Below are 223,223 nucleotides of genomic sequence, written 5' to 3'. Positions count from 1 at the left end.
GACCCCCGGCTGCGCCATGGCGACCGACCCGTCCCGCTGGCGTGCGGCGGGCGCCAGCGCACCCTTGTAGGAGTTCTTCAGCGGCTCCTCGCCGCTGCGCGACAGCGCGACGACGACCACCACGACCGCGACCGCCGCCACGGTGACGGCGCCGAGGACGACGAGCAGCGCCCGCCGGCGCCGGCGCCGGACCGCGTCCCGCGCCCGTTCCTCCGCGAGCCGCCCGCGCGCGGACGGTTCCCTGCCCTGCTCGCTCATCGATCCCCCGATCGCCACTCTGCGTGTTGGTGAGCGTCTACGAGCGTAGCGGGCACGGCCCCGCCGGGCGGCGGAAAAGCGCCGCGCCGCGCCGTCCCGGGAGGGGGCGGCGCGGCGCTTCGGCGTTCAGGCGTCCTGGACGCGGCCGGTCACTTGCTGGCGGCGGCCGCCGCGTCGATCGAGGCGCGCAGTGCGGCGGGGTTCATGAACTGCGTCTGGTCGAGCGGCTTGCCGTTCAGGAAGACGCTCGGGGTGCCCTGGACGCCGCGGTCCTGGAGGGCGTACTTGGTCATCGCGTCGACCGTCGACTTCTTCTGCTCGTCGCGCACGCACTTCTCGAAGTTCGGGTCGGTGACGCCGACGTCCTTGCCCCACTTGACGAGGTCGTCGGGCGAGAAGCCCTTCTCGCCCTCGGGGGGCTGGAACTTGAAGAGCGCGTCGTGGTAGGAGACCCACTGGCCGGCCGGCACGCACAGCGCCGCCTCGGCGGAGCGCAGCGAGTTGATCCGGACGGGGTCCTTCTGCTGCCCGAACAGGTGGAACGGCCGGTAGACGACCTTGACCTTGCCCTGCTGGGCGAGCTGCTGGACGGTCTTGCCGGTGGCGGCCTCGAACTGCTTGCAGATCGGGCACTGGAAGTCCTCGAAGATCTCCAGCTCCGGCTTGCTCACCCCGGACTGCGCCATGAGGATGGAGCCGTCGGCCTGGCGGCTGACGGGGGCGAGCGCGCCCTGGTGCACCTCGGCCCGGCCGTTCTTGTTCTTCTGGTCGACGATGAGGACGGTCGCGACCACGATCACCGCCACGGCCACCACCGACCCGAGGACGATGGCGAGCAGCCGCCGCTGCTTCTCCCGCGCCGCCTGCCGCTTGCGCTCTGCGGCCAGGCGGTCCCTCGCGGACCGCTCTCGTGCGGCCTTGCTCATTGGTTCTCCTAAGCGTGCGGACCCGCGCCGGCACAGTGCGGCGCGCTACGACGGCGAGACTAGTCGACCTGGCCGACCCGCCGGAATTCGTCGGCCAGGACGAGGAGGAACAGCAGGACGGTGATGGCGTGGACGCCGGTGCACCACAGGCAGATCTTGTGCAGGAGCGCCAGCTCCACGGTCACCAGGTAGACCACGAACAGCACGCCCACCGCGACGGACGCGATCCGCCCCCAGCGCAGCGGAGGCCAGGTCGACCGCAGCGCCCACGGCGTCATCAGCGCGCCGAACGCCACGAAGAACGCGAGGCCGTACAGGGGCATCGGGACGCCCGCCAGGGTGGAGTACTCGCTGGTGGTGACGGCGTGGCAGTCGACCGTCCGGGACGCCGAGCACACCAGGGCGCCCTCGTCGTAGTGCGAGATCGTGAGGTACACGGAGATGGCGAACCCGGCGAGGGTCAGCGCCCACGCCGTGATCTGGAGCCACGCGGGGGGCAGCGGCTGCCTCGCGGCCCCGGCCCGGCTCTTCACCGTCATCTCTTGCGTCATCGTGATCCTCCCGGGACCGCCTGTGCCGGCGACCACACCCTATTGGCTGCCGGCGGCCCCACAAGCCATCAACTCGGCCGGGGGTGCGGCGAGTTCCCGCGACCTGGCGGAACGTCCGCGCGGAGCCGGGTTTCGCCGGTCCCGCGCGGACGCCCGGGGCCGTCCGGAATGATCAGCGGCCGCTGCGCACGCCCGCGGCGAGCTCCTCGGTGAGCTCCCGGACCCCGGCGAGGCCGGAGGCGAGGTCGGGGGCGTCCAGCAGGCGGCGGATGAACGCCGATCCGACGATCACGCCGTCGGCGAACCCCGCGACCTCGGCCGCCTGGGCGCCGGTGCCGACGCCGAGGCCGAGGCCGACCGGCAGGGCCGAGCCGGCCTTGTCCAGGACGGCGCGGGTCCGCTCGACCAGGCGCGGGGCGCCGGTGTCGAGGGCGTTGCGGGCGCCGGTGACGCCCATCAGCGAGGCCGCGTAGACGAAGCCGCGGCACGCCCGGGTGATCGTGTCGATGCGCTCGTCGGTGGAGCTGAGCGCGACGAGGAACACCCGGTCGAGGCCGTGGGCGTCGGACGCCTCCAGCCACGGCCCGCCCTCCTCGGGCGTGAGGTCGGGCGTGATCAGGCCGGACCCGCCGGCGGAGGCGAGGTCGCGGGCGAACCGGTCGACGCCGTAGCGGTCGACGGGGTTCCAGTACGTCATGACGAGGACCGGGACGCCGGTGGCGGCGACGGCCTCGACCGTGCGGAACACGTCGGCGACGCGGACGCCGCCGGCGAGCGCCCGGTGGACGGCGTCCTGGATGGTGGGGCCGTCCATCATCGGGTCGGTGTAGGGCAGGCCGATCTCGATGACGTCGCAGCCGGCGTCCACCATCGTCCTGGCCGCCTGCACGGCGCCCTCGTAGGTGGGGAACCCGGCGGGCAGGTACCCGACGAGGGCGGCGCGCCCCTCGGCCTTGGCCTTGTCGTAGGCGATCCGGGCGCTCACGCGTTCTCTCCCTCGGGCATCAGGCCGAAGAAGGCGGCGGCCGTGTGCATGTCCTTGTCGCCCCGCCCGGACAGGCAGACGACGATCGTGGCGTCGGGGCCGAGCTCCTTGCCGACCTTGAGCGCGCCGGCGAGCGCGTGCGCGGACTCGATCGCCGGGATGATGCCCTCGGTGCGGCACAGCAGCGCGAACGCCTCCATCGCCTCGGCGTCGGTGATCTCGCGGTACTCGGCGCGGCCGGTGTCGTGCAGCCACGAGTGCTCGGGGCCGACGCCGGGGTAGTCGAGCCCGGCGGAGATCGAGTGGGTCTCCATGGTCTGGCCGTCGTCGTCCTGCAGCAGGTAGGTGCGCATGCCGTGGATGACGCCGAGGGAGCCGCCGACGAGGGTCGCGGCGTGCTTGCCGCTGGCGACGCCGTCGCCGCCCGCCTCGAACCCGATCAGCCGGACGGACTCGTCGCCGACGAACGCGTGGAAGGTGCCGATCGCGTTGGAGCCGCCGCCCACGCACGCGACCACGGCGTCCGGGAGGGCGCCGGTCATCTCCACGCACTGCCGCCTGGCCTCGACGCCGATGACGCGCTGGAAGTCGCGGACCATCACCGGGAACGGGTGCGGGCCCATCACCGAGCCGATGCAGTAGTGGGTGTCCTCGACGCTGGCGACCCAGTCGCGGAACGCCTCGTTGCAGGCGTCCTTGAGGGTGCGGGAGCCGGTCCGGACGGGGACCACCTCGGCGCCGAGCATCCGCATCCGGGCGACGTTGAGGGCCTGCCGCTCGGTGTCGACCTCGCCCATGTAGACGGTGCAGGTGAGGCCGAGCAGCGCCGCGGCGGTGGCGGTGGCGACGCCGTGCTGGCCGGCGCCGGTCTCGGCGATCACGCGGGACTTGCCCATCCGCCGGGTGAGCAGCGCCTGGCCGAGCACATTGTTGATCTTGTGGGAGCCGGTGTGGTTGAGGTCCTCGCGCTTGAGCAGCACGCGGGCCCCCGCGTGCTCGGAGAAGCGCTTGGCCTCGGTCAGCAGGCTGGGGCGGCCCGCGTAGCCGGCGAGCAGGTCCTCGAGCTCGGCGACGAAGGCGGGGTCGTTCTTGGCGGTCTCGAACTCGTGGGCGAGCTCGTCCAGGGCCGCCATGAGCGCCTCGGGGGCGAACCGCCCGCCGAAGCGGCCGAAGTGGCCCGTGGCGTCGGGCATGGCTCCAGCACCGCGCGCGGCGGTGTCCATGGTCATGAGAAAACGCGTCCTGTCGTGGGAGAAAGCTGATCCGGTCACTGGGGTCCTGGACTAGCCCCGCCATCGCTCCCGGAGCGGTTCGACCTGCATGCCCGTAACCCTATCCACTCGTCGCGGGAGTGTCTCAGCCGCTCTGGCGCAGCGCCGGGTGGGCCCCGGCGGCGACCAGGTCGGCGACCGCGGCCCGGGGGTCCTTGCCGATCACGAGGCTCTCCCCGACCAGCACCGCGTCGGCGCCGCTGGAGGCGTAGGCGAGCAGGTCGTGCGGGCCCCGCACCCCGGACTCGGCGACCTTCACGACGTCCTTGGGGATGAGGGGGGCGACCCGGGCGAACACGCCGCGGTCGACCTGCAGCGTGCGCAGGTCGCGGGCATTCACGCCGATGACCTTGGCGCCCGCGTCGACCGCGCGGGCCGCCTCCTCCTCGGTGTGCACCTCGACGAGCGGGAGGAGCCCGATCGACTCGGCGCGCTCGACCAGCGAGACCAGCGCGTCCTGCTCCAGCGCGGCGACGATCAGCAGCGCCATGTCGGCGCCCGCGGCCCGCGCCTCCCACAGCTGGTAGGAGGTGACGATGAAGTCCTTGCGCAGGAGGGCGACGTCGACGTTGGCGCGGACCTCGGCGAGGTCGGCGAGGCTGCCGCCGAACCGGCGCCGCTCGGTCAGCACGCTGATCACCTTGGCGCCGCCGGCCTCGTAGTCGCGGGCGAGCGCGGCGGGGTCGGCGATCGCGGCGAGCGCGCCCTTGGACGGGCTGCTGCGCTTGACCTCGGCGATGACCGAGACGCCCTGCCCGCGCAGCGCGCCGAGCGCGTCCCTGGGGGCCGGGGCCTTCGCTGCCCGCTCCTTGAGGGCGTCGAGCGGGACCTCGCGCTGCCTGTCGGCGAGATCGGCCCGGACGCCCTCGATGATCTCGTCCAAAACGCTCAAGGTCGCAGGCCCCCTATTTCAGGTCGTTCCGTGCACCGATCGTAGCCGCCCCCTCCGACGCGTCCCGCACCCGGGAGGCCCGTGCGGGGTCCCCGCCGGCCGGGCCGCGCGTGTCAGGGCGCGAGCACGTGCGCGAACGGCAGGTTGCGCACGATCCAGTAGACGATGAGAAGGCCGACGAACGAATACGCGACGGCGGGCTTGAACAGGGCGGACCTCATGGGCAGCCCCTGCGCGGTCCTGACCGTCCACCGTGCGTACAGGTATCCGAAGACCGGAAGCAGGACGAACAGCAGCGGGTTGAGGCCGAACGCGGTGCCCACGTGGCCGTGCGCGAGCGCGTAGACGAGCCGCGTCATCCCGCACCCGGGGCAGTAGAAGCCGGTCAGCGCCAGGAAGGGGCAGCCCGGGTAGTGGCCCGGCTCGTTGGGGTCCGCCCGGAACGCGATCACGAGGGCCGCGCCGGTGACCCCGGCCAGCACCGCCGCGTGCGGCAGGAACGCCTGTGAGCGCGCGCGAGTCACGCCGTCCACCCTAGGCGTCCAGGACGTAGCCGACGCCGCGCACAGTCCTGATGGGGCTGCCGTCGCCGAGTTTGGCCCGCAGCTGGGCGACGTGGACGTCGACGGTGCGGCTTCCGGCGCCGGCGCCCGGCCCCCACGCGGCGTCGAGCAGCTGCTCGCGGGTGAAGACGCGGCCGGGGTTGGCCATGAGGAACTCGAGGAGGTCGAACTCGGTGACGGTGAGGGCGACGCGGCGATCGCCGACGAGGGCCGCCCGGTCGCGGGGTTCGAGGGCGACGCGGCCGGCGCGCAGGGGGCCGGGCGCCTCGGCGGGGCCGCCGTCGCGCAGGGCCTCGGCGACGGCGGCGACGAGGACGCGGGGCCCGAAGGGCCGCTCGACGCGGTGGTCGCCGAGGGCGCGCGCGATCAACATGTCGAGGGGCCCGGTGACGGCGACGACGGGCGCGGGCCGGGCGGCGTCGGCGACGCGCCGGTACAGGTCGACGGGCAGCGCGGAGGTGGACAGGTCCAGGACGACGGCGTCGGGGCGCCGGCGGCGGGCGGCGGCGGGCGCCCGCGCGGGGTCGGCCTCGATCTCGACGTCGAAGCCCTCCCGGGCGAGGTAGCGGCGCTCCAGCTCGGCGACGGCGGGGTCGTGCTCGACCACGAGCACGACCCCGCCACCGTCGCCGCTCACGACCGCTCGTGCGCGGTCGGGTCCTCGCCGCGGTCGAGCGACTTCCACAGGGCGGACGAATCGTCCTCCGCCGCCTTGCGCGGCGCGCTTCGCTCGTAGCGCGCCGACATGCCGGGCCAACGCGACCCCCGCACGGCGGTGAGGATCCCGCCCACGGCGAGGACGACCCCACCGGTGACCGAAACCAGCCACCAAAGATTGACGTCCAGCACCGGATGCCCGCCGAGCCTCAGCAGAGCGCTCTTGTCCCCGGCCGCAGCCAGCACACTGGACCGCTGCACACTCGCCGTGGACGCGTAGGCGATCCCCACGCCGAACAAGGCGATGAGGATCCCGACACCCGCACGGACCCGTCCCCGGGTCGCCAGCAGCGCGGCGAGCCCGGCCAGCCCCGCCCACCCGAGCGCACCGGCCGCACCCCCCAGGTCGCCGCCGGTCAGTTGCTGAGTGAACGGCGTGATGGCGTCCTGCGCCCGAACGGTGGCCCAGGTACGCCCGGCGGCGAGCAGCGCGAGCCCTGCCCCCGCGGCGCACACCACCGCCGTCAGCCCACGTTCACGCCCAGGCGTCATGAGCCGCGCCGCCAGTCGACCACCGCAGCGATCAAGGCGACCAAACCAGACGTTCCCACGGACATGCCCCCGAGTTTATTGCAGCCTCCCAACCCCCCACCCCCACCCCGCACCCTCACCAAGGCAGCAACCCCCAGACAGAAGGTCACCGGTCCCCAAAGGCAATCCGAGCTCACGGGCCGATGCGGGGCGGCCCGACGCAAGACGGCCTAGCCCTAGGGCCGCCAGGCCCGAAGGGCGGCACCGACCACCGCAGCCAGCAACACAAACCAGGAGGTGACGGCAAGCCTCCAGAGCCGGGTTCGAGCTTGCGAGAACCGAGCGCCGAGCAAGGCAGCACCACTCACCGGACGCGAGCCCCAGGGCCGCCAGGCCCGAAGGGCGCCCCGGCGCGCAGCGGGCGCAGCGACCTCAACCGGCGGAGCAACCACGCGACAGCCTGAGAGATGGCGATCGCGTCCAAAGGCAGGTTCGAGCGAAGCAAGAACCTGATCGCGCAGCGAGCCGCAAGGCGAGACGGAGCGATGCCGGCGATCGCCCGCGTTTCTCGACGATGGAGGGCCGCCAGGCCCGAAGGAGGAGAAAAACGCAATTAAACAGAGCCCGCCTCCCCCTGGCGGTGGGGGGCGGGCTCTGCCACGTACGGCTAGCGGGCGTTACAGGGGGACGACCTGGTCGGCCTGCGGGCCACGGTTGCCCTGCGTCACCTCGAACTGGACGCGCTGGTTCTCGTCCAGGCTGCGGTAGCCGGAACTCTGGATGGCCGAGTAGTGCACGAAGACGTCCGGCCCGCCGCCGTCCACGGCGATGAAGCCGAAGCCCTTCTCGGCGTTGAACCACTTCACGGTGCCCTGCTGGGGCATGTCTTTCTCCTTGCGGCAAAACCTGGGCCCACACCTCGCGGGCCCGTGCGGTCGCTGCGGAACGCTCTCGCCTCCCGGTACGGTCCCGGAAAAGCCAAAACGCCCGCTGCCATCAGTTCGCGGGCGTCTTGAACGATCGAGAACCACGACTGCAACCGACCGCCCCACCGTATCACCGGTTCCGCGTAAAGCGGAGGAGCCGCAAGACTTGCGTTTCTCCTCTCGGCGAACCATGCCGTTACCTGCCCGTTAAAGACTCCAACCGGTCTCCGTCAGGGTCTTGACAGCGTCCGTCGCGCCGGTGAGGCGCACCTTCGCGACGTCCCGGCGGCCCAGTGCCCACAGGAGGAGTTCACCTACGGGGCCGTGCACGCGCACGGCTCCGCGACCGCCGCCGGACACGCGCGCGGCGCGGCCGTCGGGGCGGACGAAGGTTACCTCGACCTGAACTTTTCTTAGGACAAAGCGGGCAATTTTTATCCGTCGCCAGAGTAGTTCCTCTAGTTCCGGCGAGATGTCGCGGGGCTCCCAGTCGGGACGCGCACGCCGGATGTCCTCATGGTGAACAAAGAACTCGACGGCGTTCGCGTTTTTGTCGACTCCCGGAAGGGCGTAGGGGGAGAACTTCGGCGGACCCTGCGCGAACCGTTCCACCAGCCGTTCGAACGGAACGGCGCGCGCCGTCCGCCGCCGCACCCGCTCGGTGTAGAAGGCCAGCGGGGGCAGCAGGATGCCGGGGGCGGCGTCGGGGCGCCTTTCGCGGACGACCAGATGGGCGGCCAGGTCGCGGGCGTCCCAGCCGGCGCACTCGGTGGCGGCCTCCGGCCCCGCCTCCTCCAGCGCCGCGGCGAGCAGCAGCCGTTCGCGGCGGACCGGGCCGGGGTCCGCCGGGCCGGATCCGTCCTGCTTCGGGGCGGACGGCACGGGGCCGTCGTCGGGCGTGCTCATCGACCGATGGTAGGCCGGGGCCGGGCGGCCGGGAATAAGCGCCCCGGCCGGATGGTAGGGAATATCCAGCCCCACAAACCCCCCGCCGCAGCCGCAACGGGATATTTCCTGGGGTCCGCCGTGATCGAGGAGTCGCCGTGCCACCTGCGTCCAGACGCGTCAGCCCGCCCGTCCTGAGGGAGGGCATGGGCGTCCTGTGGGTGGCGGTGAGGGCGGAGCCGCGGGTGTTCGCCCTGTCGGTCCTGGCGAGCGCCCTGTACGCGGCGATGACCGTGGGGACCGCGCAGGTGCTGGGCTGGACGACCGGCCACGTCGTGCTGCCGGCGTTCGACGCCGGGCACACGACCGCGGGGGCGCTGGCGGGCGCCGCCGCCCTGATCCTGGCGGTGGCGCTGATGAAGGCGCTCGGCGTCGCGGGACGCCGGTTCTACGCGGGCCTCATGCAGTACCGGCTCCAGGCGTCCTACCGCCGCGCGGTGACCAGGCAGTACCTCCGGCTCCCGCTGGCGTGGCACCACCGGCACCCGACCGGGCAGCTGCTGTCGAACGCCAACGCCGACGTCGAGGCGGTGTGGGCGCCGATCGCGCCGCTGCCGATGGCGGTCGGCGTGGTGTTCATGCTGCTGATCGCCGCGGTGTCGATCCTGGTCACCGACGTGGTCGTGGCCCTGGTCGGATTCCTGGTGTTCCCCGCCGTCGCCCTCATCAACGTGGTGTACCAGCGGCGGCTGTCCCCGGTGGCGACCCGCGCGCAGCAGCTGCGCGCGGAGGTCAGCGAGGTCGCGCACGAGAGCTTCGAGGGCGGCCTGGTGGTCAAGACCCTCGGCCGGGAGGCGGCGGAGACCGAGCGGTTCGCCGCGCGGGCGCGGGAGCTGCGGGACGCCAACATCGCGGTCGGCCGCATCCGGGGGCTGTTCGACCCGGTGCTGGAGGCGCTGCCGAACCTCGGGGTGCTGGCCGTCCTGCTGATCGGGTCGGTGCGGCTGGACTCGGGCGCGATGTCGCCGGGCGACCTGGTCAACGTGGCGTACCTGTTCACGCTGCTGTCGTGGCCGATCCGGGCGCTGGGCTGGGTGCTGGGCGAGGTGCCGCGCAGCGTCGTCGGGTGGAAGCGGGTCCGCGGCGTCCTGGACGCGACGGGTTCGCTGCCGTTCGGGGACGGCTCACTGGACGGTCCGGGCGCGGCGACCGAGCTCCAGGTGCGGGAGGTCAGGTTCGCCTACGAGGCGGCCGGTGAGGGCGCGCGGCGCCGCGTCCTGCACGACGTGTCGTTCGCGGCGGCGCCGGGCAGGACGATCGCGGTCGTCGGGCCGACGGGGTCGGGCAAGTCCACGCTCACCTCGCTGCTCGTCCGGCTGGTCGACCCGGAGGACGGGTCGGTCCTGCTGGACGGCGTCGACCTTCGCGACGTGGAGCGCGGCGGGGTCGCGGCGACGGCGGCCCTGGTCCCGCAGCAGACGTTCCTGTTCGACGACACCGTGCGCGGCAACGTGACGCTCGGCCTGGACGTCCCGGACGAGCGGGTCTGGGAGGCGCTGCGGCTCGCCCAGGCCGAGGGGTTCGTCGCGGCGCTCGCCGACGGGCTCGACGCGAAGGTGGGCGAGCGCGGGGCGACGCTGTCGGGCGGCCAGCGCCAGCGGCTCGCGCTGGCGCGGGCGCTGGTGCGGCGGCCCCGGCTGCTGGTCCTGGACGACGCGACGTCCAGTGTCGACCCGCAGGTCGAGGCGCGCATCCTGCAGAGCCTGCGGGAGTCGCAGGCGGAGGAGGCCGGCGGCGCGACCGTCGTGGTCGTCGCGTACCGCAAGGCCACGATCGCGCTGGCCGACGAGGTCGTCTACATGGAGCACGGCCGCGTCATCGCGCGCGGCACCCACGCCGAGCTGCTGGACGGCTCGGAGGGCTACCGCAACCTCGTCAACGCCTACGAGCGGGCCGAGGCGGAGCAGGAAGCGGTCGAGGGCGGCGAGGAGGCCATGGCATGACGACGGTGACCGACACGGCGGCCCCGAAGCCGGGGAGCGCGCCGGGACTGAGCGACACCGCGGCGGAGGGTGCGATCAGCACGCTGCGGCGCGGGCTGCGGCTGACCCCGGAGTTCCGGGCGGGGCTGGCCGGGACGCTGGTGCTCGCGCTGGTGTCGACGGCCGGGCGGGTGGTGGTGCCCGTGGCCGTCCAGCAGACGATCGACAAGGGGCTCGGCCGCCCGGACGGCCCCGACCTGGACTTCATCCGGACGGCGGTGCTGCTGTGCGCGGCGGCCGTCCTGGTGACGGCCGTGTGCGCGTACCTGATGAACGTGCGGCTGTACAGGACGTCCGAGGGCGGGCTGGCGTCGCTGCGGGTGCGGGCTTTCCGGCACGTCCACGACCTGTCGATGCTCACGCAGAGCGGCGAGCGGCGGGGCGCGCTGGTGTCGCGGGTGACCGGCGACGTCGACCAGATCAGCCAGTTCATGCAGTCCGGCGGGCTGATGTTCATCGTGTCGATCGGGCAGCTGGTCGTGGCGAGCGTGCTGATGGCCGTCTACTCGTGGCCGCTGGCGCTGCTGGTGTGGGCGGCGTTCGTGCCGCTGGCGTTCGCGCTGCGCCGCTTCCAGCGGATCCTGTCGAGGGCGTACATGGGGGTGCGGGAGCGGATGGGCGACCTGCTGGCGGCGGTCAGCGAGTCGGTGGTGGGCGCCCCGGTGATCCGCGCCTACGCCTCGGAGGAGCGCACCGGCCGGCGGGTTGACGAGACCGTGGAGTCCTACCGTTCGGCGCAGACGCGGGCTCAGGCGATGGTCGCCCTGACGTTCCCGGTCAGCGAGCTGGTGGCGGCGCTCGCCACCGCCGCCGTCGTGATCGCCGGGACGCTGCTCGGCGTCGCCGGGGAGCTGTCGGCCGGGCGGCTCATCGCGTTCCTGTTCCTGGTGACGCTGTTCGTGAGCCCGATGCAGACGGCCACCGAGGTCCTGAACGAGGCGCAGAACGCGATCGCGGGCTGGCGGCGGGTGCTCGGCGTGCTGGACACCGCCCCGGACGTCGCCGACCCCGGCGAGGCGGGCGTGACGCTGCCGCGCGGTCCCATCGAGGTGCGGTTCGAGTCGGTGGGGTTCGCCTACCCGGGCGGTCCGCCCGTCCTGCACGAGGTGAGCGCCGCCATCGCGCCGCGCAGCCGCGTCGCGATCGTCGGGCAGACCGGGTCGGGCAAGACGACGTTCGCCAAGCTGCTCACCCGGCTCATGGACCCGGTGTCGGGCCGCGTCCTCGTGGACGGCGTGCCGCTGGACCGCGTCCGGTTCTCGTCGCTGCGCGAGCGGATCGTCATGGTGCCGCAGGACGGGTTCCTGTTCGACGCGACGCTCGCCGACAACATCCGGTACGGGCATCCGGACGCCTCCGACGAGGACCTCGTCCTCGCGCTGACCGAGCTGGGCCTCGCCGACTGGCTGGACGGCCTCCCCGAGGGCCTCGCCACGCCCGTGGGGCAGCGGGGCGAGTCGCTGTCGGCGGGCGAGCGCCAGCTCGTCGCGCTGGCCCGCGCCTACATCGCCGACCCGGACCTGCTCGTGCTGGACGAGGCGACCTCCGCCGTGGACCCGGCCACCGAGGTGCGGATCCAGCGGGCGCTGGACGGGGTGACGCGGGGCCGCACGGCGATCGCGATCGCGCACCGGCTGTCCACGGCCGAGGCGGCCGACGAGGTGATCGTCTTCGAGGCGGGGCGGATCGTGCAGCGCGGCCCGCACGCCGAACTCGTCGCCGAGCCGGGCGTGTACGCCGATCTGCACGCCTCCTGGGTCGCCCAGCGGAGCCTGTGACGGGTTCCACAGGGCCACTCGCTGGGTAAACGCACGCTAAAGCACTTGCCCGATATCTGGTCCAGTGCGCATTCTGCTGAGGTGAGCAACGACGTCATGTTGGAATCGGCGAGCACGCTGCACGGTCAGCTGCAGCGCGGGCTCGGGAGGGCCGCGCGCCGCGCGGCGGACAAGCCCGGCGCGGGCGAGTACGTGTACGCGTGCGTCCGGAGGGATCCGCGCTGGGATCGGCAGTGCGAGTCGCGGCGGCTGTACTACGCCCGGTTGATGGTGGATCTGGAGCTGCCGGTGGGGCCGGTGGCGGAGCATCTGTTCGCTCCGTCCGACCACACCGACCCCGACGAGTGGCGGGTGGACCTGGCGCTGGGCGTGCTGGCCGACCTGGTGCGGCTGAGCCGGCGGGAGGCCGCCGGGCCCCTGCGCCGGTACGCCGAGGAGGGCGCGCAGTGGTTCGACGCGGTGGCCGAGCTCATCGATCTTGAGGATCCGTCGCTGGCGGTGGGGCTGGACGCCCTGGTCGCCGCGCGGTGCGACGACGCGGACCTGGCGCTGCTGGTGCCGGGCCGCCACAACCCGGTGATCGAGGCGTGGGCGGCGCGGCAGCCGCGGGTGGCGGACGCGCTGGCGCGGCAGCGGGAGGCGGGACGGGCGGCGCGGCGCGCGATGGTGCCGGCCCCCGGCAAGGACGCGCAGAGCGAGGCCGAGTTGCTGGATCTGGCGCGGCGGCGCGGCGAGGGCTCCATAGCGGCGATATTCGAACTGGGCCGCCGCCGGACGCTCGCCCTGCTGGACCTCGCGGAGGAACTGCTCCCCCAGCGGCCGAGCAGGTTCGGCGGCGCGGTGTGCCGGGCGTTGCGCGAGTACGGGCCGGAGACCCTCCCGCGGGCGCGGATGTGGGCGGCGCAGCGCGGCGGCTGCGCGGACATGGGGCTGCGCATCCTCGCCCGCTACGGCACCCGCCAGGACATCCCCCTGCTGATGGACGAGCTGAACGCCGCCGTCGCCCGGCGCGACTGGGCCGACGCCGCGAGCCCCATCGAAGGGCTGGGGCGCCTGCGCGCGGGCGAGGCCGTCCCGCTGTTGAAGACCGCTTGGGCCGAATCCACCTATGCCTATCTGAGACCCCGCATCCTGACCGCGCTGACGAGAACCGCCCCCCACACCGCCGAGTCCTACGCCGTCGAAGGGCTGTGGGACTGCGAGGAGGGCGTCCGGGCCGAGGCCGCCCGGACCGCGCCGCTGACCGGCGAGACGTCGCTTCGGCTGCAGCGGCTCCACCACGACGACGCCGAGGACCCCGGCGTCCGCGCCGCCGCCGGCGCCCGCATGATGCCCTGAGCCCCCGGTGATCTGAGCCCGGATGAACCTCTCCGGGGCGGGGCGCGTATTCCTCCCTCGAATCGCGCGTCCCACCCCGGAGAGGAAGAGCGATGGGTTCCCGACACCATCTCGGCTTGTTGAAGACGGTCGCGCTGTGCGCGGCCGCGCTGGCGGTGCCGCCGGCGGCCGGCTGCTCCGCCGGGCCGGACGCGTCCGGCGGGAAGGCCGCCGAACCGGCGAGCCTGGCCGAGCTGGCGCAGCGGACGGACTGCTCCCTGACGGGGAAACGCAAGGTCGAGGATCTGGAGCAGGGGAACTGCAAGACCGCGCGAGGACGCTACGTCCTGCTCAGCTTCACCTCCGACAACGGCATGAACGCCTGGCTGGAGGAGGCCAAGCCGTGGGGCGGGACGTATCTGGTCGGGGCGCGCTGGGTGGCGGTCAGCCAGCAGCAGACGCTGGAGTCGCTGCGCGGGGATCTCGGCGGCAGGATCGTCCAGGGCGACGCCCACGGTCCCGGGCACGGGGCGGGGCACGGCTGAGCGGTGGTCAGGCGCGGCCGGCGGCGCTTCCCTCGCTGGTGCCCTCCTCGCCCCGCACGAGCAGGGCGCTCCAGCGCTCCAGCGCGGGCCCGATCCGGGCCAGGACGCGCCGTCCCGCCAGCCCTCGGCGGACGATGCCCGGGTGCCACAGCGGATGCCGCGGGCCGTCGACGACGACGCGGACGGCCGCGACCGGCAGCGGTCCGGCGCGCTCGGCGACGAGCGCCGACTCCATGTCCGCCAGCCGCGCGCCCTGCGCCGCCAGCAGGGCCCGCTCCGCGCCCCTGACGACGCGGTCGGTGGTGACCAGCGGGCCGACCTGCGCGCTCAGCCCGTCCCGGATGAGCTCCTCGGCGAGCAGGCGCGGCGCGGCGCACGGCACCGCCTTCCCGCCCGCGCCGACGCCGCGGATCTCCTCGGCGACCAGGACGTCGCCGGGCCGCAGCCGCTCGTCGAGCGCCCCGCCGAACCCGGCGACGACGAGGGCGGCGCAGGCTGCCGGGAGCCGGTCGGCGCGCCGCGCCCGGTAGCCGACGACCACGACCGGGGTCCGGGTGAGGCCGCGCCGGACCGCGCGCGCCTCCATGCCGAGCGCGGCGCACACCACCGGGCCGAGCATCGGCGCGTCCACGGCGTCGTCCCAGCCCGCCCCTCCGGCGGCGCCGGCCCCTTCGGTGAAGTTCACCCGCCCAGCGAAACACGAGGTCATCCCGAGATCCAGCGCCATCACCGCGCAGTGCGACATTCGCTCACCGCTCGGTGCGACCTCCGCTCACCGCGCAGTGCGACCTCCGCTCGTCGCGAGGTGCCGGATCCGCGCGGCGCGGATCCGCCTCGCGGAGGGCGCGGAAGGCCGCCCCGCGCGCCTAGACTCCCCGGCATGACCTCGACCTCCTTTCCCCTTCGGCGGAAGCTGGCCGTTCTCCCGTTCGTCCTGCTGCCCCTCGGCGCCGCGGCCGCGTGCGGCGGCGAGAACAGCAAGACCTCCTGCGACGTCAACTCCTGCACGGTGACCTTCGACCGCGGCGTCGAGGCGAGCGCGTCCATCCTCGGCGTGAAGGCCGAGCTGGTGAGGGTGCAGGGCGAGATGGTCACCCTCAAGATCGGCGGGCAGACGGTGACGGTGCCGGCCGGGGACGGGCAGCAGGCCGAGGGCTTCGACATCTCGGTGCAGTCCGTCACCAAGGACCAGGTGGTGGTGAAGATCTCCAACAACGGCTGACCGGTCTAGTATTCGCTCATGCGTTCGATGAACACGGCGGAGCGCCGCGCCCGGCTCGCGCTCCGCCACCGGCTCTGCGCGCCGGCCAGGACCGACGACGTCCTCGAGATCGTCCGGTCCGTGCTGGTCCTGCACGCCACGGACCCGGCCACCGTCCACCTGTCGGTCGCGGCCCGCAGCGTCCACGCCGTCCCGGCGGCCATGGAGAAGGCCCTGTACGAGGACCGCACGCTCCTGCGGATGCTGGCGATGCGCCGGACGATGTTCGTCGCGCCGACCGACCTGGTCCCGGTGCTGCAGGCGTCCACGGCGAACGCGCTGGCGGCCAGGCAGCGCGCCACCTACGCGCGGATGATCGAGCGCGGCAGCGACGTCACCGACGGGCCGGCCCTGTTCGTCCGGGCCGAGGAGGCCGCCCACGAGGCGCTGCTGGCGCGCGGCCGGGCGACGGGCGCCCAGCTCAGCGCTGACGTGCCCATGCTGCGGACCCAGGTCGAGATGGCGCCCGGCAAGTCCTACTCGCGGGCCACGAACATCACCACCTGGGTGCTGGTCACGCTCGGCTGCGAGGGCCGCATCGTGCGGGGGCGGCCGAACGGGTCGTGGACGAGCAGCCAGTACGTGTGGTCGCCCATGGAGACGTGGCTGCCCGGCGGCATCGAGGCGCTCCCGGCCGCCGAGGCCCGCGCCGACCTCGTCCGCCGCTGGCTGCGCGTGTTCGGGCCCGCGCCGGCGGCCGACCTGAAGTGGTGGACGGGCTGGAGCGCGGGCGACGTCAAGAAGGCCCTCGCGCTCCTGGACGTCACCGAGGTGGACCTCGGCGGCGCCACCGGCCTCGTCCTGTCCGACGACCTGGAGCCCACGCCCGCGCCGGAGCCGTGGGCGGCGCTGCTGCCCGCGCTCGACCCGACGCCGATGGGCTGGCAGGAGCGCGGCTGGTTCCTCGGCGCCCACGGCCCGCTGCTGTTCGACCGCAACGGCAACATCGGGCCGTCGGTCTGGTGGGACGGCCGCATCGTCGGCGGGTGGGCGCAGCGCAGGGACGGCGAGATCGTCTTCCGCCTCCTGGAGGACGTGGGCGCCGGCGCGCGGGCCGCCGTCGTGCGGGAGGCGGCCCGCATGGCGGAGTGGTACGGCGACGTCCGCGCCATCCCCCGGTTCCGCACCCCGCTGGAGCGCGAGCTGACGGCATGAGCCGGGGCCCGGCTCGCGACGGCCCCCGGCCGGGGCCGGGCCGTCAGTAGTAGGGGCCCTCGGCGGTCACGGCCCGGCGGCCGGCGCCGCTGCGCCTGAGGATGGTCACGATGAACGCGACGGCGGCGAGGCCGCCGAGGCCGAGCGCGGTCAGCAGGCTGAGGCCGAGGTAGCCGTCGGCGGTGTCGTCCGGCGTCACGAGGATCGGCCCTTCGGCGCCCCGGCACGTCAGCCGGGCGTCGCCCGACACCGGCGCCCTGAACGTGGCGGTGTAGCGGTAGGACGCGTGGTCGGAGGCGCTCCAGGAGTTCTTGCGCGTGAGCTGGACGGGCCCGGACCGCTCCCCCGCCTCGACCCGGCACGCGTACGGGGACGGCCCGCCCTCCCGGACGTAGACGAAGTAGCCGTAGCCCTCCGTGAGCCGGACGGTCACCCCGGACGCCGGGTCGCCCACGGCCGCAGGGCCTCCGGCGACCTCCGAGTCGTCCCACAGGAACGCCAGCACCGTGGCGAACCCGATGACGGCGACCAGCACCAGGGCGATCGGCAGCGCGTACCACCCGGCGCTCGGGCCGACGCGCCGCCGCTGCGGCGTCCAGCCCTCTCCCGGGCCCGGTCGGCCCGGTCCCCTGGGCGGCGGTCCCATCGGTGGGTTGGACCCGGGCCACATGTCTTCTCCCCCTGCGGAACGCCTGTGCCGAACGACCACGATCCCAGAGAACCGACCGCCCCGCCAGGCGGCCTCCGGTAAGGGGCCGCTGACCGACAGGTTGGGGAATGTCTGTAACGTCCCCCTGGACAGAGGAGGTGCACGTGGCGGCACTGCCCGGCCTGACCCCCGGCACGCTCCCGCCCGAGACCGCCGCGCTGCGGTCCCGGGTCCGGGAGTTCCTGGCCGAGACGCCCTTCACGGCCCGCTGCGACAGCTGGCTCACCGGCGCCGACCCCGCCTTCAGCCGGCTGCTGGGCGAGCGCGGCTGGCTGGGCATGACGCTCCCCGAGCGCTACGGCGGGCACGGGCGCTCACCGCTGGAGCGGTTCGTGGTGGTCGAGGAACTGCTGGCCGCCGGGGCCCCGGTGGGCGCGCACTGGATCGCCGACCGGCAGACCGGCCCGTCCATCCTGGCCCACGGCACCGAGGAGCAGAAGAGGCGGTTCCTGCCGCCGATCGCGCGCGGCGAGTGCTTCTTCGCGATCGGGATGAGCGAGCCCGACACGGGCTCCGACCTGGCATCGGTCCGGACCCGCGCCGAGCGCGACGGCGGCGGGTGGCGGCTGCACGGCACCAAGGTGTGGACGAGCGGCGCGCACATCGCCCACGCGATCCTCGTCCTGGCCCGGAGCGCGCCCCGCTCGCAGGACCGCCACGCGGGCCTCGGCCAGTTCATCGTGCCCCTGCCGGACGACCGCGTGGCGATCAGGCCGATCCGGGGCCTGTCCGGCGAGCACCACTTCAACGAGGTCGTCCTCGACGGCGTGTTCGTGCCGGACGCGCTGGTCCTCGGCCGCGCCGGGGACGGGTGGCGGCAGGTCACCGCCGAGCTGGCCTACGAGCGCGGCGGCCCCGAGCGGCTGCTCAGCACGTTCCTGCTCATCCGGCTCCTGCACGGCCGCGCCGCGGGGCCCGCGGCGCGGCGGGCGCTCGGCGCGCTGACCGCGCGCCTGTGGGCGCTGCGGCAGGCGTCGCTGGGAGTGGCGGGCGCCCTCGCCCGGGGCGAGACGCCGGAGCTGGCCGCGGCCCTGGTCAAGGACCTCGGGACGCGGTTCGAGCGCGAGGTCGTCGAGGCGGCGCGCGAGCACGCGGGCGTGGAGCCCGACCCCGGCTCCCCCGACCCGCTGGCCCGCGCGCTGGCCGAGTCGGTCGTCCAGGCGCCCGGGTTCACGCTGCGGGGCGGCACCAACGAGATCCTGCGGGGCATCGTCGCCCGCGGCCTGGGAGTGCGCTGATGGGGCTGCTGGAAGAGACCGCGAACGAGATCCTCGCCGGCGACGACCCGTGGCGGGCGCTTGAGGAGTCCGGTCTGGCGCTGGCCGGGGTGCCGGAGGAGGCGGGCGGCAGCGGCGGCGGCCTCGCCGACGCCGCCGCCGTCCTGCGCGCGGCCGGGTACCACGCCGCGGACGTGCCGCTGGCCGAGACGCTGCTGGCCGGGCGGCTGCTCGCCGATGCGGGGCTGCGGGCGGCCCCCGGCGCTCTCACGGCCATGTCCGGCGACGTCGAGGCGGTCGAGGGCCGTGACGGCCCCGTCCTGAGCGGGACGTTCCGCCGGGTCCCCCGGGCACGCGAGGCGCGGTCCCTGGTCGTCCTGGGCCGCGGTCTCGTCGCCGTCGTCGATCCGGCGCGGGCGCAGATCACCGCGGGCGCGAACGTGGCGGGTGAGCCGCGCGACGACGTCGTCCTGTCCGGCGTCCCGGCACGGGAGGCGGCGCCGTGCGCGGTGGACGCGGCCGAGCTGCTGCGGCGGGGCGCGCTGGCGCGGGCCGTCCAGCTGACCGGGGCGATGGCCCGGGCGCTGGACCTGTCCGTCCGGTACGCGGGCGAACGCGAGCAGTTCGGGAGGCCGATCGGGCGGTTCCAGGCCGTCCAGCAGATGCTGGCGGAGCTGGCCGGGGAGGCGACGGTCGCGGACGTCGCGGTCCGGGCCGCCGTCCGCGCCCCCGGCGACCCGGTCGCCGTGGCGGCCGCCAAGGCGAACGCGTCGCGGGCCGCGGGCGCGGTCGCCGCGATCGCCCACCAGGTGCACGGCGCGCTCGGCGCCACCGAGGAGCACCCCCTGCGCCGGGTCACCCTGCGGCTGTGGTCGTGGCGGGACGAGTACGGCGGCGAGACCGCCTGGGCCGACGAACTCGGCGCCGCGCTCGCCGCCGCCCCCGACCCGTGGGCGCTCGTCACCGGCACCTGACCACCGGGGCCGCGGGACGGGTCGGTAACCTCGCTAGGAGTAGCGGACCGCGTTCGGAGACAGCATGGCGCCCTGGGACCGACTGCCCGTCCCGCCGATCAGGCTGCCCCGGCCGAAGGGCCTGCCGTGGCCGGCGGGGCTTTCCTGGCCGGCGGGTCTGCCGTGGCCGTGGGGCCTGGCCCCCTACACCGTCGAGCGCGACCTTCCGGCGACCATGCCGGACGGGGTCGTCCTCCTCGCCGACCGGTACGTCCCGGCCGGGGTGGAGCGGCCCCCCACCATCCTCGTCCGCACCCCCTACGGGCGCCGCGGCCCCGCCGCCCTCGCCAACGGCCTGCTGTTCGTCCCGTTCGGCTTCCAGCTGGTCGTGCAGAGCGCCCGCGGGACCTCCGGGTCCGGCGGCGAGTTCGACCCCCTCGGCAGCGAGCGCACCGACGGGCTCGCCACCGTCGAGTGGCTGAAGCGCCGGCCCTGGTTCCACGGCTCGTTCGCCACGTTCGGGCCGAGCTACCTCGGCTACGCGGCCTGGGCGATCGCCGCCGAGGCCGGGCCCGAGCTGAAGGCGATGTCCCTGCAGATCACCGCGTCCACCTTCCGGGACGCCGCCTACGTGGGCGGGTCGTTCGCGCTGGAGTCCACCCTCACCTGGACCGGCCTCACGCACCGCCAGCAGCGGCGGCTCGGCATGCTGACCGCGCCGCTGACGTCGCGTCGCCGCGCCGTGCGCGCCGCCCGCTCCGGCCGCCCGCTCGCCGAGCTGGACGTGCTGGCCGGCGGCGAGCCCATGCGCTTCTACCAGGACCTGCTCGCGAGCCACGGGGCCGCCAGCGGCTACTGGGACACCCGCGACTTCAGCGCCACCGTCGGCGAGGTCGCCGCGCCCGCCACCCTCCTCGGCGGCTGGTACGACGTGTTCCTGCCCTGGATGATCAAGGATTACCTGGCGCTGCGCGCCGCCGGGCGCGTCCCGTACCTGACGATCGGCCCCTGGTGGCACACCGACGCGCGGCACGGCCTCCCGGCGATCCGCGAGTCGCTCGCCTGGTTCCGCGCCCACCTGCAAGGCGATCCGTCCGGGCTGCGGCGCGACCCCGTCCGCGTCTACGTCACCGGCGCCCGCGAGTGGCGGTACTACCGCGACTGGCCCCCGCCGGGCACGCGGCGCGCGCGCTGGCACCTGCACGCGGGCGGCGGCCTCGGCGAGGACGGCCCGCGCGGCGCCGAACCCAGCGCCTACCGCTTCGACCCCGCCCGCCCGACGCCCGCGCTCGGCGGCCCCACCCTGCTCGGCAGCTCCCGCCCCGTCGACAACCGCCCGCTGGAGCGGCGGCCGGACGTGCTGGTGTTCACCTCCGCGCCGCTCGACGCCGACCTGGACGTCATCGGCCCGGTCGGCGCCGACCTGTTCGTCCGCTCCGACCGCGAGCACACCGACTTCGTCGTCCGGCTCTGCGACGTCTCCCCGGACGGGACGTCCCGCAACGTCTGCGAAGGCGGCCTTCGCCTGCCCTCCGCCTCGGCGGCGCCCGTCGGGACCGGCGGGGTGCTCCGCCTCGCCGTCGACCTGTGGCCCGCGGGCCACCGGTTCCAGCAGGGCCACCGCGTCCGCGTCCACGTCACCAGCGGCGCCCACCCGAAGGTCGCCGCCAACCCCGGCACCGGGGAGCCCCTCGCCACCGCCGCGACGAGAATGGTCACCGCCCGGCAGGAGGTCCTGCACGACCCCGACCACCCGTCCGCGATCATCCTTCCCGTCGCCGCGCGCTCCCCCGAGGCCGCGGCCCCGGCCCCCGAGGAGGAGGCCCCGTGACCGCGCCCCGGAGACGGCTCAGCGCACCCGGGAAATGATCGCCTTCGCGAGCCTCTCCGCGCTCCCCGGGGCGTGGCGGAGGTAGAGGGCGGGTTCGGTCAGTTCGAGCTCGATGAGCATCGGGGCGCCGTCCGGGCCGGGGATCATGTCGACGCGGGCGTAGAGGAGATCGTCGCCGTGCGGGACGGCGGCCAGGGCGCGGGCGGCCAGCTCCAGCTCGGCCTCCGTCGCCGTGGACGCGGTGACCTTCCCGCGCGTTGGGTCGCCCCAGACCGAGCCCTGGACGCCCGCCCCGGCGGTGAGGATCTGCGCCTTGCGCCCGGCGTGGCTGTACTCGCCGTCGAGGAAGACCAGCGCCGTCTCACCGGCCGTGTCGACCGCGGACAGGTACGGCTGGACCATCGCCGTCCGGCCCGCCTCGCGGAGCGAGCGCAGGTGGGCGCGGGCCGCGTCCTCCTCGCCGGGGCCCCAGCGGGCGGTGTCGCCCGCGCCGACCGAGACGGCGGGCTTGATGACGTACTCGGGCCACTGCGAGGGGATGTCGTCCGGATCCCAGAGGGTCGGGACGACCGGGACGCCCGCGTCGGCGAGGTCGCGCAGGTAGCGCTTGTCGGTGTTCCACCGCACGATCGCGGCGGAGTTGAGGACGCGGGGCAGGCTCTCCGCCCATGCCGCGAACTCGTCCCGCCGGGCGGTGTAGTCCCAGGTGGAGCAGATGACGACGAGGTCGCGGCGGGACCAGTCGACATCGGCGTCCCAGACGACGGGCTCGGCGGCGGCGCCCTCCGCCGCCAGGGCGCCGATCAGGTCCTGGACGTCGTCGCTTCCGTCGGGCAGCAGCGAGAAGGTCGCGAGAGCGATGTTCATACGGGGGGATTTCCTCTTCAGCGAACGGGCCTGCCGGCGGCGCCCAGCGCGGCCTTGACGTCGGAGATCTTGAGCTGGCCGAAGTGGAAGACGCTGGCGGCGAGGACGGCGTCCGCGCCCGCCTCCACGGCGGGGGCGAAGTGCTCGACCGCCCCCGCGCCCCCGCTGGCGATCACCGGGACGGTGACGGCCTCCCGGACGAGGCGCAGCATCTCCAGGTCGAACCCGGCCTTGGTGCCGTCGGCGTCCATGGAGTTCAGCAGGATCTCCCCGACGCCGAGCTCCGCCCCCTGACGGGCCCACTCGATCGCGTCGATGCCGGTGCCCTTGCGGCCGCCGTGCGTGGTGACCTCGAAGCCGGACGGCGTCCCCGCGGCGCGCCGGGCGTCCACCGACAGCACGACGCACTGCGACCCGAACCGGTGCGCGGCCTCCCGCAGGAACTCCGGCCGCGCGATCGCCGCGGTGTTGATCGAGACCTTGTCGGCGCCCTCGCGCAGCAGCCGGTCGACGTCCTCGACCGTGCGGATGCCGCCGCCGACCGTCAGCGGGATGAACACCTGCTCGGCGGTGCGCCGCACCACGTCGTAGGTCGTGGAGCGGTCGGCGCTGGAGGCGGTGATGTCGAGGAACGTCAGCTCGTCGGCGCCCTCGGCGTCGTAGCGGCGCGCCAGCTCCACGGGGTCGCCGGCGTCCCGCAGGTTCTGGAAGTTGACGCCCTTGACCACGCGCCCGGCGTCGACGTCCAGGCACGGGATCACCCGCACGGCGACGGTCACTTCACGGCCTCCAGGGCCTCTTCCAGCGTGAACGCCCCCGCGTAGAGGGCCTTGCCGACGATCGCGCCCTCGACGCCGTCGGGGACGAGCCCGGCCAGCGCCCGCAGGTCGTCCAGCGAGGAGACGCCGCCGGAGGCGACGACGGGCTTGTCCGTCCGGGAGCAGACCTCGCGCAGCAGCTCGGTGTTGGGGCCGCGCAGAGTCCCGTCCTTGGTGACGTCGGTGACCACGTACCGGGGGCAGCCGTCGTCCTCCAGCCGCGCGAGGACCTCCCACAGGTCGCCGCCCTCCCGCGTCCACCCGCGCGCGGCCAGCGTCGTGCCCCGCACGTCCAGCCCCACCGCGATCCGGTCGCCGTGCGAGGCGATGATCTTGCGGCACCAGGCGGGGTCCTCCAGCGCGGCGGTGCCGATGTTGACCCGGGCGCACCCGGTGGCGAGGGCCGCCTCCAGCGACGCGTCGTCGCGGATGCCGCCCGACAGCTCCACCTTCACGTCCAGCTTCCCGGTCACCTCGGCGAGCAGCTCCCGGTTGGAGCCGCGCCCGAACGCCGCGTCGAGGTCGACGAGATGGATCCACTCCGCGCCCGCCCCCTGCCAGGCGAGCGCGGCCTCCAGCGGCGCGCCGTAGGAGGTCTCGGTGCCGGCCTCGCCCTGCACCAGCCGGACGGCCCGGCCGTCGGCGACGTCGACGGCGGGAAGGAGCGTCAAAGTCATGCGGAAACCCTATCGATGCAGAGGGAACGAGTGCCTAGGCCAGGGTGGCGAGCCAGTTGCGCAGGAGCCGGGCGCCGGCGTCGCCGGACTTCTCCGGGTGGAACTGGGTGGCGCACAGGGGGCCGTTCTCGACCGCGGCGACGAAGCGGTCGCCGTGCTCGGACCAGGTGACCAGCGGCGCCGGGATGGTGCCGTTCGGGTCGGACTCCAGGTCCCAGCTGCGGGCGGCGTAGGAGTGGACGAAGTAGAAGCGCTCGTCGCGCAGGCCCTCGAAGAGCGCGGAGCCCTCGGGGACGTCCACGGTGTTCCAGCCCATGTGCGGGACGACCGGGGCGTTCAGGCGGTCGACCGTGCCCGGCCACTCGTCGCAGCCCTCGGTGGTGACGCCGTGCTCGATGCCCTTGGAGAACAGGATCTGCATGCCGACGCAGATGCCGAGGACGGGGCGTCCGCCCGCGAGGCGGCGGCCGATGATCTGGTCGCCGCGCACCGAGCGCAGGCCCGCCATGCAGGCGGCGAACGCGCCGACGCCGGGGACGACCAGGCCGTCGGCGGCGAGCGCGGCGTCCCGGTCGGCGGTGACGGTCACCTCCGCGCCGGCGCGGGCCATGGCGCGCTCGGCCGAGCGCAGGTTCCCCGAGCCGTAGTCGAGGATGACGATCCTCTTCACGACCACATCACTCCCCCGGCGACCGCGAACCCGGCGAGCACCAGCAGCAGCAGTGCGGCGATCTTGAGGCCCTGTTTGACGAAGCTGTACACGCCCGCCAGCAGGAACACCGCGACCGCGAAGATCACCACGGTGCCGTAGGTGAGGTGCAGGCCACCGATGTCCACGGCTACAGGGCCCCCTTCGTGGAGGGGATGCCGTGCACCTTCGGGTCGAACGCCACCGCGTCGCGCAGCGCGCGGGCGAGCGCCTTGAACTGCGCCTCGACGATGTGGTGGGCGTTGCGGCCGTAGGGGACGTGGACGTGCAGCGCGACCCGCGCGTTCGACACGAACGACTCGAAGACGTGCCGGGTCATCGTGGTGTCGTACTCGGGGCCGATCATCGGTGCCATGCCGTCCGGCTCCACGTGCACGAGGTAGGGGCGCCCGGAGACGTCCACGGTGACCTGGGCGAGCGCCTCGTCGAGCGGGATGGAGGCGTCGGCGAAGCGGCGGATGCCGGCCTTGTCGCCGAGCGCCTCGCGGAACGCCGCGCCGAGCGCGATCGCGGTGTCCTCGATGGTGTGGTGGCTGTCGATGTGCAGGTCGCCGGTGGTCTTGACGGTCAGGTCGAACGACCCGTGCTTGCCGAGCTGCGCCAGCATGTGGTCGAAGAACCCCACGCCGGTCGCGACGTCGACCTGCCCGGTGCCGTCGAGGTCGATCTCGACGAGGACCTGGGTCTCCCCGGTCCCGCGCTCGACTCGTCCCTTGCGCGTCACAGACTCTCCTCGTTGTTCTCGGTGCCGGCTCCCCGCGCCCGGCGGAGCGCGGTGCGGAAGGCGGCCATCTCCGCCGGGGTCCCGACGCTGACCCGCAGCCACTCGGGCGGGCCCACCTCCCGGATCAGCACGCCGCTCTCCAGCAGTTCCTCCCAGACGCGGCGGCGGTCGGGGAACGTCCCGAACAGGACGAAGTTGGCGTCGGAGTCGGCGACCCGGAGGCCCTCGGCGCGCAGCCACGCGACGAGGTCGTCGCGCTCGCGGCGCAGGGCCTCGACGCCGCCGAGCAGCTCCTCGCCGTGGGCGAGGGCGGTGCGCGCGACGGCCTGGGTGACGGCCGACAGGTGGTAGGGCAGCCGCACGAGCAGCAGCGCGTCGATCACGGCGGGGTCGGCGGCCAGGTAGCCGAGCCGGGTCCCGGCCATCGCGAACGCCTTGGACATCGTCCGGGTGACGATCAGCCGCGGGTGGCCGTCCAGCATCGTCAGCGCCGACGGGGTGCCCGCCCGCCGGAACTCGGCGTAGGCCTCGTCGACGACGACCATCCCGGGCGCGGCCGCGAGGACGGCCTCGATCGCGTCGAGGGGCAGCGCCGTGCCGGTCGGGTTGTTGGGCGAGGTCAGGAACACGACGTCGGGCCGGTGCTCCTCGACGGCCGCGACGGCGCGCTCGGGTTCGAGGCCGAAGTCCTCGTCGCGGAAGGCGTCGACCCAGCGGGTGCCGGACACCCCCGTGATGATCGGGTGCATCGAGTAGGACGGCTCGAAGCCGAGCGCGGTGCGGCCCGCCCCGCCGAACGCCTGCAGGATCTGCTGGATGATCTCGTTGGAGCCGTTCGCGGCCCACACCCGGGCCGCGGTGAGGCCCGCGCCGGGCGTGTCGGTGTTCAGGAACGCGGCGAGGTCCTCGCGGAGAGCGACCGCGTCCCGGTCGGGGTAGCGGTTCAGCGTGCCGGCGACGTCCATGACGGCCTCGCCGAGGGCCTTCACGAGCCGCTCGGACGGCGGGTAGGGGTTCTCGTTGGTGTTCAGCGCGTACGGGACGTCCAGCTGGGGCGCGCCGTAGGGCTCCCGGCCGCGCAGGTCGTCCCGCAGCGGCAGGTCGTTGAGCGAGGTCACGAAGGGGTCTCCCAGTCGAAGCGGGCCTGGAGCGCGGCGCCGTGGGCGGGCAGGTCCTCGGCCTCGGCGAGCGCGACGACGCGCGCGGTGGCGCCGGCGAGGGCGTCGCGGTCGTACTCGACGACGTGCACGCCGCGCAGGAACGACTGGACCGACAGCCCGGAGGAGTGGCAGGCGCACCCGCCGGTCGGCAGGACGTGGTTGGAGCCCGCCAGGTAGTCGCCGAGCGACACCGGCGCGTACCGGCCCACGAAGACCGCCCCGGCGTTGCGGACGCGCGCGGCGACCGCGGCGGCGTCGGCGGTCTGGATCTCCAGGTGCTCGGCGGCGTAGGCGTCCACGACCTTCAGGCCGTCCTCGACGCCGTCGACCAGGACGATGCCGGACTGCCGCCCGGACAGCGCCTCGGTGATCCGCTCGATGTGCCGGGTGCGGGCGACCTGCGCCTTCAGCTCGGCCTCGACCTCGTCGGCGAGCCGCGCCGAGTCGGTGACCAGGACGGCGGCCGCGAGCGTGTCGTGCTCGGCCTGGCTGATCAGGTCGGCGGCGACCTCCACCGGGTCGGCGGTGCCGTCGGCGAGGATCGCGATCTCCGTCGGGCCGGCCTCGGCGTCGATGCCGATCACGCCCTTGAGCAGCCGCTTGGCGGCGGCGACGTAGACGTTGCCGGGCCCGGTGACCATGTCGGCGCGGGGGCACTCCTCGGTTCCGTAGGCGAACATCGCGATCGCCTGCGCGCCGCCCGCGGCGTACACCTCGTCGACCCCGAGCAGCGCGCACGCGGCGAGGATCGAGGGGTGCGGCAGCCCGCCGAAGTCCTTCTGCGCGGGCGAGGTGACGGCGAGGGAGCCGACGCCCGCCTCCTGCGCGGGGACGACGTTCATGACCACGCTGGACGGGTAGACGGCGCGGCCGCCCGGCACGTACAGGCCCACGCGCCCGACCGGGATCCAGCGCTCGGTGACGGTGCCGCCGGGCACGACCTGCGTGGTGACGTCGGTGCGGCGCTGCGCGCGGTGCACGGCCCGGGCGCGGCGGATGCTCTCCTCCAGCGCGTCCCGGACGACCGGGTCGAGTTCGGTGAGCGCCCGGTGCACGGCGTCGACCGGGACCCGGACGCGCTCCAGCTCGACCCCGTCGAACCGGCTGGTGTGCTCCCGTACCGCCGCCGAGCCGCGATGGCGCACGTCCTCGCAGATGGGCCGCACCTTGTCCAGGGCGGCCTCGACGTCGAGTTCGGCGCGGGGCAGCACGGAGCGCAGGTCGCCTGGAAGCGAGCCGCGCAGGTCGATACGGGAAATCACCCGTCCAGTCTACGGAGTGCCCTCCGCCCCTCGCGCACCGTCTCACGTCGCGAGACGCCGTGTCGTCACGGCCGCGGGCCGCGGCGCTCCCGTACCGGCCGGGGCGTCAGGCCCGCAGGGTCCCGTCCAGGACGGTGACGGCCCGGCCTGCCAGGACCACCCGGTCGCCGTGCAGGGCCACGCGGACGTGCCCGCCGCGCGGCGACGCCTGGTAGCCGGTCAGGGCATCGCGGCCGAGGCGCTCGGCCCAGTAGGGCGCGAGGGCGCAGTGGGCGGAGCCGGTCACCGGGTCCTCGGCGTCGCCGGGCAGGACGCGCGGCGCGAAGAACCGGGACACGAAGTCGTGCTCCCGGCCGGGGTCGGCGGCCGCCGTGACGATCACGCCGCGGGCGTCGATCCCGGTGAGGGCCCCGACGTCGGGGCTCAGCCCCCGCACGCAGGCCTCGTCCGGAACCTCCGCGAGCAGGTCGTTCTGGGCGTTGCGGCCGGTGTGCAGCACGGTGGCGCCGAGGGCCTCCGCGAGCCCCTCGGGCTGCTCGACGGGGTCGGCGCGCATCACGGGGAAGTCCATCGCCAGCGCGCCGTCCTCCTCGGCGGTGACGGTGAGGACGCCGCTCCTGAGCGTGCGGAACCTGATCGGGGCGCCCGCCGCGGCCGCCCCCGTCCCGTAGAGGGCGTGGGCGGTGCCGAGGGTGGCGTGCCCGCAGAGGGCGACCTCCGTCCTCGGGGTGAACCACCGCAGCTCGAAGTCGGCGTCCGCGTCCTGGACCGGCCGCACGAACGCCGTCTCGGAATGCCTCATCTCCGCGGCGACGCGCTGCATCCACCCGGCGTCGGCGGCCTCGGTGAGCAGGCACACCCCGGCGGGGTTGCCGGCGAACGCGCGGCCGGTGAAGGCGTCGACGACGAGCATTCTCATGGCGCCGACGCTACACCTGCTTCACGCTGTGAAAAATCACCCCTTACCAAGATCATCATTCGCGACGTACCCTGGCGTCACGGGCGTTTCCGGTTGCGCCCAGGAACGCGGGAGAGAAGATGTGACCGAGCGGCTCGCCCTGTTCCCCCTGGGCACCGTGCTGTTCCCCGGCCTGGTGCTCCCCCTGCACCTGTTCGAGGACCGCTACCGCCGGCTGGTCGGCGACCTCCTCGAACAGCCCGAGCCGCGCGGCTTCGGCGTCGTCGGCATCGAACTCGGCCACGAGGTCGGCGAGGGCGCGGCGCACCGCCTCGCCGAGGTCGGCTGCGTCGCCGAGCTGCGCGAGGTGACGCCGCACCCGGACGGGCGGTACGACATCGTCGCCGTCGGCGCCCGGCGGTTCCGGGTGAAGGAGCTGGACCGCTCGCGGCCCTACCTGCGGGGCGAGGTCGAGTTCCTGCCCGAGGAGCCCGGCGCCGACCCCGAGCCCGCCGCGGCGCGGGTCCTGCGGCTGCTCCGGCTCTACCGGCGGCGCCTCAGCGCCGCCGGCGCGGGACCGCTGGAGGAGGCCGAGCCGCCGGGCGACCCGGTCGCGCTGTCCTACGCGGTCGCGGCGTCGCTCGTCCTGGACGGGCACGAGAAGCAGCGCCTGCTGGAGCACGACGACGCGGCGCTGCGCCTGGAGGCGGAGGGCGACCTGCTGGCCAGGGAGAACCGCATCCTGGACGTGCTCCCGATGATCCCCGCCGGGCAGTTCCTGGACGGGTCGTTCACGCCGAACTGAGCGTTCACGGCAGACTTCCCCCATGAGCACTGCCAAGGCCAAGGGCGGCAAGGGCACCCCCGCGACGATCGCCGCGGCGAAGGCCGGCGTCGACTTCACGCTGCACGCCTACGAGGTGGACCCGAACGCCGAGTCCTACGGGGAGGCCGCCGCGGACGCCCTCGGCGTCCCGCACGACCGGCTCTTCAAGACGCTGCTGGCCGAGGTCGACGGGACCCTCACGGTCGGCGTCGTCCCGGTGTCGTCCACCCTCGACCTGAAGGCGCTCGCGGCGGCGGCCGGCGGCAAGAAGGCGCGGATGGCCGACCCCCGCGACGCCGAGCGCGCCACCGGGTACGTCGTCGGCGGGATCAGCCCGCTCGGGCAGCGCAGGCGGCTGCCGACCGTGATCGACGCGTCGGTGTCAGGGCTCGCGACCGTCTACGTCTCGGCCGGCCGGCGCGGACTCCAGATCGAGCTCGTCCCCGCCGACCTCGTCCGCCTCACCGGCGCCCGCGTCGGCGCCATCGCCCGCGGGTAGCCGCCGCACGACCAGCTCCAGCAGCCCGTAGGCGGCGACCGCCGGCAGCGCCCAGAACACGAGGACGCCCTTGGCGCGCAGGTCGGCGACGCCGGTGACGGTGGTGCCGTCGCGGCCGTGGCGGACGACGTCCTCGTAGTGCCCGAGCCCGACCAGGTGGCCGGTCTGCCAGGCGAGGACGGCCGCCGCCGCGCCGCCCACGGCAAGCCCGAGCAGCAGCGCGGAGTCGTTGCCGCGCCCGCCCGCCAGGTAGGCGCCGGCGCCGCACGCGATCCCGGCGATGAGCGCGATCAAGGCGAAGCGGACGTCGATGCCGATCGGACCCTGCCCTTCCGGGTCGGCCAGAAAAGGCTCACCCTGCACGACCACGTACGTCACCTCAGGGGCGACCGCCGCCCACAGCAGGCCGGCGAACGGCCCCAGCAGCGTGACGACGGCGCTGGTGACCGCCCAGATCGCCAAGAGCCTCCCGGTGGGTCGCCGCACCTCGTACGCTCCTAGTTGCAAGTCGTCCGACAGCGAAAGCCTAGCCTGCCCAGGTCAACCGATCGACTCTCGAAGGGTGTCCGATTCCCGCCCACGGCAGCCCCGATTACTGGGATAATGTGCCCGACATGTCCGGATTCAGCCCCGCGTTCGAACGCCTCGGCGCCGCACTGGCGGCCGTCGTCCTGCAGCAGCAGGAGACGCTCGCCGAGTTCCTGCCGCGCGAGGACTGGAGCGCCGACCTGACCGCCCGCACCTACACCAGCGGCGGCGTCACGGTCCGCGTCTCGCTGCTCGGCAGCTACGCCGCCCGCGAGCGCACCTGGCTGTGGGGCTGGGCCAACCCCCAGTTCGGCGACGCGCACCCCGCCGTCGCCCCGACACTGGTCATCCGGGCCATCGGCGAACGCCTCGGCATCACCGAGTTCACCACCCCCGAAGTCGACCTGTCCTGGTACGAGGGCCCCGCCGGGCACGGCGGCGAACTCATCGCGATGGCCGCCGGCGGAGTCCTCGGCGGCGCCGGATACATCGGCGCGGGCTACGACGGCGGCTCCGCCTACCTGCACGTCGACGATCCCAAGGCGCCGCCCGCCCAATGGGACCCCGTCCCCCTCCCCCGCCTGCTGGCCAACGCCGCGAGCCTCTTCCCCCACGAGCCGCGCCTCACCCTCGCCGGGTTCCTGTCGCACCACCGCGTCCCCTACCGGCAGAGCGACGTCCTCACCGAAGTCGCCCTCCCCGGCGGCGGCACCGCCCGCGCCCACTTCGACGGAATCGGCCGCTTCGTCGACTGGAGAGCTGAACTTATTGCGGTTTCTTAGTTTTTCGGACCTTGGGGGCCCGAAAAACGAAGAAACCGCAGTGCGATCACTGGCATCGCGCCCGTCATCCGCCGTTGGCACGAGCGCGTGCGGCCCGGGGACAGGGCTGGCGGCGCGCCTGGGCGGGGCGCGCCGCTACGGCCGGCGGGGCCGTCTTCAGCCCAGGCAGGTTGGGCCCAGGAGTTGTTTGAGGTCGCCCATCAGGGCGGGGGACGGGGCCACGCGGAGTCGGTCGTCCAGGCGGACCACGGTCGTGCGGGGGCCGTTCTGGAGGTGGAGGTGCACCTCGGCGGTACCGGGGTGGGTGATCAGCACCTCCTTGAGGCGGGAGACCGTCGGAGGCGTGCACCGGCCCAGCGGCAAGGTGACCGAGAGCGGGCCGGTCGCGTCGGTGACGCTGAGGTCGGGCTGGACGACCTCCATCGCGATGATCTTCGCGACGTCCTCCCGGCGGTCCAGACGGCCCTTGACGACGAGGATGGCGTCCTCGGCGAGGAGGGTCGAGCACAGCTGGTAGGACGACGGGAAGCACATCACCTCGATCGAGCCGCCGAGGTCCTCCAGCTGGAACATGGCCCAGGAGTTGCCCTGCTTGGTGACCTTGCGCTGGAGGCCGGAGAGCAGCCCGGCCACGACGACCACCTGGCCGTCGGGGCGCTCGCCGCCGTTCAGGACGGCGATCGTGCAGTCGGCCTCCCGCTCCAGGATGTGCTCGACGCCGAGGAGCGGGTGGTCCGACACGTAGAGGCCGAGCATCTCCCGCTCGAAGGCGAGAAGGGTCGTCTTGTCCCACTCCTCGCCCTCGGGGATCGCGACGGCGAACGCGTCCTCGCCGCCGTCCTCCTCCAGGGCGCCGAACAGGGAGTCCTGGCCGACGGCCTCCTTGCGCTTGATGTCGATGACCGAGTCGATGGCCTGCTCGTGCACCATCAGCAGCGCCTTGCGCTGGTGGCCGAGCTCGTCGAACGCGCCCGCCTTGATCAGCGACTCCACGACCCGCTTGTTGCACACCGGCGGCGGGACCTTGTTCAGGAAGTCGTTGAAGTCGGTGTAGGCGCCCTTCTCGCGGCGGGCCGCGACGATCCCGTCCACGACGTTGGTGCCGACGTTGCGGACGGCCGACAGGCCGAACCGGATCTCGGTGTCGCCGAGCGGGGTGAAGTCGGCCTCGGAGGTGTTGACGTCGGGCGGCAGCACCTTCAGGCCCATCCGGCGGCACTCCGACAGGTACAGGGCGCTCTTGTCCTTGTCGTCGCCGACGGAGGTGAGCACGCCCGCCATGTACTCGGCCGGGTAGTTCGCCTTGAGGTAGGCCGTCCAGTAGGAGACCAGGCCGTACGCGGCGGAGTGCGCCTTGTTGAAGGCGTAGTCGGAGAACGGGACGAGGATGTCCCACAGGGTCTTCACGGCCTCCTTGGAGAAGCCGTTGTCGATCATGCCCTGCTCGAACCCGACGAACTGGGCGTCCAGCTCGGCCTTCTTCTTCTTGCCCATCACGCGGCGCAGCAGGTCCGCCTTGCCGAGCGAGTAGCCCGCCACCTTCTGCGCGATCGCCATGACCTGCTCCTGGTAGACGATCAGGCCGTAGGTGGTGTCGAGGATCTCCCTGAGCGGCTCCTCCAGCTCCGGGTGGATCGGGGTGATCTCCTGGGCGCCGTTCTTGCGCAGCGCGTAGTTGGTGTGGGAGTTCGCGCCCATCGGGCCCGGCCGGTAGAGGGCGCCCACGGCCGAGATGTCCTCGAAGTTGTCCGGCTTCATCAGCCGCAGCAGGGACCGCATGGGGCCGCCGTCGAACTGGAAGACGCCGAGGGTGTCGCCGCGGGCGAGCAGGTCGTAGGTCTTCTGGTCGTCCAGCGGGAGGGCGAGCAGGTCGACGTCGACACCCTTGTTCTTCCGGATGCCCTGGAGCGCGTCGTCGATGATGGTCAGGTTGCGCAGGCCGAGGAAGTCCATCTTCAGCAGGCCGAGCGACTCGCAGGTCGGGTAGTCGAACTGCGTGATGATCGCGCCGTCGGCGTCCCGGCGCATGATCGGGATGTGGTCGGTGATCGTCTCGCCGGACATGATGACCCCGGCGGCGTGCACGCCGGTCTGGCGGATCAGGCCCTCCAGGCCCTGCGCCAGGTCCATGATCTGCTTGACGTCGGTCTCTTCCTCGTACAGCTTGCGCAGCTCGCCCGCCTCGCCGTAGCGCGGGTGCTTGTCGTCGAAGATCCCCGACAGCGGGATGTCCTTGCCCATGACGGCGGGCGGGAACGCCTTGGAGATCCTGTCGCCGAGCGCGTACGGGAAGCCGAGGACGCGGCCCGCGTCCTTGATGGCGGCCTTCGCCTTGATGGTGCCGAACGTGGCGATGAAGGAGACCTTGTCGGCGCCCCACTTCTCGGTCGTGTACTTGATGACCTCGGCCCGCCGGTCTTCAGGGAAGTCGATGTCGATGTCGGGCATGGACGCGCGCTCGGGATTCAGGAACCGCTCGAAGATCAGCCCGTGCGGGATGGGGTCGAGGTCGGTGATGCCCATCGCGTAGGCGATCAGCGAGCCCGCGGCGCTGCCGCGTCCCGGGCCGACCAGGATGCCATTCTCCTTGGCCCACATGATGAAGTCGGCGACGACGAGGAAGTAGGACGGGTACCCCTTGCCGAGGATGACGCCCATCTCGTACTCGGCCTGCTCCTTGTAGCCGTCCGGGAGGCCGTCGGGGAAGCGGCGCTCGAGGCCCTTCCAGACCTCCTTGCGGAACCAGCTCTCCTCGGTCTCGCCCGCCGGGACGGGAAAGCGGGGGCTGAGGTCGCGGTACTCGAACATCCCGGCGGGGTCGACGCGCTCGGCGATCAGCAGCGTGTTCCGGCAGCCCTCTGCCCAGATGTCGGAGGAGTCGATGGCGCGCATCTCCTCGGCCGTCTTGAGGTAGTAGCCGCTGCCGTCGAACCGGAACCGGTCGGGGTCGGCGAGCTGCTTGCCCACCTGGACGCACAGCAGCGCGTCGTGGGCGGTGGCCTCGGACTCGTGCGTGTAGTGGGAGTCGTTGGTGACGACCGGCGGGATGTTCAGCCGCTTGCTGATCTCGATGAGGCCGTCGCGGACGCGGCGCTCGATCTCGAGGCCGTGGTCCATCAGCTCCAGGAAGTAGTTCTCCTTGCCGAGGATGTCCTGGAAGTTCGCGGCGGCCTTCAGCGCCTCGTCGAACTGGCCGAGCCGCAGCCGGGTCTGGACCTTGCCGGACGGGCAGCCGGTGGTGGCCATCAGGCCCTCGGAGTGCTCGGCGAGCAGCTCCTCGTCCATGCGGGCGTACTTGAAGACGAAGCCCTCGGTGTAGGCGCGGCTGGAGAGCTTGAACAGGTTGTGCAGCCCGGCCCTGTTCCGCGCCCACAGCGTCATGTGGTTGATCAGGCCGCCGCCCGAGACGTCATCGCGCTTCTGGCTCGGCTCGCCCCAGTGGACCTTCTTCTTGTGGTACCGGGACTCGGGCGCCATGTAGGCCTCGATGCCGATGATCGGGGTCACGCCGGCCGCGGTCGCCTGCTTGTGGAAGTCGTAGGCGCCGTGCATGTTGCCGTGGTCGGTCATCGCGATCGCCGGCATCTTCTGCCGGCCGACCTCCTCGAACATCTGCTTCAACCGGGCGGCTCCGTCGAGCATGGAGTACTCGGTGTGAACGTGCAGGTGAACGAAAGAGTCGGCCATGCGTGCTGCGCCTCCTGCTCGTCGCATGCGACCGCCCACGTGCAGGGTTCGGCACGTGGTCGCGGCATCGGTACCGGGGGAAGTCGTCGGGCCGGCGGGCGCCGGAACGACGCGGCTCTGAGAGCCTAACCCGCATCCCTGGTCACTCGCGCCCCGACTCGCCCAATCCCGGGCGGCCCCGTCCCGCCGTCTCGGAACGCGGGACGGGATGTCCGGAGTTTGGCCCGCCGGTCGGCACGGCATACGATCGTGGCCGTGGAACGTCGCCATCCCAGCTTTACGCGGCCGGCTCCGGGCGAGCCGGTCGCGGCCGCGACCTAGCGACGACCCCGGAGCCGGCCGAGGCGGAGTCCCAGCGGACTCCGCCTTTCGTGTGGAGCAGCCTTTTCGCTGATCAGGCGCGGCCCGGGGGCACCCGCTCCCCTCGCCCGGACGGGCCGCGCGAGAGGGGATCCGAGATGAACGACCAGGTGATCGACCCCGTCGCCGAGGACGCGGGCCGCCCGGTCCGCGAGCCGTCCGCCGAGATGCGGGTCGCGCTGCCGTCGGCCGCGACCGTCACCACGCTCGCCGAGGCCCGCGAGGCGATCGACGCCCTCGACGCCGCCCTCGCGACGCTGCTGGAGCACCGCGCCGCGGTCGCCGCCGTCGTCCAGCGGCTCAAGCCGGTCGGCGGCTTCGCCGGCCGCGACCCCGAGCGCGAGCGGCGGATCGTCGAGGCCATGGCGGCGCGGGCCCCGTCCCTCGGCCCGGACCGGCTCGCCCCCATCGTCAACGCGATCATCGAGGCCGGGCTGGACGCGGCCGAGTCCGGCCGGTGAGCGCGCCCGGGACCGGGCGCGCGGCCGGCGGGGACGTCCCGGACGAGACCGCCCCCGACGAGGCCGCGCGGGCCGCCGCGGTGCGCGACGGGCTCAGCGTGGGCGTCGCCGTGGGGGTGTCCGGCCTGGCGTTCGGCGCGGCGGCGATCACCGCGGGGCTCACGGTCGCGCAGGCGTGCGCGCTGAGCCTGCTGGCGTTCACCGGCGCGTCCCAGTTCGCGCTGGCCGGGGTGATCGGCGGGGGCGGCGGGCTGGTCGCCGGGACGCTCGGCGCGGTCCTGCTCGGCGGGCGCAACGCCCTGTACGGGATGCGGCTCGCGGCGACGCTCGGCGTCCGCGGCCGGCGCAGGCTGGCCGCCGCGCACGTGGTCATCGACGAGACGGCCGCCGTGGCGACCGCGCAGCGCGGGCCGGCCGCGGCCCGCGCCGGGTTCTACACGACGGCGATCACCCTCTACCTGGCGTGGAACCTCACCACGCTGCTGGGCGCGGTGGGCGCGGCGAGGCTGGGCGACCCCGAGGCCGTGGGCCTGGACGTCCTCGGCCCGGCGGCGTTCCTCGCCCTTCTCTGGCCCCGGCTCACCGGCGGGCGGGCGGCGGTCCGCGTCGCCGTCGCGGCGGCGGTGGTCGCGGTGGCGGCGACGCCGGTGCTGCCGCCCGGCGTGCCGGTCATGCTGGCCGCCGTCGCCGCGCTGCCCGCCCTGCTCGGCCGGAGGGCCGCGCCGTGAGCGTCTGGATCGCGGTCATCGCCACCGGGCTCGGCTGCTACGCGCTGAAGCTCGGCGGGCTCGTCACCCCGCGCCGGATGCTGGACGACCCCCGGGTGCGCCGGTTCACCGAGCTGGTCCCCGTCGCGCTGCTCACCGCGCTGATCGCCGTCCAGACGCTCACCGACGGCCGGACGCTGGAGCTGGACGCCGCGCGGCTGGCGGGCCTGGGCGCCGCCGTGGCCGCGCTCCTGCTGCGCGCGCCGTTCCTGGTGGTACTGGTCGTCGCGGCCGGAGTCGCGGCGGGGCTGCGCCTGCTCGGTCTCTGACGGCCCGCCCGGGGCCCGGGCTCAGGACTCGGCCGCGACGATCTCCAGAGCGCGGGCCAGGTCGTCCGGGTAGGGGCTCTCGAACTCCACCCACTCGCCCTTGGTGGGGTGCTCGAACCCGAGCCGGACGGCGTGCAGCCACTGCCGCCGGAGGCCGAGGCGCTCCGCCAGGGTCGGGTCGGCGCCGTAGGCCATGTCGCCCACGCACGGGTGCCGGATCGCCGACATGTGGACGCGGATCTGGTGCGTGCGGCCCGTCTCCAGGTCGATGTCGAGCAGCGACGCCGCCCGGAACGCCTCGACGGTGTCGTAGTGGGTGACGGACGGCTTCCCGCCCGCGACGACCGCGAACCGGCCGTCGCCGGAGGGGTGCCGGTCGATGGGGGCGTCGACCGTCCCGCGGAACGGGTCGGGATGGCCCTGCACGAGCGCCTGGTAGCGCTTGTCGATGCGGCGCTCCTTGAACGCCCGCTTGAGCCGCGAGTAGGCGACCTCGCTCTTCGCCACGACCATGGCGCCGGTGGTGTTGGCGTCCAGCCGGTGCACGATCCCCTGCCGCTCGGACGCCCCGCTCGTGGCGATCGTGTGCCCGGCCCCGAGCAGCCCGCCGAGGACGGTCGGGCCCGTCCAGCCGGTGGTCGGGTGGGCGGCGACGCCGATCGGCTTGTTCACCACGACGATGTCGTCGTCCTCGAACAGCACGCCCATCCCGGGGACGGGCTCGGCGACCGGGGCGGGCGGCGCGGGCGGCGGCGGGAGCGTGACCTCCAGCCAGGCGCCGGCGTGCAGCCGCTCGGACTTGGTGGCCACGGGCGCGCCGTCCAGCGCGACGTCGCCCGCGGCGATGATGTCGGCGGCGATGCCGCGCGACAGCCCGAACAGGCGCGCCAGGGCGGCGTCGATCCGCTCGCCTTCCAGGCCGTCGGGGACGGGGAGGCTGCGCACGTCGCCGGTCACGACTTCTCCTCCGGCGCCGGGACCTCGGCCTGCCCCTCGGACTCACCGGCGGCGGCGTCCTCGGTGGCGCCGCCCTCAGGGGCGTCCCCCTTGCCGGAGGAAGGCTCCGGGTCCGGGCTCCCACCCTCGTCCGGGGCCTCGTCCGCGCCGGAGCCCTCGTCCTTGAGGCGCGTCCCGTCCACCTGGAGGCCGCGCGCCGCCAGCAGGACGGCCAGCACGCCGCCGCAGACGATCGCGGAGTCGGCCAGGTTGAACACCGGCCAGTGCGGCAGCTGGATCCAGTCGACGACGTGGCCCTTCAGCGGGGCCGGGGCCCGCAGCAGCCGGTCGATGAGGTTGCCGACCGCGCCGCCCAGCAGCAGCCCGAGGCAGACCGCCCACGGTGCGCTGCGCAGGTTCCGGGCGGTCCGCAGGATCGCCACGACCACCCCGCAGGCGATCAGCGTGAACACGATGGTGTAACCGGTGCCGATCGAGAACGCGGCGCCGCTGTTGCGGGTCTCGCGCAGCGTCAGCAGGCCGCCGAGCAGCCGGACCGGCTCGCGGTCCTGCAGCGTCGACACCACGATGATCTTGGACACGATGTCGGCGGCGAGCGCGGCCAGGGCCACGGCGACCAGCACGCCGACGCGGCGCGGCCGGGGAGACACCGCGGTCTCCCCGGCCTGCCGCTCTGGGTTCGTTGAGTCGCTCAGCGACGTTCCTCGCGTTGTTTGCATGTCACACACAGGGTCGCACGCGGAAAGGCCTGGAGGCGCGCCTTGCCGATCGGCCTGGCGCAGGACTCGCAGATCCCGTACGTGCCGGCGTCCATCCGCTGGACGGCCCGCTCTATCTGGGCGAGCAGGTCCTGTGAATTGTAGGCCAGCGCGAGCTCGTGCTCGCGCTCGTAGGTCTTGGCGCCCGCGTCGGCCTGGTCGTCGCCGGCCCCGTCGCTGGCGTCGCCCTCGGCGATCTGGCTGGCGGACGCGGCGATCTCTCTGCGCAGCCCCTCGATCTGCTCCTCCAGGCCCGCCCGCACCTCGGCCAGCTCGGCCGGCGTCCACTGGTGCTCCCCCTCGCGGACCGGCAGCACCGCGGCCGCCGTCCTCGCCGGTTCCCGCACGTCCGGCGCCGCCGCCCCGGCCGGCTTCGCGGACCCGCGCCGGGCCGCCTTGCCCGGCTTCACGGCGGTGCCCTTCGCGGCGTTCTTCGCGGCGCCCGGCTCGGCGGCGTCCTTTCCCGCCCCGCCCTTTCCGGCGGCGCCCTTTTCCGGGGCGTCTTTCTCAGCCGTCCCTTTTCCCGCAGCGCCTTTCCCCGCCGAGCCCGGTTTCGCGCCCGTTCCCGCGGCGGGCTTCCTGGCCCGGGACGGCCGCGCCGTGCCCGGGCTCTTGCTGGCTGCGGGCGTCGTGCCCCTCATCGCGCCGGCCATGTCGGCCTCCCTCGCGCTGGTCGCCTCAACGGGCAGTGCGGGCAGCATTGGTCCCCTCTCTCGGGCACGGTAAACAACCTGGGCCGTGTTACCGACCGCTTATGCCCGGTCGCCGAACGCATGGAAACTCCCCGGCTGCGTACGAGATCGCAAAGGAACCGTGTCCCCGGGGACGGAAAAGGGGAAGAGAGGGGGCCCGGCGTGCGTTAAAGTCGGGACGAGCAGTCGCATGGCAGGTACTGATGGGGACACCTGCCGCCGCACGCAGCCATGAGCGACCCGGGGACGGTGCGAGCCCGGGGGCGAGCCCGGCGGTCTGATCACCCCGGAGCCGCCGGAAGAACCGCCCCGCCGAGGGGCCCAGTAGACCCGGCCGCCAGACTGGAACGAAGCGGACCGCGCCGTACCGGCACGGTCAAGGAGGGTGGTACCGCGGGGCAGCCGCCTCGTCCCTCCGGTCAACGTGTTCGCGTCGATCCGGAGGTCCGCCATCGTGAGCCGAGCTTTTCGGCCGCTGCCCGCGCAGGTCGATCTGCCCGCCCTGGAGCGGGACATGCTGCGCCGCTGGCAGGAGAACAAGGTCTTCGAGCGGTCGCTCGAGCGCACCGCGTCCGGGACCCCGTGGGTGTTCTACGAGGGGCCCCCGACCGCCAACGGGATGCCCGGGGTCCACCACGTCGAGGCCCGCGTCTTCAAGGACGTCTTCCCGCGCTTCAAGACCATGAAGGGCCACCACGTCCCGCGCAAGGCCGGCTGGGACTGCCACGGCCTCCCCGTCGAGGTCGCCGTGGAGAAGGAGCTCGGCCTCACCGGCAAGAAGGACATCGAGGAGTACGGCGTCGCGGAGTTCAACGCCCGCTGCCGCGAATCGGTCCTTCGCCACGTGGACGCCTTCGAGGAGATGACCGAGCGGATGGGCTACTGGGTCAACACCGACCAGGCCTACCGCACGATGGACCCCGAGTACGTCGAGGCCGTCTGGTGGTCCCTGAAGCAGGTGTTCGACAAGGACCTGCTGTTCCGCGACTTCCGCATCACGCCGTACTGCCCGCGCTGCGGGACCGGCCTGTCCGACCACGAGCTGGGCCAGCCGGGCGGGTACGAGACCGTGTCCAGCCCGTCGGTGTTCGTGCGGATGCCCGTCACGTCCGGTCCTCTGGCCGAGATGGGCGCCGCGCTGCTGATCTGGACGACGACCCCCTGGACTCTGGTGTCGAACACCGCCGTGGCCGTCCACCCGGACGTCACGTACGTGGCGGCCCGGCCGCAGGGTTCCGACGAGGTCCTCGTGGTGGCCGAGCCCCTGGTCGACCAGGTCCTCGGCGAGGGCGCCGAGCGGCTCGCCACGTACCAGGGCACCGAGCTGGAGCGGACTTCTTACCGGCGGCCGTTCGACCTCGTCGAGATCCCCGACGCGCACTACGTCGTCCTGGGCGACTACGTCACCGTGGAGGAGGGCACGGGCCTCGTCCACCAGGCCCCCGCGTTCGGCGGCGACGACATGACCGTCTGCAAGCGCTACGGCATGCCCATCGTCAACCCGATCGGGCCGGACGGGCGGTTCCTGCGCGAGGTGCCCCTGGTCGGCAACAAGTTCTTCAAGGACGCCGACGAGCCGCTCACCGACGACCTGCGCGCGCGCGGGCTGCTGTTCCGCGGCGGGCACTTCGACCACAGCTACCCCCACTGCTGGCGCTGCCACACGCCGCTGCTCTACTACGCGCTCCCGGCCTGGTACATCCGCACCACGCAGATCAAGGACCGGCTGCTGGAGGAGAACGAGAAGACCAACTGGTACCCGGAGACCGTCAAGCACGGCCGGTACGGGGAGTGGCTGCGCAACAACGTCGACTGGTCGCTGTCCCGCAGCCGCTACTGGGGCACGCCGCTCCCCCTGTGGGTCTGCGGCGAGGACGAGGAGCACGTCACCTGCGTCGGGTCGCTCAAGGAACTCGGCGAGCTGGCGGGCCGCGACCTGTCCGCGCTCGACCCGCACCGCCCGTACGTGGACGACGTCACCCTCCCCTGCCCCCGGTGCGGGGCGGAGGCGCGCCGCGTCCCGGACGTGATCGACGCCTGGTACGACTCCGGGTCCATGCCGTTCGCGCAGTGGGGCGCCCCCCACCGCAACAACGACGTCTTCGAGGACGCCTACCCGGCCCAGTACATCTGCGAGGCCCAGGACCAGACCCGCGGATGGTTCTACTCGCTCATGGCCGTCGGGACGCTGGTGTTCGACCGGTCCTCCTACGAGAACGTCGTGTGCCTCGGCCTGATCCTCGCCGAGGACGGCCGCAAGATGAGCAAGCACCTCGGCAACGTGCTGCGGCCCATCCCGCTGATGGACCAGCACGGCGCCGACGCCGTCCGCTGGTTCATGGCCGCGAGCGGGCTGCCGTGGGCGTCCCGCCGCGTCGGGCACGGCGCCCTCGAGGAGATCGTCCGCAAGGTCCTGCTCACCTACTGGAACACCGCGTCCTTCTTCGTCCTGTACGCCAACGCGGCGCAGGCGCAGGGGCGCGCGTGGACGCCCGACCGGCTGGCCGAGGCGCCCGCCCCCGCCGACCGCCCGCTCCTGGACCGCTGGGCGCTCGCCGAGTTGCACCGCACCGTCCGCGAGGTCGACGCCGCGCTGGAGGAGTTCGACACCGCCCGCGCGGGACGCCGGCTCTCGCAGTTCGTGGACGACCTGTCCAACTGGTACGTGCGGCGCTCCCGGCGGCGCTTCTGGGAGGGCCCGGAGACGGCCGAGGGCTCGGCCGCGTTCGCGACGCTCTACCAGTGCCTGGAGACCCTCACCCGGCTGATGGCGCCGATCGTCCCGTTCATCACCGACCACGTCTGGGACGTGATCCGCCCCGAGGACGGCCCCGAGTCGGTGCACCTCGCCGAGTGGCCCGCCGTCGACGAGGGCCTGCTCGACGAGGAGCTGACCGAGCGGATGGCGCTCGTCCGGCGGCTGGTCGAGCTCGGCCGGTCCGCGCGGGCCGCCAGCGGCGTGCGGACCCGCCAGCCCCTCGGCCGCGCGCTCGTCGGCGCCCCCGGCTGGTCCGCGCTGCCAGAGCAGCTGCGCGCGCAGATCTCCGAGGAGCTGAACGTCCTCGGGTTCGAGGAGCTGTCCTCGATCGGCGGGGACCTGGTCGAGTACGAGGTCAAGCCCAACTTCCGCGAGCTGGGCAAGCGCTACGCCAAGGACACCCCGAAGGTCGCCAAGGCGATCACCTCCGCCGACCCGGCCGGCCTCGTCCGGGCGCTGCGCGCGGGATCGGCGCAGGTCGAGGCCGACGGCGTCGGCGCGGTGCCGCTCGGCCCCGACGACGTGATCGTCACCGAGCGCCCCCGCAGCGGCTGGGCCGTCGAGAGCGCCGCCGGCGAGACGGTCGCGCTCGACCTCACCGTCACGCCCGAGCTGCGCCGCGCGGGGCTGGTGCGGGAGGCCGTCCGGCTCGTCCAGGAGGGCCGCAAGGCCGCCGGCCTGGAGGTGACCGACCGCATCGACCTGTGGTGGGAGGCCACCGGCACCGACCTCGCCGAGGCGCTGCGCGCCCACGGCGACGAGGTCGCCGCCGAGGTCCTCGCCGCCTCGGTGACCGAGGGCCGCCCCGAGGGCCTGACCGCGACCCGCGACGAGGACCTCGGCCTCACCTACTACCTCCGCAGGGCGTGATCTAGCCCGGAGGGCGGGCTCCTCCGCCGCGACCAGGCCCGGACAGGCCGGGTCGCGGCGGAGGTGTCCGGAGAAATTTCGCGATGGGGTTCTTCGCGACACATCGCGTTTGCGATGATGGATCCGTGAATCTTCCCGAGCAGCCGTCCGGTTCCGAACCGCCCGCGCGTCCGTCCCCCGCGAGCATGCGCGCGTCGGACGCCGACCGCGACGAGGTCGCCGACCGCCTGCGCGAGGCCCTGGCCGAGGGGCGCATCACGCCGGAGGAGCACGCCGAGCGCATCGACGTCGTCTACAGCGCCAGGACCTACGCCGAGCTGGAGCCCGTGCTCAGCGACCTGCCCTCGCAGCACACGCCGCGGCCGCGGGTCGACCTGCGCAAGGAGGAGGCGTCACCGCTCCCGCCCCCGCCCTCGCAGACGCCGCACGTCGTCGCGGTGTTCAGCGGGGCGGAGCGCAAGGGCCGCTGGCTGGTCGAGGCGACCACCACGGTCACCTGCGTCTTCGGCGGCGTGGAGCTCGACTTCCGGCAGGCGGTCCTCAGCAAGAGCGAGGTCACCCTCTCGGTGAACTGCGTGTTCGGCGGCGTGAACATCATCGTGCCGCCGGGCGTGCGGGTCATCGGCTCCAATGTCACGATCTTCGGCGGCACCGACCTCCCGGAGGACGACACCGTCGACCCGGACGCGCCCGTCATCCGGCTGACGGGGATGCTGCTGTTCGGGGGCGTCTCGGTCGAGCGCAGGGCCGTGGGCGAGAAGCGCGGCCGCTCGCGGCACCGGGACCATCACCAGCTCCACCGCGAACACCAGGAGCTGCACCGCGAGCACCACGAGGAGGTGCGGCGGCTGCACCGCGAGCGGCGCGACGCGCGCCGGGACCGCCTCCGCGAACTGCGCGACGAACGACACCACGGCCGCTGACCTCGGACGGCTCCAGCCGCCCGGGGCGCAGGTGGAGACGGTTCCGGGTGCAGACCGTTCCGGCCCGTACGAGCCGGCCTTTGCGAGCCGGGCCCGTACGAGCCGGGGCGGGTCAGTCGCGGGCGTGCTCGCGGTCGGGCTGGCAGACCAGGCAGGGCGTGCAGCCCCGGGCCTTCGCCTCCGTGCGCGACAGCGACTCCAGGTCGTCGGCCTCGTCGCCGATGTCCTCGATGAGGGCGCAGTCGACGCGGTGGTAGCGCTTGGTGCCGCTCAGGATGCGGACCTGCGTGCCGTCGTCGCCGGGCTCGTCCGCGGCGTCGCGGGCGGACGGCTCGGGCTCGGGCTCCCCGGTGAGATCGGCGGCGGCCGACTCGGGCTCGGGCTCCGGGGCGTCCTCCGGCTCGGGGCCGCCGAACGGTGCGGAGCCGAGGTCGACGGTGACGTCCGGCGGCGCGGATTCGGCCGCAGCGCCCTGCCCCGCGCCTCGCCGGTCTTCGGTCTCGATGCCGGGGCGATCGGCCGCCTCAGGCGCCTTGGGGGCCTCCTCGGCGGTGTCGCCGGACGCGAACAGCCCCGCGACGGGCATGTCGGTGCGTGTGGGAGCGGCCGCGCCCCGCTTCGGGGCGCCCGTGTCCTCGGCGTCGTCGTCGGCCTGCTCGCCGGCCCGCGGGATCTCGGCGGTCCTGCCGAAGGCGCCGGGCTCGTCAGAGGCGCCCGGCTCGTCGAACGCGCCGGGCTTGTCGAAGGCACTGGGCTTGTCGAAGGAGGTCGGCTCGTCGAAGGAGGTCGGCTCGTCGAACGAGGTCGGCGCGGGCTTGGCGAGGCCCGCGAGGACGTTCTCGGATCGTTCGGCGCCGGACTTGCGGGCCGCGGGTGCGGTCTCCGCCTTGCTCGCGTCGGAGGAGGCGGGTGCCGACGCCGCGGCGCGCGCCGCCAGTGCGGTGTCGGGCAGGCAGGCGGTGCAGGGGCTGAACCCCTCTTCCTTGGCCTCGGCGTAGGTGAGCTCCTCGGTGTCCCGGCCGGCGAGCTGCCGGCAGGTGTCGAGGTGGTAGCGCTTGCGGCCGCGGACGACGAACACCAGCGCGTCGTCGGGGACGTCGACGGCGGGGGCGGGGATCTCGACCTCGGCTTCGGCCGGGTCGGCCGGGGGCTTGGCCTCCGCGGCGCCCTGCGCGTCCTTGGCCGGAGCGGACGCGGCCGGGGCGCTCACCTTGCCCTTGGCGCGCTTGTCCTTCTTGGCCTTCTGCGCCTTCTTGCTCGGACGGACCGGGCCCGGGGACGCACCCGGGCCGAACAGCTCCTTGCGCCGCAGGAACACCCCGATGGCCAGGCACACCGCGGAGACGATGCTGACGGCGATCGAGATGTAGATCACCACCAGGGCGTCCAGTCCGAAGACCTGTGCACTGTCTCCGTTGCCCGCGACGATTCCCGCTACCAGCAGGGCGATCGCCACCACCACGAGAACGCCACTCAGGATGATCACAGGGTCACTCCCACTCGTTCAGACCGCTAGGCTCCGGGCCGCGCGAGAAAGCCGGCGGCCGGCCCAGGGCACGACCGCCCGGCGCCGCGGGGATGGCGGCGCGCCATCCCCGGCGCGGCGATCGGAACGACACTATCGCCTGAGGCGTCCGTGTCAGCGCCTGTCGTGCGGCGGGTTGTCGCCGCCGGAGTGGAAAGCGCCCGTCGCCGAGTGCTGGACCTGCTGGGCGTGCTCAGGCGAGGGGAAGGTGCCCGGTGCCGGCGCGCCGCCGCCGTTGCGGTTGTCGGCGTGGGGCAGGGCGTTCTGCGGGCCCGTCTGCGGACCGTTCTGGGGCGTGTTCTGCTGCTGCGTCTGCACGGGGGCCGCGCCCGGGACGGCGGCGAACGCGCCCGTCTCGGTGCTGCCCGCCTCCAGGTCGCGCAGCTGGCCCTCCAGATAGACCTTCAGGCGGCTGCGGTACTCGCGCTCGAAGGCGCGCAGGTTGTCGACCTCGCGCTCGAGCTCCTCGCGCTGCTGCACCAGCGAGCCCATGACCTGGCGGTGCCGCTCCTGGGCGTCGCGGTCGAGGGCCTCGGCGCGGGAGCGGGCCTCGCTGACGATCTGGTCGGCCTGCCGGCGGGCCTTGCCGAGGATCTCCTCGGCCTCGCGGCGGGCGCGGCCGAGCGTCTCGTCGGCCTCGCGCCGGGCGTCGGCGATCGCCTGGTCGGCGGTCTGCTGCGCGAGCGCGAGCACGCGGGCCGCGGTGTCCATGTTGTCCTCGCCGCTCGGGGCGGGGGAGGACATGCCGAGGCCGCCGAGGACGGGCTCCGGCTCGGGGTGCGGCTGGGGCTCGGGGCGCGGCGGCTCGGGGATCTTCTGGATGTCCGGCTTGGGCTCCACGATGGGAGCGGCCATGGCGGGAACCTTGCCGCGCAGGCACTCGGCCAGTTTGGCCCGCAGCTCCTCGTTCTCCTGGATGAGGCGGTCGAGCTCCGCCTCGACCTCGTCGAGGAAGGCGTCCACCTCCTCCTCGTCGTACCCCGGCCTCAGCCTGGTGGTACTGAACTGCTTGTTCCGCACGTCGGCGGGTGTCAGCGGCATGTTCTCGTCTCCTTGGCGCGCTTGGAGTCTGTCCCCGAAGGACGGTATCCGATCGACCTAACCTCCGCCGAATATGGAACCGACGAAGACGATCAAGACCCAGACCACAAGGATGAGGACCGTGAAGCTGAGGTCCAGGGCAACGTTACCCAGCCGGATGGGCGGGATGAAACGCCTGAGGAGTTTCAGTGGCGGATCGGTGACCGTGTAGGTCGCCTCAGCGATCACGAGCACCACTCCGGTCGGCTTCCACTGCCGGGCGAACGACTGCAGGACCTCCAGGACCAGCCTGCCGATCAGGAACAGCAGGAAGAGGTACAGGATGCCCTGCAGGACGGATCCAACGATGTTCACGGATACTCTCGCATGCGACTCTCAGCTCTGGTTGAAGAACCCACGTTCTGCCATCCGGGCCTTGTCCTCCGCCGTCACCTCGACGTTGACGGGCGACAGGAGGAACACCTTGTTGGTAACACGCTCGATGCTGCCGTGCAGCCCGAACACGAGACCCGCCGCGAAGTCGACCAGGCGCTTGGCGTCGCTGTCGACCATCTCGGTCAGGTTCATGATCACCGGCGTGCCCTCCCGGAAGTGCTCCCCGATCGTCCTGGCCTCGTTGTAGGTCCTCGGATGCAGCGTAGTGATACGCGCAAGGTCGGTGGTACCGGACTCGTAGAGCGCCACGGACCGTCGCTCGATGGTCGACGTGGAGTGAGGGTCGCGATCGCGGTCCGACGCCTCTTCGGCTCGGGTAAGCTGACCGCCGGATTCGTCATCGCGACGGCGTCCCTGCCCGGTGTCGGTCTCCTCGTCGTAGACCTCGTACTCGTCGTAGTCGCCGTACTTGTCGTCGTAACGATCGTCCTCCACAAGGCCGAGGTAGACCGCCATCTTGCGCATCGCGCTGGCCATACGTCCCTCCGTGTCCTGTGGCCTCGGCGCCGGGCGCGTCCGGCCCCGCCGTTGGACTGATCCGTCGTGGCTTCCCGTGTTCGGGCAGGTACCACTGGGGGGACATTACCTGACGATTGCCCGTCGGCCGCCGAGCAACGCCGTACCGACCCGCAGGTGTGTCGCGCCGCACGCGATCGCCTGCTCCAGATCGCCGCTCATACCCGCACTGACGATCCGCGCGTCCGGATGGTTCCGCCTCATCCGCGCCGCCGTCTCCGCGAGCCGGTCGAAGGCGGGCAGCGGGTCCGCGCCGAGGGGCGCGACGGCCATCACGCCGCCGAGTTCGAGACCGGGGGCGGCGGCGATCTCGTCCGCCAGCGCGGGGACGTCGGCGGGCACGGCCCCGCCCCTCTCCCCCACCTCGCCCTTCTTCCCCGCCTCGTCCAGGGAGACCTGCACGAGGCAGCGGAGCGTGCGGCCGGTGCGGGCGGCGGCCTCCGCGAGCGCCGCGACCAGCCGCGCGCGGTCCACGGAGTGCACGACGTCGGCGTAGCCGGCCACGGCGCGCGCCTTGTTGGTCTGGAGCCGTCCGACGAAATGCCAGGTGAGCGGGAGGTCGGCGCAGTCGGCGGCCTTCGGGCGGGCCTCCTGGTCGCGGTTCTCGCCGACCTCGGTGACGCCGAGCCCGGCCAGCAGCCGCACGTCGGACGCGGGGAACGTCTTGGTCACCGCGATCAGCGTGATCTCGTCCTCGCTCCGGCCGGCGGAAGCGCACGCGGCGGCGATGCGCGCCCGGACGGCGGCCAGGCCCTCGGCGATCTCGGCGCGCCGCTCGGCCGCGGGGCCGTCGGCGACGGCGGGGGTGTCGTCCCGGTCGGTCACGTGTCTTCCTTCAACCAGACATAACCGGCGAAACGGCCGGTGCGGCCCTCACGGCGGTAGGAGTAGAGGCCCGGGTCCTCGATGGTGCAGCGGCCGTCGCGGGAGACGCGGGCCACCCCGGCGGACGCGAGCTGCTCGGCGACGCCGGAGCGGATGTCGAGGCCCGGAGTTCCCTTGGAGGTGGTGGCGTACGCGGCGGGGACGACGGCCGCGACCTCGTCCCGCATCTCCGCGGGGACCTCGTAGCAGCGGCCGCACGCGGCGGGTCCGATGGCCGCGGTCATCCGGGCCGGGTCGGCGCCCCGCTCGCACATCGCCTTCACCAGGGCCGGGACGACCCCGGCGGCCGTCCCGGGACGGCCGGAGTGGGCGGCGCCGACGACCCCGGCGGCCGGGTCGGCCAGCAGGACGGGCGCGCAGTCGGCGACGAGGACGGCGAGGGCGAGCCCGGGCACGGTCGTGACGACGGCGTCGACCGGGCCGGGCAGGTCGGTCGAGGCGGCGAACGCGACGTCGGCGCCGTGCACCTGCCGCATGAAGACGGTGCGGTCGGGGTCGGTGCCGAGCGCGGCGGCGGCGCGCCGCCGGTTGTCCAGGACGGCGGCCGGGTCGTCGCCGACCGCGCCGCCGAGGTTCAGGGAGTCGAAGGGGGGCCCGCTCACGCCGCCGGCGCGGCCGGTGAAGCCGGCGCCGACGCCGTCGCCCAGGGCGACGGCGGTGATCACTTCAGGAAGTCGGGCACGTCGAGGTCGTCGTCCTCGTCGAACACCACGGGACGGCGGCGCTGCCCGGAGGCGGGGCCGCCGTCGGTCTCGCCCGCGTGCACGCGGGGGGACGGCTGCTCGGAGGGCGGGCGGGGCGCGGGGGCGCGCGAACCGCCGGGCTCGCCGCCGGACGCGCCGGCGTCCCGGTCGGCGGGCGGGCCCGGCTGCCCGGACGCCGCCACTTCGGAACGGGCCTGCTCACCGCGCCCGGCGGACCCGTCGTCCTGGGCCCGCGCGGGCTGCTGCGCCCGGTCGCCCTCCGGCCGCGGGGCCGGGGCCGGGGGCTGCGGCGCGGCGGCGGCCTGCGCCACCGACTGCTGCTGCGCGGTCGGCTGCGCGCCCGGCGGCTCGGACCGCCCGACCCGGCTGGGGATCGGGTTGGCCGGGGCGGACGGGGACGCGGGCGGCGGGACGGGGCGCGGGGGCGGGGGCAGCCGCTTGCTCTCCGGTTCAGGGACCGGCTTGGACGGACGCCCCTCGTCGAAACCCGCCGCGATCACCGTGACCCGGACCTCGTCGCCGAGCGCGTCGTCGATGACCGCGCCGAAGATGATGTTGGCGTCGGGCGCGGCCGCGTTGGACACCAGCTGCGCCGCCTCGTTGATCTCGAACAGCCCGAGGTCGGAGCCGCCGGAGATGGACAGCAGCACGCCGTGCGCGCCGTCGATGCTGGCCTCCAGCAGCGGGCTGGAGATCGCCATCTCGGCGGCGGCGACCGAGCGGTCGTCTCCGCGCGCCGAGCCGATGCCCATCAGCGCCGAGCCGGCGCCGGACATCACGGACTTGACGTCGGCGAAGTCGAGGTTGATCAGGCCCGGGGTGGTGATCAGGTCGGTGATGCCCTGGACACCGGACAGCAGCACCTGGTCGGCGGCCTTGAAGGCGTCCAGCACGCTGACCTGCCGGTCGGAGATCGACAGCAGCCGGTCGTTCGGGATGACGATGAGGGTGTCGACCTCGTCGCGCAGCGTCTCTATGCCGGCCTCGGCCTGCATCGCGCGGCGCTTGCCCTCGAAGCTGAACGGGCGGGTGACGACGCCTATGGTCAGGGCGCCGAGCGAGCGGGCGATGTTGGCGACCACGGGCGCGCCGCCGGTGCCGGTGCCGCCGCCCTCACCGGCGGTGACGAACACCATGTCGGCGCCCTTGAGGACCTCCTCGATCTCCTCCCGGTGGTCCTCGGCGGCCTTGCGGCCCACGTCGGGGTTCGCCCCGGCGCCGAGACCCCGGGTGAGCTCGCGGCCCACGTCCAGTTTCACGTCGGCGTCACTCATCAGCAGCGCCTGGGCGTCCGTGTTGATCGCGATGAACTCGACGCCCTTGAGTCCCTCTTCGATCATCCGGTTGACGGCGTTGACGCCGCCGCCGCCGATTCCGACGACCTTGATGACCGCGAGGTAATTCTGCGGTGCTGCCACGACGAGGGGCCTTTCCGCTCTCTCCGACCGCCCTGCCCGGTCTGCCGACCGTGCCGTCGCGGTATTCCCGACCTGTATTCCGACTGTGCTTTGCGCTGTGTTTCGAGCTGTGTGTTCGAGCCGTGCCTTCGAGCTGGTTTGTGAAGCCCTGCCGCGAAGCCGTTCACGGGCGGGGTAAACCCTCACCCTCAACTTGAGGCTTACAGTTATGTCAACCTGAGGACTGATACGGACAGTAGGGCGGCCTTACCGCCAGGGTCAACTAACCTCCCCCGAACTCGACCGGCGTGTCGCGGAACGCCCGCCTCCGCAGGTCCCCCGCCCGGTCGCCCGGGCGGGCTCATTTCGTCTTGAGGACCTCCGGCGAGCTGACGTCGACGGTGCGGACGGCGCGCCCCGCCGCCGTCCGCCGCACGGCGTCCAGCAACCTGATCTTCTCGTCTGCCCGTTCGGCGGCGCCCCACACCACCGTCTGGCCGCCGGCCATGTAGAGGGTCACCTCCTCAGGGCCGCTGGCCTCCACCTCGGTGAGCTTGCCGCCGAGGCGTTCGGGCAGCGCGGACAGCACCGAGAGCGCCGCCAGGGTCGCCCGGTCGGACGGCCCGGGCGAGGCGACCGTGAGCGTGGGCAGCCCCTCCGGGCGGGCCCCCTCGTCGGCGACGGTCACGCCGTGCCGGTCGAGCAGGTGGTAGCCGCCGCCGTCGCGGAACACCGCGATCGGCTCGCGCTCCCGCACGACGACCCGGACCGTCCCCGGCCAGCGCCGCTCGATCACCGCCGACTCGACCTCGCGCAGCCGCTCGACGCGGTCGCGGACCGCGCCCGTCCTCAGCCGCACCATCGGCGTGCCGAGATCGATCCCGGCCGCGGCCACCACCTGGTCGGCGGAGGCGAGACGGGTGCCCGTCACCTCGACGTGCCGCACCACCAGCAGCCTCGACCCGAGCAGGACCCACGACACCGCGCCGAGAGCGCCGACCACCAGAAGGGTGACGAACACCACCTTCCAGCGGTTGGCGCGGCCGCGCCCGTCCGGCGCCGCGGCCTCCGGATCCGGATCGTGCTCCGGCTCCGGCGACGCGCGGCGGCCCGTCTGCGCCTCGGTCATGCCCCAAGCCTGACAGTGATCCCCGCCCCGGCCGCAGACCGCGCGGGCGACGGCGTGTCACGCCCCGTTCCCCGGAAAACCGTACGCCCCGACAAGCCCGATCCTCTCGGCAAGCCCGATCCCCTGACGGGTCCTATCGCCCCGACGGACCCTGCGCCCCGGCGAGCCGTTCCAGGATGAGCGGGCCGAGCTGGGTCACGTCCCCGGCGCCCAGCGTGATGACGACGTCGCCGGGACGGGCGGTCGACGCCGCGATACCGGGCACCTCGTCCCGCTCGGGCGCGTAGACGGTCGCGGTGCCCGGCGGGACGGCATCGGCGACCAGCGCGCCCGTGACGCCGGGCTCGGGGTCCTCGCGGGCGCCGTAGACGTCCAGGACGACCGCGACGTCGGCGAGGCCGAGCGCGGCGCCGAACTCGGCGGCGAAGAACCGGGTGCGGCTGTACAGGTGCGGCTGGAAGACGGCGATGATGCGGCCCCGCCCGCCCGGCCCCTCGCCCTTCTCCCCCAGGTAGTCGCGGGTGGCGTCCAGGTCGGCGGTCAGCTCGGTCGGGTGGTGGGCGTAGCTGTCGAACACCTCGACGCCGCCCGCCTCGCCCTTGCGCTCCAGCCGCCGCATCGCGCCGCCGAACGCGGCGAGGCCGTCGCGCACCGGAGCGTCGTCCGCGCCGAGGGACCGCGCGACCGCGATGACGGCGGCGGCGTTGAGCGCGTTGTGCCGCCCCGGCACGGCCAGCGTGAACTCCCCGTCGCCCTCGATCTCGAACCGGGAGCCGAGGCCGCGCGGCGTGAACCCGGTCACGCGCAGGTCGGCGCCCTCGGCCTCCCCGTAGGTCAGCACCGTCAGGCCGCGGGCCCGCGCGCGCTCGGCGAGCTCCATCGCGACCGGGTCGTCGGCGCCGGCGACGAGGGTGCCGCCGGGCTCGATCCGGTCGACGAAGCGGGCGAAGTTCTCCTTGACCTTCTCGAAGCCGCCGTAGTTGTCGAGGTGGTCGGCCTCGACGTTGGTGACGACCGCGATGCTCGGGGTGTACATGAGGAACGAGCCGTCGCTCTCGTCGGCCTCCGCGACGAACGCGTCGCCGCCGCCCTCGTCGGCGCCGAGGCCCGTGGTGACGAGCTGCCCGCCGATGCAGTAGGACGGATCGGCGCCGGCGTGCTGGAGCGCCACCGTCAGCATCGAGGTGGTGGTGGTCTTGCCGTGCGTGCCGGCGACCGCGACGGCCCGGCGGCCCGCCATCAGGGACGCGAGCGCGGCCGAGCGGTGCAGGACGCGCAGCCCCCGCGCGCGGGCGGCGACCAGCTCGGGGTTGGTGTCGCGGATCGCCGTGGACACCACGACGGTGTCGGCGTCGCCGACGTGCGCGGCGTCGTGCCCGACGAAGACCTTGGCGCCGAGGTCGCCGAGCTGCGTGAGCAGCTCGGAGTCGCGGGCGTCGCTGCCGGACACGGCGATGCCGCGCCGCAGCATGATGCGGGCTACGCCGGACATTCCGGCGCCCCCGATCGCGATGAAGTGGACCCGCCCGAGCTCGGCCGCCGGCACCACGTCCCCCGGGTCGATCAGGCTCATCGGGCGGCGCCAGCGGAGCGGACCACTTCGTAGACCATCTGGGCGAGCGCGACGTCGGCGTCGCGGCGGCCCATCCGGCCGGCGGCCTCCGACATGTGCGCGACGCGGGCCGGGTCGGCCAGCACCGGCAGCAGGTGCCGGGCGATCCAGTCGGGCGACAGCTCGGCGTTGTCGACCAGCATGCCGCCGCCCGCCGCGACGATCGGCTCGGCGTTCAGCCGCTGCTCGCCGTTGCCGATCGGCAGCGGGACGTACACCGCCGGCAGCGCGACCGCGGCCAGCTCGGCGCAGGTCATCGCGCCCGCGCGGCACATCGCCATGTCGGCGGCGGCGTAGGCGAGGTCCATCCGGTCGCAGTAGGGGATCGTGACGTACTGCGGGCCGCCGGCCGCGGGCTCGGGCTCCTCGGTGTTCTTCGGCCCGACGATGTGCAGCACCTGGATGCCCGCCTGCCGGAAGTACGGCGCGGCGGCCACGGCGGCCTGGTTCAGCGAGCGGGCGCCCTGCGAGCCGCCGAAGATCAGCAGCGTGGGCAGGTCGGGAAGCAGCCCGAAGTAGGAACGGGCCTTGTCCCCCATCGCGAGCCGGTCCAGCGTCGCGATCTCCCGGCGCAGCGGGATGCCCACGAACCGGGCGTTCGGCAGCGGCGAGTCGGCGTGCGAGACCGCGACGTGCTCGGTGAAGCGGGCGCCGAGCTTGTTGGCCAGGCCGGGCTTCGGGTTGGCCTCGTGCACGATGATCGGCACCTTGCGCTTGCGCGCCGCGAGGTAGCCCGGGGTGGCGACGTAGCCGCCGAAGCCGACGAGGATGTCGGCCTGGGCCTGGTCGAGGACGGAGGCGGCCGCGTTGATCGCCCCGCGCAGCCGGCCGGGCACCGACAGCAGCTGCGGTGTGAGCGTGCGCGGCAGCGGCACCGGCGGGATCAGGGCGAGCTCGTAGCCCCGCTGCGGGACGAGACGGGTCTCCAGACCCCGCTCGGTCCCCAGGCAGACGACCCCGGTGTTCGGGTCGTTGCGGCGCAGCGCGTCGGCGAGCGCCAGGGCGGGCTCGATGTGTCCGGCGGTGCCGCCGCCGGCCAGGACAACCCTCATGTCCGTTGACAACTCCTCAGCGTGGTTCGAAGGGGGAATTCAACGCCGTGCCAGACCCAGCCAGCTTAGAGCCCTCACGACCGGTCCGGGACCCCGTGCGGAGAGTGCCTGCCGCGCGCCGGGCTCGCGCTTGGCGAACGCGAGCAGCATGCCGAGCGCGAACAGGGTCGGGATGAGCGCCGAGCCCCCGTAGGACACCAGTGGGAGGGGGATCCCCGTGATGGGCAGGACGCCGATGACCGCGCCGATGTTCACGATCGCCTGGACCACCAGCCATGCCGTGGCCCCGGCGGCGGCGAGCCGGGTGAACGGGTCCTTCACGCGCCTGGCGATCCGCAGGCCCGCGTAGGTGAGCATGCCGAACAGGCCGAGCACGACGAGGGTCCCGACGAGGCCGAACTCCTCCCCCACGATCGCGAAGATGAAGTCGGTCTCGGCGTGCGGCAGGTAGTCCCACTTGGCGCGGCCCTCGCCGAGGCCCGTGCCGAACAGGCCGCCCGAGGCGACCGCGAACAGACCCTGCGTGCCCTGGTAGTTGGTGGTGAGCTGGTTGCCGGACGGGTCGAGGAACCCGGTGAGGCGCTGCATCCGGTACGGCTCGACGACGATGAGGATCGACACGAGCAGGCACACGAGCCCCGCGATGCCGACGAACAGCCGGCCGGGGGCGCCGACGACCCACAGCAGCGCCAGGAAGATCGTGAGGAGCACCAGCGTGGTGCCGAGGTCGCTGCCCAGCATCACCAGCAGGACGAGCACGCCGGCGCCCGGCATCAGCGGCACCAGCAGCGGCCGCCACTCGGTGAGCTGGCCGAGCCGGTCCTTGCGGGCCAGCAGGTCGGCGCCCCACAGCACGAGGGCGAGCTTGGCCAGCTCGGACGGCTGGATCTGCACGGGGCCGAGGTCGACCCAGCGGGTCGCGCCGCCCGCGCTGCGCCCGAGCCCGGGGACGAGCACCAGCGCCAGCGCGACGACCGACAGCAGCAGCAGCGGGTAGGCGAGCGCGCGGAACGTCTTCACCGGCAGCCGGGACGCCAGCCACATGCCGGGCAGCCCGATCGCGACCCACACGGCCTGCTTCTGGAAGAGCGTGTACGCCGACCCCGTCGCCTGGAGCTGCTTCACGCTGGAGGCCGACAGCACCATCGTCAGGCCGAGCGCGAGCAGCATCACCGAGCAGCCCAGCACCAGGTAGTAGGAGGTGAGGGGCCGGTCGAGCAGCCCGACGGCGGCGACCACCTGCTCCCGCGGCCCCGGGCGCCGGGCGGCGCCGTCCTCCCCGGCGGCGGTGGTCATCGTTACCGGGCGTCCCGGGAGAGGCGCTCCACCGCCGCGATGAAGGCGTCCCCGCGTGCCGGGTAGTTGGCGAACATGTCGAAGGACGCCCCGACGGGCGCGAGGAGCACGGTGTCCCCGGGCCGGGCGAGGCCGGAGGCGTGGGCGACGACGCGGTCCATGGCCCCAGTGTCGGTGTCGGGGACGTCCACCACGGGGACATCCGGGGCGTGTCGCGCGAGCGCCTCGGCGATCCGGTGCCGGTCGCGCCCCATCAGCACGGCGCCGCGCAGCCGGCCGGCGCACGATCGCACCAGGTCGTCGACGTCCAGGCCCTTGAGGAGGCCGCCGGCGATCCACACGACGCTGTCGTAGGCGGCGAGCGACGCGGCGGCGGCGTGCGGCTGGGTCGCCTTGGAGTCGTTGACGTAGGAGACGCCCGCGACGTCGGCGACGTGCTGGATGCGGTGCGGGTCGGGGACGAACGCGCGCAGCCCCTCGCGGACGGCCTCGGGCGGCACGCCGAACGCGCGGGCCAGCCCGGCGGCGGCGAGCGCGTTGGCGACGTTGTGCGGCGCGAACGGCCGCACGTCGCCGAGCGCGGCGAGTTCGGCGGCCTGGCTCGCGGGGTCGTCGGTGAAGGCCCGGTCGACCAGCAGCTCCTCCACGACGCCGAGCTCCCCGGCGCGCGGCACCCGGAGGGTGAAGCCGATCCGCCGGGACACTCCCCCGGCGCGTTCGGCGAGCGCCGAGGAGGTGTCGTCGTCGGCGTTGTAGACGGCGACGCACCCCGGAGTGAAGATCTTGGCCTTGGCGCCGACGTAGGCGTCCATGGAGCCGTGCCAGTCGAGGTGGTCGGGCGCGACGTTCAGCACCGTGGCCGCGTACGGGGCGAGCGAGCTGGACCAGTGCAGCTGGTAGCTCGAAAGCTCCACCGCCAGCACGTCGTAAGGCCGGCTCACCGCCTCCACGATGGGAGTGCCGACGTTCCCGACGGCCAGGGCCTTGTGGCCGGCGGCAGTGAGCATGCACGCCAGCATCCGCACGACGGTGGTCTTGCCGTCCGTCCCGGTGATGGCCAGCCAGGGTGCCGCGCCCTCGGGGCGGAGCCGCCACGCCAGCTCCACCTCTCCGATGATCTCGACGCCGGCAGCGGCGGCCGCGGCGAGCAGCGGCGCGTCCGGCCGCCAGCCCGGCGAGGTCACGACGAGGCCGGCGTCCGCCGGGAGGGACTCGCCGTCGCCGAGCCGGACCGTGACCCCGAGGGCCTCCAGCTCGGCGGCGTGCCCGCGCTGCTCCTCGCCGTCGCGGGCGTCGACGATGGTGACGCGGTCGCCGCGCGCGGCCAGGACGCGGGCGGCGGCGCGGCCGGACACGCCGAGCCCGGCCACGCACACGCTCCGGCCGTCCGAGGGGCGGCCCTCCCAGGGGCGCTCGTTCACTTCTTCGGCATCCATTCCAGGTAGAACAGGCCGATGCCGATCGCCACGAACAGCGCGGACATCAGCCAGAAGCGCACGACGATCGTGGTCTCGGCCCAGCCCGACAACTCGAAGTGGTGCTGCAGCGGGGCCATCTTGAACACGCGTTTCCCGGTCATCTTGAACCCGCCGACCTGGATGATCACCGAAAGCGTGATCATCACGATCAGCCCGCACAGGATCGCCAGCAGCAGCTGGGTGCGGGTGAGGATCGCCAGGCCGACCAGCACGCCGCCGAGGGCCAGCGAGCCGGTGTCGCCCATGAAGATCTTCGCGGGCGGGGCGTTCCACCACAGGAACCCGAACACGCCGCCGAGCACGGCCGCGGCGACCACCGCGAGGTCGAGGGGGTCGCGGACGCTGTAGCAGTTGGGGGCGAGGGCGGCGGCGCAGCTGTTGCGCAGCTGCCAGTTGCCGATGATGACGTAGGCGGCCAGCACCATGCCGGCCGGGCCGGCGGCGAGGCCGTCCAGCCCGTCGGTGAGGTTCACGCCGTTCGACATGGCCGCGATGAGCAGCAGCGCCCACACCACGAACAGGTACGGGCCGATCGAGGGGCCGAAGTCGCGCAGGAAGGACAGGTGGGGGTCGGCGGGGGTGACGTCGTAGCCGTTGGGGAAGTTCAGCGACGCGACCGCGAACACGACGCCGACGAGGACGATGCCGATCATCTTGGCGCCGCTGCGGAGCCCGAGGCTGCGCTGCTTGAACACCTTGATGTAGTCGTCGACGAACCCGACGAGGCCGAGGCCCGTCATCAGGAACAGCACCAGGATCCCCGAGATGGTGGGGGCCTCCCCGGTGAACAGGTGCGCGGCCGCGTAGCCGACGAGCGAGCCGACGATGAAGACCGTCCCGCCCATCGTGGGGGTGCCGCGCTTGTTCAGGTGGGCCTCGGGGCCCTCGTCGCGGATCATCTGGCCGTAGCCGAGCCGGTTGACGATGCGGATCCACACCGGCGTGCCGACGCCGACGAAGATCAGCGCGATCCCCGCGGCGATGATGATGTTGGTCATCGGCCGTCCTCCGCGAGGATCGCCTCGGCCACCCGTTCCAGGCCGGCCACGCGGGAGCCCTTCACCAGCACGACGTCCCGCGGCGCCAGCCGCTCTCTGAGCACGGTAACCGCCGCGCCGACGTCATCCACCTGTACGCACTCTCCCGTCCATGACGCAACCTGCCCGGCCCCTTCGGCCATCGCCGCCGCGTGCGCGCCGACCACCACGAACCCGGCGATCCCGCTGCGCGCGACATGCTGCCCGATACTGGCATGTTCCGCTACGGACGAGTCACCTAGTTCGGCCATCTCGCCCAACACCGCGTAGGCGCGGCGGCCGCGGGCCAGATGGACGAGCACGTCGATCGCGGCGCGGGTCGAGTCGGGGTTGGCGTTGTAGGCGTCGTTCACCACGGTCACCCCGTCGGCCCGCTCGGTGACCTCCATCCGCCACCGGCTGACCGGCACGGCCGCCGACAGCGCCTCGGCGACCGCCCCGGTCGCGAGCCCCGCCGCGCGCGCGGCGGCGGCCGCGGCCAGCGCGTTCGGGACGGCGTGCGAGCCGTGCAGGCGCAGCGCGACCGGCGCGGCGCCCTCCGGCGTCACGAGGGTGAAGCGGGCCCGGCCCTGCTCGTCGAGGGTCTCGTCCTCGGCGCGGACCGCGGCGCCCGGCGAGCGGCCGAACATGACGACCTCGCCGCGCGTCCGGGACGCCATCGCGCTGACCAGCGGGTCGTCGGCGTTGAGGACGGCGGTGCCGCCGGGCGGGACCGCCTCCACGATCTCGCCCTTGGCAAGGGCGATGTTCTCCCGGCTGCCAAACTCGCCGACGTGCGCGGTGCCGACGTTCAGCACGACGCCGACGTCCGGGCGCGCGATGCCGGTGAGGTAGGCGATGTGGCCGATGCCGCGGGCGCCCATCTCCAGCACGAGGTGCCGGGTGGCGGCGTCGGCGCGCAGCACCGTGAGCGGCAGCCCGATCTCGTTGTTGAACGAGCCGGGCGGGTAGACCGTCGGGCCCGCGCCGCTCAGCACCTGCCCGATGAGGTCCTTGGTGGAGGTCTTGCCTGCCGAACCGGTGACCGCGACGACGGTCACGTCCGGCAGCCGCTCCAGGACGGCCCTCGCGAGCCGCCCGAGGGCCTCCTGGACGTCGTCGACGACCACGCAGGGCCCGTCCACCGGGCGCTGCGCGAGCACGCCCGCCGCCCCGGCCGCGAGGGCCCCGGCCGCGAAGTCGTGCCCGTCCGCGCGATCGCCCTTCAGCGCCGCGAACAGCGCCCCGGGCTCCACCGCGCGGGAGTCGATCACCACGGGGCCGTGCACCACCGGGTCGTCCACCACCGGGTCCGGCGGCCCGTGCCGGGTCCCTCCCGTGATCTCCGCGATCGTCGACAGCGGAAGTGGGATCACGCCTGCGTCCCGTCCCCTCTTGTCCCTTGTCCCTGGCGCCGGAGCGCGTCCGCACGGCGCCGGAGCGCGGCGCGCACGACCTCGCGGTCGTCGAACGGATGTACTTCGCCCGCCACGTTCTGGCCCTGCTCGTGCCCCTTGCCCGCGACGACGACCACGTCGCCGCGGCGGGCGCGGCCGACGGCCAGGTCGATCGCGGCGGCGCGGTCGGGCTCCACGACGATGTGCGCGCGCTCCGGCTGCGGCACCTTGAGCCCGCCCTCGACCATAGCGGCAAGGATGGCCAGTGGATCTTCCGACCTCGGGTTGTCGTTGGTGAGGTACGCCATGTCGGCCAGCCGCGCGGCGGCCTCGCCCATGAGCGGCCGCTTGCCGCGGTCGCGGTCGCCGCCGCAGCCGATCACCACCGCGAGGTCGCCCTCGGTGACGGGCCGCAGCGCGTTCAGGACGGCCTCGACCGCGCCCGGCTTGTGCGAGTAGTCGACGAGGGTCGTGAAGTCCTGCCCCTCGTCGACCCGCTCCAGCCGCCCGGGGACGCCGGGCAGCGACGCCACCCCGCGGACCGCCGCCTGCAGCGGGATGCCCGCCTCCACGAGCGCGACGATCGCGGCCAGGGCGTTGGCGACGTTGAAGGGCCCGGCGAGGCGGACCTCGCCGTCGGCCTCGATGCCGAGGGGGCCGACCACGCGGAACACGCTGCCGTCGGCGCCGACGCGCACGTCCTCGGCCCGCCAGTCGGCCGCCGGGTCCCCGCTCGGGGAGAACGTCGTCGCCGGCACCGTGGCGATCTCCAGCAGCTCGCGGCCGTAGTGGTCGTCGAGGTTGATCACGCCGACCCGCGAGTACTCGGGCGTGAACAGCCGCGCCTTCGCGAGGAAGTAGTCCTGCATGGTCGGGTGGTAGTCGAGGTGGTCCTGGGACAGGTTCGTGAACACGGCGACCTCGTAGCGGGCGCCGCCGACCCGGCCCTGCACCAGCGCGTGGCTGGACACCTCCATCGCGGCGGCGCCGACGCCGCGCTCGCGCATCGTCGCGAGCAGCGCGTGCAGGTCGGTCGCCTCCGGCGTGGTGAGCGCGCTCGGCACCCGGTCGCCGCCCACCCGGATCTCCACGCCGCCGACCAGGCCCGTCTCGATCCCGGCGGCGCGCAGGCCCGCCTCCACCAGGAACACCGTGGTGGTCTTGCCGCTCGTGCCGGTCACGCCGATCAGGGTGATGTCGTGCCCGGGCTCGCCGTACACCCACGCCGCCGCGTCGCCGAGCCGCGCCCGGACGTCCCTCGCCACCAGGACGGGAAGGCCCGTCGCCGCCGCCCGGTCGTGGCCGTCGGCATCGGTGAGGATCGCCACGGCGCCGGCCTCGGCGGCCTGGGCGGAGAACTGGGCGCCGTGCGCGCGGGCGCCGGGCAGCGCCGCGTAGACGTCGCCGGGCAGCACGGCCCGCGAGTCGTGGGTGATCCCCGTGGCGGACACCGCGTCCCATCCGTCCCGCCCGCCCTGCCCGCCCTGTTCGTCCGATCCGATTCCAAGGAGCGCCGCGAGTCCGCTCAGCGGACGAGCCGGGTTGGTGGTGGGACGCATGGCGTTTCTTTCGTTGCTGACGGTACGGGACGGGTGGAACACGGATGGTGGACTCACAGGCGAGGAGGGTACTCGCTGCGATCAGTCGCGGGCGCGGATCTCGATGATCGGCGGCCTGCTCCCCGTCGGCGGGATCTTCTCGGACTGAAGCGCGAAGCTCATCACGTCCTTGAAGACCGGTGCCGCCGCATCGCCACCATAGTGGCTCCCGCGCTTCGGATCCTGCAGGACGACCTGCACCACCAGCCGCGGGTCGTCCGCGGGCGCGAACCCGGCGAACGAGGCGGTGTAGCCGCCGCCGTCGTAGCAGCCGCAGCGCGGGTTGACGACCTCGGCGGTACCGGTCTTGCCCGCGACGCGGTAACCCTTGATCTGGGCCTTCGGGGCGGTGCCCTCCTTCGTCGTGACGCCCTCCAGCATGTCGCTGATCTGCCGGGCGGTCTTCGCGCTGATGACCTGCCTGCGCTCCGGCTCGGGCGCCGGGGTGAACCTGTCGTGCTCCCCGACGGTGCCCGCGACCAGGTTCGGCGCGACGCGGACGCCGCCGTTGGCGATCGTCGAGTACACGCTCGCCATCTGCACCGCGTTCACCGAGACCGTCTGCCCGAATGCGATCGGGTAGCGGTCGGTGCCCGACCACTTGGCCGGCGGCACCAGCAGGCCCGGCGTCTCGCCGGGCAGCGGCAGGCCGGTCCGGCGGCCGAACCCGAAGTCGCGCAGCGTCTGGTAGAGCCGCTGGGAGTCGATGCTCTCGCTGGCCATGATCGTGCCGACGTTGCTCGACTTGGCGAGCACGCCGGCGAACGTGAGCCGCTCGGGCGGATGCGGGTGCGAGTCGTGGAACACCACGTCGTACTTCTTGATCTTGTCTGGCACGGTGTAGGGCGTCTGCGGGGTGACGCCGCCGTGCTCCATGACGGCCGCGGCCGTGACGACCTTGCCGGTGCTGCCCGGCTCGTAGGCGTCCTGCACCAGCGGGCTGCCCCAGCGGGACCGGTCGGAGTCGGCGTAGTCGTTCGGGTCGAACCCCGGCGCGGACGCCATCGCGAGGAGCCGGCCGGTGCGCGGGTCCATGACGATCACGGTGCCGCTCTTGGCCCTGCTCGCCCGGACCTGCCGCTCGATCGCCTGCTGCGCCTTGAACTGCAGGTCGCGCTGCAGCGTCAGGCGGACCCCGCGGCCGGGCACCGACGGGCGCTTCTGGTCCTCGCCCATGGGGATGTGCTGGCCCTCGGGGCTGATCTCGACCCGCTGCCAGCCCGCCTTGCCGGCGAGCACGCCGTTCAGCGAGCTCTCCAGACCGGCGGCCCCGCTCCCCGTGTCGTTCACGAAACCTATGACGCTGGCGGCCAGCGAATCGTTGGGATATTCCCGGCGATACTCCGGCAAGGTACCGATGCCGAGGAAGTTCCACGAGCTCACCAGGCGGGCCTGGTCGGGGCGGACCCCGTGCGCGAGGTAGACGAACCGCGTCTCGGGCCTGCTGATCTGCTTCAGCAGCGTCGCGGGGTTCAGCCCGAGCGTCGGGGCCAGGGCGTTGACGATCGGCTGCCGCTTGTCCGCCTTGATGAGCGAGGGGTCCGCGAAGATCGCGCGGGCCTCCACCGTCATGGCGAGCGGGTTGCCCTGCGCGTCGGTGATGTCGCCGCGGACGGCGGGCAGCGTGAGCTCCCGCATCCGCTGCAGCATCGCCTGCTCGGTGTACTGCCCCGAGTCGATCGTCTGGAGCTGGACGAGGCGCCCGGCGAACAGCGACAGCACGAACGCGACGACGAGCAGCCCGACGTTGAGCCGCTTGAGCGGGTCGCGCCGGTGGAAGGGGACCCGGGGCCGCGGGGGGCGGCCGGGCGGCGGGCGCCGTCCGGAACCGCCGCCGGGGCGCGGGCCGCGCGGGCCCGCGCCGTCCGTCTTCGGCCGCGCGCCCTGGGCGTTGCGGGCCGTGCGGCTCTCCGCGGCCGCGCTCTTGGCGGGCGCCTTCCTGCGCGCGGAGCGCTTGATGGCCGTCGCGGCGCCGCCCGTCCGCCCGGCCGGTTTCTCCTTGGGCGCGGTGCCTTTACGGCCGGTGTCCTTACGGGCCGTGTCTTTACGCGCGGTGTCCTTGCGGGGGGTGTCCTTGCGGGGGGTGTCCTTGCCCGGGGTCTCCTTGCGGGAGGCGGGGACCGTGCCGCTGCGCGCGGGACGGCGGGCGCCGCCGCCCTTCCTGCCCGGCCGTCCGGCGCCGTCCGCCCGTCCCGCGGGCGGGCGCGGCGTGTTCCCCGTCTGACGCCCGGACGCGCGCGCCGCGCCCGGGCCGCTCTTGTCGTCCCGCCCGGCCGCGCCGCGGGGGCCGCGCCCGTCCGGGCCGCGTCCGCGGCCGGAGGGCGGCCCCGCGGTACCGCGTCCCGGGCCCTTCGTCACCGTTCCACCCGCTCCCCGCCGTGACCGCGCCCGCTCACGGTGCCCCGTGCCCGGTCCGCGTCCCTGTGCCGCTCCGTGCTCCAGTGCCGTTGCCGTTGCGCGCGCCCGCACCCTGGCCGTTCCGCGTGCCCGCGCCGTTGGTGCGGGCGTCGGACAGCGGGACGCCGTCGCCGGGGATCACGGTGCCGGGCACGCCGAGGACGCCCGCCGCGCCGGCCGACGCCGCGGCCGAGTGCGGGACGGGGCGGATGGTGCCGCCGGGGCGGCCGGGCTCGGTGGAGAAGAAGGCCGGGTCCTTGCCCTGCTTCATGCCGAGCCCCTCGGCCTTCTTCGACAGCTGCTGCGGGGCGCCCTCGCGGGCGATCTCCTCCTCGTAGGCCTGGCGCTGCTGTTCGAGCTGCTTGTTGCTCTGCTGCAGCCGCGTCAGGGTGAACGCGTCCTTGGCGAGGACGGTGTTGAGCAGCAGCAGGCTGACCAGCGCGCCGCCGAGCAGGCCGACGATGAGAAGGACGAACGGGGCCCGCGGCGCGGTCCCGCGCCGCGACGCGGTCGCCGCCTTGGTGCTCGCGGGCGCGCTGACGGCGGCCTTCGCGGCCTTCGTCTCCTTCGCGGCCTTCGTGCTCTTGGCCGGCGAGACCTTCGTCCGCGTCGGGGCGGGCGCCGTCTTGGCCGCGGCCGGCTTCGCGGGCGCCGCCTTCGCGCGCGCCGGCGTGACCGGAGCGGCCCCGGAGGGCCTGCTCTTCGGCGGCGCGGGCCTGGCCGGAGCGGCTCCGTCCGGGCGCTCCGGGGCCCTCTTCTTCGGCGCCTTGGTCGGCGGCCGCCTGCTCGTCGTGGTCATGTCGCCTCCCGGACGCGCTCCGCGGCGCGCATCCGCACCGATCCGGCCCGTGGATTGGTCGTGGTCTCCTCGTCGGACGCCACCTCGGCCCCGCGCGTCAGGAGCCGGAACCTCGGCTCGTGCTCGGGCAGCGGGACCGGCAGCTCCGGCGGAGTCGTGTCGGCCGCCTGGGCGGCGAGGACCTGCTTGGTGATGCGGTCCTCGAGCGAGTGGTAGGACAGGACGACCACCCGGCCGCCGACCGGGAGCGCGTCCAGGGCGGCGGGCAGCGCCCGGCGCCAGGTGTCGAGCTCGGCGTTCACCTCGATGCGCAGCGCCTGGAAGGTGCGCTTGGCCGGGTTGCCGCCGGTGCGGCGGGTGGCGGCGGGGATGGAGGTGCGCACCAGGTCGGCGAGCCGCCGGGTGGACTCCAGCGGGGCGCGCTCGCGCTCGCGGACGATCGCGGCGGCGATGCGCTGGGCGAACCGCTCCTCGCCGTACTCGCGCAGGATGCGGGCGAGCTCGGCGGGCGGGTAGCCGTTGACGACCTCGGCCGCGGTCAGGCTCTGGGTGCGGTCCATCCGCATGTCGAGGGGGGCGTCGTAGGAGTAGGCGAAGCCGCGGTCGGCCTCGTCGAGCTGCGGGGAGGACACGCCGAGGTCGAACAGGACGGCGTCGACCGCCCGGACGCGGTGCCGGCGCAGCACGGAGGGGATCTCGTCGTAGACGGCGTGTTCCAGCGTCACGCGGTCGCCGAACGGGGCGAGCCTGCGCGCGGACCGCTCCAGCGCCGTGGTGTCTCGGTCGAGGCCGATCAGGCGCAGCGCGGGGACGGCCCGCAGCATCGCCTCGGCGTGACCGCCCATGCCGAGCGTGGCGTCGAGGTACACGGGAGCGCGGCCGGCGACGGCCTCCGCGGCGGGGACGAGAAGTTCGAGAACGCGGTCGAGCATGACCGGGACGTGGCCGCTGCCGGGCCCCTGGTCGTGCGCCGCGTGGTCGCCTGCGCCGTTCCCCGCTCCGTTCTCCAGGCCGTTCATGCGTCACCCCCTGTACTGCCACCTCGCTCGCGGACTGTGTGGCATCGCCGGACCGGACCGTCCCGCGCCCCCGGCGGCGGCCTCGCCCGGCCAGGTCCCCATCCGCTGCCCTGGAGGAAGATCACCGCGTTGCCCGCGGGGGGTCGCCGTCTGGCACCGGGGAAGCTGCGCCAGCTGACTGGAGAGCGGCTGGAGACCTGGCCGAACGTGGGCCAGTGCCGGTCAACGGACCGACGAGTCGTATCTCAGAGAATCCCTGGCAACACCTCCTCCGAGACGTCGGAGAAGGTTTGCTCCTCCTGCTCCAGGTAGGTCTCCCAGGCCTGGGTGTCCCAGATCTCCAGACGCGTGTTGGCCCCGATGACCGTGCAGTCGCGGGTCAGCCCCGCGTACTTGCGCAGCGGCGGGGGAATCGTGACGCGGCCCTGCTTGTCGGGCACCTCGTCGGAGGCGCTGGCGAAGAAGACCCGGCTGTAGCTCCGGACCGCCTTCTCGGTGACCGGCGCGGCACGCAGAGCCTCGGTTATCCGCTGGAACTCCGCCATGGGGAAGACGTACAGGCAGCGTTCCTGGCCCTTCGTGATCACCAATCCCCCCGACAGCTCCTCGCGGTACTTCGCCGGCAGGAACAGTCGTCCCTTGTCGTCGAGGCGCGGTGAGTGGGTGCCGAGAAACACCGGGCCCCACCTCCCGCGCCGCATGGGGCGCTACCGCCCCCCACGGCGCCCCACTCTACTCCACTCTTCCCCACCGTCAACAAGAAAAACACCGTCCACGCGCCGTTTTCCGCGACGAAATCGCAGGTCAACGGGGGTGGTGTGGAGTGGAGCCCAGCGGGGGCCCCTCAGCGCGCCGCATCGGCACAAGCCCGTTCAGAACACCCCCGCACGGGGGCGCGGGACGGTCGTGAGGGACGGGGTGGAGCGGTGTGGCGCGCCGCGCGCGTCGTTTGTCGTCGTCTCCGTGGAGCACAATTGGCTCGCGTTCCACATGAACATCGCAGTGGGCGTTCCAAAGACGTACTGTCGTTTGGAACGGCTGAGGAGGGTTTGGTGGCAGTAGGCACGCACGGCGAGTCGTTCATGGAGACCGACCCCCCGGCATCCCACCCGGCCCGGCGCGGCGGCCGTGACGCCGGCGGCGCGGACGCGGGAGGCCGTGACGCGGGCCGTGACGGAGGAGGCGGGCTCGACGGGCTCGCCCACGTCGCGAACAAGATCCGCGACGCCGTGGAGTCGGTGATCGAGGGCAAGCCCTCGGCCGTGCGGCTCGCGCTGACGGTGCTGCTGGCGGAGGGGCACCTGCTCATCGAGGACGTGCCCGGGGTCGGCAAGACGATGCTCGCCAAGGCGCTCGCGCGCTCGGTCGACTGCTCGGTGCGGCGCGTGCAGTTCACGCCCGACCTTCTGCCGAGCGACATCACCGGGGTCAGCGCCTACAACCAGGAACGGCGCGAGTTCGAGTTCAAGCCGGGCCCGGTGTTCGCCAACATCCTGGTCGGCGACGAGATCAACCGGGCGTCCCCGAAGACGCAGTCCGCGCTGCTGGAGTGCATGGAGGAGCGCCAGGTCACGGTCGACGGCACCACCTACGCGCTGGAGCCGCCGTTCATGGTGATCTCCACGCAGAACCCCGTGGAGATGGAGGGGACCTACCCGCTGCCCGAGGCGCAGCGCGACCGGTTCACCGCCCGCATCTCGATGGGCTACCCCGATCCCGCCGCCGAGCTGGAGATGCTCGAGACGCACGGCGAGACGTCCCCGCTCGACCGCCTCGCGCCCGTCGCGCACGCCTCCGACGTCCGCGACCTCATCGAGGTGGTGCGGGCCCAGCACGTCGCGCCGGCGGTGCGGCAGTACGCGATCGACCTCGTCTCCGCCACCCGCAGGCATCCGGAGCTGCGGCTCGGCGCGTCCCCGCGGGCGACCCTGCACCTGGTGCGGGCCGCGCGGGCCTACGCCGCGCTCGACGACCGCGACTACGTCGTCCCCGACGACATCCAGGACCTCGCCGTCCCCGTCCTCGCGCACCGGCTGCTGCCGACCGCCGAGGCGCAGGTGGAGCGCCGCAGTCCCGAGCAGGTGGTCGCCGACCTGGTGAAGCGGCTGCCGGTGCCCTCCCCCGGCAGGTGACGGGTGCGACGGGCGCTGGCCGGCCTCACCACACGCGGGCGGTCGTTCGTGGCCGCCGGGGCGACCGCGATCGTCTGCGCGGTGGCGCTCGGGGAGCGCGACCTGCTGCGCGCCGGGGTGCTCGTGCTGGCGCTCCCCCTGCTGTGCACGATCGCGGTGGCGCGGACGCGCTACCGGCTGGCCTGCGCGCGGCGGCTGGAGCCGGCGCGCCTGCCGGTCGGCCACGAGTCCCGCGTCGACCTGCGGCTGGAGAACGTGTCGCGGCTGCCGAGCGGGCTGCTGATGGTGGAGGACCGGGTCCCCTACGCGCTCGGCGGGCGGGCCCGCTTCGTGCTGGAGCGGATCGAGCCGCACGCGTTCCGTGAGCTCGGCTACCGGATCCGCTCGGACGTGCGCGGGCGCTTCCGGGTGGGGCCGCTGACCGTCCGGCTCGCCGACCCGTTCGGGATGGTGGAGCTGGTCCGCTCGTTCAGCCTGTCCGACACGCTCACGGTGACGCCGTCGATCGTGCCGCTGCCGCCGAGCCGGCTGTCGGGGGCGTGGACGGGCGGCGGCGACAGCGTGGCCCGCGCGGTCTCCGCCGCGGGCGAGGACGACGTGGCGCCGCGCGAGTACCGGCACGGCGACGACCTGCGCCGCGTGCACTGGCGGTCCACCGCCCGGTACGGGGAGCTGATGGTGCGGCGCGAGGAGCAGCACTTCCAGAGCAGCGGCACGCTCTTCCTCGACACCCGCCGCTCCGCGCACTGGGGCGACGGGCCGTCCGGCTCCTTCGAGCAGGCCGTCTCGGCGACCGCGTCGATCGGCGTGCACCTCGTCCGGACGGGGATGAGCCTGCGGTACGTCACCGACGGCGGGGAGGCGCTGCCGGCCGGGCCCTCCGAGGGCGCGTTCGAGGGGCTGCTGCTCGACGCGCTGGCCGTCGCCCGCCGGTCCAAGGGCGGCTCGCTGTCGGCGGGACTGGCCGCGCTGCGCGGGCACGGCGCGGGCCGGGAGGGCGACGGGCTGGTCGTCGGGGTGTTCGGCGCGCTGTCGGACGAGGAGGCCCGCGCGGTCTCCGCGGCCCGGCGCGGCACCGGCACCTGCGTCGCGGTCCTGCTCCGGGGCGGCCCCGACGACGGCACGCCGCAGGACGGCGGAACGGCCGCGGGGCTGCTGCGCGCGGGAGGCTGGCGGGTGGTGACCGTCCGGTCCGCGGCGGAGCTCGCCGGGGCGTGGGCGCGCGCAGGCAAGGCCGGCGGGGATTTCGTGTCAGGGGCGGCGCATGACTGAGGGCGGCGCATGAGCAGGGGCGGGGCATGAGAGTCCGGATGACGGTGATGGCCGGGCTGGCGACGCTCGCCGGCTCACTCGGGCTGTACCCGCTGTTCGAGAGGACGAGCTGGTTCTGGGCCGGGTTCGGCGCGGTGCTGGCCGTGTCCGGCGGCGGCCTGCTCGCGCGGCGCCTGCGCACGCCCGCTCCGGTCGGCCTGCTGTTCGGGCTCGCGGCGCTCTTCCTCTACCTCGACCTCGCGTTCGCCGGCGGCGAGGCGTGGCTCGGGGTCGTGCCGTCACCGGAGTCGGTGCGGCGCCTCGGCGAGCTGGCGGACGAGGGCTGGCGGGCGGCCAACCGGTACGCGGCGCCGGTCCCGCTCGTCCCCGGCATCGCGATGCTGGCCGCCGCGGGGATCGGCCTGGTCGCCGTCCTGGTGGACCTGCTGGCCGTGCGGCTGCGCCGCGCCGCGCCCGCCGGGCTGCCGCTGCTGGCCATGTACAGCGTGCCCGCGGCGATCCGCGAGGACGGCGTCGGCTGGCTGGCCTTCGGCATCGGCGCGTTCGGGTTCCTCGCCCTGCTCATGGCCGACGCCCGCGAGCAGGTCGGCGGCTGGGGCCGGACGGTCACGACGCGCCGCAGCCCCCGCGAGGTGCCGCTGGCGGGGGCGCAGCCACCGCCGGCGGACCCCGCGGACCGGCCCGACGCCTCGGCCCTGGCGGCCAGCGGCCGCCGGATCGCGGCCGGCACCGTCGCCGTCGCCGTGCTGCTGCCGGCGGCGATACCCGGCCTGCACCCGCGCGGCGTGTTCGGCGTGGGCGGCGGCTCCGGCCCGGGCACGCAGACCGTGACGACGCCCGACCCGCTGGTCAGCCTGAAGCGGGAGCTGACCCGGCTGGACGACTCGACCGTGCTGACCTACCGCAGCGACGCTCCGGAGAGCCCCGGCTACCTGCGTCTCTACGCCCTCGACCGGTTCGACGGCGACCGGTGGACCTACAGCCCGCTCAAGAGCAGCTCCAAGGACCGGCTGACCGGTGAGCGCGCCCTCCCCGCCCCGCCCGGGCTGACCGTCGCGCCCTCGCGCGAGGTGACGACCGAGGTGCGGGTGCGGCCGGAGGTCAGGAACATGACGTTCCTTCCGGTGCCGTACGCCCCCGCCAAGGTGTCGATCAAGGGCGACTGGCGGGTGCACGGCCCGTCGCTGATGATCTACTCGCTGCGCGACTCGGCGGGCGGGCGCTCCTACACCGTGCGGAGCCTGGTCCCGCAGCCGACCGCCGGGCAGCTCGCCGCCTCGGGGCCCTACCCGCCCGAGGTCGTCGCGCACTACACGGCGGTGCCCAAGAACGTCCCGCCGCAGGTCAGGAAGCTCGCCGCGGACATCACCGCCGGTTCGACGACCGCGCTCGGCCAGGCCGTCCGGCTCCAGCGCTGGTTCACCCTGTCCGGCGGCTTCACCTACGACCTGGGCGCGCCCGCGCCGCAGCACGGAAGCGACCTCGTCGACTTCCTGCTGCACAGCAAGCGCGGCTACTGCGAGCAGTTCGCCGCCGCGATGGCGCTGATGGCGCGGATCCTCGGGATCCCGTCGCGGGTCGCGATGGGCTACACGCCGGGCAGCGAGGTCAAGCCCGGCGAATGGGTGGTGCGGTCGCGCGACGCGCACGCCTGGCCCGAACTGTACTTCGAGGGCTCGGGATGGGTGCGCTTCGAGCCCACGCCGAGCGGCGCCGCCGGGCAGGGCACCGCCCTCGCCCCCGCGTACAGCCAGCCCGCGGTCAGCACCGGCGGCGGGCCCGACGACGAGGTCACGCAGGCGCCGGACGCCTCGTCCCCGGACGCGGGCGCGACCGCCGCGCCCACCGGCCCCCGGCACCGCAACGACGAGGGCGCGGACGCCGCGACCGGTGTCCAGGAAGGCGACGACGGCGGGTTCTCCGGCGCGGGATGGCTCCTCGGCGCCCTGCTGGCGCTGCTGCTGGCCGCCGCGCCGATGACGCTGCGGCTCCTCACCCGGTGGCGCCGCTGGGCGGCGGTCCGGGCCGCCTCGCCCGCCGGGACTCCGTCGCCCCCGCGGCGAAGGCCTGGACCCGGCTCCGACCCGGCCGGGAAGGCCGAGCCCGGGCCGAAGCGGTCGCCGCGTCCGGCGGAACCGGCGGAACCCGCGAACGGGACGCGGGCTCTCGACCCGGCCGGGGTGGCGCACGCCGCCTGGCAGGAGATGCGCGCGGACGCGCTCGACCACGGCCTGGAATGGCGGGCCAGCGACTCCCCGCGCGCCGCCGCCCGCCGGCTCGGCGAGCTGCTGGAGATGGACGCGCCGAGCGTCCAGGCCCTCACCCGGATCGCCCGCGCCGAGGAACTGGCGCGCTACTCGCGGACCCGCGCCGTCGAGCCCGCCGACCGGCTGCGCGCCGACGTGCGGACCGTCCGGGAGGCGTTCGCCGCGTCCGTGGGGCGCCCGGCCCGGTGGCGCGCCCGCCTCCTGCCGCCGTCGACGGTGGCGCAGACCCGCACCGCGCTCCGCACCGCCGGAGACCGCGCCCTCGACGCCACCGCCCGCCTGAACGAGCTACCGTCCCGCCTGCGCCGCAGGTAGGCGCGCCCCGGACACGCGTTCGTCCCGGCCCCGCGGAAGACCCGCGCACGGCCGGGACGAGTCGTCTCGTCGGCGCTGAGGGGGCTCAGTCACAGAGACTGGGGGCGCCCCCAGCCTCCGTCAGTCACCCTCGGTGCGGCGGCGCCAGCGTTCCTCCATGCGCTCCATGAAGCCCGCCTTGGCGGGACGCGCCTGGCGGCCGCCTCCGCGCGCGGGCTCGTTGCCGATGCCCGTCATCCGCTTCCAGCTCGTCAGCGCCCAGACGCAGCACACGACCATCAGCAGGAAGCCCGTCACGCTCACGGCGATCGTGACGGTCCCGGCGTTGATCACGAGCCCGGCCATCAGCGCGCACACGCCCACCGCGAAGCCGAGGGCAGCCTTGACGATCCGGCGCTTGTAATGGACCTGGGGGTTGGTCGAGCGAACCGCGTGAGCGAACTTGGGATCCTCGGCGTACAAGGCCGATTCGATCTGTTCGAGCATGCGCTGCTCGTGCTCAGACAGCGGCACGGCACCTCCCAGCGACAGCTCCGCGACGGAGTATCCGATGCGGGACGCGAACGTCAACGGTGATATGCCCAGAATACGAGGACTCTCGAGCGTACGAAAGCGAACGGCCCGCCGAGGGCCCGACGCCGGTCGCCTCACAGCCTTCTTTCATTGTCTTCCGTCCCTGCCGTCCCCTGCGTCACCCTCCGCCGCACGCCGAACCAGCGCGGCGGGGCGCACCGCGCCGCGCCCGAACCGGTGCGCGACCTGATCCATGGCTCGCTCGGCCTCACGCCAGCCGCTTTCCGGCTCGTCGAGGGCGAGCTGACGGGGGGCCTCGCCGGCGGGACCCAGGTTCTCGACCCGCACCCCGACCAGACGGAGTCGTACCCGTTCCAGGCCCGACGCCTCGTACAGCTCGCGGGCTGTGACATAGATCACACGAGCCAGGTCGGTCGGCTCGGCCAGCGTGCGCGCCCGCGTGATCGTCTTGAAGTCGGCCATCCGCAGTTTGACGCTGACCGTCCGGCCGGCGTTCCCGCTCTCGCGCAGCCGCGCGCCGACCCTCTCCGCCAGCCGCAGCAACTCCCGCCGGATGACCTCGGGATCGTCGACGTCGGTGTCGAAGGTCTCCTCGGCGCCGATGCTCTTGTCGGGCGTGTGCGGGACGACCTCGCGCGGGTCGCGCCCCCACGCCAGCTCGTGCAGGTGCGCGCCGAGCGCGTTGCCGAGCTCGCGCCGCAGCGTGGCGAGGGGCACCTGGGCGAGCTGCCCGACGGTGCGCAGGCCGAGCCGGGCGAGCGCCTGCTCCGTCCGCTCCCCGACGCCCCAGAGGGACGCCACGGGCAGCGGATGCAGGAAGCCGACGGCGCCGTCGGCCGGCACCACGAGCAGCCCGTCGGGCTTGCACCGGGTCGAGGCCAGCTTCGCGACGAACTTGGTGCTCGCGACGCCGACCGAGCAGGTGATGCCCTGCTGGTCGCGCACCTGGTCGCGGATGAGCTGCGCGATCTCGGCGGGGCGGCCCAGCCGCCGCCGGGCGCCCGCCACGTCCAGGAAGGCCTCGTCCAGCGACAGGCCCTCGACCAGCGGCGTGACGGAGCGGAAGATCTCGAACACCGCGGCGGACACGCGGCCGTACTTGCCGTGGCTCGCCGGCAGCACCACGGCCTGCGGGCACAGCCGCCGCGCCCGCGTCATCGGCATCGCCGAGTGCACTCCGAACCGGCGGGCCTCGTAGGAGGCCGCCGACACCACGCCGCGCGGCCCCGCTCCGCCCACGACGACGGGACGCCCGCGCAGTTCGGGCCGCTCCAGCAGCTCGACGCTGACGAAGAAGGCGTCCATGTCGACGTGCAGGATGGCGCAGCCGGTGTCGTCGGCGGGCGGGCCCGGCTGCGGCCCGGGCCGGTGCAGCTGCTGCTTGCGGCTCACGGTGCTAGCCGGCCGGTTTGTCCGCCACCAGGTGCAGCTGGGTGGCGAGGTCCCGCAGGACGGGATGGACGGCCGCGACGGACTCCAGCGCGATCAGCGCGTCCGCGGAGTCGGCGTCGCCGTCCAGCAGGCCGCTCGGCACCAGGTCGGCGAAGATCCGGACGCCGTGCAGCTCGGCGACCCGCAGCCCGGCGCCGCCCACCAGCTCCGACAGCGACTCGCGGGTGAACCGGCGGGGCATCCGGTCGCCCTCGCCCCACCGCCCGGACGGGTCCGTCAGCACCCGCCGCGCGTCGTCGAAGTGCCCGGACACCGCCCGGTGCAGCGCGGCCGCGATCTGCCCCGCCACCAGGACGCTGACCGAGCCGCCGGGGCGGAGGGCGCCGGTCAGCGCCGCCACCGCCGCGTCCGGATCGTCGACGTACTCAAGGACGCTGTGGCACAGCACGAGGTCGGCGGCGTCCGGGCCGAGCAGGTCGGGCAGGTCGACCGCGTCGCCCTGGACGGCGCGCACCCGCACCCCGGCCTCGGCGGCCCGGCGCTCCAGCGCGGCGAGCGCGTCCGGGTTGGCGTCGACCACGGTGACCCGGTGCCCCAGCTCGGCGAGCGGAACGGCGAACCCGCCGGTTCCCCCGCCGACGTCCACGACATCGCTCAGGCCGGCCTCGGGAGTGATGCGGTCGAGGACCGCGCGCAGAGCGTCCCACAGGACGGCACTGCGCACCCGGCTGCCGCCCCTCACCCGCTTCGAGTTCATTGCAGTGCTCTCCTCCTTCGGGCCCGGAGGGCCCTCCATCGTCGATCACCGCGGGCGATCGCTGGCATCGCTCCGACTCGCCTTGCGGCTCGCTGCGCGATCAGACCTGCGCGGTTACAGACTCAACGAAGGCTTTAGTTGTTGGAGGCGGGAGAGGAGGCCGTTGACGAAGCGGGGGGACTCGTCGGTGGACAGTTCGGTGGCGAGACCCACCGCCTCGCTCACCGCGACGCCGTCGGGGACGTCGTCGACCCACAGGAGTTCGAACGCGCCCATCCGCAGGATGTTGCGGTCGACGACGGGCATGCGTTCGAGCGTCCAGCCGGTCGCGTAGGTGGCGAGCAGCTCGTCGATGCGCTCCCGGTTCTCCTGGACGCCCTCGATCAGCCGGACGGCGTGCGGGTACTCGGCGAGCTCGTCCTGGTTCGGGCGGCCGCGGGCGGCGAGCACCGCCGTCGGCTCCTCCTCCCGCAGCTCGGCGGCGAACAGGATGTCGAGGGCGAGCTTCCTGGCCTTGGTGCGCGCTGCCATCTCAGGCGCGGCCGAGGTACTCGCCGGAGCGGGTGTCGACCTTGACCTTCTCGCCGGTGGTGATGAACAGCGGGACCTGGATCTGCGCGCCGGTCTCCAGCGTGGCGGGCTTGCTGCCGCCGGTGGAGCGGTCGCCCTGCAGGCCGGGCTCGGTCTCGGTGATCTCCAGCACGACGGCGGCGGGCAGCTCGACGTACAGCGGGTTCTCGTTGTTGAAGGCGATCACGGCGTTCTGCTCGGGGAGCAGGTAGTTCGCGGCGTCGCCCACGACGGTCGCGGGGATGTGCGGCTGGTCGTAGGTCTCGGTGTCCATGAAGATGAAGTCCTCGCCCTCGCGGTAGAGGTACTGCATCTCGCGCTTGTCGACGCTGGCCACCTCGACCTTGGTGCCGGCGTTGAAGGTCTTGTCGACGACCTTGCCCGACAGCACGTTCTTGAGCTTGGTGCGGACGAACGCGCCGCCCTTGCCGGGCTTGACGTGCTGGAACTCCTGGACGGTCCACAACTGGCCGTCGATGTTCAGCGTCATGCCGTTCTTCAGGTCGTTCGTCGTCGCCACTGCGTTGTTCTCCCGGTCGCGGGCCCGCGCGTCCTACAGGACGAGCAGGTCCTTGGTCGTTGTGGTGAGGAGCTCCGGCCCGCCCGCGCGGACCACCAGCGTGTCCTCGATGCGGACCCCGCCCCGGCCCGTGAGGTAGACCCCCGGCTCCGCGGTGATCGGAACCCGATCCATCAGCTTACCGGTCTTGTCGTACCCCATGAGCGGCGCTTCGTGGATCTCCAGGCCGACGCCGTGCCCGAGGCCGTGGGTGAACGCCTCGCCGTGCCCGGCCTCCGCGATGACGTCGCGGGCGGCGGCGTCCACGTCCTTGGTGCCGGCGCCGGGCAGCGCGGCGGCCAGCGCGGCCGCCTGGGCGCGGTGGACGAGGTCGTAGAGGTCGCGCTGCCAGGCGGCGGGCTCGCCGATCGCGACGGTGCGGGTCATGTCGGCGTGGTAGCCGCCGTAGAGGGCGCCGAAGTCCATGGTGACGAGGTCGCCGCGCTGGAGCTCGCGGCCGCCCGGATGGTGGTGCGGGACGGCGCCGTTGGGGCCGGACGCGATGATCGAGTCGAACGCGGGGCCCTCGGCGCCGTGGTCCACCATGGCCCGTTCGAGGGCGATCGCGACGGCGCGCTCGGTGACCCCCGCGCGGATCTCGGGCAGGACGGCCTCGAACGCGCGGTCGGTGACGGCGCACGCCTCGCGCAGCAGGCCGATCTCCTCCTCGTCCTTCACCATGCGCAGTTCTTCGACGAGATGGCCGAGCGGGACGAGTTCGGCGGCGGCGCCGCCGGGACGCTCGATGCCGAGCAGGGCCGTGTGGTGCTCGACGGTCAGGTCGTGGGCCTCGAAGCCGACGCGGCCGTGGCCGTCCTCGGCCGCCCGCCTCACCAGCGCCTCCGCAACCTGGCGGTCGACGACGACGGGCAGCTCCGGGCAGACCTGCGCGGCCATCCCGGCGTAGCGGCCGTCGGTCGCGAGGACGGCGGGGCCGTCGGCCGGGACGAGCAGCGCGGCCCGCGAGCTGTCCAGGCCGGTCAGGTAGCGGACGTTGACCAGGCGGGTCACCAGCAGTGCGGCGGCGCCCCGGTCGGCGACGAGCGCGGCGAGCCGGCGGCGCCGCGCGTAGTGAGTCTCCCCCATGGCCAGGACTCTAGATCATCGCGAGACGGCCGTCTCAACGCGGTCACGAACATGAAGAACCCTCGACTTCTGGTCGAGAGCTGGCCTAGCGTGACCCGGCGTGTGCTCCGTCCCCCCGAACGTCCGACCCCTTGGACTTCTCCAGGAGTGATTCCCCTTGACCCGAGTCAGCCGTAGAAGACTGCTGGGCACAGGCGCGCTCACCGCCGCGGGAGCGGTCGTCACCGCGGCCGCGGCGCCCTCCGCCGCCGCCCGCACGGCGCCCCTCGCCGCGCCCCTCACCGCCGACGTGGTGATCGTCGGCGCCGGGCTCTCCGGCCTCACCGCCGCCCGCGACCTCGTCGCGGCGGGCCGGTCCGTGGTCGTGCTGGAGGCGCGGGACCGCCCCGGCGGCCGCGTCTACGGGATGCCGCTCGGCGACGGCACCACCAACGAGGGCGGCGCCGAGTTCATCGGACCGACGCAGGACCGCATCGCCGCGCTCGCCAAGGACATGGGCGTCGACACCTACGCCACCTACAACGAGGGCAAGAACGTCTACTACCGGGACGGCAAGCGGTCGCTGTACGCGACCGACGGCCTGCTCGGCGCGGTTCCGCCGGACTGGGGCGTGGTCGACCTGGAGCTGGCGCTGCTGAAGCTCGGCGCCATGGTCAAGGAGGTGCCGGTCGGCGAGCCGTGGAAGGCGGCCAGGGCCGAGGAATGGGACGCGCAGACGTTCTACACCTGGTCGCGGTCCAACTCCCTGAGCAGCGGCGCGCGGTTCCTGATGGACGCGTTCGCCTCCTCCACCCTGTCGATGCGCTCGCAGGAGGTCTCGCTGCTCTACCTGCTGAACTACGCGGCCTCGGCGGGCAACGAGGCCAACCCGGGGACGATCGACCGGCTGATCAACACCAGGGGCGGGGCGCAGGAGTCGCGGTTCGCCGGCGGCTCGCAGGAGGTGCCGATCCGGCTGGCGGCGCGGCTCGGGGACATCGTCCACTACAACGCGCCGGTCCGGTCGATCGCCACCGGGGCGGGCGGCGCGACGGTGACCGCCGAGGGGATCACGGTGTCGGCCAAGCGGGTCGTGGTCGCGATGTCCCCGGCGATCGCGGGGAGGATCGACTTCTCGCCCGCGCTGCCCGCGAGCCGGGCGCAGCTCGCGCAGCGCTACCCGATGGGCTCGGTGGCCAAGTTCGTCGCCGTCTATGACACGCCGTTCTGGCGGGCGGACGGGCTGACCGGGCAGGCCGTGGCCGACGGCGGCGCCATCGACGCGACGTTCGACAACAGCCCCCCGGACGGGTCGCGGGGCATCCTGATGGGCTTCATGAACCAGGCCAACATCAGGAGGCTGGACGGCGCACCGGCCGCGGACGTCCGGGCGGCGGGTCTCGCCTCGTTCACCAGGCTGTTCGGCGACAAGGCCGCGAACCCGAAGCTGACCGCCTTCCAGCGCTGGGACAACGAGACGTGGAGCGGCGGGGGCCCCGTCGGCGTCGCCCCGCCGGGCGCGCTCACCGCGTTCGGCCCGGCGCTGCGGGAGCCGTGCGGCCCGATCCACTGGGCGGGCACCGAGACGTCCGGCTACTGGACGGGCTACATGGACGGCGCCGTCCGCTCCGGCGAGCGCGTCGCCGAGGAGGTCGACGCGGCGCTCTGAGCCCGCCCCTCCCGGGCCGTTCCCCGCGCGGTTCCGCCGGTCGCGAGAAGTAAGGATCAGGTGGCGATCCGGTCGGCCGATCCGTGCGTCTCATCCAGGGACACGGATGGACGACGGAACGGGTTCCGATGGCGGGGTACGGGAAGCGGCCGGAGTGGGCCCCGGCGGCACTGCTGGCGGTCGGCGCCCCCCTGGCCGGGCTGGCGCTGATCGTCGCCCAGGCCGCCCTGAACGCCTACGGGCCGTCGACGCTGGCGGGCAACTGGGCGGGCACGGCGCTGCTCTTCGTGATGATGATGGCCGGATACGCCCTGCTGGTCTTCACGCAGCTGCGCTACGCGAACCTCCTGGTCTTCTTCGGCGCCTTCTTCCTGCTGGTCATCGGAGCGTCCATGGTCGCGGGCGCGGTGTCGGACCAGGCTCTGCGCGAGCGCGGCCGGACCACGGCGTGCACGGTCCAGAAGGTCGACCGCCGCGAGGTCACCAGCACCGACAGCGACGGGAACACGACCACGCACGTCTACTACGACCACGACCTCGCCTGCGCCGAGCCGCGGGTGCGGACGATGACGACCGGGTCGAGGGTCGCGGGCCGGGGCGAACGCGTCCAGGTCGTGTACGACCCGCGCGGCCGCCTCGACCCGCGCCCCGCGGGCTCGGTGGGCGATCCGGGCACCTCCCTGAAACGGGGGGCGGCCCTGTTCGGCGGCGGTGTCCTGCTCCGCGTGCTGTTCGAGCTGAACGTCCCGCCGCTCGGGCCCGGAAGGGGCCTGTGGCTCGGCCGCCGCCGCCGGCGGCGGTCCGTCAGAGTCCGGCCGCCATCTCCTTGACCTTCTCGATCAGCGCGAGCCGGCCCTTGTGGTCGCCGGCGATCGGGGCCACGTTGAGCGTCGTGACGCCGGACTCCTTCATCGCGGCGAGCCGCTCCCGGACGTGCCCCTCGGAGCCGATGAGGGACATCTTCTCCAGCAGCTCCTGCGGGACCTTCGCGGCGGCCTCGTCCTTCTTGCCGTCCAGGTACAGGTCCTGGATCTCCTCGGCCTCCCTCTCGTAGCCGTAGCGCCGGGCGAGGTCGTTGTAGAAGTTCTTGCCCTTGGCGCCCATGCCGCCGATGTAGAGGGCGGCCATCGGGCGGCCGAACTCCAGGAAGCCCTGCACGTCGTCGCCGATGGCGAGCGGGGACTGCCCGACCACGTCGAGCTCGCCGAGCGCGGGGTCGCGCTTGGCCTTCCCGGCCGCGAGCGAGGGCCCCCACACCTCCGCGGCCTTCTCCGGCATGTAGAAGATCGGCTCCCAGCCGTTGGCGATCTCGGCGGTCAGCTCGACGTTCTTCGGGCCGATCGCGGCGACCATGATCGGGATAGCGGCGCGAACCGGGTGGTTGATGAGCTTGAGCGCCTTGCCGAGGCCGGTGCCCTGCCCCTCCGGCAGCGGCAGGTGGTAGTGCTTGCCGTCGTGCTGCACGCGCTCGCGGCGCCACACCTTGCGGCAGATCTCGATGATCTCCCGGGTGCGGCCGAGCGGCGCGGTGTAGGGGACCCCGTGGAAGCCCTCGATGACCTGCGGGCCGGACGCGCCGATGCCGAGCGTGAACCGCCCGTCGGAGACGTAGTCCAGCCCCGCGGCGGTCTGCGCGATCGCGGTCGGGGTGCGCGAGTAGATGTTGAGGATGCCGGAGGCGATCTCCACCCGCTCGGTCCTGGCGGCGATGTAGCCCATCTGGCTCACCGCGTCGAAGCTGTAGGCCTCCGCGACGTAGACGATGTCGAGGCCGGCCTTCTCGTAGTCGGCGAGCTCCTCGACGGTCTCCTTGAAACCGCCCGAGTAGCTGAGCGCCATACCGATGCGCATGGTGTCCCGCGCCCCTTCCTAAACCGAATCCGATTCCAGTCGAACGTAACCTACTCCCCGTCCGCGGCCGGGAGGAGGGGTCACGGCAGCGCGGGGCCGTTCAGCGCGTCCAGCGCCCGCCGGTACATCGCGGTGCGGATCGTCGCCACGACCGCCCCGTTCTTGCTCGCCAGCGACGCCGCCCACTCCACGGCGGCGGGCAGCACCTCCTCCTCGGACGCGGTGCGCTGCACGATCCCGGCCTCGCGCGCCTGCTCCGCGGCGTAGCGCCGGCCGGTGATCATCGCCTCGTGGGCGGTGGCCTTCGGCAGCCGCGCGGTGATCAGCGCGTTCATCCCGGGGGTGAAGCTCATCCCGAGGTCCACCTCCGGGAGGCAGAAGTAGCCGCGGTCGGTGCGCATGACGGCGAAGTCGTGGGCGAGGGCGAGCATGCCGCCCCCCGCGAAGGCGTGGCCGTTCAGCGCCGCGACCGTCGGCATCGGCAGCGACAGGACGCGCGCGTACAGGGCGTGCACGCGCCGCAGGTACTCCTCGAACCTGCCCTGGTTGGCGCCGAGCCACTCCAGGTCGAGGCCGTTGGAGTAGAACTTGCCGGTGCCGACGGTGACGAGCGCGCCCGGGCCCTCGTTCTTCGCCACCGAGTCGAGGGCCCCCTCCACGGCGTCGAGGAAGTCGGGGCCGAACCGGTTCTCGCCCGCGTCGAACCGCAGGACGTACACGTCTCCGTCGCGCTGGAGGTCGATCAAGAACGTCTCCTTCTCCCCTGCCCGGCCCGCTGCCGGAGCCGTGCCTGAATCGCGTGCCTGAGGTGACCCTACTCGCGGGTAGCCGCTGTGACGTCCGGCATGGCCGAAGTTCTCCATGACGATCGTCATGCTCAACACGAGAACCGTATGATGAATGTCATAATCGTCCCATGGGGACGGACAGCAGGGAACGCATGGTGCGCAGCGCCGCCTACCTCTTCCGCGAGCGCGGCTACAGCGGCACCGGGTTCCGCGACGTCATCACGCACAGCGGCGCCCCGCGCGGGTCGATCTACCACCACTTCCCCGGCGGCAAGGCGCAGCTCGCCGAGGAGGCCGTCCGCTACGCCGGCGAGTTCCTCAACGCCGGCATCCTCGCCGCGACCGAGGGCGGCGACGCCGCGTCCGCCGTGGACGCCTTCACCGGCTGGTGGCGGCAGGTCCTGATCAAGAGCGAGTTCCGCGCCGGCTGCCCCGTCGTCGCCGTCACCGTCGAGTCCCACGACGAGGCCCCGCAACTCGCCGCGGCCGCCGCGGCGGCGTTCGCGCGCTGGCAGGACACCCTCGCCACCGGGCTCGGCAACGCCGGCGTCCCCGACGACCGCGCGGCCCGCCTGGCCCGCCTGATCGTCGCGGCCGTGGAGGGCGCCACCATCCTGTGCCGCGCCCACCGCGACGTCGCCCCCCTCGACGACGTCGTCGCCGAGCTCAAGGACATGGCCCGCGGCGCCGCCGAAGGCTAAGGGCTGTCTCGAAGTGGCCCCGGCCACGCGCGCGAACGCGTGACCTGCCGCGTGAACACAGGCTAGGAGTTCTCGGCGACCAGCTCGGCCACGGCCTGGAGGGCGAGGACGTAGGACATGGTGCCGAAGCCGGCGATGGTCCCCGTGGCGACGCCGGCGACGACGGAGTTGTGCCGGAACTCCTCGCGGGCGGCCGGGTTGGTGATGTGGACCTCGACGAGCGGGGCGGTGCGCTGGGCGACCGCGTCCCGCAGCGCGTAGGAGTAGTGCGTGAACGCGGCCGGGTTCAGCACGACGGGGACGCGCTCGTCGGCGGCCTCGTGGAGCCAGCGCATCATCTCGGCCTCGTCGTCGGTCTGCCGGACCTCGACCCGCAGGTCGAGGCGGCGCCCGGCGTCGCGGCAGACGGCGACCAGGTCGTCGAAGCTGGCCGTGCCGTAGGTGTCGGGCTCCCGGACGCCGAGGCGGCGCAGGTTGGGGCCGTTCAGGACCAGGACGCGGGTCATCGGGCGATCTCCCGGTAGGCGGCGGCGAGCAGGTCCTCGTCCGGGCCCTCGAGGCGGCCCGGCTCGGCGATGCCGTCGAGGACGACGAACCGGAGCGTGGCGCCCCGCGACTTCTTGTCGATGGTCATGGTGGCGCGCAGGCCGGCCCAGTCGGCGGCGTAGGAGACCGGCAGGCCCACGGCCTCCAGGATGTCGCGGTGCCGCCGCACGGCGTCGGCGGGCAGCCGGCCTGCGAGGCGGGACAGCTCGGCGGCGTACACCATGCCGATCGCGACGGCGTGGCCGTGGCGGAACCGGTAGTCCTCGTTCTTCTCGATGGCGTGCGCGAGCGTGTGGCCGTAGTTCAGGATCTCGCGCAGGCCGCTCTCCCTCAGGTCGGCCGACACGACGCCGGCCTTGACCCGAACGGCCCGTTCGACCAGCTCGCGGGTGTGCGGGCCGTCGGGGTGCGCGGCGCCCTTCGGGTCGTCCTCGACCAGGGCGAGGATCCGCGGGTCGGCGATGAACCCGGCCTTGATGATCTCGGCGAGGCCGCTGATGTAGTCCTCGCGCGGCATCGTCACCAGCGTGGCGAGGTCGCACAGGACGCCGGCGGGCGGGTGGAACGCGCCGACGAGGTTCTTGCCCTCGGGGACGTTGATGCCGGTCTTGCCGCCGACCGCCGCGTCCACCATGCCGAGCAGCGTCGTCGGGACGAGCACCGCCCGGACGCCGCGCAGCCACGAGGCCGCCGCGAACCCGGCCAGGTCGGTGGTCGCGCCGCCGCCGACGCCGACGACGACGTCCGTCCGGGTCATGCCGAGGCGGGCGAAGGACGACCACAGCCCGGCGAGGACGCCGACCTCCTTGGCGGCCTCGCCGTCCGGGACGGGCAGCGCGTGCACGGCGTACCCCGCCCGTTCGAGCGCCCCGCACACGGGGCGGGCGATCTGCGGCAGCCCCTCGGCGTGGACGACGGCGACGGTCCGGGCCCGCTCCCCGACCAGGGCGGGCAGTTCGCCGAGGACGCCCGTCCCGATGACGACGTCGTAGGGGTCGGCGCCGCCGACGTGCACCCGGGCCCGCGTCACGCGTTCCCCTCAAGGGCCTGGACGACCTCTTCGACGATCTCGGCGGGCTCGCGCCCGTCGGTGTCGACGTGCACGGTGCCGAGCCGTTCGTAGATCGGGAGCCGCTCCTCCAGGAGCTTGCGCATCTGGCTGCGCGGGTTCAGCACGAGCAGCGGCCGCGCCGACGCCAGGCCCACCCGCTTGATCGCCTCCGCCAGGCCGACCCGCAGGTAGACGACGGTGTGCCCGGCGAGGAGCTCCCGCGTCGGCTCCGCGAGGACGGCGCCGCCGCCGAGCGCGACGACGCCCTCGTGCTCGGCCAGCGCCTCGGCGACGGCGGCGCGCTCCATCTCGCGGAAGCGCTCCTCGCCGTCGTCGATGAAGATCTCGCCGATCGGCTTGCCCGCGGCCCGCTCGACGTCGGCGTCGGTGTCGCGCAGCGTGACGCCGAGACGCTCGGCCAGCCCGGCGCCGATCGTGGACTTGCCCGAGCCGGGCGGCCCGATGATGACTGCCTTCGGTCGCATCGCAACGCTCACTTGATCGTCAAAGAGGACAGGTATCCGCGCAGGTTGCGGGCGGTCTCCTCGGCGGAGTCGCCGCCGAACTTCTCCAGCGCCGCGTCCGCGAGGACGAGCGCGACCATCGCCTCGGCGACCACCCCGGCGGCCGGGACGGCCGTCACGTCGCTGCGCTGGTTGATCGCCTTGGCGGGCTCGCCGGTCGTGACGTCGATCGTGTCGAGCCGCCGCGGCACGGTCGAGATCGGCTTCATCGCGGCGCGCACCCGCAGCACCTCGCCGGTGGTCATGCCGCCCTCGACGCCGCCGGCCCGGTTGGTGCGGCGGCGGATCCCCCCGGGGGTCGCGTCGATCTCGTCGTGCGCCCGCGAGCCGGGCCGCCGCGCGGTGGTGAACCCGTCGCCGAGCTCCACGCCCTTGATCGCCTGGATGCCCATGAGGATGCCGGCGAGCCGGGAGTCCAGTCGCCGGTCCCAGTGGACGTGGCTGCCGAGGCCCGGCGGGAGCCCGTAGGCGAGGACCTCCACCACGCCGCCGAGGGTGTCGCCGGCCTTCTTGGTCTCGTCGATGTGCGCGACCATCCGCGCCGAGGCCTCGCCGTCGAAGCAGCGCACCGGGCTCTCGTCCACCCGCGCCAGATCGCCGGGCTCGGGCAGGACGCCCTCGGGGGCCTCGACCTCGCCGAGCGCGATCACGTGGCTCAGGACGTCCACGCCGAGGGCCTGCTTGAGGAACGCCTTGGCGACGGTGCCGAGCGCGACCCGCGCGGCCGTCTCCCGCGCGCTCGCCCGCTCCAGGACGGGCCGCGCGTCGTCGAAGCCGTACTTCTGCATGCCGACCAGGTCGGCGTGGCCGGGCCTCGGCTGCGACAGCGGGGCGTTCCTGGCCTGGGCCGCGAGGACGTCGGCGTCCACGGGGTCGGCCGACATGACCGTCTCCCACTTGGGCCACTCGGTGTTGCCGACCTCGATCGCGACCGGCCCCCCGAGCGTCACCCCGTGCCGGACGCCGCCGACGATCGTGACCTCGTCCTGCTCGAACTTCATCCGGGCGCCCCGCCCGTGGCCGAGTCTCCGGCGGCGCAGTTCCTCGGCGATGTCGCCCGAGGTCACGCGCACTCCTGCCGGCAGCCCCTCCACGATCGCGGTCAGGGCCGGGCCATGGGACTCCCCCGCGGTCAACCATCGCAGCATGGGAGGAATCCTATTGACTTCGCGCGCCCGCCCGTGACGGGCGTCCAGCATCTGAGAGGCTCGCCGGGGAGGTGGCGATGAGCGGAACCGGGCCTGAAGGGGCCGAGACGAGGCGGGCGCTGCTGGGCCAGGCGCGGGCGTCCGCCCAGCTGGGGTCGCCGATGTACGCCGAACTGCTCCTGCGGGCGGCGGAGGATCCGGGCACGGTCGTGACGGACGTGCTCGGGGAGCGCACGCAGACCGGCTACATCCTGGGCATGCTCGGGACGGTGCACCGGCTCGTCCTCGAGGGGCGGGCGCCGGAGCTGGCCGCGCACTACCCGACCGCCGGCGGGACGCGGGACCCTCTGCGGGCCTGGCCGGCGTTCCGGGAGGTGCTGGCCGAGCACGCGGCCGAGATCCGCGACGGCCTCCTCGACCCGCCGCAGACCAACGAGGTCGGGCGGGCGGCCCCGCTCGTCGGCGGGCTCCTCGCGATCGCGGACGCCTGCCGCCCCGCGGGCGCCCCGGACCGGTCCTTGCCGGTCAGGCTGCTGGAGATCGGGGCCAGCGCGGGCCTGAACCTGCGCGCCGACCGCTTCCGGCTGCGGCACGAGAGCGGCGCTTACGGGCCGGAGTCGCCGGTCGTCCTGCCGGACGCCTGGCTGGGCCTCCCCCCGGTGGGCGCGCCGCTCGCCGTCGCCGAGCGGCGGGGATGCGACCCGAACCCGCTGGACGCGGCCTCGCCCGCCGGGCAGCGGCGGCTCCTGTCGTACGTGTGGCCCGACCAGGCGGCCCGGGTGGCGCGGCTGCGGGCGGCGTTCGAGGTAGCCGCGCGGGTCCCCGCGACGGTCGTGAAGGCGGGCGCCGCCGACTTCCTGGAGGGGCTGGCTCCCGAGGAGGGCGTCGCCACGGTCGTGTGGCACTCGACGATGCGCGCGTACATGTCGCGGGACGAGGCCGCGCGCGTCGACCGGAGCATCGAGCTGGCCGGGGCGGCGGCCACCCCCGAAGCGCCCGTGGCGCACCTGTCGTTCGAGGGCCGCGACGCCTCGCGGCTCAACGTCCTGCACGTCGTGACGCTGCGGCTGTGGCCGGGCGGGGAGCCGGTGATCCTCGGCGAGGGCCCGTCCCACGGCCTCCCCACCACCTGGTTCTGACCGTCACGCCCTCGTCTCGGGGTCAGGAGCGGGCGAGGGCCCGGTCGATCGCGACCCGAACGGGGGACGACGGGGGCAGCGGGCCCGCCGGGAGCAGGGGCGGCTGCGCCATGAACCGGGGGACGGTGCCCCGGTGCGCCTGCGCGGCGTGCACCAGGAACGGGTGGCACAGGTACACGTCGCCCGCCCGCCCCGTGGCGTAGGCGAGCGGGCGGTGCTCGGTCGCCGGGACGGCCTTGGCCGCCAGGTCCATGAACGCCAGGCCGGCCTCTCCGGCGGGCTCCAGGATCGGCGGGACGTCCAGGTGCGAGCCGACGCGGATGCGGGTCGGCCCGTCGTCCTCCCCCACGTCGGAGAACAGGAACAGCATCAGCAGCGCGCGGCCCTTCGACGCGGCGTTCACCCGGTAGGACATGAAGTCGGCCGGGTCGTCGCCGGGGAAGCTCGCGTCGATGTGCCAGCCGTCGTCGCCGGGCGGCTGGTCGCTGGGGAACCGCACCGGGAACGTGCCGAGGCCGGCGCGCGGCAGCCAGGCTCCCTTCCCGACGACGGCGTCGAACGCGGCGTGCAGCGGCCCGGTGTTCACGGCGGCGCGGAACGGCTCCTCGGCGTGGTCGCCGAGCCGCACGACCGGGCGCGTCCACGTCGCGGGATCGCCGGGGTCGCAGCCGGTGTCGCGCCACAGGATGTCGCGGCACTCGGCGGCCAGTTCCCGGGGGAACGCCTGCTCCACCCGGACGTATCCGTCAGCGAGGAAGGCGTCGACATCGACCATGGCGCCAGCGTCGCAGAGCCGCCGCGGACGGCGCCAACGGTTTTCCGGCGCCGTCCGCCCGGGGCCGCTACCGGCGCAGCACGTTCAGTTCGACGCCGCCGACGATCCGGCCGCGCAGCAGTTCGGCGAGGCGGTCGGAGACCCGCTGGACGGTGCCGCGCTCGTCGTGCCCGGGCACGACGGCGAACCGGACGGCGATCTCCGCGGAGGTGCCCTCGACGACGCGGACCCCGCTGACGGAGGGGTCGGAGCCGAACGCGGCCTCGACCGCGGCGAGGACGTCGGGGTCCTCGTGCGGCGGCGGGATCGGGCGGCCGTCGGCGAGCAGGTGCAGGCGCAGCCCGTCCACGGCGAACGGGACCGGGCCCGCCACGTCCACCACCAGGGCGTCCGCCCCCTCGTCGAGGGCGGCGCGGCAGGCGTCGCCGGCCCGCACCGCGACCGGGCGGGCGTCGGCGCGCCAGGCCTTCATCGTCTCGGTGCAGGTGAAGCCGAGCACGCCGCGCCGCCCGTCGTCGCCGATCAGGGTCGGCAGCGCCATGTCGCTCGACTTCTCCCGCCGCAGCTCGCCGGGCGCCGCGGGCTCCTCCTCGGTGAGCACGGCGACGATCGGCACCAGCAGCCGCGCTCCCTGGAGCCGCCGCAGCACCGTGTGGACGCCGACGCGGCCGGACGCGTACCCGGCGAGCGCCTCGCACAACCGGGGGTCGGCGCTTCCGTCGTCCCCGGGGAACTGTGGTTCGGGAATGGTCAGTCCGGACACGCCAGGAAGGCTATAGCCTCGGGCGACCGCGAGGGGCTACTCCGCGGATACTCTCCGCGTCGGCGGCGTCCTCAGCCGAGGTCGGCGATGGCCGCGACGGTGCCGCCGCCGGACGGCCCCTGGTGCACCGCCGCGACCGACACGAACACCGCCGGGTCGCCGGTGACGGACGCGGCGACACCGCCGACGCACGCCTTGATCTGCCGGTGCCAGTGCACGTCGGAGTCGTCCAGCATGATGTTGCGGCGGCCCCGGACCGAGCCGCGCGGGTCGGCCTCGCACTTGACGAACACGTTGACGAGCCGGTCGCCGAGGTCGGAGGTGCGGGGCCGGTCGGGCAGGTCCAGGCCCGTCGACCGGACGGCGTCCCAGATCCCGTCGGCGTCGAGCGCGTCCTTCATCACCCCGTGCCCCGCCCGGTACCGGCCGCCGATGCCGCGCACGTTCCCGACGACCACGATCTGCGCCCGGTCCAGCTCGACGCCGGACGAGCACGACGCGACCGACGAGTACAGCGACAGGTCCCTGTGGATCCGCTCGGCGGACGGCGGCTCGATCTCGCCGAGCGCGACGGCGATGCCGAGCGCGGTCGTGGAGTTGGAGATGTCCATGGACTTGAGGGTGTCCTCGGTGACCACGTCGCGGTCGCGCGCCTTCGCGTCGTTGATCGTGTCGAGGGTGAGCAGCGGCGTCTTGGTCTGCACGTAGTGGACGTCGGCCGGATCGTCGATCCCGGCGGTCTTCATGGCCTCGCGGACCCCCGCGGCGACCGTCTCCACCATCGCGGGACGGCCGATGTCCTCGGGCAGGATGACCTCGCTCATCGCGACGCCGACCGACAGCCGCGGCTCGTCGGAGGCGGGGACGCGGGCGGGGTCGGCGGTGGCGAAGACGGTCGCGTGCGGGCTGAGCACCCCGTCGGTGCCGCCCGACCACACCAGCGGTACCCGCGCCACCTCGTCCGCCGTCCGGGTGCCCTTGGCGAGGAGCACCTCGCGGAACGCCCGGTCGGCGAGCAGCCGCGTGTAGTCGTTCACGCCGCCGTTGCCCTCGGTCTTGCCGACGACGGCGAGGACCCGGTCGGCCTCCAGCACGCCGTCGTCGATCAGCCGGGCCAGCCCGGACGCGTCGGCCACGCTCTCAATGGGGATCTTGCGGACTTCGATCGGATCGGGCACCGTCATCGCTCCTCACCTGCCGTGTTGACCGGTCTCTACCCGGGGCCGGCCCTCGACGACCGTCCCGGCCCCGCCGGCCCTCCGCCGCGTCCGCCCGCATGGCCCCAGGTCACGGGACGGACGCTAACCCGCGCGGCGGCCGCCCCTCACGGGCGAATTCCGCCCAACGGACGCCGTTTCTTCGGCAGGTTCCGGTGGTCCTCCACCGCGCCCGCGGCGCGGGCGCCCCTCAGCGCAGGCGCGCGAGGCGGCTCACGGCCTCGTCGATGACCTCGTCCTTCTTGCAGAACGCGAACCGGACGAAGTGGGCGCCCGCCTCGGCGTGGTCGTAGAACACCTGGCTCGGGATCGCGACGACGCCCGCCTTCTCCGGAAGTGCGCGGGCCAGCTCCCTGCCGTCGGTGAAGCCGAGCGGGCGGATGTCGGCCTGCACGAAGTAGGTGCCCTGCGGGCGGCAGGTCGTGAACCCGGCCGCCTCCAGGCCGGTGATGAGCCGGTCACGCTTGGCCTGGAGGGACTTGCGCAGCTCCTCCACCCACGGGATCTCGTTGCGCAGCGCGTACGCGGCGGCGTGCTGGTAGGGGGCGCTGACGGCGTAGGTGAGGAACTGCTTCACCGTCTGGACGGCCCGGATGTGGGAGGCGGGCGCCGTCACCCACCCGGTCTTCCACCCGGTGACGGAGAACGACTTGCCCGCGGACGACACCGACACCGTCCGCTCGCGCATGCCGTCGAGCGTCGCCAGCGGGACGTGCTCGGCCTCGTCGAACGTCAGGTACTCGTACACCTCGTCGGTGATCGCCACCAGGTCGCGCTCCCGGCAGACGTCCGCGATGACCTCCAGCTCGTCCCGCGTGAACACGGTGCCGGCCGGGTTGTGCGGCGAGTTCACCAGGATCGCCCGGGTGCGGGGGCCGACGGCGGCGCGCAGCTCATCGGGGTCGAAGGTGAAGCGCCCCTCCACCGGGCGCAGCGTGACGGGCCTGCGGACGGCCCCGGCGAGCGCGATCACGGCGGCGTAGGAGTCGTAGTACGGCTCGAACACGACGACCTCGTCGCCCGGGCCCGCCAGCGACAGCACGGACGCGGCGATCCCCTCGGTGGCCCCGACCGTCACGAACACCTCGGTCGCCGGGTCGAACGACAGCCCGTACCGCTCCAGGCGCTGCGCCGCCACGGCCTCCCGCAGCTCGGGCAGCCCGGGGCCGGGAGGGTACTGGTTCGCGCCCGTCCGGATGGCCTCCACCGCCGCGTCCAGGACCCCGGCCGGGCCGTCCTCGTCGGGGAAGCCCTGGCCCAGGTTGATGGCCCCGGTCCGGACGGCCAGTGCCGACATCTCAGCGAAGATCGTCTCGCCGAATCCCTGCATGCGCTCGACCAATGGCTCGCTCACGGCCCCAAGCCTAGGCCCCGTCGCCCGGTGTGCGCGGCGCCGCAGGGCGACTTCCGGCGGCTCAGATCCAGCCCATGTCGACGGCGGCGCGGACGCGGGTGGGTTCGGCCATCTTCGCCATCGCGGTGGACAGGTAGTTGCGGACGGTGCCCTCGGACAGGTGCAGGTCGGCGCGCGCCGTCAGGTGATCGGCATGACAGGTGTCTGCCCGTCGCGGCGCCTCAGGCCGCGACGCTGACGACATGCCCGATGGTGGACGGGTCGCCCGCGATGTCGAGGAGCGCGGTGGCCTTGAGGAGCGGGCCCAGGAAGAGCGGTTTGACCACGAACCTGGTGAGCGGGTCGTCGCCCGGGCCGGCGTGGAGGTCCATGGCGTCGGCCTGGACGACGTCGGCGCAGGCGCGGATCTCGCCGGGCAGGGCCGCGGGATCGCGGACGACGGCGGTCACGTCGTGCCCGGCGTCCAGCGCGCGCCGGACGACCTGGACGCCGGTGCCGCCGGTCGCCCCGAACACCGTGAGCTTCATCGTGTCCTCCTTGGAATCGTGTGGGCCAGAGGGGTGAGGGAGTACTTCGCGGAGGGCGAGGACGCCCCCGAGTCGTTCGCCCGCGACCTGGACCGGCCCGTCCTCACCGAACTCCTCCCCTAGAGCTCGCTCAGGCGGCTCTTGACGACCTTGCCCATGGCGTTGCGGGGCAGGGAGCCGACCAGGTGGACGACGCGGGGCCGCTTGTGCGCCGACAGGCGCTCGGCCACGAAGTCGATGAGCTGCCTCTCGCCGACGCCGTCGGCGACGACGTAGGCCGTGACCTGCTCACCGAGGTCGTCGTGCGGCGTGCCGACGACGGCGGCCTCCCGCACGGCGGGGTGGGCGAGCAGCGCGTTCTCGATCTCGCCGGCGCCGATCCGGTAGCCGCCGCTCTTGATCAGGTCGGTGGACGCGCGCCCCACGATCCGGTGCCAGCCGTCCGGGCCGATCGTGGCGATGTCGCCGGTGCGGAACCAGCCGTCCGGGGTGAAGGACTCCGCGGTCGCCTCGGGCCGGTTGAGGTACCCCTTGAACAGCAGCGGCGCCCGGACGTGCAGCTCCCCGGGCGTCTCCCCGTCCGGCGGGACCGCGGCGCCGTCCTCGGACACCAGGCGGGTCTCGACGCCGGGCAGCGGCGTGCCGACGTAGCCGGGGCGGCGGTCGCCCTCGGCGCGGGCGCTGACCGTGATGAGGGTCTCGGTCATGCCGTACCGCTCCACCGGACGGTGCCCGGTGAGGGCCGAGAGCCGCTCGAACACGGGCACGGGCAGCGGGGCGCTGCCGGAGACGAGCAGCCGCGCGCCGCTCAGGGCCCCGGCCGTGGACGGGTCCGCGGCCGTCCTCGACCAGACGGTGGGGACGCCGAAGAACAGGCTGCCGCCGTCGTCCCGCGCCGCCGCCGCGTACAGCTCCGGCTTGGGGCGCCCTGTGTGGACGAGGGGCGAACCGACCCGCAGGGGGCCGAGCACGCCGAGGACGAGCCCGTGCACGTGGAACAGCGGCAGCCCGTGGACCAGGACGTCGCCGGGCGTCCAGGCCCACGCCTCGGCGAGGGCGTCGAGCCCGGCGGCGATGGCGCTCCGCGAGATCAGGACGCCCTTCGGCGCCCCCGTCGTCCCGCTCGTGTAGAGGATCAGGGCGGTCGCGTCGGGGGCGGCCTCGGCGTCGACGCCGCCGTCGTGCGGCGACAGCCAGTCGACCGGGAGGAGCGGCGGCTCCGTGGCGGAGACCTCCGTCCTCCCGCCCGCGAGGATCAGCTCGGCGCCGGAGTCGCCGAGGATGTGCGCGCGTTCGGCGGGCCCGGAGTCGGGGGGCAGCGGCACCACGGGGACGCCTGCGAGGAGCCCGCCCACGACCGCCGCGACCGTCTCCAGGGACGCCGTGGCGTGCACGGCGACCGCGCCGGCGCCCCGGATCTCCGCGGCGACGGCGGACGCCCGGCCGAACAGCTCGTCGCGCGGCAGCTCACGTCCGGCGACCCGCACCGGGCCGCCCGTCCCGCCGAGCAGGTCCATCACTCGCCCCTCTCCTCGTTCTCCCGTTCCTCCAGCCAGGCCATGACCGCGCCGGTGTGCTCGCCCAGCAGCGGCGGCGCGGTGTGCTCGCGCGGCTGCGCGCCGTCGAAGCGCAGCGGCGGCCCCGGCAGCTCGATCGGGCCGAGCCGCGGGTGCTCCACCTCGACGACCAGGCCCTGCGAGCGGGTCTGCTCCCACTCGTACACCTCGTCGATCGACCGGATCGCCCCGGCCGGGACGCCCGCCTCGCCGAACCGCGCGAGCCAGGCGTCGCGCGTGCCGCCCGCGAGGACCCGCTCGATGTCGGCGGTCAGCTCGGCGCGCCGGGCCGTGCGGTCGAGGATCGTCGCGTAACGGGCGTCATCGGGGTCCAGGCCGACGATCGGCGCGAACCTGCGCCACAGGCTCTGGTTCGCCACGCCGATCTGGATCTGCCCGTCCTCGCAGCGGAACGTCCCGTAGGGGGCGATGGACGGGTGGTCGTTGCCGACCGACTCGGGGACCTCCCGGGCGACGGTCCAGCGCGTCCCCTGGAACATGTGGGCGCCGACCACCGACGCCAGCAGCGAGGTGCGGACGACGGCCCCGCGCCCGGTGCGGGTCCGCTCGTACAGGGCGGCCAGCACGCCCGCCACGCCGTTGCCCGCGGCGAGGATGTCGGCGATCGACAGGCCGACCTTGCTCGGCGTGCCGGGCGGCCCCGTCACGCTCATGATCCCCGCCTCGCCCTGCATGACCGCGTCGTAGCCGGGCCGCCCGCCCTCGGGCCCGTCGTGCCCGAACCCGGTGATGGACAGGACGACCAGCCCCGGGTTCAGCTCGTGCAGCCGCTCCACCGGGAAGCCGAGCCGGTCGAGCACGCCCGCCCGGAAGTTCTCCACCAGCACGTCGGCGTGCCGGACGAGCCGGGTGAGGACGTCCCGGCCCTCGTGCGACTTCAGGTCGAGGGTGATCGACTCCTTGTTCCGGTTGATCGACAGGTAGTAGGTGCTCACCCGGTCGGCGCCCGCGAACGGCGGCCCCCAGCCCCGGGTCTCGTCCCCGGTTCCGGGCCGCTCGACCTTGATCACGCGGGCGCCGAGGTCGGCGAGCGTCATGGTGGCCTGCGGGCCCGCCACGACACGGCTGAGGTCGACGATCACGATGCCTTCGAGCGGTCCGGGCAAAGGACGTTCTCCTTCTGGGGGCTCCTGGGGGACGGCTCCGTGCAAAGGCCGGCTCGGTACCTGGAAGTATGCCGTCCGTGCCGCAGTCTGCCGCGTCCCACCCCGGTGGGGCCTCCTCCAGCGTGACCTACTCCGCGCTCGCCGCGCGGCTGCTCGCGCTGCCGCCGTCCTGCGGCCCGGTGCGGATCGTCGCGGTGGACGGCCCGAGCGGCGCGGGCAAGTCCACGTTCGCGGGTCACCTGGCGGAGGTCCTGGTCGGCGCCCCGGTCGTCCGGTCGGACGACTTCCGGGTGCCGTGGGACGCGGACCCCCTCACCTGGTGGCGCCCCCTCCGGCAGGCGGTGCTGGGCCCGCTGCGGGACGGGCGCCCCGCCGTGCTGCGCCGCTACGACTGGCACGACGACCGCTACGGCCCCGAGGAGAGCGTCCCGCCCGCGCCTGTGCTGCTCATCGAGGGCGTCGGCTCCGCGTGGGCGAAGGCGCCCGCCGCCTACCGGATCTGGATCGACGCACCGTACGACCTGCGCCGCGCCCGCGCCCTCGACCGGGACGGCCCCGAGTACGCCGGGGCCTGGGAGGACTGGGCCGTCCGCGAGCAGGCCCACTTCACCGCCGACGCCACCATCGACCGCTGCGACCTCCTCGTGGACGGCACGACCTTCACCCCGTACCGCTTCAGGACCCCTCCCGGAACGCCGGACTAGAGGAAACGGCGAATGGGCATGATCGACATTTCCTTGGCGCGCTGCGTCACGGAACGCCGGGCCCACCGGGCGTGGTCGACCCGCTGGCTGCGCGCGAGGTCCTCCTCGAAATGGGCGTCCAGGGTCGCGGTCAGATCCTTGTCGATCACGGCCAGCATGACCTCCTCGTCGTGGTCGAGGGACCGCCGGTTGAAGTTCGTGGACCCGATCAGCGAGACCATTCCGTCCATGGTGAGAATTTTGGTGTGCAGCATCGACGGCTGGAACTGGTTAATGCGCACGCCGCACTTCAAAAGGTCCTCGTAATGCCGCTGGCTCGCCAGGCGGCTCACGCGCTTGTCGGCGTGCGGACCGGGCAGGAGCATCTCCACCTCGACCCCGCGGGCGACGGTCCCGCACAGCAGATTGACGAAGTAGTCGTCGGGCGCGAAATACGCCGAGGCCACCCGCAGCCGCCGCTCGGCCAGCTGCAGGACGACGCGGAGAAGGGTCTGCATGTCCTGCCAGCCGACGCTGGCCGACCCCCGCACCACCTGCACCACGGCGTCGCCGGCCGGCTCATGGCCGATGAAACGGTCGCGGTCGTCGAACAGCGTGTCGTGGCACTCGGCCCAGTTCTGCGCGAACGCGGCCGCGATCCCGTCCACCGCGGGGCCGCGGACCCGGAAATGGCTGTCGCGCCACTCGCTCTCGTCCCGGGCGTCGCCGCACCATTCCTCCGCGATGCCCACCCCGCCGGTGAAGGCCGTCCGCTCGTCCACCACCAGCACCTTTCGGTGGCAGCGGTGGTTCTGCTTGAACGGCGACACGTACACGGGCTTGCGGAACCAGGCGACCGTCACGCCCGCCCGCTCCATCCGCTCCACCAGGTCTTTCTCGATCTGCCAGGCGCCGATGCCGTCCAGGAGCAGCCGGACCCGCACCCCCGCGCGGGCGCGCTCCGACAGCGCGTCGGCGAACCGGTGGGCGATGTCCCCGCGCCAGTACACATAGGTCATCATGTCGATGGTGCGCCGCGCCCCGGCGATCTCGTCCAGCATCCGGGGGAAGATCTCGTCCCCGTTGCGCATGGGCGTCACGGCGTTGCCCTCCGTCGCCGCCACGCCGATCAGCCGCTCCAGAGCGCGGCGGATCCGGTGCGCGCGATCGTCGGACGGGGAGGAGAGCAGGTCGTCTCCGGGGGGCGTCGGCTCCTGCTGCGACACGGTCATTTCGATGTCTTCTCCTTATGCCAAGGCCAACGATCAACGGACTCGTGCCGCCACACCGAAAGCACGAAAGCGATCGCCGCTCGGCCGGGATGCGTCCCCCCGGATACGCGTTTCATGCCGCCACGCCTTGCGGTGAGAGCAAATCGACATCGTTTCCCGCCACACAATGCACGCGGCCGGATACCGAGCGTACCTCCGCCCTGCCGTGGTCCTTACCACGCCTCGAAAATGTCCCGCGCCGGGAAGACCAGTGGCCCGAAATGCAGATCAATTAACGAGCCGTCACCACCGGGCGATTACGGGGCCGCGCCTCCGGCCCCGGCTACCGGGCACGAGCGCCCTGGGCCCCGTCCGGTGCCGTCGCGGGCGACGTTGGCCGCGCACGCGCGCGGCTTCACGCCGAGGCGAGGAAGTCGAGCACCCTGCTCCAGGTCAGCTCGGACGCAGCGGAGTCGTGGTCGGGGAATCCGGGGTCGGTGTAGAAGTGGCCGACGCCCGGGTAGCGGAAGATCTCCAGCTCGGCGCCGGCGGCCCGGGCCGAGCGCCGCAGGGCGGCGACCTGGTCGGGCGGTGCGAAGTGGTCCGGGTCGGCGGCGTGCAGCTGCACCCGGAGGCCCGGCCGGACGGACGCCGGGATCTCGGCGGGGGCGTGCAGCAGGAGGACCCCGGCGGTGTCGGGGCGCTCGGGCCAGACGGCGCCGACGACGCCCGCGCCCATCGACAGGCCGGCCAGCACCGTGTCGTCCGGCATGGCCTGGAGGGCTCGGCGGGCGCGCTCGACCACCGTCGTCCAGCCGACCTGGCCGGCTGTCCGGAACCCCTGGTCGAGCGTGGTCGCGGTACGGCCGCCGAACAGGTCCGGTGCGAGGACCTCATGCCCGGCGCGCCGCAGTCGCTCGGCCGCGGCGAGTTCGGCGGAGCGCAGCCCGAGGATGGAGTGGAACAGCGCGACATGAGCCATGGCGCCATCATGCCGTGGACTCGCGGGAACGCCGGTGCGGGCGTTGACGTGCGGCGGTGGCCGCTCGGATTCAGCCGCGGGCGGGGGCGGAACGCCGGACACGGCCGCCGGCCGCATCCCGGTCTCGTCCTCGCCGCCAGGCACCGACCGGCGACATCCTGTCGAGCATGGACCCGGCGCGCCTGCACCACTTCTGCCTCGCCGTCCCCGATCTCGACGCGGTCGTGTCCGAACTGCGCGACCTGGGCGTGGCGTTGCTCGGCGGGCCCATGGCGGTGGCGGAGATCGGTCAGCGCGTCGCGTTCCTGACCGACAACCCAGGCAACATCATCAACCGAACCCGGCACCCCGCCGCTACGTTGACTTGCGGCGTGTTGCCCTTATCAGCGCTCGCTTAAGGGCAACACGCCGCAAGTCAACGTTCAGCGTCGATCAGGTGGCGGAGTGCGGCATCCAGGCAGCGGCGGAGGTCGCCGGCGTCCGGGGCCACGGCGGTGAGGAGGACGCCTGGGCCGGCGAGCGGGGTGATGACGCCGTGTGCGCGCGCCGGGATGTCGTCGAGGATCCGCGTGCCGGGCGGACGGTCTCGGTACGCGGGGTCGATGACGAGGAGCTGGCCGACGGCGCGGTAGCCGGCCAGCACGGCGGGGCCGTCCCAGCCGGGGGCGCCGGGGCCGTAGGCGGTGTGCTGGTCCAGCAGTGTCCGTTCGCCGTGGCGGACGGTGACGCGGCCGGCCAGCCGTCCGGTCGGCTCGTGTGCGCGGCCGAGGATCTGCTGCTCGCCCAGGACGAGCCGGGCGCCGCGGGCCAGGTCGACGCGGATGTGCTGGCGCAGGTCGCTTCCGGTGGCGGAGATGACGGGTTCGGGCAGCCAGAGCAGTCGCGCGGAGTCCGCCACGCTCAGCGCCACGTCGAGGACGGCGTGCCCGGGCGCCGGGCCGGGCAGGGCGACCGTGGCGGCGGCGGAGAGGACGTGCAGGTCGGCGCCCGGCCCGACGACGGCCTCGACGCGCAGGCGGTCGCCGTTGTGCGGGGCGCTCATGGTGTTCAGGAGGCAGACGCGCGCCTGCGGGCCGCGCGGGCGCAGCCGGCGGAGCGCGAACGGGCCGTCGCCGTGGAGCAGCGGCAGATCGGTGACTCCGTCCGCCGCCTCGGCTCTGACGCGGGCGGTGGCATGCACCCCGTAGGAGGCGGGCGAGTGGGAAGCGGGCGGCGCGTCGGCGGCGCGCGGCGCGGTCCGGGAGGGCGGCGCCGCGGTCATGCCCGATCCGCGGCCTGCTCGGCGAGGCGGCGGCGGACCCAGTCCGCAATGGGGTCGACGCCGTGGTCGGCCTTGACGCTGGTGAGGACGACGGGCAGGGGGCCGCGCGCGGCCTTGGCGTCGCGTTCCATGGCGCCGAGATCGGCGCCGACATGCGGGGCGAGGTCCGCCTTGTTGATGACCAGCAGGTCGGCGGTGGTGACGCCGGGGCCGCCCTTGCGGGGGATGTCGTCGCCGCCCGCGACGTCGATGAGGAAGATCTGGTGGTCGACCAGGCCCTTGGAGAAGGTGGCGGTGAGGTTGTCGCCGCCGGATTCGATCAGGACGAGGTCGAGGGAGCCGATCCGTTCCTGGAGGTCCTCGACGGCTTCGAGGTTGGCGGAGATGTCGTCGCGGATGGCGGTGTGCGGGCAGGCGCCGGTCTCGACGGCGGTGATCCGCTCGGGGGGCAGCACCGCCTGGCGCAGCAGGGCCTCGGCGTCTTCACGGGTGTAGATGTCGTTGGTCACCACCGCGATGGACAGGGTGTCGCGCAGCCGCCTGCACAGGGCGGCGACGGTGGCGGTCTTGCCGGAGCCCACCGGCCCGCCCAGGCCGATGCGCAGCGGGCGGGGACGGCCGCCGGAACGGGCCGCGGCGGGGGGAATGATGTCGTCGATGACCGGGTCGGTGCGGTGCAGGTGCATGGGGCCATCCAGGTGTGGTGGTCGGGAGACGGTGTTCAGCTGGCGAAAAGGCGTACCGGCCAGGCCGCGTGCTGTTCGGCGGTGATGTCCAGGAGCGGGGCGGACGCGGCGGGCAGCGCGTCCACCCCGTCCACCGGCAGCCGCGCGGCATGGCGGGCGGCCTCCGCGGCGACGTCCTCCATGTCGCCGGCGAGGCGGGCGGCGACGGCGGCGGCCTGGAAGGGGTCGAGGCCGAGCAGGCGTACCGCTGCGGTCACCGGGGCGCTGACGCTGTCGTAGGCGGCGGCCTGGGCGGCGTTCCGCGGCGTCAGCCCGGCCGTGCGCGCGGCGACGCCGAGCACGACGGGCTGGTGCGCGCCGGCGGGACGTGCGGCCGCCAGGTGCTCCAGTTCGGGGCTGGGCCAGACGGCGCGGACGGCGCGCGTCAGCTGCCGTCCGAGCCTGCGCGCCGCCCGGCGCAGCGCCGGGGAGGGCGTGCGCGCGTCGGCGGCGTCGTCCAGGACCAGCGGGTCGTGTCCGGCCGCCGCGGCGGCGGCCAGAGAGGCCGCGACCAGGCCGGTGGTGGCCAGCCGCCCGCGGCAGAAGTCCTCCAGGGTCGCGGCGTCGCGGACGCGTCCGGCCGCGACGGCGGCCTCAGCGCCTCCGGAGTGCGCGTGGCCTCCGGAGGGGAAACGTCCGTCACCGAGAATCAGAAGCGACACCGGGCTCATCGTGGCTCCAGGGGGTGGGGACCGGTCAGAACAGGAAGTACCGCTGGGCCATGGGCAGTTCGGTGCGGTAGTCCGGCGCGACCGCGTCCTCGCCGACCTCCACGCTGACGTCCCGGCTCCGGTCGTCCTGCTCGGCCGCTCCCCCGCTGCCGTCGATCACCACGGTGAAGCTGTCGGGGTCGACGTCGATGCGCGGGAGGGCGTCGTTCTCGCGCATGTCGGCCTTGGTCAGCCCCCGGGTGCTGGTGATGGTCTCGAAGGGCTTGCGGAGGCCGGGTACGCCCCCGGCGAACCGTTCGGTGACGAAGTTGACCGAGTTTCCGCCCGGGGCGTGCCCGAGGGCGCCGAACATGCGGCGGGGAAGCACCGGCTGCGGGGTCGGGACGGCGGCGTTGGCGTCACCGACCTGCGCGCAGGCGATCTGCCCGCCCTTGATCACCAGGTAGGGCTTGACACCGAAGAACGCCGGCTCCCACAGGACCAGGTCGGCGAGCTTTCCGGTCTCCACCGAGCCGACCCGGTGGGCGATGCCCTGGGCGATGGCGGGGTTGATGGTGTACTTGGCGACGTAGCGGCGGGCCCGCAGGTTGTCGGCGGCCCCGTCGCCGTCCAGCGGGCCGCGCTGCCGCTTCATCACATGCGCGGTCTGCCAGGTCCGCAGGACCATCTCGCCGATGCGCCCCATCGCCTGGGCGTCGGAGGACATGATGGAGATGGCGCCCATGTCGTGCAGGACGTCCTCGGCCGCCATCGTGGACGGCCGGATCCGCGACTCGGCGAAGGCCAGGTCCTCCGTGACCTTCGGGTTGAGGTGATGGCAGACCATCAGCATGTCGAGGTGCTCGGTGACGGTGTTGACCGTCAGCGGCCGGGTGGGGTTGGTGGACGCGGGCAGCACGTTGCGCCGGGACGCCATCTCGATCATGTCGGGGGCGTGTCCGCCGCCCGCTCCCTCCACGTGGAAGGCGTGGATGCAGCGGCCCGCGATGGCCTCCAGCGTGCTCTCCAGGGAACCGGCCTCGTTGAGGGTGTCGGCGTGGATGGCCAGCTGCGCGCCCGACTCCTCGCAGACCCGCAGGCAGGCGTCGATGACGGCGGGGGTGGCGCCCCAGTCCTCGTGCACCTTGAACCCGATGACCCCCGCGCCGAGCTGGTCTCGCATGGAGTCCGCGGACATCGTCGCGCCCTGGCCGAGCAGCCCGATGTTGACGGCCGAGCCGTCCAGCGCCTCCAGCAGGGAGGTGATGTGCCAGGAACCCGACGTGACGGTGGTGGCCTTGCTCCCCTCGGCGGGCCCCGTGCCGCCGCCGATGAGCGTCGTCACGCCCGAGCCGAGCGCCTCGTCGAGCTGCTCGGGGCAGATGAAGTGGACGTGGGTGTCCACCCCGCCAGCGGTGAGGATCTTGCCGTTGCCTGCGATGATCTCGGTCTCCGGGCCGATCACGATGTCGGTGGCGACCGCGTGGTCGTCGTGGCGCCGGTCCATGGTCTCGGGGTTGAAGGCCTTGCCCAGGGCGACGATGTCACCGCCGCGCAGCGCGACGTCCGCCTTGACGACGCCCCAGTGGTCCAGGATCACCGCCCCGGTGATCACCGTGTCCGGAGCGCCCTCGGCGCGCGACAGGCGGGACTGGCCCATCGACTCGCGGATCACCTTGCCGCCGCCGAAGACCACCTCGTCACCGCTGTGCCCCGGGCCGCCCGCCCAGTCCTCGTCGATTTCGATCCACAGGTCGGTGTCGGCGAGCCGGATCCGGTCGCCCGCGGTGGGCCCGTACAGGTCGGCGTACTCCGCGCGCTCCAGCCGGGGACGGCACACCTCGGGCTCAGTCACGCAGCTCACCTCCGACCATCCCGCGAAGCCCCATGACCTTGCGCTCCCCCCGCAGCGGAACCAGATCGACCTCGACGCGGCAGGCCGTCTCGAAGCGCCGCGACTTGCCCGCGGGTATGTTCAGGCGCTTGCCGTACGCGCACTCCCGGTCGGGTTCCGCATCCGCCGCCACCGGTACCGGCCGGATCTCCAGCGCCGGGTTCACCTCGTAGAAGTGGTAGTGCGAACCGACCTGCACCGCGCGGTCACCGGCGTTGCGGACCTCCACCCTCGTCACCGGCAGCCCTTCGTTGATCCGCACGGGCTCCGCCTGCTCCGGGTGCTCGACCTGCCCCGGCGCGGCGACGTCGGGCCGCGCCGGGATGGGGTCGGTGATGGTCACCAGCTTGGTCCCGTCCGGGAAGGTCGCCTCCACCTGGATCATCTCGATCATCTCGGGCACGCCCTGCATCACCTCCCGGCGCGTGAGCACGCCCCGTCCCGAGGCCATCAGTTCGCGGACGGTCCTGCCGTCCCTGGCCCCTTCGAGCACGTGCGCGGTCAGCAGCGCCACCGCTTCGGGATAGTTCAGCCGGAGCCCACGAGCCCGGCGCCCGGCCGCCACGTCGGCGGCCACATGGATCATCAGGCGCTCCTGCTCGTGCGGGGTGAGATGCACAGCTTCCTCCTCAGGGTCGTCCGGGCTCCCCGCGGCCACGCCGCCGGAGCGGCGCGGCACAGAGACGGCGGGAAGACGGCCGAGCGCTTCCGGGGTCGCGCCGCCGGACGCGGCGTCTCTCCGGAGTTGCAGTGTCACTTAGTGCGATATGGCCTGGAAGGGTTCACTGGGCCACTCTGGGCTCACCGTCCCGAGAGGCAACGTTGGCCGGCGGCACATGCCGGCGGGTCGCGTCCCCGATGTCCGAGCAGCCCGGCCGGCGACCGCCGGGACGCCGCCCGGATTCACGGCGAATGAGCACACCGACTTGGTGATTGGATTTCGGCGCCGGTCGAGACATTTCGGCGGCGAGGAGGAATTTCGAGGGCACGATCTGCCTCGGAACGTTCCAATAACAGGCCGATGAGAGGCAGATCGAAAGCCGCCCTCCGTCCTCCACCCGCACCGTCGCACCAACGCCCACATCCTCGCGGGCCGACGGTCTGGAATCCAACAAAACAGCAGGTCAAAGAAGGTAGCTAGACTACGGACAACCACCCGGCCCGCCGTGAATAAAGAGCTTTGCGCCCCTGCTCCGGAAGGCAGTCGGGGCACCTCCCATGCAACACCGGGGCGTTAGACAAACCACCTCTAGGTGGATCATGATGATCATGTGCCATGGACCCTGCGGTCCACGGCGGAAAGGTCCAGCCGATCAACAGCTGGACAAAGCCAACTCACACCGGGAGGCAACCCTATGCAGCGCATGGACAGCGCAAGGGTCGCTCCGCAAGACATCGGCGGCACCAAGCCGCTCACCACTCACGCCGATCCGGCGGAGACCATCTTCACTGACGCCGGCTCTCCCCTCGCCATGGTGCGGGAGCGGTTGCGTCACGTCCGCTGGATCGGCGGCGGCAGCGGCGGCGGCAAGACGACCACCGCCCGGCGCCTCGCCGACCAGGGAGAGGTGTACCTGTACGACACAGACGCGACCATGCCCGTCCACGCCCGTCGCATGCCCGTGGAGCAGGCCCCCTACCTGAGGGGCTTCAAGGCCATGAACATGAACGAGCGGTGGGTGGACAGGGATCCCCGCGTGATGCTCGACACCTTCCACTGGTACCAGGGGGAGGGATTCTCCGAGATCATCAAGGATCTTCTGGAACTTCCCGACGACCGGCCAGTGATCGCCGAGGGCTTCCGGCTGCTGCCGGGCCTCGTCCGGCCACTGCTGACACGGGAGGACCAGGCGGTGTGGCTGCTGCCCACGCCAGAGTTCCGCAAGTCGGTGTTCCAGCACCGCGGCGGCCTGGAGTGGGGATTCATCGCCAAGACCGGTGACCCGGAGCAAGCGCTGGAGAACGTCCTCCAGCGCGACGCGATGTTCACCGACCGGATCGAGGACCAGATCCGGCACCTGGGCCTTCACGGGCTCAAGGTGGACTTCTCGGTCACCAAGGAAACCCTGGCACAGCAGGTCTCCGCGCTGTTCGGCCTGAACTGAGAGGCCCGCGCACCGCGGGGACCAGGTGTTCCGTAACGCCTGGAGCACAGGCGCGGTCGGGCGGCTCGATGCCGCCCGACCGATCCGCAGGGCTCCACCGGTCGAACCACGACCGGTGAAGTGCTGTTCGGGCGGCGCGTCCACGGACGCGCCGTCCAACCCGCAGGGCCCGGCACCCACTGCCGGGCCCTGTTCGCTGAACCGGCCCGGCGCCCCAGTTCCCGGCGCGTCCGACGGCTCGTGAACCGGGTCCTATTCCTGCTTGAGCCGGGCAAGCAACGCGCCGAACTCCACCCCGTTCAGCGTGAGGTGAGCGCCATCCGGGTCCTTCGAGTCACGCACACCGATCCCGACGCCGAGAGGAAGACGTCCCAGCTCAACGCACTGCTGATCACTAATGCCGCCGCTGTAACTGCTCTTCCGCCAATTAACGATCACGAGTACTGCTCCAAGTGTTGCTTGACAAGGGCTAGTGAAGCTTCCTCCGGAAGGGCCTTCGCACCGATACGTTCAAACTTAGTCGAAAAGTCCCTCGCTTCAATAGGGCTCTCGATCAAGCGCCCGCCGTTCTGGGCGCCTGCGTAGGCGACGTCCCGCTCCGGCAGGCTGATGACCTGGAACGGCCCGTCGAAACCGTGGTGGGCGCCAGCCGCCGCAGGAACGATCCTCATGATGACGTGCGGCTGACTCGCCACGTTGAGCAGGTGCTCCAGCTGCTGCTTCATGACTTTGGAACCGCCGACAGGACATGCCAGCACACCCTCATCTACGAGCATCCACAGCGTAGGCGGTTCTGCGCGCTCCAGGATCACGCGTTGCCGCTCCACGCGCGCGGCAACCTCATCCTCGATGTCTTTTGTCGCTTCCGTCTGGAGCATCGCCCGGATGTAATCCTCGGTTTGGAAGGGGCGAGGGATCGCCTTGCCGTGGTACGTCTTGATCGCCAGAGACTGCTTCTCGTACTCCATGCACTGGCGCGCCCAGTCCGGGTCGTGGGCCATTCGGGCAAACCAGAGGATGAGCTGAAAAAGCAGCCCCGTCCCATAGTGCTTGTCAAGCAGCCGCATCTGATCATCTTGAGGACGTCGCCTGCCCGCCTCCAGGTTGGAAACGGTGGACCGTGCCGCTCCCATGATCTCGCCGCACTGCGCCAGCGAGAGCCCGGCCCTCTCTCTCATGAAACGCATGTAGAAGGCCAGGAAGTGCCACACCGAGACCCTGGGGTCCAGGGGCGCTCGTACAGAGGGCATGATCTCTCCCTAGTTTTCAACTCACATGGACACAGCAAAATGGTAAGCACCCTGGGTCACCCTTGCCACAGGAAATCGAAAACCGAAGCGAAGGCGGGGATGAGGGTGACGACGGCGACCGGGGATTTGATCATTTCCTTGGCGGGATCGGCGGCGGCGGTGGGGCTGGCGCGGACGCTGGCGGAGGCACGCTTCCACAAATGGGGCTATTCGCATGTTCTCGACGATGCATTGCTGATCGTCTCCGAGCTCGTCACCAACGCGGTCGACCGGACGCCGCACGCGGAGCTGCGGCTCCAGGTCAGCAGGGACGCGCACGGGGTCATCGTCGCCGTGTGGGACGGGGCCTCCGACCTCCCCGAAGCCCGGCCGAAGGTCGAGCTCACCCTCGACCGCCTCGACCTGTCCGAGGAGGCGTTCGACGACAACGGCGGGTGGGGGCTGCACATCGTCCAGGCCCTGTCCGCCGCGTGCGGGGCGATGCGCGACCCCTGCGGCGGCAAGTGGGTGTGGGCCCGAATTATCCCCTAGGAGTTACTGGCCTGGAATCTCAATGATTGCGAATTTCGGCGGCCCGCCGGGAGGGCGGAAACGGCGGGTTGCGTTCATGAAGGTTTTCGAGGGACGATGTTCCGAAACCCCGCCACGACCGTGTTCGGGTGGGTTCATGAAAGTGATCAGCACCGCAGAAGTGCCCGCGGTGGAGCGATTCGCCTTCTGGCGCGAGGTCACTTCCCAAGTGTGGGCGCCCTACGATCTGCGCTGCGAACCGCACCTGGAAAGTCGCTTCCAGGCTCGTATGGACATCAGCGAATTCGGGCCCGTGCAGGCATCGTTGATGACCTCCACGCCCTACTCGGCGGAGCGCACTCCCCGGCTGATCCGCAAGGCCGATCCCGGGCTTTTCAGACTGGTGTGCACCGTGCGCGGGCACGGCGTGATGGCACAGGACGGTCGGCAGGCGGAGTTCGGTCCCGGTGACCTGATGTTGGCCGACACCTCGCGTCCCTACCGGGCGGAGTTATCGCCGGACGTTCCCGGCGGTCAGGTGCTGGTCCTGTGCCTTCCGCGCTCGCTCCTGCCGTTCTCGCACCGGGATCTGCGGCATCTGGCCGGGGTCCGCCTCAGAGGGGACCAGGGCATGGGCGCCCTCTCGTCGCAGTTCCTCCTGCAACTGGCCCAGCACATGCACGAACTCGGGCCTTCCGACACCGCCCGGCTGGCCACCCTCACGCTGGACGTCTTCACCGCGGCGCTCGCCACCGCGCTGGACGCCGAGGACACGGTGCCGCCCCACGCGAGGCGGCGTGTGCTGATGGCCCAGATCTTCGGCTTCATCCGGCGGAATCTGGCCGACCCGCAGCTGACCCCCGACGCGATCGCCGCGGCGCACCACATCTCGCTGCGCTACCTCCACAAGCTGTTCCACCAGGAGGGCCACACCGTCGCGGGCTGGGTCCGCGAGCGCCGCCTGGAGCGGTGCAGGCGCGATCTCGCCGACCCCCGGCTGGCCGACCGTCCGATCAACGCGATCGCGGCCCGGTGGGGGTTCGGCAGCGCCGCGCACTTCAGCCAGGTGTTCCGCGGAACCTACGGCGTCTCCCCCGGCCAGTTCCGCCGGCAGTGCGCTCAGACGACAGGCGAGTGCGCGCACACGTAACGACAGGCCAGGTCAGCGGCCTGCACCCTCGTTCGTGAAACCACGCGAGGCCCGGACGCTCCCTGCAAGATCCGACCTCCCCGCTCCGTATCGCTCCTGCAAGAGGCACGACCTCGCGGCACACGAGAAAGGTTGTCCTCTGATGGCACCACGAACACTGCGCAAGGCACTCGGGCTGGTGGTCGGCCTGACGGTCCTCCTCGCCTGCACCGGCGCCGCCAACGCGGCGGGTCCCGGCGGCGGGGCCGTGCGGGCCGACGGCAAGCGGGTCGCTCCCGCCGCCGCGCAGGCCCAGCGGGACCACGGCAACGACAACGCCTCGGTCGTCGGCGTCCCGTACTGCGCCAACATCAACGTGAGCGCCGACTGCTGGACGTGGATCAACACGACCCGCGGCACCCCGTGCCCGACCGGCCACTTCTGCCTCTACACCAACGTCCTGGCCGCCGAGGGAGGCAAGGTCTTCTCCCTCTTCCACTGCCGTCGCGGCGGGTCGGACTGGGCGCTGCGGGCGTGGAACGGCACCGGCCTCTACGACAACTCCAACACCGGCGGAGCGCACGCCCTCATCAAGGGCTCCGCGCACAACGTGCTCGTCAACGTCCCTCCGGGCACCGACGGCGTGTACGACTTCAGGCCGGCGTACTTCGTCCAGGCCTGCTGACCTGACGGCCTCGGAGCGCCGGGCTCCCTGACAGGCCCGGCACCGGGGCGTCTCCTCCGCGTCCCGCCGCCTCCAGCGGCGGGACGCCGCCGTCCCCGAAATCCGCCTGGAGCGGTGCCCGCGTGGGCCCACGCATCAGTTCTCGGTGTCCTTCGGGTGGCGAGGTGACGCGTAGACAACCCAAACGATGCCCACCTCGTCATCGACGAGGTACCGCACACGGCCTCCACTAGTGACCTCGTACTCCCATTGCTCTAGTTCCCGGCCGTTGTGCCGATGGGTCGAGAGGTCCCCGCGGAGCCGGTGCTGCCGTTGCGGGTTGGCGCGGGAGCGCGGCTCGGAGCGAAGCATCTCGAAGCATCGGCGCGTGTTGGCCAGAGCGAGCCGGCAGAGCTCCTCCCAGCCGCGCGCCGCCTCGCTCGTTCCGAAGCGTAAGTCCCACTCGTCGGCGGGAGGCGGGACGGTGACCCTGTCCCCTCGTTTGGGGCTCATGGGATGACTTCCACCGGACCGAAGTCACCGCTGGTGGGCCGCACCGCTTCCTCGTGCTGCTCGGGGTCCGCCTTGATGCGCGCGGTGGCACGCCACCCGGCGACCACCTCGTTGAGGGACGTGTCGAGGTCGAGCTCGACCGCGTCCGAGAGGGCCTCGACGAGCTCCACGGTGAAGGCGCGGACCTCCTCGGTGCTGAGGTGACGCACCCACGGGAACACGTCCGGCATGGCGAGCAGCAGCTCACGGGCCCCCGGATCGTGCTTCATGAGCGCGATGAAGATCCGTGACGCGGTGGCCAGGGTCTCGTCCCGCCGCTCTTCGCGGTCGGCGGCCGTGAGGTAGAAGTCCGGCGCGTCGCGATGGGTGACGCGCACCCGCCCCAGCATGGAGGCCCGCTCCGCGACGGCCCGCGGGTTGCGGGACAGGTCGGAGAAGGTGACCGAGTCCGGCCGGGTCCTGGTACTCATGGCTCCACGTTATCAGATCGTATTCTGATTTCGCTCCGCGCCTGCGCTGACCAGGGCTCAGGGGTCGAGGGAGTCGACTTCGGCGGAGGTGGCGCCGCCGGAGAGTTGCGGGTAGCCGGGGCCCCGGTCGAAGAACGGGAGGGGGCCGCGTTCCGCGCGCAGGCGCGCTCGGAGGGTCTCGGTCGCCCCGGCGTCCACGGCGCCGCCGGTGAGGACGACGCCGTAGTCGTCCCGGGCGCCCGCCGTGGAGACCTTGCCGTCGCGGACGTCGGCGGCCACGCGGGACGGGTCGCGGTTCAGCGGGTCGCCCCAGCCGCCCCCGCCGGTGGTGCGGATGCGGATGACCTGGCCGGCGCGGACGGGGCGGTCGTCGACGAGGCCGTCCATCTCCTCGCCGTCGATGTCGACGCGGAACGGGCGTCCCGCGCGGCCGCCGTTGACGCCCCAGCACGACAGGATGGAGCGGTCGGCGATCGACATGTAGTGGGCGTCGCGGAGCATCCGGATGTGCTTGTCGTAGCCGAGGCCGCCGCGGTGCTCCCCCGGCCCGCCCGAGTCGACGGCGAGGCCGAGGCGCTCGACGACGAACGGCCAGCGGGCCTCGGCGAACTCTGCGGGGATGTTGCGGGAGTCGGGCACGACGTGGATGGTGTCCTCGCCGTCGGCGTAGTAGCGGCCCCCGGAGCCGCCGCCGAGCACCTCCCGCATCAGGTAGGGGCCCCGGTCGTCCTCGCCGTAGACGCCGGTGTAGCGGATCGTCTCCTGGTCGGCGGGCATCCGGCCGCCCGTCGCCTTGGCCAGCACGCCCGCGAGGACGCCGAGCAGCCGCAGGATGACGAACGTGCGGGCGTTGGTCGGGGCGGGGAACACGGGCGTGAGCAGGGTGCCCTTCTCCGGGAAGCGCATCTCGATGAGCGGCACCACGCCCTCGTTGACATCGAGTTCGGCGGCCCGCTCGGGGGTGTCGGCGAGGTTGCGCAGGACGGGCGCCAGCCACTTCTTCAGGAACACGCCGCCCGAGTAGTCCCCGGCGTGGTTGATGGGCCCCTTGGCCTGCGGGGACGTCCCGGTGAAGTCGATGACGAGCGGGACGGCGGCCGCCTTGTCGACCGTCAGCGTGATGCGCTGGGCGTGCAGGCGGGGCGGGTCGACGCCGTCGTGCTCGGCGTAGTCCTCCCAGACGAACACCCCGTCCGGGATCTTGGTGAGCAGCTCGCGGCGGAACGTCTCGGTGGTCCGGTCGATGATCGCGTCGAAGCAGGACTCGACGTCGGCGCGGCCGTAGCGGGCGAACAGCTCGCCGAGCCGGCGGGCGCCCATCAGGCACGCCGAGCACTCGGCGTCCAGGTCGCCGGCGAGCGAGTCGGGCATCCGCGAGTTGCGGGTCATGATGGCCAGCGCCGCCCGGTTCGGCACGCCCCGGTCCCACAGCTTGATCGGCGGGACCATCAGGCCCTCCTCGAACGCGCTGCGGGCGTGGCTCGGCATCGACCCGGGGACGGCGCCGCCGATGTCGTCGTGGTGGCCGAACGCCTGGACGAACGCGACCACCTCGCCGCCGTGGAACACCGGGACCGTCACGCACAGGTCGGGCAGGTGCCCGATGCCGCCCTCGGAGAGGTAGACGTCGTTGTGGAAGAAGACGTCGCCGGGCCGCATCTCCTCCGGCGGGAAGTCGCGGGCGACCGGCTGGACGAGCGCCGAGTAGGACCGCCCGGTCAGCTTGCGGAGGCGGCGGTCGTGGATCCCGGCGCGGAAGTCGTGCGCGTCGCGGATCATCGGGGAGCGGGCGGTGCGGGCGATGGCCGTCTCGACCTCGCGCTCCACCGAGGCCAGCGTCCCCTCGACGATCTCCAGCAGGATCGGGTCGGGCGCGGGGCCGGTCATCGGGTCACCACCAGGTTGCCGTGGGCGTCGGGGGCCGCCGTGAAGCCGGGGTGCAGCGGGAGCGTCGAGCCGAACTCCTCGATGACCGCCGGGCCCTCGACGGTGTCGCCGGGCGCGAGTTTCTCGCGCCGGTAGACGGCCGCCTCCTCCCACGCGTCGAAGTAGACGGCCCGGGTACCGGTGCGGGCCCGCGACGGGTCGCCGTCGCCGGGCGGACGCGCGGCTGCGCGCGGCCGCTCGATCGGGCCGATGCCGGAGACCCGCAGGTTGACCCACTCGACCGGATGGCGCGGGTCGTCGCGGTAGCAGTACCCGTAGAGGGCCTCGTGCGCGTCGTGGAAGCGGCGGACGACCTCGGCGCGCAGCCCCTCGTCCGGCGGCCCGGCGGGGGCGGAGACCCGCACCTCGAACGCCTGGCCGTAGTAGCGCAGGTCGGCGGAGCGGGCGAAGCGGCGGCGGTCCTCGGGGAACCCCTCGCGGGCCAGGGCCCCGGCGGCCTCGGCTTCGAGGTCGGCGTAGACGCCGGCGAGGAGCGCGGGGTCGAGCTCGGCGTCGCGGACGACGCGGGTCCGGACGTAGTCGTTCTTCACGTCCACCGTGAGCAGCCCGAAGGCCGACAGGTTGCCGGGGTTCTCCGGGACGACGGCGGCGGGCATGCCGAGGACGTCGAGCAGCCGGCAGGCCAGCAGGGGCCCGGAGCCGCCGAACGCGACGAGCGGGTAGTCGCGCACGTCCAGGCCGCGCTTCACGGTGATCTGCCGGATGGCGTTGGCCTGGTTCCACGCGGAGATCTCCAGGATCCCGGCGGCGGCGCGCTCGACCGGCAGGCCGAGCTCCGCGGCGAGGGCCGCGAGGCCACGGCGGGCGGCGTCCACGTCCAAGGGCACCTCGCCGCCCAGCAGGTGCGGCGGGATGCGGCCGAGGACGGCGTGCGCGTCGGTCACCGTGACCTCGGCGCCGCCGCGCCCGTAGCACAGCGGCCCGGGGTCGGCCCCGGCGCTGCGCGGCCCGACCTTCAGCGCGCCCTCGGGCGAGCGCCACGCGACCGACCCGCCGCCCGCGCCGACGGTCACGATGTCGATCATCGGGATCTTGACGGGGTGGCGGCCGATGGACCCCTCGGTGGTGAGGGTGGGCTCGCCGTCCAGGACGACCGCGACGTCGGTGGACGTCCCGCCGCCGTCCAGCGTCACCACCGAGCCGCGGCCGCCGCGCTCGGCCACGAACGCCGCGCCGAGCGCCCCGGCCGCCGGGCCGGACAGCACGGTCGTGATCGGCTGCCGCGCCACCTCGTCCGCCGACACGACGCCGCCGTTGCTCTTCATCACCAGCAGCCGCGCCGGGACCCGCTCGGCGATCCGCGCGAGGTAGCCGTTCATCGCGGGTTTGACGGCGGCGTCGACGAGCGTCGTCACCGACCGCTCGTACTCGCGGTACTCGCGCAGCACCTCGCACGACAGCGACACGACCGCGTCCGGGTGCTCGCGGGCCAGCACGCCGCGCATCGCCAGCTCGTGGGACGGGTCGGCGTAGGAGTGCAGGAGGCACACCCCGATCGTGAGGACGCCCTGGTCGCGGAACCAGCGGGCCGCCGCGACGGCCGACTCCTCGTCGAACGGGCGCAGCTCGGCGCCGGTGTGGTCGAGCCGCCCGCCGACCGCCCGCACCCGGTGCGCGGGGACGATCCGCGGCGGCTTCACCCAGAAGTAGCTGTTGCCGTAGCCGTCCGGGACGCTCTGCCTGGCGATCTCCAGGATCGACTCGAAGCCCTCGGTGGTGACGAGCCCGAGGTCGTCGATCCGGTCCTCCAGGAGCCGGTTCGTGGCGACCGTCGTGCCGTGCGACAGCGCCGCCACGTCCGCCGGCTCAGCGCCGGTCAGCCGCAGGATCTTCGCGACGCCGTCGGCGAACCCCTCGGCCGGATCGGCGGGCGTCGAGGGCGTCTTGGTGGTGACGAGGGCCCCGTCCCCGTCCAGCGCGACGACGTCGGTGAACGTCCCGCCCGTGTCGATGCCGATCCGCAGCCGCCTCACCATGCACAGAGGTCTACCGGACCCCGGCCACCTGCGAAACCGTCGCAACCTGCCAACGGAGGCGCCGTACTTTCGTGACCGGTGTGCGGATAGGCTGAGCAGCTCTGTTCTGTCCTCACATCTGACGAGACGCTGGAGCCCGTTCATGGCGCTTGAACGCCCCGAGATCGACTTCCCCGAGGGCCAGCCGCCCGCCTACCTCGACATCACCGACATCACCGAGGGCGACGGCCCCGAGGCCGTCAAGGGCTCGCAGGTGTCGATGCACTACGTCGGCGTGTCGTGGTCGACCGGCGAAGAGTTCGACGCGTCCTGGAACCGCGGCGGCACGCTGGACTTCGAGCTCGGCTCCGGCCGCGTCATCAAGGGCTGGGACATGGGCATCGCCGGCATGAAGGTCGGGGGCCGGCGCAAGCTCGTCATCCCGCCGCACCTGGCCTACGGCGACCGCAGCCCGAGCCCCGCCATCAAGCCCGGCGAAACGCTCATCTTCGTCGTCGACCTGGTCGGCGTCAGCTAGCGGCATCCGGCGGCGGGCATCCGGGCGATCTCGCCCGGGGTGCCCGCCGTCGTCGTTTCCGGGCGGGCGCGTCAGCGGGATCGGCGGCCGATGAGGTAGCCGACCGCGACGCCCGCGAGGGCGACCGCTCCGCCGGTTCCGAACGCGGCGGCCATCGGGAGCCAGGCCGGGGGCGGGGCCTCGGCGCGTCCCGGATACACGGTCCCGGCGGCGGGCGGGGCCGCCGGGGTCGCGGGAACCGGTCCCGCCGCCGGGGCCGGGCCGGGGGCCGGCGCGGTGAGGTCGCGTTCGACGGCGGCGAAGAACTCGCCCGCGGTGCGCTTGGCGACGCTGCCGAGCATCCGCTGCCCGACGCCGCCGACCATCCCGCCGACGACCGCGTCCGCGTCATAGTCGATCCGGGTCGCGCCGTCGCCGTCCGACAGCCGGACGCGGACCGTGGCGTCCACCGTGCCGGGCGCGCCCTGCCCGCGGGCGCGCAGCGTGAACGCGCGCGGCGGGTCGGGGTCGGCCAGCTCGACCCGCCCCACGTAGGTTCCCTGGATCGACGCGACGCCCGCGGTGACGGTCACGCGGTAGGCGCCGTCCCCCGTCTCCTCCAGGGAGCGGCACCCGGGGATCGTCCTCGCCAGCACGGCCGGGTCCTGGAGCGCGTCCCAGACGCGGTCGAGCGGCGCGGCGACGCTGGCACTGCCGGTGAGCTGCATGACCCGACTTTAGAGAACCCCCGCCCCTCCCCGAAAGGCAACTTCTGCCGAGTACACGCCGAGGATTGGGCAGATGCGCCCCCGGGAGCGCTGGGAATGGTCAGATATGTCCGCCAGGTTCCGCGCGGGTGCGAACCCCGACCGCCGCTCGCGCGTCAACCGATGCGGACCCACCGCACGTCCTCAGAACTGCAGACCCCCCGAGCGAACGGAGTACGCGGCCGATGCCAGGGAAGACGCCCGTGATCGCCATGGTCGCCGCCGGAGTGTTCGGCGTGGCCGCGGGCGGCTGGCCCATCGTGACCGCCCGGCTGGGCGGCGAGTCAGGCCCGTCCATGCGGACGCAGCTCGCCTCCGTCCTCGACGACCAGCACTGGGCGACGCCCAAGCCCGGGTCCTGGACGATGCCGCAGCCCGCCGCGAACGGCCTGCCGCCCGTCATCAGGAGCATCCAGACGCAGGACCGCGTCGTCTTCCTGACCATCGACGACGGGTACACCTACGACTCGGAGTTCGTGAACCTCGTCCGCAAGGAGAAGGTCCCCATCCTGACGTTCCTGACCTCCACCTACATCAAGGGGCAGGGGCAGTACTTCTGGGCCATGCGAAACGCGGGCTCCCAGATGGAGAACCACACCGTCACGCACCCCAACATGGCGACGCTGAGCGCCGAGGCGCAGAAGAAGCAGATCTGCGACTCCTCCGAGGCCATCACGAAGCAGTACGGGCACCGGCCGCAGATCTTCCGTCCCCCGTTCGGGAGCTACAACCAGACCACCCTCCAGGTGGCCAAGGAATGCGGCATCAAGTCGGTGCTGCTGTGGTCGGCGGAGTTCTACAACGGCACCTCCGGGCCCGGAGTCGGCTACAACGGCTTCGCGCGCGGCGACGGCGGCAAGGGGTTCAAGCCCGGGGACATCATCCTCATGCACTACCGCAAGGGGCTCGCCCAGGAGTTCCAGATGATCCTCGGCTGGATCAGGCAGGCCGGGTTCCGGCCCGCCGCCGTGCAGAACTACCTGCCGCGCTCGCTCGGCGGAAATGCCCCTGACCAGCCGTCCCACGCCTGAAAGCGACCTTCCCGGAGGAAACCCGGTTGGGCCGGAGGGCCGGGCCGTCTGTGCCTAAGGTCAACACGCTGGCGGGGCCGAGGTCCCCTGCTTTCCCGAGCCGGCCCCGCCAGCCTCGCCCCCGCCCGGCGCCCGGGAAACGCCCCGACCGCGCGCCGCCTCAGACGGCGTCGGCGCCCTCGCGGACGCGCAGCGACGGGTCGGCGGCGGCGCGCAGCCGCAGCGTGTACAGGTCGTCGGGCGACAGCGGCATCGCGTCCACCCGGATCCCCTCCGCGTCCTCGACCGCCGACGCGATCACCGCCGACACGGGGATGACGCCGGCCTCCCCCGCGCCCTTGATGCCGAGCGGGTTCAGCGGCGACGGCGTCTCCAGATGGTCGGTCTCGATGCGCGGGACCTCCGTCGCGTACGGCATCAGGAAGTCCATGAACGAGGCGTTGAGCAGCTGCCCCGACTCGTCGTACACCATCCGCTCGTACAGCGCGCCGCCGATGCCCTGCGCGACGCCGCCGTGGATCTGGCCCTCCACCACCATCGGGTTGACGAGCCGCCCGCAGTCGTGCACGACCGCGTACCGCAGGATCGCGACCTCGGCCGTGTCCGGGTCGACCTCCACGATCGCCGCGTGCGCGCCGGAGGCGAACGTCGAGCGCACCGGCGAGTAGTAGTCGCGGCCCTCCAGTCCGGGCTCGTCCCCGGACGCGACGGGCGGCTCGGTGACCGGGCGCCCCACCGCGAACTGCGTCGCCGCCGCGGCCTCCTCGTCGAACGCGTACCGCAGCGGGTTCGACAGCACCGCCACCGTCCGCAGCGGGACGGCCGCGGACCGGTCGCCGCGCACGTGCACGACCCCGTCGGTGATCTCCAGGTCGTCCGGGTCGGCCTCCAGGGCCTCCCCCGCGATGCGCAGCGCCTTGCCGCGGACCTTCCGGCACGCCAGCGCGATCGCGTTGCCGCTCATCACCGCCGCGCGGGACGCGAACGTGCCGACCGCGTACCCGAACCGCCGGGTGTCGCCCGTCGTGACGTGGACGTCCTCGATCGGGACGCCCAGCTCGGCGGCGGCGATCTGCGCGAACACGGTCTCGTGGCCCTGGCCCTGCGAGGTCAGCCCGGTCGAGACGTGCACCCGCCCCGCGGTGTCGATCTCGACGTGCCCGCCCTCGTAGGGGCCGACGCCCGTGCCCTCCACGTAGACGCCGAGGCCGATGCCGAGGCGGCGCCCGCGGGACGCGGCGGCGGCGCGCTCGGCCTCGAACCCGTCCCAGCCGATCAGCTCGCGGGCCTTGCGGAGCAGCTCGGGGTAGTCCCCCGAGTCGTAGATCAGCGGGCGGCCGTCCTGGAACGTCAGGCCCTGGTCGTAGGGGAACTCGTCGGGCTGGATGAAGTTGGCCGCGCGGACGGCGGCGCGGTCGAGACCCAGGTGGCGGGCGATGCGGTCCATCGTCCGCTCCATGCAGAACACCCCCTGCGGGCGGCCCGCGCCCCGGTACGGGGTGACGATCAGGGTGTTGGTGTAGAGGCTGACGACCTCCGCCCGGTACGCGCCGATCCTGTAGGGGCCGAGGAGCTGGGTGGAGGTGACGATCGGGATGATGATCCCGTAGGGGGTGTAGGCGCCGTGGTCGTGCAGGATCCGCACGTCCAGGCCGAGGACGCGGCCCTCGCCGTCGAAGCCGACCCGCACGTCCTGGAGCTGCCCGCGCTCGTGCGCGGCGGAGACGAAGTGCTCGCGGCGGTCCTCGGTCCACTTGATCTCGCGGTCCAGCAGCCGCGCCGCCCACGGCACGAGGACCTCCTCGGGCCACGGGTGGACGATCTTCACGCCGAAGCCGCCGCCGACGTCCGGCGCGATCACCTCGACCTTGCCGTTCGGCAGCCCGAGCCGCGCCGCGATCGCCGCCCGCACGCTGGTGGACGCCTGCGTGGAGGAGTACACGCGCAGCGACCCGTCGTCGGCGTCCCACCGGGCGTAGACGCCGCGGCCCTCCAGGGGCATGGACGCGCTGCGCTCGATGGACAGCCGGAACTCCAGCACGTGCGGCGCGGCGTCGATCGCGGCGGCGGCGTCGCCGTTCTCCTGCACCAGGACGGCGCCCACGTTGCCGGGCACGTCGTCGTGGACGAGGTGCTCGGCGCGGGCCGCCTTCTCGATGCCGACGACGGGGGGCAGGGGCTCGTACTCGACGCGGATACGCTCGACGGCGTCCTCGGCCAGGTAGCGGTCGCGGGCGACCACCATCGCCACGGGCTCGCCGACGTGCCGGACGACGTCGCGGGCCAGCGGGTACCCGGTGCGGCCGTGGGTCAGGGCGGGGTGCGGGATGAGCAGCGGCAGCGGGGCCCCGACCTTCCCGGGCAGGTCCTCCCAGGTGTAGACGGCGACCAGCCCGTCGACGTCGAGCGCCTCCGACACGTCGATGTCGGTGATCCGGGCGTGCGCGTGCGGGGAGCGCACGAACGCCGCCGCGAGCGCGTCCCGCCCGAGGTCGTCGAGGAAGCGGCCGCGCCCGGTGAGGAGCCTGGCGTCCTCGCGCCGCTCGACCGGTTCACCGAAGACCCGGGTGCCCATTCACGACTCCTCGACCGTTTCTTCGCCGGGGGACGACCCCCCGCACTCGCTCAGTTCTTTGCGGGGGGACGGCCCCCCGCACCCCCCGGGCCCGCTCAGTTCCTTGCGGGGGGACGACCCCCCGCACCCCCCGGACCCGCTCAGTTCCTTGCGGGGGGACGACCCCCCGCACCCCCCGGACCCGCTGAGGAGATCGGCGGCCCGGTGCACCGACTTGACGATGTTCTGGTAGCCGGTGCACCGGCACAGGTTCCCCGAGATCCCCTCCAGGACCTGGTCCTCCGTCGGGCGCGGCGTCTCCCGGAGAAGGGCGGTGACGGTGCAGAGGAAACCGGGCGTGCAGAAGCCGCACTGAAGTCCGTGGCACTCGCGGAACGCGCGCTGCACCGGCGACGGCGTCCCGTCCGGCGCGGCGAGCCCCTCGACGGTGGTGACCTCGTGGCCCGCGGCGGTGACGGCGAGCATCAGGCACGAGCGGACCGGGTCTCCGTCCAGCAGGACGGTGCAGCACCCGCAGACGCCGTGCTCGCAGCCGACGTGCGTGCCGGTGAGCCCGAGGTCGTGCCGGAGCAGGTCCGACAGCAGCCGCCGCGCCGGGACGCGGGCCGTGCGGTGCGTCCCGTTGACGGTCAGCGCGACCTCGAAGCCCTCGGTCATCAGTCCTCCGCCCTCCGCAGCGCCTCGGCCGCGGCCGAGGCCAGGGCGCGCTCGGCGAGCACGCCGGTCAGGTGGCGCCGGTACGCGGCGCCCGCGTGGATGTCGGGTTCGGGATCGATCCGCTCCCGGACGTGCGCGGCGGCCGCCGCCCAGTCCCCGCGGGGACCGGCCGCGCCGGTCAGGTCGAGGACGAGCGGCGTCGGCGCGATGCCGAGGAACCCCGCCCGCGCGGAGGCGACCCGCAGGTCCTCGTCGAGGCCGACGACGGCGGCGACGCCGCTCAGCGCGTAGTCGCCGTGCCGCCGCGCCGTCTCGGCGAACGCGGTGCCGGTGCGGGGCGGCGCGGCCGGGAAGAACGCAGAGACGGCCAGCTCGCCGGGCTCCAGCGCCGACTCCAGCGGCCCGCGGAAGAACGCGGCGGCCGGGATGGTGCGGCGGCCCCGCGCCGACGCCGCCTCGACCGTCCCGCCGAGGACGGCCAGCACCGCGGGCATCTCGGCGGCGGGGTCGGCGTGCGCGAGGCTGCCGACGACCGTCCCCCGGTTGCGGATCACCGGGTGCGCGACGTGCCGGAGCGCCCGGCCGAGCAGCGGCTGCACGGCCGCCGCCTCCGCCGAGCGCTCCACCCGCGCGTGCCGGGCGAGGGCGCCGACGCGCACGCCCTGGTCGCCGACGTGCAGCGTGTCCAGTTCGGCGACGCGGTTGATGTCGACGAGGGCCGGCGGCGCGGCCAGGCGCATGTTGAGCAGCGGGATCAGGCTCTGCCCGCCCGCGAGCACCTTCGCGCCGGGCGCGGCGGCCAGCGCGTCCAGGGCCTCGCCGAGCGTGCCCGGCGAGGCGTACCCGAACGGAGGCGGTTTCACCGCGCCGTCCTGTCAGCTCGCATCGTCCCTCGGTGTACCCGTTTCGGGCGGCTCCTGCCCGGAGTGCCGGACGGGGCCGCCGATCTCCTCCTCCGCCGGGGCGATGACGCCGCCGCCGGCGTCCTCCGGCCGGCGCAGCACGTTCAGGACGTGGTAGCCGACCAGGACGGCGATGGTACCGAGCGCGATGCCCTGCAGCGGGAAGTCGTCGGTGATCCGGAGTGTCACGTTCCCGATCGCCAGGATGATCGCGGCCGCCACCGGGACGAGGTTGACCGGGTCGCCGAAGTCGACCCGGTTCTCGATCCAGATCTTCGCGCCGAGCAGCCCGATCATGCCGTAGAGGACGACGGTGATGCCGCCGAGGACGCCGCCCGGCGTCGCGGCGACGAGGGCCCCGAACTTCGGGCACAGCCCGAACAGGATCGCCACGACGGCGGCGACGAGGTAGGCGGCCGTCGAGTAGATCCGGGTCGCGGCCATGACGCCGATGTTCTCGGCGTAGGTGGTGGTGGGCGAGCCGCCCACGGCGGTGGCGAGGGCGGTTCCGACGCCGTCGGCGGCGATGGCCCGGCCGAGGACCGGGTCCAGGTCGTCGTGCGTCATCGCGGCGACGGCCTTGACGTGCCCGGTGTTCTCCGCGATCAGGGCGATGACGGCGGGCAGCGCCAGCAGGATCGCCGAGGTCTTGAAGTCGGGGGCGTGCAGGTCGGGAAGCCCGAACCAGTCGGCCGCCTTCACGCCCGTGAGGTTCACCCGCTCGTGCGGGAACGCGGTGGCGACGCAGTAGGGGCCCTCGGCCGCGCACGGCTTGCCCGCCCCGTCCAGCAGGTTCTGCCCCGGCAGCACGGACGTGATCTTGCCCGCGGCGGCGTCGAGCAGCCACGACAGGGCGAAGCCGAACACCAGCGCCAGCAGGATCGTGATCCGCGCCCAGAACCCCCGCAGCAGCACCGCGCAGAGCACCGCGAACGCCAGCGTCGCCAGCGCGACCCACTGGTCCTGGGGCCAGTACACGGTGGCGACGACCGGGGCCAGGTTGAACCCGATCAGCATCACCACGGCGCCGGTGACCACCGGCGGGAACACCTTGTGGATGACCTCGCCGCCCGCGACGTGGATGAGCACGCCGACCACCGCGAGCACCAGGCCCGCGACGAAGATCGCCCCGGTGACGGTGGCGCTGTCGCCGCCCGCCGCGCGGATCGCCGCGACCGCGCCGACGAACGAGGCGCTCGTGCCGAGGTAGCTCGGCACCCGGCCGCCCACGATCAGCAGGAACAGGATCGTCGCGATCCCGGACATCATGATCGCGAGGTTGGGGTCCAGGCCCATCACGACCGGGAACACGAACGTGGCCCCGAACATCGCGACCACGTGCTGGGCGCCGATGCCCGCGGTCCGCGGCCACGACAGCCGCTCGTCCGGGCGGACGACCTCCCCTGGGGGCGGCGTGCGCCCGTCCCCGTGCAGCTTCCAGCCGATCACCATCGGGGGTCCTCCTGCTCAAGCCGGCCGCGTTCCCGCGGGCCTGTCATGCGGGCAAGGTAGATCTACCCTGTTGGGCGGGCATCGGCGACTTCTGCCAAATGCCGCGCCCAGGATTGGGAGGACCGGCCGGTGCGCCGGCGGGCCGGTCCGGGGTGACGGCCCTCCGGGCGTTCCGGTGCGGCGTCCCGGCACCGCCGGGACACCGCCGCTACCCTCAGATACCCCGCATGCGCAGCACGTGAAGGGCGAGGGTGAGGTTGAGTCGCAGATGGGCGTCCTCGGTGAACGCTCCGAGCATCCTTTCCAGCTTCCCTATGCGGTACCGCAGCGTGTTGTAGTGGAAGTGCAGCCGGCGGGCCGTCTCGGCGACGTTGAGGTTCGTCTCCAGCAGCACCTGGAGGGTGCGGCGCAGGTCCACCAGCTCCGGCTCGTCGTCGGCGGCGAGGTCGCCCAGCGTCTCGCGGACGAACGCGTGCAGCTCCTCAGGGTCGGAGACGAGGCTCAGCAGCCGGTACACGCCGAGCTGGTCGAAGTGCGCCCGCGCGCCCGCGCCGTTGAGCTGGCGCCCGACCCGCACGGCCTTCACCGCCTGCTCGTAGGCCTCGGGGAGCGCGGCGGGCGAGGCCACCGTCCGGCTGATGCCGGTGGAGAACGTCCGCCGCACCGGCATGTGCTCGGCGAAGACCGACGAAGCCTCCTTGACCATCGCCTGGACCGGGCCGGCCGTCCACTCGGCGGGGTCGTCGCCCTCGGCGCCGACGATCGCCACGACCTCGTGGGCGAAGCTCGCGACGGCCGCGCCCCGGTCGTGGCGCCGGACGGCCGCCGTCCACGCGGCGGCCAGGCGCTCCTGCGCGGCCCGCTCCTCGGCGCCGCGCACGCCGCGCGGGCCGTCGGGCTCGGCCGCCCTGCCGCGGCCCTTCCCCTCGCCCTCCTGGGCGGCCGCGCCGCGCGGGCGCCCGTCCAGCTCGGCGACGACCACCATCATCGGGCGGTCCAGGTCCCAGCCGAACCCGCCGCAGTGCGCGACGATCCGGTCGTCGCCGCCCGCGCGCCCCGCGAGGATGTCGCGCAGGAAGTCGGCGCGGTACTTGCTCTCCACGGCCGCGACGGCCTGCTGCTTGGTCACCACGAGCGCGGCGACGGTCGCGGCGCGCTCCAGGATGCCGAGGTCGGTGCCGCGCAGGGTGCCGCCGGGGCTGAACGCGACGATCCGGCCGTGGTCGAAGCCGCCCGCCATCACGGGCACGACCAGGTGGTCGCCGGTGCCGTGCGCGCCGACGATGCCGCAGCCGCCGCGGCCGCACGCCGCGTGCCGGCCCGCGTCGAAGGCCCGCATCGCCTGCACGTGCTCGTCGGGGCCGGCGCCCGCGAGCACCCGCTGCTCTCCGTCCAGCACGACGACCGCCACGTCCAGCAGCGTCGCGACCTCGTCCACGACCTCCTGGAGGCCGCCGCCGCACAGCACGATCTGCACGAGCGCCCGGTGCACCTCCTCGGTGCGGGCGAGGACGGCCGCCTGCCGGTTCAGGATGTCGGTCAGCACCTGGTTCAGGATGTCGTCGAAGCCGACGTCGTTCGGGAGCAGGATCAGGGGGAAGCCGCGCCGGTCCGCCTGCGCGATCATCTCGGCGGGGAGCGAGTCCAGGTAGCGGCCGAGCTTGATGGCCAGCGCGGCCAGGCCGCGCTCGTCCAGGTCGGACACCAGGTTGTCGAGCGACTGGGGGGTGTTGCGGAGGGGGTAGCCGGTGGTCAGCAGCAGTTCGTTCGGTTTGACCCACGACAGGATGTCGGGGACCTCCATCACGTTCAGCCGCTGCACGACGCGTTCGAGTCCGGCACGTCCGGCGATGAGGCGGGCGCCGTTCAGGGTGCTGACGCCGAGGACCTCGCCGACCGAGAGGCCGTAGGTCAGGGTTCCGGTACTCGCGAGCCTGAGGGCCGGTGGGCCCGGGTCCGCAGTGGTGTAACTCATGCCAGGGGTCACCTCGCCTTTTGGTGCGTACATCGCCCGTAACGGCGTGATCGCTACCGATTCCTGATCAACACTGACAACAAAGACGAACGATGACAACCATCCTTGGCAGAATTCTCCATACGTCCGATGCCGGGCCCGTTCTACCGTCATGCCGGAGGCCGGGCCGCCCGCACGCCGTGCGGCCGCCGACACCGGCCTCGGGAGGATCCGTGACCGCTCTCGTCCGCGACCCGATCCGGCTCCCGGCCCGTCCCCGCCCCGCGGGACGGCCCCCCGCCGCCGGCGCCGCGAGCCTCGCGCTGCGGCCGCTGCTCGACCCGCCGCGCCGCCCGGCCCGCGTCATCGCGGTGTTTCCGGCCGCGCTGTACCTGGAGGTGCGGGGAGGCCCCGAGCCGCGCGTGCTCGCCGTCGTCACCTCCGACGCCGGACGCCTGCCGAACGCGGTGGTGGTCGTCGCCGGCCGCCGCGAGCACCCGTTCCGGTCCGTCCGCGAGGGCGCGGACGCGTTCGTCGGCGACGGCCGGATCGAGGCGGAGGGCCTCACCGTGCAGGTGCGCCGCTGGTGGGATCCCTCCCCCGCCCTCGGCGCACTGCGGCCGGACGCGCTGGCCCGGGGCGTGCGCGCCCTGGAGGCCGAGCTGACCGCGGCGGGCGCGCTCACCGCGGCCGGGCCGTCGGGCGGCGGCCTCGCCGGGCATCCCGACCCCGGCGCGCTCGCCGCGGCCTGCGCCTCCGGCGACCTCGCGGGCGCGGTGGAGGCGGCCGAGCGGATCGTGGGCCTCGGCCCCGGGCTGACGCCGACCGGCGACGACATCCTGTGCGGCCTGCTGGTCGCGCTGCGGCTGGTCGGCGGCGCCGTCCGGCACGGCGGGGCGGTGCGGCTGGCCGACTGGCTCGGCGCGGCCGTCACCGCCGACGCGGGCACCCGCACGACCGCGCTGGCCGCGACGCTGCTGCACTGCGCGGCGGCGGGCCACGCGGGCGCCGAGGTGGCCGCCGTCCTGCGCGGCGTCGCGGGCCACGAGCCCGCGCAGGCCGCCGTCCGCCGCCTGCTGGCGGTGGGCCACACGTCGGGCACGGACCTGGCGCACGGCGTCCTCGCCGGCTGCCGCGCCGCGCTCGGAGGGCGCGTATGAGGGACTGGGTCGAGGTGCGGCGGGGGGGCTACCACGATTCGGTCACGCTGATGCGGGTGAGCCGGCGGCTGTCGGAGCGGCCGGGCGTCGCCGGGGCCATGGTCGCGATGGGCACCGGGCTGAACCGCGAGATGTTCGGCCGCATGGGCTTCGCCGTGCCGGACGAGGCCGGGCCCGACGACCTGGTCGTGGCGATCCGGGTCGAGGACGAGGGGCCGGGCGGAGCCGGCCTCGCCGAGGCCGGAGAGGCGCTGGAGGGGCTGCTGCGGGAGGCCTCCCGCCCGCCCGCGCGGGAGGGGCTGCTGGGCGCGCCGGCTCCGGCCAGGACGACCGGGTCCGCGGCGGCCCGCGGCGAGGCGACCGTGGCGCTGCTGTCGGTGCCGGGGCCGCACGTCCTCCCCGAGGCGATGGACGCCCTGGACGCCGGCCTCAACGTGATGATCTTCAGCGACAACGTGCCGGTCGCGCAGGAGATCGCGCTGAAGGAGGCGGCGGCGCGGCGCGGGCTGATCGTGATGGGCCCGGACTGCGGGACGGCCGTGGTCGGCGGTGCGGGCCTCGGGTTCGCCAACGCGGTGCGGCCCGGCCCGGTGGGCGTCGTCGCGGCGTCCGGGACGGGCGCGCAGCAGCTGATGTGCCTGCTGGACGCCGCGGGCGCCGGCGTCAGCCACGTGCTCGGCGTCGGCGGCCGGGACCTGTCGCCCGAGGTGAGCGGGCGGTCGGCGCTGGCGGCGCTGGCCGCGCTGGACGCCGACCCGGCCACCGAGCTGATCGTGCTGGTGTCCAAGCCGCCCGCGCCGCAGGTGCTGGACCTGATCCGGGAGGCGGCGCGGCGCCTGGACACCCCCGTGGTGTTCGCGCTGCCGCTGCCCGGCGAGGACGACCTGACGCGGGCCGCGGAGAAGGCGCTGAGGGCGCTCGGCCGCCCCGTCCCGGTGTGGCCCCGCTGGACCTCCCCGCGCGGCGCCGCGCCCGTGTCCGGACGGGCGCTGCGCGGCCTGTTCGCGGGCGGGACGCTGCGCGACGAGGCCGAGATGATCGCGCGTGACGCGCTCGGCCGGGAGCTGGAGGCGCGCGGCCACCGGTTCACCGACTTCGGCGACGACGCCTACACGCGGGGCCGCGCCCACCCGATGATCGACCCGACGCTGCGCCTGGAGGCCCTGCGCGCCGAGGCCGCCGACGGCGGCTGCGGCGTCCTGCTCCTGGACGTGGTGCTCGGCCACGGCGCCGAGCCCGATCCGGCCGCCGCGCTCGCCCCCGCCGTCGCCGCGGCGCTGCGGGACCGCTCCGACCTCGCCGTCGTGGTGTCGCTGTGCGGGACGCCCGCCGACCCGCAGGACCGCGACCGGCAGGCCGTCGCGCTGTGCGAGGCGGGCGCCGACGTGTTCGCCTCCAACGCGCAGGCGGCCCGGCACGCCCTCACGCTGGTGGACGGGCCGATCGCCGAAGGGACGCCCCGATGAGCGACCACCATGGCACGCACCGGGACGTGCACCGCGCGCACCGGCTGGGCGGGCTGCTCTCCCGCGAGCCGAGCGTCGTCGCGACCGGCGTGGAGGTGCTCGCGAGCGCGCTCGCCGACCAGGCCGTCCCGGTCGAGGCCGTCGACTGGCGGCCGCCGCCCGCCGGGACGGAGGCCGCGCTGGCGGCGGTCCTCGGCGCCCCCGGCCACGCCGAGGCCAACGCGCGCGCCGTCCGGCGGATGGTGACGGCGCGCCCGCACCTGGTGGACGTGCGCCCCGCCCGCGACGTGCTCGGCCTGGAGCCGGGGACGTTCCTGCACGCCGGCCCGCCGCTGGAGTGGGGCCGCGCGTCCGGCCCCATGCGCGGCGCCCTCATCGGCGCGATGCTCCTGGAGGGGCTCGCCGAGACGCCGCGCGGCGCCGAGCGCCGGCTGGAGCGCGGCGCGGCGGTGTTCGAGCCGTGCCACCACCACGCGGCGGTCGGCCCGATGGCGGGCGTCGTCAGCCCGTCCATGTGGATGCTCGTGGTCGAGGACGCCGAGCACGGCGGGACGTCCTACTGCTCGCTGAACGAGGGCCTCGGGAAGGTGCTGCGGTACGGGGCGTACGGGCCGGAGGTGATCGAGCGGCTGGCGTGGATGGGCGAGGTGCTCGGCCCGGCGCTGCGGGAGGCCGTGCGGCGGCATGGGCCGGTCGACCTGATGTCGCTCATCGCGCAGGCCCTGCAGATGGGCGACGAGCTGCACAACCGCAACCGGGCGGCGACGTCGCTGCTGCTGCGCGAGCTGGCGCCCGCGCTCGCGGCGGCCGAGGAGGTGCCCCGGGCGAGGGCCGCCGAGGCACTGGCGTTCGCGGCGGGCAACGACCACTTCTTCCTCAACGCGGGGATGGCGGCGGCCAAGGCGTGCGCGGACGCGGCCCGCGGCGTGCCGGGTTCCAGCCTCGTCGTGGCGATGGCCCGCAACGGCACCGATTTCGGCATCCAGGTGTCGGGGACGGGCGACCGCTGGTTCACCGGCCCCGCCGGCGTCCCGGACGGCCTCTACCTCGGTGCCTACGGTCCGGACGACGCCAACCCCGACATCGGCGACTCGGCGATCACCGAGACGGCCGGGATGGGCGGGTTCGCGCTCGCCGCCGCGCCCGCGATCGTGCGGTTCGTGGGCGGCGAGGTCCCCGACGCGGTCGCCGCGACCCAGCGGATGTACGAGATCACCCTCGCCGAGCACCCGGTGCTGCAGATCCCGCTGCTGTCGTTCCGCGGCACCCCGGTCGGCGTGGACGTCGCCCGCGTCGTCCGCACCGGGATCCTGCCCGTCATCGACACCGGCATCGCCGGGCGGGAGCCCGGCACGGGCCAGGTCGGCGCGGGGCTGGTCGAGCCGCCCGCGAACGTGTTCACCGACGCCCTGCACGCCCTCGCGGAGACGGTGTAGCGGTCGCGGTGCGGTACGGCCGCCGCGGCGGGGGTAACGTCGCCGCATGAGCGAGTCGATCACCGGGGGGCGCGCCCTGACGGGCGAGCAGTTCGCCCTGAGCGCGGGGCACTACCAGGCAGTCGTCACCGAGGCGGGCGCGAGCCTGCGCGAGCTGACCCACCAGGGGCGCCCGCTGGTGCTGACGCACGGCGCCGACGAGCCGGCCCCCGGCGCGTCCGGGCACCTTCTGGTCCCGTGGCCGAACCGCGTCGACCGCGGCCGCTACGAGTACGGCGGCGAGACGCACCGGCTCGACCTGTCCGAGCCCGACCTGGACTGCGCGATCCACGGGCTGGTCCGCTGGGTGTCGTGGACGGCCGCCGAGCACGAGCCCGACCGGGTGCGCCTCACCCACCGGCTGCTCGGCACGGCCGGGTACCCGTTCCGCCTCGACCTGGAGGCGGAGTACGTCGTCGACGCCGACGAAGGGCTGCGCGTGCGGATGACCGCGCGCAACACCGGGACGCGGACCGCGCCCTACGGCCACGGCGCGCACCCCTACCTGACGGTCGGCGAACGCATCGACGGCTGCACGGTCACGCTGGGCGCCGACCGGTACCTCCCGGTGGACGACCGGGCGATCCCGTCCGGGCCGTCCCTGGACGTCACCGGCACCCCGTACGACCTGCGCACCGGGCCCGTGTTCGGCGACCGGCGGATCGACAACGCGTTCACCGGACTCAACCGCGACGGCCACGGCCGCACCTGGGCGACGCTGTCCGGGGGCGACCGCGCGGTCGCGCTCTGGGCCGACGAGACGCACCCGTGGATGGAGATCTACACCGCCGACGACTCCGCGCGCCCCCGCATGGGGCTGGGGGTCGAGCCGATGACGTGCCCGCCCCACGCGTTCGTGTCCGGGGAGGGCGTCGTGGACCTCGAACCCGGCGCCGAGTTCAGCGGAACCTGGGGGATCCGGGCGTCCTGATCACCCGGGATCGGTTCCCTACCCGGCGGCGGTTGGGGGATCATTGGCAGGGTGAACCTCAGCGTCTCCTCGTACGACGATCTGTCCGCGCGCATCGCCGCCGTCCGCGACGCCCACGGCGAGCGCTTCCCCGGCGGCGCGGAAGGCCGCCAACCGGTCCACACGGTCTACGTCCCGGCGGACCGGTTCTCCCGGTCGACGCCCGCCGACTTCGGCGCCGAGGCGCTGCGGCTGCTGAACACCCACACGCCCGGCGCCGGGTCGTTCGGCGCGGCGTTCGGGCTCGATCCCGAACTCGCCGGGCCGGTGCGGGAGCGCGTCGCGGCGAAGCTGGCCGCCGAGCCGGTGGAGGACGTCCGGATCGACTTCGAGGACGGCTACGGCGTGCGCGACGACGCGGAGGAGGACGCCCACGTCGAGCAGGTCGTCGAGGCGGTCGGCGCCGCGTACCAGGTGAAGGGCCTGCCGCACTACTGGGGGCTGCGGGTCAAGTCGTTCGCCGACGGCGGCCACGAGCGCGCGATGCGGACGCTGGACGGGTTCCTCACCGCGCTGCGCGACCGGCTCGGCCGGCTGCCCGGCGGGTTCACCATCACCTTCCCGAAGGTGACCTCGGTCGATCACATCAGGCTGTTCGTGGAGTTCCTCGACCGGCTGGAGACCTCCCTCGGGCTGCCGCAGGGCATCCTGCGGTTCGAGGTCCAGATCGAGACGCCGCAGGCACTGATGGACGACGTGGAGAACCGGATCGGGCTCCAGCCCTTCGTCACCGAGGCGCAGGGCCGCGTCACCGCCGCCCACTTCGGCGTGTTCGACTACACCGCCGCGCTCGGGCTGCCGCCGCACGAGCAGCGGCTCGACCACCCCGCCTGCGACTTCGCCCGGCACATCATGCAGGTGTCGCTGGCGGGCACCGGGGTGCGGCTGTCGGACGGCTCCACCAACATCATCCCCCGCAACGACGGGCCCGACGAGGTCAACGCCGCGTGGGCCGCGCACGCCGCGCACGTCCGGCACTCGCTGGCGCACGGCTTCTACCAGGGCTGGGACCTGCATCCCGCGCACCTGCCGAGCCGGTACGCGGCGGTGTACGCCTTCCACCTGAGCGGCGTCGACGACGTCATCGGACGGGTCCGCGCCTGGCACGAGCAGGCGGGGAACGCCAGCGGCGTCCTGGACGAGCCCGCCACGATCACGGCGCTCACCGCCCGGCTGCGCCGCGCGGTCGACTGCGGGGCGCTGGACGAGAGCGTCCTGCCCGCGGGCGACTGAGCGCGGACAGGTCCTCCGGGGTGTCGATGTCGTCGGGTGCGGCGACGTCGTCGCACGGGACGGGCGTCACCAGCTCCGGGTGGGCGCGCAGGTAGCCGCGCGCGCCCTGGTCGCCGACCGCCGCCTCGGCGACGCCCGCGAGATGACCGGCGCCCAGCAGGACGGGGTTGCGCGGCGCTCCCCCGTAGGTGGCGACGGCGATGCCCGCGCCCTCCTCGAACGCCGCGATCAGCCGTTCCACGGCGGCGGGCGTCACCAGGGGCTGGTCGACCAGGGCGACCACCACGGCGGGGCAGCCGGGCGGCAGCGCGGCGATCCCGGCGCGCAGGGACGAGCCCATGCCGTCGCGCCAGTCGGGGTTGGGCACGACGACGGCGCCGATGACCTCGATCTGCGCGGCGCCCGCCACCACCAGGACCGGGGAGCAGCCCCCGTCCCGCAGCGTGCGGACGCCCCGGTCGACGAGCCGCTCGCCCTCCAGCTCCAGCGTCGCCTTGGGGCGGCCGAAGCGGCGGCCCTCCCCCGCCGCCAGCAGCAGGCCGGCCGGTGCTTCCTCACTGCGCAACGTCATCCCGCGAGGGTAGTGCCGTCAGCCCGGCTCGGCGTGGATGCGGCCGCTGGTGTCGGTGAGCGGGCGGCCGGAACCGCCCCAGCGCAGCTGGACCAGCTCCGCCGCGATCGACACGGCCGTCTCCTCCGGCGTGCGGGCGCCGAGGTCCAGGCCGATCGGCGAGCGCAGCCGGGCCAGCTCGGCGCCGGTCAGGCCCGCCTCGCGGAGCCGCGCCGTCCGGTCGTCGTGGGTGCGGCGCGAGCCCATCGCGCCGACGTAGCCGGCATCGGTCCGGAGCGCCACCTCCAGCAGCGGCACGTCGAACTTGGGGTCGTGGGTGAGGACGCAGATCGCCGTCCGCCCGTCGATGGCGCCGCGCGTCTCCTCCAGGAACCTGTGCGGCCACTTCACCACGACCTCGTCGGCCTCGGGGAACCGCTTGGGCGTCGCGAACACCGGCCGCGCGTCGCACACCGTCACGTGGTACCCGAGGAACTTGCCGATCCGGGCGACGGCCGCCGCGAAGTCGATAGCGCCGAACACCAGCAGCCGCGGCGGCGGCGCGAAGGAGTGCACGAAGACGGTGAGGTCGTCCAGCCGCCGCTCCCCCTCCGGCCCGTAGTGCCGCTGGCCGGTGAGGCCCTGGGCGAGCATGCCGCGCGCGTCGTCGTCCACCGCCGCGTCGAGGCGGGCCGCGTGCGGGGCGCCGGGCGCGAGGGACCCGGACGCGCGGTCGGCCCAGACCACGCGGCGGGCGCCGATCCGCCCGGGCCCGGCCACGACGGTTGCGACCGCGACCGGCTCGCGCGCCCCGATCGCGGCGGCGACGTCGCCGAACTCGGGGAAGGTGTCCGGGCTGACCGGCTCCACCAGCACGTCCAGGATCCCGCCGCAGGTCAGCCCGACGGCGAACGCGTCGTCGTCGCTCACCCCGTACCGCTGGACGACGGGTTCGCCGGTCTCCAGCACCGTCTGCCCCAGCTCGTAGACGGCGCCCTCGACGCAGCCGCCGGACACGCTGCCCGCGACCTCCCCGTCGGGCGAGACCGCCATCGCCGCCCCCGGAGGGCGCGGCGCGCTGCGGAAGGTGTTCACGACGGTCGCGAGCGCGAACGTCCGCCCGGACCCGTACCAGCCGGCGATGTCGCCGAGCACGTCACGCATGAGCCCTCCCCTTTCCGGCGCCCGCGACGAGGCGGGCCAGCTCCTCCAGGGCGGCCAGGCTGTGCCCGGAGGTGAAGTCGTCGACGTGCGGGAGCGCCGCGGCCATGCCCGCGGTGAGCGGCTCGTACCCGGGCCGCGCCTTGTGCGGGTTCGCCCACACCACCCGGTGCGCGAGCCGGTGCAGCCGCGCCATCTGCTCGCCGAGCAGCCCGGCGTCGCCGCGCTCCCACCCGTCCGAGGCGATCACCACGACCGCTCCGCGCGCCAGCCCCCGCTGCCCGAACCGGTCGAGGAACTCCTTCAGCTCCTCGCCGAGGCGCGTGCCGCCGCTCCAGTCGGGGATGGCCGCGGACGCCGCCGCCATCGCCGCGTCCGGGTCGCGGTGCCGCAGCTCCCGGGTGAGGCGGGTCAGGCGCGTCCCGGCGCTGAACACCTCGACGTCCCTGCCGCCCGAGCGCGCGGCGGCGTGCGCGAACCGCAGCAGCGCGTCGGCGTACGGGCTCATCGATCCGCTGACGTCCACGACCAGCACGACCCGTCGCGGCCGGGTGCGGTGGCTCCGGTGCCGGAGCAGGGACGTCTCGCCGCCGCGCCGCAGCGTCTCCCGGACGGTGCGCGCCGGGTCGAGCCGCCCGGTCGGCGCCGGCGCGAACCGCCGCGACCTGCGCCGCTCGGCGCCCGCGTCCAGCAGGGCGATGAGCCGCGCGACCTCGGCGCGCTCGGCGGCGCCCAGCCGCGCGACGTCGCGGTCGCGGAGCACCTCGACGCCGCTGGCCGTGGCCGCCTCCAGTTCCCGCGACTCCTCCCCTCCGCCGCGCCCGCCCGGCTCCGCCATCGGGATCCGGCGCACCACGACGGGCGGCCTCCTTCGCCCCGGGCGCGGGGTCTCGCCGGAGAAGTACGCGGCGAAGCAGCGGTCGTAGCGGGCGAGGTCGTCGGGATCGGCGCACAGGGTGAGCCGCCCCGCCCAGTACACGTCGTGCGGGTCGAGCACGTCGAGATGGTCGAGGGCGGTGAGCATCGCCTGGACCCGCTCGGGATCGGCGGCCCCGCCCGCCGCGCGCACCGTCCGGGCGAAGCCGACCATCGTCTCGATGACGTCCCGGTCCACGGCTAACCCCCGCCGAGCAGGGCCGCCAGCCCGGCCGCTCCGTCGCCGCCGAGCACGCGCTGCTGGTCCTCGCGGTACTTCAGGACGGCGCCGAGCGTCACCGCCGCCGTCCCCGGGTCGAGGTCGCGGACGCCGAGGGCCACGAGCGCCTCCGTCCAGTCCAGGGACTCGGCGACGCCCGGCGGCTTCAGCAGGTCGGTCTCGCGCATCCGCTGCGCGGCCCGCGCCACCTGCCCGGCCAGCCGCTCCGCCGCGTCCGGCAGCCGCCGCCTGATGATCGCGACCTCGCGGTCGTAGGAGGGGTGCTCCAGCCAGTGGTACAGGCAGCGCCGCTTCAGCGCGTCGTGGACCTCGCGGGTGCGGTTGGACGTCACCACGACCACCGGCGGCCGCTCGGCCCGGATCGTGCCGAGCTCGGGGACGGTGATCGTGAAGTCGCTGAGGACCTCGAGCAGGAACGCCTCGAACTCGTCGTCGGCGCGGTCGAGCTCGTCGACGAGCAGCACGCTGGGGGACGTCTCCAGTGCCTGGAGCAGCGGCCGCGCCAGCAGGAACCGCCGGTCGTAGAGCTCGCCCTCCAGCCGCGACACGTCGCTGACGCCGGCGGCCTCCGCCGCGCGCAGGTGCAGGAGCTGGCGGGGGAAGTCCCAGTCGTAGAGCGCCTGCGAAGCGTCGAGCCCCTCGTAGCACTGCAACCGGATCAGCGGCGCGCCGAGGGCCCGCCCGAGCGTCTTGGCCAGCTCGGTCTTGCCGACGCCGGCCTCCCCCTCCAGGAACAGGGGCCGGCCCATCCGCAGGGCGAGGAAGCAGGCCGTGGCGAGCCCCTCGTCGCACAGGTAGCCATGCCTGTCGAGCAGGCCCGCGAGCTCCGCGGGCGATCCGACCTGGTCCATGGTCATCGGCGCCGCCTCCCCCACGGATCACAGGCTACTCAGCCCGAGACCCAAGTCACACACCCGGTTCTGCCACGGATCCGGCTCGGCCGTACGCCGGTCCGCCGTCGCCGCGAACCCACCCCCGCCTAAAAACCTGTTAAAGCAGTAGGGAAAGTTGACTTTTGGACGCGGGCTGAGCAGCATCGGAGCCATGCGAAGCGGTGATCCCGGTGACCTGCCCCATGGGGGCGACCTGACCGACGAGGCGACCTACGAGCGCGTCCGATCCCCGTCCCGGAGGGGGCTGCTGCGGCTGTCGGCGGGAGCCGGCCTGACCGCCGGCCTCTCCGCCGCCCTCGGCCCCCGGCCCGCGGGCGCCGCGACCGGGATCGTGAAGCCGCTGCCCCCGGAACTGTTCGTCCCGCAGGGCACGAACGCCGAGATGCGGTGGGAGGCCATGCGCGGGCAGGGGTACCTCACGCCCGCCGACCGGTTCTTCGTCCGCAACCACGTCGCCACCCCGCTCATCGACGCGCGCACCTGGCGGCTGAGGCTGTGGGGAACCGGTCTGCGCGGCGCCCCCGCCGAAGACCGGCCCGTCGAGTTCACCTACGAGGACCTCCTCCGGCTCCCGGCGGAGGAGGTCACCGCGTTCATCGAGTGCACGGGCAACGGACGCGGGTTCTACACCTCCCAGCAGGGCCAGGAGGTGTCCGGGACGCCCTGGCGGCTGGGCGCGGTCGGAGTGGCCCGCTGGCGCGGCGTCCGCCTCGCGACCGTCCTGCGTCGCGCAGGTGTCACCCCTGAGGCCGTGGACATCATGCCGCGCGGGCTGGACGCTGAGTTCGTGGACAAGGGCGAGAACCTCGGCCGCGTGCGGCGTCCCCTGCCGATCGCGAAGGCCATGAAGGACGCGCTCCTCGCCTACGAGATGAACGGCGCTCCCCTGCCGCCCGACCACGGCCACCCGGTGCGCCTGGTCGTGCCCTCGTGGGCGGGCATCGCGTCCATCAAGTGGCTGGGAGACATCCAGGTGGCCGACGAGCCGCTGTTCTCGCCCTGGAACACCCGCTACTACCGGCTCTTCGGCCCCGCCCACCCCGAGGAGGGATCGCCGCCCCTGACCCGGATGAACGCCAAGTCCGCGTTCGAGCTGCCCTGGGAGGCGTCCCTGCCGGCGCGCCCGCACGTCCTGCACGGCCGGTCCTGGTCGGGCAGCGGCCGGATCCGGCACACCGAGGTCAGCGTGGACGGCGGCAGGACGTGGCGCCGCGCCCGCCTGCGGGACCGCCACCCGAGTCCCCGCGGGTGGGTCCGCTGGGAACTGCCCTGGCGTCCCGAACGGCCGGGCCGGTACGAGCTCCTGGCCCGCGCGACCGACGAGACCGGCACCACCCAGCCCGCGACCGCCCCCTACAACACGCTCGGCTATCTCTTCGGCGCCGTCGTACGGCACCCGGTCACCATCACCTGAAAGGGCACCCATGCCACTGTGGAAGCCAGACCCGACGTTCTACGCCTCCCCGCGCGACGCCGCCTCTGCGCCGCCGGAGAAGCTCGCCTACGTCGCGGCGTTCGACCGGGCCGCGGAGAAGCCGGACGCGATCGCGGTGCTCGACGTGGACCCCGGCTCCGCCTCCTACGGCTCCGTCGTGGGGTGGACCGAGCTGCCCTATCTCGGCGACGAGCTGCACCACTTCGGGTGGAACGCGTGCAGCAGCGCCCTGTGCCCGGGCTCCCCGCACCCGCACGTCGAGCGCCGGTACCTGATCGTCCCCGGGCTGCGGTCGTCGCGCGTGTACGTCATCGACACCAAGGACGACCCGACCGCCCCGAAGATCGTCAAGACGCTGGAGCCGGACGAGCTGGCCAAGCGCGCCGGGTACTCGCGCCCGCACACCGTCCACTGCGGGCCGGAGGGCCTCTACCTGACGGCCCTCGGCGGGGCGAACGGCGAGGACGGCCCCGGCGGGATCGCGCTGCTCGACCACACCTCGTTCGAGGTGCTCGGACGCTGGGAGGTCGACCGGGGCCCGCAGCACTTCGCCTACGACGCCTGGTGGCACATCGCGCACGACGTGCTCGTCGCGTCCGAGTGGGGCACCCCGTCCATGATCGAGGACGGCGTGGTCGGCGAACTGCTGCTGGGGCGCGAGTACGGCCACTCGCTGAACTTCTTCGACCTGCGCAAGCGCAAGCACGTCCAGACGGTCGACCTCGGGGACGAGCACCAGATGGTCCTGGAGCTGCGTCCCGCGCACGACCCCACGAAGCTGTACGGGTTCGCGGGCGTGGTCGTCAGCGTCGAGGACCTGTCGGCGTCGGTGTGGGTCTGGCACCGCGACGGCGACCGGTGGGCCGCCACCAAGGTGATCACGATCCCCGCCGAGCCGGCCGACCCGGACGCCCTGCCGCCCGTCATCCGGCCGTTCGGGGCCGTGCCCCCGCTCGTGACGGACATCGACCTGTCCGTGGACGACCAGTGGCTGTACGTCTCGTGCTGGGGCACCGGCGAGCTGAAGCGCTACGACGTCAGCGACCCGTTCCACCCGGTCGAGGCGGGCTCGGTGCGCATCGGCGGCATCGTCCGCCGGACCCCGCACCCCGCCGACCCCGGACGTCCCCTCGCCGGCGGGCCGCAGATGGTGGAGGTCAGCCGCGACGGCGAGCGCGTCTACGTCACCAACTCGCTCTACGGCTCCTGGGACGACCAGTTCTACCCCGACGGCGTCGGCGCGTGGATGGCCAAACTGGACTCCACCCCGGACGGTTTCTCGTTCGACGAGCGGTTCTTCCCGAGCGGCGACGACTTCCGCGGCCGCCGCCCGCACCAGACGCGCCTGCAGGGCGGCGACGCCTCCTCGGACTCCTACTGCTACCCGTGAACGACGGGTCGCTCGCCGCGCTCGTCGCGCTCGGCGCGTTCCACGGCCTCAACCCGGCCATGGGATGGCTGTTCGCCGTGGCCCGCGGACTCCAGGAGCGCAGCCGGTCCCTCGTGCTGCAGTCGCTCCCGGCCATCGCCGCGGGCCACGCCGCCTCCGTCGGCGCCGTCGCCGTCCTGGTCGCCCTCACCCGCTCCGTCGTCGCGACCCGCGCGGTCGCGATCGGCGGCGGGGCCGTGCTCGTCGGGTTCGGCCTGTGGCGGCTGCTGTCGCGGCGGCACTTCCGGTGGGTCGGCATGCGGATCTCGCTGTGGCAGCTCGCCGGCTGGTCGTTCCTGATGTCGTCGGTGCACGGCGCGGGCCTGATGCTGCTGCCCGTGCTCACCTCGTCGGGAACGGCCCCGGCGGGCCATGACCACGGGCTGGCGTCGTCCTCGGGCAGCGCCCTGTCGACCGGGGTGTTCGTCACCGCCGTCCACACCCTGTCGATGTTCGCCGTGGCCGGCGTGATCGCCGTGCTCGTCTACGAGGTCGTCGGCCTGGCCGTCCTGCGCCGAGCCTGGTTCGACCTCGACCGCCTCTGGGCCGTGGCCCTCATAGGCGCCGGCACCATCACCGCCTTCACCGCCTGGTGACCCCGGCCGACGGTCCAGGACGTCAGGTGGGGTCGGGGGCTTCGCCTCGGGCGTGGAGGAGGGCTCGGAGCTCGGCGAGCTGGTGGGCGGCGCGGGCCTTCTCGGCTCCGTTGATGCCCATGGCGGGCAGGGAGGTGCCGTCGGCCAGGTCGAGGGTGGGCCAGGGGTCGCCGGTGGTCATGGAGACACCGACGACCTCCGGCCATTCGAGGCGGCGGGTGCGGAAGGCGTTGACGACCGTCAGGCCGGACTCGTCGGCGCCGACGCGGCAGCGGGCCAGCATGTGCAGGACCCAGGCGACCACCGCGCCGAAGGCGACCATCAGGACCCGGTCGAACAGCTTGAACTGCGGCGCCACCACCACGGCGAGCGCGATCATGCCGAGCACGATCACGCCCGCCGTGGTGTAGGCGACGAGCCGGGTGGTGCGGGGGCGCCACACCGTCGGCAGGGCCGGGACGTCAGTCAACGATCTTCGCGATGGGGATCTCGAGGATGTCGTGGGCGCCCGCCGCCTTCAACGCCGGGATCAGCGTGTTGACGCCGCGCTTGGCCACCACCGACTCCACGGCGTTGGACTCGCCGCCGGCGAGCGAGGTGACCGTGGGCGAGGCCATCGCGGGCATGATGTCCAGGACCTTCTGCAGGTCGCCGTGCGCGACGTTCAGCTTCAGCAGCACCTTGCCGCGGGCTCGGATCACGCCCTGCAGCAGCAGGGAGATGTCCTCCATCGCGGCGCGCTTCTCGGCGTCCTCGTAGGCCTCGCGGTTCGCGACCAGCTCGGTGTAGCTCGTCAGGAGCGTGTCGAGGATGCGCAGGCCGTTCTTGCGCAGCGACGAGCCGGTCTCGGTGAGGTCGACGATCGCGTCCACGATGTCGGGCACCTTCGCCTCGGTCGCGCCGTAGGACGGGACGACCGTGGCCTTGACGCCGTGCTTGTCGAGGTACCGCTTGGTCATCGCCGGGAACTCGGTGGAGATCCGCACGCCCTCCGGCAGGTCCGCCACCGTCCGCCAGGGCGCGCCGTCCGGCACCGCCATGATCACGCGGACCGGGTTGGAGGTCGCCTTGGAGTACTTCAGCTCGCCGAGGCTGACGACGTCGGCGTCGGTCTCGGTGATCCAGTCGCGGCCGGTGATGCCGAGGTCGAACAGGCCCTGTTCGAGGTAGGTCGGGATCTCCTGCGGCCGCAGGACCCGGACGCGGTCGATGCGCGGGTCGTCGATGGAGGCGCGGTAGTCGCGGTCCGAGGCGCGCTGGACGGTGAGGTCGGCGGCGTCGAACAGCTGCATGGTCGCCTTCTCCAGCGACCCCTTGGGCAGTACGAGTGACAGCACGGATGAGCCTTTCGATGAGGATGGGTACGGGGTACCGGGTTTCAGGAGCGTGGATGGCCCTATGGCGGGAGCCGCCCCCTGTCTAGGAGCCCAGATGCTCCAGGCCGTGCCCGGCGTGACCGTGATGCCGCAGACCTCGCAGGGTCAGTGCCGTGTCGAGTGCGGCCACAGTCGCCTCCCATCCCTTGTCCTCGGAGCTGCCCGGCAGCCCGCTGCGTTCCAGTGCCTGCTCAATGGTGTCACAGGTGAGCACCCCGTTGCCCACCGGAGTCGACTCGTCCAGCGCGACGCGGGTCACACCCGCGGTCACCGAGTCGCACACGTAGTCGAAATGGGCGGTGGCGCCCCGGACGACCGCGCCGAGGCAGACGACGGCGTCGAGGTCGCGGGCCATCTGCTGGGCGATCACGGGCAGTTCGAGCGCGCCGGCGACGCGGGCCACGACCGGCTCGTCCACGCCGCACGCCTTCGCCGCGGCGAGCGCCCGCTCCAGCAGCCGGTCGGTGATCGCCTCGTGCCAGCGGGTGCACACGATGCCGAGCGTGAGCCCGGCCGCGTCGACCGTGATGTCCTCGGGGCGTCCCGCGCCGCTCATGAGAGTCCCTCGCTCTGGTGTCCGGGTCCGTTCTGGTGTCCGCGCTCGTTCTGGTGACCAAGGTCGAGCTGGTGGCCGAGGCGGTCGCGCTTGACCGTCAGGTAGCGCCGGTTGTGCTCGGTGACGACGACGGGCATGGCCTCCCGCCCCAGCACGTCCACCCCGAAACCGCCCAGTCCCTTGAGCTTGTCCGGGTTGTTCGTGAGCACCCGTACCGAGCGTACGCCCAGCTCGCGCAGCATGTGGCCGGCGTTGGAGTACTCGCGCGCGTCGGCGGGCAGCCCGAGCTCCAGGTTGGCGTCGACGGTGTCGGAGCCGTTGTCCTGGAGGGCGTACGCCTGGAGCTTGGCGAGCAGGCCGATCCCGCGCCCCTCGTGGCCGCGCAGGTAGAGCACGATGCCGCGGCCCTCCTCGGCGATCCGCTCCATGGCGGCGTCGAGCTGGGTTCCGCAGTCGCAGCGCTCGGAGTGCAGGACGTCGCCGGTGAGGCATTCGGAGTGGGCCCTGACCAGGAGGTCCTCCCCGTCGCCGATGTCGCCCAGCACGAGCGCGATGTGCTCGCCGCCGTCGATGGCGCTGGAGAACCCGACCGCGCGCCACATCCCGAACCTGTTCGGCAACCGGGTCTCGACGACGCGGGTCACCATCGCCTCGGTGCGCCTGCGGTACTCGGCGAGCTGTTCGATGGAGACGAGCTTGAGGCCGTGCTCCTTCGCGAAGACCTGGAGCTCGGGCAGGCGCGCCATGCTGCCGTCCTCGTTCACCACCTCGGCGAGGACGCCCGCCGGGGGCAGCCCGGCGAGCCGCGCGAGGTCGACGGCGGCCTCGGTGTGGCCGCGCCGGCGCAGGACGCCGCCCTCGCGGTAGCGCAGCGGGAAGATGTGGCCGGGACGGACGAAGTCGCCGGGCTCGGACGCCGAGTCGCACAGCGTGCGGATCGTCCGCGCCCGGTCGGCGGCGGAGATGCCGGTGGCGATGCCGAGCCGGGCGTCCACGCTGATCGTGTACGCGGTGCGCATGCGCTCGGTGTTCTGCGCGGTCATCAGCGGGATCTGCAGCCGGTCGAGGTCGGCGCCCTCCATCGGGACGCAGATGACGCCGCTGGTGTAGCGGATCGTGAACGTCAGCAGCTCGGGCGTCGCCTTCGACGCGGCGAAGATGATGTCGCCCTCGTTCTCGCGGTCCTCGTCGTCGACGACCACGACGGGCAGGCCCGCCGCGATGTCGGCGACCGCCGACTCGATCGAGTCGAAGATCCCCGTCTTCTCTCCGCCCGTGCCGTTCAGCGCCGTGTCGTTGCCGCTCATGCGGTCACCGCCCTTTGCGTGGAGTTGCGCTCGCGCCGGGACTCCCGGAGCCAGTTCCTGAACCCGACCATCACCATCACGAAGAAGATCCCGTAGACGGCGCCGGAGACGTACAGCCCGGACTTGAGCGCCAGCGGCACCCCGACCAGGTCGACCAGCACCCAGACGATCCAGAAGTCGACGAGCGCGCGGCTCTGCGCGAACGTCGCGACCGCGCTGCCGACGAAGATGTAGGCGTTCGCCCACGGCGACCAGGCGACCTTCAGCCAGTCGAGGTGCACGAACAGCTGGGCCACCACGGCCGTGCCGACCACGAGCGCGCCGAGCAGCACGGCGCGCTCCTTGAGCGTCGCCTGCCGGACGACGAGCCCGTCGGCCTCGCGCCGTCCGCGGGTCCACATGAACCACCCGTACAGGGCGAGCCCGCAGAAGAGGATCTGCTTGAGCGCGTTTCCCGGGACGTGCGCGTGCAGCGAGGCCGCGAGCAGCAGGAGGGCGCCGACCAGCTGCACCGGCCAGGTCCAGAGGGTCTTGCGCATGGCGAGCCAGACCACGGCGAGCGACAGGACGTTCCCGGCGAGGTCGGTCCACAGGATGTGCTCGCCGAAGACCTCGAAACCGGCGCCGAGCCAGTTCACGACCGGTCTCCCAGCATGCGCTCGACGTACTTGGCGACGACGTCCACCTCGAGGTTCACCGGGTCGCCGGGCCGCTTGTGGCCGAGGGTGGTCAGCGCGAGCGTGGTCGGGATGAGCGCCACGCTGAACCGGTCGGCGCCCGCCTCGACGACCGTGAGGCTGATCCCGTCGACGGTGATCGAGCCCTTGTCGACCAGGTACCGGCTCAGCTCCGCGGGCAGGGACACGGTCACCACGTCCCACCGCTCCCCCGGCTCGCGGGAGACGATCGCGCCGACGCCGTCGACGTGGCCCTGGACGAGGTGGCCGCCGAGCCGGTCCGACAGCCGCACGGGGCGTTCCAGGTTGACCTTGGAGCCCGGTTCCAGCGCGCCGAGGCTGGACTTGTCGAGGGTCTCCTTGATGACGTCGGCGGTGAAGACCTCGTCCTTGACGTCCACCACGGTGAGACACACGCCGTTGACGGCGATCGACGCGCCGTGCACGGCGTCCTGGACGACCAGCGGCCCGCGGACCGCGAGCGCGACCGAGTCCCCCTGGGGGTCGATCGCCACGATCTCGCCGAGCTCCTCGACGATGCCGGTGAACATCTCCCGGGCCTCCTAGATCAGTGGCTCCGGGGGACGTACGTGCGTCCGAATACACCCCTGGCCAGGGGTGTACCGCGCGCTGCCTCCCATCCGGACTTTCACCGTCGGTCCCGGAGTTCCACCGGGTCAACCGGCCGATGGCTTCGGCCGGGTCGCGGACTGTCACCGCCGGTTCGGAATTTCACCGACCCCGGAGCACGCGTTCATGCTTTGCCAACCAGTGTGCCACGCATTCCCATTCCCGCCCCTGTGGCCATCGCCACAACTCCGAGCGGGACGTTCAGCCGACGGTGAGGCGCAGGCCGGCCGGGGTGGCCGTCACGCGGCTCAGGTCCTGGACGACGTGGTGGGCCTCCCCCAGGGACTCCTCCGGGTGGCTGGTGACCAGCGCGACGACCGTGGCCCCGGCCGCGCGGCCCGCGGCGATCCCGGCGGGGGCGTCCTCGACGACGACGCAGGCGGACGGGTCGACGCCCAGCAGGCGGGCCGCCCGGAGGTAGCCGGACGGGTCGGGCTTGCCGTCCGGGACGTCCTCGGCGGTCACCACGACGGGCGGGGAGGGGATGCCGGCCACTCCGGTGCGCACCTTGAGCTGCGCCCGGTCCATGGACGTCACGAAGGCGTGGGGCAGGCCGCCCAGGTCCGACAGCAGCTCCAGGGCGCCCGGCAAAGCGGTGATGCCGTCGGTGCTGACCGCCTCCAGCGCGTCCAGGCGCGCGGTGGCCTCCCGGACCTGTCCGGCCGGAACGAACTCGGCCACGCGGTCGCTCGTGCGGCGGCCGTGGGCGCCCGACATGAACACGTCCGGGTCGATGCCGTACTCGGCGGCCCATTCGCGGCCCGCGCGTTCGACGAGGGGCGTCGAGTCGACGAGGGTGCCGTCCACGTCGAACAGCACGGCGGAGCAAGGCAGAGTCAATGTGGTGGGACGGTTCACCAGTCCGCCTTGGCCGTCGCCTCTTCGGCCTGGGCGCGGAGCCTGCGGACGGCCTCGGCCGGGTCGTCGGCACCGTAGACGGCGCTGCCGGCGACGAACACGTCCGCGCCCGCCTCCGCGCAGCGCTCGATCGTCTCGGCGCTGACGCCGCCGTCCACCTGGAGCCAGACCGGGAGGTCGCGGCCCTTGATCAGCTCCCGCGCGCGGCGGACCTTCGGCAGGACGACGTCCAGGAACTTCTGGCCGCCGAAGCCGGGCTCGACGGTCATCAGCAGCAGCATGTCGATCTCGCCGAGGAGGTCCTCGAAGCCGTCCACCGGGGTGGCCGGGTTGACGCCCAGCCCCGCGCGCGCGCCGGCGGCGCGGATGGCCCGCAGGGTGCGGATGGGCGCCTTCGCCGCCTCGGCGTGGATGGTGACGCTCCCGGCTCCGGCCTCGGCGTACTGCGGCGCCCAGCGGTCGGGGTCCTCGATCATCAGGTGGCAGTCGAGGGGCAGCGCGCTGTTCCTGAGCAGCGCCTCCACGATGGGCAGTCCCAGGGTGAGGTTCGGGACGAAGTGGTTGTCCATCACGTCGACGTGGACCCAGTCGGCGGACCGGGCGATGCGCTCGACGTCCTCCGCCAGGCGGGCGAAGTCGGCGGACAGGATGCTGGGTGCGATCTGAGGAGCCATGATGCCCCGAGTCTATTGGCGCAGCCCCGCCCGATCGTCACCCGCCCGGGTGAGGCCCGGGGTGGTACGGGCCGCCAGGCGCAGGCGGACGAACGCCTCCGGCGCGCCCGCCGTCACCCACAGCACGAGCAGCGCCTGGACGACGAACGCCTGGACCAGGCCCGCCCCCTCGAACAAGGCGATGGCCGCCGCCCCCGCGAGGCCCAGCGGGAGCCGCGCCAGGCGCTGCCAGGCCCTGCCGCCCGGCTCGAACCAGCCGCGCCAGGCGACGATGGACAGCCCCATCAGGAGGCCGCAGAGAGCGCCGCACGCCTGGGCCGAGTCGGTCAGCGTGACGGGCTCGGCGACGCCTCCGGCCGCCCTGACGGCCTCCGCCCATCCCTGAGGCCACTGCCAGTTCCGGAGCGGCCGTGCCGCACCCCAGGACGCCGCGAGCATCAGCAGGGAGACCGCGAGGGAGAGCGCCAGCTGCACGGCCAGATGCCTCCGCCGCCACCACGGGACGGCGACGGGCTCCAGGCCGAGGGCCGCGACCAGGACGGCCAGGCCGACGCCCCAGCCCGCCAGGACCTGCCCGATCGAGTGGACGCCCAGATAGACGCGCGACACCCCGATCAGGAAGATCACGGCGGCGGCGCCCGCCCACAGGTACCACCGCCTGGTCTGGGCGGCGAAGAAGCCCCAGCCCGCCACGCTGTTCTGGGCGTGGCCGGACGGCATCCCGAACGACGACAGCGACTGCCTGCCCTGGATGTTCGGGTCCGTCCAGTACGGGCGGGGCGCGTGGAACACCAGCTTGAGGAGCGCGTTCACGACCGCGCCGAACAGCAGCACCACGGCCGCCCTCGCGGCGAGCCGCGGCGCCACGCACCAGAACAGCGCCAGGAGCAGCGGGACGTAGAAGGCCGCGCTGCCCAGGTACGACATGAAGATCATGAAGCCGGTCAGCACAGAGCCTCCCATCGTCGCGTGGCCTCCCCAGAGGTCGGGTGCGGCGGTCAGGTACGGCGGAGCAGCGCCAGGAACATCGCGTCCGTGCCGTGGCGGTGCGGCCAGAACTGGGCGTACGGCCCGTCCCCCAGCCCGGTGAGGCCGGGGGCGATCGCCGCCAGGACGGCGGGTGCGTCGAGCCGTTCGACGTCGTCGCGCTTGCGCAGGACGTCGTCCACCACCACGCGGGTCTCCGCGAGGTGGGGTGAGCAGGTGACGTAGGCGACCACACCGCCGGGACGGACCGACTCCAGCGCCGTGGCGAGCAGCTTCCGCTGGAGCGGCCCGAGCTCGGCGACCGATTCGGGGCCCCGGCGCCAGCGCGCCTCAGGACGGCGGCGGAGCGCGCCCAGGCCGGTGCAGGGGGCGTCCACCATGACCCGGTCGAAGGAGGCCGGACGCCACGCGGGGGCGGTGCCGTCGGCGGCGACCACACCCGTGCGGTCGTCGACCGCACGGCGGACGAGCCCGGCGCGGTGCGGCTGAACGTCCGCGGCGAGAAGCCTGGCATCGCGCTGGGAGGCCAGGGCCGACAAGAGCCCGGCCTTGCCTCCGGGGCCGGCGCAGAGGTCGGCCCAACGTGCGTCCGGGCCGTCCAGGGGGGCTTCGGCCAGCGCCAGGGCGACCATCTGGCTGGCCTCGTCCTGGACGGCCGCGCGCCCATCGCGGACGGCGTCGATACCCGCCGGGTCGCCCTCCGCCAGGACGGCGGCATAGGGCGAGTAGGGGGCGGGGTCCGCGCCCGCGTCGTACAGCTCTTCGAGGGTCGCCCTGCCGGGGCGCGCGACCAGTGTCACGCGGGGGCGGGCGTTGTCGGCCGCGAGGAGTTCGCCGATCTCCGCCGCCCCGACCGCGTCCCGCATGGCGGACACGATCCACTTGGGGTGGCTGTGCGCGATCGACAGGCGCGTCGTGGCGTCGGCGTCGGCGGGCGCCACGATCTGGAGCCAGGCGTCCATGTCGCGCATCGCGACCTTGCGGAGCACCGCGTTGGCGAACTTGGCCTGGCCCGGGCCGGAGACAGAGCGGGCCAGCTCCACGGTCGTCGCCACGGCGGCGTGCGGCGGGATGCGGGTGCCGAGGACCTGGTGGGCGCCCAGGCGCAGGACGTCCAGGAGGGGCGCGTCGATACGGCGCAGTTCACGGTCGCTGCACAGCGCGAGCACCGCGTCGTAGGTTCCCCTGCCGCGCAGGGTCCCGTACGTCAGCTCGGTGGCGAGGGCGGCGTCGCGTCCGGTCAGGCCGCGGTCGCGCAGGCGCGCGGGAAGCAGGAGGTTCGCGTAGGCGTCGCGGGTCTCCACCGCCCGGATCACGTCGAACGCGGTACGGCGGACGAGGTCCTGGGGGCGGCCCGTCTTGCGGGGACCGCCCGGTCGGGTGTTCGGGACGCGTCGGCGGTTGCGGGCGGGAGGCATCAGTGCAGCGCGTCCTTGCCGGTGAGATTGAGACCGCGGGCCCAGTCGGCGGCGGCCATGGGGCGCTTGCCCTGCGGCTGCACCTCGCCCAGCGCGACGGGATGGGTGGCCGTGCCGACCAGCACCTCGCTCTTGCCCGCGCTGAGCGCGCCGGGCGCCAGCTCGGCGGAGCCCGGCGCCGGGCGGACGGGGCCGAGCTTGACCCGCGTGTCGCGGAAGTTCGTCCACGCGCCCGGCGCGGGGGTGCAGGCGCGGATGAGGCGGTCGATGTGCAGGGCCGGGCTCTTCCAGTCGACGTGGCCGTCCTCGGGCGTCAGCTTCGCCGCGTGGGACACCCCCTCGGTCGGCTGGGGCCGGGGCTCCAGGACGCCCGCCTCGATGCCGTTCATGGTGTCCAGCAGCAGGTCCGCGCCGGCGACGGCCAGCCGTCCCAGCAGGTCGCCCGCGGTGTCGTCCGGCCGGATCGGCTCGGTGAGCACGCCGTAGACCGGGCCGGTGTCCAGGCCCTCCTCGATCTGGAACGTGGCCGCGCCGGTCACGTCGTCGCCGTGCAGGATCGAGCGCTGCACGGGGGCGGCCCCGCGCCAGGCGGGCAGCAGCGAGAAGTGCAGGTTCACCCAGCCGTGCCGGGGGATGCCGAGGGCCTCGGGGGGCAGCAGCGCGCCGTAGGCGACCACCGGGCAGCAGTCCGGCGCGATCTCCCGGAGCCGGTCGAGGAACTCGGGGTCGCGGGCCTTCGCGGGCTTGAGCACCTCGACGCCGGCCTCGGCGGCGAGCTCGGCCACCGGACTGGGGCTCAGACGCCTCCCCCGGCCCGCGCGCCCGTCGGGCCGGGTCACGACCGCCACGACCTCGTGCGAGGACCCCAGAAGGGCCGTCAGGGCCGGGAGCGCCGTCTCCGGCGTCCCGGCGAAGACCAGCCGCATCTAGATCGCCTTCCCGAGGGTGCGGTGCGGCGACTCCTTCACGACGGGCGCCGGCTCGCCGAACCACTCGGCCTCCCGGATCGCCTTCATAGCGGCCTTGCGCTGCTCGGGGTCCATCCGGTCGATGAAGATGATGCCGTCGAGGTGGTCGGTCTCGTGCTGGACGCAGCGGGCCAGCAGGTCGGTGCCCTCCAGCGTGATCGGCTCGCCGTGCATGTTGAAGCCCTTCGCCACCACCCCGAGCGAGCGCGGCGTGGGGAACGCGAGGCCGGGCAGGGAGAGGCACCCCTCGTCGTCGGTCTCCTGCTCGTCCGAAAGGTCGAGCGTCGGATTGACCACATGCCCCAGGCGGTCGTCGACGTAGTAGGTGAACACGCGCAGCCCGACGCCGAGCTGGGGGGCCGCCAGGCCCGCCCCGGGGGCGTCGATCATCGTGTCGGTGAGGTCCTTGACGAGCTGGCGCAGCTCCTTGTCGAAGTCCTTCACCGGCTCCGCGGGCGTGCGCAGCACGGGGTCGCCGAAGAGGCGGATGGGCTTGACGGCCAACGGGGACTCCGTTTCCTGCGAATGTCACTGATCACTGCTGGTGCCACCCGATCGCTGCGGGTGCCACCGATCCACTGGGACGCGCCCTCAAGTCTACGGAGGCGCGGGCCCGGAACATTCACGCCATGTTCACACACCGCGGTGCGCGCTCTGGCGCGCCGAACGCGCCTTGTAGGCGGCGGTACGGGCGGCCTTGGCCGTCGCCTTGTCGGGGTGGTGGGCGCCCAGGGCCTCCAGGACGTCGGCCACACCGGGGTGGTGGGTGCGCCAGAGCTCGTCCACCATGGTCTTCATCTCGGCCCCGGGCGGCGCGTCGACGAGCGCCGCCGCGACGGCCTCCTCCGGCTCGGCGGTCTCCATCATCCCGGCGACCGTGTCGACGAACACCCAGAGGTACTCCTCGCGGGCCAGTTCCCGCCCCGCCGGGTCGCCCGCAGCGTTCAGCCACATCGCGGCGTAGGGCGCCACGAGCGGGTGCTGCTGCGCGGCGCGGACCACGGCGGCGGCCTCGGGGCCGACGCGGTGCAGGACGGCGGCGGCGAGGTTGCGGGCGCCGGGGCCGCCGGTCCGCATGACGTCCAGCAGGTCGGCGGCGGCGTCCTTGGGGTCGTGGGACGCCAGCCAGCCGTCGATCTCCTCGTCGGCGGCGTCCGGCCGGTACCAGGTGAGCCCCTCGATGAGTTCGGACGCGCGGGCGCCGGCCAGCTCGCCGATGACCGGGGCGGTGAACCCGTCCGCGAGGAGCAGCTCCCGGACGGCCCACACCCCGAGCGGCGTCAGCACGCGGCCCGCGCCGGACACCCCGATGACGCCCCAGTCCTCCTGGGCCGCCAGCTCCAGCGCGAGGGCGTCCGCCACGAGCGCGTGCATGGCGCCGGCGTCGCTGAGGTCGTAGGCGTCCTCGATGTGGCCCAGCAGCGCCTCGGCGAGGGCCTCGGGCCCCGTCGGCTCCTCCTGCTCGTACAGGTGCATGAGGACGCCGGTCAGCTCGTTCTGGACGAGTTCGACCGCGTCCAGGCCGTCGGCGTAGTCGTGGCCGGGCACGACGACGGCGTCGAACAGCGGCAGCCAGGCGGTGAGCAGGGCCGCGTCGTCGCCCGACTCGAGGCCCGGCAGGGCGGGGCCCGGGGCGGCGCGGCCGTCGCCGGCGTCGATCACCTTGGCCTCGACGGCGGCCCACCACAGCCGCTCCAGCGCGCCGTCGTCCTCCAGCCGCCCGTGGCGCCGCGGCGAGTCGAGTCCGAGGGCGCGGCGGGCCGCCTCGGCGTCGGGCTCGGTGAGCATGCCGTGCTCGGTCAGCGGGCGCTCGCCCGTCCAGCGGGCCAGGGCCAGGACCGCCCCGGTGAGACCGGACCTCCGCGCCGCCTCCGCGACCTCGGCCTGCGGCGCCAGCCGGACGGGCAGGACCATCAGTTCCCCGGCCTGCCGCAGGTACTCCTCGGTGCGGGCGAAGCGCTCCTCCTCGGGCTGCGCCTCGAAGTCGCGCAGCCACGCGTCGACGGCGTCCTGGTCGTCCAGGTCGATCCCGTCGGCCTGCATCAGCCCGGCGACGACCTCCGCCGCCGCCTGCCGCTCCTCGCCGTCGACGGCGGCGACGACCTCGGCGAACTCGGGGCCCGTCCGGTCGATCTCCGCCGCCAGCCCGTCGGCGCCCGCGGCGGGGACGGCGCCGGTGTCGCGCAGGTAGGCGACGATCCGGCGGAAGGCGTCCAGGATGGTGGGGACGTCGTCGCGCCCGGCGACCACCGCCTCGGGGAAGACCTCCAGGAGCAGCTCGCGGACGTGCCGCGGCTCCAGCGCCTCCGGGCCCGCGAGGCCCATCTCCTCCCGCGCCAGGTCGAGCAGGATGCGGACGCCCTGCTCGTCCAGCGCCTCGCCGCGTTCGTCCGACCACCGCCGCAGGTCGCCCGCGGTGGTCTCCACCCAGTTGTCGGCCACGCCAGAACCCTATTGGTCGGCCGCGTCCCCCGGGGTCGGTCGGCCTCCGAGGCGCCGGCCGAGTTCCCCGCGTTCAGCCCGGTTCGCGGTGGTCAGATCAGTTCCAGGGGGTCGATCTGGACGCGGACGGTCTCCGTCGCCTTGCGTGCGCTGCGTACGCCCTGGGCCTCCTTCAGCGCGCGCGCCAGGGCGTTTCCGGCGGTGCGGGGCACCCGTATCAGCGCGCGTTCCCTTTCCCGGGCCTCCGCGCCCGCCTGCGGGACGGGGACGGGCCCGAGGACCTCCGCGCCCTCAGGCAACCGGGTGTCGGCCAGAAGCTCCCGTATGGCCGCCGGGGACGCGGTGAGCGACGCCATGCGCGCGGCGGGCGGGAACCCCGCTTCCCTGCGCTCGGCCAGTTCCCGCTCCGCATACGTGACCGGGTCCCAGCGCACGAGGGCCTGGACGGCGGGCAGCGCCCCCTCGGCCGCCACGATCACCGGGCCCTGCGGGCGGACGAGCGACGCCGCGTTCATCCAGCGCCTCAGCGTCTCCTCACCGGCGCGCAGGTCAGGCCGTCCGAGGAGCACCCAGCCGTCCAGCAGCAGCGCGGCCGGGTACCCGTTCTCCGCCTGGGGCTCGGCCCCGGGCGTCGCCACCACGAGAGCCCGTTCCGGGCCGACCCGGTCGAGGACGGCCTCCCGCCCCGAGGTGCGCACGGGCACACCGGGGAACGCGCGGCCGAGCTCCTCCGCCGTGCGTTTGGCGCCCACCACGACGGCGCGCACCTGGAAGAACCCGCATTCGGGGCAGTGCCAGTCGCCCGCGATGTGGCCGCACCAGCCGCAGTAGGGGGCCGCGTGCGACGAGCCGAGCGCCAGCGGCCCCTGGCAGGTCTGGCAGCGCGCCGGTGTGCGGCACCTCCCGCAGGCGATGCCGGGGACGTACCCGCGCCTCGGCACCTGGACGAGGACGGGCCCGCTCTCCAGCGCCTGCCGGGCGGCCTCGAACGCGACGTTCGGCAGGCGCGCGGTGCGGGCGGCGGCGTCCCGGGCGAGCTGCGCGTCCTCCCCCACGTAGCGGACGCGCGGCATCCTCTCCCGGACGCGGTTCCTGTCGGCGGCGAGCGCGTGGGCCCAGCCCGTCTCCACGAGCTGCGTCGCATCGGTCGTACGGGTGAACCCGCCGATCAGGGCGCCGGCCGCCGACCGGTGCGCGCGCAGGGCGAGCACGTCGCGGGGATGCGGATACGGCGCGTGCGGCTCGGCATGGACGTCGTCGCCGTCGTCCCACAGCACGACCAGCCCGAGATCGGCGACGGGCGCGAACATGGCGGCGCGGGTGCCGACGACCGCCCGCGCCTTGCCGCGCCGGACGGCGAGCCATCTCCGGTAGCGCTCCGCGGGGCCCAGCTCCGCCGTCAGGGCGACGTGCAGGCCCTCCCCCAGCTCCGCCTCCAGCGCCGCGTCGATGCGCGCCACGTCACGTCCGTCCGCGACCACGACGAGGGCGCCGCGCCCGCCGCTCAACGCGGCGGCGACCGCGCGCGCGATGGCCTCCGTCCAGTCGGGGCCGGGCAGCGCGGTCCACACGGCCCGCGGTGACCTCCCGGCGGCCAGCGCACCGAGGAAGGACGCCCCCGCCGGGTACTCCCGCCACACTCCGGCATCGGGCGCCCCGGGCAGGGCGGGAGCGGAGTCCTCCACGGGCTCGGCTTCGACGCGGGCGTGCCGGGGAGGGACCGCGAGCCGCAGGACGTCCGCGAACGTGCCCGCGCAGCGGTCGGCCACCTCGCGCACCAGCGCGACGATCTCCGGGGCGAGAACGGGCTCGGGCGAGGTCACCCTCTCCAGGAACAGCAGCTTGCCGCCGTGGCCGCTCTCGGCGACCCGCTCCAGGAGGAAGCCGTCGACGAGCTGCCCCGCGAAGCGCACCCGCACGCGGCAGCCGGGCACCGCCTTGGCGTCCAGCTCGGCGGGGACCAGGTAGTCGAAGGGGCGGTCCAGGTGCGGGAGCGACATGTCGACCGCGATCCGCGCGACGGGCAGCTCCGCGGCCGGGCTGCGCGCCCCCTTCTTCCCCGGCGCCCTCTTCCCCGCCGCGGCGGACTTCCCGGACCTGCCCGGCCTGGCGGCGGCCGCGCCCGGAAGGGCGTCCAGCCCCGGGATCAGGTCCGTTCCCCCGCCGTCCTTCGTCACGTCCCCGTCCTACCAGATCGATCCGACACCCGGACTCGCACGCTAGGGTTGGTCCGTTTGAACGGGTGCGCGTCCTCCGGCCCATTGCCCGACGACCATCCGCGCCCTCGCCGTCCGACGAGCCCATGCAGGCGATGTGACCACAGCTCATGCCCATGAGCGGACGGACTCCCCGGACAGCAGCGGGGCGTCACGCCGTTCCCCACGATCCTCGCCCGCCGTCCGGTGGAAGAAGTGGGCGCGCCACCCCGTGGTCGCCGCCACCGTGGCGGCCGCCGTTCTGCACCTGGTGTGGGGCCTGGCCCTCGCGACCGAGGGCGGCGACCTCGCCGCTCAGGCCGCGTGGACGGACTTCGCCTGGACGCACCCCGGCGCGGCCTACAGCTTCGCCTGGTACGGCGGGATGCACCCCGCCTCCTACAGCCTTGTGTCGCCGTACCTGATGGCGGTGTTCGGCATCCGCACGGTCGCGGTGATCACGGGCACGTTCTGCGCCACGCTCACCGCGTACCTGCTCAAGCAGTTCCGGGCCCCGGTCGCGCTGCCCGCCTCCCTCTGGGCCGCCTTCGCGCTGTCCTGCAACGCCGCCTCAGGGCGCGTCACGTTCGGCCTCGGGCTCATGTTCGCCCTCATGGCGACCATCGTGGCGTTCACGCCGCGCGGGACGCCCGCCCTGCGCGCCGCGGCGATGGTCGTGCTGAGCGTGCTGGCCTCGCTCGCGAGCCCCGTCGCGGGCCTGTTCCTGCTGGTCCTGGCCGGCGCGCTCTTCCTGACCGGGCGCCGCCGCGCCGGCGTCTGCGTCGCCGTGGGCCTGCCCGTCGTGGTCGGCACCACCAGCCTGCTCTTCCCGTTCAGCGGCGTCCAGCCGATCTCCCTGGACGCGATCGTCCTGCCCGCCGTCACGAGCGTCGCCGCGATCCTGCTGTGCGCGCCGAAGAGCTGGCGGTTCGTGCGGACCGGCGCCGCCGTCTACCTGGCCGGGATCGTGCTGACCTGGCTGATCCCCTCTCCCATCGGCAGCAACGTCGAACGCCTCTCGCTGCTGTTCGGCGGCATGTTCCTGCTGTCGGCCGTCGCGCGCGCCCACGGGCGGCTGCGGATCGCCGTGCTGTCGCTGGCGTTCATCGTGACGGCGTCCTGGCAGGTCGTGAAGCCCGTCGACGACCTCATCCACACCGAGCCCGCGGCCACCGCCGCCGACCACGCCCGCGGCCTCATCGCCGAACTCGGCGCCGTCGGCGCCGACGACGCCCGCATCGAGGTCGTGCCGCTGCGCTCCCATTGGGAGTCCTCCGGCCTCAGCCGCCACTTCACGCTCGCCCGCGGCTGGAACCGCCAGGTCGACGCCGAACGCCACGAGCTGTTCTACGAGAAGGGCGCGCTGACGCCCGCCTCGTACCGCGACTGGCTGCACAAGTGGGCCGTGCAGTACGTCGTCCTGCCCGAGCAGGAGGTCGACTGGTCGGCGCAGGAGGAGGCCGCCCTCGTCGAAGGCGGCCAGCCGTACCTGACGGAGATCTGGCGGGACGAGCACTGGCGGCTGTACCGCGTGGCGAGCCCCACGCCGCTGGTCGCCCCGCCCGCGTTCGTCACGAACCTCAACTCCGGCGAACTCGTCGTCGACATGCCCTCGCCCGGGTCCGCCCTGCTGCGCGTCTCCTGGTCCCCCTGGCTGAGCGCGACGGGCGGGGACGCCTGCCTGGCGCGCGCGGGCGAGTTCGTCCGGCTGGAGGCGCGCACCCCCGGCCGCTACACCATCGCCGCCCGCTACGGCCTGCACCGCGGCAACCACTGCGCCCGCTGACGCCTCTCCCCCGCGTCTGAACGCACGAGGAAGGGCCCCGGGTCACCCCGGGGCCCTTCCTCATGGAAGACCGGTTACAGGCCGGCGGCGGAGGCCAGGTCCTTGGCGCGGTCGGTCGACTCCCAGGAGAAGTCGGGCTCCTCGCGGCCGAAGTGGCCGTAAGCAGCCGTCTGCGAGTAGATCGGGCGGAGCAGGTCCAGGTCGCGGACGATCGCGGCCGGGCGCAGGTCGAAGACCTCCCCGATCGCCTTCTCGATCTTCTCGGGGGCGACCTTCTCGGTGCCGAACGTCTCCACGAACACCCCGACCGGGTGGGCCTTGCCGATCGCGTAGGCGACCTGCACCTCGGCGCGGTCGGCGAGCTGCGCGGCGACGATGTTCTTGGCGACCCAGCGCATCGCGTACGCGGCCGAGCGGTCCACCTTGGACGGGTCCTTGCCGGAGAACGCGCCGCCGCCGTGGCGGGCCATGCCGCCGTAGGTGTCCACGATGATCTTGCGGCCGGTGAGGCCGGCATCGCCCATCGGGCCGCCGATCTCGAAGCGGCCGGTGGGGTTCACCAGCAGCCGGTAGCCCTCGGTGTCGAGCTCGAACTCGGCGAGCACCGGGTCGACGACGTGCTCCTTGACGTCGGGGGCCAGCAGCTCCTTCAGGTCGATGTCGGGAGCGTGCTGGCTGGACACCACGACGGTGTCGAGGCGGACGCCGCGGTCGCCGTCGTACTCGATGGTGACCTGGGTCTTGCCGTCGGGGCGCAGGTACGGCACGTCGCCGCTCTTGCGGACCGCCGACAGCCGCCGGGCGAGCCGGTGCGCCAGCGTGATCGGCAGCGGCATCAGCTCGGGCGTCTCGTTGGTGGCGTAGCCGAACATCAGGCCCTGGTCGCCGGCGCCCTGCCGGTCCAGGTCGTCGACGCCCTCGCCCTCGCGGGTCTCGTAGGCGTCGTCCACGCCCTGCGCGATGTCGGGCGACTGTGCGCCGATGGACACCGACACGCCGCAGGAGTGGCCGTCGAAGCCCTTCTTGGACGAGTCGTAGCCGATCTCCAGGATCTTCTCCCGGATCACGCCCGGGATGTCCACGTAGGTCTCGGTGGTGACCTCACCGGCCACATGGACCTGACCCGTCGTGATCATCGTCTCGACGGCGACCCGGCTCTTGGGGTCGTCCTTGAGCATCGAGTCGAGGATCGCGTCGCTGATCTGGTCCGCGATCTTGTCCGGGTGACCCTCGGTCACCGACTCGGAGGTGAACAGGCGGCGAGACACGTTACGTGAACTCCTTGCAGCGGCTGCTGACTGACGTCGCAGAACGGATTCTTTGTCGAGTTCGGCGAGGGACGCCGCCCCCCGCCATGGGTTCCCCACGATGTTAGGCCCAGAAGTCTAGCGGGATCAGCGCCCTCCGCCCGGACGCACGCCGGACGACGTGCGCTCCAACCGCGCGGCGACGAGGTCCCACACGACCTCGGCGAGCGCCTCCTTGGCCCCGCGGGGCACCTCGGTCCGCGACCCGTCGGCGCCGAGGACGACCGCGGCGTTGTCGGGGCGGCCGAAGGTCAGGTTCTCGCCGACCTCGTTGACGACGAGAAGGTCGCTGCCCTTGCGGGCGAGCTTGGCCCGGCCGTTGGCGAGGACGTCGTCGGTCTCCGCCGCGAAGCCCACCACGACCTGGCCGGGCCTCCGGTTCCTGCCGAGCTCGGCCAGGATGTCGGGGTTCTTGACGAGGCGGATCGGCCCGGGCTCCGCCCCCTCCGCCTTCTTGATCTTGGAGCCGCGGTAGTCGGCCGGGCGGAAGTCGGCGACGGCGGCGGCCATGACGACCGCGTCGGCCGATCCGGCGGCCGCCAGGACGGCCTCGCGCATCTGCTCGGCCGATCCGACGGCGACGGTCTCGGCGCCCGCCGGGCCGGGCAGGGCCACGTTCGCCGAGACGAGCGTCACCCGGGCGCCGCGCGCCGCGGCGGTCCGGGCGAGCGCGTAGCCCTGGAGGCCGGACGAGCGGTTCCCGATGAAGCGGACGGGGTCGATGGCCTCGCGGGTGCCCCCGGCGGAGACCACCACGTGCCGTCCGGCGAGGTCGCGCCCGGCGGAGCCGCGGGCCAGCACGTGCCGGGCGACCTCGAAGAGCTCGGCGGGGTCGGGCAGCCGGCCGGGCCCGGTGTCGGCGCCCGTGAGGCGCCCGGACGCGGGCTCGACGACGACGGCGCCACGCTCCCGCAGGGTCGCCACGTTGGCCCGGGTGGCCGGATGCTGCCACATCTCGGTGTGCATCGCGGGCGCGAACACGACGGGGCAGCGGGCGGTGAGCAGGGTGTTGGTCAGCAGGTCGTCGGCGAGGCCGTGGGCCGCCTTGGCGAGGAGGTCCGCGGTGGCCGGGGCGACGAACACCAGGTCGGCCCGCTGGCCGAGCCGGACGTGCGGGACCTCGGCGACGCCGTCCCAGACCCGCGGGGACACCGGCTTGCCGGACAGGGCGGCCCAGGTGGGCTCTCCGACGAAGCGGAGCGCGTCCTCGGTCGGCACGACGGTGACGTCGTGGCCCGACTCGGTGAGCCGCCGGAGCAGCTCGCACGCCTTGTACGCGGCGATGCCCGCGCTCACTCCGAGCACGACGCGCGGCTTGGGGGAGGTCATGTCGCCCACGATCCCATCAGGCGCCGCCCGCTCTGCCCCCGGGGTACGCGTATCCGCACCGGGGTCCGGTGATGCCCCCCGGGAAGACGCCGCGGACGCGGCCGCCGGAGACGGCGACCCCGGGCCGGTGAGCGGAGCCGGCCGCCTCGGGAGCCTCAGCCCTCGATGGGCTCGGCGTTCAGGAGGCCCTCGCGCGTCTCGCGGAGCGCGATCGACAGCGGCTTCTCCTGGACCTGCGTCTCGACGAGCGGGCCGACGTACTCCAGCAGGCCCTCGCCCAGCTGGGCGTAGTAGGCGTTGATCTGCCGGGCGCGCTTGGCCGCGATGCTCACGAGGCCGTACTTGGTGTCGACGACCTCAAGGAGCTCGTCGATCGAGGGGTTGGTGATGCCCTCGTTGCTGACTGCCACTCGGTGGCCTTCCGTAGGTTGAACAGGCTACTGGTCAGCCATCAAGGCTACCAGCTCGTCGCACACGTCCTGCACGGACGTGTTGACGAGCGTGACGTCGAACTCCTTCTCGGCGGCGAGTTCGACGCGGGCCGCGTCGAGGCGGCGCTCGATGACCTCGGGGGGCTCGGTGCCGCGTCCGGTGAGGCGGCGGACGAGCTCCTCCCAGCTCGGGGGGGCGAGGAACACCAGGCGGGCCTCGGACATGGAGCGGCGGACCTGCCGGGCGCCCTGGAGGTCGATCTCCAGGAGCACGGGCTCGCCGCGGGCGAGGCGTTCCTCGACGGGCCGGCGGGGGGTGCCGTAGCGGTTGCCCGCGAACTCGGCCCATTCGAGGAGCTGCCCCTCGGCGACGAGCCGGTCGAAACCGGCGTCGTCGACGAAGAAGTACTGCACGCCGTCGGTCTCACCCGGGCGGGGAGCCCGGGTGGTCACCGAGACCGACAGCCACACCCGGGGGTGTGAGCGCCGGATCTCGGCGACGACCGTGCTCTTGCCGACGCCCGACGGCCCGGACAGGACCGTCAGCCGCCGCGCGAGCGGGCCATGCGGCATGGAGCCTTCCGGCGCAGCGATGGGTGCGCCGGAGCCGGGCGGGATGGTGCCGTCTGCGGGTCGCCCCGAGCCGGCCGCGGCGGCCTGGCCGCCGCGCCCGCCCGTGAGTCGCGCGTCAGCGGTTCGCACTTCCGCCGAACTCACGCTCCAGGGATGCGCGCTGGTTGGCGCCGAGGCCCCGCACACGGCGGGACTCGGCGATGCCCAGGCGCTCCATGATCTGCTTCGCACGGACCTTGCCCACACCGGGCAGCGATTCCAGAAGGGCCGACACCTTCATCTTCCCGATGACGTCGTCGGACTGACCCTCTTTGAGAACCTCGGCGAGCGAGGTTCCACCGTGCTTCAGCTTGTTCTTAACCTCGGCCCGCTCCTTGCGCGCCTTGGCAGCCTTCTCCAAGGCTGCGGCGCGCTGTTCGGGGGTTAGGGGCGGAAGAGCCACGCCGGGTCACCTCAGGTTTCCACTCGACGGAGTCGGACGGGTTGGGAAACTAGCGAGTTCACCACCCATAAGGCAACGTGAAGTGCCGTTTAGCCCGCCACAAATTCACGAAAATCACTCCTCGGAGTGTCCTGAATACAGAGTGTACCCAACTCGGCCCCCTCGGAGCCGCATCCCCTTGCCTTGCTGGGACTTTCGCATGATCGTGAAAAACCGCCCGTTCTGACCGCATTTGCGGCACCCAGTGCCGCCTCGCCGCTGCGGTTCGCGCTCCCGGACGGCCGGGCCGCCACGGTCCCGCCACCGCCCTCCGGAGGCCCTCCGGGGCGGCGCGGCGGGGCCTCCCACAAATGATCCCGACCGAGTGACACTCGTCACGCCGCGCCGTTCCGCACGTCGCCCCGGCACCGTTACTGTCATCCTCGACAACACCCGCCAAGATCGTCCGCTCGGCCCGGAGGACACCCGCACCGCACCAGCTCCCCCCAGCCCGCCGCCAGGGCGCCCCATGGACGCGGAGACGCCGGCCCGCCCCGCCCGGAGACTCCCCCGGTCCGGATTCCCTCCTCCGCGTGAACGAGTTCGCCGTTCGGCGCGTATCGCAAAGCGGCGACTCCGTCCCCGCATTCGCATGCGACTAAAACCACAATCGCGATCCCCCGTGCCACAAAACTCACGCACAAAGCGGTTCTGCACACCCGGGAACCAATGGCGCGCCGAGCGTGTCCCCGCGCGGGCCGCCATGCCCGCGCGGGCCGTGCCCGGAACGCGTCAGGCGGTGCCGGCGGACGTGCGGCGCAACGCGGCGGCGATGGCGGCGGCGGCGGCGCCGGGGTCCGGCGCGGCGGTGATGGGCCGGCCGATGACCAGCAGGTCGGCTCCGGCGGCCAGGGCGTCCTCGGGAGTGGCGACGCGGGCCTGGTCCTGGTGGCCGGAGCCCGCGGGGCGGACGCCGGGCGTGATGAGCGTGACGTCCGGGCCGACCTCGGCGCGGACGGCGGCGGCCTCCTGCGGGGAGCACACGAGGGCCTGAGCGCCCGCCTCGACGGCGAGGACGGCGAGGCGGCGGACGGCGTCCGGAGCGGGCCCCGCGAGGCCGAGGGCGGTGAGATCGGCGTCCCCGAGGGACGTCAGGACCGTCACCGCGGCGATCTTGGTGGCGGGGGCGGCCCGCACCGCCTCGCGGATCATCGCGGGCCCCCCGGCGGCGTGCACGGTCAGGTAGGCCGGCTTGAGGCGCGCCACGGCGCGGGCGGCGCCGCGGACGGTCGCGGGGATGTCGTGCAGCTTCAGGTCGAGGAACACCTGGACGCGGCTGGCGCCCCGCACGCTGGCGACGACGTCCGGCCCGTACCGCAGGTACAGCTCCAGGCCGACCTTGACGGTGGAGACGTGCGGCGTGACCAGGGTGGCCCAGCGCGCGGCCGTCTCCAGGTCGGGCGCGTCCAGCGCGACGGCGATGGGGGCGGTCACAGCTTCTCCTTCTCGGGCTCTTGCCGGCGCACCTGGGGCGGGACGTACCCGGCGGGCTTGTGCGCGAGGCCGACGGCGTCGGCGAGGCGGCCGATGCGGCGGGCCGCGAGCGCCTCCTCCAATTCGCGCAGGACGCGCGGGCCGGCCATGGGGTCGTGGAACAGGGCGGTGCCGACGGCGACGGCGGAGGCGCCGGCGAGGACGAACTCCAGGGCGTCCAGGCCGGTGGCGATGCCGCCGACGCCGATGATCGGGGTGGTGGGCAGCGCGGCGTGCACCTGGTAGACGCAGCGGACCGCGATGGGCCGCACGGCGGGCCCGGACAGGCCGCCGGACACGCCCGTGAGGGCAGGACGCAGCGTCTGCGGGTCGATCGCCATGGCCTCCATGGTGTTGATCAGGGTGAGGCCGTCGGCGCCCGCGTCGACGCACGCCAGCGCGATCGTGACGATGTCGGTCACGTCGGGTGCGAGCTTGGCGAAGACCGGGACGCCCGGCCGGGCGTGCGCGCGCACGGCCCGCACGACGGACGCCGCGGCGGCCGGGTGCCAGCCGAACATGCGGCCGCGGTCCTCGACGTTGGGGCAGGCGACGTTGACCTCGATCGCGGCGACGCCCGGGACGTTGCGCAGGCGGCGCGCCAGGGCGCCGTACTCCTCGACGCTGCTGCCCGCGACGGAGACGATCGTGCGGACCTCCTGCTCGATGAGCCAGGGCAGGTCGCGCTCCAGGAAGGTCTCCACGCCGGGACCGGGCAGGCCCATGGCGGTGAGGAGGCCGCTCGGGGTCTCGGTCACACGCGGTGTGGGACGTCCCGCGCGCGCTTGCGCCATCACCGACGTCGTGACGAACGCGCCGAGTCGGGTGAGGTCGAAGAACTGGGCGAGCTCCCGGCCCGTCCCACCGCACCCGGAGGCCGTCAGGACCGGATTGGGCAGTTCCAGGGGCCCGAGTGTGGTCGTGACCCGGTCGCTCACTGCGAACCCCCTTCAGAGACGCTCAGGACGCGCGGCGCGCCGAGCGCGTCGAACGGGATGGTCCCGAGGTCGCCCCAGCGGACGCGGTCGCCGCGCAGGACGGGGCCGTCCGCGCAGGCGCGGACCATGCGGGTCACCCCGTCCTCGCCGTGGACGGGGAGCATGCAGGTCATGCACACGCCGATGCCGCACGCGCCCGTCTGCTGGAGGAACTCCTCGACCGACACCTGCGAGGGCAGGCCGAAGTCGCCGGCGATCTGGGTGACCGAGCGGAGCAGGGCCGTGGGGCCGCAGCCGTAGACGACGTCCGCGCCCGTCTCCTCGATGACGCGGGGCAGCACGTCGCGGACGGCGCCCTTCTCCCCCATCGACCCGTCCTCGGTGACGACGGCCGAGCTGTCGCCGATGCGCTGCGCCATGCGGGACCCGAACACCTGCCGGGCGGAGGCGCCGGCGAGCACGAAGTGCACCTGGCAGCCGCGCCGCAGCAGCGTGTCGGCCAGCGCGAACACGGCCGCGCCGCCGGGTCCGCCGCCGACGAGCAGGCAGGTGACAGGGTCGCGGGGCAGCCGGAACGGGCGGCCGAGCGGCCCGACGAGGTCGATCTGGTCGCGGGAGCGGCGGCCGGCGAGCCAGGCGGTGCCGGGCTCGGTGTCGGCGAACACCAGCTCGACTGTGCCGCCGTAGTCGGACTTGACCTCGTGCACCCCGATGCACCGGCGCACCAGGCGGGACGTTTGCTCGCCGCCCACGGCGAGCGCCACGAACTGGCCGGGCCTGAACCGTTCGGCGATGGCCGGGGCCACCAGCGTCATCGCGCGGTAGTCCTGCACCTCGCGGACCGTCAGAACCGTCGCCGAGGTATGCACCGGCGTGTCGGACACCCGTCTCCCTCTCCTCGTCGCGTGCGCCGGGCGGGGCCGGGCGTCGTGCCCGCCCGGCCCCGCCCGGTCCTGTCAGCCGGGCTACACGGCGCCGTCCCCGTCCGGGGCCGCCGCGCCGTCCGCGCCGTCCGGGCCGGAGGCGCCGCCGCGGCCGTGCGCGCCGCTGAGCCGCTCGGCGTGCTCCTGGAGAGAGCGGACGCCGACCTGGCCGCCCGCGACGGCCTCGATGCCCTGCACCGCCGCCGCGAGCCCCTGGACGGTCGTCACGCACGGTACGCCCCGCAGCACGGCCGCGGTACGGATCTCGTAGCCGTCGAGCCGCGGCCCGGACTGGCCGGGGCTGCCGAACGGAGTGTTGACGATGAGGTCGACCTCGCCGTCGAGGACGCGCCGCACGATCGTGGGCTCGCCGGACGGGCCCGGACCCTCGCTGTGCTTGCGCACGATCTTGGCACGCACGCCGTTGCGGCGCAGGACCTCCGCGGTCCCTTCCGTGGCAAGAATCTCAAAGCCCAGGTCAGCCAGGCGCTTCACGGGGAACACCATGTGCCGTTTGTCGCGGTTCGCGACGGACACGAACGCGCGCCCCTTGGTCGGCAGCGACCCGTAGGCGGCCTGCTGCGACTTGGCGAACGCGGTGCCGAAGACCTCGTCGATGCCCATGACCTCGCCGGTGGAGCGCATCTCCGGGCCGAGGACGATGTCGACGCCCTGCCCGTGCTCGTTGCGGAACCGGTCGAAGGGCAGGACGGCCTCCTTCACCGCGATCGGCGCGTCCAGCGGCAGGGTCCCGCCGTCGCCGGACTCGGGCAGCATGCCCTCGGCGCGCAGCTCGGCGATGGTCGTGCCCATCATCACGCGGGCCGCCGCCTTGGCGAGGGGCACGGCGGTCGCCTTGGAGACGAACGGCACCGTGCGGGAGGCCCGCGGGTTCGCCTCCAGCACGTACAGGACTCCCGCGGACAGCGCGTACTGGACGTTCATCAGCCCGCGCACGCCGACGCCGCGCGCGAGCGCCTCCGTCGACTCGCGGATGCGGCGGATGTCGTCGTGCCCCAGCGTGATGGGCGGCAGGGCGCACGCCGAGTCGCCGGAGTGGATGCCGGCCTCCTCGATGTGCTCCATCACGCCGCCGAGGTACAGCTCCTCGCCGTCGAACAGCGCGTCCACGTCGATCTCGATGGCCTCGTCCAGGAAGCGGTCGACCAGGACGGGGTGCTCGGGGCTCGCCTCGGTGGCGCGGGCCATGTACGACTCCAGCGTGGAGTCGTCGTACACGATCTCCATGCCGCGCCCGCCCAGCACGTAGGACGGGCGGACGAGGACGGGGTAGCCGATCTCTGCGGCGATCTCCCGCGCCTCCTCGTAGGACGTGGCCGTGCCGTGCTTGGGCGCGAGCAGCCCCGCCCGGTGCAGGACCCGTCCGAACGCCCCGCGCTCCTCGGCGAGGTGGATGCTCTCCGGCGAGGTGCCCACGATCGGCACGCCGGCGTCCTTCAGCTTCTGGGCGAGGCCGAGGGGCGTCTGGCCGCCGAGCTGGACGATGACGCCCGCGACCTCGCCGGACTGCTGCTCCGCGTAGACGACCTCCAGCACGTCCTCGAGCGTGAGGGGCTCGAAGTAGAGCCGGTCGGAGGTGTCGTAGTCGGTGGAGACCGTCTCGGGGTTGCAGTTGACCATCACGGTCTCGTAGCCCGCCTCGGCCAGCGTGAACGACGCGTGGACGCAGGAGTAGTCGAACTCGACGCCCTGGCCGATGCGGTTGGGGCCGCTGCCCAGGATGAGGACCTTCGGCTTGGCGCCCGGAGGTACCTCGGTCTCCTCGTCGTAGGCGGAGTAGAGGTAGGGGGTCTGCGCCTCGAACTCGGCGGCGCAGGTGTCCACGGTGAGGTAGACCGGGCGGATGCCGAGGGCGTGGCGCAGCTCGCGCACGACCTCTTCGGAGAGGTTGCGCAGCTCGCCGATCTGCGCGTCGGAGAACCCGTGCCGCTTGGCGCGCAGCAGCTTGTCCTTGGTGAGCGCGTCGTCGGCGGTGCGGATCTCCTCCGCGACCTCGTTGATGGCGGCGATCTGGTCCAGGAACCAGGGGTCGATGCCGGTCGCCTCGTAGAGCTCCTCGACGGTGGCCCCGGCCCAGAGCGCGCGCTGGACGTCCCTGAGCCGCCCGTCGTGGGGGCGGCGGGCCGACTCGACGAGCGCGGCGGCGTCGGCGCCGGCCGCCCAGCTGAACGAGGTCCCCTTCTGCTCGAGGGACCGCAGGGCCTTCTGCAGGGCCTCGGTGAAGCACCGGCCGATGGCCATGGCCTCGCCCACGGACTTCATGTGCGTGGTGAGCGTGCCGTCGGCGCCGGGGAACTTCTCGAACGCGAACCGGGGCACCTTCACCACGACGTAGTCGAGCGTCGGCTCGAACGAGGCGGGCGTCTCGCGGGTGATGTCGTTGGGGATCTCGTCCAGCGTGTACCCGATGGCCAGCTTCGCCGCGATCTTGGCGATGGGGAAGCCGGTGGCCTTGGAGGCCAGGGCCGAGGACCGCGACACCCGCGGGTTCATCTCGATGACGATCATCCGGCCGGTGCCGGGGTTCACGGCGAACTGGATGTTGCAGCCGCCGGTGTCGACGCCGACCTCGCGGATCACCGCGATCGCGACGTCCCGCATGTTCTGGTACTCGCGGTCGGTCAGCGTCAGCGCGGGCGCGACGGTGATCGAGTCGCCGGTGTGCACGCCCATCGGGTCGAGGTTCTCGATCGAGCACACGATCACCACGTTGTCGCGGCGGTCGCGCATGACCTCCAGCTCGTACTCCTTCCAGCCGAGGATCGACTCCTCCAGGAGCACCTCGCCGGTCGGGGACGCGTCCAGCCCGGCCCCGGCGATGCGGCGCAGGTCGTCCTCGTCGTGGGCGAAGCCGGAGCCGCGCCCGCCCATCGTGAAGGACGGCCGGACGACGAGGGGGTAGCCGAGCTCGCCCGCGGCCGCCAGGCAGTCCGCCATCGAGTGGCAGATGACCGACCGGGCGGACTCGGCGTTCAGGCCCTGCTCGCGGGCGACCTTGGCGACGACCTCCTTGAACCGCTCGCGGTTCTCCCCGGCCTGGATCGCGTCCACGTCGGCGCCGATCAGCTCGACCCCGTACTTGGCGAGGACGCCGCCCTCGTAGAGCGCGATGGCGGTGTTCAGGGCCGTCTGGCCGCCGAGGGTGGGCAGCAGCGCGTCCGGCCGCTCCTTGGCGATGATCTTCTCGACGACCTCCGGGGTGATCGGCTCGACGTAGGTCGCGTCGGCGAACTCGGGGTCGGTCATGATCGTGGCCGGGTTGCTGTTCACCAGCGTGACCCGCAGGCCCTCGGCCTTGAGCACCCGGCACGCCTGGGTGCCGGAGTAGTCGAACTCGCACGCCTGCCCGATGACGATCGGCCCGGAGCCGATGACGAGGACGGAGTTCAGGTCTTCGCGACGCGGCATTACTTCGACGCCTCCATCAGGTCGCAGAAACGGTCGAAGAGGCCGGAGGCGTCGTGCGGGCCGGCCGCGGCCTCCGGGTGGTACTGGACACTGAACGCCGGGCGCTCCAGCAGCCTCAGCCCCTCGACGCACCCGTCGTTCAGGTTGACGTGGCTGACCTCGCCGGGCCCGTAGGGGGTGTCGAACGGCCCGTCGGCGGGCGCGTCCACGGCGAACCCGTGGTTGTGCGCCGACACGTCGACCTTGCCGGTCGTCCGGTCCTGGACGGGCTGGTTGATGCCCCGGTGGCCGAACCTCAGCTTGTAGGTGCCGAGGCCGAGCGCGCGACCGAAGATCTGGTTGCCGAAGCAGATCCCGAAGAACGGCGTCCCGGCGTCGAGGACGCCCCTCAGCGCGTCCACGGCGTAGCCCGCGGCGGCCGGGTCCCCGGGGCCGTTGGAGAAGAACACGCCGTCGGGGGCGAGGGCGAGGATGTCCCCGGCCGTGCTGGTCGCCGGCAGGACGTGCACCTCGCAGCCCCGCTCGGACATCCGGTACGGCGTCATCGACTTGATGCCGAGGTCGACGGCCGCGACCGTGTAGCGCTTCTCGCCCCGCGCCGGGATGACGTAGGGCTCCCGGGTGGAGACGTCCCGGGCGAGGTCGGCGCCCTCCATCGAGGGGCTCCTCCGGACGCGCTCGACGAGGGCGTCCTCTCCGGCGAGCGCGGCGTCCGCGCCGCTGAAGATGCCGGCGCGCATCGCGCCCCGGTCGCGCAGGTGCCGCGTCAGCGCCCGCGTGCCCGGCATGGCGATGCCCACCACCCCCTGCTCGCGCAGCGCCGAGCCGAGCGAGCCCGTGGCGCGCCAGTTGGACGCCACGCGGGCGGGCTCGCGCACGACGTAGCCGGCCACCTGGATGCGGCGCGACTCGGGGTCCTCGGCGTTGACGCCGGTGTTGCCGATGTGGGGGGACGTCATCGCCACGATCTGGCGCGCGTACGAGGGGTCGGTCAGGGTCTCCTGGTAGCCGGTCATGCCGGTGTTGAAGACCATCTCGCCGAAGGTCTCCCCCTCGGCCCCGTACGCGACCCCGCGGAACACCCTGCCGTCTTCCAGAACGAGCAGAGCAGGGTTCATTGGAGCTTCCCTTCGAGGACGGTCGGCTTGCCGCGCAGGAACGTCGCGACGACCCGGCCGGGCAGTTCCAGCCCCGCGAACGGGGTGTTGCGGCTCTTGGAGGTCATCGCGGACGGGTCGACGGCGCGGCGCGGCGCCGGGTCGTACAGCGTGATGTTGGCGGGGGAGCCGGCCTCCAGCGGACGTCCCTGTCCGGAGAGGCGGCCGATGCGGGCGGGCCGGACCGACATGCGGTCGGCGACCCCGGCCCAGTCGAGCAGGCCGGTCTCGATCATGGCCTCCTGGACGACCGGCAGCGCCGTCTCCAGGCCGATCATGCCCATGGCGGCCACGGCCCACTCGGTCTCCTTGGCCTCGACCGGGTGCGGGGCGTGGTCGGTGGCGACGCAGTCGATCGTCCCGTCGGCGAGGGCGTGCCGCAGCGCGGTGACGTCGTCGGCGGTGCGCAGCGGCGGGTTGACCTTGAAGATCGGGTCGTAGGACCCGGCCTTGGCGTCGTTCAGCAGCAGGTGGTGGGGGGTGACCTCGGCGGTCACCGGGCAGCCCTTGCTCTTGGCCCACCGGATGATCTCCACCGAGCCGGCCGTGGAGACGTGGCACACGTGCAGCCGCGACCCGACGTGCTGGGCCAGCAGCACGTCCCGGGCGATGATCGCCTCCTCGGCGACGGCGGGCCAGCCGCGCAGGCCGAGCGCCGCGGACATCTCGCCCTCGTTCATCTGCGCGCCCTCGGTGAGGCGCGGCTCCTGGGCGTGCTGGGCGACGACGCCGTCGAACGCCTTCACGTACTCCAGGGCCCGGCGCATGATGACCGCGTCGGACACGCAGTGCCCGTCGTCGGAGAAGACCCGCACCCCGGCGGCGGAGTCGGCCATCGCGCCGAGCTCGGCGAGCTGCTCGCCGGCGATGCCGCGGGTGACCGCCCCGACCGGCTGGACGTCGCAGTACCCGGCCTCGCGCCCGAGCCGCCACACCTGCTCGACCACGCCGGCGGTGTCGGCGACGGGGTCGGTGTTGGCCATCGCGTGGACGGCCGTGTACCCGCCCATCGCGGCGGCCCGCGTGCCGGACTCGACGGTCTCGGCGTCCTCGCGGCCCGGCTCGCGCAGGTGGGTGTGCAGGTCGACGAGGCCGGGCAGGGCCACGAGCCCGCCGGCGTCGACGACCTCGGCGCCGGTCTCGTCGAGGCCGGTCCCGACCGCGGCGATCGCGCCCTCGCGGACGAGGATGTCGGCGGCGCGGCCGCCGAGGACGCGGGCGCCCTTGATGACGTAGGTGCTCACTGGGGGACCTCCTGGCCGATGGCGGGCTCGGAGCCTCCGAGCAGCAGGTAGAGGACGGCCATGCGCGCGCTGACGCCGTTGGCGACCTGCTCGACGATCGTGGAGCGGACCGAGTCGGCGACCTCGGCGGCGATCTCGACGCCGCGGTTCATCGGCCCGGGGTGCATGACGATGGCGTGCTCGGGCAGCTCGGCCATGCGCTCGGCGTCCAGCCCGTAGCGGCGGCTGTACTCGCGCACCGTCGGGAAGTAGGCGGCGTTCATGCGCTCCTGCTGGACGCGGAGCATCATGATCACGTCGCTCTTCGGGAGGACGGCGTCCAGGTCGTAGGACACCGAGCAGGGCCAGGTGTCGATCGCGACCGGCAGCAGCGTCGGGGGCGCGACCACGGTGACGTCGGCGCCGAGCGTGTCCAGCAGCAGGACGTTGGATCGTGCCACGCGGCTGTGCAGCACGTCCCCGACGATCGTGACCTTGCGGCCCTCCAGATCGCCCAGGCGCTTGCGCATCGTGAACGCGTCCAGGAGCGCCTGCGTGGGGTGCTCGTGGGTGCCGTCGCCGGCGTTGACCACGCTGCCCCGCACCCAGCCGGCCAGCCGGTGCGGCGCGCCGGAGGCGTTGTGCCGGATGACGACGCCGTCCGCGCCCATCGCCTCCAGGGTGAGCGCCGTGTCCTTCAGGCTCTCGCCCTTGGACACGCTGGAGCCCTTGGCGGAGAAGTTGATCACATCGGCGGACAGCCGCTTGGCCGCGGCCTCGAACGAGATGCGGGTGCGGGTGGAGTCCTCGAAGAACAGGTTGACGACCGTCCGGCCGCGCAGCGTCGGCAGCTTCTTGATCGAGCGGCCCGCGATCTGCGCGAGCTCCTCGGCCGTGTCGAGGACGAGCAGCGCGTCGTCGCGGGTGAGGTCGGCGGCGGAGATCAGGTGGCGGTTCATTCGGTACCCCCCGTCGGGCCGAGCAGCACCGCGTCGCGCCCGTCGTTCTCGTCCAGCAGGACCCGCACGGTCTCGCGCATCGAGGTGGGCAGGTTCTTGCCCACGTAGTCGGCCCGGATCGGCAGCTGCCGGTGCCCGCGGTCCACCAGCACCGCCAGCTGGACGGCGCGGGGCCGGCCGAGGTCGTTCAGCGAGTCCAGCGCGGCGCGCACCGTGCGCCCGGAGAACAGCACGTCGTCGACGAGCACGACGACCCTGTCGTCGATCCCCTCGGCGGGCAGCTCCGTGCGGCCGAGGGCGCGGGCGGGGCGCATCCGCAGGTCGTCCCGGTACATGGTCACGTCGAGCGAGCCCCAGGGCACCGGGCGGCCCTCGACCTCGCGCAGGGCGCCCGCGAGCCGCTCGGCCAGCGTCACGCCCCGGGTCTGGATGCCGAGCAGCAGGACGTCGTGGCCGCCCTTGGTCCGCTCGAGGATCTCGTGTGCGATACGTGTCAGCGCGCGCCGGATGTCGGGACCCTCCAGAACGGCCTTGGGCCGGGGGTCACCGTCCGCCACGCGATGCTCCTGCCTGGAGGCAGCATTCACCGCCGAAACCTCCTTCCCCGCCTCACGGGACGGGCCTTAAAGGACGTCGTGTCCCCCACACGTTAGCAGCCGGCCCCGCCTGCCCCGCACCCCGGCCCGGCCCTCGTCTTCGCAGGTGAGAGGGGTCACATTCGGAGGCGTTCGGGAGGCCGGCGCGGCCCTGCGGGCGCGCCGCCGACCCCTGCCGGCACGGGCTCTCGCGATCCGGACGGCCCGGATCGAGTCCTGCGGATTCGACCGCTTTTTTCCAATCAGCTTGACCTGGGGCCGTACCCGTTTTACCGTCACTGTCCGTAACCATCCCTGGAGACAGAGTCCTGAGGCCCCCTGGCTTCGCGAATCTGTCTCCCCCCGGTGACCAGCCGGGGTTCGACGACGACGAAAGTGAGCCTGGGGGGCCGCATCATGCCGTCTGAATACGCAAAGGCTCTCGGCGCGCGCCTGCGCGCCATCCGCACCCAGCAGGGCCTGTCCCTGCACGGCGTGGAGGAGAAGTCACGCGGCCGCTGGAAGGCCGTCGTCGTGGGTTCGTACGAGCGGGGCGACCGCGCCGTCACCGTTCAGAAGCTGGCCGAGCTCGCCGATTTCTATGGCGTGCCGGTTTCCGAGTTGCTGCCCGGCGGAGCCGCGCCGAGCCCGCTCGGGCCTACACCCAAGCTCGTGATCGATCTAGAGCGGTTGCAGCAGCTTCCGAAAGACAAGGCCGGTCCTCTCGCCCGCTACGCCGCGACGATCCAGAGCCAGCGGGGCGACTACAACGGAAAGGTCCTGTCCATCCGCCAGGAGGACCTGCGATCACTCGCGGTCATCTATGACAAGTCCCCGACCGAGCTCACCGAGGAGCTGATCGGCTGGGGCGTCCTCGACCCGGAGGCGCGCCGCGCCGTCGAGTCGTTCTGATTCACCGCACGACCTGTTTCACCGCACGACCGTGACGGGGTCCGGCACCGCGCCGGGCCCCGTTCCGCGTGCGAGCCGCCTCCCCGGGCGCGGGACGAGCAGGGCCAGCGGGAGGACGGCCGCCACGACGGCGGCGCTCACCGCGAACCCGGCGGAGAACCCGCCCTCGCCGGGGACCGCGACGACGATGACCGCGCTGATCTGCGTCCCGAGGGACGCTCCGACGGTGCGCAGCAGCGTGTTGATGCCGGTGGCCACGCCGGTCTCCCCGGGCGGGACGGCGGCGACCACCAGGGTCGCCACGGCGGCGTAGGCGAGGCCGAGGCCGACGCCCCGCGCCAGGCCGCCGACGTAGAGGTGCCACATGGCGCCGTGCTCGACCGCCACGAACGCGTAGCCGAGGCCGGTCAGGGCAGCGCCGCCGAGCAGCACCGCGCGGGAGCCGACGCGCCGGTCGAGCAGGCCCGCCGTCATGCCCGCGACGGTCATGCCGACGCTGGCGGGAAGCTGGAGCAGCGCCGCCTGCGTGGCCGTCCCGCCGAAGCCGTACCCGGTGCCCTCGGGGAGCTGGACGAGCAGGGGGAACAGCAGCCCGCCCGCCATCAGCGCGTAGCCGGACAGGAGCGAGGCGGCGTTCGCCGTCCACACCCCGCGCACCCGCATGAGGCGCAGGTCGACCAGGGGCTCGCGGACGCGGGCCTCCACCCACAGCCAGGCGGCGGCCGCCGCGAGCGCGAACGCGAGGAGCCCGAGGACGCCCGGGGACGTCCAGCCCCAGTCCATCCCCTCGGTGAGGGCGGTGAGCGCGGCCACCAGCCAGGCGGCGAAGAGCGCGGCGCCCCACCAGTCGACCCGCGCCGCCCCGCGCGGGGCCTCGCCGCGGCGTCCGGCCGGAACGATCCACCAGGCCAGGACGACGCCGGGCACCAGGCCGGTCAACGGCACCCACAGCAGCCAGCGCCAGCCGAGCAGGTCGATGATCGGGCCCGCCAGGCACCACGAGACGGCGCCGCCGAGACCGAGCATGGACGACATGAGCCCGACGGCCGGGGCCCGCCGGGCGGGCGGCAGGACGTCCCGGATGATCGTGTACGCCAGCGGGAAGACGCCTCCGCCGACGCCGCTGAGCACGCGTCCGGCGAGCATGACCGGCACCGTTCCGGCCAGCGCCGCGACCACCGTGCCGGCGGTGGCGACGGCGAGTACCGCGAGCAGCACGCGGCGCGCCCCGTACAGGTCGCCGAGCCGCCCGACCACCGGCGTGGCCACGGCCGCGGACAGCGTCATCGCCGTGAGCGCCCACGCCGCGCCCGCCGGGGTCGTGTGCAGCCCGTGCTGGATCTGCGGCAGCGCGGGCGTCACCACGGCCATCGAGAGCGAGTAGGCCATGACGCCGAGGAAGGCCAGCAGGGGGACCAGCCCGCGCCCGCCCCGCCCCGCCACCGCACCCTCCCGAAGTTCGCCTGCCTAACAATCTCATACCAGGACGAACCACCCCGCTCCCCCCTGCGGGGGATCCGGTTCGGCCACGGGAGGGAAGGCGGCCGCGCCCCGGGCCGACATGATCATCTGTATGACCGTGCTCTCCCGTCCCGCCCCTCCCGCGCCCCCGGCGATACGGCACGTCCCCCGCTGGGCGCATCTGGCCGCCCACACGATCACCCTGCTCGCGCTGCCGTCCGGCGTCTGGCGGCTGGGCCTCGCCCTGGGCTTCCACCTCGGGTACACCGAGGAGGGCTACCGGACCGTCTGCCCGCCCGGGTTCTGGGGACCCGGGTATCTGGTGCTGCTCGCGGTCCTCAGCGAGGGCGCCGCCCTGCTGGCCCTCGGACTCGTGCGGCCGTGGGGCGAGGTCGTCCCGCTCTGGGTCCCGTTCGCCGGAGGCCGGACGATCCCGCCCGCGGCGGTCCTGGTGCCCGCGTGGGCGGGCGTCGCCGTCCTCGCCGCGCTGTGGACGCCCCTGGCGGCCTGGTGGAGCATGCCCGCGGACGACATGACCCCCACCGGCCACACCGTCGTCGGGTTCCTCTACCTGCCTCTCGTGGCCTGGGCGCCTCTCCTCGCCGCCCTTGCCGTCGCCTACCGCCGCCGCCGAGGCGTCACGAAGCCGTGATGGTCCCGTTGGCGCGCAGGGCCTCGACGCGCTCGGGGGGCAGGGCCAGGACGTCGCGGAGGACCTCCTCCGTGTGCTCGCCAAGGGCGGGGGCGGGGACCGGAGGCGGCGAGGCGTCGCCGAACCGCAGCGGCGAGCCCGGGGCCAGGTGGGGGCCCACGCCCGGCTGGTCGAGCGGCGCCATGAGCGGCTCGTCCCGCAGACCGGCGGCCACCTCAGCGAAGTCGCGGTAGCGGGACCACAGCACGGACGTCCGCTCCAGCCCGTCCGCGACCTGCTCGCAGGTGCGGGAGGCGAACCACGACGCGAGCACGCCTCCCAGCGCCTCGCGGTGGCCGTAGCGGTCGCCGGCGCGGCGGAAGTCGGCGCCGAGGGCGCGTTCGAGGGCCTCGACCACCTCACCGAGGCCGGTCGCCTCGACCAGGTCGCGCCAGTGCCGGGCCGTGAGGACCGCGACCATGACCCGCCCGTCGGCCGCGGCGAAGTCGCGTCCGAAGTCGCCGAAGAGGTGGTTGCCCAGCCGCGCCCTGGGCTCGCCGAGCTGGGCCTCCGCGAGGTAGCCGAGGTTCCCCGCGGTGGCCAGGGCGACGTCCCGCAACGCGACCCGGATCCGCCGGCCCTCGCCGGTGCGCAGCCGGTGCCGCTCCGCCGCCAGCAGCCCGACGGCCATGTAGAGGCCGCACGCCACGTCCCACGCGGGCAGCGCGTGGTTGACGGGGGCCTCCCGGCCGGCCGGCCCCGTGATCGACGGGAAGCCCATCGCGGCGTTGACCGTGTAGTCGACGGCGTTGCCGCCCTCCCGGGTCCCCTGAAGCCGGACGTGGATCAGGTCGGGCCGCGCGGCCCTCAGCACCTCGTAGGACAGCCCCGGCCGCGGCGGCGCGTTGGTCAGGACGACGCCGCCGTCCGCGACGAGCCCGGCGACCAGCTCGCGGCCCTCGGACGACCGCAGGTCGACGGCGACCGACCGCTTGCCCTTGTTCAGCCCGGCCCAGTACAGGCTGCGACCGGACGGCGCGAGCGGCCACCGGTCGATGTCGGGCCCGCCGCCGATCTGGTCGACGCGGATGACGTCCGCGCCGAGCTGCGCCAGGGTCATCCCGCCCAGCGGCGTCGCGACGAAGCTGGACAGCTCGATGACGCGCATCCCGTCCAGCGGCGGTAGATCGGCCATCCGGCCATGTCTACCAACAGCCCTCCCCCGCTCCGCGACCGGGGTGAGCGCGCGCTGAGGGCGCGGTGGGACCGCGCCGGCGGGGCCGGCTCGGGGGGTTGCGGCCCCGCCGGCGCGATCGCTCGGGCCACCGGAGGCACGTCCGGCCGCCGGAGGGGGGACGCCGCCTCCCATGGCGGGGCGGCGCCCCCCGCCTCCGGGGGGCCGCCCCGGGGAGGGGGACGGCCTCCGGGGTGGCTCAGCCTGCTTCGGGGACGGGCAGCGTGGGCTGCCCGTCGACGCCGAGGGTGTCCTCGACGAGGGTGACGAAGACCTCGGCGTCGTGCAGGAGCTCCTCCGCGTCGCGCGGGGTGACGGCGCGCGGCAGGCCCGCCTCGGCGGCGGCGCGCTTGTCGGCGCCGGCGGCGAAGAAGGCGGCCCACTCCCGCAGCGCGGGCTCGGCCTCGGGCAGCAGCACCCAGACGCTGCGCGGGCGGCCGCGGCGGTGGGTCTCCAGAGGCTCCTTGGACGCCAGGACGGCGGCGGCCGCGCGCAGCGCCGCCAGGTGGGCGCACACGTAGCGGACGGCCGGCGAGGTGGCCTCGGCCGCCTCGGCGAGGCCCATGCGGGCGGCGTGCAACTGCCCGACGGCCGTGTGCGCCGGACGCGGCGCGGGCATCGGGCGGTGGCGTGGGCGAGGACTGGGGGACGGGACGGACTGGGCTGCGGAGTGGACTCCGCGTGCGGTCATCGTTCCGGACATGTCTGCCTCCTTCCGGGGCTCGGGCCGGCCGGGCGGAGAGCTTCCCCTCTCTCCGCCCGGCCGTCCGTCCCGCCGAAACACCGCGATCGGCGGGGACGTCGCCCTGGCGCGGGCCGCGAGTCCCGCACCACATCGAACATAAGTTCGATGCGCTTCACAGTAAACCGCCCTGACGGCGATTCGTCAACGTGTTCGAACACGTGTCGTATCCCGCAGGTCAGCGGGCTTGACGGCGACCCGGACGCGGCTCCCGCGAGGAGGGCTAGCGAGGCCGCCTGACATGGACGGGGACGCCCGTGCCGACGAGGTCAGGGAAGTACTCGGCGATATGCATCGGCATGCGGACGCAGCCGTGCGAGGCGGGCTGCATGGGGACGTCCAGGGCGCCGTGGAAGGCGATGCCGCCGTTGAAGTAGATGGGGTTGTAGAGCTGCCCCAGGGGCGAGGTCTCCCAGCCGGAGGCGCGGCGTCCGGTCCGGAAGTCGCCCGTGCCGGTCGTGGCGTAGCGGCAGCGCGCGACGGTGGCGCCCCGGTCCTTGGCGCAGTAGTACTCCCCCGAGCCGGACGACACGTGGGTGATGAGCCGCGGGGTGCCGTTCTTGTAGAGGACGAGGTACTGGCGCTTCAGATCCACGTCGACGCGGTTGTTCTCGCGCTTCTTGGCCACCGGCCGAGGCTCCTTGGGAGCGTCCAGGGCCTTCCAGAACGACGCGGAGAGGGTGCTCTTCTGCTTGAGACGGTTCACCGCCTGGAACGCCCACACGGCCGTCTGCGTGGACGGCCCGTACTTCCCGTCCGCCTTTCCGGGGTCGTAGTGCAGTGCCTTGAGGCGGCGCTGGAGCGCCTGCACGTCGGGCCCCTTGGCACCCGGTTTCAGCTTGCGGTGCGTGGGGCTCGGCGCGGGTGTCGCCGGCGCCTTGGACGGTGTCGCCTTCGGCGTCCCCCTCGATGGGGCCGGAGCCGCCGTGTCGATGTCGTTGCAGCCCGTCAGGACGACGGCCGCGATCAGCAGAACCGCGCTCTTCCGCACGTCGATCGCTCTCCCTCGCATGCGCTGACCTTAAAGTTCTACCCATGCATCCGAATGCCGAAATCGTCGCGAAGGCTCTGCTCGACCTGGGCGCGTCGGGAGCGATCGTCGAACTGCCCGACTCCGCGAGGACGGCGCAGGCCGCGGCCGAGCAGCTCGGCTGCGAGGTCGGCGCGATCGCCAACAGCCTGGTGTTCGACGCCGACGGGTCCCCGCTGCTGGTGATGACCAGCGGCGCGCACCGCGTGGACACGGTGAAGGTCGCGGCGCTGGTGGGCGCGGCCAAGGTGCGGCGGGCGTCGCCGGAGTTCGTCCGGGAGGCGACCGGCCAGCCCATCGGGGGCGTCGCGCCGGTCGGCCATCCGGAGCCGATCCGCACGCTGGTGGACGTCTGGCTGGACAGGTACGACAAAGTGTGGGCGGCGGGCGGGCACCCGCACACCGTCTTCCCCACGTCGTACGGCGAGCTGCTGAGGATCACCGGCGGAACCCCCGCCGAGGTCGAGTGACGGCGGACGGGGCAATGAGAGGGGTGGAGTGATGGAGCTCTGGCACAACCCGCGCTGCTCGAAGAGCCGCGCCGCCAAGACCGCGCTGGACGAGGCGGGCGTGGAGTACACCGAGCGCCGCTACCTGGACGAGCCGCCCACGGCGCGGGAGCTGGACGAGGTCCTCACCCGCATCGGCGCCGAGCCGTGGGACGTGGCGCGGCTGAACGAGCCGGTCGCCAAGGAGCTCGGGCTCAAGGACCTCGAACGCGACCGGGCCCGCTGGATCGAGGTCATGGTGGCGAACCCGGTGCTGATCCAGCGTCCGATCGTCGTGGCCGACGGGAGCGCCGTCGTGGCGCGCGATGCCGAATCGGTGCGCAAGGCCCTCGACAGCCAGTGACACCGGTGTGATTCTGGGGAGTCGGGAAACGGCGCGGGTCGAGCACCGGAGGGGTGATGGCGACGCAGATGCGGACGGGTCCGGCGGCACGCGACCCGGAGTTCCGGGGGATCGACCCGCCCGCGCTCAACCAGGTCATCAGGCAGCTCCAGGACGCGCAGAACGCGATCCAGGGGTGGCTGAACGGCCATCGCCCGCCGCCCGGCGTCTCAGCGGCCGGGTACCGGCAGGCCGACGAGGTGGCGCGGTGGGCCGCCGAGCAGCTCGGGATGCTGACGCGCCGGTACAACTTCGCGGTCACCCATCCCTCCCCCGGCGGAGGCATCGACATGCCGCCGGCGCCCACCCCGGCTCCGGCGCCGCGGACGACCGGCGGCGGCCCGGCAGGGACGCCGCACCCGGTGAAGGCGCCCCCGCACCGGCCCTCGCCCGCGAAGGCCACACCGCAGCCGACCCCGCACGGCGCCGGCGACATCGGGAACTTCCCCGACCGGCCGGCCGCCGCGCGGGCCGCCAGGGCCGACGCACTGGCCGTGTCCGCGTCCGTCCAGCACGGCCGTCCCGTCCCGGACACCGTGTGGAGGCACCTGAAGGCCAACGCCGGCGACCCCGACTACACCGAGAAGCTGTACGAGCGCCTCGGCCCGGCGGCCGCCGCCGGTCTGCTGGAGGCCGCCCAGGGGGACGAGGCGAGGCTGGCGGCCGTGCGGCAGTCCCTCGGCACGTCCAGCCACCACCTGACGATGGACGTGAAATGGCTGCGCGCCTTCCTGGCGGAGGCCGACCGCGCCGGTGTCCGTCCCGTCGCCGTCCAGGTGCTCCTGGGCGCCGACATGAGCGGCCGCACGCGCGAGGCCATCGCCAGGCTCGACCTGCACCCGTCCACCGCCACCGCCTAAGAGGTCGCCATGGCCGCTCCACCGCCTCCCGGCAGCCTGCCCCCGCCGATCAGCGGCGCCGCGTCGGCCCGGCTGTCGCCCGCCGAGCAGCCCAATCCGGAGTACCAGCAGCTCTACCAGGCCTACGCGGACGCCTACGGCAGCATCGACCGGCTCCGCCAGGCGCTGGACGGGCCCGTGAAGACCCTCGGCGGGACGGACGCGTGGCTCGGCCCGGAGGCGCGCCAGTGGGGCGGGCAGCTCGACGCCGGCCGCGGAAGGCTGCGCAAGGCCGCCGACCGGATCCTCTGGGACCTCTACGATCGGCTCTCCGCGACCCAGCGGACCATCACGCGGGTCTAGTCTCTGTCGGGTGAGGGACCCGAAGCTGCGCGAGATCGACGAACGCGCCTTCCTACGCAGGCTGAGCCCCATGCTGGACGTGTACGCGGCCGCGATGGAACCGCCGAACGAGCAGCTGCCAGGCCGGCACACCATCATGGAGCGGCATTCCTCGTATCCGGGGTTCCGCGCGTTCGTGGTCGAGCGGCGCGGAGCGCTGCCCGTCATGCCTGCGCCCGTCCAGGGGTTCGCCTACGGATTCCACGGGGCGCGCGGCCAGTGGTGGCACGACGTCGTCTACCAGGCGCTGTCCGACCGCGAGGGGCCCGACCACGCCGACTCGTGGCTGGACGACGCCTTCGAGGTCGCCGAACTGCACGTCCATCCGCAGGCGCAGAGCAGGGGCCTCGGCCGGTCGCTGCTCAACGCGCTGTGCGACGGGCGTCCGGAGCGGACGGTCGTGCTGTCGACGCTCGACAGGACACCGGACACCCCGGCGCGCACCCTCTACCGTTCGGTCGGCCTGGTCGACCTGCTGACCGACTTCGAGTTCCCGGGCGGCGGGCCCCGCTACGCGGTGATGGGCGGGCGGCTGCCCCTCGCGCCGTACCCGGCGCCGTCCAGCAGCGAGTAGACCTCGCGCGTCGCCGTCGACTTGTTGAACGTGATGAAGTGGATCCCCGGCGCGTCCTGCTCGAGCAGCTCGCCGCACAGCTCGGCGGCGTGCTCGATGCCGAGCCGGCGGACGGCCTCCGGGTCGCCCGCGACGGCCTCGAAGCGGGCCCTGACCTCGGGCGGGAACGGCGCGCCCGACAGCTGCTCGGACCGCTCGATCGTGCTGAGCTGGGTGACCGGCATGATGCCGGGCAGGATCGGCACGTCGCAGCCGGCGGCCTCGACGCGGTCGCGCAGGCGGAAGTAGTCCTCGGCGCGGAAGAACATCTGGGTGATCGCGTAGTCGGCGCCGGCCCGGCACTTGTCCACGAAGTGGCGGGTGTCGCTCTCGATGTCGCGCGAGCGCGGGTGCTTGTAGGGGAACGCGGCCACGCCGACGCAGAAGTCGCCGTAGGAGCGGATCATCCGGACCAGCTCGCCGGCGTACTCGACGCCGTCCGGGTGCTTGACCCACTCCCCCATCGGGTCGCCGGGCGGGTCGCCGCGCAGGGCCAGGACGTTGCGGACGCCGGCGGCGGCGAACCGGCCGATCAGGTTGCGCAGCTCGGCCTGGGAGTGGTTGACGGCGGTGAAGTGCGCGACCGGCGTGAGGGTGGTGTCGGTGGCGATGCGCTCGACGATGTCGACGGTCGTGTCGCGGGTTCCCCCGCCCGCGCCGTAGGTGACCGACACGAACGTCGGGTGCAGGGACTCCAGCTCGCGGATCGTACGCCACAGGTTCCGCGCGCCCTTTTCGGTCTTGGGCGGGAAGAACTCGAACGAGAACGAGCGCTCGCCCGAAGCGAGCAGTTCTCGGACGGTCGGGGGCCTGTGGGGGCGTACGGGTCGCATCCCCCAAGCCTACAGAAGCGCCCCTGCGCGGACCGGAGCAGCCGGAACGCGGGAGCGCGGATCGCCCCGCACGGGGCCGCCGATCCGCGTGATGCTCGCCACACCCCACGGGCCTTATGTCCGCATTTCCGTAGATCTAACGACATCTCACGCCTGTGATGGAGGGTGGAAAGCACCCAGGTGGATACGATCTCGGCATGTCGACCACCCGGATCCGCAAGGAGGTCGACGAGGCGCTGCTGGCCTTCGTCGACCGCCGGCGCCCCGCGCTGCGCGCCATCAGCGAGGACCTCGCACCGCTGCTGTCGGCCCTGGACGCCCTGCTCGGCGGCGGCAAGCGGCTGCGTCCCGCCTTCTGCTACTGGGGGTGGCGCGCGGCGGGCGGCGAGGACGGGCCCGGCATCGTGGCCGCCGCCGCGTCCCTGGAGCTGCTCCAGGCGAGCGCTCTGATCCACGACGACGTGATGGACTCCAGCGACACCCGGCGCGGCCAGCCGTCCGCCCACCGGCGGTTCGAGGCGCTGCACCGCGCGCAGGGGTGGCCGGGCGACGCCGGGGCCTTCGGCGGCGGGGCCGCCATCCTGCTCGGGGACCTGTGCCTGGCCTGGTCGGGCGAGATGTTCGAGACCTCCGGGCTGGACGGCGCGAGCCGGTCGCGCGGCCGGGCGGTCTACGACCTGATGCGCACCGAGGTCATGTGCGGGCAGTACCTCGACATGCTGGAGGGGGCGCGCCGCCAGGCGAACGTCGCGACGGCGCTGCGCGTGGTGGAGTACAAGAGCGCCAAGTACACGATCGAGCGCCCGCTGCACCTCGGCGCGGCCCTGGCCGGGGCCCGCCCGGACGTGGCGTCCGCGCTCACCGGCTACGGCCTGCCGCTCGGCATCGCCTTCCAGCTCCGCGACGACGTGCTCGGCGTGTTCGGCGACCCGGCCGAGACCGGCAAGCCCGCGGGCGACGACCTGCGCGAGGGCAAGCGGACCGTCCTGGTCGCGCTCGCCTTGGAACGCGCCTCCGCGGCCCAGGCCGCGGCGCTGGAGCGCCGGCTCGGCGACCCGGCGCTGGACCGTCCCGGCGTGGACGAGCTGCGCGCGGTCATCGAGGAGACCGGGGGCCTCGCCGCGTGCGAGGCCATGATCGAGCGCTACCTGCGCGAGGCGGAGAAGGCTCTGGAGACGGCCCCGATCACCGAAGGCGCCCGGGAGGCGCTGGCGGAGCTCGCGGTGGCGGCCACCACGCGCAGCACCTGACCCGCCAGGACTTCGTGTCCCCCGTGACACGATCCGGCCACGTTTCCCCGGCGCACTAGAACTTTCCCACTGATCGGTGGCAGAAATATCGCCATGTGCGCCGCCACCCCAGGAGACCGCGTCCCGCGCTTCGACCCGCTCCCGGAGGAGGAGTGGGACGACGTCGTCCGGGCCGTGACCGACACGATCGGGCCCTTGAACGTCATCACCACGCTCGCCCGGCACCCGGAGCTGTTCCGGTCGTGGATCGGGTTCGGCTCGATGCTGCTGATGAACGGGACGCTGGGCGCCCGCGACCGCGAGCTGGCCATCCTGCGCACGGCGCACCACCGGTCCTGCGCGTACGAGTGGGACCACCATCGCCGGGTCGCGCTGGACGCGGGGCTCACCGAGGACGAGATCGCCGCGCTCCGCGAGGACCCGGACGGGCACGGCTGGAGCGACGACGACCGCATGGTGCTGGCCGCCGCGGACGAGCTGCACGAGCGCGGCACGATCAGCGACGCCGCGTGGACGGAGCTGGCCACGCGGTTCGGGGAGCGCGAGCTCATCGAGCTGGTGATGCTGATCGGCCACTACCACATGGTCGCCTTCACCCTGAACGCCCTGCGGGTCCAGAACGAGGACGACGCCCGGGACGGGGATCGCGGCCCCCGCGCGGAAGGGGCGGGCGGATGAGGCCGGGACGCGGGCCGGCGGGGGCGCTCGCGGTCGCCTCCGCGCTGGCGCTGACGGCGGTGCTGACGGCCGCGTCCGCGCCCGGGGAGGCGCGGGCGGCCGCCGGGCGCTGCGGGGACCCCGCCCGGCGGCCCTGGTGCGACGCCGCGCTGGCGCCCGACCGGCGCGCGGCACTGCTGCTGCGGACCATGACGGGCGACGAGAAGATCTCGATGCTCGCGTCGGACGATCCGTTCGGCGGGCCGCTCGGCGGCTTCTCCGAGAACGCGCACGCCGACACCGCCGGCGGCATCGAGCGGCTCGGCGTCCCGCCGGTCCGCATGGCCGACGGCCCGGCCGGCGTCCGGCAGGGCAGGGCGACGGCGCTGCCCGCGCCGATCGCGCTCGCGGCCACCTTCGACCCGAAGGCGGCCCGGCTGTACGGCGGGACGGTCGCGTGGGAGGCCAGGCACCGGGGGAACGACCTGGTCTTCGGCCCGACCGTGGACGTCCTGCGCACGCCCCGCAACGGCCGGACGTTCGAGGGCTTCGGCGAGGACCCCTACCTGTCGGCGACCCTCGGCGTGCCGTGGATCCAGGGCGCCCAGGCACAGGGCGTGATGACCTCGGTCAAGCACATGGCCGTCTACACCCAGGAGACCGACCGGCTGTCGCTCGGCATGAACGTCGACCCGCGCACGCTCCGCGAGATCTACCTGCCGCCGTTCGAGGCCGCGGTGAAGGACGCGGGCGCCGCGACGGTGATGTGCGGGTTCGGCAAGCTGAACGGCCGATGGGCCTGCCAGGACGACGCCGTCCTCAACGGGATACTGCGGTCGGAGTGGGGGTTCACAGGGTTCGTCCCGTCCGACCACACCGCCGCGCAGGACGCCGCCGGCGCCGCCAATGGCGGGCTGGACATGGAACTGCCCTTCGGCATGAAGTACAACGCGTTCCTGCTGAAGCTGGCCCTCGCCCAGAAGAAGGTCACGCAGCACACCGTCGACGCGCACGTGCGCAACATCCTGCGGACGATGTTCAGGTTCGGGGTGTTCGACCGGCAGGCCTACCCCAACGACCTCAGCCGCGCCGACCGGACGGCGAGCCGCGACGCCGCCCGGGTCATCGAGGAGGGCGGGATCACGCTGCTGAAGAACGACGGCGTCCTCCCGCTCCGGGCCCCGAGGTCGATCGCGCTGATCGGGCGGGCCGCCCGGCAGAGCCCGAGCGGCTTCGGCTCGGCGAAGGTCGTCCCGTTCGCGACCGTGAGCGCGCGGGACGGCATCACCCGCCGCGCGGGTTCCGGGACCGAGGTGACCTACCACGACGGCGACGACCGCGGGGGCGCCGCCGCCGCGGCCCGCTCCGCCGAACTCGCCATCGTGTTCGCGACCGACAGCCAGGGCGAGTTCTTCGACAAGTCGTGCCTGACGCTGCGCTGCGGTGAGCCGCTCAGAGGCGACCAGGACGGGCTTATCTCCGAGGTCGCCAAGGCCAACCCCAACACGGTCGTCGTGCTGAACACGGGCGGCCCCGTGCTGACGCCCTGGGCCGGGCAGGTGAAGGGCATCCTCGAAGCCTGGTACCCGGGCCAGGAGGCGGGGGACGCCCTGGCGCGCGTCCTGTACGGGGACGTGGATCCCGGCGGACGCCTTCCGGTGACGTTCCCCGTCGACGAGCACGACGCGCCCGCGTCCGCGAACCCGGCGCAGTACCCCGGCCTCGGCGGGAGCGCCACCTTCTCCGAAGGCGTCATGGTCGGCTACCGGCATTACGACGCGAGGGGCATCGCGCCCCGTTTCCCGTTCGGGCACGGACTGTCCTACACCACGTTCGCCTACGGCGGACTGGTCGCGACCGCCAAGTCCGTGCAGGTGACCGTCACCAACACCGGGCGCCGCGCCGGTGTCGCCGTGCCGCAGCTGTACATCGGCATGCCCTCGCCAGGCGCGGAGGTCCCGCAGCCGCCCAGGCAGCTCAAGGGCTACGCCAAGGTCGCCCTCGCTCCCGGGCGCAGCGCGAAGGTGACGTTCCCGCTGTCGCCGCGCTCGCTCGCCTACTGGAACGAGAAGGCGGGAGCGTGGAAGGTCGCCGCCGGCTGCTACAAGATCATGGTCGGCGAGTCGTCCCGGCGGATCGCCGGCTCCGCGGCGCTCGGGACGTGCCGCTGACCGCGAACATCCCGGTTCAACTGCCGCACGTCCCGATTACAGGGTACAAAGGGGGAGATCTTCGTCCGCCCCCGCCGAGTCGGAGTCCCCCTGTGCCGCACGACACCTCCCGCGGGAGGACGGATCCCCATCCCCCGCGTTCCTCTTCGAACCGCCCCGGCCGCGCCGCCCGCGCCGGCCAGCCCCACGCCGGCCAGCCCCACGGCGCGCACGCCGACCGCCCGGCCAAGGCGCACCCCGGGCCGGGACGCGTCCCGGCCCGGCCCGCGCACCACCGCTCCGGCGCCCCGCTGGGCCCCGACGACCCGCGCGGCCTCGGCGGCTACACGCTGGTCGGACGGCTCGGCGAGGGCGGCCAGGGCGTCGTCTACCTCGGCCGGGACGGCGACGGCGAACTCGTCACCGTCAAGCTGCTGCGCGGCGGCGTGGCGGCCGGGCAGCGGGCGCGCAGCCGCTTCGCCAAGGAGGCGGACGCGGCCCTGCGGGTGGCCGGGCGGCACACCGCGCGCGTCCTGGACGCCGACATGACCGGCGACCGCCCCTACATCGTCAGCGAGTTCGTCGAGGGGCCCTCGCTCCAGCACGTCGTCGCCGATCGCGGCCCGCTGTCCCCGCCGCGGCTCCGCAAGCTCGCGCTGCGGACCGCCGCCGCGCTCGCGGCGATCCACCGCGCCGGCATCGTGCACCGCGACTTCAAGCCCGGCAACGTGCTGCTCGGCCCGGACGGCGCCAAGGTCATCGACTTCGGCATCGCCCGCGCCGCCGACGCGGCCCCGCTGACCACCGGCCCGGTCGGGACGCCCGCCTACATGGCTCCCGAGCAGATCGAGGACGAGCCGGTCGGGCCGCCCGCCGACGTGTTCGCGTGGGGGGCCGCGATGGTGTTCGCCGCGACGGGGCGCCCGCCGTTCGGCACCGGGCCGAGCGCGGCCGTCATGCGGCGCGTGACGTCCCGCAAGCCCGACCTCGGCGACATGCAGGGCCCGCTGCGCGAGCTCGCGGCCCGCTGCCTGGACAAGAACCCCGCCGCGCGCCCGACCGCGTCGCAGATCGTCCGGGCGCTGCGCGAGGGCCAGGCCCCGGCGCCGAAGCCGCGCCCGACGCGGATCCCGCGCTACCGGTGGCGGATGATGGTCGCGCTCGGCGGCGTCGTGGCCGCCGGGTTCCTCCTCGGCGTCCTCACCTGATCCGGACCGCCGCTCACCAGTGCGGCGGGCGGTCCTCCAGCAGGCGCGCGTCGTCGTCGCCGGTGCGCCACTCGCCCCACCCGGCATCGGTGTCGTCGGACGTCTGGTCGGGCAGGACGGCAAGGTCGTCGTCGAGGTCGACCACGCGGTCGTCGTCGGGTCCCACGCTCATGATCCCCATTGTCGGCGATGGAGCGGCGGCCCGCACCGTGATCCGTGTCAAACCGCGCCGAGCGGCCGGGCGGCCAGGCGGCGCGCGAACAGCGCCGCGGCGGCGCCCGGGTCGTCGGCCTCGGTGATCGCCCGGACCACCACGACGCGCTCCGCGCCCGCGGCGAGGACCTCGTCCAGGTTGCCGAGGTCGATGCCGCCGATCGCGAACCACGGCCGTGCGACGCGCTGCGACGCGACGTACTCCAGCAGCTTCGGGCCGGGGGCGTGGCGGCCGGGCTTGGTCGGCGTGGGCCATACCGGGCCCGCGCAGAAGTAGTCGGCGCCGGGCTCGGCGGCCGCCGCCGACGCCTGCTCGCCGGAGTGCGTCGACCGGCCGATCAGCATGTCGCCGCCGACGATCTCGCGGGCGGCGGGCACCGGCAGGTCGTCCTGCCCGAGGTGCAGCACGTCCGCGCCGACCGCGTGCGCGATGTCGGCCCGGTCGTTGACGGCCAGCAGCGCCCCGTGCCGTTCGCACGCAGCCCGGAACACCTCCAGGTAGGCGGTCTCCTGCCGGGCCTCCAGGCCCTTCTGACGGAGCTGGACGACGTCGACCCCGCCGGCCAGCACGGCGTCGAGGAAGGCCGGCAGGTCGCCCTGGCGCTCCCGCGCGTCCGTGCAGAGGTAGAGGCGGGCGCGGCTCAGCCGGGCGCGCAGCGCGACGGCGCGCTCGGTGGGGAGGTGCCTGGACACGGCCGGGGAACGTCCTTTCCACAGATGACCACGGAGTCGCGCGCGCGGTCGACCCGCCGCGCGCGACCCCGCGATCGTGTCACGTGCGTCTCACGCCGCCTGCGGCGGCCTAGAAGGCGAGCGCCTGGGCGCGCCGGCGGACCTCGGTCCCCCGGTTCTCGGTGAGCGCGTCCACGGGCGTTCCCGGCAGCGTGTCGTCGGCCGTGAACAGCCACCGGATGGTCTCGGCGTCGTCGAAGCCGGCGTCCGACAGGAGGGTCAGCGTGCCGGGCAGGCCCTTGATGACCTGGCCGTCCTTGATGAAGGCCGCGGGCACCATCGGCTCCCCGCCCCGGCGCACCGCGAGGATGCGGTGCTCGTGGATGAGCTGCTTGATCCGGTTGGGCTTGATCCCGAGTCTGTCGGCGGTCTCCCGGAGGGTGAGCCACTCGCCGGCCAGGGCGTCGGTGCGGGGGTCCAGTGCGCTGTCAACGGTTGCGTGCATCTGCGTCACGCCCCCTTGCTACCACGCCTTCGGAAGACTCAAACCCGCTGCGCAGCCGTTACGTCCTCTCTGATCGCTCTGCGCGAACAGCCTGCCGCACGGGCACGTCCGGGTCGGCGATCGCCTCCGGGTCCACCGACGTCCCGGCGGCGATCACGCGCCTCGCCTGCACCAGGTCGCGGGGGCGGCCGACGGTGAGGATCGCGTCGAGGCGGTCGCCGGTGAGCCACACCACCGCCCACCTGGGATCGGACGGGTCGCCCCTGCGCACGAGCCGCTCGGACGCCGAGTGGTCGCCCGCGTACTGGACCATGCGCCCGAACTGCTCCGACCAGAAGTACGGGGCGGCGTCGTACACGGCGTCCCGGCCGAGGAGGGCGGCGGCGGCGACCTCGGGGGCGTTCAGGGCGGTGTCCCAGTGCTCGACGAGGAGCCGCCGCCCGTAGCGGTGCGACCACCAGGCGGCGCAGTCGCCGACCGCCACGACGTCCGGGCGCAGGGCGGCCGGTGCCTCCTCGCCCATGTAGGTCCGGAACGAGCCGTCGGTGACGACCCCGCGCTCCAGCAGCAGCCCGGAGCCCTCCAGCCACGACAGGACGGGCCGCACCCCGACGCCGACGACCACCTCGTCGGCGTCGACGTGGCCGCCCCCGGCGAGGACGAGGCCGCCGTCGCGCACCTCCGCGACCTTGACCCCGGTCCGCAGCTCGACGCCGGCCTCGGCGTACCAGGGGGCGGTGAGCGCGCCGACCTCGGGCCCGATCGCGCCCGCCAGCGGGGTGTCGGCCGCCTCCACGACGGTGACCGCGCAGCCCCGGCGGGCCGCGGCGGTGGCGACCTCGGCGCCGATCCAGCCCGCCCCGACGATCACGACGCGGGCGCCCGCGGTGAGCCGGGCGCGCAGGTCGCGGGCCTCGTCGATCGTGCGCAGCACGTGCTGGCGCCCCTCCCCGGGCAGCGTGACCGGGGCGGCGCCGGTCGCGATCACGAGCCCGTCGAAGGGCAGGTCTCCCGCCGTGGACTCCACCGTTCCGCCGCGTCCGGGCTCGTCCAGCCGCAGGCCCGTGGCGCGCTCGCCGAGCAGGAGCTCGCAGCGCAGCGCGTCCCAGTCGGCGTCGACGGTCGTGTCGTCGGACTCGCCCGCGAGGACGGCCTTCGACAGCGGCGGCCGGTCGTAGGGCCGGTGCCGCTCCGCCGACACGAGGGTCAGCGCGCCCTCGTACCCCTTGCTCCGCAGGGCTTCCACGGCGCGCACGCCGGCCAGCCCTCCACCCACGACGATGACCCTGTCCATGAAGGTCACCCTAACGGGGGCCGATCCGGGGATGGACAGGTGTCCAGGCAGTTGCCCGGTTCGCCGAGGTCGTAAGGTGGGGGCAGAACAGCACAGAGCGCGGGAGTCCGGTGCGACCGGGCTGAGAGGGCGGCTGAACGGGCCGCCGACCGCCACGACCTGATCCGGATCATGCCGGCGAAGGGAGCGCGCATGCAGATCGTCATCATCGGCGCCGGGGTGATCGGCCTCGCCACCGCCTGGCGCACCGCCGCCGGCGGCGCCGCCGTCACCCTCGTCGATCCCGCGCCCGCGTCCGGGGCCTCCTCCGTGGCGGCGGGCATGCTCACCCCGGTCAGCGAGCTGACCTACGGCGAGGAGCCGCTGCTGCGGCTCGGCCTCGCCTCCCGCGACCGGTACGGCGCGTTCGTCGCCGAGCTGGAGGAGCTGACCGGCCTGGAGACCGGCTACCGCACCGACGGGATCATCGAGGTCGCGTTCGACTCCGACGACCTGCGGCACCTGGACGACCTGCGCCGCTTCCAGGAGAGCCTGGGCATCCCCGTCGAGGCGCTCACCGGCCGCGAGTGCCGGCGGCTGGAGCCGATGCTCGCGCCCGGCGTGCGCGGCGGCCTGCTCGCCCCCGAGGACGGCTCGGTCGACCCCCGCAGGCTCGCCCCGGCGCTGCTGGCGGCGGGCGAGCGGCTGGGGGTCCGGCTCGTCCGGCGGCGGGCCGAGCGGATCGTCGTCGAGAACGACGCCGCCGCCGGCGTGGGCCTGGACGACGGCACCGTGATCCGCGCGGACCGGGTGCTGCTGGCCGCCGGACCGTGGTCGGGCGACCTCGGCGGCCTGCCTCCCGGGACCGTTCCACCCGTCCGCCCGGTCAAGGGCCAGGTGATCCGGCTGCGCACCCGCACGCCGTTCCTGCGGCGGCCGGCCCGCGGCCTCGTCCGGGGATCGTCGGTGTACCTGGTGCCGCGCGCCGACGGGGAGATCGTCCTCGGCGCCACGCAGGAGGAGCTGGGCTTCGACACCCGGGTCACCGCCGGCGGGCTGTGGGAGCTGCTGCGCGACGCCCGCGAGCTGCTGCCCGGCATCACCGAGCTGGAGTTCGCCGAGGTCACCGCCGGACTGCGGCCCGGCTCGCCCGACAACGCGCCCGTGATGGGCCCGACCGCGCTGCCCGGGCTGCTGGTGGGCACCGGGCACTTCCGCAACGGCGTCCTGCTCACGCCGGTGAGCGCCGACATCCTGTCCGCGATGCTGCTGGACGGGCCCGTCCCCGAGGTCGCCGGGCCGTTCGCCCCCGACCGCTTCTCCCCCGAGGTGAGCGCATGAAGGTGATCGTCAACGGTGAGCCGCGGGAGCTGCCCGACGGCGCGAGCGTGGCCGAGGTCGTCGCGTCCGTCACCGCGGCCGCGACGGGCGTGGCGGCGGCGCTGAACGACGAGGTCGTCCGGCGCGCGGAGTGGGAGGCCACGCGCCTGCGGGACGCCGACCGCGTCGAGGTGCTGACCGCGGTCCAGGGAGGATGAGGATGAGCGACACCGACGGGCTGGTCATCGCGGGCGAGGAGCTGGGCTCGCGGCTGATCATGGGAACGGGCGGGGCGCCGAGCATGGCGGTGCTGCGCGAGGCGCTGACCGCGTCCGGGACGGCGCTCACCACGGTCGCGATGCGCAGGGTGGACCCGTCCGCGCGCGGCTCGGTGCTGGACGTGCTGACCGAGTGCGGCATCCGGGTGCTGCCGAACACCGCCGGCTGCTTCACCGCGGGCGAGGCCGTCCTGACCGCCAAGCTCGCCCGGGAGGCACTCGGGACGAACTGGGTCAAGCTGGAGGTGATCGCCGACGAGCGCACGCTGCTGCCCGACCCGATCGAGCTGGTCGAGGCCGCCGAGCAGCTCGTCGACGACGGCTTCGTCGTCCTGCCCTACACCAGCGACGACCCGGTCCTGGCGCACCGGCTGGAGCGGATCGGCTGCGCGGCCGTGATGCCGCTCGGCTCGCCGATCGGTTCGGGGCTCGGCATCCGCAACCCGCACAACATCGAGCTGATCGTCGAGCGCGCGACCGTCCCGGTGATCCTGGACGCGGGGCTCGGCACGGCGTCCGACGCGGCCCTCGCCATGGAGCTCGGCTGCGACGCCGTGCTCCTCGCGACCGCCGTCACCCGCGCGCAGTCACCGGCGCGGATGGCCGCCGCGATGCGGCACGCGGTCGAGGGCGGGCGGCTCGCGCGGCTCGCCGGGCGCATCCCCAAGCGCCGGTACGCCCAGGCGTCCTCCCCGTTCGACGGGCTCGCGACCTCGTAGCAACGCTAAAGCCACAGCTGTAGAGATTTTCGCTGGACCTGAAAAGTCGCGCGGCACCAGACTGGGCATACCGGGGCGCAACCGCACACATCGCTTCGGTGTCGATGGAAGCGTCCCCTCCCTAAGGTTCGTGACATGCATCAGGAAAGCGGTGCGCGGGCGAACAAGCTCGCGGTGGCGGCGGCGACGGTCACGGTGGTGTTCTGGGCCTCGGCCTTCGTCGCCATCCGCAGCGCGGGCGCCGAGTACAGCCCCGGCGCCCTCGCCCTCGGCCGCCTCCTGTCCGGGACGGTCGTGCTGGGGGCGCTCTGGCTCATCCGGCGCGAGGGCCTGCCGCCCAAGGCCGCCTGGCCCGGCATCGCCACCGCCGGCCTGCTGTGGTTCGGCGCCTACATGGTCGTCCTGAACTGGGGCGAGCAGCTGGTGGACGCGGGCACCGCCGCCCTCGTCGTCAACATCGGGCCGATCCTCATCGCGCTCCTCGGCGGCTGGCTGCTGAAGGAGGGCCTGTCGTCCCGGCTGCTGCTCGGCATGGCGGTGTCGTTCACCGGCGCCGCCGTCGTCGGGCTGTCGATGTCCGGCGACGGCCGCTCGTCCGTCGGCGGGGTGCTGCTCTGCCTGGCCGCCGCCGTCACCTACGCGGCGGGCGTCGTCGCCCAGAAGCCCGCGCTGAGGCACGCGTCGGCGCTCCAGTTCACCACGTTCGCCTGCGCGATCGGCACGGTCGCCTGCCTGCCCTTCTCCGGGCAGCTCGTCTCGCAGGCCGCGCACGCCCCCGCGGGCGCCACCCTCAACATGGTCTACCTGGGCATCTTCCCGACCGCGGTCGCCTTCACGACCTGGGGGTACGCCCTCGCCCGCACGACCGCCGGGAAGATGGGCGCCACCACCTACGCGGCGCCCGCCCTGGTGGTGCTGATGTCGTGGTTGTTCCTGGACGAGGTCCCCGGCCTGGTCACCCTCGGCGGCGGGCTGCTGTGCCTCGCCGGCGTGGCCGTCTCCCGCAGCACGCGGTCGCTGCGACGCCGCGTCCCGCCGGTCACTCCCGAACCGGGCGCCCCGGAGGCGTCACCCTCCGGGCTCATCGATGCTCATACTCGGGACGGATGAGAACCACGCGGATTCGCCCGTAAACTCGCACCGATGGACGCGACGGTTGCAGATCCACTCGTCGGGCGGGTGCTCGACGGGCGGTACCGCATTGAGTCCCGCATCGCGCGCGGCGGCATGGCCACGGTCTACCTCGCGCGCGACCTGAGGCTCGACCGCATCATCGCGATCAAGGTGATGCACGCCGGGCTCGCCTCGGACGAGGACTTCGTCGCCCGCTTCATCGGCGAGGCCAAGGCCGCCGCGGCGCTGTCGCACCCCAACGTCGTCGCCGTCTACGACCAGCGCACCGACGGCGAGCACGTCTTCCTGGTGATGGAGTACGTCGCCGGCCGCACCCTGCGCGACGCGCTGAACTCGCTCGGCCGGTTCGGCCCCCGCGCCGCCCTGGAGATCATGCAGCCGGTGCTGGCCGCCCTCGGCGCCGCGCACCGGGCCGGGCTCGTGCACCGCGACGTCAAACCCGAGAACGTGCTGATCACCGAGGACGGCCAGGTCAAGGTCGCCGACTTCGGCCTCGCGCGGGCCGAGACCGCCAGCAAGATGACCAAGACCGGCATGATCATCGGCACGGTCGGCTACCTGGCGCCCGAGCAGGTGCTGTCCGGCAACGCCGACTTCCGCTCCGACGTCTACGCCGCCGGGATCATGCTGTTCGAGCTGATCACCGGGCGGCTGCCGCACCAGGGCGACACGCCCCTCGCCGTTGCCTACAAGCACGTGAACGAGACGGTGCCGCCGCCCTCCAGCGTCGTCCCCGGCATCCCCCCGCGGGTGGACGCCCTGGTCACCGACGCCACGAGCCACGACCCGGTGCGCCGCCCGCAGGACGCGAACCAGTACCTGGCCGAGGTCGCCGAGGTGTTCGGCGGCCTGCCCCGCGACTTCGACCGCCGCGTCGAGGAGTCGTCCCGCAACGCGACGAGCGTCCTGGAGGCCCCGCCCGCCCACGGCCGCACCGCCGTCATGGACGCCGAGACCCTGGCGCCCGAGATCGCCGCCCGCCCCACCAGGACCGACCGGGCCCTCGGCGCGCTGACCGGCCGCTACGTGCTGATCGCCATCGGCCTGGTCGCGGCGGTCATCCTCGGCTGGGCCGTGTGGTACCAGACGTCCGGCCAGTACGAGCACGTCCCGTCCTCGATCATCGGGATGAAGGTCGCCGACGCCCGCGACCAACTGGAGTCCGACGGGCTGGACGTGCGCACCGCCAAGGCGGTCTACAGCGACCGCGTCCACAAGGGCGGCGTCGCCAAGTCCGACCCGCCCGCCGGGGCGCGCGTCTCCAAGGGCCAGACGGTCACCCTCACGCCGTCCCGGGGCATCACGCCCCGCGAGGTGCCCGACGTCGGGGGCAAGTCCCTCGCCGACGCCAAGAAGACCCTGGAGGACAAGGGCTTCACCGTCGGCCGGACGAGCAGCAGCCCCTCGCAGACCGTCTCCAAGGGAGACGTCATCAGCACCGACCCGGACGCCGGCGAGAAGCACTCCCCCGACGTGCCCGTCTCCATCGTCGTCTCCACGGGCATGTCGATGCCCGGCCTCCTCGGCCAGAACGGCGACGCCGCCGCCAACCAGCTGCGCTCCATGGGCCTGGACGTCACCGTCGAGAAGAAGCAGGTGAACGGCAAGGACCCCGACACGGTGATCAGCCAGGACCCGTCCGAGGGCACCGGCGTCTCCCGCGGCGACAAGGTCACCATCGTCGTCAACAAGCGCGACTGCATCGTCGACGCGGGCCCCTTCCAGTTCGGCTGCGACGACGGCGACGGCAACCAGAACGTCCCGGTCCCGGACCTGACCGGCCGCCGCGTCAACGAGGCCAAGAAGGCGCTGGAGGACTCCGGCTTCGAGGTCAACGTGACGGGCTTCGGCGGCAACGTCGTCCGCTTCCAGTCGCCCAGCAGCGGCGAGGCCCCGCGGGGCTCGACCATCACGATCGTCCGGGGTCCCTGACCGGCTAGTCTGAACACGCCATGACCTCACCCATCAGCCCCGTCGGGGCCCATGTCCCCGTGGCCGGCGGCCTCGCCACCGGCGGCCTGAAGTACGCCGCCGAGATCGGCGCCGAGGCGGTCCAGGTCTTCGTCTCCAACCCCCGCGGCTGGGCCCTGCCGGAGGGCAGGCCCGCCGAGGACGCCAAGCTCCGGGACGAGGGCGTCCCCGTCTACGTCCACGCTCCGTACCTGGTCAATCTCGGCTCCCCCACCCCGGAGACGCTCGAGAAGTCGCTGGCGGCGGTCCGCCACTCCCTGACCCGGGGCCGCGCCATCGGCGCCCGCGGCGTCGTCGTCCACACCGGCTCCGCCGTCACCCGGACCTACGACGAGGCCATGGCCCAGGTCCGCGAGCACGTCCTCCCGCTCCTCGACGAGATCCCCGAGGACGGCCCTGACCTGCTTCTGGAACCCATGGCGGGCCAGAACAACATGCTCTGCGCCAAGGTCCAGGACCTGGCCCCGTTCTTCGAGCGCCTCGACCACCACCCGAAGCTCGGCGTCTGCTTCGACACCTGCCACGCCTTCGCCGCCGGCCACGACCTGGCGGCCCCGGGCGGCGCCAAGGACACCCTCGACGCCCTGGTCGCCGCGGTGGGCGAGGGCCGCCTCAAACTGGTCCACGCCAACGACTCGAAGGACGCCTGCGCCTCGGCCAAGGACCGCCACGAGAACATCGGCGCCGGCCAGATAGGCGAGTCCCCCTTCGCCGACCTCTTCCGCCACCCCGCCACAGCGGGCGTCCCCTTCATCATCGAAACCCCAGGCCGAGCCCCCGCCCCCCACGCCGAAGACATCAAAACCCTGAAGCGTCTAAGGGATACCCCCTGACGCAAGCCCACCTCAGCCAATAAGGCCCCGCGAACGCTGGCGGTCGAACACCCCAGGACCCGCGACCGCGCCCAAAGGCAGATGCAAGCGAAGCAAGAATCCAATCGCGCAGCGACCCGCAAGGCGAGCCCCGCGCGCAGACCCGCACCCACTACTGCGACAACCCCAGCCGCCACAGCGACCCTGCAACAACCGGGGGACCGCGATCGCGTCCGAAGGCAGATTCAAGCGAAGCGAGAATCTGATCGCGCAGCGAGCCGCAAGGCGAGCCGGAGCGATGCCAGCGATCGCACGCTTTATCGACGATGGAGGGCCGCCAGGCCCGAAGGAGGAGAAAAAGCAAAAGAAAAAAGACTCAGGCGCCGCTGAACAACCCCCCGACTGTTCAGCGACGCCCGAGCCACAGGTCGCGGGATCCCACCCCCCCGGTACGGGATCCTGCGACTCACGATCCGGCGTGTGTCGCCGGATCTCCGGATTTGCTCTTGTGGGAGGGTTCGCGGCCGGGGGCCGCCCGCCCCTCCTCGGGCGGTGTGACGTGTGGTGCCACTGAGAACATTAGAGGGGGTCCGCCACCTGTGGACAGCTGGACGGCGCCCCTCTCGATGAACGGTGTGTAGTCAGAGATGTACGGAGCGTAGTCGCCGGATGAGCGGTCCCTGGGGCGGGACGAGCGGTCCGGGGTGGTGGCGCGGCGGGCGGGGCGGCGTCGTGAACGGTTCATAACGGGGCTCAACGGACGAACACGTCCTCGGGTAGGTGCAGTTTCGTCAGGGCCCGGTCGGCGCGGCGGGGGACGCGGCGGCGGGTCAGGAGCGAGACGGCGACCATGACGGCGAACGCGGCGGGGGCGATCAGGGCGGCGGGCTGCGCCACGGCGGCGGCGGGCCAGCCCGTCAGGGGGACCTCGTACAGGTGCAGGACGCCGGAGATGACGGCGAGGCCGGTGCCGACGACCAGGCCGGCGCCGGCGCCCGCGGCGGTCAGGCCGCGCCACCAGATCGCGAGGAGCAGGAGCGGGCACAGGGAGCACGCCGACACGCAGAGGGCCAGGGCGACGAGTCCGGCGGCGCCCTGGGTCCCGATCCTCGGGAGCAGGGCGAGGGGGACGACGAGCGCGAACACGGTGGCGACGCGGAAGGAGGCGACGCCGCTGCGGCGGGCGCACTGGGTGACCGTGCCGGCGATGGTGACGACGAGGCCGCAGGACGTGGAGATGAACGCGGCGAAGGCGCCGAGGGTGATGAGCCCGGTGAGCAGCGCGCCGGCCGGTCCAGGGATGCGCTGGGGCAGCAGCAGGACGGTCGCGTCGGTGTCGCCGGTCATCAGCAGTTCGGGCGCGTAGAGGCGTCCCATGGACGCGTAGATGGTGGGGAAGACGTAGAAGAGCGCGAGGAGGGCCGGGACGAGGGCCGCCGTGCGGCGGGCGGTGCTTCCGCTCGGGTTGGTGTAGAAGCGCATGAGGATGTGGGGCAGCCCCATGGTGCCGAGCAGGATGCCCAGGATCGCCGAGTACGTGCGGTAGAAGCCGTGTTCCTCCCCGCGGCCGAAGGGGGTGGCCCAGGTCTCGCCGCTCTGGGCGGGCAGGCGTTCGGCGTGCGGAACCGGCGCGCCGGCCGGGAAGACCACTTCGGCACTGGGGCCGATGGTGTGCCGCCCCGCGGCGAGGGTCATCGCCCCGCCGCCGTGGCGGACGCCGTCCACGCGGCCCCGGGCGGTGACGAGGACGGCGGCGGGCGCGGTGACCGCGACCTCGCTGGCCACGTGGACCCGGGTGGTGTGCGCGAACCGCGCCGGCCCGTCGCCGACGGGATCGGGGCGCCCGTCCATCTGCCACATGGCCAGCAGCGCCGCGGCGGGCACGGCGATGGCGACCAGTTTCACCCAGAACTGGAGGCTCTGGACGGCGGTGATGCTGCACATCCCCCCGGAGGCGACGAGCAGCAGGGTGACCGCGACCACGACGGCCCAGCCCGCCCACACCGGGGCGCCGGTCATCACGCGCAGGGTGACGCCCGCCCCCTGGAACTGCGGCAGCAGGTAGAACCAGCCGATGAAGCAGACGCAGCAGGTGACGATGCGGCGCACGGCCGGGGAGCCGAGCCTCCACTCGGCGAAGTCGGAGACGGTGTAGGCGCCGGACCGGCGCAGCGGCGCGGTGACGAACGCCAGGAGCAGGACGTGCCCGGCGGTCGCCGCGACGGGCAGCCACAACATGTCGGCGCCGTAGGCGAGCACCAGGCCCGCGGTGCCGAGGAACGCGGCGGCGGAGAGGTACTCACCGCTGATCGCCGAGGCGTTCCGCCAGGGGGTGACGCCCCGGGAGGCGACCAGGAGGTCGGAGGCGGTGCAGGCGGAGCGGCGGTCGCACGCGCCGAACGCGGCGGTCGCCAGCAGCAGCGCCAGGAGCGCCGCCGCCACCGCCACGGCGGTCATCGCCGGTCCGCCGGTCGCGTGAGGTCGCGTTCGGCGCGCTCGGCGCGGCCGAGCTGGCGGAACGACGCCGCGACCCAGACCGGCTGGATGCCGAAGGCGAGGACGAGCCAGGGCAGCGGGACGCCGTGCACGCGGGCCCGCGCCACCGCCGGGACGATCGCCATCAGCGCCGGGAGCGCCGTCACCACGGTCATGACGAACGCGCCGGTGCCGAGTGCGGTGCGCAGCTGGGCGCGGATGAGGAGGCGGGTCTCGGCGGGACCGATCGGCGGACCGGGGACGAGCGGGTCGGGCCGGACCGGGCCGGTATCGGGCGGTTCGGGATCCGCCGGGGCGGGCGCCGCGGCCTCGGCCCCCTGGGCCGTGCCCGGGGTCGCGCCCTCCGGCAGCGCGCGGGGGCGGAGGGCCGCCGCGCCCGCCACCGTGTCGCGGCGTTCATCGGTCATCGCGGCCCTCCCCGGGGTCACCGGCGCCGTCATCCGGCTGGTGGAACTTGCGGACGAGCAGGTCCCGGACCTCGCGGGTGTGGCGGCGGCTGACCTGCAGCAGCTCGTCCCCGATCTGGACGGCGGCCCGGCCGCCGTCGAAGCGCAGCTCGGTGATGTGCGCGGCCGCGACGAGGGTGCTGCGGTGGATCCGGATGAACCCCGCGCCCTCCCACCGCTTGGAGAGCGCGGACAGCGGCATGCGGACCAGGTAGCCGCCGTCGGCGGTGTGCAGCCGCACGTAGTCGCCCTGCGCCTCGACGTGGGTCACGGCCCGGCGGGACACCAGCCGCGTCCGGCCGCCGAGCTCGACGGGGATCATCTCGTCGTCGGGGTCGGGGGAGGCGTCCCCGGCGGGCGTGGACGGCCGGCGGACGGCCGCCGCCACGCGCCGGACGGATTCGGCCAGCCGCTCCGGCCGGACGGGCTTGAGCAGGTAGTCGAGGGCGCCCAGCTCGTAGGCGGTGACGGCGCAGTCGTCGTGCGCGGTGACGAACACCACGTGCGGCGGCGCGGCGAACCCGGTCAGCAGCCGGGTGAAGTCGAGCCCGTCGAGGCCCGGCATGCGGATGTCGAGGAACACGGCGTCGAGGCGCTCGCCCTCGACGAGCATCCGGCTCAGGTCGCGGAGCGCCGCCGAGGCGTCCGCGGCCCCGGTGACCCGCCCGATCCGCGGGTCCCTCCTGAGCAGGTAGGTCAGCTCCTCCAGGGCCGGGCGTTCATCGTCGACGGCGAGGACGTGAAGCATGAGGGCGACTTTGCCGCGATTACCGTCTGTCCGCAATCGGTTCCGAAAAGTGAGTGGCGTGTCGCCCGGATCGCGCCTCAGTCGGGAAAGACGCCCGGACGGTACTTCGGGACGCGCAATTTGACCTTGGTTCCGGCGCCGAGAGCTGTCTCGACGGTGAGGCCGTACTCGTCCCCGTAGACCTGGCGCATGCGCGCGTCGACGTTCGCGAGGCCTATGCCGGGGCCGCCATCCGGCCGGTCGTGGGTGGCGACGCTCCCCCAGCCGGTGGGCCCGGGCCGTCCGAGGGGCGCCGAAAGGATCTCCTCGAGCCGCTCGGGGTCCATGCCGATCCCGTCGTCCTCGACGCTGATCGCGGCCTCGGCGCCCGAGTCGCGGGCCACGATCGAGATGTGGAACGCGCGGCGGCCCCCGGCCATGCCGTGCCGGACGGCGTTCTCGACGAGCGGCTGGAGCGCGAGGAACGGGACGGCGACCGGCAGCACCTCGGGCGCGACCTCGACGTTGCACTGCAGCCGCTCGCCGAATCTGGCGCGCTCCAGAAGCAGGTAGCGGTCGATCGAGCGAAGCTCGTCGGCGAGCGTGGTGAAGTCGCGCGGGTTGCGGAACGAGTAGCGGGCGAAGTCGGCGAAGTCCAGCAGGAGGCCGCGGGCCCGCTCGGGGTCGGTGCGGACGAACGAGGCGATCGTGGTCAGCGAGTTGTAGACGAAGTGCGGCGAGATCTGCGCGCGCAGCGCGCGCAGCTCGGCCTCGGCGAGGCGGACGCGGACCGAGTCGAGCCCGGCCAGTTCGAGCTGGCCGGTGACGAGCCGGGCCGCCTCCCCCACCGCGCGGACGCGCGCCGTGGACGGGCTCGGCCAGTACGCGCTCAGCGCGCCCTCGACGCGGCCCCCGACGGCGAGGGGCGCGATCATCGCCACCTGGACGCCGCAGCGCGGATCGCCGCAGGCGAGCGGCTGCCGCCGCGTGACGACCCGGGGCCTGCCGGAAGCCAGGACGGGCAGCGCGTGCGCGACCGCCTCGTCCGCGTGGGCGCCGCGGCCGGCGCCGTCCCAGGCCAGCAGCCGCGGCGCGGCGCGCGCGTCGTCGCCCGGGTCGCCGGTGCCGCCCGGGTCGCCGGCGCCGTCCGGATCATCGGCGCCGTCCGGATCGTCGGGCGGGCGCGCCGCCACGATCGCGACGGCCTCGGCGCCGAGCAGCGAGCGCAGCAGCCGGGCCGCCCTGCGCGCCGCGTCGCCGGTGAGCCCGGCCCGCAGCGGGGGCGCGGCGTGCGCGATCAGGTGCAGGGCGGCGAGGGCGGCCGCCTCCGCCGGATCTGCGGGCCCTCGCCGCGGCAGGAGGCACCACCGGCGCGGCGCCCAGACCCCGCTGGCCCCGGCTGCCGCGGCGCACACCACGACATCTGTGACGGACGGTAGGTCCATGGAAACTTACGGTAATGGCTATCATCGCCGCGGGTGCGCCTGTTGCCGATTTACCGAGGTCTCGAATGGGACACGCTCGAACCGCCGGAAGGCCCGTACCAGCAGACCAATCGGGGCCCGCCGATCACAGCGGGGGCGACTCGCCCTCGTCCTCCTGGTATGAGTAGCGCTGCTCCCGCCACGGGTCGGCGACGTTGTGGTAGCCGCGCTCCTCCCAGAAGCCCCGGCGGTCCTTCACCAGGTACTCCACGCCCCGCACCCACTTCACGCTCTTCCACGCGTACAGGTGCGGGATGACGATGCGGACGGGGAAGCCGTGGTCGGGGGTGAGGCGCTCGCCGTCGCGGTGGGTGGCGAACACCGTCCCGTCGGCGAGGAAGTCGCTCATCCGGATGTTGGCGCTGTAGCCGTACTCGGCCCAGACCATGACGTGCGTGACGTCCGGCGCGGGCGGCGCCAGGTCGGTGATCGCCGTGCCGGGGACGCCCCGCCACTCGTTGTCCGGGATGGTGAACTTGGTGACGCAGTGGAAGTCGGCGACCGAGGCGGCCTTCGGGAGCGCGTCGAACTCGTCCCAGGTCCAGCGGTGCTGCTCCCCCGACTCGGTGGCGCCGAAGACCCGGAAATCCCAGTCCTTGGGACGGAACTTCGGGACGGGACCGTAGTGGAGGACGGGCCAGCCCCGGGGGACGTACTGCCCGGGCGGCAGTTCGCCCGGCTGCGGCGCGGGCTGTTCGGGGTTGGTCATGACGCGGCCATCCTGCCATCCGGAGTGAGCTGAGCCATATCCGGGGTGCGTGCGGGCCGCGGGCCCGGACATCGGCTACGCTTGCCCCATGCGCAGCGTCGTGTATCTGTTTTGGCCCGACCAGCCCGGACGGCTGGTCTGCCAGACGCTGCGCTGACAGACCACGAAGGCGAAAGCCCCGGGCCGGCCGGCCCGGGGCTTTCGTCGTTCCGGGGACCGGCCGGCCTCCCGGGGCGCGAAGGAGAGGCAGCAACCCATGGTCGTCGTCATGGCCCCGGAGGCCAGCGAAGCGGACGTCAGAGCCGTCGTCTCACTAGTTGAGACGGCGGGAGGCGACGCCTTCGTCAGCCGCGGCGTGGAACGGACCATCGTCGGGCTGGTGGGCGACGTCCAGCAGTTCGGCTCGCTGAACCTGCGCGGGATGCGCGGAGTCAGCGACGTCATCCGCATCTCGGCGCCCTACAAGCTGGTGAGCCGCGAGAACCACGCCGAGCGGTCGGTCGTCCGGGTCGGCGGGGTGCCGATCGGCCCCGGCACCGTGACGCTGATCGCCGGCCCCTGCGCGGTGGAGACCCCCGAGCAGACCCTCGGCGCGGCGCAGATGGCGCAGGCCGCGGGCGCGACGCTGCTGCGCGGCGGCGCGTTCAAGCCCCGCACGTCGCCGTACGCGTTCCAGGGCCTCGGTGAGGCCGGGCTGCGCATCCTCGCGGACGTGCGCGAGGAGACCGGCATGCCGATCGTCACCGAGGTCGTGGACGCCGGCGACGTCGAACTCGTCGCCTCCTACGCCGACATGCTGCAGATCGGCACCCGCAACGCGCAGAACTTCGCGCTGCTGCAGGCCGCCGGCGAGGCGGGCAAGCCGGTCATGCTGAAGCGCGGCATGAACGGCACGATCGAGGAGTGGCTGATGGCCGCCGAGTACGTCGCGCAGCGCGGCAACCTCGACATCGTGCTGTGCGAGCGGGGCATCCGCACGTTCGAGCGGGCGACCCGCAACACCCTCGACATCTCCGCGGTACCGGTGGCGCAGCGCCTCTCCCACCTGCCGGTCATCGTGGACCCGTCGCACTCGGGCGGCAGCCGCGACCTCGTCCTGCCGCTGACCCGCGCGGCGATCGCGGTCGGCGCCGACGGCGTGATCATCGACGTGCACCCGCACCCGGAGACCGCCCTGTGCGACGGCCCGCAGGCCCTGGTCGACGGCGACCTGCGCGAGCTCGCCAAGCTCGTCCGCGACCTGCCCCCGATCGTCGGCCGCTCCCTCGCCAGGAGCGAGGACCCCGACGCCGTGCCCGCCTGACCCGGGCGGGCGTCCCGCGGGGCGCCCGAACCGGTATCGTCCTGAACCATGGCTTACTGGGCACCCGACTGCGGACCGCCGCGCTCCTGACGGGGCGCGGCGACCGCATTCCCTGCTGATCCCCGCACGGCCCGGCGCGATCACGCGCCCGGCCGCTGCCGGCCTGCGCCCCGAATCCGGATCCCTCCTCCCGATTCGAGCCCAGGAGCCCTTTCCGTGTCCCAGAACACCTTTCTCAGGCGCGCGTCCGAAAAGCCCTCGCGGTCCCGTGCCCGGCGCGGCGGCGCCGACGTCCTGCTGGCGGCGTCCCTGTGGGGGACGACCGGCACCGTCCGCACGTACGCGGACGGCGCGTCCCCGTACTCGGTCGCCGCGATCCGCATCATCATCGGCGGCCTGGTGCTGCTGGCCCTCGCCGCGTCCACGCGGCGCGGCGCGGGGCTGCGCCGCCTGCTGGCGGACCGCCGCAACCTGGCGCTCGTCGGCCTCGGCGCGGCCGCCGTCACCGTGTACCAGACGGCGTTCTTCGTCGCCGTCGAGCGCACCGGCGTCGCGGTCGGCACCGTCGTCACGATCGGCAGCGCGCCCGTGTTCACCGGCGTGATCGGGCTGCTGGCCGGCCGGTCCGCGCCGACCGGGCGGTGGACGCTCGCCACGGCGGGGGCCGTCGCGGGCTGCGCGCTGCTCGTCGGCGGCGGCCGGGACGCGGGCGCGGAGCCGCTCGGCATCGGGCTCGCGCTGCTGTCCGGGCTGTCGTACGGGGGGTACGCGACGGTGGCGTCCGTCCTCATCACCCGGGGCGAGGAGGACCGGGCCGTCGCCGCGGCGCTGTTCGGCGCGGCGGCGGTCCCGCTCGTCCCCGTGCTGATCGCCGGACCGGCGGGCTGGCTGCTCACCGGGAGCGGCGCGCTCATCGCGCTCTACCTCGGCGTGGTCACCACGGGCGGGGGCTACCTGCTGTTCGCCCGGGGCCTGCGCACCACGCCCGCGACGACGGCGACGACCCTGACGCTCGCGGAGCCGGCGGTGGCGGCGGCGCTCGGCACGGTCCTGCTGGGCGAGCGGCTCGGCGGCGCCGCGCTGGGCGGCCTCGTGCTGCTGGCGGCGAGCCTGGTGGTCCTCGTGGCGCCCGCCCGCCGCCGCGGCCGCGGCGCGGCCGCGCGGGGCCGCGGAGAAGGCGCACAGGGCGGTAACGAATTGGTCTGAACCATTGGCCGGGCAGGGCGCGGCGAGGATGATGACCGGCATGACGACGGGAGATGGTGACGCCGGGGGGCGGCTGTTCCCGGACGACCTGGACGGCGTCGACCCGGTCGCCGCCGTGCTGCTGGCGGACGCCCGCCGCGCCCTGACGGCCTACCCGGAGCTGGTGGCCCTCGGCGCCGTGTTCACCGCCGCCGAGCGCGTTCCGGGCGGCTGGCAGATCGTGTGCCCGTTCGACCCGCTGCCGCAGGGGGCGCGCGAGCTCCTCGCCGACCACCTGGAGGACCGCGCCGCGCCGGGCACCGGCGCGCGGGCGCGCGACCTGGCGGCCGCGGCCCGCACGCTGCGGCGCGAGCCGGCCGACGAGGTGACCGCGGGCGGGCGGCGGTTCCGGATCGCGCGGATCGAGCAGCTGGCCCGCACCGGCCCGGACGGGCCCGAGCCGCCCCGTCCGACGGACCTGGACCCGGTGCCGGCGGGCGGCCGCGTCCCGCCCGCCCGGCCGCACGAGCTGCTGCCGGGCGACGGCCCGGCGTCCGACCTCGCCACGGCCGAGCTGCTGTGCCAGGTGCTGGACGCCGCGGCCGCCAGGGGGAACGAGCCGTCCGGCGCGTTCCTCACCCCGGTCGCGCTGGCGCCCGCGTTCACCGTCGCCGAGCGCGGCGAGCGGCGCTGGCGGCCGGTGGGACGGCTGTACGACGCGCCGCAGCAGGCCCGCGACTCGCTGGTCACCTACTTCAGGCACGTGGTGCCCGCGGTGGAGAGCCCCGCCGAGGCCGACATCGCCCGGTTCGCCGAGGCGGCGGAGCTGATGGAGGACGGCAGCCGCCGCAACGGCATCGCCGTCGCGGGCCGCCGCTTCCGCATCGTCCGCATCGAGCGGATCACCCTGATGGGCCCGGACGGCCCCGAGCCGCCCCGCCCGACGGACTTCGACGCCCGCTAGTTGTACTGGGTCATGAGGCGGGGGTCAGGCGACTGGGTCGCCGTAGGCGGGGCGGTGCTCCTGGACGGACGCGGCGAGCTGGTCGGCGAGCTCGCCGACGTCGAGGCGCTTCTCGATCTGCCGCAGATCCCCGATCTTGGCCCGGGTCTCGGCGCGGCGGGGCGCGAGCAGGGTGCAGCAGTCCTCGTCGGGCAGCTCGGAGATCGTCAGGGTGCGGATGCGGCGCGCCTGGTCCATGATCTCGACCTTGTCCATGCCGACGAGGGGCCGCAGGATGGGCAGCTCGACGGCGTCGTCCAGCGCGGTGATGTTGGCGAGGGTCTGGCTGGACACCTGCCCGAGCGCGTCGCCGGTGATCAGCGCGGAGCCGCGCAGCCGACGGGCGAGGACCTCCCCGGTGCGCAGCATCAGCCGCCGCTGCGCGATCACCGCGAGCCGGTCGGCGCCGGACGACTTGATCTGCTGCTGCGCCTTGCCGAAGGGCACGACGAACAGCCGCGACCCGGTCTGGAACTTGTCCAGCTCGCGGACGAGCGCGTACGCCTTGTAGATCGACTCGGGGCCGGTGAACGGCATGCCGGAGAAGTGCAGGTAGTCGACGCGCAGGCCGCGGCGCATCATCCGGTACGCGGCGACGGGCGAGTCGATGCCGCCCGACATCAGCACGAGGCCGCGGCCGCTCATCCCGACGGGCAGGCCGCCCTGCCCGGCCAGGCCGCCGGAGTAGACGAACACCTCGTCGCGGTCGACCTCGATCGACAGGGTGTGGTCGGGGTTCTTGAGCCGGACGGGCTGCCCGTAGCGGGCGGTGACGAGGGTGCCGATGTGCCGGTCGAGCTCGGTCGAGGTCATCGGGAACCGCTTGTCGCGGCGCCGGGACCGGACGGCGAAGGAGCCGGTCCGGCCGTCCATGAGCTCCAGTGCGGCGCGCTCGACGCTGGCGAGGTCCTTGCCGACCCGCCAGGCGCGGTGCGCCCACACGATGCCCATGACGTCGGTGATCCGCTGTGCGACGCGCTCCATGGTGGCAAGATCAGCATCGTGCTTGCGGACGATGAAGACGCCGTGCCGCCGGACGACGTCCACCCGGGCGATCGGCCGGACGGCGGTGCGCACGTTGTCGGCGAGGCGGCGTTCGAACTGCTCGCGGTTCTTGCCCTTGAGGACGATCTCGCCCAGTTTGAGCAGCACGCACGGCTCACCGTCGACCGGCGACTGCTCCCGGACGTCCGCCGCCGCGGTGCCGGGCGCGGTGTCGAGCGTGGTCATGCGTGATCCTCCTGGCGGGAACAGGGTAAAGAGAGGACCTCCAGTGTGGCCCAGAGAGGCCAACACCGCGACCCGCATTCCCTGTTCCCGCCCGGCGGGACGATCAGCCGAAGAAGACCTCGGCCTCGGAGTAGCGCTCCAGCGGGACGGTCTTGAGCTCCTTCGTCGCCTCGTCGAGGCCGACGCGGACGATGTCGGTGCCCTGGAGGGCGACCATCTTGCCGTAGTCGCCGTCCTTGACGGCGTCGATGGCCTGGAGGCCGAAGCGGGTGGCGAGGACGCGGTCGAACGCGGTGGGGGTGCCGCCGCGCTGGATGTGCCCGAGCACGGTGGCGCGGGCCTCCTTGCCGGTGCGCTTCTCGATCTCGTCGGCGAGGGCCTGCCCGATGCCGCCGAGCCGGACGTGCCCGAACGCGTCGCGCTCGCCGGTCTGCAGCTGCATCTGCCCGTCGACGGGGTGCGCGCCCTCCGACACCACGATGATCGGCGCGTAGCGGGTCTTGAACCGGCTCTCCACGTACTGGCAGACCTTCTCGATGTCGAAGGGCCGCTCGGGGATGAGGATGACGTTGGCGCCGGCGGCCATGCCGACGTGCAGCGCGATCCAGCCCGCGTGCCGGCCCATGACCTCGCAGATCAGCGCGCGGTGGTGGCTCTCGGCGGTGGTGTGCAGCCGGTCGACGGCCTCCATGCCGATGTTCACCGCGGTGTCGAAACCGAAGGTGTAGTCGGTCGCGTTCAGGTCGTTGTCGATCGTCTTCGGGACGCCGACGACGTTGACCCCGTTGGCGTACAGCTCGCGCGCGACGCCGAGGGTGTCCTCGCCGCCGATGGCGATCAGCGCGTCCACGCCGAGGCCCGCGAGGTTGTCCTTGATCCGTTCGACGCCGCCCTCGACCTTGACCGGGTTGGTCCGCGACGAGCCGAGGATCGTCCCGCCGCGCGGCAGGATCCCGCGCACGGCCTGGACGTCGAGGGCCACGGTGTCGCCTTCGAGGGGCCCGCGCCAGCCGGCCCGGAAGCCGACGAACTCGTAGCCGTAGACCTGGACGCCCTTGCGGACGACCGCGCGGATCACCGCGTTCAGGCCGGGGCAGTCCCCGCCTCCGGTCAGCACTCCGACGCGCATGCCGTCACCTTCTCCCGCCACCGGGCTCCTCCCTCGGGTCCACGTTCTCAGCCTAGTCGCCGCACGCGGCGGCGCGGGGCTTCGCCGGATGTCCCGGCGCGCCGCCATTGGTCTAGACCATAGCCCGTGGCGGGGGCGCCCGGCACTTCGTTCGCGGCGACGGCGCCCCTCAGCCGGACGGGTTCCGGCCGAAGACGCGGACCCGTCCCCGGAAGGCCACCGCCGCTCCCCCGGGCACGCGCCGCGCCGCCGCCCTGCGCGGGCGCGGCGGGGCCTGCCCGTCATAGGACCACCGCGCCTCCGCCAGCGCGAGTTCCCGCGCCGCTTCGCCGGCGAGCCGGTCCCGGTTCCCGCGGGCGAAGTCCCAGCCGTCGCGGAAGGAGCCGCGCGTCGGGCGCTCGGCGGCCCACGCCGCGAAGACCGCCTTCCAGGACGTCCCGTACGAGGCGGCCAGGGCCGGCCATGCGCGGGCGACCTCGCCCGCGCGCTTGAGCAGGATCCCGTGCGCGGCGGCCCGCACCGCCTCGGCGTCGAACCCCTCCGGCATCGGCCCGCCCGCCGTCATGGCCCGGACGAGCGCCTCCTGCGCCGCCGCCAGCCGGGCGTCGAACCCGCTCACGTTCCCGATCCGCTCATGTGACGGGCTCCAGTCCGGAGGCGGCGGCGATCGCGTCCAGCTCGGCGCGCAGCTCCGCGGCGGGCGGGTAGCGGCCGTCGCGCTCCAGCAGGAGGCCGGGCGGGCGGTGCCGCGCGCACAGCTCCGCGACCAGCTCCAGCACCTCGGCGGGGACGGCGGCCGCGTGCGTGTCGTGGTACCGCCCGCCCTCCTCCGAGCCGCCCGCGACGTGGCAGTAGGCGACGCGGTCCAGCGGAAGGCGGTCGAGGAGGGCGGCGGGGTCCTCGCCCCGGTTGCGCGCGTTGGCGTACACGTTGGCGACGTCCAGCAGCAGCAGGGCGCCGGTGCGCTCCATCAGCTCGGTCAGGAAGTCGGCCTCGGTGTACTCGGCGTCCGGCCAGTCGAAGAGCGCGGCGATGGGCTCGACGGCCAGCGGGACGGGCAGCTCCGCCTGCGTCCGGCGGATGTTGGCGGTCAGCGCGTCCAGCGCGGCGCGGGTGCGCGGCACCGGCAGCAGGTGCCCGGCCTCGACGCCGCCCGCGCGCACGAACGCGACGTGCTCGCTCGCCAGCGGCGCGCCGAGCGCCTCGGCGCAGGCGGCCAGGTGCGCGACCCGCTCGGCGGCCACGGGCTCGGCGCCGCCGAGCGACAGCCGCACCCCGTGCGGGACGATCGCCGCGCCGCGGTCGCGCAGCGCGAGCAGCTCGGGGGCCGGCCCCTCCGGGTGCACCGACTCGGCGATCACTTCGGCGAAGCGCAGCCCCGGCAGCGCGCCGACGAACCCGGCGATCTCGGGGCGCCAGCCGATCCCCACGCCCAGCCGCATCTCAGCTTCCTCCGCCGCAGCCGCCGCCACCGCAGCCGCCGCCCCCTCCGCAGCCGCTCCCGCCGCCGCCGCTCCCCCCGCCGCACGACCCGCCTCCTCCGCAGGACGAGGACGAGCACACCGAGGCGGTCGAGGAGCAGGAGGAGCCCGAGTAGCCGCCGGAGGAGGCCGCGGCCCCGGCCATCTCCAGGTACCGGCCGAGCCCCACGGTCTGGGCGAACGCCGGGTCGAGCGCCATGAGCGCGGCCGTGCCGAACAGCGCCACGCCCATCAGCACGGCGGGCGCCGGCAGCCCGGCGTAGGCCGGCTCGTTCGCCGGGTCGAGGTCGGGCCGGGACTCCTTGGCCCGCTCGACGGCCAGCTCGCCCTCCCGCGTCCGCTCGGCGCCCGAGTCGAGGCCGAGGGCTCCGAAGCCGAGGGCGATCAGCCCGGCCATCGGCACGGCCTTGCCGGCGAACCCGCTGAAGGCGTCGCTCACGACGAAGGCGGCGAAGCCGAGCAGTATCCAGCCGAACATGACCCCCTGGAGGGTGCGCAGCCGGCGGCGCCCGGCCGGCGCGAGCACCATGCCCTGCGCGGCGAGCCCGTCGCGGAGCTGGTCGAGCGCCGCGCGCACGCCCGGCTCGGCGGTGATCTCGGCGAGCGTCCCGGCCCGCAGGTGCGCGACGGCCCCGAAGACCGCCGCGTCCAGCGGCGTCCCGGCGGCGCGCGGCCCGGCGCCGGACGGCTCGGTGGCCAGCAGCCTGCCGTCGGCGTAGGCGTCGGCAGCGCCGTCCAGCCGCAGCGCCGTGACCGAGGCGGCTATCGCGTGGCGCCCCCCGCCCTGCAGGTAGGCGACCTCGTAGGGGTGCAGCTCGCGCGCCGGGGGGCTGCCCCGCCGCACCGCGGCCCGCATCCGCCGCAGGACCGCCAGCAGCGCGAGGCCGGCCAGGAGGTGGGCCGCGAGGAACCCCAGCGCGGGGCCCAGGATCTCGTCCGCCATGACGCGCTCCCGTCGCTGTTCGCCTTTGCCGGTGAGACGCAGGCGGCGCCGCGGCGGTTCGCCCCGCGCTACTCCTCCTCGTCGAGGCCCTTCTCGATGGCGTAGCGGACGAGTTCGACGCGGTTGTGGAGCTGGAGCTTGCCGAGGGTGTTCTGCACGTGGTTCTGCACCGTCCGGTGGGACAGGACGAGGCGCTGCGCGATCTGCTTGTAGGTCAGGCCCTTCGCGACGAGGCGCAGCACCTCGGTCTCGCGCTCGGTCAGCCGCGGCGCGTCGTCGTCCGCGCGGGCGGGTGCGGCGGCGAGGCGGCGGTACTCGCCGAGGACGAGCCCGGCGAGCCCGGGGGTGAAGACGGCGTCGCCCTCACCGGTCCGCCGGACGGCGTCCAGGAACTCCTCGCGGGCGGCGGACTTGAGCAGGTAGCCGGTCGCGCCCGCCTTCACCGCCTCCAGGACGTCCTGCTGCTCGCCGCTGGCCGACAGCACCAGCACGCGGACGGGCGGGTCGGCGGCGGCGAGGCGCCGGGTCACCTCGACCCCGCTGAGGTCGGGCAGCTGGAGGTCGACCACGGCCACCTGGGGGCGCGCGGCGGCGGCGATGCGGACGGCGGCGCGGCCCTCCCCCGCGGTCGCGACCACGTCGTGCCCGGCCTCGCCGAGGTCGCGGGCCACCGCCTCGCGCCACATCGGGTGGTCGTCCACGACCATGACCCGGAGGGGCCGGAGGGGAACGTCGCTCACGGTCACACCCTAGCCCGCGGCACGGTCATCTCGACCTCGGTCCCGTCGCCCTCACCCGAGACGATCGACACGGTGCCGCCGAGGTCGGCGATGCGGCCGCGGATGGACTGGGCGACGCCGAGCCGCCCGTCCGCGGCCGCCCGGTCCAGCCGCCCGGGGGGCACGCCCGGGCCGTCGTCGCGGACGCTGACGGTGACCTCGCCCTCGCCGTCCTCCAGCAGGACCCAGGCGCGGGCCCCCTCGCCGCAGTGCCGCCGGACGTTGTCGAGGGCCGCCGCCACCGCCGCCTCGACCTCCCCGGCGGCGTGGGCCGGCAGCCGCACCTCCGTGGCGGGCGTCGACACCGTCACGGAGGTGGAGGCGTGCCCGGCCAGCAGCGGCCGCAGGTCGGTCCCGGCGCCGGAGGCGTCCGCGGGCGGCACCGCCGGACCCGCGCCGACGAGGGCGCGCAGGGCCGCCTCCTGCTCGCCCGCGAGGCGGCCGAGCTCGGCCGCCTCGCCGCCGAGCTCGCCGCCGCGCCGCTGCACCATCGCCAGGACCTGGAGCACCGAGTCGTGGATGCGGCGCGCCAGCCGCTCCCGCTCGCGGGTCGCCGCCTCCAGCTCGACGGCCCGCGCCAGCCGCGCCTCCGCCTCCCGCGCCAGCCGCACGACGTGCCCGACGACGAGGCCCGCGAGGAACAGCAGGACGATGCCGTTGAACGTCGTGCCGCCGATGCCGCCGCTCGTCCCGGCGACCGCGTGCACCATCAGGTTCGCGGCGGCCAGGACGGCCGCGGCCGCGACGCCGGCCCGCCGCCCGCCGGCGACCGCCCACGAGAGCACCGCGGCCGCCACCCACGACACCGGCAGCGTGGGGCGCCCGGCGGCGATGTTCCCGGACGCCTCCACCCACGCCGTCGCCAGCACGCATCCCGCCGCGACGGCGAGGTCGGCGGCCAGCAGCGGCCGGCCGCGGCGAGCCCGGCCGGTGGAGGCGAAGGCGGCGGGGCCGAAGGCGAACGACGCGTAGCCGGTCCACCCGGCCATGACGGCGAGGACGGCCCATCCGCCGAAGGGGTGGGCGTAGCCGCCGTGGTTCATGGCGATCACGACCGCGGCGTAGCCCAGGGCGAGCCCGCGGTAGACGGCCACGGCCCGCCACAGCGCGGTCTCCAGGCCCGTCCCGCGCGGCTCAGCCGCGGTCACTCAGCCCTCCGTCGTCCTCCTCGACCGGACGCACCTCCTTGCCGGCGAGCTCCGCCTTCACCTCGGCGGAGTACCGGTCGACGTACTCCTGCCCGGACAGCCTCTGGATCGCCATCATGATCTCGTCGGTGATCTCGCGGAGCACCTCGTGGTCGTCCTCGCGCCCGTAGTGGCGGGAGAAGTCCATGGGCTCGCCGAACCGCACGCCCGGCCGGATCCCGAGCCGCGGGTACGGCCTGCCGGGCGGCATCAGCTCGAAGGTGTTGACCATCGCCATCGGGATCACCGGCACCCGCGACTTCAGCGCCAGCCGCGCGACCCCCGTCTTGCCGCGGTACAGCCGGTTGTCGGGCGCCCGGGTGCCCTCGGGGTAGATGCCGAGGAGCTTGCCCTCGCCGAGGATGCGCAGCCCCGTCTGCAGCGCCGCCTCGGCCGCCGAGCCGCCGGTCCGGTCGACCGGCACCACCCCGACGCCGGTGAAGAAGCCCTTGCTGACCAGCCCCTTGATCCCCCGGCCGGTGAAGTACTCCTCCTTGCCGATGAAGAAGATCGGGCGCATCAGCGGCAGCGGGCCGAAGAAGTGGTCGGCGAACGACAGGTGGTTGCTCACCATCAGCGCCGGCCCGCGCTTCGGGACGTTGCGCGCCCCCCGGTTCCGCGGCCACCACAGCAGGTACATGACCGGGGAGAGGACGATCCTCAGCAGGATCCAGAACCAGAGCATCGTATGCGGGTACCTTTCCCTCGGACCGGACGCCCCCGCGCGGGCGTGCCCCGGTCCTGGCCGACGGGGATGATGGGACATCCTCCCACTCTCCGTCTCACCGATCTACCGGCCGGTACCCGTCACCGGGACCAGGCCGCGCGACGGCGGCGGGCCGGGAATAACCGTAGGCTCGGAGCGGTAAATCTCAATCGGGTGCGCCGGAGGGCTTGTCCCGGGCGGCGCAGCGAATACCGTGGGACACACGTTTCGGGGTGTCCGGGAGTGCCTCCACGCGGGGGCGACCGGGCATCACATGTCAATGGGGGGAGCGGAGGCCGCCATGCCGGTGCTGTCGGTCACGCCGGAGTCGTCGAAGGAGCCGGCCCCGTGAATCGCCGTGGCAATGGACTGTCAGCGGAGACCTACGCCCCACTCGTCGACCTCGCGCCGCATCTCGCGGACGCGATGCTGTCGGCGCTCGGCGAGGCGGGCGTCGCGGCGTACGCGGCGTCCCCGTCCGGCCTTCCCGAGCTCGCCGAGGCGGCGGCGGAGCCGGTCGCCGGCGACGTCCTCGACCGGCTGTACGTGGACGTCGACATGAAGCCGGCCGCCGAGGGCATCCTGCGCGTGCACCTCGCCCGGCTGCGCGAGGCCTCGGCCCGCGGCTCCGACGGCGACCGCGAGGCCTCCGAACTCGCCGACGCCGACCTGCCGGGCACCGAACGCGCGGACGCCGACCGCCTCGACGCCGCGGAGCGCGCCGGGACCGGCCTCGCCGGCGCGGGCCAGGCGGGCGGCGCCGCCGAACGCGACGAGGACGCCATCTGGGCCGAGATCGTCGCCGGGTACGACTCCGTCCCCGAGGGCGACGAGGTCCCGTGGCCCGACGAGGAGGACATCCGCGAGCCCGCCGACCCCCCGCGCGAGGGCGAGGACCGCACCGGGCGGCTGCCCCGCGCCCGCGTGATCAAGCCGGCCGAGGAGCCGGCGTTCCCGGCCGGCGACGACGACGGCGACGAGGAGCACTACGTCCCGCCCCCTCCCCCGCCGCTGCCGAGCGCCGACCCGCTCACCAAGGGCGCCTGGATCGCGCTGATCGGCGGTCCCGTCTACCTGCTGGTGACCGTCATCCTCGACTGGGAGGTCCCCGGCTGGGCCGCCTTCCTCGCGGTCGCCGCGTTCATCGGCGGCTTCGTCACCCTCGTCCTGCGCATGGGCGACGAGCCCCGCGACCCCGACGACGGGGCCGTCGTCTAGGAAGGTCCGAGCTCGGCCAGCACGGGCCGGTGGTCGGTGGCCCGGGCGTGGTCGCCGGCGTCGTCGGGCGGCACCCCGCACGCGGTGACCCGCACGGCGGGGTCGGCGAAGACGCCGTCGATGCGGCGCTTCGGGTCGCGCGCGGTGAAGGTGAGCTCCCCGCCCGCCGGAGCGGCCGCGTAGGCGTCCTGGAACCGGTCCGCCAGCAGCGACCAGGCCGGCCCGCCCGGCTCCTCGTTGACGTCGCCCGCGAGCACGACCGGGGCGCCGTGGCGGTCGCGGGCGCGGTCGAGGCGGACGATGATCTCGTGGACGTGCCGCAGCCGCGGGCCGTCCGCCAGGTCGAGGTGGGTGCTCGCGGCGATCAGGCGGGTGCCGCCGACCTCCAGGACGGCGATCGCGAGGGCGCGGCGGTGCAGGCCCGGGTCCGGGGTGAGCAGGTGGAACTCGCGGGCCACGCGGCGCACGTGCGGCGCGGCGAGGACGGCGAGCCCGCAGGCCCGCCGCCCCGCCGCGATCCGCAGGCCGCAGTCCCGCGCCAGGCGGCGGCGGCGCAGCCGCCACCCCCAGAAGCGCGGGACCTCCTGCACGCACACCACGTCCGGGGCGTTCGCGCGGACGACGCGGGCCACGGCGGCCGGGTCGTCGCGCAGCGACCGGACGTTGTAGGAGAGCAGCCGGACGGCGGCCACGCTCAGACGATCACGTCCTGGAACGGGCGGACGCGGGCCAGGTCGGCGGCGCCGACGATGCCCGCCGCGGAGCCCAGCTCGGCGATCCGGATGTCGGGCAGCGGGCGGTGGCCGCGGCCGGTCAGGGCGTCCTCGAACGCGGCGCGGATCGGGTCGAGCAGCAGGTCGCCGGCGTCCGACAGGCCGCCGCCGATGATGAAGGCGCCCGGGTCGAGGATCGCGCTGAGGTCGGCCAGGCCCTGGCCCGCCCAGTGCGCGATCGTCCGGAAGCACTCCAGCGCCGCCTTGTCGCCCTCCCGGGCCGCCTGCGACACCTCGGGGCCGCTGATGCCCTCGGGCCGCCCGCCGCCGAGCTCCAGCAGGCGCCCCGCCATCGCGGGCGCCACCCGGGCCAGGTCGCGCGCCTCGTGCACGAGGGCGTTGCCGCTGGCGTACTGCTCCCAGCAGCCGCGGTTGCCGCAGCCGCAGCGGCGCCCGTCCGGGACGACCCGGAAGTGCCCCATCTCCGCGCCGATGCCGAACCGGCCCCGGTACAGCTCGCCGTTGATGATGATGCCGCCGCCGATGCCGGTGCCGAGGGCGACCAGGACGAGGAAGTTCTCGCCGCGCCCGGCGCCGAACCGGGCCTCGCCCCACGCGGTGGCGTTGCCGTCGTTCTCCACGACCACCGGCAGCCCGACGAGGCTCTCGACCTTCTCCTTGATCGGCTCGTCGCGCCAGGCGAGGTTCGGCGCGAACAGCACGGTGGAGCGGGTCTCGTCGACGAAGCCCGCGGTGCCGAGCCCGACCGCCGCGACCTCCTCGTACTTGCCCTTCAGCAGGTCGACGACCTCGGCGATGGTCTCGGCGGTCTCCTTGGGGTTGGTCGAGGGAGTCGGCCGGCGGACCTTCTCCAGGATCGTCCCCCGGTCGTCGACGACCCCCGCGGCCACCTTCGTGCCGCCCACATCCACGCCGATGGTCAGGGCCATGTAACCCTTCCTCCTCCTCGCGTCGCCCCTGGCTGGAGCCACTCCCGCTCTACCCGATGTCGATGGGGCCGCCGGTGGCGGCCGACCACGGGTCGCCCGGATCGGGACGTTCCGACCGATCCGACGTACCCGCCCGCGCGCCCTCCGACGCCTCCGGCGCCTCCGGCGGCCCGGTCCGGCCGGATCCGCGCGTCCGGTGGGACCCCTGCGCCCGGTCGGGCGCGCGGGTCCGGTCGAACGCCGCCGCCACGTCCAGGGCGGCGGCGACCAGGGACCGCCCGGCCTCGCGCAGGTGCCGTCCCACGTCGCCGCCGGACTCCCGCTTGACCGCGATGGCCCGGCAGACCGGGCAGTCGCGGCACTCGGGCGCGCCGGTGGCGATGTGCGGCCCGCCCGGCCCGCCCGCGGGCTCGTCGGCGATGGCACGGTCCCACACGTCCCCGGCCGGCTCGTCCCGGCGCGCGCGCTCGTCCCGGCCGCCGCCCACCCGCCTGATCAGCGCGTCGACGAGCTTGGCCGCCTCGTCCAGGACGTCGCCCGGCTGGTCGCTCATGTCTCCATCTTCCATCCGTCGTCGGCGTGAACGGTATCGCCTCCGCGCCGTGTTCAGGCCACCGCCCGCGGCGGGATCAGCCCTCCACGTGGCGCTTGAGGCCCTTGAGGGCGGAGTCGATGATCCGCTTCTCGCCCTTGCGCCGCACCATCCCGATCATGGGGATGCGGACGTCCACCGCCAGCTCGTAGGTCACCTCGGTGGCGCCGCCCTCCTCCACCAGGCCGTAGGCGCCGTGCAGCCCGGTGACGACCGTGCCCGGCTCCACCAGCTCCCACGTCACCCGGTCGTCGCCCTCCCAGGTGTAGGCGAGCCCGACGGTGTCGCTGAACGGGCCGCCGTCGAACGTGAGACGGGCGCGGGCGGCCCGGCCGTCCTCGCCCGTCTCCTGCACGGTGAACTCGCGGATGCCGCTCGCCCACTCCGGGTACGCCTCGAGATCGGCGATCACCGCCATGATCTCGGCCTTCCCGGCCTTGACCGTGACGGAGGAACTCGTGCGGTCCGCCATCTGCGTCTCCCTCCGGCTCGCCCCGAACCCCTGGGGGCCCGCTGTCCCTAGAGAAGTATGGTTCACACCGTCAGGACGTAGGGCACACCGCGCGCGCGGAAGTGCCCGACGTTCACGCATTCGGTGCGGCCGATGCGGATCCGGCTCGCCAGCGGCTGATGGACGTGCCCGAACAGCACGTACTTCGGCTGCGTGCGGTGGATGGCCTCCAGGACCGCCTCGCTGCCGCGCTCGAACCTGCGGGCCACCGTGTCGTACAGCAGCTCGGGGACGGCGGGCGGGATGTGGCAGCACAGCACGTCCACCTCGCCGACCGCCTCGACCTTGGCCGCGTAGGCCTCCTCGTCCAGCTCGTAGGGGGTGCGGTACTCGGTGCGCAGGCCGCCGCCGACGAACCCGAACCGCAGCCCGCCGATCTCGGTGGTCTGGCCGTCCAGGACGTGGTGGCCGTCGCGCAGGTGCGCGTCCCACAGCCGGGGGACGTCGACGTTGCCGTAGGTCAGGTACGCCGGGGCGGGCATGGCCGCGAACAGTTCGGCGTACTGGCGGTTCACCGCCCGCTCGATGTGCGGCCGGGCGTCCCCCTCCAGCGAGGCCCACAGTCCCCGGGAGAACTCGCGGGCCTCGTCGAAGCGCTTCTCGGTGCGCAGCCCGATGAAGCGGTCGGCGTTGTCCTCGCCGAACAGGTCGGCGAAGATCCCCTGCCCGTGGTCGTGGTAGTCGATGAACAGGATCAGATCGCCCAGGCAGATGAGCGCGTCCGCACCGTCCGCAGCGCCCGCCAGCGCGTCCGCGCGGCCGTGGACGTCGCTCACCACATGGATCCTCATGAACCGAATGTAATGGCGCCGGCCGCCGCGGTGAACGGGCGGGTCATGAAGCCCGGCGCGCTCCTTGGACAACGCGCGAAGGCGCGGCCGGCGCACGGCCGTCAGCCGGCGGCGGCCGCCACGAGGGTGCGCCACTCGCGCACGAGGACGGGGTCCACCGGCGCGTCCCAGTCGCCGTCGGGACGCACGGCCGTGCCCACGTGGAAGGCGGTGACGCCCGCGGCGGCGAGCACGGCGACGTGCTTGCGGCGCAGCCCGCCCCCGGCCATGATCATCTCGGCCGCGGCGGGGTCCTCGGCCGCGCGCCGCACGAGGACGTCGACCCCGGCGTCCACGCCGCGGGACGAGCCCGCCGTCAGCACCGTGTCCAGGCGGCCGCCGAAGGCGCGGACGACGCCCCACGCCTGGGCGGGGTCGGCGGCGTGGTCCAGCGCCCGGTGGAAGGTCCAGGGCAGCGGGTCGGTGTCGGCGGCGAGCTTGCCGGTGGCGCCCGCGTCGACGTGCCCCGAGGAGTCGAGGAAGCCGAGCACGAACCCGTCGGCGCCCGCGTCGGCGAGGCCGGCCGCGGCGCGCCGCAGCCGGTCGAGCTCGGCCCCGGTGGTGCGGAACCCCGCGTTGGCGCGCAGCATCACCCGCATCGGCACGGACGTGTCCGCCCGGATCGCCGCGACGAGGTCGGGGTCGGGGGTGAGCCCGTCCGCGGCCATGTCGGCGACGACCTCGATGCGGTCGGCGCCGCCCTCCTGCGCCGCGCGCGCGTCCTCCACGGTCAGCGCGATCACTTCGAGCAGCGACATGGCGACCCCCGGAACCCGTTTGCGTTGTGCGACCGGGTCAAGGGTAGGCGACCCGGCGGCGCGCGCCGGGGGCCGCCGGGCGGTCTTTGCCGTGCCGTTAACCGCGGCGGTTCGCGGCGGTATTGCTACTCGTGGGTATCATGCGGCAACGGAGGAGTTCACGCGCCGCCGGCCGGACGGCCGGACGCGCCGCGGGGCTCCCCGCCGTCCTCGAAGACCGACGACAGGAGTGGGCCGTGCGCGAGTTCAGCGTCCCCGCGATGGTGGAGGTCCCCGACTCCGCCACTCTGACCGACGCGCCCTTCACCCGGGCCGTCGAAGAGCCCGGCCGGATCGTGCTGCGGCGCAGGAGCGGCGACGCGTGGAGCGCCGTCACCGCGGCGGAGTTCGCCGCCGAGGCGGCGGGGGTCGCCAAGGGCCTAGCCGCCGCCGGCGTCGAGCCCGGCGACCGCGTGTGCCTGCTGTCGCGGACCCGCTACGAGTGGACGGTCCTGGACTACGCGATCTGGGCGGCGGGCGCGGTCTCCGTCCCGATCTACGAGACGTCCTCCGCCGAGCAGATCGAGTGGATCGTCGGCGACTCCGGGGCCAAGGCCGTGTTCGCCGAGACCGGGGAGCACGTGGCGACCGTCGAGGAGATCCGCGACCGGCTCCCCGGGCTGGCGCACGTGTGGGGCATCGACGCGGGCGGGGTCGCGGAGGTCACCCGGCTCGGAGCGGACGTCGGCGACGACGTCGTCGAGGAGCGCCGCCGGTCCCGCACCGCCGCGGACATCGCCACGCTCGTCTACACCTCCGGCACCACCGGCCGCCCCAAGGGCTGCGAGATCACCCACGGGAACCTCGTGTCGACCGCCCGCAACGCCGTGCAGGGGGCGATCGCCGAGATCGCCGTCGAGGGCAGCTCCACGCTGCTGTTCCTGCCGCTGGCGCACGTGTTCGCCCGGCTGATCGAGGTCGCCACCATCGAGGGCGGCATCGTGCTCGGGCACAGCGACGTCCCGAGCCTGCTGCCGGACCTGGCCTCGTTCAGGCCGACGTTCCTGCTGGCCGTCCCCCGCGTGTTCGAGAAGGTCTACAACGGCGCCGAGCAGAAGGCCGCGGCCGACGGCAAGGCCAGGATCTTCAAGACGGCGGCCGAGACCGCGGTGGCCTACAGCCGGGCGCTCGACGACGGCGGCCCCGGTCTCGGGCTGAGGGCCCGGCACAAGGTCTTCGACGTGCTCGTGTACCGCAAGCTGCGCGCCGCGGTCGGCGGAAGGGTGCAGTACGCGGTGTCCGGCGGCGCCGCGCTCGGTGAGCGGCTCGGGCACTTCTTCCGCGGCGTCGGGATCACGATCCTGGAGGGCTACGGCCTCACCGAGACGACCGCGCCCGCCGCCGTCAACCGGCCCTCCGCCATCAGGATCGGCACGGTGGGCCCGCCGATCCCGGGCGTCGACGTGCGCATCGCCGAGGACGGCGAGGTCCTCGTGCGCGGCGTCAACGTCATGCGCGGCTACTGGAACAACGAGGCCGCCACCAAGGAGGCCCTGGAGGACGGCTGGTTCCACACCGGCGACCTCGGCTCGCTCGACGAGGAGGGCTTCCTGCGGATCACCGGCCGCAAGAAGGAGATCCTGGTCACCGCGGCGGGCAAGAACGTGGCGCCCGCCCCGCTGGAGGACCGGCTCCGCGCGCACCCGCTGATCAGCCAGTGCCTCGTCGTCGGCGACGGCCGCAAGTTCATCAGCGCCCTGGTCACCCTGGACGAGGAGGCGCTCGGGCCGTGGAAGGCCCGGCACGGCAAGCCCGAGGCGATGACGGTGGACGAGCTGCGCCGCGACCCCGACCTCGTCGCCGAGATCGAGGCCGCGGTCGCCGACGCCAACAAGTCGGTCAGCCACGCCGAGGCGATCAAGAAGCACGTCGTCCTCGGCGTCGACTTCACCGAGGAGGCCGGCCACATGACGCCGAGCCTCAAGGTGAAGCGCAACGTCGTGATGAAGGACTTCGCCGACGAGATCGACGCCCTCTACACCGGCTGAGCCGGGGCGTCCCGCGCGGCCGGTCAGCCGCCGGGCGCGGAGCGCAGGGCGGCGACGGCGTCCCCGATCGGGGTGGAGCCGTTGAGCAGGTCCAGCGTGAGGCGGCGGACGTCGCCGGCGTCCAGCAGCGCCGCGATGACCGCCGCCACGTCGTCGCGGGTGACCGCGCCGTGCCCGATCGGCGGCTCGGCCAGCGCCACCAGGCCGGTGGGCGGGTCGTCGGTGAGGCGGCCCGGCCGCAGGATCAGCCAGTCCAGGGCGTCGCGGCGCCGCAGGTCGTCCTCGGCCTCGCCCTTGGCCCTGATGTAGGCCCCCCAGACCTCGTCGCGCCCCGGCGCGGGCGGCTCGCCGGCGCCCATCGCGGAGATCTGCACGAAGCCGCGGACGCCCGCGCGCTCGGCCGCGTCCGCCGCCAGCACCGCGGCGCCGCGGTCGACGGTGTCCTTGCGCGCCACGCCGCTGCCCGGGCCCGCCCCGGCGGCGAACACGACGGCGTCCGCGCCGGTCAGGTGGTCGGCGACCTCGTCGGCGGTCGCCGACTCCAGGTCGCACACGACCGGTCCGGCGCCCGCCTCCCGGACGTCCCCGGCGTGGCCGGTATTGCGGATGATGCTCAGCACGGTGTCCCCCCGTGCGGCCAGCAGCCGGGACAGCCGCAGCGCGATCTGCCCGTGCCCGCCCGCGATCACGATGTTCATGCCGCGATCGTAGGACGCCGGGGGCCCGGACGCGCGGACGCGCGCCCGGGCCCCGGGACGGGTCCGGCTCAGCGGCGGCGCTTGATCCGCGTCCCGGCCCTGGAGCCGTTGATCGCCCTGACCGCCTTCGCCATCAGCCGGTCGTCCATCACGTTGATGAGGTCGCCGTGGTCGGTCACCGGGTCGTGGCCCGACTCGGGGAAGCTGTCCAGCGCGAACGCCAGCGGCTTGGCCGGCAGGTTGTAGGCCAGGGTCATCCGCAGCTGCGGCACGGCCTTCGTGCCCTGCGGGCACTGCCCCGTCCGCGGGTCCGCGAACCGGATGTGGTCGCGGTGGTTGGCGCTGTCGGTGTTCTGGCCGTCCCAGCAGCTCGGGAAGTTCAGCACGCGCTCCACCTTGCTGCCCTTCGGGCACAGCGGGTACTTGTCGGTGAACGCCCGGCTCTCGAAGCCGCTGCACGTCCAGCTCGCGTGCGCGTTCTTCAGGCCGTTCGTCACGGCCTTGGCGTCACCGGTGGCCACGCGGATGAAGCGCGGCATCGCGGTCACCTTGGCGCGCGGGTTGCCGAGGTACTGGATCTTGACGCTCGACGGGGTGACGATGCCGCCGACGTTGCCGTCCGCCTGGCTCTGCTGCGCCCGGTCCGAGGTGTCCTGGCCGTCGCGGAGCCGGATCACCGGCCAGAAGTAGGCGGACTTGTCGCCGTTGGTGCACGTCGTCCCGGCGGCCGCGAAGGTCTCGTCGGTGGAGAACGCGTTCGTGTCGAGGTTGCCGACGTAGTCGTGGATGTGGTGCGCGCCGTTCACGACGCCCGGGGCCGCGAGCACGTTGTCGGGGTTGCTGTGGGCCTGCCCCTTGTTCACACCGCAGTTGGACGCGAACACGCCGGTCGAGGCCTGGCGGCCGCGGCGGGGCTGCCGCACGCGCGGCGCCTTGCGGATGTCGACGAACTGGTCGGCGCGCAGGCTCGGATTCGCCGGAGCCTGCCCACCGTTCTGCCCGCCGCCGTTCTGCCCGCCGCCGGGCTGCTGGCCGCCCTGCGGGTCGGCGGGCGGAGTCGTCTGGCCGCCGTCGATCGGGCCGCCGTCACCCATCTGACCGCCATCGCCCATCTGACCGCCGTCACCCATCTGGCCGCCGTTCTGCTGACCGCCCTGAGGGTCGGTCGGCTGGGCGGTCGGGTCCGCCGGCTGGGCGGTCGGGTCCGCCGCCGCGGCAGGGATTCCCTGGTAGACCGTCGCGACCAGGGTCAGCGCCGGGATCAACGCGGCGAAGGCTTTCTTCTTTCGTCCCATCGGAAAACTGCTCCCTTTGCGGGGTGTACGTCAGTGCAGAGCGCGCCTGGGAACCAGGCCCGTGCTCTCCAGCAGCGACATGTGCGTGTTGACGAATTTCAGGCACCGTTCGGCGAACGCGCGGATCTCGGTGTTCTCGGTCGCGGCGCGCACCTTGGCGATGACGGTGAAGACCTGCCCGTGGGCGGCACGCAACCGCAGCACGAACGTCTTGTCATAGTCGGCGCCGTACTTTCCCGACATCTCCCGCAGCCAGCTCTTCTGGCTGCCGTTGGGCTCGTTGGGAAGGAGCACGCCCAGTTTCTGCGCCTCGGCGCGGGTGTCGGCGTCCAGCTGCATGTGCTGGCGCATGATGATCTCGCCGACCTCCTTCACCCGGGGGCTGGACGCGCGCTGCGCGGCCTGCTGCCCCGCGGGCATCTCCCAGAGGCCGGCCTGCCGGACCTTGACCAGGAGCTGCCGGTCCAGGGTGCTGAGCCGGCCCCAGCGGGTGTTCACGGTGCCGCCGAGGTTCGCCGCGCCGCTCGCGGGCGTGCCGACCGGGCTCATGACGACCGCGAAGGCCGCCACGGCGGCGGCCGCGGCCGCCAGCACCAGCAGCAGGCGTCCCTTGCCGAGGCGCGGGAGCGTGCGCTTTCCGGCCATTCCGTAGGATTTCCTCAAGGGCTCTCGTCCCTCCTTTCAAGGATCTCTCGACGGACCCGGCACGGGTTCGTCCAGAGATACGCACCGGGACGCCCGCCGGGTTCAACGATGTCCACCTGTTGACATTTTTTTCTGCACGGAGAATTCAGCGCCGCGAGGGCGCCCCGGGAACTCCGCCGACGACGCGCAGCGCCAATGCGGGGCACATCGCGACCGCCTTCTGGACGTCCTTCTCCATCCACGAGGGAATGTCGGTGCCGAGCACGACGGGAAAGCCGTACCGGTCGAGCTGGATCAGTTCCGGGACGAGGTAGGCGCACAGGCCGTGCCCGTCGCACCGGCTCCAGTCGATCGCGACCCGCCCCTCCGTGCCGTCCGGCACCGGCAGCGGCAGCACCCCGTAGGTCGACTGGCCGCACCCGCCGCCCCACCGGTGCGCGTCGATGTCGGCGGCGAAGGCCTCCATCGCCGACAGGACGAACCTGGCCGTCCCGTCGGGATGGGAGCAGGCGCCGCGGCCCCGGCCGACGCCGGCGGCGCGGCGCACGTCCTCCACGGTCCCGGCCCCCTCGGTGAGCGCCATCAGGGACCGGACGACGTCGGGCAGCCCGAGCCTGCACGGCCCGCACTGCCCGGCGGACTGGGCCGCGAGGTAGGAGGCGATCCGCGTCACCTCGCCGAGCGGGCAGGTCCCCTGGGCGAGCGGAAGGATGATCCCCGCGCCGACCGTCCCGCCGACGCGCCGCATCCCGGCGCGCGACAGCACCGCCCGCGACACCGCGACCGGGTCGAGCCACATCCCGTGGTACCCGCCGACGAGCACCCCCGGCGACGGCGGCACCTCGCACTGGTCGAGCACCGCGCGCAGCGACGTGCCGAGCGGCGCCTCCACGACCTGCGTCCCGCCGATCGTCAGCAGCGTGGTGCCCGGCTCGTCCTCGGTGCCGGCCGAGGCGTACAGGTCGGGGCCGAGGGAGACGAGCACCGCCAGCTGCGCGAACGTCTCGGTGTTGGACAGCAGGGTCGGGAAGCCGTCCACCCCCGAGTCGGACGCGCGGACCTTGACGCCCGGCGGGATCGGCGTCTCCCCGTTGATCGCGCGGATCACCGCGCCGCTCTCCCCCGAGATGAACCGCTCGGTCAGCCGCACCACCCGGGCCGGCATCCGCCGCTCGCTGATCGCGGCGCGCACCGACCGGGCGGCCTCGTCGCTCTCGACGGCCAGCACGATCCGCTGGGTGCCGAGCGCGTTCGCCGCAATCTGCGCGCCGTCGAGCACCAGGTGCGGGGCCCGGCCGAGCAGCACCTTGTCCTTGGCGCTGCCGGGCTCGCCCTCGGCGCCGTTGACCACCACGACGACGTCCTCGCTGGACCCGCGCTCGTCGCCCCTCTCGCCGGGCAGCAGCGCGGTCCGGTCGGCGGCCGGGTGCTCGACCCGCGCCGCGACCGCCATCAGCTTGCGGGCGAACGGGAACCCCGCCCCGCCGCGTCCCCTCAGGTCGACCTGCTCGGCCATGCGCACCAGGTCGTCCAGTGCCGGTGCGCGGAGCCTGCCGTGCACCGCCAGGTGCCGGTCGAGGTCCAGCCGGTCGAACCGGTCGAACCCGAGCGTCAGCCGCGGCCCGCCGATGTTGGAGACGGTGACGGTCGAGGTCATCGGATCACCTCGGTGTCGCGGCCCGACCCGGTCACGGGCATGCCGCGCGGGTCCGCGACGGTCTGCCGGGAGTCTCCGAAGTCGCGCGGATCATCGAGGGCGCGCCGGCCGCCGAAGCCCCGGCGGCCCCCGAAGTCGCGCGCGTCGTCGAGGTCGCGCGGGTCGTCGAACCCGGCCTCCCTCTCCCGGGCGCGCGCCCGCGCGGCGGCGCGCCCCTCCTCGTGCTCGCGCGCCGCCATGGCGCGCCGGTCGCGGCGCCGGCCCGCGCCGTCCGGCAGCGAGAACGCCTCGACGTCCTCGCCGGCCAGGTGGACCTCCCGCGGTCTGATCACCACGACCATGCGGGTGACCAGGGCGAGCACGACGAACACCACGCTCATCACGTAGCTCAGCACGACCCACGGCGCCGCGGCCCGCCCGGTGATCAGTCCGTGCACGATCGCGAGCGGCCAGGACACGTAGGCGACGGCGTGCATCGACCGCCACACCCAGGCCTTGGCGCGGAGCGCGAACCGCGCCCGCAGCAGCCCGGTGACCACGATGAGGAGCATCAGGTCGGAGGCGATGGTGCCGAGGCCGATCGCGCCGCCGTCCGGCACCACGATCTGCACGGGCAGCGCGAGGCCGCTCATCACCTTCACCGTCACGTGCGCGACCAGCATCGCCGTCGCGACGACGGCGGAGGCGCGGTGCACCGCCTGGGCGAGCACCCGGTGCCGGATCTTCAGGATGAGGCGCTCGGTGGCCAGCAGCCCGCTCATGACCGCGGTGGTCAGCGACACCAGCGCGAACACGCCGGCGTAGAAGCTGAGGAAGTACTGCACGTTCGCCACCGCGACGGCGCCCTGCGGGGTCGCCGCGCCGACCAGCACCAGCACCGCGCCGGCGAGCACCACGCGCAGCGCCCAGGCGGGCACCGCGGGATCATCACTGCTGCGAATTCGCACCGCTCGGACTCCTGTTCTAGGTGGCGGCCGGCGACGGGGCGCCGGCCGGTCCGGCGCCGTCCTTCTTCGGCTTCTTGCCGGGGGACGGCGATGACGACGGAGGGTCGTCGGCGGCGGGTACCGGGCCGAGGTTGGCCAGCAGGCCCCCGGGAAGCACCTGCAGGACGCCGCGTTCGGCGAAGCCGAGGAGCGGCTTGGCCCGCTCGCGGAACGTCCAGCCGCCGATCTCGGCGCCGTCGAGCGGGACCGCGCCGCCGCCGCGGCGCAGCCCGAACCCGACCTCGGCACGGGGCGCGGCGGCCCCGCCGCAGGGCCGGGCGGCGCCGGTGCGGCCGAGCGCGTCGCCCTGCTCGACGACGCTGCCGTCGCGCAGCTCCGTCACGCTCCGCATCCCGTAGTAGGTGGACGCGAGGCCGCTCGGGTGGACCACCATGACCACCGCGCCCGCCTGGCCGGAGCAGAACCGGTAGAGGCGTCCGCCGCCGGCGGCGAGCACGCGGCCGTCGCCGCCGGAGAACGCCAGCGACGCCAGCGGACGCGAGGACGCGACGTCGTCGGAGGTCGTCATCGACCACGCCCGGCCGGTCTTCCACGGCAGCATCAGCCGGTCGCCCGCCCGCGTCCCGTTGACGAGCGTGGTGGCCTGCGCGGCGCTGAGCGCGCCGTACCTGCGCAGGAGCCTCGACTCCGCCGGCGACATGAGGTCCGCGGGGGCGGCTCCGAGGAGCCCGGCGAACGCCGTCGCGCCCGACAGCCCGACCTGCCACTGCCGGCCCGTCCAGTGGGCGGCGTAGAAGGCGAGCTCGGGGCCCGCCGCGCTGGCCTCGGGAACCGGGATCGCGCTGGTGCCGAAGACCCAGGTGCGGTCGGCGCTCTGGCGGGTGGCGCCCACGAACGGCTGCCGTGTCAGGGCCGCACCGTAGGCCTGCTTCGCCGCGGCGCCCCGCTGCGCCAGAGTCAGCTTGCGGACCTGCGTGGCGAGGACCCCGAGGTCGGGTCCCGCCGGGGCGGTGGCGGCGCCGCCGCCGGCCACCGGCCGCCGCTGGGGCTGCTGCGGTCGCGCGGGCGTGCCGGTGCCGGGCTCGGGCGGGCTGATCGCGCGCTGTGAGCCGACCGGCCCGGAGGAACCGCCGATGGGGCCGCCGTCGAGCAGGGCCCGCTCGGCGATGCCCAGCAGGGACAGCCCGACCGCGGTGGACAGGACGATCGCGCCGATGCTCAGCCGGTCGGCGGGCCGCCTGCCACGGCGCGGCGTCGCCTTCGGCCCGGGACGCGGCGGCGACTGGCGCCTCCGCTCCTGCCGAGGGGGCCGCCGCCGGGGGCCGCCCCGCTCGGCGCGGGCCGGCGCCGCGCGGCGGGGGCGCCCGCCCCGCGTCGGGACCTCGCGAGACCGGTCCCTCCCCGACCGCTCCGCACGCCCGCCGAGCCCCTCGACTCGGGCATCGAACCTTTCGGTGCGCCCGCCGCGGGTGTCGGGACCCACGATCCGTGCGTCCCGCCGCGTGTCGCGCGCGGCGAACCGCTCGGTCCGGGGATCGCGCCGCCCGTCCCCGGGCCCCCGGGACTCGTCCCGGCGCTCCGTCCGGGCGTCCCGCCTCGTCCGGGCGGCGTAGCCCGCGGGGTCGTAGCTGCCGCGCGCGTCGAAACGCTCGGTCTCCGCGTCGTCGCGCCGCTCGGGCGGCTCCGGCCACCGCGCCCGGGGGCGCGGCCGCTCGGCGGCCTTGCCGGAACGGCGTGCGCGGGCCTTGGCCTCGCGCCGCCTGATCTCGCGCCGCGACGGCTCGCGCCGCGGTGATCCGGGTCCCCGCTCGGACCAGTCCGGCTGCTCCGACCACCAGGATCCTTCGGGCCACTGGGGGTCCTCGGACCCGAGCCCCCGCCCGGACCCGGGCCTCGCGGAAGGGCCCGCGGGCGTCTCGGCCCACGGTGAAGCATGCGTTTGGCTCCGGGACGCACGCCCGTAATCGCGTCGCGCCATGCCCTCTCCTGTGGAGGAGACGGAGAGCACGGCGAACGCCGACACGTTCCGCGCCGCCGGGCCTGACGCACGCCAGGCGGCCGTCCCGCTGAGACATGACGGGACCGCGGTGCGGGAGCCCGCTCGCTCCCACCACGATCCCCGAACGGATTCCCGCGAATCCGCTCGACCACTCCGGGAGCATACGCCCCTGAAGCCGCCTTGATGTTAATTGGTGCCAAAAAAGGCCGATGAGCCTTGTTCCGCGGCGCTTCTTCGCCTGTACGCGCGGAAACCACCCCGGGTCAGGGCCTACGGAAGAGCACCCGCAGAAGCCTCTTCACCTGGGCGGATCCTCATTTTCGCGAACGGCGCCTTAGTGATGGCTGATCGGCTCATTAAGGGCGGGTTAACCGTGCCGCCGCGCGCCGGCCGGGGACTCTAGCGTCGGAGACGTCAGCGGCCGTGGACGCCGGCGGCGGCAGGGGAGGTCCGTGCGGAACCGGTCTCCGGGGGCGGGGCACGCACCAGGGTCATCAGCGCTTTCAGACGGCACTGAGCCGGTGTCCCCGGGGGGAGGATCCGCCACCGGCGCGGGGGCGGGTTCTCCCCCGGGGCCGCCGTCGTTCAGGGCGCCAGCAGCGTTCCCAGGCGGCTCGCCTGGACGTCCCAGCGCCACTCCCGTTCGACCCAGGCCCGGCCCTTCTCGCCCATGGCGCGGGCCCGGTCCGGTTCCGCGAGAAGGCCCGCGACGGCTTCGGCGATGTCGGGGACGGAGCGGCCCGGCACCACGAGACCCGTCTCGCCGTCAAGGACGGCGTCGGGAGCGCCGCCCGAATCGCCCGCGACGACCGGGAGCCCGGTCGCGGACGCCTCCAGGTACACGATGCCGAGGCCCTCGACGTCCAGACCGCGGCGGCGGGTGCGGCACGGCATCGCGAAGACGTCGCCCGCGTCGAAATGGGCGGGCAGCTCCTCCCAGGGGACGCCGCCGGTGAAGACGACCGAACGGCCGAGGTCCAGGGACGCGGCGAGGCGCTCCAGGTCGCCGCGGTAGGGGCCGCCGCCGACGAGGAGCAGCGCGGCGTCCGGCACGGACTTCAGGACGCGCGGCCAGGCGCGCAGGAGTGCGTCCTGCCCCTTGCGCGGGACCAGGCGGGACACGCACACCGCCACCGGGCGGCCGGCCAGCCCGTGCCGCTCCCGGATCTCCGCCCCGCCCGCGCCCCGGTGGAAGAGCGCCTCGTCGACGCCGGGCGCGAGCCGGGCCATCCGCGCCGCGGCCTCCGCGGACAGCGCCCGCGCCATCCGGGACCGGGTGTACTCGCCGAGGTAGGTCAGGACGTCGACGCCGTCGCCGACGCGGCCCAGCAGGGCGCGCGCCACCGGCAGCGACGCCCAGCCGGCCTCGTGCCCGTGAGTGATCCCGACCAGCCGCCGCGCCCCCCGGCGGCGCAGCGCCGGGGCCAGCAGGCCGAGCGGCGCCGCGGCGCCGAACACGACCGAGTCGCAGCGCTCCGCGCGCAGCACGTCCGCGGCCCGGCGCAGCACGCCCGGCTCCGGCAGCATGAGGGAGCCCGGATGCCGGACGACGGGGAACGGCTGCGCCGCGTCGAACTCCGCGGCGCCCTTCCAGGCCGGGGCGTAGACGACGACGGAACCGGGCGGACGGCGCACGGCGAGGCCGTGCACGAACGCCTGGATGCCGCCCGGCCGGGGCGGGAAGTCGTTGGTGACGAACAGCGTCCGGGTCATCGCGTACCGCCCGGCACGCGCGAGGGCCCGCCACCGCGGGTGCGGTGGCGGGCCCCAGGTGCGCGGACGGTCAGTGCCGGACCTCGTGCGACGTGGCGCCGCCCTCGATCTCGGCCTGCTCGCCGTGCGGGTGCTCGTGCTCCTCGACGGGGACGTCGTCGAACGTCCACGCGCGGTTGAGGCGCGAGCGCAGGTGCCCGATCGGGCCCTTGGTGCCGGGCGCGGGGATGCCCTTGGCGTCCCTCGCCGGGGCCTCGGGCCGGGCGTTCTCCTTGGAGAGCAGGACGTGCCGCTCCTCGTCGCGCGGCGCCTCGTGCCGCTCGGAGAACTTCCCGTCCGGCGACATCAGGATCACGCCGCTCTCCACGCCGTGCCCGGCGACGTCGGCGTCCTTGCGCTGCAGCCCCAGGCAGATCCGCTTCGTGATGATGAACGCGATGATCGGCCCCAGGAAGAACGCGACCCGGAAGAACCACGTCGTCGCGAACAGCGACACGTGGAACTTGTCCGCGATGACGTCGTTGGCGCCGGCGATCCACAGCAGCCCGTAGAACGTGACCGCGGCGATGCCCGTCGCCGTGCGGACCGGGGCGTTGCGCGGCCGGTCGTTCACGTGGTGGTGGCGCTTGTCGCCGGTGACCCACTGCTCGACGAACGGCCAGGCCGCCGCACCGCCGAACACGATGCCGAGCGGCACCAGCGCCGGGATCAGCACGTTGAAGCTGACCGTGTGGCCCCAGGCGGAGACCTCCCAGTTCGGCATGATGCGCAGCGCGCCCTCGAGGACGCCCATGTACCAGTCGGGCTGGGAGCCCGAGGAGATCGCGCCGGGGTCGTACGGGCCGAACAGCCAGATCGGGTTGATCTGCGCGAACGCGCCGAGCAGCGCCAGGACGCCGAAGGTGAACAGGAAGTAGGCGCCCGTCTTGGCCATGAAGACCGGGTAGAACGGGTAGCCGTACACCTGCTGCTCGGTCTGGTTCTTGACCGGCATCGCCGTGTGCTTCTGCACCCACATGATCATCATGTGCGCGGTGACCATGCCGAGCAGCAGCCCCGGGATCAGCAGGATGTGCAGCATGTACAGGCGCGGAACGATGTCCTGGCCGGGGAACTCGCCGCCGAACAGGAACATGTAGAGGTAGGTGCCGACCACCGGGATCGACTCCGCGACGCCCTGCGTGATGCGCAGGCCGGTGCCGGACAGCAGGTCGTCGGGCAGCGAGTACCCGAACAGGCCCTCCAGCATGCCCAGCGTGAACATGCCGATGCCGATCAGCCAGTTCAGCTCGCGCGGCTTGCGGTAGGCGCCGGTGAAGAACACGCGCAGCATGTGCGCGAGGATCGACGCCATGAACAGGATCGCGGCCCAGTGGTGGATCTGCCGCATGAGCAGGCCGCCGCGCACGTCGAACGAGATGTGCAGCGTCGAGGCGTAGGCCTCGGACATCTTCACGCCCTGCAGCTTCGTGTACGAGCCCTCGTACACGGTCTCCGTCATGCTCGGCTGGAACCAGAGCGTCAGGAACGTCCCGGTCAGCAGCAGGATGATGAAGGAGTACAGGGCGATCTCGCCCAGCATGAAGGACCAGTGGTCCGGAAAGACCTTCTTCATGTTCCGCTTGAAGAAGGTGGTGGAGCCGAGGCGGTCGTCGAGGAACGTCAGCGGCGCCTCGACCGCCTTCGGGGCTGTCGCCTCGCTCATCCGCGCT

Annotated in this window: 215 protein-coding genes, 1 pseudogene and 2 riboswitches (2 of these 218 running past the window's edge); of the genes and pseudogenes, 63 read left to right on the top strand and 153 right to left on the bottom strand. The window is 73.9% G+C overall.

Annotated features, from left to right (window positions below; genetic code table 11):
- The 11 genes from BKA00_RS03995 to BKA00_RS03945 all read right to left on the bottom strand — a co-directional run.
- Positions 1-258, bottom strand: partial view of a DsbA family protein gene (locus tag BKA00_RS03995; RefSeq protein WP_185023629.1) — the start only. Its footprint begins 591 nt before the window's first position; only the first 258 of its 849 coding nucleotides appear in the window; its start codon is at positions 256-258; its stop codon lies off the left edge, out of view.
- A gap of 149 nt (positions 259-407) precedes the next feature.
- Positions 408-1,184 (bottom strand): DsbA family protein, encoded by a 777-nt coding sequence (locus tag BKA00_RS03990; protein WP_185023628.1) that lies wholly within the window; start codon positions 1,182-1,184, stop codon positions 408-410.
- Positions 1,185-1,243: 59 nt separating this feature from the next.
- Positions 1,244-1,735: a vitamin K epoxide reductase family protein gene (locus tag BKA00_RS03985; RefSeq protein ID WP_185023627.1), complete on the bottom strand. Its 492-nt coding sequence runs from the start codon at positions 1,733-1,735 to the stop codon at positions 1,244-1,246.
- Positions 1,736-1,907: 172 nt separating this feature from the next.
- Positions 1,908-2,720 carry a tryptophan synthase subunit alpha gene (gene trpA, locus BKA00_RS03980; RefSeq protein WP_185023626.1) on the bottom strand — a complete coding sequence of 271 codons (813 nt, stop codon included), beginning with the start codon at positions 2,718-2,720 and terminating at the stop codon, positions 1,908-1,910.
- Entirely contained in the window at positions 2,717-3,949 is a 1,233-nt protein-coding gene (gene trpB / locus BKA00_RS03975; protein WP_185023625.1) for a tryptophan synthase subunit beta, read from the bottom strand. The genes trpA and trpB overlap by 4 nt, the downstream gene beginning before the upstream one ends.
- Before the next feature lie 127 nt (positions 3,950-4,076).
- Positions 4,077-4,883 (bottom strand): indole-3-glycerol phosphate synthase TrpC, encoded by an 807-nt coding sequence (trpC, locus tag BKA00_RS03970; RefSeq protein WP_185023624.1) that lies wholly within the window; start codon positions 4,881-4,883, stop codon positions 4,077-4,079.
- 113 nt (positions 4,884-4,996) lie between these two features.
- Positions 4,997-5,407: a DUF2752 domain-containing protein gene (locus BKA00_RS03965; RefSeq protein ID WP_230298475.1), complete on the bottom strand. Its 411-nt coding sequence runs from the start codon at positions 5,405-5,407 to the stop codon at positions 4,997-4,999.
- Between the two features lie 10 nt (positions 5,408-5,417).
- Positions 5,418-6,083: a winged helix-turn-helix transcriptional regulator gene (locus BKA00_RS03960; RefSeq protein WP_185023622.1), complete on the bottom strand. Its 666-nt coding sequence runs from the start codon at positions 6,081-6,083 to the stop codon at positions 5,418-5,420.
- Positions 6,080-6,655 (bottom strand): Trp biosynthesis-associated membrane protein, encoded by a 576-nt coding sequence (locus BKA00_RS03955; protein ID WP_185023621.1) that lies wholly within the window; start codon positions 6,653-6,655, stop codon positions 6,080-6,082. Before BKA00_RS03955 ends, BKA00_RS03960 begins: the two co-directional genes overlap by 4 nt.
- Positions 6,656-7,311: 656 nt before the next feature.
- Positions 7,312-7,518, bottom strand: a complete 207-nt coding sequence (locus BKA00_RS03950; RefSeq protein WP_030144886.1) for a cold-shock protein — start codon at positions 7,516-7,518, stop codon at positions 7,312-7,314.
- A 249-nt stretch (positions 7,519-7,767) separates the two neighbouring features.
- Positions 7,768-8,466: a TIGR03085 family metal-binding protein gene (locus BKA00_RS03945; RefSeq protein WP_185023620.1), complete on the bottom strand. Its 699-nt coding sequence runs from the start codon at positions 8,464-8,466 to the stop codon at positions 7,768-7,770.
- A gap of 185 nt (positions 8,467-8,651) precedes the next feature.
- On the opposite strand from BKA00_RS03945, the gene BKA00_RS03940 reads away from it, so the two are divergent.
- From BKA00_RS03940 to BKA00_RS03925, 4 genes are all read left to right on the top strand, one after another.
- A complete protein-coding gene (locus BKA00_RS03940; RefSeq protein ID WP_185033652.1) occupies positions 8,652-10,448 on the top strand; it encodes an ABC transporter ATP-binding protein in 1,797 nt (598 codons plus the stop codon).
- A complete protein-coding gene (locus BKA00_RS03935; RefSeq protein WP_185023619.1) occupies positions 10,445-12,265 on the top strand; it encodes an ABC transporter ATP-binding protein in 1,821 nt (606 codons plus the stop codon). Before BKA00_RS03940 ends, BKA00_RS03935 begins: the two co-directional genes overlap by 4 nt.
- An 81-nt stretch (positions 12,266-12,346) precedes the next feature.
- Positions 12,347-13,603: a hypothetical protein gene (locus BKA00_RS03930; RefSeq protein WP_230298476.1), complete on the top strand. Its 1,257-nt coding sequence runs from the start codon at positions 12,347-12,349 to the stop codon at positions 13,601-13,603.
- Between the two features lie 116 nt (positions 13,604-13,719).
- Positions 13,720-14,127, top strand: a complete 408-nt coding sequence (locus BKA00_RS03925; protein WP_244993765.1) for a hypothetical protein — start codon at positions 13,720-13,722, stop codon at positions 14,125-14,127.
- A gap of 7 nt (positions 14,128-14,134) precedes the next feature.
- On the opposite strand, the gene BKA00_RS03920 is transcribed toward BKA00_RS03925, so the two are convergent.
- Entirely contained in the window at positions 14,135-14,812 is a 678-nt protein-coding gene (locus tag BKA00_RS03920) for a phosphorylase family protein (RefSeq protein WP_185023617.1), read from the bottom strand.
- A 195-nt stretch (positions 14,813-15,007) separates the two neighbouring features.
- Between BKA00_RS03920 and BKA00_RS03915 the strand changes: the two genes are divergently transcribed.
- A complete protein-coding gene (locus BKA00_RS03915) occupies positions 15,008-15,349 on the top strand; it encodes a hypothetical protein (RefSeq protein ID WP_185023616.1) in 342 nt (113 codons plus the stop codon).
- Positions 15,350-15,367: 18 nt separating this feature from the next.
- On the top strand, positions 15,368-16,543 hold the full coding sequence (locus tag BKA00_RS03910) for a winged helix DNA-binding domain-containing protein (protein ID WP_185023615.1): 1,176 nt from the start codon (positions 15,368-15,370) through the stop codon (positions 16,541-16,543).
- A 43-nt stretch (positions 16,544-16,586) separates the two neighbouring features.
- Here BKA00_RS03910 and BKA00_RS03905 read toward each other — a convergent pair whose 3' ends face one another.
- On the bottom strand, positions 16,587-17,189 hold the full coding sequence (locus BKA00_RS03905) for a hypothetical protein (RefSeq protein ID WP_185023614.1): 603 nt from the start codon (positions 17,187-17,189) through the stop codon (positions 16,587-16,589).
- 167 nt (positions 17,190-17,356) lie between these two features.
- Here BKA00_RS03905 and BKA00_RS03900 point away from each other — a divergent pair, with 167 nt between their 5' ends.
- The 3 genes from BKA00_RS03900 (at position 17,357) to BKA00_RS03890 (ending at position 21,253) form a co-directional block, all read left to right on the top strand.
- Positions 17,357-18,490: an acyl-CoA dehydrogenase family protein gene (locus BKA00_RS03900; protein ID WP_221493006.1), complete on the top strand. Its 1,134-nt coding sequence runs from the start codon at positions 17,357-17,359 to the stop codon at positions 18,488-18,490.
- Positions 18,490-19,443, top strand: coding sequence for an acyl-CoA dehydrogenase family protein (locus BKA00_RS03895; RefSeq protein WP_185023612.1), 954 nt, complete (start codon positions 18,490-18,492; stop codon positions 19,441-19,443). Before BKA00_RS03900 ends, BKA00_RS03895 begins: the two co-directional genes overlap by 1 nt.
- A 64-nt stretch (positions 19,444-19,507) precedes the next feature.
- Positions 19,508-21,253 carry a CocE/NonD family hydrolase gene (locus BKA00_RS03890; protein ID WP_185023611.1) on the top strand — a complete coding sequence of 582 codons (1,746 nt, stop codon included), beginning with the start codon at positions 19,508-19,510 and terminating at the stop codon, positions 21,251-21,253.
- Positions 21,254-21,271: 18 nt separating this feature from the next.
- Here BKA00_RS03890 and BKA00_RS03885 read toward each other — a convergent pair whose 3' ends face one another.
- The 9 genes from BKA00_RS03885 to BKA00_RS03845 all read right to left on the bottom strand — a co-directional run bounded on the left by BKA00_RS03885 (position 21,272) and on the right by BKA00_RS03845 (position 28,389).
- Complete coding sequence (locus BKA00_RS03885; RefSeq protein ID WP_185023610.1) at positions 21,272-22,120, bottom strand: ATP-grasp domain-containing protein; 849 nt, start codon at positions 22,118-22,120, stop codon at positions 21,272-21,274.
- 17 nt (positions 22,121-22,137) lie between these two features.
- Positions 22,138-22,899, bottom strand: coding sequence for an imidazole glycerol phosphate synthase subunit HisF (hisF, locus tag BKA00_RS03880; protein ID WP_185023609.1), 762 nt, complete (start codon positions 22,897-22,899; stop codon positions 22,138-22,140).
- A complete protein-coding gene (gene priA / locus BKA00_RS03875; RefSeq protein ID WP_185023608.1) occupies positions 22,896-23,615 on the bottom strand; it encodes a bifunctional 1-(5-phosphoribosyl)-5-((5-phosphoribosylamino)methylideneamino)imidazole-4-carboxamide isomerase/phosphoribosylanthranilate isomerase PriA in 720 nt (239 codons plus the stop codon). Before priA ends, hisF begins: the two co-directional genes overlap by 4 nt.
- A gap of 34 nt (positions 23,616-23,649) precedes the next feature.
- Positions 23,650-24,285, bottom strand: a complete 636-nt coding sequence (gene hisH, locus BKA00_RS03870) for an imidazole glycerol phosphate synthase subunit HisH (protein ID WP_230298477.1) — start codon at positions 24,283-24,285, stop codon at positions 23,650-23,652.
- A complete protein-coding gene (locus BKA00_RS03865; protein WP_185023606.1) occupies positions 24,282-24,452 on the bottom strand; it encodes a hypothetical protein in 171 nt (56 codons plus the stop codon). Before BKA00_RS03865 ends, hisH begins: the two co-directional genes overlap by 4 nt.
- Positions 24,453-24,454: 2 nt before the next feature.
- Positions 24,455-25,048, bottom strand: coding sequence for an imidazoleglycerol-phosphate dehydratase HisB (gene hisB / locus BKA00_RS03860; protein WP_185023605.1), 594 nt, complete (start codon positions 25,046-25,048; stop codon positions 24,455-24,457).
- Entirely contained in the window at positions 25,045-26,166 is a 1,122-nt protein-coding gene (locus BKA00_RS03855; protein ID WP_185023604.1) for a histidinol-phosphate transaminase, read from the bottom strand. The genes hisB and BKA00_RS03855 overlap by 4 nt, the downstream gene beginning before the upstream one ends.
- Positions 26,163-27,470, bottom strand: a complete 1,308-nt coding sequence (gene hisD / locus BKA00_RS03850; RefSeq protein ID WP_185023603.1) for a histidinol dehydrogenase — start codon at positions 27,468-27,470, stop codon at positions 26,163-26,165. The genes BKA00_RS03855 and hisD overlap by 4 nt, the downstream gene beginning before the upstream one ends.
- Positions 27,471-27,576: 106 nt before the next feature.
- The gene (locus BKA00_RS03845) at positions 27,577-28,389 is read right to left on the bottom strand and encodes a PhzF family phenazine biosynthesis protein (protein ID WP_185023602.1); all 813 of its coding nucleotides are present in this window, start codon (positions 28,387-28,389) and stop codon (positions 27,577-27,579) included.
- A gap of 121 nt (positions 28,390-28,510) precedes the next feature.
- Between BKA00_RS03845 and BKA00_RS03840 the strand changes: the two genes are divergently transcribed.
- Together BKA00_RS03840 and ybaK are read left to right on the top strand one after the other, a co-directional pair.
- Entirely contained in the window at positions 28,511-29,173 is a 663-nt protein-coding gene (locus tag BKA00_RS03840) for an LON peptidase substrate-binding domain-containing protein (protein ID WP_185023601.1), read from the top strand.
- A gap of 22 nt (positions 29,174-29,195) precedes the next feature.
- Complete coding sequence (gene ybaK / locus BKA00_RS03835) at positions 29,196-29,693, top strand: Cys-tRNA(Pro) deacylase (RefSeq protein ID WP_185023600.1); 498 nt, start codon at positions 29,196-29,198, stop codon at positions 29,691-29,693.
- Here ybaK and BKA00_RS03830 read toward each other — a convergent pair.
- Positions 29,577-30,179, bottom strand: a complete 603-nt coding sequence (locus BKA00_RS03830; protein WP_230298478.1) for a hypothetical protein — start codon at positions 30,177-30,179, stop codon at positions 29,577-29,579. The genes ybaK and BKA00_RS03830 overlap by 117 nt on opposite strands.
- A gap of 128 nt (positions 30,180-30,307) precedes the next feature.
- Here BKA00_RS03830 and BKA00_RS03825 point away from each other — a divergent pair, with 128 nt between their 5' ends.
- Positions 30,308-31,003 (top strand): DUF6882 domain-containing protein, encoded by a 696-nt coding sequence (locus BKA00_RS03825; RefSeq protein ID WP_185023599.1) that lies wholly within the window; start codon positions 30,308-30,310, stop codon positions 31,001-31,003.
- Between the two features lie 156 nt (positions 31,004-31,159).
- On the opposite strand, the gene dnaE is transcribed toward BKA00_RS03825, so the two are convergent.
- Positions 31,160-34,690, bottom strand: a complete 3,531-nt coding sequence (gene dnaE, locus BKA00_RS03820) for a DNA polymerase III subunit alpha (protein WP_185023598.1) — start codon at positions 34,688-34,690, stop codon at positions 31,160-31,162.
- Between the two features lie 458 nt (positions 34,691-35,148).
- On the opposite strand from dnaE, the gene BKA00_RS03815 reads away from it, so the two are divergent.
- The 3 genes from BKA00_RS03815 (at position 35,149) to BKA00_RS03805 (ending at position 36,547) form a co-directional block, all read left to right on the top strand.
- Entirely contained in the window at positions 35,149-35,511 is a 363-nt protein-coding gene (locus BKA00_RS03815; protein WP_185023597.1) for a chorismate mutase, read from the top strand.
- 80 nt (positions 35,512-35,591) lie between these two features.
- On the top strand, positions 35,592-36,239 hold the full coding sequence (locus BKA00_RS03810) for an AzlC family ABC transporter permease (RefSeq protein ID WP_185033646.1): 648 nt from the start codon (positions 35,592-35,594) through the stop codon (positions 36,237-36,239).
- The gene (locus BKA00_RS03805; protein ID WP_185023596.1) at positions 36,236-36,547 is read left to right on the top strand and encodes an AzlD domain-containing protein; all 312 of its coding nucleotides are present in this window, start codon (positions 36,236-36,238) and stop codon (positions 36,545-36,547) included. Before BKA00_RS03810 ends, BKA00_RS03805 begins: the two co-directional genes overlap by 4 nt.
- A gap of 21 nt (positions 36,548-36,568) precedes the next feature.
- On the opposite strand, the gene BKA00_RS03800 is transcribed toward BKA00_RS03805, so the two are convergent.
- Genes BKA00_RS03800 through BKA00_RS38590 form a run of 3 tightly spaced genes read right to left on the bottom strand, consistent with a single transcriptional unit; the run spans position 36,569 to position 38,609 of the window.
- Positions 36,569-37,504, bottom strand: coding sequence for an RluA family pseudouridine synthase (locus BKA00_RS03800; RefSeq protein WP_185023595.1), 936 nt, complete (start codon positions 37,502-37,504; stop codon positions 36,569-36,571).
- Complete coding sequence (gene lspA, locus BKA00_RS03795) at positions 37,501-38,154, bottom strand: signal peptidase II (protein WP_230298479.1); 654 nt, start codon at positions 38,152-38,154, stop codon at positions 37,501-37,503. The genes BKA00_RS03800 and lspA overlap by 4 nt, the downstream gene beginning before the upstream one ends.
- A gap of 41 nt (positions 38,155-38,195) precedes the next feature.
- Positions 38,196-38,609 (bottom strand): TraR/DksA family transcriptional regulator, encoded by a 414-nt coding sequence (locus BKA00_RS38590; RefSeq protein WP_230298530.1) that lies wholly within the window; start codon positions 38,607-38,609, stop codon positions 38,196-38,198.
- A 799-nt stretch (positions 38,610-39,408) separates the two neighbouring features.
- Between BKA00_RS38590 and ileS the strand changes: the two genes are divergently transcribed.
- Positions 39,409-42,582, top strand: coding sequence for an isoleucine--tRNA ligase (ileS, locus tag BKA00_RS03785; protein ID WP_185023592.1), 3,174 nt, complete (start codon positions 39,409-39,411; stop codon positions 42,580-42,582).
- 125 nt (positions 42,583-42,707) lie between these two features.
- Positions 42,708-43,505 carry a DUF1707 SHOCT-like domain-containing protein gene (locus BKA00_RS03780; RefSeq protein WP_338072096.1) on the top strand — a complete coding sequence of 266 codons (798 nt, stop codon included), beginning with the start codon at positions 42,708-42,710 and terminating at the stop codon, positions 43,503-43,505.
- Between the two features lie 112 nt (positions 43,506-43,617).
- Here the strand turns inward: BKA00_RS03780 and BKA00_RS03775 are convergent, their stop codons facing one another.
- From BKA00_RS03775 to mraZ, 19 genes are all read right to left on the bottom strand, one after another.
- Positions 43,618-44,991: a hypothetical protein gene (locus tag BKA00_RS03775; protein WP_185023591.1), complete on the bottom strand. Its 1,374-nt coding sequence runs from the start codon at positions 44,989-44,991 to the stop codon at positions 43,618-43,620.
- A 153-nt stretch (positions 44,992-45,144) separates the two neighbouring features.
- Entirely contained in the window at positions 45,145-46,071 is a 927-nt protein-coding gene (locus BKA00_RS03770) for a DivIVA domain-containing protein (RefSeq protein WP_185023590.1), read from the bottom strand.
- 57 nt (positions 46,072-46,128) lie between these two features.
- The gene (locus BKA00_RS03765) at positions 46,129-46,425 is read right to left on the bottom strand and encodes a YggT family protein (protein ID WP_179849209.1); all 297 of its coding nucleotides are present in this window, start codon (positions 46,423-46,425) and stop codon (positions 46,129-46,131) included.
- Between the two features lie 21 nt (positions 46,426-46,446).
- Complete coding sequence (locus tag BKA00_RS03760) at positions 46,447-46,983, bottom strand: cell division protein SepF (RefSeq protein WP_185023589.1); 537 nt, start codon at positions 46,981-46,983, stop codon at positions 46,447-46,449.
- A gap of 105 nt (positions 46,984-47,088) precedes the next feature.
- Complete coding sequence (locus tag BKA00_RS03755; RefSeq protein ID WP_185023588.1) at positions 47,089-47,847, bottom strand: YggS family pyridoxal phosphate-dependent enzyme; 759 nt, start codon at positions 47,845-47,847, stop codon at positions 47,089-47,091.
- Complete coding sequence (pgeF, locus tag BKA00_RS03750; RefSeq protein WP_185023587.1) at positions 47,844-48,572, bottom strand: peptidoglycan editing factor PgeF; 729 nt, start codon at positions 48,570-48,572, stop codon at positions 47,844-47,846. The genes BKA00_RS03755 and pgeF overlap by 4 nt, the downstream gene beginning before the upstream one ends.
- Positions 48,569-50,029: a cell division protein FtsZ gene (ftsZ, locus tag BKA00_RS03745; protein ID WP_185023586.1), complete on the bottom strand. Its 1,461-nt coding sequence runs from the start codon at positions 50,027-50,029 to the stop codon at positions 48,569-48,571. Before ftsZ ends, pgeF begins: the two co-directional genes overlap by 4 nt.
- A gap of 340 nt (positions 50,030-50,369) precedes the next feature.
- Positions 50,370-51,137 (bottom strand): cell division protein FtsQ/DivIB, encoded by a 768-nt coding sequence (locus BKA00_RS03740; protein WP_221493003.1) that lies wholly within the window; start codon positions 51,135-51,137, stop codon positions 50,370-50,372.
- 133 nt (positions 51,138-51,270) lie between these two features.
- A complete protein-coding gene (gene murC / locus BKA00_RS03735; RefSeq protein WP_185023585.1) occupies positions 51,271-52,710 on the bottom strand; it encodes a UDP-N-acetylmuramate--L-alanine ligase in 1,440 nt (479 codons plus the stop codon).
- Positions 52,707-53,801, bottom strand: a complete 1,095-nt coding sequence (gene murG / locus BKA00_RS03730; RefSeq protein ID WP_185023584.1) for an undecaprenyldiphospho-muramoylpentapeptide beta-N-acetylglucosaminyltransferase — start codon at positions 53,799-53,801, stop codon at positions 52,707-52,709. The genes murC and murG overlap by 4 nt, the downstream gene beginning before the upstream one ends.
- Before the next feature lie 39 nt (positions 53,802-53,840).
- Complete coding sequence (gene ftsW / locus BKA00_RS03725) at positions 53,841-55,097, bottom strand: putative lipid II flippase FtsW (RefSeq protein ID WP_185023583.1); 1,257 nt, start codon at positions 55,095-55,097, stop codon at positions 53,841-53,843.
- A 2-nt stretch (positions 55,098-55,099) separates the two neighbouring features.
- Entirely contained in the window at positions 55,100-56,533 is a 1,434-nt protein-coding gene (murD, locus tag BKA00_RS03720) for a UDP-N-acetylmuramoyl-L-alanine--D-glutamate ligase (protein ID WP_185023582.1), read from the bottom strand.
- Positions 56,515-57,573 (bottom strand): phospho-N-acetylmuramoyl-pentapeptide-transferase, encoded by a 1,059-nt coding sequence (mraY, locus tag BKA00_RS03715; protein ID WP_185023581.1) that lies wholly within the window; start codon positions 57,571-57,573, stop codon positions 56,515-56,517. The genes murD and mraY overlap by 19 nt, the downstream gene beginning before the upstream one ends.
- Positions 57,570-58,967: a UDP-N-acetylmuramoyl-tripeptide--D-alanyl-D-alanine ligase gene (locus BKA00_RS03710; RefSeq protein WP_185023580.1), complete on the bottom strand. Its 1,398-nt coding sequence runs from the start codon at positions 58,965-58,967 to the stop codon at positions 57,570-57,572. Before BKA00_RS03710 ends, mraY begins: the two co-directional genes overlap by 4 nt.
- Complete coding sequence (locus BKA00_RS03705; protein ID WP_185023579.1) at positions 58,964-60,547, bottom strand: UDP-N-acetylmuramoyl-L-alanyl-D-glutamate--2,6-diaminopimelate ligase; 1,584 nt, start codon at positions 60,545-60,547, stop codon at positions 58,964-58,966. Before BKA00_RS03705 ends, BKA00_RS03710 begins: the two co-directional genes overlap by 4 nt.
- Before the next feature lie 81 nt (positions 60,548-60,628).
- A complete protein-coding gene (locus BKA00_RS38585) occupies positions 60,629-62,326 on the bottom strand; it encodes a peptidoglycan D,D-transpeptidase FtsI family protein (RefSeq protein WP_476692266.1) in 1,698 nt (565 codons plus the stop codon).
- Positions 62,327-62,978: 652 nt separating this feature from the next.
- Complete coding sequence (gene ftsL, locus BKA00_RS03695) at positions 62,979-63,782, bottom strand: cell division protein FtsL (RefSeq protein ID WP_185023577.1); 804 nt, start codon at positions 63,780-63,782, stop codon at positions 62,979-62,981.
- Positions 63,779-64,801, bottom strand: coding sequence for a 16S rRNA (cytosine(1402)-N(4))-methyltransferase RsmH (rsmH, locus tag BKA00_RS03690; protein WP_185023576.1), 1,023 nt, complete (start codon positions 64,799-64,801; stop codon positions 63,779-63,781). Before rsmH ends, ftsL begins: the two co-directional genes overlap by 4 nt.
- Positions 64,802-65,046: 245 nt before the next feature.
- Positions 65,047-65,478 carry a division/cell wall cluster transcriptional repressor MraZ gene (mraZ, locus tag BKA00_RS03685; protein WP_089312308.1) on the bottom strand — a complete coding sequence of 144 codons (432 nt, stop codon included), beginning with the start codon at positions 65,476-65,478 and terminating at the stop codon, positions 65,047-65,049.
- 405 nt (positions 65,479-65,883) lie between these two features.
- Here mraZ and BKA00_RS03680 point away from each other — a divergent pair, with 405 nt between their 5' ends.
- The 3 genes from BKA00_RS03680 to BKA00_RS03670 are packed head-to-tail and all read left to right on the top strand — an operon-like array spanning position 65,884 to position 70,787.
- On the top strand, positions 65,884-66,933 hold the full coding sequence (locus tag BKA00_RS03680) for an AAA family ATPase (RefSeq protein WP_185033640.1): 1,050 nt from the start codon (positions 65,884-65,886) through the stop codon (positions 66,931-66,933).
- A gap of 3 nt (positions 66,934-66,936) precedes the next feature.
- Positions 66,937-68,205 carry a DUF58 domain-containing protein gene (locus BKA00_RS03675; protein WP_185023575.1) on the top strand — a complete coding sequence of 423 codons (1,269 nt, stop codon included), beginning with the start codon at positions 66,937-66,939 and terminating at the stop codon, positions 68,203-68,205.
- A 26-nt stretch (positions 68,206-68,231) separates the two neighbouring features.
- A complete protein-coding gene (locus BKA00_RS03670) occupies positions 68,232-70,787 on the top strand; it encodes a transglutaminase TgpA family protein (protein WP_230298481.1) in 2,556 nt (851 codons plus the stop codon).
- Positions 70,788-70,907: 120 nt separating this feature from the next.
- Here BKA00_RS03670 and BKA00_RS03665 read toward each other — a convergent pair whose 3' ends face one another.
- The 6 genes from BKA00_RS03665 to BKA00_RS03640 all read right to left on the bottom strand — a co-directional run bounded on the left by BKA00_RS03665 (position 70,908) and on the right by BKA00_RS03640 (position 75,685).
- Positions 70,908-71,300 carry a DUF3040 domain-containing protein gene (locus BKA00_RS03665; protein ID WP_185023574.1) on the bottom strand — a complete coding sequence of 131 codons (393 nt, stop codon included), beginning with the start codon at positions 71,298-71,300 and terminating at the stop codon, positions 70,908-70,910.
- 147 nt (positions 71,301-71,447) lie between these two features.
- Positions 71,448-72,713 carry a DNA polymerase IV gene (locus BKA00_RS03660; RefSeq protein ID WP_185023573.1) on the bottom strand — a complete coding sequence of 422 codons (1,266 nt, stop codon included), beginning with the start codon at positions 72,711-72,713 and terminating at the stop codon, positions 71,448-71,450.
- Between the two features lie 4 nt (positions 72,714-72,717).
- Positions 72,718-73,470, bottom strand: coding sequence for a methyltransferase domain-containing protein (locus tag BKA00_RS03655; protein ID WP_185023572.1), 753 nt, complete (start codon positions 73,468-73,470; stop codon positions 72,718-72,720).
- A 114-nt stretch (positions 73,471-73,584) separates the two neighbouring features.
- On the bottom strand, positions 73,585-74,001 hold the full coding sequence (nusB, locus tag BKA00_RS03650; RefSeq protein WP_185023571.1) for a transcription antitermination factor NusB: 417 nt from the start codon (positions 73,999-74,001) through the stop codon (positions 73,585-73,587).
- Position 74,002: 1 nt separating this feature from the next.
- Positions 74,003-74,560, bottom strand: coding sequence for an elongation factor P (gene efp / locus BKA00_RS03645; protein ID WP_185023570.1), 558 nt, complete (start codon positions 74,558-74,560; stop codon positions 74,003-74,005).
- A 33-nt stretch (positions 74,561-74,593) separates the two neighbouring features.
- Positions 74,594-75,685 carry a M24 family metallopeptidase gene (locus tag BKA00_RS03640; protein WP_185023569.1) on the bottom strand — a complete coding sequence of 364 codons (1,092 nt, stop codon included), beginning with the start codon at positions 75,683-75,685 and terminating at the stop codon, positions 74,594-74,596.
- A gap of 157 nt (positions 75,686-75,842) precedes the next feature.
- Between BKA00_RS03640 and BKA00_RS03635 the strand changes: the two genes are divergently transcribed.
- Both BKA00_RS03635 and BKA00_RS03630 read left to right on the top strand, forming a co-directional pair.
- Positions 75,843-77,333 carry a flavin monoamine oxidase family protein gene (locus BKA00_RS03635; RefSeq protein WP_244993764.1) on the top strand — a complete coding sequence of 497 codons (1,491 nt, stop codon included), beginning with the start codon at positions 75,843-75,845 and terminating at the stop codon, positions 77,331-77,333.
- Between the two features lie 128 nt (positions 77,334-77,461).
- Positions 77,462-78,163, top strand: coding sequence for a hypothetical protein (locus BKA00_RS03630; protein ID WP_185023568.1), 702 nt, complete (start codon positions 77,462-77,464; stop codon positions 78,161-78,163).
- On the opposite strand, the gene BKA00_RS03625 is transcribed toward BKA00_RS03630, so the two are convergent.
- Both BKA00_RS03625 and BKA00_RS03620 read right to left on the bottom strand, forming a co-directional pair.
- Complete coding sequence (locus tag BKA00_RS03625) at positions 78,138-79,184, bottom strand: LLM class F420-dependent oxidoreductase (protein ID WP_185023567.1); 1,047 nt, start codon at positions 79,182-79,184, stop codon at positions 78,138-78,140. The two genes, BKA00_RS03630 and BKA00_RS03625, sit on opposite strands and share 26 nt — an antisense overlap.
- 80 nt (positions 79,185-79,264) lie before the next feature.
- Positions 79,265-79,930: an enoyl-CoA hydratase-related protein gene (locus BKA00_RS03620; RefSeq protein WP_185023566.1), complete on the bottom strand. Its 666-nt coding sequence runs from the start codon at positions 79,928-79,930 to the stop codon at positions 79,265-79,267.
- Between the two features lie 170 nt (positions 79,931-80,100).
- Here BKA00_RS03620 and BKA00_RS03615 point away from each other — a divergent pair, with 170 nt between their 5' ends.
- Entirely contained in the window at positions 80,101-80,673 is a 573-nt protein-coding gene (locus tag BKA00_RS03615; RefSeq protein ID WP_185023565.1) for a TetR/AcrR family transcriptional regulator, read from the top strand.
- A 62-nt stretch (positions 80,674-80,735) separates the two neighbouring features.
- On the opposite strand, the gene aroQ is transcribed toward BKA00_RS03615, so the two are convergent.
- Genes aroQ through aroC form a run of 4 tightly spaced genes read right to left on the bottom strand, consistent with a single transcriptional unit; the run spans position 80,736 to position 83,942 of the window.
- A complete protein-coding gene (aroQ, locus tag BKA00_RS03610; RefSeq protein WP_185023564.1) occupies positions 80,736-81,179 on the bottom strand; it encodes a type II 3-dehydroquinate dehydratase in 444 nt (147 codons plus the stop codon).
- Positions 81,176-82,249, bottom strand: a complete 1,074-nt coding sequence (gene aroB, locus BKA00_RS03605) for a 3-dehydroquinate synthase (RefSeq protein WP_185023563.1) — start codon at positions 82,247-82,249, stop codon at positions 81,176-81,178. The genes aroQ and aroB overlap by 4 nt, the downstream gene beginning before the upstream one ends.
- Positions 82,246-82,755 carry a shikimate kinase gene (locus BKA00_RS03600; RefSeq protein WP_185023562.1) on the bottom strand — a complete coding sequence of 170 codons (510 nt, stop codon included), beginning with the start codon at positions 82,753-82,755 and terminating at the stop codon, positions 82,246-82,248. The genes aroB and BKA00_RS03600 overlap by 4 nt, the downstream gene beginning before the upstream one ends.
- A gap of 8 nt (positions 82,756-82,763) precedes the next feature.
- Entirely contained in the window at positions 82,764-83,942 is a 1,179-nt protein-coding gene (gene aroC / locus BKA00_RS03595; RefSeq protein ID WP_185023561.1) for a chorismate synthase, read from the bottom strand.
- A 77-nt stretch (positions 83,943-84,019) separates the two neighbouring features.
- On the opposite strand from aroC, the gene BKA00_RS03590 reads away from it, so the two are divergent.
- Positions 84,020-85,081, top strand: coding sequence for a DUF2332 domain-containing protein (locus BKA00_RS03590; protein ID WP_185023560.1), 1,062 nt, complete (start codon positions 84,020-84,022; stop codon positions 85,079-85,081).
- A gap of 22 nt (positions 85,082-85,103) precedes the next feature.
- Here the strand turns inward: BKA00_RS03590 and BKA00_RS03585 are convergent, their stop codons facing one another.
- The 8 genes from BKA00_RS03585 to BKA00_RS03550 all read right to left on the bottom strand — a co-directional run bounded on the left by BKA00_RS03585 (position 85,104) and on the right by BKA00_RS03550 (position 92,400).
- Entirely contained in the window at positions 85,104-85,856 is a 753-nt protein-coding gene (locus tag BKA00_RS03585) for a phytanoyl-CoA dioxygenase family protein (protein WP_185023559.1), read from the bottom strand.
- A gap of 67 nt (positions 85,857-85,923) precedes the next feature.
- The gene (locus tag BKA00_RS03580; protein ID WP_185023558.1) at positions 85,924-86,619 is read right to left on the bottom strand and encodes an SseB family protein; all 696 of its coding nucleotides are present in this window, start codon (positions 86,617-86,619) and stop codon (positions 85,924-85,926) included.
- Positions 86,620-86,690: 71 nt separating this feature from the next.
- Positions 86,691-87,803, bottom strand: a complete 1,113-nt coding sequence (gene bar / locus BKA00_RS03575) for a barbiturase (RefSeq protein ID WP_221493001.1) — start codon at positions 87,801-87,803, stop codon at positions 86,691-86,693.
- A 223-nt stretch (positions 87,804-88,026) separates the two neighbouring features.
- A complete protein-coding gene (locus tag BKA00_RS03570; RefSeq protein WP_185023556.1) occupies positions 88,027-89,190 on the bottom strand; it encodes a pyridoxal phosphate-dependent aminotransferase in 1,164 nt (387 codons plus the stop codon).
- Between the two features lie 61 nt (positions 89,191-89,251).
- A complete protein-coding gene (locus BKA00_RS03565) occupies positions 89,252-89,434 on the bottom strand; it encodes a helix-turn-helix domain-containing protein (protein WP_221493000.1) in 183 nt (60 codons plus the stop codon).
- Positions 89,412-89,717, bottom strand: coding sequence for an NAD(P)H-binding protein (locus BKA00_RS39665; RefSeq protein ID WP_268248187.1), 306 nt, complete (start codon positions 89,715-89,717; stop codon positions 89,412-89,414). The genes BKA00_RS03565 and BKA00_RS39665 overlap by 23 nt, the downstream gene beginning before the upstream one ends.
- 119 nt (positions 89,718-89,836) lie before the next feature.
- Entirely contained in the window at positions 89,837-91,234 is a 1,398-nt protein-coding gene (locus tag BKA00_RS03555) for an acyl-CoA synthetase (RefSeq protein ID WP_185023555.1), read from the bottom strand.
- The gene (locus BKA00_RS03550) at positions 91,234-92,400 is read right to left on the bottom strand and encodes a CaiB/BaiF CoA transferase family protein (protein WP_185023554.1); all 1,167 of its coding nucleotides are present in this window, start codon (positions 92,398-92,400) and stop codon (positions 91,234-91,236) included. Before BKA00_RS03550 ends, BKA00_RS03555 begins: the two co-directional genes overlap by 1 nt.
- A 77-nt stretch (positions 92,401-92,477) precedes the next feature.
- Between BKA00_RS03550 and BKA00_RS03545 the strand changes: the two genes are divergently transcribed.
- Positions 92,478-93,104: a uridine kinase family protein gene (locus BKA00_RS03545; RefSeq protein WP_230298482.1), complete on the top strand. Its 627-nt coding sequence runs from the start codon at positions 92,478-92,480 to the stop codon at positions 93,102-93,104.
- Here BKA00_RS03545 and BKA00_RS03540 read toward each other — a convergent pair.
- Both BKA00_RS03540 and BKA00_RS03535 read right to left on the bottom strand, forming a co-directional pair.
- The gene (locus BKA00_RS03540) at positions 93,101-94,315 is read right to left on the bottom strand and encodes a phospholipase D-like domain-containing protein (RefSeq protein WP_185023552.1); all 1,215 of its coding nucleotides are present in this window, start codon (positions 94,313-94,315) and stop codon (positions 93,101-93,103) included. The two genes, BKA00_RS03545 and BKA00_RS03540, sit on opposite strands and share 4 nt — an antisense overlap.
- Positions 94,316-94,709: 394 nt before the next feature.
- A complete protein-coding gene (locus tag BKA00_RS03535; protein WP_185023551.1) occupies positions 94,710-95,276 on the bottom strand; it encodes a dienelactone hydrolase family protein in 567 nt (188 codons plus the stop codon).
- Positions 95,277-95,443: 167 nt separating this feature from the next.
- Here BKA00_RS03535 and BKA00_RS03530 point away from each other — a divergent pair, with 167 nt between their 5' ends.
- Positions 95,444-95,674: a VOC family protein gene (locus tag BKA00_RS03530; RefSeq protein ID WP_185023550.1), complete on the top strand. Its 231-nt coding sequence runs from the start codon at positions 95,444-95,446 to the stop codon at positions 95,672-95,674.
- Between the two features lie 17 nt (positions 95,675-95,691).
- Here the strand turns inward: BKA00_RS03530 and BKA00_RS03525 are convergent, their stop codons facing one another.
- Genes BKA00_RS03525 through BKA00_RS03505 form a run of 5 tightly spaced genes read right to left on the bottom strand, consistent with a single transcriptional unit; the run spans position 95,692 to position 100,425 of the window.
- The gene (locus BKA00_RS03525; RefSeq protein ID WP_185023549.1) at positions 95,692-96,537 is read right to left on the bottom strand and encodes an urease accessory protein UreD; all 846 of its coding nucleotides are present in this window, start codon (positions 96,535-96,537) and stop codon (positions 95,692-95,694) included.
- Positions 96,534-97,223, bottom strand: coding sequence for an urease accessory protein UreG (gene ureG, locus BKA00_RS03520; protein ID WP_185023548.1), 690 nt, complete (start codon positions 97,221-97,223; stop codon positions 96,534-96,536). The genes BKA00_RS03525 and ureG overlap by 4 nt, the downstream gene beginning before the upstream one ends.
- Before the next feature lie 35 nt (positions 97,224-97,258).
- On the bottom strand, positions 97,259-97,933 hold the full coding sequence (locus BKA00_RS03515) for an urease accessory protein UreF (protein ID WP_185023547.1): 675 nt from the start codon (positions 97,931-97,933) through the stop codon (positions 97,259-97,261).
- A 25-nt stretch (positions 97,934-97,958) separates the two neighbouring features.
- Positions 97,959-99,767, bottom strand: a complete 1,809-nt coding sequence (locus BKA00_RS03510) for an urease subunit alpha (RefSeq protein WP_230298483.1) — start codon at positions 99,765-99,767, stop codon at positions 97,959-97,961.
- The gene (locus BKA00_RS03505) at positions 99,760-100,425 is read right to left on the bottom strand and encodes an urease subunit gamma (RefSeq protein WP_185023546.1); all 666 of its coding nucleotides are present in this window, start codon (positions 100,423-100,425) and stop codon (positions 99,760-99,762) included. Before BKA00_RS03505 ends, BKA00_RS03510 begins: the two co-directional genes overlap by 8 nt.
- A 745-nt stretch (positions 100,426-101,170) precedes the next feature.
- Here BKA00_RS03505 and BKA00_RS03500 point away from each other — a divergent pair.
- Positions 101,171-101,911 carry a hypothetical protein gene (locus tag BKA00_RS03500; RefSeq protein WP_221492999.1) on the top strand — a complete coding sequence of 247 codons (741 nt, stop codon included), beginning with the start codon at positions 101,171-101,173 and terminating at the stop codon, positions 101,909-101,911.
- Positions 101,912-102,163: 252 nt separating this feature from the next.
- Here the strand turns inward: BKA00_RS03500 and BKA00_RS03495 are convergent, their stop codons facing one another.
- Both BKA00_RS03495 and BKA00_RS03490 read right to left on the bottom strand, forming a co-directional pair.
- Positions 102,164-102,349 carry a DUF397 domain-containing protein gene (locus BKA00_RS03495; protein WP_338072094.1) on the bottom strand — a complete coding sequence of 62 codons (186 nt, stop codon included), beginning with the start codon at positions 102,347-102,349 and terminating at the stop codon, positions 102,164-102,166.
- Positions 102,346-103,161 carry a helix-turn-helix domain-containing protein gene (locus BKA00_RS03490; protein WP_185023545.1) on the bottom strand — a complete coding sequence of 272 codons (816 nt, stop codon included), beginning with the start codon at positions 103,159-103,161 and terminating at the stop codon, positions 102,346-102,348. Before BKA00_RS03490 ends, BKA00_RS03495 begins: the two co-directional genes overlap by 4 nt.
- A 138-nt stretch (positions 103,162-103,299) precedes the next feature.
- Between BKA00_RS03490 and BKA00_RS03485 the strand changes: the two genes are divergently transcribed.
- The 3 genes from BKA00_RS03485 to BKA00_RS03475 all read left to right on the top strand — a co-directional run bounded on the left by BKA00_RS03485 (position 103,300) and on the right by BKA00_RS03475 (position 105,485).
- Complete coding sequence (locus tag BKA00_RS03485; RefSeq protein WP_185023544.1) at positions 103,300-103,692, top strand: ATP-binding protein; 393 nt, start codon at positions 103,300-103,302, stop codon at positions 103,690-103,692.
- A gap of 76 nt (positions 103,693-103,768) precedes the next feature.
- On the top strand, positions 103,769-104,821 hold the full coding sequence (locus BKA00_RS03480; protein ID WP_221492998.1) for an AraC-like ligand-binding domain-containing protein: 1,053 nt from the start codon (positions 103,769-103,771) through the stop codon (positions 104,819-104,821).
- A 142-nt stretch (positions 104,822-104,963) separates the two neighbouring features.
- The gene (locus BKA00_RS03475; RefSeq protein WP_185023543.1) at positions 104,964-105,485 is read left to right on the top strand and encodes a hypothetical protein; all 522 of its coding nucleotides are present in this window, start codon (positions 104,964-104,966) and stop codon (positions 105,483-105,485) included.
- 135 nt (positions 105,486-105,620) lie between these two features.
- On the opposite strand, the gene BKA00_RS03470 is transcribed toward BKA00_RS03475, so the two are convergent.
- The 4 genes from BKA00_RS03470 to BKA00_RS03455 are packed head-to-tail and all read right to left on the bottom strand — an operon-like array spanning position 105,621 to position 110,370.
- Complete coding sequence (locus BKA00_RS03470; protein ID WP_185023542.1) at positions 105,621-105,977, bottom strand: hypothetical protein; 357 nt, start codon at positions 105,975-105,977, stop codon at positions 105,621-105,623.
- Complete coding sequence (locus BKA00_RS03465; protein ID WP_185023541.1) at positions 105,974-106,447, bottom strand: DUF6247 family protein; 474 nt, start codon at positions 106,445-106,447, stop codon at positions 105,974-105,976. The genes BKA00_RS03470 and BKA00_RS03465 overlap by 4 nt, the downstream gene beginning before the upstream one ends.
- A gap of 57 nt (positions 106,448-106,504) precedes the next feature.
- On the bottom strand, positions 106,505-108,334 hold the full coding sequence (locus tag BKA00_RS03460; RefSeq protein ID WP_185023540.1) for a hydantoinase B/oxoprolinase family protein: 1,830 nt from the start codon (positions 108,332-108,334) through the stop codon (positions 106,505-106,507).
- The gene (locus tag BKA00_RS03455; protein WP_185023539.1) at positions 108,331-110,370 is read right to left on the bottom strand and encodes a hydantoinase/oxoprolinase family protein; all 2,040 of its coding nucleotides are present in this window, start codon (positions 110,368-110,370) and stop codon (positions 108,331-108,333) included. The genes BKA00_RS03460 and BKA00_RS03455 overlap by 4 nt, the downstream gene beginning before the upstream one ends.
- A gap of 142 nt (positions 110,371-110,512) precedes the next feature.
- Here BKA00_RS03455 and BKA00_RS03450 point away from each other — a divergent pair, with 142 nt between their 5' ends.
- Positions 110,513-110,887: an FKBP-type peptidyl-prolyl cis-trans isomerase gene (locus BKA00_RS03450; RefSeq protein WP_179833837.1), complete on the top strand. Its 375-nt coding sequence runs from the start codon at positions 110,513-110,515 to the stop codon at positions 110,885-110,887.
- Between the two features lie 71 nt (positions 110,888-110,958).
- On the opposite strand, the gene BKA00_RS03445 is transcribed toward BKA00_RS03450, so the two are convergent.
- Entirely contained in the window at positions 110,959-111,594 is a 636-nt protein-coding gene (locus BKA00_RS03445; protein ID WP_185023538.1) for an SRPBCC family protein, read from the bottom strand.
- A gap of 224 nt (positions 111,595-111,818) precedes the next feature.
- On the opposite strand from BKA00_RS03445, the gene BKA00_RS03440 reads away from it, so the two are divergent.
- On the top strand, positions 111,819-112,664 hold the full coding sequence (locus tag BKA00_RS03440; RefSeq protein ID WP_185023537.1) for a polysaccharide deacetylase family protein: 846 nt from the start codon (positions 111,819-111,821) through the stop codon (positions 112,662-112,664).
- 160 nt (positions 112,665-112,824) lie between these two features.
- Here BKA00_RS03440 and cutA read toward each other — a convergent pair whose 3' ends face one another.
- The 5 genes from cutA to BKA00_RS03415 all read right to left on the bottom strand — a co-directional run bounded on the left by cutA (position 112,825) and on the right by BKA00_RS03415 (position 120,225).
- Complete coding sequence (cutA, locus tag BKA00_RS03435; RefSeq protein ID WP_185023536.1) at positions 112,825-115,239, bottom strand: aerobic carbon-monoxide dehydrogenase large subunit; 2,415 nt, start codon at positions 115,237-115,239, stop codon at positions 112,825-112,827.
- Positions 115,240-115,896 carry a (2Fe-2S)-binding protein gene (locus BKA00_RS03430; protein WP_185023535.1) on the bottom strand — a complete coding sequence of 219 codons (657 nt, stop codon included), beginning with the start codon at positions 115,894-115,896 and terminating at the stop codon, positions 115,240-115,242. It abuts the gene before it with no gap.
- Positions 115,896-116,759, bottom strand: a complete 864-nt coding sequence (locus tag BKA00_RS40240; RefSeq protein ID WP_185023534.1) for an FAD binding domain-containing protein — start codon at positions 116,757-116,759, stop codon at positions 115,896-115,898. The genes BKA00_RS03430 and BKA00_RS40240 overlap by 1 nt, the downstream gene beginning before the upstream one ends.
- Positions 116,760-116,771: 12 nt before the next feature.
- The gene (locus tag BKA00_RS03420) at positions 116,772-118,250 is read right to left on the bottom strand and encodes a uracil-xanthine permease family protein (protein WP_185023533.1); all 1,479 of its coding nucleotides are present in this window, start codon (positions 118,248-118,250) and stop codon (positions 116,772-116,774) included.
- 214 nt (positions 118,251-118,464) lie between these two features.
- Entirely contained in the window at positions 118,465-120,225 is a 1,761-nt protein-coding gene (locus BKA00_RS03415) for a PucR family transcriptional regulator (RefSeq protein ID WP_185023532.1), read from the bottom strand.
- Positions 120,226-120,437: 212 nt separating this feature from the next.
- Between BKA00_RS03415 and BKA00_RS03410 the strand changes: the two genes are divergently transcribed.
- The 5 genes from BKA00_RS03410 to BKA00_RS03390 are packed head-to-tail and all read left to right on the top strand — an operon-like array spanning position 120,438 to position 126,508.
- Positions 120,438-121,364, top strand: a complete 927-nt coding sequence (locus BKA00_RS03410) for an oxamate carbamoyltransferase subunit AllH family protein (RefSeq protein WP_185023531.1) — start codon at positions 120,438-120,440, stop codon at positions 121,362-121,364.
- The gene (locus BKA00_RS03405; protein ID WP_185023530.1) at positions 121,361-122,830 is read left to right on the top strand and encodes an FdrA family protein; all 1,470 of its coding nucleotides are present in this window, start codon (positions 121,361-121,363) and stop codon (positions 122,828-122,830) included. Before BKA00_RS03410 ends, BKA00_RS03405 begins: the two co-directional genes overlap by 4 nt.
- Positions 122,827-124,266: a YlbE family protein gene (locus BKA00_RS03400; protein WP_185023529.1), complete on the top strand. Its 1,440-nt coding sequence runs from the start codon at positions 122,827-122,829 to the stop codon at positions 124,264-124,266. The genes BKA00_RS03405 and BKA00_RS03400 overlap by 4 nt, the downstream gene beginning before the upstream one ends.
- A gap of 46 nt (positions 124,267-124,312) precedes the next feature.
- On the top strand, positions 124,313-125,236 hold the full coding sequence (locus BKA00_RS03395; protein ID WP_185023528.1) for an aldose 1-epimerase family protein: 924 nt from the start codon (positions 124,313-124,315) through the stop codon (positions 125,234-125,236).
- 51 nt (positions 125,237-125,287) lie between these two features.
- The gene (locus tag BKA00_RS03390) at positions 125,288-126,508 is read left to right on the top strand and encodes a DUF6986 family protein (RefSeq protein ID WP_185023527.1); all 1,221 of its coding nucleotides are present in this window, start codon (positions 125,288-125,290) and stop codon (positions 126,506-126,508) included.
- Here the strand turns inward: BKA00_RS03390 and BKA00_RS03385 are convergent.
- Genes BKA00_RS03385 through BKA00_RS03370 form a run of 4 tightly spaced genes read right to left on the bottom strand, consistent with a single transcriptional unit; the run spans position 126,438 to position 130,232 of the window.
- Positions 126,438-127,079: a nucleotidyltransferase family protein gene (locus tag BKA00_RS03385; RefSeq protein WP_185023526.1), complete on the bottom strand. Its 642-nt coding sequence runs from the start codon at positions 127,077-127,079 to the stop codon at positions 126,438-126,440. The genes BKA00_RS03390 and BKA00_RS03385 overlap by 71 nt on opposite strands.
- Positions 127,080-127,097: 18 nt before the next feature.
- Complete coding sequence (locus BKA00_RS03380) at positions 127,098-128,222, bottom strand: XdhC family protein (protein WP_185023525.1); 1,125 nt, start codon at positions 128,220-128,222, stop codon at positions 127,098-127,100.
- A complete protein-coding gene (locus BKA00_RS03375) occupies positions 128,215-129,333 on the bottom strand; it encodes a vWA domain-containing protein (protein ID WP_338072093.1) in 1,119 nt (372 codons plus the stop codon). Before BKA00_RS03375 ends, BKA00_RS03380 begins: the two co-directional genes overlap by 8 nt.
- 2 nt (positions 129,334-129,335) lie before the next feature.
- The gene (locus tag BKA00_RS03370) at positions 129,336-130,232 is read right to left on the bottom strand and encodes an AAA family ATPase (RefSeq protein ID WP_338072092.1); all 897 of its coding nucleotides are present in this window, start codon (positions 130,230-130,232) and stop codon (positions 129,336-129,338) included.
- A 187-nt stretch (positions 130,233-130,419) separates the two neighbouring features.
- Here BKA00_RS03370 and BKA00_RS03365 point away from each other — a divergent pair, with 187 nt between their 5' ends.
- Genes BKA00_RS03365 through BKA00_RS03355 form a run of 3 tightly spaced genes read left to right on the top strand, consistent with a single transcriptional unit; the run spans position 130,420 to position 133,728 of the window.
- Complete coding sequence (locus BKA00_RS03365) at positions 130,420-131,682, top strand: sulfite oxidase (protein ID WP_185023524.1); 1,263 nt, start codon at positions 130,420-130,422, stop codon at positions 131,680-131,682.
- Between the two features lie 10 nt (positions 131,683-131,692).
- A complete protein-coding gene (locus BKA00_RS03360) occupies positions 131,693-133,093 on the top strand; it encodes a selenium-binding family protein (protein WP_185023523.1) in 1,401 nt (466 codons plus the stop codon).
- On the top strand, positions 133,090-133,728 hold the full coding sequence (locus tag BKA00_RS03355; RefSeq protein ID WP_185023522.1) for a hypothetical protein: 639 nt from the start codon (positions 133,090-133,092) through the stop codon (positions 133,726-133,728). Before BKA00_RS03360 ends, BKA00_RS03355 begins: the two co-directional genes overlap by 4 nt.
- Before the next feature lie 22 nt (positions 133,729-133,750).
- On the opposite strand, the gene BKA00_RS03350 is transcribed toward BKA00_RS03355, so the two are convergent.
- From BKA00_RS03350 to BKA00_RS03285, 14 genes are all read right to left on the bottom strand, one after another.
- Positions 133,751-134,197: a PH domain-containing protein gene (locus tag BKA00_RS03350; protein WP_230298484.1), complete on the bottom strand. Its 447-nt coding sequence runs from the start codon at positions 134,195-134,197 to the stop codon at positions 133,751-133,753.
- On the bottom strand, positions 134,190-135,065 hold the full coding sequence (gene hisG, locus BKA00_RS03345) for an ATP phosphoribosyltransferase (protein ID WP_185023521.1): 876 nt from the start codon (positions 135,063-135,065) through the stop codon (positions 134,190-134,192). Before hisG ends, BKA00_RS03350 begins: the two co-directional genes overlap by 8 nt.
- 82 nt (positions 135,066-135,147) lie before the next feature.
- Entirely contained in the window at positions 135,148-135,660 is a 513-nt protein-coding gene (gene ribH, locus BKA00_RS03340) for a 6,7-dimethyl-8-ribityllumazine synthase (protein WP_185023520.1), read from the bottom strand.
- On the bottom strand, positions 135,657-136,967 hold the full coding sequence (locus BKA00_RS03335; protein WP_221492996.1) for a bifunctional 3,4-dihydroxy-2-butanone-4-phosphate synthase/GTP cyclohydrolase II: 1,311 nt from the start codon (positions 136,965-136,967) through the stop codon (positions 135,657-135,659). The genes ribH and BKA00_RS03335 overlap by 4 nt, the downstream gene beginning before the upstream one ends.
- The gene (pnuC, locus tag BKA00_RS03330) at positions 136,964-137,605 is read right to left on the bottom strand and encodes a nicotinamide riboside transporter PnuC (RefSeq protein ID WP_185023519.1); all 642 of its coding nucleotides are present in this window, start codon (positions 137,603-137,605) and stop codon (positions 136,964-136,966) included. Before pnuC ends, BKA00_RS03335 begins: the two co-directional genes overlap by 4 nt.
- Positions 137,602-138,195 carry a riboflavin synthase gene (locus BKA00_RS03325; RefSeq protein ID WP_185023518.1) on the bottom strand — a complete coding sequence of 198 codons (594 nt, stop codon included), beginning with the start codon at positions 138,193-138,195 and terminating at the stop codon, positions 137,602-137,604. The genes pnuC and BKA00_RS03325 overlap by 4 nt, the downstream gene beginning before the upstream one ends.
- 72 nt (positions 138,196-138,267) lie before the next feature.
- Positions 138,268-138,398: riboswitch (FMN riboswitch) on the bottom strand.
- Positions 138,399-138,475: 77 nt separating this feature from the next.
- Complete coding sequence (locus BKA00_RS03320) at positions 138,476-139,093, bottom strand: HAD-IA family hydrolase (RefSeq protein ID WP_230298485.1); 618 nt, start codon at positions 139,091-139,093, stop codon at positions 138,476-138,478.
- A gap of 35 nt (positions 139,094-139,128) precedes the next feature.
- Positions 139,129-139,806, bottom strand: a complete 678-nt coding sequence (gene rpe, locus BKA00_RS03315; protein WP_185023516.1) for a ribulose-phosphate 3-epimerase — start codon at positions 139,804-139,806, stop codon at positions 139,129-139,131.
- Positions 139,807-139,818: 12 nt separating this feature from the next.
- Complete coding sequence (locus BKA00_RS03310; protein WP_185023515.1) at positions 139,819-140,769, bottom strand: phosphatase PAP2 family protein; 951 nt, start codon at positions 140,767-140,769, stop codon at positions 139,819-139,821.
- Positions 140,770-140,804: 35 nt separating this feature from the next.
- Positions 140,805-142,211 carry an RsmB/NOP family class I SAM-dependent RNA methyltransferase gene (locus BKA00_RS03305; protein ID WP_185023514.1) on the bottom strand — a complete coding sequence of 469 codons (1,407 nt, stop codon included), beginning with the start codon at positions 142,209-142,211 and terminating at the stop codon, positions 140,805-140,807.
- Positions 142,211-143,137 (bottom strand): methionyl-tRNA formyltransferase, encoded by a 927-nt coding sequence (fmt, locus tag BKA00_RS03300; protein ID WP_185023513.1) that lies wholly within the window; start codon positions 143,135-143,137, stop codon positions 142,211-142,213. The genes BKA00_RS03305 and fmt overlap by 1 nt, the downstream gene beginning before the upstream one ends.
- On the bottom strand, positions 143,138-143,683 hold the full coding sequence (gene def, locus BKA00_RS03295) for a peptide deformylase (protein ID WP_185023512.1): 546 nt from the start codon (positions 143,681-143,683) through the stop codon (positions 143,138-143,140). It lies immediately after the preceding gene.
- Between the two features lie 129 nt (positions 143,684-143,812).
- The gene (locus BKA00_RS03290; protein WP_185023511.1) at positions 143,813-145,621 is read right to left on the bottom strand and encodes a hypothetical protein; all 1,809 of its coding nucleotides are present in this window, start codon (positions 145,619-145,621) and stop codon (positions 143,813-143,815) included.
- A gap of 92 nt (positions 145,622-145,713) precedes the next feature.
- On the bottom strand, positions 145,714-147,798 hold the full coding sequence (locus BKA00_RS03285) for a primosomal protein N' (RefSeq protein WP_185023510.1): 2,085 nt from the start codon (positions 147,796-147,798) through the stop codon (positions 145,714-145,716).
- Positions 147,799-147,934: 136 nt separating this feature from the next.
- Between BKA00_RS03285 and BKA00_RS03280 the strand changes: the two genes are divergently transcribed.
- Positions 147,935-149,602 carry an MFS transporter gene (locus BKA00_RS03280; protein WP_230298486.1) on the top strand — a complete coding sequence of 556 codons (1,668 nt, stop codon included), beginning with the start codon at positions 147,935-147,937 and terminating at the stop codon, positions 149,600-149,602.
- Between the two features lie 74 nt (positions 149,603-149,676).
- Here the strand turns inward: BKA00_RS03280 and metK are convergent, their stop codons facing one another.
- From metK to pyrR, 13 genes and pseudogenes are all read right to left on the bottom strand, one after another.
- A complete protein-coding gene (gene metK, locus BKA00_RS03275; protein ID WP_185023509.1) occupies positions 149,677-150,870 on the bottom strand; it encodes a methionine adenosyltransferase in 1,194 nt (397 codons plus the stop codon).
- 126 nt (positions 150,871-150,996) lie between these two features.
- Positions 150,997-152,238 carry a bifunctional phosphopantothenoylcysteine decarboxylase/phosphopantothenate--cysteine ligase CoaBC gene (coaBC, locus tag BKA00_RS03270; protein WP_185023508.1) on the bottom strand — a complete coding sequence of 414 codons (1,242 nt, stop codon included), beginning with the start codon at positions 152,236-152,238 and terminating at the stop codon, positions 150,997-150,999.
- Between the two features lie 155 nt (positions 152,239-152,393).
- The gene (gene rpoZ, locus BKA00_RS03265; RefSeq protein ID WP_131950118.1) at positions 152,394-152,648 is read right to left on the bottom strand and encodes a DNA-directed RNA polymerase subunit omega; all 255 of its coding nucleotides are present in this window, start codon (positions 152,646-152,648) and stop codon (positions 152,394-152,396) included.
- Positions 152,649-152,675: 27 nt separating this feature from the next.
- Complete coding sequence (gene gmk / locus BKA00_RS03260; protein WP_185023507.1) at positions 152,676-153,242, bottom strand: guanylate kinase; 567 nt, start codon at positions 153,240-153,242, stop codon at positions 152,676-152,678.
- Positions 153,243-153,357: 115 nt separating this feature from the next.
- Entirely contained in the window at positions 153,358-153,684 is a 327-nt protein-coding gene (gene mihF, locus BKA00_RS03255) for an integration host factor, actinobacterial type (RefSeq protein ID WP_021597647.1), read from the bottom strand.
- A 771-nt stretch (positions 153,685-154,455) separates the two neighbouring features.
- On the bottom strand, positions 154,456-155,157 hold the full coding sequence (gene pyrF / locus BKA00_RS03250; RefSeq protein WP_185023506.1) for an orotidine-5'-phosphate decarboxylase: 702 nt from the start codon (positions 155,155-155,157) through the stop codon (positions 154,456-154,458).
- Positions 155,154-156,134, bottom strand: a complete 981-nt coding sequence (locus tag BKA00_RS03245) for a dihydroorotate dehydrogenase (protein WP_185023505.1) — start codon at positions 156,132-156,134, stop codon at positions 155,154-155,156. The genes pyrF and BKA00_RS03245 overlap by 4 nt, the downstream gene beginning before the upstream one ends.
- Complete coding sequence (locus tag BKA00_RS03240; protein ID WP_185023504.1) at positions 156,131-157,018, bottom strand: iron-sulfur cluster-binding protein; 888 nt, start codon at positions 157,016-157,018, stop codon at positions 156,131-156,133. Before BKA00_RS03240 ends, BKA00_RS03245 begins: the two co-directional genes overlap by 4 nt.
- Positions 157,019-157,177: 159 nt before the next feature.
- Positions 157,178-160,486, bottom strand: a pseudogene (gene carB, locus BKA00_RS03235) (carbamoyl-phosphate synthase large subunit); the annotation flags it as partial.
- Positions 160,486-161,604 carry a glutamine-hydrolyzing carbamoyl-phosphate synthase small subunit gene (gene carA / locus BKA00_RS03230; protein ID WP_185023503.1) on the bottom strand — a complete coding sequence of 373 codons (1,119 nt, stop codon included), beginning with the start codon at positions 161,602-161,604 and terminating at the stop codon, positions 160,486-160,488. The pseudogene carB and the gene carA, both read right to left, overlap by 1 nt.
- The gene (locus BKA00_RS03225) at positions 161,601-162,887 is read right to left on the bottom strand and encodes a dihydroorotase (RefSeq protein ID WP_185023502.1); all 1,287 of its coding nucleotides are present in this window, start codon (positions 162,885-162,887) and stop codon (positions 161,601-161,603) included. The genes carA and BKA00_RS03225 overlap by 4 nt, the downstream gene beginning before the upstream one ends.
- Positions 162,884-163,825, bottom strand: coding sequence for an aspartate carbamoyltransferase catalytic subunit (locus BKA00_RS03220; RefSeq protein ID WP_185023501.1), 942 nt, complete (start codon positions 163,823-163,825; stop codon positions 162,884-162,886). Before BKA00_RS03220 ends, BKA00_RS03225 begins: the two co-directional genes overlap by 4 nt.
- The gene (pyrR, locus tag BKA00_RS03215; protein ID WP_230298488.1) at positions 163,822-164,382 is read right to left on the bottom strand and encodes a bifunctional pyr operon transcriptional regulator/uracil phosphoribosyltransferase PyrR; all 561 of its coding nucleotides are present in this window, start codon (positions 164,380-164,382) and stop codon (positions 163,822-163,824) included. Before pyrR ends, BKA00_RS03220 begins: the two co-directional genes overlap by 4 nt.
- Positions 164,383-164,817: 435 nt before the next feature.
- Here pyrR and bldD point away from each other — a divergent pair, with 435 nt between their 5' ends.
- Positions 164,818-165,312 (top strand): transcriptional regulator BldD, encoded by a 495-nt coding sequence (gene bldD, locus BKA00_RS03210; protein WP_021597992.1) that lies wholly within the window; start codon positions 164,818-164,820, stop codon positions 165,310-165,312.
- An 18-nt stretch (positions 165,313-165,330) separates the two neighbouring features.
- Here the strand turns inward: bldD and BKA00_RS03205 are convergent, their stop codons facing one another.
- Positions 165,331-166,755, bottom strand: a complete 1,425-nt coding sequence (locus tag BKA00_RS03205) for an MFS transporter (RefSeq protein WP_230298489.1) — start codon at positions 166,753-166,755, stop codon at positions 165,331-165,333.
- 130 nt (positions 166,756-166,885) lie between these two features.
- On the opposite strand from BKA00_RS03205, the gene BKA00_RS03200 reads away from it, so the two are divergent.
- Positions 166,886-167,425: a hypothetical protein gene (locus tag BKA00_RS03200; protein ID WP_185023499.1), complete on the top strand. Its 540-nt coding sequence runs from the start codon at positions 166,886-166,888 to the stop codon at positions 167,423-167,425.
- Here BKA00_RS03200 and BKA00_RS03195 read toward each other — a convergent pair.
- The 3 genes from BKA00_RS03195 to BKA00_RS03185 all read right to left on the bottom strand — a co-directional run bounded on the left by BKA00_RS03195 (position 167,412) and on the right by BKA00_RS03185 (position 170,392).
- Positions 167,412-168,599: a CoA transferase gene (locus BKA00_RS03195; RefSeq protein WP_185023498.1), complete on the bottom strand. Its 1,188-nt coding sequence runs from the start codon at positions 168,597-168,599 to the stop codon at positions 167,412-167,414. The two genes, BKA00_RS03200 and BKA00_RS03195, sit on opposite strands and share 14 nt — an antisense overlap.
- A 238-nt stretch (positions 168,600-168,837) precedes the next feature.
- A complete protein-coding gene (locus BKA00_RS03190) occupies positions 168,838-169,341 on the bottom strand; it encodes an SAV_6107 family HEPN domain-containing protein (protein WP_089312401.1) in 504 nt (167 codons plus the stop codon).
- A 262-nt stretch (positions 169,342-169,603) separates the two neighbouring features.
- Complete coding sequence (locus BKA00_RS03185) at positions 169,604-170,392, bottom strand: L,D-transpeptidase family protein (protein WP_185023497.1); 789 nt, start codon at positions 170,390-170,392, stop codon at positions 169,604-169,606.
- Between the two features lie 23 nt (positions 170,393-170,415).
- Here BKA00_RS03185 and BKA00_RS03180 point away from each other — a divergent pair, with 23 nt between their 5' ends.
- Genes BKA00_RS03180 through BKA00_RS03160 form a run of 5 tightly spaced genes read left to right on the top strand, consistent with a single transcriptional unit; the run spans position 170,416 to position 173,116 of the window.
- Entirely contained in the window at positions 170,416-170,880 is a 465-nt protein-coding gene (locus BKA00_RS03180; RefSeq protein ID WP_185023496.1) for a YbaK/EbsC family protein, read from the top strand.
- A gap of 31 nt (positions 170,881-170,911) precedes the next feature.
- The gene (locus BKA00_RS03175; protein ID WP_185023495.1) at positions 170,912-171,262 is read left to right on the top strand and encodes an arsenate reductase family protein; all 351 of its coding nucleotides are present in this window, start codon (positions 170,912-170,914) and stop codon (positions 171,260-171,262) included.
- 56 nt (positions 171,263-171,318) lie between these two features.
- Complete coding sequence (locus tag BKA00_RS03170) at positions 171,319-172,161, top strand: hypothetical protein (protein ID WP_185023494.1); 843 nt, start codon at positions 171,319-171,321, stop codon at positions 172,159-172,161.
- 9 nt (positions 172,162-172,170) lie between these two features.
- On the top strand, positions 172,171-172,503 hold the full coding sequence (locus tag BKA00_RS03165) for a hypothetical protein (RefSeq protein WP_185023493.1): 333 nt from the start codon (positions 172,171-172,173) through the stop codon (positions 172,501-172,503).
- 10 nt (positions 172,504-172,513) lie between these two features.
- The gene (locus BKA00_RS03160; RefSeq protein WP_185023492.1) at positions 172,514-173,116 is read left to right on the top strand and encodes a GNAT family protein; all 603 of its coding nucleotides are present in this window, start codon (positions 172,514-172,516) and stop codon (positions 173,114-173,116) included.
- On the opposite strand, the gene metF is transcribed toward BKA00_RS03160, so the two are convergent.
- A complete protein-coding gene (metF, locus tag BKA00_RS03155; RefSeq protein WP_185023491.1) occupies positions 173,053-173,988 on the bottom strand; it encodes a methylenetetrahydrofolate reductase [NAD(P)H] in 936 nt (311 codons plus the stop codon). The genes BKA00_RS03160 and metF overlap by 64 nt on opposite strands.
- A 197-nt stretch (positions 173,989-174,185) precedes the next feature.
- Here metF and BKA00_RS03150 point away from each other — a divergent pair, with 197 nt between their 5' ends.
- The 4 genes from BKA00_RS03150 to BKA00_RS03135 all read left to right on the top strand — a co-directional run bounded on the left by BKA00_RS03150 (position 174,186) and on the right by BKA00_RS03135 (position 179,253).
- Positions 174,186-175,238 (top strand): polyprenyl synthetase family protein, encoded by a 1,053-nt coding sequence (locus BKA00_RS03150; protein WP_185023490.1) that lies wholly within the window; start codon positions 174,186-174,188, stop codon positions 175,236-175,238.
- Between the two features lie 93 nt (positions 175,239-175,331).
- Positions 175,332-175,916 carry a carboxymuconolactone decarboxylase family protein gene (locus BKA00_RS03145; RefSeq protein WP_185023489.1) on the top strand — a complete coding sequence of 195 codons (585 nt, stop codon included), beginning with the start codon at positions 175,332-175,334 and terminating at the stop codon, positions 175,914-175,916.
- Positions 175,913-178,066, top strand: a complete 2,154-nt coding sequence (locus BKA00_RS03140) for a beta-glucosidase family protein (RefSeq protein ID WP_185023488.1) — start codon at positions 175,913-175,915, stop codon at positions 178,064-178,066. The genes BKA00_RS03145 and BKA00_RS03140 overlap by 4 nt, the downstream gene beginning before the upstream one ends.
- Positions 178,067-178,158: 92 nt before the next feature.
- Positions 178,159-179,253, top strand: coding sequence for a serine/threonine-protein kinase (locus BKA00_RS03135; protein ID WP_230298490.1), 1,095 nt, complete (start codon positions 178,159-178,161; stop codon positions 179,251-179,253).
- A gap of 13 nt (positions 179,254-179,266) precedes the next feature.
- On the opposite strand, the gene BKA00_RS03130 is transcribed toward BKA00_RS03135, so the two are convergent.
- The 4 genes from BKA00_RS03130 to BKA00_RS03115 all read right to left on the bottom strand — a co-directional run bounded on the left by BKA00_RS03130 (position 179,267) and on the right by BKA00_RS03115 (position 181,937).
- The gene (locus BKA00_RS03130) at positions 179,267-179,425 is read right to left on the bottom strand and encodes a hypothetical protein (RefSeq protein ID WP_185023487.1); all 159 of its coding nucleotides are present in this window, start codon (positions 179,423-179,425) and stop codon (positions 179,267-179,269) included.
- 47 nt (positions 179,426-179,472) lie between these two features.
- A complete protein-coding gene (thiE, locus tag BKA00_RS03125; protein ID WP_185023486.1) occupies positions 179,473-180,159 on the bottom strand; it encodes a thiamine phosphate synthase in 687 nt (228 codons plus the stop codon).
- A 109-nt stretch (positions 180,160-180,268) separates the two neighbouring features.
- Entirely contained in the window at positions 180,269-180,643 is a 375-nt protein-coding gene (locus tag BKA00_RS03120) for a helix-turn-helix domain-containing protein (RefSeq protein ID WP_185023485.1), read from the bottom strand.
- 58 nt (positions 180,644-180,701) lie between these two features.
- The gene (locus tag BKA00_RS03115) at positions 180,702-181,937 is read right to left on the bottom strand and encodes an NAD(P)/FAD-dependent oxidoreductase (protein ID WP_185023484.1); all 1,236 of its coding nucleotides are present in this window, start codon (positions 181,935-181,937) and stop codon (positions 180,702-180,704) included.
- Positions 181,938-182,026: 89 nt separating this feature from the next.
- A riboswitch (TPP riboswitch) is annotated at positions 182,027-182,140 on the top strand.
- Between BKA00_RS03115 and thiO the strand changes: the two genes are divergently transcribed.
- The 6 genes from thiO (at position 182,130) to BKA00_RS03085 (ending at position 188,171) form a co-directional block, all read left to right on the top strand.
- Entirely contained in the window at positions 182,130-183,257 is a 1,128-nt protein-coding gene (gene thiO, locus BKA00_RS03110; RefSeq protein ID WP_185023483.1) for a glycine oxidase ThiO, read from the top strand. It overlaps the preceding riboswitch by 11 nt.
- Entirely contained in the window at positions 183,254-183,454 is a 201-nt protein-coding gene (gene thiS, locus BKA00_RS03105) for a sulfur carrier protein ThiS (protein ID WP_185023482.1), read from the top strand. The genes thiO and thiS overlap by 4 nt, the downstream gene beginning before the upstream one ends.
- Positions 183,455-183,456: 2 nt before the next feature.
- On the top strand, positions 183,457-184,233 hold the full coding sequence (locus BKA00_RS03100) for a thiazole synthase (RefSeq protein ID WP_185023481.1): 777 nt from the start codon (positions 183,457-183,459) through the stop codon (positions 184,231-184,233).
- A gap of 135 nt (positions 184,234-184,368) precedes the next feature.
- A complete protein-coding gene (locus BKA00_RS03095; protein ID WP_185023480.1) occupies positions 184,369-185,343 on the top strand; it encodes a DMT family transporter in 975 nt (324 codons plus the stop codon).
- A 33-nt stretch (positions 185,344-185,376) separates the two neighbouring features.
- On the top strand, positions 185,377-187,299 hold the full coding sequence (gene pknB, locus BKA00_RS03090) for a Stk1 family PASTA domain-containing Ser/Thr kinase (RefSeq protein ID WP_185023479.1): 1,923 nt from the start codon (positions 185,377-185,379) through the stop codon (positions 187,297-187,299).
- 20 nt (positions 187,300-187,319) lie between these two features.
- Positions 187,320-188,171 (top strand): deoxyribonuclease IV, encoded by an 852-nt coding sequence (locus BKA00_RS03085; protein ID WP_185023478.1) that lies wholly within the window; start codon positions 187,320-187,322, stop codon positions 188,169-188,171.
- 732 nt (positions 188,172-188,903) lie between these two features.
- Here the strand turns inward: BKA00_RS03085 and BKA00_RS03080 are convergent.
- The 5 genes from BKA00_RS03080 to BKA00_RS03060 form a co-directional block, all read right to left on the bottom strand.
- Complete coding sequence (locus BKA00_RS03080; RefSeq protein ID WP_185023477.1) at positions 188,904-190,607, bottom strand: sodium:solute symporter family transporter; 1,704 nt, start codon at positions 190,605-190,607, stop codon at positions 188,904-188,906.
- Positions 190,604-191,053: a hypothetical protein gene (locus BKA00_RS03075; RefSeq protein WP_185023476.1), complete on the bottom strand. Its 450-nt coding sequence runs from the start codon at positions 191,051-191,053 to the stop codon at positions 190,604-190,606. Before BKA00_RS03075 ends, BKA00_RS03080 begins: the two co-directional genes overlap by 4 nt.
- Positions 191,043-191,840 (bottom strand): LytR/AlgR family response regulator transcription factor, encoded by a 798-nt coding sequence (locus tag BKA00_RS03070; RefSeq protein ID WP_185023475.1) that lies wholly within the window; start codon positions 191,838-191,840, stop codon positions 191,043-191,045. Before BKA00_RS03070 ends, BKA00_RS03075 begins: the two co-directional genes overlap by 11 nt.
- A gap of 77 nt (positions 191,841-191,917) precedes the next feature.
- Positions 191,918-193,264 carry a sensor histidine kinase gene (locus BKA00_RS03065; RefSeq protein WP_185023474.1) on the bottom strand — a complete coding sequence of 449 codons (1,347 nt, stop codon included), beginning with the start codon at positions 193,262-193,264 and terminating at the stop codon, positions 191,918-191,920.
- Between the two features lie 124 nt (positions 193,265-193,388).
- Positions 193,389-194,012, bottom strand: a complete 624-nt coding sequence (locus BKA00_RS03060) for a sulfite oxidase-like oxidoreductase (protein WP_185023473.1) — start codon at positions 194,010-194,012, stop codon at positions 193,389-193,391.
- A 256-nt stretch (positions 194,013-194,268) separates the two neighbouring features.
- Here BKA00_RS03060 and aroF point away from each other — a divergent pair, with 256 nt between their 5' ends.
- The 3 genes from aroF (at position 194,269) to BKA00_RS03045 (ending at position 197,464) form a co-directional block, all read left to right on the top strand.
- Positions 194,269-195,315, top strand: coding sequence for a 3-deoxy-7-phosphoheptulonate synthase (gene aroF, locus BKA00_RS03055; protein ID WP_185023472.1), 1,047 nt, complete (start codon positions 194,269-194,271; stop codon positions 195,313-195,315).
- Between the two features lie 216 nt (positions 195,316-195,531).
- The gene (locus tag BKA00_RS03050; protein ID WP_185023471.1) at positions 195,532-196,521 is read left to right on the top strand and encodes a DMT family transporter; all 990 of its coding nucleotides are present in this window, start codon (positions 195,532-195,534) and stop codon (positions 196,519-196,521) included.
- A gap of 40 nt (positions 196,522-196,561) precedes the next feature.
- Positions 196,562-197,464, top strand: a complete 903-nt coding sequence (locus BKA00_RS03045) for a DUF5954 family protein (protein ID WP_185023470.1) — start codon at positions 196,562-196,564, stop codon at positions 197,462-197,464.
- 24 nt (positions 197,465-197,488) lie between these two features.
- On the opposite strand, the gene thiI is transcribed toward BKA00_RS03045, so the two are convergent.
- The 8 genes from thiI to BKA00_RS03005 all read right to left on the bottom strand — a co-directional run bounded on the left by thiI (position 197,489) and on the right by BKA00_RS03005 (position 204,937).
- Positions 197,489-198,733, bottom strand: coding sequence for a tRNA uracil 4-sulfurtransferase ThiI (gene thiI / locus BKA00_RS03040; RefSeq protein WP_185023469.1), 1,245 nt, complete (start codon positions 198,731-198,733; stop codon positions 197,489-197,491).
- 103 nt (positions 198,734-198,836) lie between these two features.
- Positions 198,837-199,862, bottom strand: coding sequence for a 6-phosphofructokinase (locus tag BKA00_RS03035; RefSeq protein ID WP_185023468.1), 1,026 nt, complete (start codon positions 199,860-199,862; stop codon positions 198,837-198,839).
- Positions 199,863-200,031: 169 nt separating this feature from the next.
- Entirely contained in the window at positions 200,032-200,481 is a 450-nt protein-coding gene (locus BKA00_RS03030) for an SCO6045 C-terminal-like domain-containing protein (protein ID WP_221492995.1), read from the bottom strand.
- A 13-nt stretch (positions 200,482-200,494) separates the two neighbouring features.
- Positions 200,495-201,304 (bottom strand): MbnB/TglH/ChrH family RiPP precursor modification enzyme, encoded by an 810-nt coding sequence (locus BKA00_RS03025; RefSeq protein ID WP_185023467.1) that lies wholly within the window; start codon positions 201,302-201,304, stop codon positions 200,495-200,497.
- 1 nt (position 201,305) lies between these two features.
- Entirely contained in the window at positions 201,306-202,286 is a 981-nt protein-coding gene (locus BKA00_RS03020) for a TIGR04222 domain-containing membrane protein (protein WP_185023466.1), read from the bottom strand.
- Positions 202,287-202,354: 68 nt separating this feature from the next.
- A complete protein-coding gene (locus BKA00_RS03015; RefSeq protein WP_185033609.1) occupies positions 202,355-202,993 on the bottom strand; it encodes a response regulator in 639 nt (212 codons plus the stop codon).
- 35 nt (positions 202,994-203,028) lie between these two features.
- Positions 203,029-204,213 (bottom strand): MacS family sensor histidine kinase, encoded by a 1,185-nt coding sequence (macS, locus tag BKA00_RS03010; RefSeq protein WP_230298491.1) that lies wholly within the window; start codon positions 204,211-204,213, stop codon positions 203,029-203,031.
- The gene (locus BKA00_RS03005) at positions 204,200-204,937 is read right to left on the bottom strand and encodes a lysophospholipid acyltransferase family protein (RefSeq protein WP_185023465.1); all 738 of its coding nucleotides are present in this window, start codon (positions 204,935-204,937) and stop codon (positions 204,200-204,202) included. The genes macS and BKA00_RS03005 overlap by 14 nt, the downstream gene beginning before the upstream one ends.
- A gap of 369 nt (positions 204,938-205,306) precedes the next feature.
- Here BKA00_RS03005 and BKA00_RS03000 point away from each other — a divergent pair, with 369 nt between their 5' ends.
- Positions 205,307-206,176 (top strand): hypothetical protein, encoded by an 870-nt coding sequence (locus tag BKA00_RS03000; RefSeq protein ID WP_185023464.1) that lies wholly within the window; start codon positions 205,307-205,309, stop codon positions 206,174-206,176.
- Here the strand turns inward: BKA00_RS03000 and BKA00_RS02995 are convergent.
- The 6 genes from BKA00_RS02995 to BKA00_RS02970 form a co-directional block, all read right to left on the bottom strand.
- The gene (locus BKA00_RS02995) at positions 206,173-206,868 is read right to left on the bottom strand and encodes an endonuclease/exonuclease/phosphatase family protein (protein WP_185023463.1); all 696 of its coding nucleotides are present in this window, start codon (positions 206,866-206,868) and stop codon (positions 206,173-206,175) included. The two genes, BKA00_RS03000 and BKA00_RS02995, sit on opposite strands and share 4 nt — an antisense overlap.
- Before the next feature lie 2 nt (positions 206,869-206,870).
- Positions 206,871-207,839 carry an ROK family glucokinase gene (locus BKA00_RS02990; protein WP_173395718.1) on the bottom strand — a complete coding sequence of 323 codons (969 nt, stop codon included), beginning with the start codon at positions 207,837-207,839 and terminating at the stop codon, positions 206,871-206,873.
- Between the two features lie 49 nt (positions 207,840-207,888).
- On the bottom strand, positions 207,889-208,392 hold the full coding sequence (locus tag BKA00_RS02985; RefSeq protein WP_185023462.1) for a hypothetical protein: 504 nt from the start codon (positions 208,390-208,392) through the stop codon (positions 207,889-207,891).
- A 76-nt stretch (positions 208,393-208,468) separates the two neighbouring features.
- Entirely contained in the window at positions 208,469-208,903 is a 435-nt protein-coding gene (locus tag BKA00_RS02980; RefSeq protein ID WP_185023461.1) for an SRPBCC family protein, read from the bottom strand.
- A 62-nt stretch (positions 208,904-208,965) separates the two neighbouring features.
- Positions 208,966-209,733 (bottom strand): metallophosphoesterase family protein, encoded by a 768-nt coding sequence (locus BKA00_RS02975; protein ID WP_185023460.1) that lies wholly within the window; start codon positions 209,731-209,733, stop codon positions 208,966-208,968.
- Positions 209,734-209,834: 101 nt separating this feature from the next.
- Positions 209,835-210,530 (bottom strand): copper homeostasis protein CutC, encoded by a 696-nt coding sequence (locus BKA00_RS02970; RefSeq protein WP_185023459.1) that lies wholly within the window; start codon positions 210,528-210,530, stop codon positions 209,835-209,837.
- Positions 210,531-210,766: 236 nt separating this feature from the next.
- Here BKA00_RS02970 and BKA00_RS02965 point away from each other — a divergent pair, with 236 nt between their 5' ends.
- Entirely contained in the window at positions 210,767-212,557 is a 1,791-nt protein-coding gene (locus tag BKA00_RS02965; protein WP_185023458.1) for an AMP-dependent synthetase/ligase, read from the top strand.
- Positions 212,558-212,580: 23 nt separating this feature from the next.
- Here the strand turns inward: BKA00_RS02965 and BKA00_RS02960 are convergent, their stop codons facing one another.
- The 9 genes from BKA00_RS02960 to qcrA form a co-directional block, all read right to left on the bottom strand.
- Positions 212,581-213,255, bottom strand: a complete 675-nt coding sequence (locus tag BKA00_RS02960) for an NAD(P)H-binding protein (protein WP_185023457.1) — start codon at positions 213,253-213,255, stop codon at positions 212,581-212,583.
- A 68-nt stretch (positions 213,256-213,323) separates the two neighbouring features.
- Positions 213,324-214,550, bottom strand: a complete 1,227-nt coding sequence (locus BKA00_RS02955) for a DUF1996 domain-containing protein (RefSeq protein ID WP_221492994.1) — start codon at positions 214,548-214,550, stop codon at positions 213,324-213,326.
- A 30-nt stretch (positions 214,551-214,580) separates the two neighbouring features.
- Positions 214,581-215,195 (bottom strand): DUF4142 domain-containing protein, encoded by a 615-nt coding sequence (locus tag BKA00_RS02950; protein WP_185023456.1) that lies wholly within the window; start codon positions 215,193-215,195, stop codon positions 214,581-214,583.
- A gap of 145 nt (positions 215,196-215,340) precedes the next feature.
- Complete coding sequence (locus tag BKA00_RS02945; protein WP_185023455.1) at positions 215,341-216,852, bottom strand: NADH-quinone oxidoreductase subunit NuoF family protein; 1,512 nt, start codon at positions 216,850-216,852, stop codon at positions 215,341-215,343.
- Complete coding sequence (locus BKA00_RS02940) at positions 216,849-217,799, bottom strand: ferric reductase-like transmembrane domain-containing protein (RefSeq protein ID WP_185023454.1); 951 nt, start codon at positions 217,797-217,799, stop codon at positions 216,849-216,851. Before BKA00_RS02940 ends, BKA00_RS02945 begins: the two co-directional genes overlap by 4 nt.
- Before the next feature lie 16 nt (positions 217,800-217,815).
- Positions 217,816-219,777, bottom strand: a complete 1,962-nt coding sequence (locus tag BKA00_RS02935) for a hypothetical protein (RefSeq protein ID WP_185023453.1) — start codon at positions 219,775-219,777, stop codon at positions 217,816-217,818.
- Positions 219,778-220,383: 606 nt separating this feature from the next.
- Positions 220,384-221,511: a glycosyltransferase family 4 protein gene (locus BKA00_RS02930; protein ID WP_185023452.1), complete on the bottom strand. Its 1,128-nt coding sequence runs from the start codon at positions 221,509-221,511 to the stop codon at positions 220,384-220,386.
- A gap of 70 nt (positions 221,512-221,581) precedes the next feature.
- A complete protein-coding gene (gene qcrB / locus BKA00_RS02925) occupies positions 221,582-223,216 on the bottom strand; it encodes a cytochrome bc1 complex cytochrome b subunit (protein WP_185023451.1) in 1,635 nt (544 codons plus the stop codon).
- On the bottom strand, positions 223,213-223,223 hold the final stretch of the coding sequence (gene qcrA, locus BKA00_RS02920; RefSeq protein ID WP_185023450.1) for a cytochrome bc1 complex Rieske iron-sulfur subunit. It continues 1,087 nt past the right edge of the window; the window shows 11 of its 1,098 coding nt (coding positions 1,088-1,098); its start codon lies beyond the right edge, outside the window; the stop codon is at positions 223,213-223,215. The genes qcrB and qcrA overlap by 4 nt, the downstream gene beginning before the upstream one ends.

Origin of the sequence: Actinomadura coerulea (genome assembly GCF_014208105.1) — a bacterium.
GTDB lineage: Bacteria > Actinomycetota > Actinomycetes > Streptosporangiales > Streptosporangiaceae > Spirillospora > Spirillospora coerulea.
The sequence above is the reverse complement of the archived record's forward strand: the minus strand, read 5'-3'. Positions and strand labels throughout refer to the sequence as shown.

What these genes read in the sequence shown, in the direction of transcription:
- BKA00_RS03990 (WP_185023628.1), bottom strand. Translation starts at nt 1,184, where the DNA reads ATGAGCAAGGCCGCACGAGAGCGGTCCGCGAGGGACCGCCTGGCCGCA.
- BKA00_RS03985 (WP_185023627.1), bottom strand. Translation starts at nt 1,735, where the DNA reads ATGACGCAAGAGATGACGGTGAAGAGCCGGGCCGGGGCCGCGAGGCAG.
- trpB (WP_185023625.1), bottom strand. Translation starts at nt 3,949, where the DNA reads ATGACCATGGACACCGCCGCGCGCGGTGCTGGAGCCATGCCCGACGCC.
- BKA00_RS03955 (WP_185023621.1), bottom strand. Translation starts at nt 6,655, where the DNA reads ATGACGCCTGGGCGTGAACGTGGGCTGACGGCGGTGGTGTGCGCCGCG.
- BKA00_RS03950 (WP_030144886.1), bottom strand. Translation starts at nt 7,518, where the DNA reads ATGCCCCAGCAGGGCACCGTGAAGTGGTTCAACGCCGAGAAGGGCTTC.
- BKA00_RS03945 (WP_185023620.1), bottom strand. Translation starts at nt 8,466, where the DNA reads ATGAGCACGCCCGACGACGGCCCCGTGCCGTCCGCCCCGAAGCAGGAC.
- BKA00_RS03940 (WP_185033652.1), top strand. Translation starts at nt 8,652, where the DNA reads ATGGGCGTCCTGTGGGTGGCGGTGAGGGCGGAGCCGCGGGTGTTCGCC.
- BKA00_RS03935 (WP_185023619.1), top strand. Translation starts at nt 10,445, where the DNA reads ATGACGACGGTGACCGACACGGCGGCCCCGAAGCCGGGGAGCGCGCCG.
- BKA00_RS03915 (WP_185023616.1), top strand. Translation starts at nt 15,008, where the DNA reads ATGACCTCGACCTCCTTTCCCCTTCGGCGGAAGCTGGCCGTTCTCCCG.
- BKA00_RS03910 (WP_185023615.1), top strand. Translation starts at nt 15,368, where the DNA reads ATGCGTTCGATGAACACGGCGGAGCGCCGCGCCCGGCTCGCGCTCCGC.
- BKA00_RS03905 (WP_185023614.1), bottom strand. Translation starts at nt 17,189, where the DNA reads ATGGGACCGCCGCCCAGGGGACCGGGCCGACCGGGCCCGGGAGAGGGC.
- BKA00_RS03895 (WP_185023612.1), top strand. Translation starts at nt 18,490, where the DNA reads ATGGGGCTGCTGGAAGAGACCGCGAACGAGATCCTCGCCGGCGACGAC.
- BKA00_RS03890 (WP_185023611.1), top strand. Translation starts at nt 19,508, where the DNA reads ATGGCGCCCTGGGACCGACTGCCCGTCCCGCCGATCAGGCTGCCCCGG.
- BKA00_RS03885 (WP_185023610.1), bottom strand. Translation starts at nt 22,120, where the DNA reads ATGAACATCGCTCTCGCGACCTTCTCGCTGCTGCCCGACGGAAGCGAC.
- priA (WP_185023608.1), bottom strand. Translation starts at nt 23,615, where the DNA reads ATGACTTTGACGCTCCTTCCCGCCGTCGACGTCGCCGACGGCCGGGCC.
- BKA00_RS03845 (WP_185023602.1), bottom strand. Translation starts at nt 28,389, where the DNA reads ATGAGAATGCTCGTCGTCGACGCCTTCACCGGCCGCGCGTTCGCCGGC.
- ybaK (WP_185023600.1), top strand. Translation starts at nt 29,196, where the DNA reads ATGAGCACTGCCAAGGCCAAGGGCGGCAAGGGCACCCCCGCGACGATC.
- BKA00_RS03825 (WP_185023599.1), top strand. Translation starts at nt 30,308, where the DNA reads ATGTCCGGATTCAGCCCCGCGTTCGAACGCCTCGGCGCCGCACTGGCG.
- dnaE (WP_185023598.1), bottom strand. Translation starts at nt 34,690, where the DNA reads ATGGCCGACTCTTTCGTTCACCTGCACGTTCACACCGAGTACTCCATG.
- BKA00_RS03815 (WP_185023597.1), top strand. Translation starts at nt 35,149, where the DNA reads ATGAACGACCAGGTGATCGACCCCGTCGCCGAGGACGCGGGCCGCCCG.
- BKA00_RS03770 (WP_185023590.1), bottom strand. Translation starts at nt 46,071, where the DNA reads ATGCCGCTGACACCCGCCGACGTGCGGAACAAGCAGTTCAGTACCACC.
- BKA00_RS03760 (WP_185023589.1), bottom strand. Translation starts at nt 46,983, where the DNA reads ATGGCCAGCGCGATGCGCAAGATGGCGGTCTACCTCGGCCTTGTGGAG.
- BKA00_RS03740 (WP_221493003.1), bottom strand. Translation starts at nt 51,137, where the DNA reads ATGACCGAGGCGCAGACGGGCCGCCGCGCGTCGCCGGAGCCGGAGCAC.
- murC (WP_185023585.1), bottom strand. Translation starts at nt 52,710, where the DNA reads ATGAGCCTGATCGACCCGGGGGACGTGGTGCCGGCGGCCGAGCTCGGG.
- murG (WP_185023584.1), bottom strand. Translation starts at nt 53,801, where the DNA reads ATGAGGGTTGTCCTGGCCGGCGGCGGCACCGCCGGACACATCGAGCCC.
- ftsW (WP_185023583.1), bottom strand. Translation starts at nt 55,097, where the DNA reads ATGACCACCGCCGCCGGGGAGGACGGCGCCGCCCGGCGCCCGGGGCCG.
- murD (WP_185023582.1), bottom strand. Translation starts at nt 56,533, where the DNA reads ATGGATGCCGAAGAAGTGAACGAGCGCCCCTGGGAGGGCCGCCCCTCG.
- mraY (WP_185023581.1), bottom strand. Translation starts at nt 57,573, where the DNA reads ATGACCAACATCATCATCGCCGCGGGGATCGCGCTGATCTTCGTCGGC.
- BKA00_RS03705 (WP_185023579.1), bottom strand. Translation starts at nt 60,547, where the DNA reads ATGCGTCCCACCACCAACCCGGCTCGTCCGCTGAGCGGACTCGCGGCG.
- ftsL (WP_185023577.1), bottom strand. Translation starts at nt 63,782, where the DNA reads ATGACCACGACGAGCAGGCGGCCGCCGACCAAGGCGCCGAAGAAGAGG.
- rsmH (WP_185023576.1), bottom strand. Translation starts at nt 64,801, where the DNA reads ATGAACGGCCTGGAGAACGGAGCGGGGAACGGCGCAGGCGACCACGCG.
- BKA00_RS03680 (WP_185033640.1), top strand. Translation starts at nt 65,884, where the DNA reads ATGGAGACCGACCCCCCGGCATCCCACCCGGCCCGGCGCGGCGGCCGT.
- BKA00_RS03670 (WP_230298481.1), top strand. Translation starts at nt 68,232, where the DNA reads ATGAGAGTCCGGATGACGGTGATGGCCGGGCTGGCGACGCTCGCCGGC.
- BKA00_RS03655 (WP_185023572.1), bottom strand. Translation starts at nt 73,470, where the DNA reads ATGAACTCGAAGCGGGTGAGGGGCGGCAGCCGGGTGCGCAGTGCCGTC.
- nusB (WP_185023571.1), bottom strand. Translation starts at nt 74,001, where the DNA reads ATGGCAGCGCGCACCAAGGCCAGGAAGCTCGCCCTCGACATCCTGTTC.
- BKA00_RS03640 (WP_185023569.1), bottom strand. Translation starts at nt 75,685, where the DNA reads ATGGGGGAGACTCACTACGCGCGGCGCCGCCGGCTCGCCGCGCTCGTC.
- BKA00_RS03630 (WP_185023568.1), top strand. Translation starts at nt 77,462, where the DNA reads ATGGCGGGGTACGGGAAGCGGCCGGAGTGGGCCCCGGCGGCACTGCTG.
- BKA00_RS03625 (WP_185023567.1), bottom strand. Translation starts at nt 79,184, where the DNA reads ATGCGCATCGGTATGGCGCTCAGCTACTCGGGCGGTTTCAAGGAGACC.
- BKA00_RS03615 (WP_185023565.1), top strand. Translation starts at nt 80,101, where the DNA reads ATGGGGACGGACAGCAGGGAACGCATGGTGCGCAGCGCCGCCTACCTC.
- aroQ (WP_185023564.1), bottom strand. Translation starts at nt 81,179, where the DNA reads ATGACCCGCGTCCTGGTCCTGAACGGCCCCAACCTGCGCCGCCTCGGC.
- BKA00_RS03600 (WP_185023562.1), bottom strand. Translation starts at nt 82,755, where the DNA reads ATGCGACCGAAGGCAGTCATCATCGGGCCGCCCGGCTCGGGCAAGTCC.
- aroC (WP_185023561.1), bottom strand. Translation starts at nt 83,942, where the DNA reads ATGCTGCGATGGTTGACCGCGGGGGAGTCCCATGGCCCGGCCCTGACC.
- BKA00_RS03590 (WP_185023560.1), top strand. Translation starts at nt 84,020, where the DNA reads ATGAGCGGAACCGGGCCTGAAGGGGCCGAGACGAGGCGGGCGCTGCTG.
- BKA00_RS03585 (WP_185023559.1), bottom strand. Translation starts at nt 85,856, where the DNA reads ATGGTCGATGTCGACGCCTTCCTCGCTGACGGATACGTCCGGGTGGAG.
- bar (WP_221493001.1), bottom strand. Translation starts at nt 87,803, where the DNA reads ATGACGGTGCCCGATCCGATCGAAGTCCGCAAGATCCCCATTGAGAGC.
- BKA00_RS03565 (WP_221493000.1), bottom strand. Translation starts at nt 89,434, where the DNA reads ATGTCGTCAGCGTCGCGGCCTGAGGCGCCGCGACGGGCAGACACCTGT.
- BKA00_RS39665 (WP_268248187.1), bottom strand. Translation starts at nt 89,717, where the DNA reads ATGAAGCTCACGGTGTTCGGGGCGACCGGCGGCACCGGCGTCCAGGTC.
- BKA00_RS03555 (WP_185023555.1), bottom strand. Translation starts at nt 91,234, where the DNA reads ATGGACCTGCTCGGCGGGACGGGCGGCCCGGTGCGGGTCGCCGGACGT.
- BKA00_RS03540 (WP_185023552.1), bottom strand. Translation starts at nt 94,315, where the DNA reads ATGACCGTGTCGCAGCAGGAGCCGACGCCCCCCGGAGACGACCTGCTC.
- BKA00_RS03535 (WP_185023551.1), bottom strand. Translation starts at nt 95,276, where the DNA reads ATGGCTCATGTCGCGCTGTTCCACTCCATCCTCGGGCTGCGCTCCGCC.
- BKA00_RS03530 (WP_185023550.1), top strand. Translation starts at nt 95,444, where the DNA reads ATGGACCCGGCGCGCCTGCACCACTTCTGCCTCGCCGTCCCCGATCTC.
- BKA00_RS03525 (WP_185023549.1), bottom strand. Translation starts at nt 96,537, where the DNA reads ATGACCGCGGCGCCGCCCTCCCGGACCGCGCCGCGCGCCGCCGACGCG.
- ureG (WP_185023548.1), bottom strand. Translation starts at nt 97,223, where the DNA reads ATGCACCTGCACCGCACCGACCCGGTCATCGACGACATCATTCCCCCC.
- BKA00_RS03515 (WP_185023547.1), bottom strand. Translation starts at nt 97,933, where the DNA reads ATGAGCCCGGTGTCGCTTCTGATTCTCGGTGACGGACGTTTCCCCTCC.
- BKA00_RS03500 (WP_221492999.1), top strand. Translation starts at nt 101,171, where the DNA reads ATGGACAGCGCAAGGGTCGCTCCGCAAGACATCGGCGGCACCAAGCCG.
- BKA00_RS03490 (WP_185023545.1), bottom strand. Translation starts at nt 103,161, where the DNA reads ATGCCCTCTGTACGAGCGCCCCTGGACCCCAGGGTCTCGGTGTGGCAC.
- BKA00_RS03480 (WP_221492998.1), top strand. Translation starts at nt 103,769, where the DNA reads ATGAAGGTTTTCGAGGGACGATGTTCCGAAACCCCGCCACGACCGTGT.
- BKA00_RS03475 (WP_185023543.1), top strand. Translation starts at nt 104,964, where the DNA reads ATGGCACCACGAACACTGCGCAAGGCACTCGGGCTGGTGGTCGGCCTG.
- BKA00_RS03470 (WP_185023542.1), bottom strand. Translation starts at nt 105,977, where the DNA reads ATGAGCCCCAAACGAGGGGACAGGGTCACCGTCCCGCCTCCCGCCGAC.
- BKA00_RS03465 (WP_185023541.1), bottom strand. Translation starts at nt 106,447, where the DNA reads ATGAGTACCAGGACCCGGCCGGACTCGGTCACCTTCTCCGACCTGTCC.
- BKA00_RS03460 (WP_185023540.1), bottom strand. Translation starts at nt 108,334, where the DNA reads ATGACCGGCCCCGCGCCCGACCCGATCCTGCTGGAGATCGTCGAGGGG.
- BKA00_RS03455 (WP_185023539.1), bottom strand. Translation starts at nt 110,370, where the DNA reads ATGGTGAGGCGGCTGCGGATCGGCATCGACACGGGCGGGACGTTCACC.
- BKA00_RS03450 (WP_179833837.1), top strand. Translation starts at nt 110,513, where the DNA reads ATGGCGCTTGAACGCCCCGAGATCGACTTCCCCGAGGGCCAGCCGCCC.
- BKA00_RS03445 (WP_185023538.1), bottom strand. Translation starts at nt 111,594, where the DNA reads ATGCAGCTCACCGGCAGTGCCAGCGTCGCCGCGCCGCTCGACCGCGTC.
- BKA00_RS03440 (WP_185023537.1), top strand. Translation starts at nt 111,819, where the DNA reads ATGCCAGGGAAGACGCCCGTGATCGCCATGGTCGCCGCCGGAGTGTTC.
- cutA (WP_185023536.1), bottom strand. Translation starts at nt 115,239, where the DNA reads ATGGGCACCCGGGTCTTCGGTGAACCGGTCGAGCGGCGCGAGGACGCC.
- BKA00_RS03430 (WP_185023535.1), bottom strand. Translation starts at nt 115,896, where the DNA reads ATGACCGAGGGCTTCGAGGTCGCGCTGACCGTCAACGGGACGCACCGC.
- BKA00_RS03420 (WP_185023533.1), bottom strand. Translation starts at nt 118,250, where the DNA reads ATGGTGATCGGCTGGAAGCTGCACGGGGACGGGCGCACGCCGCCCCCA.
- BKA00_RS03415 (WP_185023532.1), bottom strand. Translation starts at nt 120,225, where the DNA reads ATGAGTTACACCACTGCGGACCCGGGCCCACCGGCCCTCAGGCTCGCG.
- BKA00_RS03405 (WP_185023530.1), top strand. Translation starts at nt 121,361, where the DNA reads ATGAGGGACTGGGTCGAGGTGCGGCGGGGGGGCTACCACGATTCGGTC.
- BKA00_RS03400 (WP_185023529.1), top strand. Translation starts at nt 122,827, where the DNA reads ATGAGCGACCACCATGGCACGCACCGGGACGTGCACCGCGCGCACCGG.
- BKA00_RS03395 (WP_185023528.1), top strand. Translation starts at nt 124,313, where the DNA reads ATGAGCGAGTCGATCACCGGGGGGCGCGCCCTGACGGGCGAGCAGTTC.
- BKA00_RS03385 (WP_185023526.1), bottom strand. Translation starts at nt 127,079, where the DNA reads ATGACGTTGCGCAGTGAGGAAGCACCGGCCGGCCTGCTGCTGGCGGCG.
- BKA00_RS03380 (WP_185023525.1), bottom strand. Translation starts at nt 128,222, where the DNA reads ATGCGTGACGTGCTCGGCGACATCGCCGGCTGGTACGGGTCCGGGCGG.
- BKA00_RS03370 (WP_338072092.1), bottom strand. Translation starts at nt 130,232, where the DNA reads ATGACCATGGACCAGGTCGGATCGCCCGCGGAGCTCGCGGGCCTGCTC.
- BKA00_RS03365 (WP_185023524.1), top strand. Translation starts at nt 130,420, where the DNA reads ATGCGAAGCGGTGATCCCGGTGACCTGCCCCATGGGGGCGACCTGACC.
- BKA00_RS03360 (WP_185023523.1), top strand. Translation starts at nt 131,693, where the DNA reads ATGCCACTGTGGAAGCCAGACCCGACGTTCTACGCCTCCCCGCGCGAC.
- ribH (WP_185023520.1), bottom strand. Translation starts at nt 135,660, where the DNA reads ATGAGCGGCGCGGGACGCCCCGAGGACATCACGGTCGACGCGGCCGGG.
- BKA00_RS03335 (WP_221492996.1), bottom strand. Translation starts at nt 136,967, where the DNA reads ATGAGCGGCAACGACACGGCGCTGAACGGCACGGGCGGAGAGAAGACG.
- BKA00_RS03325 (WP_185023518.1), bottom strand. Translation starts at nt 138,195, where the DNA reads ATGTTCACCGGCATCGTCGAGGAGCTCGGCGAGATCGTGGCGATCGAC.
- rpe (WP_185023516.1), bottom strand. Translation starts at nt 139,806, where the DNA reads ATGGCTCCTCAGATCGCACCCAGCATCCTGTCCGCCGACTTCGCCCGC.
- BKA00_RS03310 (WP_185023515.1), bottom strand. Translation starts at nt 140,769, where the DNA reads ATGGGAGGCTCTGTGCTGACCGGCTTCATGATCTTCATGTCGTACCTG.
- BKA00_RS03305 (WP_185023514.1), bottom strand. Translation starts at nt 142,211, where the DNA reads ATGCCTCCCGCCCGCAACCGCCGACGCGTCCCGAACACCCGACCGGGC.
- fmt (WP_185023513.1), bottom strand. Translation starts at nt 143,137, where the DNA reads ATGCGGCTGGTCTTCGCCGGGACGCCGGAGACGGCGCTCCCGGCCCTG.
- coaBC (WP_185023508.1), bottom strand. Translation starts at nt 152,238, where the DNA reads ATGACCTCCCCCAAGCCGCGCGTCGTGCTCGGAGTGAGCGCGGGCATC.
- gmk (WP_185023507.1), bottom strand. Translation starts at nt 153,242, where the DNA reads ATGCCGCATGGCCCGCTCGCGCGGCGGCTGACGGTCCTGTCCGGGCCG.
- carA (WP_185023503.1), bottom strand. Translation starts at nt 161,604, where the DNA reads ATGAACCCTGCTCTGCTCGTTCTGGAAGACGGCAGGGTGTTCCGCGGG.
- BKA00_RS03220 (WP_185023501.1), bottom strand. Translation starts at nt 163,825, where the DNA reads ATGAACCGCCACCTGATCTCCGCCGCCGACCTCACCCGCGACGACGCG.
- bldD (WP_021597992.1), top strand. Translation starts at nt 164,818, where the DNA reads ATGCCGTCTGAATACGCAAAGGCTCTCGGCGCGCGCCTGCGCGCCATC.
- BKA00_RS03200 (WP_185023499.1), top strand. Translation starts at nt 166,886, where the DNA reads ATGACCGTGCTCTCCCGTCCCGCCCCTCCCGCGCCCCCGGCGATACGG.
- BKA00_RS03195 (WP_185023498.1), bottom strand. Translation starts at nt 168,599, where the DNA reads ATGGCCGATCTACCGCCGCTGGACGGGATGCGCGTCATCGAGCTGTCC.
- BKA00_RS03190 (WP_089312401.1), bottom strand. Translation starts at nt 169,341, where the DNA reads ATGTCCGGAACGATGACCGCACGCGGAGTCCACTCCGCAGCCCAGTCC.
- BKA00_RS03185 (WP_185023497.1), bottom strand. Translation starts at nt 170,392, where the DNA reads ATGCGAGGGAGAGCGATCGACGTGCGGAAGAGCGCGGTTCTGCTGATC.
- BKA00_RS03180 (WP_185023496.1), top strand. Translation starts at nt 170,416, where the DNA reads ATGCATCCGAATGCCGAAATCGTCGCGAAGGCTCTGCTCGACCTGGGC.
- BKA00_RS03175 (WP_185023495.1), top strand. Translation starts at nt 170,912, where the DNA reads ATGGAGCTCTGGCACAACCCGCGCTGCTCGAAGAGCCGCGCCGCCAAG.
- BKA00_RS03170 (WP_185023494.1), top strand. Translation starts at nt 171,319, where the DNA reads ATGGCGACGCAGATGCGGACGGGTCCGGCGGCACGCGACCCGGAGTTC.
- BKA00_RS03165 (WP_185023493.1), top strand. Translation starts at nt 172,171, where the DNA reads ATGGCCGCTCCACCGCCTCCCGGCAGCCTGCCCCCGCCGATCAGCGGC.
- metF (WP_185023491.1), bottom strand. Translation starts at nt 173,988, where the DNA reads ATGCGACCCGTACGCCCCCACAGGCCCCCGACCGTCCGAGAACTGCTC.
- BKA00_RS03150 (WP_185023490.1), top strand. Translation starts at nt 174,186, where the DNA reads ATGTCGACCACCCGGATCCGCAAGGAGGTCGACGAGGCGCTGCTGGCC.
- BKA00_RS03145 (WP_185023489.1), top strand. Translation starts at nt 175,332, where the DNA reads ATGTGCGCCGCCACCCCAGGAGACCGCGTCCCGCGCTTCGACCCGCTC.
- BKA00_RS03140 (WP_185023488.1), top strand. Translation starts at nt 175,913, where the DNA reads ATGAGGCCGGGACGCGGGCCGGCGGGGGCGCTCGCGGTCGCCTCCGCG.
- BKA00_RS03130 (WP_185023487.1), bottom strand. Translation starts at nt 179,425, where the DNA reads ATGAGCGTGGGACCCGACGACGACCGCGTGGTCGACCTCGACGACGAC.
- BKA00_RS03120 (WP_185023485.1), bottom strand. Translation starts at nt 180,643, where the DNA reads ATGCACGCAACCGTTGACAGCGCACTGGACCCCCGCACCGACGCCCTG.
- BKA00_RS03115 (WP_185023484.1), bottom strand. Translation starts at nt 181,937, where the DNA reads ATGGACAGGGTCATCGTCGTGGGTGGAGGGCTGGCCGGCGTGCGCGCC.
- thiO (WP_185023483.1), top strand. Translation starts at nt 182,130, where the DNA reads ATGCAGATCGTCATCATCGGCGCCGGGGTGATCGGCCTCGCCACCGCC.
- thiS (WP_185023482.1), top strand. Translation starts at nt 183,254, where the DNA reads ATGAAGGTGATCGTCAACGGTGAGCCGCGGGAGCTGCCCGACGGCGCG.
- BKA00_RS03100 (WP_185023481.1), top strand. Translation starts at nt 183,457, where the DNA reads ATGAGCGACACCGACGGGCTGGTCATCGCGGGCGAGGAGCTGGGCTCG.
- BKA00_RS03095 (WP_185023480.1), top strand. Translation starts at nt 184,369, where the DNA reads ATGCATCAGGAAAGCGGTGCGCGGGCGAACAAGCTCGCGGTGGCGGCG.
- pknB (WP_185023479.1), top strand. Translation starts at nt 185,377, where the DNA reads ATGGACGCGACGGTTGCAGATCCACTCGTCGGGCGGGTGCTCGACGGG.
- BKA00_RS03085 (WP_185023478.1), top strand. Translation starts at nt 187,320, where the DNA reads ATGACCTCACCCATCAGCCCCGTCGGGGCCCATGTCCCCGTGGCCGGC.
- BKA00_RS03080 (WP_185023477.1), bottom strand. Translation starts at nt 190,607, where the DNA reads ATGACCGCCGTGGCGGTGGCGGCGGCGCTCCTGGCGCTGCTGCTGGCG.
- BKA00_RS03075 (WP_185023476.1), bottom strand. Translation starts at nt 191,053, where the DNA reads ATGACCGATGAACGCCGCGACACGGTGGCGGGCGCGGCGGCCCTCCGC.
- BKA00_RS03070 (WP_185023475.1), bottom strand. Translation starts at nt 191,840, where the DNA reads ATGCTTCACGTCCTCGCCGTCGACGATGAACGCCCGGCCCTGGAGGAG.
- BKA00_RS03065 (WP_185023474.1), bottom strand. Translation starts at nt 193,264, where the DNA reads ATGGACCTACCGTCCGTCACAGATGTCGTGGTGTGCGCCGCGGCAGCC.
- BKA00_RS03060 (WP_185023473.1), bottom strand. Translation starts at nt 194,012, where the DNA reads ATGACCAACCCCGAACAGCCCGCGCCGCAGCCGGGCGAACTGCCGCCC.
- aroF (WP_185023472.1), top strand. Translation starts at nt 194,269, where the DNA reads ATGGTCGTCGTCATGGCCCCGGAGGCCAGCGAAGCGGACGTCAGAGCC.
- BKA00_RS03045 (WP_185023470.1), top strand. Translation starts at nt 196,562, where the DNA reads ATGACGACGGGAGATGGTGACGCCGGGGGGCGGCTGTTCCCGGACGAC.
- thiI (WP_185023469.1), bottom strand. Translation starts at nt 198,733, where the DNA reads ATGACCACGCTCGACACCGCGCCCGGCACCGCGGCGGCGGACGTCCGG.
- BKA00_RS03035 (WP_185023468.1), bottom strand. Translation starts at nt 199,862, where the DNA reads ATGCGCGTCGGAGTGCTGACCGGAGGCGGGGACTGCCCCGGCCTGAAC.
- BKA00_RS03025 (WP_185023467.1), bottom strand. Translation starts at nt 201,304, where the DNA reads ATGCGGCTGGGCGTGGGGATCGGCTGGCGCCCCGAGATCGCCGGGTTC.
- BKA00_RS03020 (WP_185023466.1), bottom strand. Translation starts at nt 202,286, where the DNA reads ATGGCGGACGAGATCCTGGGCCCCGCGCTGGGGTTCCTCGCGGCCCAC.
- BKA00_RS03015 (WP_185033609.1), bottom strand. Translation starts at nt 202,993, where the DNA reads ATGGTCGTGGACGACCACCCGATGTGGCGCGAGGCGGTGGCCCGCGAC.
- BKA00_RS03005 (WP_185023465.1), bottom strand. Translation starts at nt 204,937, where the DNA reads ATGCTCTGGTTCTGGATCCTGCTGAGGATCGTCCTCTCCCCGGTCATG.
- BKA00_RS02990 (WP_173395718.1), bottom strand. Translation starts at nt 207,839, where the DNA reads ATGGCCCTGACCATCGGCGTGGATGTGGGCGGCACGAAGGTGGCCGCG.
- BKA00_RS02985 (WP_185023462.1), bottom strand. Translation starts at nt 208,392, where the DNA reads ATGAGCGACCAGCCGGGCGACGTCCTGGACGAGGCGGCCAAGCTCGTC.
- BKA00_RS02980 (WP_185023461.1), bottom strand. Translation starts at nt 208,903, where the DNA reads ATGGCGGACCGCACGAGTTCCTCCGTCACGGTCAAGGCCGGGAAGGCC.
- BKA00_RS02975 (WP_185023460.1), bottom strand. Translation starts at nt 209,733, where the DNA reads ATGAGGATCCATGTGGTGAGCGACGTCCACGGCCGCGCGGACGCGCTG.
- BKA00_RS02970 (WP_185023459.1), bottom strand. Translation starts at nt 210,530, where the DNA reads ATGTCGCTGCTCGAAGTGATCGCGCTGACCGTGGAGGACGCGCGCGCG.
- BKA00_RS02960 (WP_185023457.1), bottom strand. Translation starts at nt 213,255, where the DNA reads ATGAACATCGTGATCGCGGGCGGGCACGGGCAGATCGCGCTGCGGCTG.
- BKA00_RS02955 (WP_221492994.1), bottom strand. Translation starts at nt 214,550, where the DNA reads ATGGGACGAAAGAAGAAAGCCTTCGCCGCGTTGATCCCGGCGCTGACC.
- BKA00_RS02950 (WP_185023456.1), bottom strand. Translation starts at nt 215,195, where the DNA reads ATGGCCGGAAAGCGCACGCTCCCGCGCCTCGGCAAGGGACGCCTGCTG.
- BKA00_RS02945 (WP_185023455.1), bottom strand. Translation starts at nt 216,852, where the DNA reads ATGACCTCGACCGTCACCGTCTCCAACATCGGCGGGCCGCGGCTGACG.
- BKA00_RS02935 (WP_185023453.1), bottom strand. Translation starts at nt 219,777, where the DNA reads ATGGCGCGACGCGATTACGGGCGTGCGTCCCGGAGCCAAACGCATGCT.
- BKA00_RS02930 (WP_185023452.1), bottom strand. Translation starts at nt 221,511, where the DNA reads ATGACCCGGACGCTGTTCGTCACCAACGACTTCCCGCCCCGGCCGGGC.
- qcrB (WP_185023451.1), bottom strand. Translation starts at nt 223,216, where the DNA reads ATGAGCGAGGCGACAGCCCCGAAGGCGGTCGAGGCGCCGCTGACGTTC.